We start from the raw sequence: 230,686 nt of genomic DNA, 5'->3' as shown, positions 1-230,686 counted from the left end.
GAAAGAAATCACCGTTTTGATTTTCTTTTCTCCAGCAGACGGCAGAGCCTGTTCTTTAAGGACTTCTCTAAAAGCCATCACTTCAAACTGCTCGGCCGGATCACTTTCATCAGCCGGCGCCTTAACGGGCGCTGTTTTACTTTGTACAGGCAGCTGATGCCAGAAGCGTTCTTTCGCAAACGGATAAGCAGGCAGGCTGATGCGGGCCGGAGGACGGTCTCCGTATAATTTCGCCCAATCGATGTCCAATCCTTTTACCCAAAGCTCAAGCAGCTTAGAATATTTCCGTTTGCTGATCCAAGCGTCTATGATGGTTTCCATGTCATCATCGGCCGCAAATACGGCAAGCATCCGTTTGTTTTCTTCCGTGCTGTCGCGGTGCAGTCCGGCGCTGTCTTGTCCGGCGATAAATCCATTCAGTTTTTCTTCAAGTTCAGGCAGTGAATGAACAATAAAGCCCAGGCGCTCTTCCATCGGCACACGGCCCGTCTGGAGAGTATAGGCTATGCTCATAAGGTCACGGCCGCTGTATCTTTTTTCACGGACGGCGTCTCTAAGCTGTTTTGCTTTTTCGGTGAGCCGTTCGCTGTTTTTCGCAGACAGGACGATGATGGCAGGCTGATCTGCCGGCGTCTCATCAGGTTCTTTGTCTGCCATATATTCTTCTATGACGAGGTGGGCGTTTGCTCCCCCCGCGCCGAAGCTGCTTAACCCGGCCCTTCTCGGAAGCTCTTTTCCGCCGATGACGGGACGCTTCCACTCACCGAGCTCCTGTTGAACGGCAAACGGCGTATACGCGAACTCAATATTCGGATTCAGCTCTTTCGCGTGCAGGGACGGCGCAATTTGGCGGTCTTTCAGCTGGAATAATATTTTTGTCAGACCCGCAATGCCTGCGGCGCTTTCACAATGGCCGATATTTGATTTCGCAGAGCCGATGGCGCAAAACTGTTTGTCTGTTGTATCCTCTTCAAATGCTTTCGTTAATCCGGCGATTTCAATCGGATCGCCTAATGCGGTCCCCGTGCCGTGGGCTTCAATATAACTGACGGTGCGCGCCGGGACGTTTGCCCTTTCGAAAGCTTCTTTTATTAAGGCGGCCTGCGCATTCGGATTCGGAACGGTGTAGCCGTTCGTTTTGCCCCCGCTGTTAATGGCGCTTCCTTTAATTACACCGTAAATGTGATCGTTGTCGGCGATCGCTTGCTCCAGCGGCTTTAATACGACCGCGCCAACCCCTTCTCCGTCGACAAAACCGTCCGCGCGGTCTCCGAACGATTTGCACGTGTCGCTTGCAGAAAGCATGTTCATGACTGACAGATTCATATAATGGACCGGGTCGGTTACAAGGTTTACGCCGCCGGCAATCGCGCATTCGCTTGAACCGCTGTATAGGCTCTCAAGCGCCAGATGAATGGCCGTCAAGGAAGAAGAGCAGGCTGTATCAACGGCAATGCTCGGCCCTTGGAAATCAAAAAGGTAAGATACTCTATTGGCAATGGACCAGTAGCCGTAGCCTGTCGGGTAGTTTTTGTTCATCGCTCCGGCAAAAACGCCGATTTTTCTGCTTTGGCACAGGTTGTCAGGCGTATAGCCGGCATCCTCGATACTCGCATACGCCGTTTCTAAAAATAATCGCTCCTGCGGGTCCATTCGCTCCGCTTCCAAAGGAGAAATCTGAAAGAACAGCGGGTCGAACTTGTCCATATCCTCAATGAATCCGCCCCATTTCGTATAAATAGAGCCTTCTTTCCCTTTTTCTTCATCATAGTAATCCTGCCAGTTCCAGCGCTCCCGCGGGATTTCTTCTATGCAGTTTTTTCCTTTTTTAATGTTTGCCCAAAGCTCAGCCGCTGTTTTGGCCTGCGGGTAGCGACCGGATACGCCGATAATTGCCACGTCGCGAACTGAACTTTGCCGGACGGTCTCTTTGGCTGTCTGTTTTTCTTTCCGCCGCCAGTCAGTGCGAAGCGGCTTAGCCGGCTGTACAGCCTGCGGTTTTGATGCCGCCGGTTCTTCCTGAACAGGCGTTTGTCCCGTCAGTTTGATCATCTCGTCTTTTTTCGTTTTGATTAAGTGGCCGACGAGAGCCTCAATCGTCTGGTATTCAAAAAATAAGGTGCTGCTGACTTGGTCTAACACATTTCGTAACGCATTTGTCAGCTGTACGACGACGATAGAATCAATTCCGTATTTTTCAAGCGGCGCTTTCGGATCAATTTGAGCCGGCGGAATTTTTAACGTTTCTCCGATTAACGTTTTCAAGTACTCGGTGCTTTTTTCTGTTAAGGCTGTGCTTTTTTCGGCCGTTGTTCGCGGCTGAAGTTCGGGCGCTTTTGGCGGTGCGGTCCGTTTTCCGGCCTCAGCTTTAAGCGTTTTTTGGCGCACAATGCCATTGCTTTTTGCCGCTATAATCTGATGGCTTAATTCATGTGCCGCTTCTGCCGGGAAGAAGACAGAATGCCAGCCTTCACTTTCTAACACGCGCTTCCAGCTTTCCGGATACAAGCCCGGGCATCCCGGAATTCGAAGGCCGGAATCTTCATGCAGCCACCAGCCTTCAAGCAGACCGAAAGTAATATGCGGGAACAGGCTGTTGCCCGCCATCTCATTTAAGAGCAGCAAACCGTTGTCTTTTAAAACGGCTTTGGCGTTTCTCAGCGTCTGGCGTATGTCTTTTGTCGCGTGGAGCACATTGGCGGCAACAGCGATGTCGTATGCGCCCGGCTCTATGTCCTGACCGGAAAGCGGTTCTTCTGCATTAAAAAGTTTATAAGTCAGATAAGGATTCTGTTTGCCGTATTCTGTCTCCGCATGCACGAGAAAAGCTTTCGATACATCGGTGTAACAGTACTCTTTGATATGGTTTTGATACGGCTTAAGCTTTTCAAATATGCCTGCGCTTGTGCCGCCAGTGCCCGCTCCGATTTCCAGGATGCGGATCTCGGCTTTTGGATTTTTACTGATGTTTTCTTTCACATAGGCCGTTAAAGTATCTGACAGGGCGCCGTTGAAGTAATCCGCGACTTGGTTGTGTTTATAAATTCCTTCAACGAGTTCCATTGAAGAGTGCGGGAACATGATGTCTGTCGCCGGCACGTTTTCGCGAAGTATGTCCGGCAGTGCTTTAAGCATCGTCTCGGCCAAAACAGTCATCGCTTTTGTATCGGCGTTATTGAGCCATTCCGCCTTTTCCTGCTCCCACTTCCGCCATAACGAGGCGGTTGTGTTTTCAGCGCGGGCTGCCAGTGTAAATGAATCGGCATCCCCTTCCAGATAGCCATGTTCCAGCAGAAAGGCGATCGTTTGATTGAGCCATTTTTTAAAATAGCCGTGTTCAGGCTTATACGCTTTAAGGCTTTGCGGCGTCAGCAAGTCCGCCTCTTTTAGCTGGGCGATCAATAGCTGATACAGAAAATCATCAAGCTCCTGATGCCCGGTCTCTCTTACAAGACGTGCGCTCGGCGGAGCAACCTTCAGCTGCTGTCCGGATACAAGCGGCTGAGGCGGATAAACAGACATCTTTTCTCGTTCATTCATACCCTCTACTGCGACCGGTTTTGTCGTATGAATGAAAGCAGCCTGCTCAACCCGAAGCGTCAAAAGGGTTTCAAGCGCCTCCATCGCTGCGTCCGGTTCGATCAATCCCAATCCGATCTGATCCATCAGCTGAATAAAATTGCCGTCTTCAGCCGCCTCGCTGCTGCCCCAGTAGCCCCAATTCATGACTTTGACCGGGCAGTTCCATTTCTGAGCAAGTTCCTTCGCAAATGCGTCACTGAAGGCGCACCCTGCGGCATAATGGCTTTGTTTCACATTATGGATAAATGCCACAAGCGAGGAGAAGAAGAGCGCAAAGTCAAGCGGCTCCCGTCCAAATACCTCCGCCATGGACACACTTACATCGGCTTTTGCCCGCAGCACCGATTTGAATTCTTCTGTCTTCATATTATTTAAGCTTTGCTCAGACAGATCCATTGCCGAGTGGATGACGCCGTTAATTTTTGTATGACGCTCTTTTATGAACTGATAAGCCCGCTCTAAGGAAGCCCTGTCAGCGGCATCGGCGGATACATATTCAGGTGCCGGCCCGATTGCGCTGAGCCGGTCGAGTTTCGCCTGTATCGAATCATTCAGCGTGCTTCTTCCGATCCAAATGACGCGTGCTTTGTAGCGGCGGATCATATATTCACTCCATGCCTCACCGAGATACCCGGCGCCTCCGATCACGGCATAAACCCCGCCTGTTTGGTACAGCGTGCCGTTTTTCGGCATATTGTCAAGCGGTATCAGCTGCCGCTCATACAGCTCTTCATTGCGGTATGCCCAAACTTTTCCGTTTTTCCCGGCAGAAAGAGAAAGCGCCTCGCCGATCGGCCAGATGCCGTCTGTCTCTGTGTCAATCATGCGGATATTCCAATCCGGATATTCTTTCGCCATCGTCCCGGCAAGTCCGCTGACCGCTGCTTGTGACGGATCGGCGCTGTCCTGATCTGAAAACGGCTGGGCATTTGCTGTGACGAAGCACCAGTCCAGATGTTTCTCTCCGTATCCTAAGGCAAGCAAAGCTTTCATCAGCTTGAATACATGAAAAACGTTGCGCTCCTGTTCCTTAAGGATGTCAGCACTCTCAGCCTGCGGCGCGAGCCAAATGATTTGCTCCAGTTCTTTTTGTCCTTCAAGCAAGTGCGTAAGAGATGTGATATCATCCGTGCTTCTGATTGGATAGTAAGAAGCATTCGGCAGATGCTCTTTGATGCGCGCATGGCTTCTGTCAGTTCCTCCGAAAACCGCAGTCTGCTTATCGGCCGTTATCGCTTTCCCGGTATTTATAAGTGCAGCGGGCTCCCATGCCGGAATCATCATCGTATGGCCGACAGGAGCCTCTGGGGTTTTACCGACTGCTGTTTGGCTTGGTTCAAGCGCCCGGACGGATGCGCCTTTCATCCGAACATAAACCGTACCGGCATCATCGCACATATCAATATCAAATTTTCTTACGTTGTCATCTGCTTTGCTGCCTTCTGTGTACCGGATATATGACCAGATCTGTTCAGGACACGGCCCGAACACTTCCACTTCCTGCATCGCAAACGGCAAAGAAAGCTCATGGCTGTCTGCATCGTCATGAATCGAGCGGACAAGCAGACCGACGGAGGCGTGAAAAGCGGCGTCCATTATACTCGGGTGAAGCGTATACAGCTCTTTATCGTCTTGAACGGAAGCCGGGAGTGAAATACGGGCCAGTAACCGGTCTTCCCCGATCAGCAATTGCTGTACGCCCCTGTATGCCTCTCCGTAATCCAGGCCGATCTTTTCAAAAGCACTGTAACATTCTTCCGCCGTCACGATCCCTAAATCGCAGGAATCCTTGACAGACTCAATATCTAACTGAGCACTGCCCTGTGCAGTAATGACCGCTTCACCTTGGCTGTGAATAACCGGATCTTCGCCGTTTACTTCTGCCTCACTGTATATTTCATAGGTAATCTCACCGTTATCTTCTGGATAAAGGGCAATATGTATTTCCTTCGGTTTGTTTTCAATCATGACCGGCCGGACCCAAACGACCTGTCTGAGTGTGACGCTATGGCCTTTGTCCGTCACGGCCGCGGCCTTTTTCACCGCCTCTGCGGCCATTTCTAAATAGGCGACACCGGGCAGAATTTTTTGTCCGTTGACGACATGGTCAGACAGGAAAAATTCATCTCCCGTAAAAAGAGAAGTAAAACGCTGCTGTGAAAAATCTGACGTATTTTCTTGTAAAAGCGGATGCAGCACAGTGCCTGACAGGCTTTTCCCGTGTTTTTTCTGCTGCGGAATCCAATAGCGCTCTTTTGCAAACGGATATGTCGGAACGCTTGTTTTACGCGGTTTATCCGCATCGTACAGCTTATTCCAATCTACTGTTTTCCCTTCTGCCCATAAACCTGCAAGCTGTATCGGATCATCTGTTTCAGGAGCAGGTTCGCTCAGTTCCGGCATCTCGGCTTGTCCGCGCCAAAATCCGGGGATGGTTTCGTTTCCTTTTACGAAATCATTCAGCTTTTGCTTCAATTCGCGGGTGTCATTTGCAAGGAAGACAGCTCTCTCCTCCATTGCTTCGCGTCCTGTCTGAAGCGTGTAAGCCAGTTCAGACAGCACCGTCTTTTCGGAAAGCGACCCGGCTATTTTTTCCGCATAGGCCAGAAGCCTGTCTTTATTTCTTGCGGACAGCGGGATGATTTTGGCTGCATCGTTCTCAGGTGCAGGCGCTTTGTGTTCCGGCTGAATGTATTCTTCTAAAATGATATGGGCATTCGAACCTGATGCCCCGAAGGAACTGAGCCCGGCCCGGCGCGGATAATACGTGACTTTTCCGTTTTCTTCCGCTGCCGGCTGCTTCCAAAGAGCAGTCTGCTGCTGTACGTAAAAAGGAGACTTCTCAAATTTCACGTATGGATTTAATTCCGCTGAATGCAGAGATTTGACAAGCGTTTTGTGATGAAGCTGCAGCGCAGCCTTTGTTAATCCGCTGATGCCCGCCGCCGATTCCGCATGGCCGATATTTGATTTGACTGAACCGATGGAACAAAATTGCTGATCCTGCGTCCCTTCGCTGAACGCTTTTGACAGACCTTCAATTTCAATCGGGTCGCCTAACGAAGTGCCTGTTCCATGAGCTTCCACATAACTGACGGTCCGCGGGCTGATCCCTGCTTTTTTCAGACATGTCTTAATGACTTCTGCCTGTGCAGCAGGGCTCGGGACGGTAATCCCGCTTACTTTCCCGACGTGGTTAACGGCGCTTCCTTTAATGACCGCGTAAATCCGGTCGCCGTCCTGTTCGGCTTTTTCCAGCGGCTTGAGTAATACCGCACCGACTCCTTCTCCGGAAACATAGCCGTCACCGCCCTCGCCGAACGTGCGGCAGCGGCCGTCGCTTGAGTGCATGCCGACGCTTCCGTAGCTCAGATATTTCGCCGGGTGGAGCGACAAGTTCACACCGCCCGCAAGCGCGGCTTCACATTCGCCGCGGCGGATGCTTTCAATCGCCAGATGAACGGCGGTCAATGATGAGGAACAAACGGTATCGACCGCGATGCTCGGCCCGTGGAAGTCACAATAATAGGACACTCTGTTGGCGATCTGCGCATAATTCAGCGAAACCGGAAAAGGATCCGTTTCCGATAATTGTTCTGCGCCGATTAAGGAATAATCTTTATGCATCACTCCTGCAAAAACGCCGATCGGATGCTGTTTCGCCCCTTTATTTCCAAGCGTTTCAGGCGTATACCCCGCGTCTTCAATCGTTTCCCAGCAGGTTTCTAAAAACAGGCGTTCCTGCGGGTCCATCATTTCCGCCTCACGCGGTGAGATTCTGAAAAACTGCGGATCGAAGCAGTCGGCATCGTCGATGAAACCGCCCCATTTTGATACGGTCTTTCCAGATGGGGACGTTACGTTTTTATATGTTTTCCAATCCCAGCGGGACTTCGGAACTTCAGTGATGCAATCCGTGCCCGCCTTTAGGTTTTCCCAAAACTCCGCCACATTTTTCGCTTTCGGATAGCGGCCGGCCATTCCGATAATCGCAATGTCACCGGTGTTTTCATGATGTTCTGGCACGCCCGGTGATTCGGCTGCACGTTCCGCATATTCAAATGAAACGGTCTTTTTCAGATAGGCTGCCAGTTCTTTTATATTCGTATATTCAAAGAGAAGAGTGGGCGCGAGTTCCGCACCCGCCTTTTTACTGATATCCTGCACAACCTCAAGCAAAGAAGATGAATCCAGCCCGAGCTCGTAGTAGCCGGCAAGAACGTCCAGCGTCTCCCAAGGCTGACCAAGCTTATCAGCCAAAAGCTTCTTCAAAAACAGAATGATGTCTTTTTCATCTGCGCTGTCCGGCTCTTTTGCATCCTGTTTATTCTGTCCTGCTGCGTACCCGTCTCCTTCGAGCCGAACCGCTTTTCCCGTCATGTTTTTAAGCTCAGCCACCTTCTGTCCGGAACGGCTGAAGTACTCGATTGTCATCGTTGTAAGTTCTTTTTCCTGACGGACGCCGGAAGCGGCAATACGCGCCGTGCACTCTGATTGAAGCCTGCCGGCGGCTTTGAACGATTCATAATATAAAGGCAAGTGAAGCCGGTTTGTTTCAGAAAGCAAACCGCTCGCCCCGATGCCGCTCGCATCCAAAAGGGCGGGATGGAATAAAAAGAAATCCTTTCCTTCTTCGCAAGAAAGCTCAGCCAGCATGCCGTCTTCTGTTTCGTACAATCGTCCGCTCGATTTCATCATCCCGGAATGAACCAGGTCATGATCCAGGCAGCGGTGATACATGTCATCAAGATCCAGAGATCGGACTGACTGCTTCAGCTCGCCGAAATCAATGGTTTCGTCAAATGTGACAGCGTCTCTTTTCACCATTTCAGCCGTCGCATATTGTATATTGTCTGACAGCTCGTCATCTTGCTGTTTCTGTCCGGAAAGGGAGATGAGCCACTTTCCATCTCCGCTTTCAGAACATTGAATGGTCAGAATGATTGCAGCCGTTTCACTGACGGTTAAAGGCTGATAAATCGTGACATGCTTCAGTTCGAGCTCATTGTATGAATAACCGTGCTCCTGAAAAACCTGATAAATCAAATCGATATAACTAAGACCGGGCAATACCGCTTCACCAAAGACCGTATGGCCCTTCATGATAGGATGATCCAGTGAAATATTGATTTTTTCCGATATCATTTCTTCCCACTCCTCTCTATTTAAATGCTTTCCAGAACATTTTCTTGGCAGGAAGCTCTTGTTTCTTCACCGGTGCGTCAGGTTCTTTTGCGAGAGCCTTACGTCTTAATGACGGTGCCGGCAGCGGCTTTCTTTTCAGTCGGGTATCTTTTTCTTCCCAAGCTTCCAAAATGACGTGGGCGTTCGTTCCGCCGTCGGCAAAGCAGTTGATGGCCGCAGACGGTCTGGCTGCATCCCATTCGCCGGCTGTTTTATCAAAATACAAATCGGTCTTTGTTATATCAAAATGCGGCATCGGTTCATCCCCTGAGAGAAACGGAACCGTTTGTCTGTGTTTCAGCATTAATACGACTTTAATGAAGCTTGCGATGCCTTCTGCGCAAAGCGGATGCCCGATGTTCGGCTTGATTGACCCGATGCCGAGCGGGACATGCTGACCTGAGCGGTATACGGATTGAATCGCCTTCAGCTCAAGTAAATCAGTCACAGCGGAACCCGATCCGTTTGCTTCGATATAAGTGATATCCTCCGGCTTCTTACCGCTTTTTAAAAGCGCGCTTTTCATAACGTCTTTTTGCGCCTGAACATTAGGGGCTGACGGTCCTGCCGTTCTGCCGTCATTATTCATGGCGGCGGCCTTAATGACTGCGTGTATCGTGTCGCCGTCTTTTTGCGCCTGGCTTACCGTTTTTAACAGCACCATGCCCACCCCTTCTCCGAGGACAACTCCGCCTGAACGCTTATCAAATACATGAAATGCCGGTTCTTCGTTTAACAGCCCGCGCTCTTGGAACATCCGGTGCGCCGCATCCGTGTTCAGCATACTGACACCGCCGACTACCGCTATTTTGATATCGCCGCTTCTCAGTGCCTGTACGGCCATATTCATTCCTGTCAAAGCCGATGAACAAGCCGTATCAAGCACGATGCTCGGCCCCCGCAGGTCAAAAAATTGTGAAACGTTTGCAGCTAAATAGTTCTGCCCGCCCGCAACGATCGGATTGCGTGCATTCGCAAGGCTTTCAGGATCAGGCTGATGCTGGCTGCGGCCTCCGATATACACACCGGCTTCTATGCCCTTGATTTCTTCACGGGTATAGCCGGCATGGCACCAAAGCCTTACGCTTTCTTCCAGCACCGCCAATGCCTGAGGATCCATCGCTTTCGCGTCGTTTTCCGGTATGAAAAAGAAATCGGAATCAAAGTGATCCACATGTTCAATCAAGCCCGCAACATACTGATTTTCGTAACCGAATCGTTCGGCCGGCACGGAGCCGATCGCGGACCTGCCGCTTCTCAGCAGATCCCAATATTGTTCTAACGATTCAGCTCCCGGAAAGCGGCAGCTCATTCCGACGACGGCAATGTCTTCATTTTCGGCATATCGGTTTTGTTCAGCTTGAACGGTTTGCACATTGGCGGGAACCGCGGTTTCTGTATCAGATTCCTTCCTTGTGAGCAGCGGCTGACTGTTGGATACAAGCCATTCGGCAAACGCGTCAATCGTCGGATGTTCATATAAAACAGACGGATCTAAGTCCTTTTTGAGTGCTTGATTCATTTGCTGTAAAAGCTGCGCTAAAATGATCGAATCAACCCCGTAATCCTGAAACGGTTCGTCTGTCTCCAGTTCATCCGGAGCGATTTTCAGCTCATCAGAAAACAGTTTCACAAGCCACGCCTTCGTATCAAGAAGAAGGTCTGAGTCTGATTGTTTTTCCTCGATTTGACCGTTTTTTTCTGCTTCTGTCTCTTTTTGTTTTTTCTTTTGACTGAGCAGCATGTCAGGATGCCATCCGCTTCGATCAACGATGGCCGGCAGAACGGCCGGGCGGATGTTTTCAGACAAAATGCGGTCCAGCAAGTCAATCCCTTCCGCATTCGTCAGTCCTAAAAGTCCGGTCTGCTTCAGGCTTTCTGTGCGGACTTCACCCAATCCGGTTTCCTTCCAATTCGGCCATTGAATGCTGACCATCGGATATTGGTGCTGATGAGCAGCCGCGAAATAATCCATGTACGCATTTGCCATCGCATAATCCGACTGCCCCGCGGCAAGCGCCGGTACGACAGCAGATACGGAAGAAAATAAGACGAAGAATCGCAAAGGATCATTTGTAAAAAGGCTGCTTAAGGTTTGAAGCCCGGCGACTTTCGGTTCCAGCACTTCTTTTATGTCGTCAGCAGTCTTTCTGATAAACGCCGGATTTACTGAATTAACCGAGCCTGCACAGTGAATGACCCCGCCGATCGGTCCCATCGTGCGCCGGATCGTTTCAATTTCCGCTGCCGCCGCATCACGGTCAGACAATTTCAGACTGATGACCGCTACTTGCACACCTTTTGCCTCAAGCGCTTCAATCGCCCGTATTTTCTCTTTCATCCGTGTATTCACAGCTGACCGTTCATGACGGGGAGGAATCGGCTCCCTGCCTGTCAGCACCACTTTTTTCACGCCGTGTTTTTCTGTGAAATGGCGCGCGCACAAAAGACCGAGCCCTCTCGTCCCTCCGGTAATGAAAAGCACATGGTCTTCCGGGAACGATCCGGACTGTTGTTCTGATCGCTCCCATTTTGGAATCTCCCTGAATACAGCGCGGTATCTCTGTCCGTTTCGGAGGCAGACTTCCGGTTCTGTGCTGTCCGCTGAAAATTCATCCGCAATCTGTTTGGCAAGTGTCTGCTGATTTGTATCGGTATCGGCATCCATGTGTCTTGATGTCACGTTTTGATACTCACTTTGCAGCATTCTGTACAGGCCGCTTTTTGCCGCTCCTGCGAGATGAATCGTTTTCTGCTGAAACGGCTCCAAGCCTTTTGTTACATACAGCAGCGTCAGCGGCCGCGCTTGACGGCGGCTTGTATCAATCAGAGTCTGGAGCCGGCTGATCCCTTCCAGTGAAAGGTCTTCGTCTCCGCAGCCTGTCAGATCGATTGCGCCATCTATGCGGCTCCAATCGCTAGCTGACGTGTCAGCCGAATCGATCGGGAGAATGAACGAGTCATCGAAATGCTTTGCAGTCTCTTCGGCAAGTCCCCTTGTCCTTGCATCAGCCAGAATCATGACCTTCTGAACGCTTTTTTCACCGGCAGACTCGATCTCACACGGAACCCACTGCTTTTCTAAAAGTACAGCTTCGCGCCGGTCTTCCGTTTCCTCCGATGCGGATTTCACTTGAGGCAGCCAGTACGGCTCCTTGGCAAACGGGTAAGCCGGCAGACTGATTCTGCGTGGTTTTTCGTCTTGATAGAGCCTGTTCCAGTCCACGTGAAGCCCTTTTGCCCACAATTCCGCTATATTGCCGTATTTTTTCTTATCGAACCATGACCTGACAAGCTGCTTCAGATCATCGTCCGTTTCAAATGCTTTGATTTCTTTTTTTGCCGTTTTGATGTGGGCTTCATATATCCCTTCACCCGTATTGCCGTATACAAAATCGGTTAAACGGCTGATCAGCTCTTCTCTCGAACCGGCTGTAACCGCAAGACGGCAGTCCATTGCGTCACGCCCGGTTTGAAGCGTGTACGCCATATCTGAAAGATTGATATCCTGATTGGCTTTTGCAAAATCGATCATCGACTCGGCATAGGCTTTTAGCTGCGGCGCTTTTTTCGCCGACAGTACAAAAATGTTTGTCTCATCAGGCTTTCGGCTGCCCCGGTCTTTCGGCTGGTACTCTTCAATGACGAGATGAGCGTTTGTGCCGCTGTAGCCGAATGAGCTGACACAGGCCCGCCGCGGTGCTCCGCCTGTTTCCCAAGGTTTGAGTTCGGTATTGACAAATAAAGGCGAGTCATCGAAATCAAAATGTTCATTCGGCGTGCTGAAATGAAGACTCGGCACAAGCTTTTGATGCTTCATCGACAGCAGGACTTTCTGGACGCTTGCTACGCCCGCCGCCGCCGACGTATGTCCGATATTCGATTTAACCGAACCGATGGCGCAAAATTGTTTTCGGTCCGTTTTTTCCTTAAATACAGAAGATAAAGCTTCTAATTCAATCGGATCCCCCTGCTTTGTGCCGGTGCCGTGCATTTCCGCATAGGTGATGCTCTCAGGGTGGATGTTGTGCGTTTCATACACTTGGTGCTCTAAATCCATTTGGCTTTTCGCGCTCGGTGCGGTAATGCCGTTTGTTTTTCCGTCCTGGTTAATTCCGGATCCGATAATGACTCCGTAAATATGGTCTTGATCGGCTTCCGCATCTTTCAGCCTTTTCAGAACGAGCGCCCCCGCGCCTTCGCCAGGCACAAATCCGTTTGCGCTGTTATCAAATGCTTTGCATTGTCCGTCAGGAGACAGCATTCCGGCTTCACACATGCTGATGTATGATTCAGGCGTTATATACAAGGTGACGCCGCCGACAAGCGCCATGTCAATTTCATGATTCAACAGCGCCTGACGCGCCAAATGAGTCCCGACAAGAGACGATGAGCATGCCGTATCGATCGGAATCGCCGGCCCTTTCAAGTTGAGATAATACGCCAGGCGGGCCGCCGCGATGCTGAAACTGTTGCCCGTTGCGCTTCCTCCTGTCTGATGTTTATTTAACATCATGCCGTATTCATTGTTCATAATCCCTAAATAAACGCCGCAATTTTTCCCGCTTAATTCTTTTGAGCTGTAGCCCGCATCTTCAAAGGCTTTAAAGCCTTCCTGTAAAAATATCCGGTGCTGCGGGTCCATAAGTTCCGCTTCAGACGGAGAAATATTAAAAAACAGCGGATCAAAATCTTCAATGCCGTCAAGCATACCGATTGATTTGCAGTATACTTTGCCCTTCTTGTTTAAGGCCGGATCATAGTATTGGTTTACATCCCAGCGGGAAAGCGGGATGTCGCGAATGGCGTTTTTCGCACGCACTAAATTGTCCCAATACGTCTTAAGATCCGGTGCGTCGGGGTATTTGCCCGACATGCCGACGATAGCTATCGCGTCCGCCATCTCGTCATTAGGCTCCTGTTTGGCCTGCACCGGTTCAAGTTCCTTTTGAACCGTTAATCTCTCCGGCTCGGCAGGTGTTTTCTCCTGCGGGGCGTCTTGCTGCGTAAGCGGCTTCGGACGTACGGGAACCGCCTGTTTTTTTCTACCGCGGACGGACGGCTGCGTGCGCAGAAAATCGGCAAATTGACGGATTGTCGGATAATCATACACTTTCGTTACGTTACAGTCCGTGCCGTACCGTTTATTGACGGCTTTTATCCATTCAAGCCCGGTAATCGAATCCATGCCCAGATCAATAAAGGCTTCATCAATATCTACTTCATGCCGCTCCATGTACAATACATCAGCAAGTGCTTTTGATAACTCGTCATGCACCGCTTCAATCTGTTCTTCCGGTTCGGCGGAAGCTGCCGTTTCAGACATTGCCTCCAAAATAGCCGCTTCTGCTTGTATCACCGGCTGCTTATGAGCGTTTAAAGGCTGCAGAAGTATGTTGGACGGTTTGTTCACGGCCTCTGTTTTCTGCGGTTCGGCTACTTCTTCAACGATTGGTTCTGTCCCGAGCTCTTTTTGCAAGAAGACCGCAAACTGGCGGATGGTCGGATAATCATATACTTTCGTCACCGTAAGGGACGTGCCGTACGTTTTATTAACGGCCTTTATCCATTCAAGACCGGTGATTGAATCCATACCGATATCAATAAAAGTGTCGTCTGCGTCGATATCGCCGGGATCCATATATAAAACGTCTGCCAAACTTTCCGTTAATTCGGCACTTACTTTTTCAGCGGAAACCGCCGGACGGTCAGCGGACTGTGCCATTCTTTTCGGTCCCGCGCCGCTCAAAGGCTGCAATGTAATATTTGACGGTTTTTCTTTCGCAGTCTCCTCGGAAAGAGGTGCTGCTTCAATGACCGGTTCCGGGACGGCCTCCGGTGCGATCGGTGCAGGCTTTGTTTCCACCGGTTTTTTGACAGCTGCATCAGCTGATGTGTCGATCCAATAACGGTCCGTTGCAAACGGGTAAGCCGGGAGACTGATTTTTTGCGGTCTGCCCATTTGATACAGCTTATCCCAATTCAGCGGAAGGCCCTTTACCCAAAGCTCTAATACCTTTGCGGCTTTGCCTTTTTCAAGCCATGCCTCAATGGTTTTTTCCATGTCCTCATCAGCCGCAAACAGCGCCATCGTGTCTTTATTCTGTTTGACTTGTCCGCGGTAGAGCTGATCAATTGAATCTTTGCCTCCCGTAAATCCGTCAAGCTTTTCTTCAAGCTCGCGTAAATTGCTGACAATCAGACCGAGGCGCTCTTCCATCGCTTCACGGCCGGTTTGAAGCGTATAGGCGATCCGGCCCAGATCCGCTTCCCTGTAACGCCTGCTCCGCAGTGCATCAAGAAGGCGTTTCGCCCGTTCTTGAAGCCGTTTCTCATTTTTCGCGGAAAGAATGATCATCGATGGATGAGGTGCGGCAAAAGCCGTCTCCTTATCCACATCAGCGGTATATTCTTCGATGACGATGTGAGCGTTGACGCCGCCGGCTCCGAAAGAGGAAAGCCCCGCGGTTCTCGGCAGTTCCTTATCATTTATGACCGGTCTTTTCCACTCTTCAAGCGTCTGCTGCACTTTAAACGGCGTACTCGGAAAATCAATATTCGGGTTAAGCGTCCGGGAATGCAGTGACGGCGCAAGCTTCTTGTGTTTCATTTGCAGCAGCACCTTCGTCAGCCCCGCGATGCCTGCTGCGCTTTCACAGTGCCCGATATTGGATTTTGCTGAGCCGATGGCGCAAAACTGTTTATCTTGTGTTTGTTCTGAAAAGACTTTTGTCAGACCCGTGATTTCAATCGGATCGCCGAGTGAAGTTCCGGTGCCGTGGGCTTCGATGTAGCTGACCGCCCTCGGATCGGTTCCCGCGTCTTTTAACGCCTGTTTGATTACCGCAGCTTGGGCGTTCGGATTCGGGACGGAATACCCGTTTGTTTTTCCATCATGGTTCACGGCCGTTCCTTTGATCAGGCCGTAAATATGATCACCGTCCGCTTTCGCTTTAGAAAGCGGCTTGAGGAGTACGGCGCCCACTCCTTCACCGGGCACATAACCGTCTCCGCCTTCTCCGAAACTTTCACATCTGCCTTTGCTTGATAAAAATCTGTTCTGGCCGAGCATCAAATATTTATTCGGATGGATGGATACATTGACGCCCCCGGCAAATGCCGCCTCGCATTCCCCGTTCCGCAAGCTTTGACACGCCAGGTGAATGGCTGTTAAAGAAGAAGAGCACATCGTATCAAGAGCCATGCTCGGACCGTTAAAGCCGAATACATAGGAAGCCCGATTCGCGATGGATGACGGATTTCCGGTCAAAGCGAGCGATTTTCCGCGCGCCTGTTCTTCGGCTCCGTAAAGCTGGTATTCCTCATACATGACGCCGACGTAAACACCGACATTGGCGCCCTGCAGGTCACCCGATTTTCCGGTCAGCTTTTTGCGCGTATAACCGGCATCCTCCATCGTTTCGTAGACACATTGCAGAAATAACCGCTCCTGCGGGTCCATCAATTTTGCATCCCGGGGTGAAATAGAGAAGAATTGCGGATCAAATTTGTCCACGTCTTTCAAAAATCCTCCCCATTTTCCGTACGTCTTGCCTTCTTGATCTTTATCAGCGTCGTAATAAAGGCTGTGATCCCAGCGGCCGCTTGGAATTTCGGTTATGCAGTCAACGCCTTCACTTAAGTTCTTCCAAAATTCCTGGAGATTTTCGGCCTGCGGATATCGTCCTGATATACCGATAATCGCGATATCCTCACGCTCCGGCACTGGATTTTCCCGCGTGTCTGTGCGGACTTGCGCAAAGCCTTTTTTGCCTTCACTGCGATAGGATACAGGCTTTTCTTCTGTTTTCTCCTGCAGATCCGTTTTGGCTGCAGGGGGTTCTTCCGTTTTCATCCCGGTCACTTCCAGCAGCGTGCCGCGGTGAGCTTTCATAAAATATTGCGCCAGCGATTCGATATTCTGGTACTCGAAAAACAATGTTTTTGACAATGAACCGAAGCTCTTTTCCAGCCGTCCCGTCAAATGCATAATCATAATCGAATCAATTCCGTAATCTTCCATAGGCGCCTTGGCGTCAATGCTGCCGACAGGAAGTTTGGTTACTTCCGAAAGCACCTGTTTCAAGAAATGCTCCGTTTTTTCCGCAAGCATGTTCTCTCTGCCTGATGAAAAGCCTGCCGGTGCTTCTGGTTCGCTTTCCGTTTCTTCTTGATCTTCCGCTGATTTTTTCAGAAACGCCCTGATTTTTGCGGCGTAGCCTTCGGTCACCATGATCTGGGATGTCTTTGCCGCCCACCCGCGGTACAAAGCTTGAATGCCGTTTTCTGTTTTCATAGGGACCATGCCGCTTTCTTTTGTCAATATGGCTTCCGTTTCGGCGTCAACCGTCATCCCGCCGTCTTTCCAAAGCGGCCAGCAGATTGAAAGAGTGTGTCCATGGCGTTCATTTCGGGCCTTTTGCCGGTTTCTTTTTTCACTGAAAGCGTTCATAAACGCATTGGCCATCGCATAATCTGCTTGGCCCGCGCTTCCGGCGCTTCCCGCTCCGGAAGAGAAAAGAATCAGAAAATCAAGCTCTATGTCCTTACATGCTTCATCAAGATGAACCAGCCCGGAGACTTTCGGTGCCAGCACATCACGGATTTCATCCTTGTGCTTTTTCAGAATATAGTTGTCTTTTATCGTTCCGGCGCTGTGAATGATACCGTTTAAGCCGCCGTACTGCCGGCAGATGTCCGCTGTGAGCGTTTGAACTTCTTGTTTATCCGTTATGTCCGTTTGTTTGTACACAGCTTTCGCGCCGAGATCGGACAGTTCTTGAAGCTGGGCTTTTTTACGGTTATCCAGCAGAGAACGCCCCGTTAAAATAAGAACGGCGTCTTTTGCATGCCGGGCGATTTCTTTGGCGAACAAAAATCCGAGACCGCCCGCACCGCCTGTGATCAGATAAACACCTTTATCCTTCCACGGCTTTTCGGCGCCCAACTGTTCAAGACCCGTTTCCTGCCATTGTCCCGTATAGCGCCTGCCGTTTTCATAGCGAATATGCTTGTCATCAGGATGAGCGCTGCATTCTTTTACATATCGTGACAGCGTGTCTGCCTTGACGTCCGGCTCCGCTTCAATCAGCTGGCCGGTCAGGTTCGGGTTTTCAAGCGCCGCTGTTTTCAAAAGCCCCGTTAAGCCGCAAAGGAGCTGCGTATCAGCTTCTTGAGGCACGACAATCTGAATAAGCTCGCGCCCGCCGGAATTTGAAGCGAGGATTTTCTTCACTTCTTCAAAAGCCTGAAGCGCACAGGCTTCAAACCGTTCGTCTTCACTCTTATGCTGATCACGGAGCACGTGACAGCTGAAGTCTGTCTGTATGCTGTTCATCTGTTCTGTAAACCGGTCAGATATCATCACGTGACGGGCTTTGAAATGGATTGGCGCTTTTTCATGTACAGCGGCCTTCTCTTCCCATACGTGTTCAAAAAATAGTGTATCTGTTTTATCCGTTTCAATTTCCCGTGCGGAATAACCAGTCATTTTCACACATACATTGCCTTGTTCGTCACATACATCAATATCCAGCTTCTGCACGGCATCTTCAGGCTTGCTATCACCGCTGTACGCAATGGAAACCCACATATTGCTTTTACAGCTTTTCAGCACATCAATCTGTTCGAGAGCAAACGGCAGCATCGGCCTTATATCAGTTCCGTCTCTATCAAGCATCAACCCGATTGTCGCGTGGAATGCCGCATCCAAGAGGCTCGGATGGAGGACAAACTGATCTTTTGTATGAGAAACAGATGACGGGAGGGAGAGTTTTGCGAGCACTTCGCTGTCTTTTGCATAGATTTCCGTGACCGCTTTATGAGCATCCCCGTATTCAATCCCCATCTGTTTATAAGCTTGATAGCAAGCGTCAGGTGTGATCAGACGGCGTGATTCTCTCAATTTGTCAATCTCGATTTTCGCCGGTTCGCCCGCCCGGACAAACGCCGCGCTTCCTTGCGCATAGAGAACGGGCTCTTGTTTTGATGAAACCGATTCACGATAAACCGTAAATCCCATCTCCCCATTTTCTTCGTCATAAAGACGGAGATACAATTCTGCGGACTCATCCGCCGCTGTAAACGGGCGTATCCATACGACATGCTTCAGACGGACTGTTCCTTCTTCCTTCGTTTCTGCCGCGTGTTCAACGGCTGCCCGGACCATTTCCAGATAAGCCGCGCCCGGTAACGTCTGCTCGTTTTTGACGACGTGATCTTTCAGGAAAAACTCTCCGCCGCTAAAAGAGGACCGAAAACGGACGCCTGACATGTTTGATACATTTTCATGCAGGAGCGGGTGCAGCATGCCTGCATTTTTTTGCGGCAACGAATCTCTTTTCTCCGCCTCGGGCACCCAATACCGTGTTTTTTCAAACGGATAAGTCGGCAGGCTGATCCGATTCGGTTTGTTTTCACCGTATAAGAGATTCCAATCCATCGTTCCTCCGCCGGCCCACTTCTCAGCAATCATCTCCAGACTTCCGGAAGAAAGCCATTTATGTATCAAGTCCGGCGCAAGCTCTGCCTGTTTCGTTTTATCAGCTCTGTTCCGCCAGCATCCGCCGGCCGTTTGACCCGCCAGAAAACCTCCCAGCCGTTCTTTAAGCTGTGTTATATTCTGTGCGGTGAAAACAACCCGCTCCTCCATCTGCTCACGGCCGACCTGAAGTGTATATGCCGCATCCTCAAGCGGCACGCCGGGATGAATAAATGCAGACAGCTTCGCAACATACTCTTTAAGCCGTTCTTCATTTCGGGCGGAAACCGGGAAAATGAATGTCTGTCCTTCCGCAGGTTCAGCATTTGTTTTGTGTGATTCTTCCGGAATAAATTCTTCCAGGATGAGATGCACATTTGAACCTGTCGCCCCGAAAGAACTGATCCCAGCACGCCGCGGATATACGGTCTCGTTTCCGTCTTCCGTCACTGAAGGCTGCTGCCATGCTTCGGTTTGATGCTGGACATAAAACGGTGATTGTTCAAAATCTAAATACGGATTCAGCTCCTCGGAATGCAAAGACGGCACTAGCGTTTTATAGTAAAGCTGCAGGGCGGCCTTGCTTAAGCCGCTGATGCCCGCCGCCGATTCAGCATGGCCGATATTGGACTTCACTGATCCGATGGCGCAGAACTGCTTGTCCTGTGTGTACTGGCGGAACGCCTTGACAAGGCCTTGAACTTCAATCGGATCGCCGAGAGACGTTCCGGTCCCGTGCGCCTCAATATAACTGACCGTGCGCGGATCGATTCCCGCTTTATCCAGGCATTCCTCAATTAAATCGGCCTGCGCGACCGGGCTCGGCACGGAAATTCCGCTCACTGTCCCCACGTGGTTGACGGCACTGCCCTTTACTACCGCGTAAATCCGATCTCCGTCTTTTATCGCTTCTTGCAGCGGTTTTAATAAAACGGCACCGATTCCCTCAGCCGGTACATAGCCGTCTCCGTCTTTCCCGAACGTATGACAAACCCCGTCTGTTGAAAACATGTCCCATAAACCGTATGTCAGATATTTATTCGGATGCAGCGACAAGTTGACGCCTCCGGCAACCGCCGATTCACATTCTCCGCGCCGAATGCTCTCCGCAGCAAGGTGAACCGCAGTCAGCGAAGATGAACAGACCGTATCAACCGCCATGCTCGGCCCGTGAAAATTGCAAAAATATGAAACTCTGTTTGCGATCTGCGCATAATTAAGAGATAGCGGGAATACATGATCTTCCGAAGAAGCCTCAGCTCCGACCAACGTATAGTCCTTGTGCATCACCCCGGCAAAGACGCCGACGCGCTGTCTCTTATTTTGTCCGCGCGCCTCTGCGAGCGACTTCGGCGTATATCCGGCATCCTCAATCGTTTCCCAGCATGTTTGTAAAAACAGCCGTTCCTGAGGGTCCATTGTTTCAGCTTCCCGCGGCGTAATCCTGAAAAATTGAGGATCAAAGCAATCCGGATCATCAATAAATCCGCCCCATTTTGAAATGCTCTTTCCGGAAGGCGACTTTACATTTTCAAATCGGCGCCAGTCCCAGCGAGACTCCGGAATTTCGGTGACACAGTTTTTTCCTTCTTTCAGGTTTTCCCAGAATTCGTGAATATTTTCGGCCTGCGGATAGCGGCCGGCCATCCCGATAATGGCGATATCTTCATCTTGCGCCACACTGCTTTTCCGCCTTTTTTCTGTTTGCGGCTGCTTCTCCATTTTTGCCGGAGGTGCGCTGAAATGGCTCCCGTGCTGCTCAGTCAGGAAAGCCGCAAGCTCTGCTGCCGTCGTATATTCAAACAGCAAAGTCGGTGAAAGGGTTTCGCCGATTTTTTCGCTGATCGTTTCGACGACGTCAAGCAGTCCGGACGATGTCAGCCCCATTTCATAGTAGCCGACTTGAGAATCAATCTGTTCAAGCGGCTTGCCGATTTTTTCCGCCATCAGATTCATGACATACCGTTCTGCTTCCTCATGCAGGTGTCCGCCTTCAAGCGATGCCGCAACTTCCGGTAAACCGGCTTTTTCAGGAGGTTTCTCAGCAGGCTTTCGGTCTGTATTGATCAGCTCGGCATCCCGCACGAGCTTGCTTGTGAAATCTTTCAGCTCGGCTACTTTCCGGCCGGATGCGTTAAAAAACTCCAGTGTAATGTAAATGAGCTCCTTTTCCTGCCGGAGCGACGAACGTTTGATTCTCGTGATGCATCCGCCCTGCAAAGGTTCGGAAGCTGTAAAAGATTCATAGAAAAGAGGCAGAAACAGCCTCTTTTCCCCATTTAACAGCGATGAAATCAATAGGTTTGCGCCGACGCCGCTTCCGTCAAGAAGAGTCGGATGGAACAAAAACCCTCCGGCCTGCCCCATCGCGTCTTTTCCGAGCGATAAATCAAAGGTGACGCCGTCCCGCTCCTCAAACACTTCTCCTTCTGCTTTCATATATCCGCTGTGAACCAATTCCTGGCTTCTGCATTGTGCATACAGCTCATTTAAATCGATGGTGCGTTCCGCCTCGCGTTTGACAGAGTCAAGATCAAGCGTGTCACTGAATACTGCGGGAGCCGTCTCATGCATTTCCGCTTTGACGTAAATACGTTCGTCCGGCTGCACTCGTCCGCCGCCCATCTCAGTCCCTTTTGCGGTCAGTTTCCAGCGCCCTTCTTTTACCTTTGCACATTCAACCGTAAGCTTGACGGCGCTGTTTTCTTTCGCAATAAGCGGCTGATATATGGATAAATGGCGCAGCTGAAGCCTGTCATATGAATAGCCGCGCTCTTTGAAAATCTGATAAAACATATCAATATAAGCCAATCCCGGAAGGACTTTTTCTCCGTAAACGTCATGATGTAAAATAAACGGATTTTTCAGCGATAAAGTGATTTGCTTATTGAAGTTCTTCACGTTAAACCTCCACTTCATAGGTATCCCAGATGTTTGCCGCAGCTTTTTCGTTCGTTTCTTCTTTGCCCTGCGAAATCAGCCGCTTATTTAGTGCAGGCGGTGTTAAAGGATGGCGCTTGATTCGTCGTCCTTCATCTTCCTGCCACGCTTCCACAATGACATGGGCGTTTGTTCCGCCGTCGGCAAAGCAGTTTATTCCTGCCGCCGGTATCGATGACGGCCAGTCTGTCAGAGTGCGGCTGAACTGGATATTGGCCTTTTCTCTGTCGAAATGTGTAAGTTCATGCTCACCTGATAAAAACGGGATAAAGCTCTTTTCTTTCAGCATGAGCACAACTTTTATGAAACTTGCAATTCCTTCCGCACAAAGCGGGTGCCCGATGTTCGGTTTCACAGATCCGATTCCGAGCGGTCCGCCATCTGTTGTGCGGTAGACGGATTGAATGGCCTTCAGTTCTAACAGATCAGTGACGACCGTACCTGAACCGTTCGCTTCAATATGAGTGATGTCTTCCGGCCGTTTTCCGCTTTTTTCAAGAGCTGTCTTCATGACGGCCTTTTGCGCTTCAAGGCTCGGCGTAGCCGGGCCCGCCGTTCTTCCGTCATTATTGACAGAAGCCGCCTTCACCACGGCATAAATGGAATCTCCGTCTTTAACGGCCTGAGACACGGTTTTTAAAAGAACCATTCCGACACCCTCGCCCAGTACGACTCCATCGGCGCGTTCGTCAAATACATGGAACGACTGCGCTTTACTTAAAATGCCGCGCTGTTCAAACAATTTATGGGTTTCTTCAGATTCAAACAGGCTTACACCGCCGACAACGGCCGCTTTTATTTCTCCTGTTGCAAGGGCGTGAACGGCCATATTCATTCCGACTAAAGCAGAAGAGCAAGCCGTATCGAGGACAACACTCGGGCCGCGCATATCAAAGTATTGAGAGAGGTTTGCGGCCAAATAGTTCTGGCCCAGCGCGACGATCGGATTTTTCGCGTCCAGCAGTTTCTCTTCACCCGGTCTGTGCCGGCTCCGTCCGCCGAGATACACACCAATTGCCTCTCCCTTTATCTCATCCGGCGTATAGCCGGCGTGATACCACAGGTTAAGGCATTCTTCCAGAGCGGCCAAAGCTTGAGGGTCCATTGCCTTCACATCCTCTTCAGCCAGCAGAAAGAAATCCGGGTCAAATTGATGAATTCCATCAAGCATTCCTGCGTAGTAAGGCGTCTTCAAACCCCAACGCTCATCCGGGACAGGACGGACGGCCGAACGGCCTTCAGCCAAAAGCGACCAGTACGCTTCTAAGGAAGCCGCCCCCGGAAACCGGCAGGACATGCCGACGACTGCGATATCTTCCCCGTGAATCTGTTTTCCGGCCGGCTCTTCTTCCGCCTTAACAGCTTGTGTTTCAATGACCGGCTCAGCCGGTGCCTTCATAACAGGCCCCGCCGCCATATCAAATAGATCTGACAACACTTCTGTATATCCATCGAGAAGCCAATTTGCGAAAGATTGAATCGTCGGATATTCATACAGAATGGACGGGTCAAGCGATGCTGAGAGATTCCGATTGATCCGCTGCAAAAGCTGGGCAAGGATAATGGAGTCCACTCCGTAATCTTGGAATAATACGTCTGTCTCAAGCTGATCCTGGTCAATCCGCAGCTCTTCAGAAAATAATCCCGTCAGCCACTCTTCTGTTTTCTTTGTTAATTGTTCGTTGTCCGCGGCCGAATCAGCTGTTTTTTTCGGTTTTACCGCAGCCGGACTTATCGGCTTATCCTGGCTGCTTTGCCGCATGAACTGCTCCGGTTTCCACAGCTTAGGATTCAAAACGGCCGGCAGCACCGGGCCCCTTGCTGATGCAAGAAGTATGCCGTCAAGAAGCTGTAATCCTTCTGCATTCGTGATGCTGTATAACCCGCTCTCTTTATAAGCTTTGTTCGTTACTTCTCCCATTCCGGTTTCTTTCCAGTTCGGCCACTGAATGCTTACGATCGGCAGCTGCTCTTTGTATGAGTTTGCAAAATAGTCCATATACGCATTAGCCATGGCATAGTCGGCCTGTCCTGCTGAAAGCGCCGGTATCGCAGCTGACACGGAAGAAAACAGGACGAAAAACTTCAGCGGCTCTTCGCTGAGCACACTGTATAGCGCCCGTAGCCCGTCTACTTTCGGCTCAAGCACACGCTGTATATCCTCATCGGTTTTTCTGATGAATGCGAGCGTCTCTTTATCAGTCACACCCGCGCAGTGGATAACCCCGCCGATTGGTCCGAGCGTCTGTTTGATCTGATCCAGTTCTTGTCTCAGTCCGGCTTCATCCGCTAATGGGACGGACAATACCTTCACTTGTACACCTTTGGATTCCAAGTCGAGAACAGCTTCAATTTTCGCTTTTACAGAATCCGGCACCTCATTCAGGCCGCCCGTCCACTCATTTCGCGGCGGAAGGGTCTCACGGCCGGTAAGCACCAGTTTTTTCACTCCGTAATGTTCGGCAAAATGGCGTGCGCATAAAAGACCGATCCCCCTCGTGCCCCCGGTAATCAGCAGCGCATGGCTGTGCGGAAAATCAATTCTCCCGCCTTTCATCTCTATGTTTTCTGAGGCTCTCAATACGGCACGGTAACGCACGCCGCCTCTTCGGCAAACTTCCGCATCATCAGCACGGGCATGAAACTCATCGGCAATTTGCTTCGCCAATATGTCGTCCGAAAGCGCTCCTTCAAGATCGAGATGCCTTGATGACAGATGGCTGTATTCGTACGCCAGCATTCTGTACAGACCGGCCCGTTTTGCTCCCGTTATTTGATTGGCCTCTTTTTCTATTGACTCAAGGTCTTTTGTGACACAAAGCAGTGTCATCCCTTCTTTATGTCCATGCTCAATCAATTGCTGAAGCCATTGGATAGCGGCCATGTCTTCAGAATCTTCTTTCGCTGCGCCGAGGAGGTCGATGACTCCGTCAAACGCCTGCCAGTCATATTCACCGCTAAAGCCTGATGCGGTGATGATACGGTGATTCGGGATATGCGCTGCGACCTCTTCTGCGAGATTGATCATGTCCCCGCCTGTCAAAATCGCAACGGGACGTGCACACGGTTCACGCAGTTCGAGCGGGCTCAGCTCCCATTGTTTCGTCAGAATACGTTTGATCCGTTCTTCTATATGGACCTTATTATTTTTGTCACGATTCTCAGGCACCCAATACGTGTCTGTTGCGAACGGATAAGACGGCAGACTGAGTAAACGCGGTGTGCCTTTTTCATACAGCCGGTTCCAATTCAACACGCCGCCTTTCACCCATACCTCGGCCAGCTTGGCGAATTTTCCTTTTCTGACCCAGGCATCAATGACGATGTCCATATCTTCATCCGCCGTAAACAGAGCGAACGTATCTTTGTTGCGGTGAGACTGGCCGGTATACAGTCCGGCGATGTTTTTCTCATTTTCCGTAAATGCTTCCAGCTTTGTTTCCAATTCCGCCATCGTCGCTGCAAGAATGGCAAGGCGCTCTTCCATTTCGTCTCTTCCGGTTTGCAGCGTATAAGCGACAGCCGCCAAGTCTTGATCTGTGTACGGCGTTTGGCGGATCGCTTTTTGCAGCTGCTGCGCCTGTTCAAACAGTTTTTCTTTTGATTTGGCGGACAGAAGGATGATCGCCGGGCTTTCCGGACCGTGCTCAGGCTGAGCGGTTTCTTTCGGGACATACTCTTCAATGACAATGTGAGCGTTGACCCCGCCGATGCCAAATGAGCTGACCCCGGCCCGGCGCGGAATCGCATTTCCGTTTCTATCTTCCGCAGCAGTCCACTCCTGATTTTCCCGCACGATGTAGAAAGGACTGTCATCCAGCTGAATGTAAGGATTGATCGTCTCGCAATGAAGGCTTTTCACCAGCGTTTTGTGCTTCATCTGCAAAAGCACTTTCATGACGCCTGATACTCCCGCGGCAAGCTCTAAATGGCCGATATTGCTTTTGACCGAACCGATGCCGCAGCGATGACCGGAGACTTCAGGCTCTTGATTTGTTTTCGCCAGCTCGTGAAACGCCGCTTTCAAACCGTTTATTTCAATCGGATCACCCAATTCCGTTCCTGTACCGTGCGCTTCAATATAAGTGACGGTGCTCGGGTCCACTCCCGCTTTCCGGTATGCTTTCACCAATAAGTCAGCCTGCAGTTTCGGATTCGGCGAGGTTAACGTATTCGCCCGGCCGCCGTGGTTTTCAGCCGTCCCGCGAATTACGCCGTAAATCGGATTTCCGTCCCGTTCGGCATCTGTCAATTTCTTCAGCATCAGAATGCCCGCGCCTTCTCCTCTGACATACCCATTGGCGTCTTTGGAGAAGGTTTTGCATTTTCCGTCTTTGCTGAGCATGCCTGCTTTGCTGTAGCTGATATGCGCTTCTTCAGTCAAAATCGTGTTGATCCCTCCGGCAATCGCCATGTCGCATTCTCCGTTTTCTATGGCGGATACCGCCCGATGGATCGCCACAAGCGAGCTTGAGCATGCTGTTTCAATCGGCTCGCTCGGCCCGTGAAGATTTAACAGATAACTCAGACGGTTCGGACCTATGGAAGGAATCATGCTGCCTGTCGCCGCATGTCCTTCCGGCGCAAGACCTGCTCTTGTGAACAAATCTTTATAACCGGTATTTCCGGTTCCGATGAAGACGCCAGTATTTGTGCCGGAAAGGCTCTCCGGCTTACAGCCCGCATCTTCTATCGCCCGCCACGCATAAGTCAATAACAGCCGCTGCTGCGGATCTAAATATTGGGCTTCCCGCGGTGAAATTCCAAAGAACAGCGGATCAAATTCAGCTATTCCGTCGATAAAGCCGCCCCACTTGATATTCGTTTTATTCCCTTCAAGATTCGGGTCGCCATCAAACACTTCCCAATCCCAGCGGTCTTTCGGAATCGTTGTGATAGAATCTTTTCCTTCTTTCAGATTGCGCCAAAATTCCTCTATATCTTTTGCGCCAGGGAATCTGCCGCTGATTCCGACAATCGCAACCGGATCAAAGCGGCGCGGTTCTTTTGTCTCTGCCGCAGCGTGCATTACCGTCGCGAAACGCTTTCTTCTCTGCGTTTTCGGCTGATGGACTTTTGGCTGCTCTTTTTTCGGCGTCTCTTTCTTCTTTTCGCCGAAACGGCCCGGATGCTCTTTTGCCAAATATCCGGCCAGATCGCTGATCGTCCCGTGCTCAAAGAAAATCGTCGGCGCCAGCTCCAGCTGATACGCTTCATTTAATTGATTTGTAAAGACGGTGAACGTTACGGAATCAAAACCGTATTCACTCAATTCCGTTTCAATCTCAATATCCTCACGTCCGACTTTTAAAATTCCGCTTACCATGTCTGTCAAAGCGGTATGAAGCATCGGAAGAGCTTCCTCTTCATCTTGTTTTTCTTCCGGCTGAGAAGGAAGCCCGGCAGCCTCATCTGTCAAATATTCCGCTAAACTGCGGATCGTACCGTGCTCGAAGAAGATCGTCGGCGCCAGCTCCAGCTGATACGCCTCATTTAATTGATTCGTAAAAACGGTAAATGATACAGAATCAAAGCCGTATTCACTCAGCTCCGTATCGATATCAATCTCGTCTTGGCTGACTTTTAAAATCGAACTGACCATTCGGATAAGTGAATCGTGCCATTTGCCTGATGTAACGGCTGATACAGGCTCTGTCGTCTTCTCCTGCTTCTTGTCAGCTTCAGAAATGGATAGGAACGTCTGTTTTAATTTTGCCTTGTAGCCTTCAGCTGCTAAAATTTGCGGCTTTTCCTGAGCCAGGCCTTCATAGAATGCAGCCAAGCCGGCAGCCTTTTGAAGCGGAACCATGCCGAAAGCTTTTTTCATCATTCTCTCCGTCTCGTCTCCCGCCTGCATGCCGCCATCTTTCCACAGCGTCCAGTTGAAGGCGATCGTTTTTCCGTGCCGCAGGCCATTCTCCGTAAGGGACTGCCTGTAAGCGGCGTACGCATCCATAAACGCGTTGCCGGCGGCATAATCAGCCTGCCCGACATTGCCGAGAACGCCGGAAACACTGGAGAACAATACGAAAAAGTCAAGGCTGCAGTCTTTGCTGGCTTCATCTAAATAAGCGGTGCCGATCACTTTCGGATCCAGCACTTCCCGGAATTCTTCCTTCGTTTTTTGCAGCAGGAAGCGGTCTTGTATCACGCCCGCAGCGTGAATAATTCCGTTAAGCTCCCCGAATTCCGCCGTAATCTCTTTTATCAGCGCCTCATTTTCCTGCCGGTCTGCCGCATTCAGCTTTTTGTACACAACATTTGCGCCCGCATGCCGAAGCATGTCGAGCTCACGCTGTTTAGCTTCCGTCACATTTGAGCGGCCGGCCAGAATGATCTTCGGGTGTTTTACGCGATCAGTGATTTCTTTTGCAAACATCAAGCCCAGGCTTCCCGCGCCTCCGGTAATCAGATATACGCCTTCGTCCTTCCAGACGGGTCCGCCACCTGCAGGATGCATTTCTTCCCAGGCCTTCACATACCGTTTCTCTCCTTTATAACGGATGTGTTTATCATGCGGCCGATGACTGTCGTTTTTCAGTTTTTGAGCGACAGCCGGCATTTCGCCAATTGATTCCATTTCGATGAGCTGACAGTCAAGTTTTCCGTATTCCAGCTCGGCTGTTTTTAGCAAACCGGTTAACCCCGCAAACAATTGCTGGCTGCCGTCTGCTGAAATAACGGTCTGAATCAGAATACGGCCCTGCCTTTTTTCGCTTATGATCCGCCGGATGTGTTCAGCGATCATCTGCGCATAGGTTTGGAAGCGTTCAGCGGCTGTTCCGCCCTCACCTTCCGCAATCAGCAGTTCAGCGTCTTTCAGGCCGGATGCCGCTTCTTCTTTTAGATGGACTGCATCTTCACAAAGAATGATCAAATGCTCATCAGCATGGACAGAAGCTTTCTCGGATGCCGCAGCTTCTTTCCACACCGGTGCAAACAAGACCTTTTCCGAGCCGGATGGCTGAGCCGATTCTGCATCGCCTTCAAGCACTCTCGTAGAGAAGCCTCTCACCTTCACGCAAAGCGCTCCTGTTTCGTCGTACAGGTCAATGTCGGCTTTTTGCACGGAATCACCGCCTTGATATCCTTCGCTTAAGCGTGCATGCGCCCGCATAGTCGGCGTGCATGCTTTGATGACTTCAAGGTATTCCAGCGCAAACGGCAGAATCAGCTTTTGTCCGGAAAACTCCTGCATAATGCAGATCGTCGCCGTCTGAATAGCCGAATCAATGATGCTCGGATGAAGCGTAAATTGTCCGTTCGTATGAGAAACAGAATCCGGAAGCTGTATGGCAGAAAGCACTTCTCTTTCACCGATAAAGGCGGACTTAATGCCTTGGAAGGCTTTTCCGTGGAACATTCCCCTGCTCCTGCCTTCCCGGTAAAAGGCCGCCGGATCAAGAATATCCGCTGTGCACCTGCTTTGGATGGCAGAAAGGTCTGCCTCAGGCTCTCGGTCTGCCTTTATGATTTCAGCCCGTCCTTGGCTGTGCAGCACTTCTTCATCGTCAGCGTTTACGCTGTAAATGTCATACGAGATGATGCCGTCTTCTTCAAGAAACAGCGCAATATGGACTTGGCGCTCTTGTTCGTGAACGACGATCGGTTTCATCCAGACCGTATGATGGAGCGTTATTCTGTCTTGATCCTTTAATAAGCCGCCAAGCGCCCGTTTTACCGCTTCATAAGACATTTCCAAATATGCCGCTCCCGGTAGCACCGCTTTTTCCCTGACCACATGATCCTTCAGGAAAAATTCAGAGCCTGTAAACCGTGAGCTGAACCGCTGAACGGCCAAGTCTGACGTATTTTGCTGCACGAGCGGGTGTAAAACTGAGATTCCGGTATGTGCGGCAGATGTTTTCGTTTCAGATTTTTTCGGCCAGTACGGTTCCTTTGCAAACGGGTAGACCGGCACACTGATCCGCTTCGGATACTTGTCTTTGTAAAGCTTGTGCCAATTGACGGCGACACCTTTACTCCACATTTCACATAGCTTCGAACCTTTTCCTTTCGCAAGCCATTTCTCAATGAGTTCAGCGCTGTCATCATCATCAGAAAGCCAGGCGATGTCTTTTGCCTGCTGTTTTTCTCCCCTGAAGCAGCCTGTTACAGCCGGCTTATCATTGATAAAATCGGCAAGCTGCCGCTTCAGCTCCGCAGCGCCGCTTGTGATAAAGACCGCACGCTCCTCCATCGCTTCCCTTCCGACTTGGTAAGTGTAGGAAATATCCGCAAGATCGGCGTCCGTTTTTGCATCGAGAAAAGCCAGCAGCCGTTTTGCGTACTCCTTCAGACGGTCTTGTTTTCTGGCAGACAACGGAATAATGTACGGACCTGTCCATTCTGCTGCTTCAGACACCTCGGGATATTCTTCAAAAATCGCATGTGTATTTGTTCCGCCAAGCCCGAAAGAGCTTAAAGCCATGCGGTGCGCTGTGTTCTCGCGGGTTAACTCTTTTTTCCCTTCCGCAACGTAAAACGGAGAGTCTTTTAAATGAAGATGAGGATTCGGCTCTTTGTAATTGATGCTCGGCGCGATTTCCTGATGATATAAGCTCATGACAACCTTGATGCAGCCGGCCATTCCGGCGGCTGTATCTAAATGCCCAAGGTTTGTTTTGACTGAACCGATGCCGCAGTATTGTTTTTTATCTGTGTACCGGCCGTACACAGATTGAAGCGCGGACAGTTCAATCGGGTCGCCGAGTTTTGTTCCCGTGCCGTGCGCTTCGACGTACGCGATCGTTTCAGGATGGATGCCCGTCTGATCAATGACCTTCTGAATGACCTCAGCCTGTCCTTTGACGCTCGGCGCGTAAAATCCGACCTTATCCGCTCCGTCGTTATTGACGCCGATTCCGCGCAGCAGCGCATAAATATGGTCGCCGTCCCTGACGGCATCGGACGCTTTTTTCAAAAGCACAGCACCGGCCCCTTCACCGCCGATCATTCCGTCAGCAGCCGCGTCAAACGCTTTAATATGCCCGTCGCTTGAAAAATTCAGCCCAGGCTGATGAACATACCCGGCACTTGATTCCGTATGAAGGGTCGCACCGCCGACAAGGGCGTACATGGCTTCGCCGGACTGCAGGCTTTGAAAAGCTGAATGCAGGCCGATTAAAGAAGATGAGCAGTTGGCATGGACAAAATAGCTCGGCCCTTTCAATCCGAGTTTATGAGAAATCATCGTCGGAATCGTCCCGCTTTGGGCAAGCACCCATGACACATAGCCATCCGGCGTTTCCAGCTGTGCTGTCGTCTCCTCCGGCAGCAGGCTGCGGTAAGAGTTGGCGCTTGCAGACATATACACGCTTGTTTCCGGAATGTCTGTTGAGACATATCCCGCATCCTCAATCGCCTTCCATGAATGGAGCAAAAGCATTCTCAGCTGAGGATCCATATATTCCGCATCTTTCGGTGAAAAGCCGAAGAAACTCGGATCAAACATTTCTTTTCCTTCTAAAACTGCTTTAGCCGGAACAAAGCCGGGATGATCAGCCAGCTCTTCGGAAACACCGAAACGGCGGAGCTCCTCTTTTGAAAAGAAGGTGATGCTTTCTTTGCCTTCTTTGATGTTATTCCAAAACTCATAATGGTCTTTCGCTCCCGGAAACTCACAGGATATACCGATAACCGCGACGCTTTCTTCATAATAATCGGGAAATTCCTCCGTCAGGTTTTTGCGGTTTTCTGCATTCACTTTCTTTTCTGATACAGATGCAAAAACGTCTTCTGGCGGTTTTTGTTCAGCGATATACCGGCTGATGTCTTTTACCGTCGCGTATTCAAACAGCTCCGTCACACTGAAATCACAATCCAGTTCCCGCGTCATCCGGTCAGTGACAGTCACAGCAAGGAGCGAATCCCCTCCCGCATCAAAAAAGCGGTCATCAAGCGCTATGTCACTGCTTTTTAATACGTCCTGCCAAATCGCAAGCACCGCCTGCTGAATATGAGATGAAGAGTATGTTTTTGTTTCAGGCTTTTTCTCTGTCAGATCGCGCCCTGCAAGAAGCTTGCGGTCAACTTTTCCGTTCGGCGTAAGCGGCAGCTCTTCAAGACGGATAAAGGAAGCTGGCGCCATATAGGCCGGCAGCGCTTGTTTCAAATGCCTGCGCAATTCCTTTGAAGACGGAAGCGGCTCTCCGTTTTTCAGGATATAAAATGCGCAAAGCTTTCCATTTCCGGAGTGATTGTTTACAACAACGACGCTTTCCTGTACGGCCGGATGGGCATTCAGCCGACTCTCAATATCTCCGGGTTCAATCCGGTAGCCGCGGATTTTGACTTGGCTGTCCATCCGCCCCATGTATTCAATGCGGCCGCCGGGAAGAAACCGCGCCATATCGCCTGTTTTATAAAGCTTTGATCCCTGTTCCAGCCGGTGGCTGACGAAGGCTTTGTCCGTCAGCTCAGGCTTGTTGAAATACCCTCTTGCCAATCCGTCTCCCGCAATACAAAGCTCTCCCGGCACCCCTTCTAAAACAGGGTTGAGGTTGGAATCCATCATATACACACGGGTATTGGCGATCGGGCGCCCGATCGTAAGCGCGCTCTCATTTTCCGTTATACGCTGCACCGCGGACCAGATTGTCGTCTCTGTCGGCCCGAACATATTCCAAGCCTCACTTTTCGTATCGAGAAACTGCTGCTTCAATTGCTCGCTAAGCGCCTCACCGCCGCAAAGGATTTTCACTTTTTCTTCATTTGTCCATCCGGAATGAAAGAGCATTTTCCACGTAAACGGCGTCGCCTGCATGATCGTCGGTTTGTACTCCTTAATCAGTTCTTTCAGCTTTCGTGCATCTTTTGTGACTTCTGTCTTACAGATATGGCATTCCGCACCTGTGATTAAGGGAAGGTACAGCTCCAATGCCGCGATATCAAAGCAATATGTCGTGACGGCAAGCAGTTTATCTTCGGGCGAAAGCCCCGGTTCATGCGCCATCGAGATCAAGAAATTGGTCAGCGCCCGATGCGGAATCATGACGCCTTTCGGTTTGCCCGTGCTGCCCGATGTGTAAATGACATACGCCAGGTCTTCAGGCGTCACCAGCCGTTTCAGCGTCATTCTTTCCCCCGCAGTCTCTTCAATATCAGACCAATCGCGGTCAATGGCTGCTGTCTGCACGCCTCCCCAGTTCAAAGAGTGCTCTAAATCAGCTGTCGTCAGGCACATTGAGATCCTGCTGTCAGCAATCATATATTCCAATCTGTCAGCGGGGTAAGAAGGATCAAGCGGCACATACGCTCCCCCGGCTTTTAAAATGCCGAGAAGGCCGACAGCCATATGCAATGAACGATCTGTATAAATGCCGATGAGATCATCAGGCCCCGCGCCGTGCGCCTGCAAATAGAGCGCCAGTTTCGTGCTTTTTTCATCAAGTTCACGGTACGTCAGTTTTTGCTGTTCATATACAACCGCACAGGCATCAGGCGTTTCTGCCGCCTGACGTTCGAATAATTCATGGAAGCAGGCATCCGGATACTCACGGCTTGTCTCATTCCAAGTCTTAAAAATCTTTTGCTCCTCTCTTTTTGTCATGAGAGAAACATTCTCAAGCGGCATATCCGCGTTTGCCGTCAAAGATTCTGCAGCCTGTACAAATTGGTTAAAAAGTCTGACTGCCCCTGCTTCATCAAATAATTCAGTGCTGTATTTAATCGTAAGATCCATGCCTGATGCTTCTTCCCACATTTCAAATACAAGATCATATTCCCCTTCCTGATGAATGCCTTTTACAAACTCACAGGAGAATTCCTTATATTCATCAAGCATCGCTTGGTAGCTTGAATGCTGCAGAAAATTTTGATAGAAAAAAGCATTAGTGAAAATAGGCGAACCGTTCTGCCGAGGTGTCGCATGAACATCACGCACCATTTTCGGAAACGGATAAAATGAGTGATCCAGTCCGTCTAAAACCGCATCCTGCACCTTTTGAACAAAGTCAGCAAATGTTTCTTTCCGCCCGGCTCTGCTCCGTATGGGAAGCATGTTGAGGAAATGGCCGATCACCCCGTCAAAGCGTTCTTCCGGTCTGACCATTGCAGGCATGCCTGTCACAATATCTTCCTTATCCGTATACTTGCTTAAAAGCACCATGTAGCAGCTCAGCATGACGGTGGACAAATGAATCGAACGCGATGCGGCAAATGCCGTGACATTTTTCAGCAGCCGTTCAGGAAGACGGCGTGTCAGCGTATCTTCTGTAAACGCCGGAGCACTGCTGTCCGTGCGCATCGGCGGAAGCTGAAGATCGGGCAGGTCGCCTCCGAGCTGTTCCATCCAGTAAGCGCGGTCTTCCTTGCTTTCTTCACTTGCCAAGTACCGCTTTTCCCAAACCGCGTAATCGGAATGTACGGAAGCACCAGCTGTAAATTCTTCTCCCTGCAGCAGCGCCTGATAGTGATCCAGCAGACTGTGAATAAATGTAATGGATGAAATGCCGTCAAACACGATATGGTGAATGACCGTCAAAAGATAATGTTCCGAGACGGATTTTGAAAGCAGCTGCACACGCAGCAAAGGCCCGCCTTCTTTGACAAACGGCTCTTTCACTTTTTTTCGTATCAGAGCGGGTATTTGTGATTCATTTACGTCAGAAATATCTTCTTCCGAAAATACAAAAGGATCTGCCGCTTCTATGAAATAAAACCCGCCGTCTGTTTCCTTTACGGCGCTTTTGAGTATCGGATGCTGTTTTAAAACAAGCTGAAACGCCTGTTTCAGTTTCTCTTTGTCGATTTCTGATGTGAATCGGAAACAGAGCGGGACATGGTATGCAGCCGATTCAGGCGACATTTTCTGCAATGTCCACAGCCCTTTTTGAACTTCTGAAAGCGCTGGCGCCGTTTGCTTGCTCTCCCGTTCTGCCGGCGGTTCGGCTTTTGCCGGGTGATGGTCAGCGGACATGCTTGCCGATTTTTCAGCAGTATAAGCGGCTAAAGCGCCAATCGTCGGGTTTTTGTGCAGCTCTCTTGCCGTCAGCCGGATATGATACGTTTTTTCGATTGATCTGGCGAGTTTCATCATCTTAATCGAATTGACGCCAAGACTTTGAAGCGGTGTATTTGAATCAACAAGTTCATCCGCGATGGAAAGTTCCTCTTTCAGAAAGCGGATAAAATCCCGTTCAATTTCTTTCTCTATAGAAGCTGATTCCGAAGTGCCGTCTTCTTGCCCGTTATTATGTAATGAAGCAAATTGCCCTTGTTCGAATGAATGTTTCAGCTGGGTGCGCTGAATTTTTCCGATCGCCGTCTTAGGAATGTCTTCTTTCGCAACCGGAAGCAGATAGTCAGGGGTGACGCCGATTCGCTGTGTCACATGCTGGTGAATGTGATGAAGCAGCTTCGTCCGGCGGCTCTCATCCAACGGAACGGATGTCACAAAGAAAATCGCCAGCTCATCTGTCGTGCTTTGATTCGGCCGGACGGCGCATGCCGCTGTATATGACGTTTCGATTTCCGGTAATTCCTCAACGGCTGATTCAATGGCGTGGCTGTAATAATTCACACCGTTGATAATGATGGCATCTTTCGTGCGGCCCGTTATCGTCAGACGGCCTTCCCGCAGAAATCCGAGATCTCCCGTTTCAAACCAGCCGTCTTCTGTAAAGACACTCTCATTTAAATCCGGCCGCTCATAATATCCGCTTGTCACAGTCAGACCCGACACTTGGAAGCGGCCGATTTCTCCTTCTTCCACCACCTGATTGCGGTCATCCGCAATTCTCATATTAAACCCCGGAATCGGCAGACCGATCTCCACGAAGCGGTCGTCATCACTCGTGTTTTCCAGCGTGAATTCATCTGAGAAAATAACCCCTGAAGACGTTTCGGACATTCCCCATGCGGGACGGATGGCATTAGCCGGCAGACCGTGCGGCTCTAAAAGCTCCATAATTCTGCGTCCGACTTTCGCAACCGCAGCCTCCCCTCCGTTCAGCATATAACGCATGGAGGATAAGTCCCATTTCCGCGTTTGAATCTCTTCTGCGAAATCGGCGAGGAGTCCGAAGGCAAAATTGGGCGCCCACGTGACCGAAGCACGGTAATGATCAATCATATCGAGCCATTTTAAAGGGTCCATCAAAATGGATTCACTCGGTATGTTGATTTCTTCACACCCGAGATAAACATCACGCAGATGAAGCATTCCGATGCCGCCGACATGGTCAAAAGGCATCCAGTTAAACGTGACATCCTCACTTGTATAGCCTTGCATCTGAATATTTCCTTTGACCATGCAGACGATGTTTTCATGACTGAGCATCACGGCTTTCGGCGTGCCCGTGCTTCCCGAGGTCAACAGCAGCATCGCCAGATCTTCCGGACGGGGATAATGGCAGTCTGTATCCATTTCATGCGCCGAAAGATCTTCTGCCGCCAAAGCGCAGAACCCGGAAAGCTCCTGATCCTTCGCCCATTCAGTCATCTCCGTCAGCACTTCACGGCTTGTGATGACATACGGCTGATTCAAAAGCGTCCAAGCGTCTTTCAGTTTTTGCGTCCCGCTGTTCATTTCTGTATAAGCCGGAGCGGCCGCAAGCGGAACCGGGATCGCTCCTAAAAAAACACAGCCCCAAAAAGCAGGAATCAGCTGAGAATTGTCACTGAGCTGTAAAATGACTTCATCATGGGCTTTCACGCCTGATTGGCGGAGTCCTTTCACAATCGAAAGAGCGATCTTTTTCAAACCGCTGTAAGTCTGATACACTTCGGTGCCGTCAGGCTGTATATATGTGATGCCCTTTTGATCATTCGCTGCCGCGGCGGTTTTATGCAGGACTTCAGGAATCGTCATCGGCTGATCCGCTGAAAGCCGCAATGATTTTCCATAGCTGACAGATGGCTTGAGTAACCCGCTTGCCTTCATATCACTTTTCATAGAGCTGCCTCCATTTCATCTGTATGTCTTATACTCCGTACATCGTCGTGATTCGTTTTTTCACTTCATCATCATGAAACGTCTGGTCATGCATGATTAACTCCTTCTCAATGACGGCCGGCAGCTGCTCGCGAAACGGCGTCACCAAGTGCCTTTTCAATGTGATTAACGAGTTTCTCGGTTTTTCCGCCAGCTCACGGGCCAGTTCCTGTGCGTATCCCAATACTTCCTGCCTCGGAAGCACCGGAAAAGGCACCCCTCTTTTCTCCAGATCACCGCCGCGGTAATGGCCTCCGTTTAACAGCATTTCATGTCCGAGGCTTGCTCCAAGCTTCTGCGGAACGATAAAGGTAGCGCCCATTCCGGGGGTGAAGCCGTATTTCATAAAGTTTGCGGTATACACGCTTTCTTTGCTTAAAATGACAAAATCACTGAAAAGCCCCATGACAAACCCGCCTCCGATTCCGTGGCCCTGCATGGCGGAAATGACGGGAATATCACATTCCAGCGCCAAAGAGTACATGCGGTCTTCCGTAAATTTCGTGATGCCCTGCTGAATCCGGAGCAAGCCTTCCTGTGTGCCTCCGGAAGCAAAGTAATGGCCGTAGCCTGTTAAAATCACAGCTTTATAGACGGACGATTTTTTAATACGGGCGAAGGCCTCCATCAATCCATCCGTCAGCTCTTTGGAGAAGGCATTTTTGTGGGTTTTATCCTGCATTGTCACTTGGATAATTTCCGGTTCAATTTCGAGCAGTTCAACTGCGGCGTTCGGCATGATATCCTCCTAACTGTTCTCCGTTTCCCAAGGAAGCCGCCCCGTTTCTGCATAACGGATGATGGCTGATTGGTTATCCGGATCTGAAAACATCGCTTGATTTTCGGCTAAAGCAGCGGATTTCGAACGATGAACAAGGTCGTTTAAGGAATCCATGTATCGTTTATAGCGGATGACTGCTTTTTTCGACAGCGGACGAAGGCGCAGCAAATGCTTTCTCAGCTCTGTTGCGCTGTCCGAAACGCATACGTCACAAAGTCCCCATTCAAGCGCCTGCCTTGCCGGCACGGGCTTTGTCATAATCGTCATATAATGCGCCTTTTGAAATCCGATTCTTTGAATTAAAAACGGCAGAACGCAGGCGGGATAGAGCCCGAATAACAGTTCAGATAAACTGAATGAAGCACTCTCGTCTGCGATGACGATATCGCACGCGGCGGCAAATCCGACACCTCCCGCGTTTACTTTTCCGCGCACGCGGGCGATGGTGATGTACGGCCCGGATTTTAACGCCAGCCACAAACGGTAAAGCGGCTCCTGTGATTCCGCATGCTGCATGCCTTGTCTCATTTTCTCGTACATCTCATCGAAATCCGCCCCGAAACAAAATACCTCCGGCAGCCCTTCAAGCACTACGGAGGTCACGGAGTCTTCACATTCAGAAAGAACATGCAGGCATTCCTCCACTAAACGCTCATTAATCGTATTGTTGGCTTCAGGCCGATAAAAGGTGATGAAACAGACATTTTGCTGAAAACGGACCTTTATCGTCTCATAGGTCACGGGATCCACCTGTATTTCCGGTGAAATTCCGTGATTTCTTCCAAATATAAACGGGGGCTTCCGGTATGATGGTCTAAAATGTTCGGAATCATATTTATGTCCAATTTGACATTCCGGGTTCCGAATTTGACCAAACCGCTGCCTTTAAACAGTTCTTCATACTCCTCCATGGACAGCCTGTATCTGTCGTTCAGATGCTCTTCTATCTTGAAAGAATGCTGCCGCGCCTGTCCCTCAGGCGTCACAACGCCGCTGTAAAATTCCGAACAGCATCCTGACCCGTAGGAGAAACAGCCGATCCGTTTAGAAGTGCCGAATGCCCCTTGGTCAATCGTACTGGCAAGAGCCAATAAAGAGGCTGCGCCCATAATGTTTCCGACTCGTTGGCAGTAGCGGAGCCCCGGCTCTACCCTTGTTTGAAAATCCTGTTCGATCTCAGCGTTTTTCGCTTTTGCAAGCTTGCGCATCATCGTCCGGTGGGCTCCTTTTACCATGCCGCCAAACGGTGTATGGAAGGCAAGGTAGTGAAACGTCTCTTTGTAGTCGGCGCCCGGCACACGGTTTTTGTACTCGCGAAATGTCTGTTCACAGCAATCAAGGTAAGACATCAATGACAAGTCGGCGTCACCGGCTTCACTGTCCGGGATCGGGCGGCATGTATCCATCACCTCATAGCCGTAGTAGCCGTTTGCGCCCGCATCCGCCTGAAATACGATCGGATTTTCACCGATCAATAAGGCGACGGCACCCGCTCCGGCGCTCGGTTCTGCGTAAGACCAATCTTCGCTTAACGCATCGCCGCCTTCGGCAATTAAAAACCGGGAAATATCCGTCGCAACGACAAGCGCTTTCGCTCCTGGGGACGTCTGTGACAAAATAAAGTTAAGCGCCATCTGCAGGCCCGCCGTTCCTGAATAGCAGGCTTGCTTCAGTTCAAATAAACGGCAGTTCCGGTTGAGGCCTAAGTAATCATGAATATATGTACTGAGTGATTTTCCGAAGTCGATGCCGGACTCCGAGCAGGTAATCAGCAGCTCGATTCTGTCTTTTTCAGCCTCTGTCAATCGGTCGATAATCGGCTTTGCCGCGTTAACGCCGAATGTAACGGGGTCTTCATAAGGAAGCGCCACCGCTTTTTCTTTCATCAGTAAATTCTCAAATCTGGCAGGGTCTAAGTTTCTGTACTCCGCCAGCTGCATGACATCGAGGTATGCCGTCCCGCCAAACACATTTATCGCTTCTATTCCGGCAGCAGTCATGAACTTCGCCTCCAATATGAATTTTGAGCTTCCGATTTTTGCGCCGTTTTATCAGACGGCCTGTACCTTTTCATAAAGCTTTTCAGCCAATTCGCCGATGTTTGAGACTCCTGTCAGCTCCACACGCGGGATCTGCAAAGATAATTCCTCCAGCATCATTGTGATAATTTCTGCACGATCCACTGAATCCGCCCCCAAATCAGCTAAACGGTCTTCATGTGAGAGCCGTTCGCCTTCTAAATCAGGCAAAACCTCGTAAATTGTGTTCTGCAGCAATTCAAAGATTCTATCTTTACTCATTGTCAGTTCCTCCCTGTTTCATTCTTTTTATGAATATTCCATGTTTTCAATCTATCATTTCGTCTTGTCAACACGTTTGCAAAAATGAACGTAACTTCTGATTCAAAAGCGAGGCCGTCTCTTCCATCAGCAGCAGGCCGATTCCATCAGCATGGCGGTTTTTCCAGGATTCCAGCTCCGTACCTTTCACCCATTGATTAAAGGCTCCCAATGCCGGCCCGCAATGAATCTGGTAATCTACCTTGGCATCGGGATCTCCTTTAATCGCCGAAGCTGAGCTTTGCCTGAAATACCATTTGAATATAAGCGCCATTTTCTGTTTCGGATTCCGTTCGGCTTTTGAAATGTCTTCTCTCGAATAGTGCGCCTTCACTTTTTCATAAACACTGCTTACACTTGCCTTAAAATACTTCTCTTCTATTTGTCTGATTGTCTTTTCATCAATTTCTTCGATTGAGCCGTGACGCTGATACAGTTCATGCAGTTTAGCAGCGCGGGTCGGGAAGAACAGTCCTTTCTTTAATACCTGCACTTTGCTGCCTGATTCAAACATATCGCCGGCCGGCGCGTAAGCCGTGTCCTGTACATTCATCTGCTGAAGCAGATCCTTGACGGGAATGCTTGTCGCCGCTTCAACGGTGCATTGGTTAATGGACCCGGTCACAATAAAATCAGCGCCGAGCATAAATGCAGCCATGGCAGCCTCAGGCGTTCCGATTCCCCCTGCGGCTCCGATACGGACGGTTTTGCTGTATCGATATTTTTTCATCATGTCATCTCTTAAACGGACGATCGCCGGCATGAGGCTGTAAGCAGCTCCGCCGTCAGTATGGCCGCCCGAATCGGCCTCCACGCAGATGTCATGCGCAACGGGTATTTCTCTCATCAGATTCGCTTCCTCAGCGGTAATCTTGTTTTCGGCTGCAAGCTTTTGCAACATATGATCAGGCGCCGGGCTGAGAAACGCTTCCGCTACTTCCGGACGGGACAGTTTGGCGATAATCCGCTGACGCGCTGTCACTTGTCCGTCTGCATCTCGCTTTAACCCCTTAGCGCGAAACCTGACTAAAGCGGGAGTAACCGTTAAAAATGCTGATGCTTCCAAATTCTGCACCCCATGCTTCAGTAAAAGGTCAACCATTTTTTCTTCAGAATCTGCATGCTTCATATTATGTACAACATTTATGCCGAAGGAACCGCCGTCACGAAGCTCATGCTGAATTGACAAAATGGCGTCCTCCGTTTGTCCGATGCTCAATCCGCCCGTTCCGAAAAAGCCCATCATTCCTTTTTTGGCCAGCCTGACGACCATCTCCTTCGAAGCGATTCCTCGGTACATGCCGCCGGCCAGATAGGCGTATTTCAGCCGATAATCACGTTTAAACTCTTCATTTCCTAAAGATGCCGCCGTAATTGAGCTTTTTTCAGCCGCAGCCGGAGCTTTGATTTCAGCTGTTATCGGCTTCGCTTCAGCTGTAATTCTCTGAACCAGCCCGGTCAGCACTTTTCCGGGACCGATTTCTTCAAAGCTCATGTTTTTTCGTCCCATTAAGAAACGGATGCTGTCTGTCCAGTTCACAGATCCCGTTATTTGCGCGGTGATTGTCTCTTTCAGCTCACTCTGCTCATAAGGCCTTGCCGTCACATTTGAAATGACTGGAATGGACAGCGGCTTAAAATGGAAAGATTCAATAAACCGCGAAAACTCCTCCTTCGCCTCCAGCATGTATCTGGAATGAAAAGCGCCGCTGACATTTAAGCGGTGAACCATTTTCACGCCATTTACAGATTCAAATACGGCTGCGGCTTTTTCAATACCTTCTTTATATCCGGAAAGGACAATTTGCAGCGGTGTGTTCATGTTAGCGATATCAATCATATGTAATTGAGATTCTCTTAAAACGTCCGTCACCTGCTCATGACTCAGGCCGATCACTGCTGCCATGCCGCCTCCTTTTGCATGGCTCATCAGTTCGCCCCTCTTTTTGACCAGCTGCAAGCCTTCTTCAAAATTAAAGGCTCCCGAGGCGTATAACGCGTTATATTCTCCTAAACTGTGTCCGGCGGTAAAATCCGGTTTCAAGCCGGTTTCTTCTGTTTTTTTCAAATAACTCAGGGCATTGACGACATAGAGTGCGGGCTGAGTGAATTGAGTCTGATTGAGACGTTCTCCGTCCCTGCACAGCTCCTGAACGGAATATCCGAGAATATGATCGGCCTTTGCGGTTAATTCAGGGTAGCGGCCGAACAGCTCCTCTCCCATCCCTATTCTTTGTGAACCTTGGCCGGGAAAAACAAAGCTGATCATCTTACAGTCTCCTTCCGGGCGATGATAAAATGATGTCTTCGATTTGCTGCAAATGGGTTTGTTCTTTATGGAACGGCGTCATAATGGTACGGATGCGTTCAGCCGATCCTGCGGGAAGAATCTGTTTGGCAAATGCGGCCAAGGTTCCGGAAGGCCCGGCATCGATATACAATCCCTTTTCGCGGCTTTCAGCAGATTGAAGCGCTTCGCGGAATCGAATCGGCTTTCTGACGACATTCCAGAAAAAGTCCGCTTGAATATCCGTCTCAGCCTCTCCAGTTGCACTGGAAATGAACGGAATAAACGGAGTCCGGATTGATTTCTGAGCCAAAAAGCGCTTGTACGGATGCTCCGCCTGATCAACCATCGCTGAGTGAAACCCATATGATACCGGCAGCAGCTGATGAGGAATCTGCTTTTCTCTCAGGTCGTCGATGATTTTTTTAATGTGTCCCCGCTCTCCGGAGATGACAAAGTGAGATTGATAGTTAACAGCGGCCAATTCACTATTTTCATGGAGCAGCGGGTCATCTTGGTATAATTTCGGATTCCCCAGTACCGCAAGCATGCTGCCGTTGCGGCATGTTTCCGTAATGATTTCGGCCTGTTCCAGCACGCAATCTAATGCGTCTTCGGGGCTGAGCACACCCGACACAGCGGCCGCCGCATATTCACCGAGGCTCGCTCCGATTACACAATCTGGACGTATGCCTTTTTGTTCCAAAGCATACGCGAGTGCGTACTCAGCCATAAAAATGGCGGGATGGCTGAAAAGAAGGCGGTCAAATGGATCGGACAGACCATTGGCTGTATGATAAATCTCTTTAAGGACAGAAACACCGAAACGGCTGGCGGCAAAATCGTCCAAGTCGAGCATTTTCTGTCGAAAAACGGCGTTGTGTGCAAACAGCTCTTTTCCCATGTGATAATATTGGGAACCCTGTCCGGAAAACATGAAAACAATTGGCTGGCTCATTTATTCTCCTTTTCGCTATATGTTTTTTTGAAATATTGATTCGTGAGTGTTTCGTGATGTCGTGAAGTGAAGTGATCGTGATGTTGTATGACTGGGCAATGTTGTGTGAGAAAAGAATTTTGTCTTATGTTCCGCTACATCACGGGTAAAGTTTCAGTTTCTTTTTTGATGCGGTGAATAAGTCCTGTCAGCACATGGCCCGGGCCGACTTCTTCAAATTCCATCCGCCCGATGTTCAGGAGATAGCGGATGCTGTCGTGCCATCGTACTGAATGGTCGATCTGATCAGCCAGAACGGAGGGGATTTCGTCTTGTTCATAAGGTCTGGCATGCACGTTAGAAATGACAGGAATTGATATAGCAGAAAAATGAAATGACTGTAAAAATTTTTCGAACTCTTGTTTTGCTTCACTCATATATCTCGAGTGAAAAGCGCCGCTTACGTTTAACGGATGAAACATCGTCACATCTTTTATTTCTTCGAATACGCTTTTGGCTCTTTCAATGTCTTCTTTTCGTCCGGATATGACAACTTGATGAGGAGAATTCATATTGGCAATATCAATCGTATGTAATCCGTTCGTTTGAAGGACGTCTGCCACTTGAGGTGCAGTTAATCCCATGACGGCGGCCATTTTTCCGTCAGTGGCCATACTCATTAATTCGCCTCTTTTACGGACAAGCTGCAAGCCCGTAATAAAATCAAAAGCGCCTGCGGCAAACAGCGCATTATATTCTCCCAAACTGTGGCCGGCCACATAATCCGGCTTTATGTCATTGTCTTGGATTTTTTTCAAATAGCTTAACGCGTTGACTACATATAAAGCGGGCTGAGTGAACTGGGTCTTGTGAAGATTGGAATACGGATTCTCAAGGCAAAGCCGCTTCATAGAATATCCGAGTGTGTCATCAGCCTGCTCAGTTAAGTCTTTAAATTCATCAAACAATGAACTTCCCATTCCCTGTTTTTGAGAACCTTGTCCTGGGAATAAGTATGTAATCATTTTCTCAGCCATCCTTTCTCGGATTCAGATAAGAAGCATATTCAAGTTGATAGTAACTTCACAAAAATACCATGTCAAGTTAATTTATCCTATGCGGACTCCTGAAGAATGCCTATTTTTCCCCAGGAGAAGGCGTGTTTAGGTCTTTCGGAACAGATATAAGCAGAATGTCCCATCTGGTCTGCTCTGCGCTCCTTCCCGCAAACCCCTGTTAATCAGGCATAAATCAACAAAAAGAAAGCAATTACTATCTTTTTATTTCAGATATTTCTAATCCCGAAAGAAAAAGCAGTTAAATAGAACTAAATTATACGCTACTTAAAATGAAACAGCCCTTTTTGATTTTTTCTGGTGCGAAAATTCACGAAATGTTCTTTTTTGTCAATTTGAAAGTAAATATTGTTTTTCAAAAGACTCTCCATTTTTTGACCCGGTTTCTCCCCGAAAGAATGCCCAGGATATACTCGTACATGCGGCGGAATGGAGGCTTTGATCCGCTGTATACTGTTAAACATATCTTCCGCAGAACTGCCTCTGTCCTCACATATACCGCAACCTTCGGTAAACACGGTGTCACCGGTAAAAAGGTGATCAGAAAGCAAATAGCACATCCCTCCGGCCGTATGTCCCGGAGTCAGTATGCTCTTGATGATAAATCCCCCCGCCGCAAAGGTCTGTCCGTCTTCAAGCGCTATTAAGTTTCTGCACCGGAATTGATAGTAATCGATTTCAGCTGACGACATGTATACATCAGAGTGATAGATTTGCTGAAGCGGCTCCGCCAAGTTTACATGGTCATAATGTGAATGTGTTAATAAAACAGCTGATAAATCAACATCCAATTCATGCAGTTTATCGGTTATTTTGCCGATTTCCCAGGACGGGTCCACCGCTATCGCAGATTTTTTTGATCGGTCTGCGATAATATAACAATAGTTGGACCACATCTGGTGATAAGTTTTAATTTGATGCACTTCATATGTATGATCCATTGTCACCATTCCCATTCAAAAGATCCGGACAGACTGCTGCCGCCGCCCAGCCGGCTGTAACCACTTTACCAGATGACACCGCGTTTTTCCATGGATTTTCCGGTAAAGATAAAAAACTGTTCAAATCAACCAAAAGAACCAGCCGCCGATTTTTTAAATTTGTTATCGTAATATATAAGGAAATAAGAATATTCATTTACATGAATACTTTAGGAGATTTTATTCAGAAAATGAAGAATGGTATAATTTTCGGATAAAAAGAATAAAAACAAATCGAGTTTTTATTTTGTCTCACTTTACAGGGGCAGTCCCCTGATCGGACAGCTTTTACTTACCTAATTTCACACTATTATCTCTTTTAAGATTAACAGCTGAATCAATAAATTCACCTCACATTCTAAGGAGAGAATAATTCGAATTCATAAAAATCTATTTTACGTGGCTTAAATCAAATGAAAGGGAGATTCTTCACAAGGAAACTCAGGTTTTATAGAAAGCAGGATTAATGGCTCTCTGGGAAGAGGGAGTAATTTAACATAAAATTTCGCAGTACTCCAGATCACTTAACTTATGACAAAAGCCCTCAATTTTTCCGCTGAACAGTTTACAGGAACATTAATGAATGACTTTCTTCGTAAATAATTAATCAAACTCCCACTTCAATTGATATAGGAAGGATTAAGCCTCTTTCCTAAGCCAAATTCCCCTTCAGCTTTCCGTAATCTACTGATATCTTAAATTCAACAATTCAATATTATACGTTTAACGAAACACATCCTTACTCTAATATAGTGTCAGTCATTATTTTTGTAACAATTATACTTTTTTTAGCGATCCACCTTTAAAATACTTAAAATTTTCCATTTTAGTTCAATATACCTATTTACCTTAAATATCCATATTGCTAGAATAGCAACTAAGGGAGGAGGAATAATTGACTGTATACAATCCAAAACAGAGAAAATAAACCCAGTTCTCTATTTATATTGGAGATTCATAACGAAAATTAAAACTATTTCAAACAGCATCTTACTCACAGGTTATTTAGGATCTTTCGTTCTTCATATTTTCTGAAACAATTGAGACTAATGAATCTAAAGAATCAGCTATGAATTATACATCACACATTATCTTTAGTGGCGGAAAAAACACATCTCCTTCTGAATATTTCTTTCAAATCAAAGTTTTCTCAGCCTTTAAAAGATGAAATTAGGTAAGTATTAAACAGTAAAACAAAGTTATTCACCTTGTTGAAAGATTAGCAGGAACAAAAGTTAGAAATGAACTAGTCAGGTTTACTAAGCATATTGAAGCTATCCTTAGAGAATTATTGGGTTATCAGATACTTTCTTGGGATATTGTAAAAGATTCTATATATGAATCTATCAAAGACACTGGAATTTCAAACACTACAGCGAAAATGCTGCTTATTTTACAGCATTGGCTATTTCAAGTTTCCAGAAATGATTAGAAAACTATAATATGGATTAAACGGAGGAGTTAACAATGAAAAAGTCTGTAACTAAAGGTATTATTATGTCCACTGTCGCAAGTGTATCTATTTTTTCACTAGTTCCACTGGCAGGAGCTGTCTCAACAACGAAAGAAGTCCAAAATAATCAAACAATACAAAGCCAATATCAAAACCAAGCAGTCTTACATAAATCTGCACAATTACCCAAAGATAACGTTGGTCTTGATAAAATAGCTGCACACTTCGATTTAACCAAAAGTGAAACAAATCAACTTAAAGAAGCGGTTAAAACTGTTAAGGAAAAACAAGAATCAGAGTTTACTGCTCAAGGAAAATTATCCTGGGCTGTAAAGGCATTAAGAGCAGCTTGGGATGCAATACCTACTAAAGTTAAAGCTGCTATGGGTGGAATCGGTGGTTTTGAAATAATTCTTAATACCATCGACAACTTTACTGGTGCAGTTGAAGACGCGTGCTATGCCGGTGCTCTAAAAGTTACTGGTAACCCAACAGCCGCTTGGTGGATTACTAAAACTCTTATGCTTTTCCTTTAAACGGGACTATTGTTGGTGTTTAACAAATTTATCCTGTGTTAAGCTTTAAAGTGATTATTCCTAAAGTGTTGAGACAGGAGGTAATTATGGAAAATAAAAGTAACGCTGAACCGAGCCCAAAAGCTATAAAAATTCTAACTTACATCATTCCTATAGTTTTAATAGGGCTTATCCTTGTTCTTAAGAATATTAACACCCCAGCAGCAGAAATTTCATTTTATGTCGTTGCTGTCGGTGTGGTTCTCTTAGTGGTTTTCAGTTTAATCAAAAGCAGAAAAAAACGCAGGAAGAACTAAATTTAGGGGGGCTAATTACTAGTCCCCTTTGACTTTTTAGATTGTCAGCTCACCAAATTCAAATTTTATTTAAATTCTTCCACCATCTCCCTGTGAATTTGTAAAAGGAGGTACTCATAAAACGCATGATAATCACCTAGATTTCCGATTACTTTTATAATCATTTGATCTTTTAAACATTAAAACAAGTTTAAATCTTGGTTTCCCCTGATGTTTCAGCCCTTTCCCCCTCTATTTTCAAGCCATACACCTAAAATAAATTCCACGTTTGCTTTTTGAAGGGAATCAATAAAAATGTGCGAAAAAAAAGACTCATCTTGTTTATGAGATGAGCCTGCTTATATTTTAAATTTCTTCATAGCGTTGTTCATGGCAGCCTGATTGATTCCAATGTATCGAAGGGTTGTCCGCTGGTCTGAGTGATTAAAAATCTCCTGCAGCATGGCAACGTCTTTTGTTTGCTTGTAAAAATGGAACCCGAATGTTTTCCTCAGCGTGTGCGTGCCTATATCATCCAAATTGACATACTCAGCAGCAGCCATCAGAATCTTATAAGCCACCGACCGGGAAATGGGCTTGTTGATCCCTTCGCGGGCTTTGAAAAGATATTCGTGATCTTCTTTCCCCTCACTATCCGCCTTTAATTCTCTTTGAAAAGCCGGCGCGATGTCAATTCTCTTTTTCTTTTCTATAAGATTGAAATACGGCCGCTTGGCGTCCCTTACTCTCAGTTCCAGTATATCTGATATACGAAGACTTACCCCGGTGACAAATAGCATATGATTCCGCTTACTCTGTTCATTTAGAAACCGTTTGATATAGAAAATGCATTCCAGATCCCTTATCGGTTGAACAAAATTCATTCATTTGCCGCTCCGTTTGAGAAGGCCGGTTAACCGCTCTTTGCATTCTCTTTAAAAATCGGTCCCTTTCAATCTCCCAATCTATGCGCTTCAATGCTGCGTCTTCTGTGAAGGAATGAAATTCGTTTAGATATCAAATTTGTAAGTGAGCGACTCGGTCATACCGATGTGAAAATGACAGCCGATGTCTATATCCATATCACGCAGAATCACAATCAAAAAAGCATTAACCGGTTTGATAAATACCTAAACAGCTAAAAATCAGTGGAGAAAATGTGGGCACGAGGGGTACATCCCACACGGAACCCTGCTACATCACACGTTTAAACATCTTTTCCATCTCATACGTGCTGTGATGAATAATAATCGGCCGGCCGTGCGGGCATGTGAACGGGTCTGTCGTTCGGCGCAGATCGTCCAAGAGCGCTTTGATTTCATCGTTGCGCAAATGGCGGTTCGCTTTGATCGAGCCTTTACAGCTCATCATAATGGCCGCTTCCTCCCGCAGCTTTTTAATGTCGATCCGTTTGGCGTCAAGCACCTGCTGAATGATTTCTTCAATCAATTCAGCTTCTTCTCCTTTTGGAAACCAGGCCGGATGACAGCGGACGATATAGCTGTTCGTGCCGAATGCTTCTAAAAATACCCCGACGCTCTCAAGCTCCTGGTGGTGCTGTTCAATAATCAGCGCTTCATTTGCCGCATAATGAAAGGTGAGCGGCACGATCATATCCTGCACTTCAGGCTCAACCTGCCCGACTTTTTCCCGGAAATATTCGTACTTAATCCGCTCTTGAGCCGCATGCTGGTCAATGATATATAACCCGTTTTCGTTTTGGGCTAAAATATAGGTCCCGTGCATTTGGCCGATCGGATACATCACCGGGACCCTTTCTTCCCGTATTTCTTCAGAGACAGCCTCCTCTTCAGGCTCCGGAATATCGGAAACAGGTGCTTCCGGTTCCGGCATGCTGATCTCCGACGGCACGTCATCATCCGCTTCCTTCGGGAAGAACTCTTCTTCTATTACCGAAGCCGGCTCTTTTACGACCGAACTCAGCTTCATCGGCGAGTACGACGGTTCCGGCAGTTTTTCCGGCAGTTTCCGCTCAGGGGCACTTTCCTCGAACGTTATGAATTGCTGTTCGTTTTTGACCGGCGCCGGCGCTGATTTTTTCGGAAGCTGGGCGCTCGGAATCAGCCGCTGCTTTTGAAATACTTCCTTTATCCCGTCACGGATCAGCTCATGCAGTTCCGTCTCTTTGCTGAGGCGGACTTCCAGCTTCGACGGATGGACATTGACATCGACCAAAATCGGGTCCATCGTAATTTCGATAAACGTAATCGGATGGCGGCCGATCGGCAGAAGCGTGTGATAGCCCTCGTGCACCGCTTTAACAAGCGGGAAATTCTTAATGTATCTTCCGTTAATGACAGATGACATGTAGTTTCTGGATGCACGCGTGATTTCCGGCAGCGCAATGTAGCCCTTGACTTCAAAATCAAGCGAGCTGACATGGAGCGGTATCATTTTTTTCGCAACCGCCGTCCCGTAAATCGCGGCCAGCACATGGCGCACGTCTCCATTGCCGTTTGTCTGCAGAAGATTTTTCCCCTGGTGGCGGAGGCGGATGGATACTTCCGGATGCGCAAGGGCGATCCGGTTGACGACATCCGTAATATTGCCGAGTTCCGTATGCACGGTTTTCATATATTTTAATCTGGCGGGTGTATTGAAAAACAGGTTGGTAACGATGATCTCCGTTCCTTTTCTGCTGGAGGATTTCTGTTCAGAAATGATATTCCCGCCTTGAAGAATGAGATGAGTTCCCGCTCCCTCGCCGATGCTCGTTTTGATTTCCAGATGAGAAACAGACGCGATACTTGGCAAAGCTTCTCCGCGGAAACCGAGTGTTCTCACCCGGAACAGGTCGTTTTCATCTTTGATTTTACTGGTCGCATGGCGGCGGAAAGCCCGTTTGCAATCATCGGTTTCCATACCTTCGCCGTTGTCAAGCACCCGAATCGACGAAAGTCCCGCTTCCTCTATATCAATTTCAATGACTGTGCTGTTTGCGTCGATGGCGTTTTCCACCAATTCTTTAACGACAGATGCAGGCCGTTCCACCACCTCACCGGCCGCTATTTTATTTGAAAGTTCATCTGACAGCTGGATGACTTTTGCCAAGTCCGTCACCTCTTTCTATTTTAATTTTTTTTGCAGCTTGTACATTTCATTCATCGCCTCAAGCGGCGTCATATCAAGAATATTGATTGACTTGAAGGCTTCAAGCACTTGTTTTTCTTTTTGGGAAACAGCCGGTGCCTTCTGTTTTTTATCACTGTCAGCAAAAAAGGACAGTTGTGCCGGTTCTTCTTTGACGGCGGGCTTTTTCTCAGGGGCCGCCGGAAGCTCCGGTTTATCTCCTGTCTGCTCAAGCTGTTTTAAGATCTCCTGTGCGCGGTTGATCAGATCATCCGGGAGCTCGGCAAGCTGGGCGACATGAATGCCGTAACTTTTATCTGCGGCTCCTTCTTTAATTTGATGGAGAAACACGACCGTGCCGTTATATTCCTCGGCGCGCACATGAACGTTTTTCAGCTGAGGGAGCTTATCTTCAAGCACCGTCAGTTCATGATAATGCGTGCTGAACAGTGTTTTAGCGCCGATATGATCATGAACATATTCAATAATTGCCTGTGCCAGCGCCATTCCGTCGTACGTTGATGTCCCGCGTCCGATTTCATCAAACAGGATCAGGCTGTCTTTTGTGGCGTTTACAATCGCGTTTTTCGCTTCCAGCATTTCCACCATAAAGGTGCTTTGTCCGGAAATCAAATCGTCCGCAGCCCCGATTCTCGTAAAGATTTGATCAAAAATCGGCAGAACCGCTTCTTTTGCGGGCACAAAACAGCCGATCTGAGCCATGATGGACAAGAGTGCGATCTGTCTCATATACGTGCTTTTACCTGACATATTCGGACCCGTAATCAGGAGCATTTCCCGTGAATCGCCCATCAGGCAATTGTTCGGCACGTATTCTTGACTGTCCATCACTTTTTCAACGACAGGATGTCTCCCCTCAATGACTTTGACCTCGTTATCAGAAAAGACGGGCTTTGTGTAATGCCTGTTTTCACTGATCGTGGCAAAGCATTGCAGCGCGTCCAGCTCACTCATTTGCTTAGCAAGACGCTGCAGACGCGGAATAAATTTCTTAACTTTTTCCCGCAGTTCGGCAAAAAGCTCATATTCCAGCTCGCAAATGTTGTTTTCCGCCTCTAAAATAAGCGCTTCTTTTTCCTTTAATTCCGGCGTAATGTACCGTTCGGCGTTTGTGAGCGTCTGCTTCCGCTCATACCGCCCGTCCTCAAGCAGATGAATGTTTGCTTTTGTGACTTCAATATAATAGCCGAACACTTTATTAAAGCCGACTTTTAATGAACGGATGCCCGTATAAGCGCGTTCCTGCTGCTCCAGTCTTGCGATCCAGTCTTTGCCGTTTTTGCTGGCGTCACGGTACTCATCGAGCTTCTGGTGATAGCCGTCTTTTATTAAGTTGCCTTCTTTTAAAGATAACGGCGGGTTTTCATGAAGCGCATCCTCTAACAAATCAAGCAGATCTCCGCACGGATCAATCAAGCCGGCGCGTTCTTTTGCTTTTTTATGGTTAAGAGACCCTACAAGCTCTTTAATGCTCGGCACCTGTTTTAATGATTCTTTCAGCTGGATTAAATCCCTTGCATTGACGTTTCCGAATGCGACCCGGCCCGCAAGACGCTCTAAATCATACACTTCTTTAAGGCGCTCGCGCAGATCTTCACGCTCAAACAGATGATTGATCAGCGTCTCAACCATTTCCTGGCGTTCTTCGATTTGGGATGCTCTGATCAGCGGACGGTCAATCCATTGTTTGAGAAGCCGGCCGCCCATTGCTGTCTTCGTTTCGTCCAAAAGCCAGAGCAGCGAGCCTTTTTTGCTTTTTGAACGGATCGTTTCCGTCAGTTCAAGATTCCTCTTGGAATACAGGTCAATTTTCATCGCTTCTTCCAATTCATACACTTGAACCGGCTGCAGATGATCCAGACTCCGTTTTTGCGTTTTCTGCAAATACGTATATAAACGCATAAACGTCTTTGTCAGCTCTTCGCCCGGCAAGTGCTTTGCAATTTCGATCTGTTCTGTCATTTCTCCGTCTTCGATGGAAATCGTTGCGCCGCACCGTTCTTTCAGCTGGGCCGCTGTCTTTTCATTAAACTTGCTTGAGACGACAATCTCCTTGGCGCCGACTGAATAAATCTCTGACATGACATCTTCAATCCGCTCAATAAATACGGCCAGGTTTTCTCCGGTCGTTAAATCCGATAAAGCGAGGCCGTATCCGTCACGAAATTCGGAAACGGAAGCGATAAAGTTGTTTTCCGACTCATGAATGCCTTTTCCGTCCATCACGGTTCCCGGCGTGATCAGCTGGACGACTTCCCGTTTCACAACGCCTTTAGCCGCCTTCGGATCTTCCGTCTGCTCACAGATCGCAACTTTATAGCCCTTTTTAATCAGCTGTTCAATATAAGCCGCCGCAGAATGATAAGGCACGCCGCACATCGGAATTTTGTCGGCTGAACCTCCGTCTCTGCTCGTCAGTGTAATTTCAAGCTCTTGTGACGCTTTTTTTGCATCTTCAAAAAACATTTCATAAAAGTCACCTAGCCGAAAAAATAAAAAGGCATCCTGGTGCTCTGCCTTTATTTTCAAGTATTGCTGTATCATAGGCGTGTAACTAGCCATCATTTAATCCCTCACTATGTATCTTCTGTTTTCCGCATCCCATTATAACATAAACAAAAGAGTGATATCTTCATATATAAAAAAGAGACTTGGGGTGCTGACTCCCCCAGCCTCTGCTTATTCTTCAGGATCTCCGACTAAAAATTCAGGGTTAATGTCCTCTAATTCTTCGTCAAGATCGTCTTCCCAATCATCATCATCGTCTTCTTCCCAGTCTGGATTTACTTCTACGACTACTTTCGTTTCCCCGACCACTTCCGCTAAAAACTCCCGCTCGGCCTGAACGACGATTTTATTTCCGTTAGGAGAAATGGTGACTTCAAGGCAATTCGGCTGCTGCAGCACTTTGGCAATGACTTCGTGTTCGTCATCTAAGTAATTAGTATCTCTGTATCTGAGTTTAATCACATCAACATATTTCACTCTCTCGGTTACAACTTCCGTTTTTGTATTATCAGCGTAAGAGTACCAGACGTTTATATCATAATACCCTTCAATTTCTACAGTCTTCCCGATCTTTTCGGCATCATATTTGTGATTGATAATCCAGCCGCCCAATATACTTGACGGTTTTTCATCAGGTGAGATTGTATTCGTGCACTGGGTGAATTTTCTGCCTTTCGCAACTACCGCTTTCGTAATAATTTCCCTGTATTCAGACATTCCGATAGGCCTCCTTGTTCTTCTTCGTGTTATCTTATGCTGGGCATTTGTCTCATGTGCATTTTTATAATAAAAATATAAAAATACAAAGTTTCTGTTTCATTGTATGCAGCCCCGCCCAGAAACTTTACTTTTAAGTCTGATTAAACTTTTTGAGGGGAAATGGGCCGAAACGGCAATATGATGAATATTTAGTACATAAAACAATTAGTTCTTGATAGGCAAAAAAACACGGGCCGATGATGGCCCCGTGTTTAAAGAGAACAGCTGTTGTTCGAATGTTTTACTTTTGAACCGGTTTCTCCTGTCAGCAGGTTGCCGCCGGTAGACGTAATGATTTCATTTGTCACCTGATTGGAAATCGTATGGGCGACAAGCTGAAGAAGATCATTGACCTCAATCTGGGAATCTCTGAATTCCTGAATGATCGGAATTCCTTCAAGCTCTTCCTGCAGGGCGTCAATTTTACTTTCCACTTGTTTCAAAGCTTCAAGCTTTTCATAATGCTTCAGGTTAACGGCTTGCTTTTGCAGAGCTTTAATCTGATTAATAATCGCAGAGACTTTTTCATTTCCATTAATCTGCGCCTCGGCGCGTTTGAAAAAATCAACTTCTTCTGTTTCAGAAATCATTTTCGCAAGGTTTCTTGCCTGCTGGACAATGTCTTTCTTAGAGTAAAGCGTCATTATTATTTCACCTCGTTTGCTTCTCCTGCCATCACACCGTCAAGCGACCATGTTTTCGCCTGTTCGATTTTGACGCGTACAATCTTGCCGATGGCGTCTTTCGGCCCTTTGAAGTTGACGAGCTTGCTTTTTTCCGTATAGCCGGCAAGAATGTCAGGGTTATTTTTGCTTTCTCCCTCAACTAATACTTCGACAGTCCTGCCTTCATATTCCTTCATTTTTTTGGCTGAAATTTCTTTCACCAAATCATTGAGGCGCTGAAGACGTTCTTTTTTGACCCTCATCGGAACGTTGTCTTTCATCTTCGCTGCAGGCGTGCCTTCACGAGGAGAGTAGATAAACGTATATGCACTGTCAAATTCCACTTCGCGATATAACGAAAGCGTTTCTTCAAACTGTTCATCCGTTTCATTCGGGAAACCGACAATGATATCGGTAGTGAGTGAAGCGTTCGGCATCGCTGCTTTAATTTTTCCGACAAGCTCCAAATAGCGTTCTCTGTCATATTTGCGCGCCATCATTTTTAACATCGCCGAGCTTCCTGATTGAACCGGAAGATGGATATGGTCAAGCAGGTTGCCGCCTTTGGCGAGCACTTCGATCAGATGGTCATCAAAGTCACGCGGGTGGCTCGTCGTAAACCGGATTCTCGGAATATCAATTTTACGCAGTTCGTCCATTAAATCACCGAGTCCGTACGTCATGTCCTCAAAATCTTTTCCGTACGCATTCACGTTTTGACCGAGCAGCGTGATTTCTTTATAGCCTTCGCTTGCAAGTCTTCTGACTTCCTGAATGATTTCTTCAGGACGGCGGCTCCGCTCTTTTCCGCGGGTATACGGCACGATGCAGTATGTGCAGAACTTATCACAGCCGTACATAATGTTGACCCAGCCTTTAATTTTCCCGTTGCGGACCTTCGGAAGGTTTTCAATGACATCCCCTTCCTTCGACCACACTTCAATAACCATCTCTTTTGATAAATAGGCTTCTGATAACAGTTCCGGCAGGCGGTGAATGTTGTGCGTTCCGAAAATCATATCGACAAATGGGTGCTTTTTAAGGATGCGGTTTACGACTGATTCTTCCTGTGACATACAGCCGCATACACCCAGAATCAGATCCGGGTTGTTTTTTTTGAGCGCTTTTAAATGGCCGAGCTCACCGAACACTTTGTTTTCAGCGTTTTCCCGGATGGCGCAGGTGTTTAATAAAATGACATTCGCATCATCGACCGAATTTGTCGCTTCATAACCAAGCGCCATAAAAATACCCGCCATGACTTCCGTATCATGCTCGTTCATTTGGCATCCGTACGTGCGGATATAAAACTTCCTGCCTTCGCCGAGACCTTTAAATTCTTCTGAGATTTTAAAATCGTTATGATATTGAACGGATTCTTTGCCCCGTTTTTTCGCATCTTTTAAAGAAGGCGGAATATATACGGCTTCGAAATACTTACTGTAATCCTTTTCGGATTTTTTGTCCGCTGGATTTACTTGTCCGCTTTCCTGCTTTTGCTTTTCATTCATGTTCGAATGTCTCCTTTCAACCGAAACTTCCACCCTCAAGTATACTGGTTAAAAGCGTTTGGCACAACCGCCAGCCTATTATTGTACACCTTATTGAGAATAAGAATCAATAAGAAATAAAAAGAGGGAATCATTTCCCTCTTATACAAGCTGAAGCTCTTTTGCCGCTGAACGGATCACTTCAAGCGCCCGGTCAAGCTCCTCTTTTGTATGCTCCGCTGTAATAATGGTGCGGATTCTCGCTTTTCCCTGAGCGACGGTCGGATACACGATGCTTTGTGCAAAGACGCCGCGGGTCAATAAAAGGTCTGATAATGCCTGGGCTTTTTCTTCCTCACCTATTAATATCGGCACGATCGGTGTTTCGCTTTTTGTAAGAGTCAGCCCCATTTGAACCAGTTTGTCTTTGAAATACGCCGTGTTCTCCCATAGCTTTTCCATATGTTCCGGCTCTTCCAGCAGGACGTCAATGGCTTCTATGCATGCTGCCGTTACCGCAGGCGGATGAGACGTGCTGAATAAGAAAGGACGGCCTTTATGGCGCAGGTAATCGATCAGAACCTGCGACCCTGCAGCATATCCGCCAAGAACCCCGATGGCTTTGCTTAATGTGCCCACCTGAATGTGGACTCTTCCGTCAAGCCCGAAGTGATTAACCGTTCCCCTTCCGTTTTTTCCGAGTACGCCGGAAGCATGTGCATCGTCAACCATGACAAAAGCATCGTACGCCTCTGCAAGTTTGACAATGTCAGGCAATGGAGCGATGTTGCCGTCCATTGAGAATACGCCGTCCGTGACGATGAGGCGCATGCGGTAATTCATTGACTTTTTCAGCACCCTTTCCAAATCGTCCATATCGACATGGCGGTACACCTTTTTATCTGCTTTCGTCAGCCTGATCCCGTCGATAATGGAAGCGTGGTTCAATTCGTCAGATATCACGATATCTTCTTTTGTAAGAATGCTTGATAAAACGCCTTGATTGGTTGTAAATCCTGATTGAAAAACAAGTGCCGCTTCTGTTTTTTTAAAGTCTGCCAGTTTCTTCTCCAGCTCATTGTGCATCGTAAATGTTCCCGCGATTGTCCGGACGGACCCCGTACCCGCTCCGAATTCCTCCGCAGCGCGTTTGGCCGCTTCGACAAGCCTTGGGTGCGACGTCAGACCGAGATAATTGTTCGATGAAAGCTGAATCACGTTCTCCCCTTTGACTGCCACCGACGGCCCCTGCTTCGTTTCAATTTGTTTCATTTGCTGCCATGTGTTATTTTCTTTCATTTTATCAAGCTCTGCTTTTAGATATTCAAATTCTTTCATTATAGAACCCTCCCTTTATGGAATCAAAATGACTTTGCCGCACTGGCCCTTTCTCATCAGGTCAAATCCTTTTTCAAATTCTTCAAGCGGAAACTGATGGGTAATCACCGGAGTCAGATCAACAAGGCCGGATTCAAGCAGATGCGATACCTGACGCCATGTTTCAAACATTTTTCTGCCTGTGATGCCCTGAACGGTCAGCCCTTTAAACACCACGTCATTTGTCAGGTCAATCGTCACCGGGTGTTCCGGCAGACTCAGCATATGAAATCTTCCTCCATTGGCCGCCATCTTTAATCCTTGTATTATCGCTGCAGGGTTGCCTGACATTTCGCAGACAAGGTCTATTCCTTCTCCGCCCGTTAAGGCATCAATGACCTTAAGCGGGTCTTCCTTGTCAGCTGAAATCGTAATTTCGGCTCCTAATTTTTTTGCAAGAGCCAGTCTGTAATCATTTTTATCAATGGCCGCAATGCGGGATGCGCCGGCCGCTTTAGCCACAGCCACCGCCATGAGTCCGATCGGCCCGCAGCCGATAATTGCAGCGGTGCCGCCCGCCAGATGGCCGTTTTCCAGCACCGTGTGCACCGCGTTGCCAAGCGGCTCTTGAACTGAGGCGACGGCAGGATCCATGTCAGCAGGGTTTTTCCAAATGTTTCGAGCCGGCACTTTGACATATTCAGCGAAGGATCCGGCTGTATCTACGCCAAGGATCTTTGTATGAGTGCACACATGATGTTTTCCTGTTAAACAGGGGACACAAGTTCCGCAGACGAAGTGGGTTTCCGCTGATACATAGTCACCTGTTTTGACATTTGTGACGTGCTTGCCTGTTTCTGCTACGATACCGCTGAATTCATGTCCGAATACTTGAGGTGTTTTGATTCGTTCCTGCGCCCATTGATCCCAATTATAAATATGCACATCTGTACCGCATATAGATGCGGCCTGTACTTTAATGAGAACTTCATTCTCATTAATGGAAGGTATGGAAATTTCTTTCAAAGTTGCTCCGAAAGCGTTTTCATTTTTGACGACAGCTTTCATCTTTCCTTCCAACATGTACACTCCCCCTCAAAAAAACACTGTAATAACTGGATTGTAACATGGCTTAAGAAGGAGGTAAACAGCAGTGTCCATTCAGTAAATACAATTGCTTCCGTCCGGAAAAATGGGCGGGATTTTTTTTGAATATTATATGAATAAAGCCGTTTATCATCTCTTCGTACTATCAATATAATATTGTGAGAAAATATGACAGCAATAAAAACAACCTGCTCGCCTTATGCAAGCAGGTTGAGAATGAACAGGTTTTGGTTTAACGGGGTTCGACGATTAACTTAATCGCCGTTCTTTCTTCTCCGTCAATCTGTATATCTGTAAAAGCCGGAATACAAATCAAATCTACGCCGCTTGGCGCGACAAAGCCTCTGGCAATCGCAACCGCTTTAACAGCCTGATTTAAGGCACCCGCCCCAATTGCTTGAATTTCGGCGGCTCCGCGTTCCCTCAATACGCCCGCAAGCGCGCCTGCCACTGAATTTGGACTTGATTTTGCTGAAACTTTTAAGATTTCCATTTCTGCTCCCCCTTAGTTTTACAATGGATAAGTGAGTGTTCATTAGAACAATCATTATTAGATGTTGCTATCCAAAAAGCCATCCCCACAATGCTTTTCAAAAATAGCGGGCTACCTTCCATTTCTACTATATTCACTAAGAAGTTGCTATATTCCTGCTTTTCCTTTTAATATTTTTATAAAATAAACACATGATCACCTATTCAAAGAACATATGGTCATCATTGATTAAAATCCGTTCGATATTTACGGCTTTTTTCGTTTGCTCGTCGATGTCGATGAGCACTCCGCTCAGCGTTGTTTTCCCTTCCGCAACGGTAAACCGGACAGGAAGATTGGTTTTAAACCGCTTGATGACCGTTTCTCTGTCCATACCAAGGATTCCGTCGTACGGACCCGTCATGCCTACATCAGTAATATATGCCGTTCCTTTCGGCAAAATGCGGTTATCTGCAGTTTGTACGTGTGTATGCGTGCCAACCACGGCAGAGGCTCTTCCGTCTGTGTACCAGCCCATCGCAATTTTTTCGCTTGTCGCTTCAGCGTGAAAATCAATAAAAATGTACGGCGTGCGCTTTTTCGCTTCTTCTATTAACTCATCCGCTTTAGCAAACGGATCATCAAGCGGCGGAAGAAACGTCCGTCCCTGTAAATTCATGACGGCAAGCTCTTTTCCGTTCGATTTAATGTAGGTAATGCCTTTTCCCGGCGTACCTTCCGGGAAGTTCGCCGGCCGGACAAGATGCGGCACATCATCAATAAAGTCGAAGATCTCTCTTTTATCCCACGTATGGTTTCCCATTGTAATGGCATCGGCTCCGGCTTCCATCAGGCTATGGTAGATCTTTTCCGTCAGTCCTTTTCCGTGTGCTGCATTTTCTCCGTTAATAATCGTAAAATGCGGTTTATGTTTCGCTTTCAGTTTCGGGACATATTCTTTTACCATGTCGCGGCCCGGGGAACCGACAACATCCCCGATAAATAAAATTCTCATACATTCCATTCCTTTCTTTTCTGGGGCTCAAAAAAATAAAGTGATGCGCTAAGCATCACTTTATTTTGCATACTCTACGGCTCGAGTTTCTCTGATCACGGTCACTTTAATGTGGCCCGGATAATCAAGCTCGTCCTCAATTCGTTTTCGGATATCACGCGCCAAACGATGGGCTTCTAAATCATTAATGGAGTCCGGTTTCACCATGATGCGAACTTCACGGCCGGCCTGAATCGCAAATGATTTTTCAACACCTTCGTAAGACTCGGAGATTTCTTCAAGCTTTTCAAGTCTGCGGATATAGTTTTCGAGCGTTTCACTTCTCGCACCCGGTCTTGCGGCTGACAGTGCATCAGCGGCAGCGACCAGAACGGCGATAATGGAAGTCGGCTCTTCGTCTCCGTGGTGTGACGCAATACTGTTAATGACGACTGGATGCTCTTTATATTTGGTCGCAAGCTCCACTCCGATTTCCACGTGGCTTCCTTCCACTTCATGGTCAATTGCTTTTCCGATGTCATGCAGAAGACCGGCCCGCTTGGCAAGCTTTGCATCTTCTCCAAGTTCGGAAGCCATTAAACCGGCTAAAAACGCCACTTCCATGGAATGTTTCAGTACGTTTTGCCCGTAGCTTGTACGGAATTTCAATCGGCCGAGAATCTTGATCAGGTCCGGATGAAGTCCGTGAACGCCGACTTCAAACGTCGTCTGTTCACCCATTTCCCGGATATAGTCATCAACCTCGCGGCGGGATTTTTCAACCATTTCTTCAATGCGCGCCGGGTGAATACGGCCATCCTGCACGAGTTTATCAAGAGCGATTCTTGCCGTCTCCCGTCTGATCGGATCAAATCCGGAAAGAATGACTGCTTCAGGGGTGTCATCAATAATCAGGTCGATACCTGTAAGCGTTTCAAGCGTACGGATGTTACGCCCTTCACGGCCGATGATACGTCCTTTCATCTCATCATTCGGAAGATTGACGACCGATACCGTCGTTTCGGCAACATGATCTGCTGCACAGCGCTGCAAAGCAAGCGACAGAATGTTTTTCGCCTTTTTATCCGCCTCTTCTTTCGCACGGTTTTCGGTTTCTTTTGTCATGATGGCGATATCATGTGAAAGCTCATTTTCAACCCGGTCAAGAATGATTTGTTTCGCTTCATCCCGTGTCAGGCTCGAAATGCGTTCGAGTTCTGACTGCTGCATACGAATCATCTCATCCACTTTGCTTTCCATCTCTTCAATATGTTGTTGTCGTTCATTCAGAGAATGATCTTTCTTCTCCAACATCGCTTCCCGTTTATCAATTCCTTCATGTTTACGGTCAAGATTTTCTTCTTTTTGAAGTAAACGGTTTTCTTGTTTTTGAAGCTCATTTCGTCTTTCACGAACTTCCTGTTCAGCATCTATTCGAAGTGTATGGATTTCGTCCTTTGCTTCAAGCAGAGCTTCTTTTTTCAGTGCTTCAGCATCACGCTTTGCATCTTCAAGGATTTGCTCGGCAGCACCGCGTGCGCCCGCAATCTTTGCTTCGGCAATGGTTTTACGAACATAGTAGCCAACAACTAAACCGAGCAGAGTCAGCAAAATGGAGATGAGAACCGTCATTAGGGTCATACTTTCACCTCCTCTTGCTATGAACTTGGTTGTTGCTTAAATAAGTGCCGGCATGTACATTGTCAGATTTTCTCAACATACAGAACCTTCACAGGGAATGAATCTCTCATGCCCTTGTCAAGTTTAAATGGTTTAACAATCATGTTAAAAAAACAAATGTTACAACTTCATTGTAATTGTGTCGGAAATACTTGTCAAGCTTGCCAGCTTAACGATTCGCCTTCGGCTTAGAATCTTCGCCATGTATATATCATACCACATCTTCATCTGCTTTTCGCAAATGACGGCTCGTCTAGTCCGGCTGGTTAAGCAATTGGTAAATTCTATTGTTTACCTGTCCTAATTTGGCGTTATTCTGAATATTTGACAGTAAAATGACATATTTTCCTGCCGAATGGCTGAAGCTGTTCAAAATGTTGTAACCGGGCATTACACCGTGATTGGAATAGCTTCCCGGATCAATGTAAAATCCCATGCCGTAAGCGGAACTGCTTCCGGCTGTGAACATTTTTGTAAAGCTTTGTTTTGAAAGGAGCGTGCCGTTGACGACCGCTTTATCAAATTTATAAAGATCTTCAGCACTCATATACATGTCGCCCGCCCCATACAGCTGCGATAAGTCCAAAATGTGAGGCGTTACAAGCTGTCCGCTCTCATCAACTTTGTAGCCGACGGCAGGATATTTGGCTTCAGCAAATGTTTTGTAAAATCCGGCATGCTTCATTCCGGCCGGTTTGAATACGTGGTCTTTTATATATTGTTCGTATGACTCCCCGCTGACCTGAGATACGATATAGGCGAGCACTGAATAATTGGAATCTCTGTAATCCCAAACCCCAGGCTGCCGTTTAATTCCGCGGTATTCTATATCCTTAATTAAATCAATGGGAGAAATCGGTCCCTGACCCTCAATATGTCCGTTTATGCCGGACGTATGATTGAGCAGGTTTTTCAGTTTGATGCGCGTGCCGTTAGGAAAATTCGGCAAGTATGTACTGACGGGGTCACTCGTCTGAAGCATCCCTTTTTCTTCAAGCTGCAGGACAGCCGTCGCAATTAACGCTTTTTGTGAAGAACCGATATAATATGATGTTTCCGGATTGTTTTTGATTTTTTGTTTTCGGTCCGCATAGCCAAAACCTTTTTTCAGCACAACTTTTCCATCTTTTACGACCATTGCTGTGCCGCTGAACCCGATCTGTTGCAAGTAATTGCTGATCCGTTTATTGTGATCGATTGATTTAGGTGTTTTCTCTTTTTGCGTCTTTTCTTTTTTTTGTTGAGTCTGGTCATTTGAAGAATCAGATTGAGCGGCGGGAGCACTTTTAACAGAATCCTTCTCCCGGTGATGCGCTGTGACGGTCCAGATCATAATAAAAACAGTGACAAGCAGCAGAAAAAGAAACAGCCCTCCCGTTTTCATCAATTTCTTCTTTCTTTTTTTGTTAATTCTTGTGCGGCGGGGGCTCGTCATCTTTTTTCCTCCTCAGATATAATTTCAACTTTCGCCATGATGTTAGACGAGTGAAGGGTGAAAAAAGTTGTAACATTTCAGATAAAATTTTCCGAAACAGCCAGTGTTTTTTTAAACACACAAAAAAAGAGCGGAAATTGCTTATTCCGCCCTTTGATCGTGCTTTTATTCTTCAAATTCAAGCTCTTCCTGAGTTTCTTCCGATTTTTCCGTAACACCGTTATTGTCCAAACCGTAATGTTCACGGATTTGTTCTTGAATCATCAGCATGATGTCTTTATTTTCTTTTAAGAACTGCTTGGCATTTTCACGGCCCTGTCCGAGGCGTTCTTCTTCATAAGAATACCACGAGCCGCTTTTTTGCACGATATCAAGTTCAGTTCCAAGGTCGATGATTTCCCCTTCTTTGGAGATTCCTTCACCGTACATGATGTCCACTTCAGCCGTACGGAACGGAGGAGCGACTTTGTTTTTTACGACTTTAATTCTCGTTTTATTCCCCATCACGTCGTTGCCCTGCTTTAATTGCTCGGCACGGCGCACTTCAAGACGCACGGAAGAATAGAATTTCAGCGCGCGTCCGCCCGGTGTCGTCTCCGGATTTCCGAACATAACGCCGACTTTTTCACGAATCTGGTTAATAAAGATTGCGATTGTTTTAGATTTATTGATGGCCCCGGAAAGCTTACGGAGCGCCTGAGACATGAGACGCGCCTGTAAACCGACGTGTGAGTCACCCATGTCACCTTCAATTTCAGCTTTTGGAACAAGCGCCGCAACAGAGTCAACGACTACGATATCAACAGCTCCGCTTCGCACCAGCGCTTCAGCAATCTCCAGCGCCTGCTCTCCCGTATCCGGCTGAGACAGAAGCAGCTCTTCGATATTGACACCGAGCTTTTGCGCATAAACAGGATCAAGGGCATGCTCAGCATCAATAAATGCTGCCTGTCCGCCTTTTTCCTGAACCTCAGCGATGGCGTGAAGCGCTACGGTCGTTTTACCTGAGCTTTCAGGTCCGTACACTTCAATAATCCGTCCGCGTGGGTATCCGCCTATTCCAAGAGCGGTATCAAGTGCAAGGGAGCCGCTCGGCACCGTTGAAATTCTTGTATCCGTTTTTTCCCCGAGCTTCATGATGGAACCTTTGCCGAATTGTTTTTCTATTTGCTTAAGAGCCATATCTAAGGCTGCCTGACGATCACTCATTTATTTTTTTCCTCCTTTATCTTGCCACTACATATACTATACCTTGTTTACTGACATTTGCCAAGAAAAAAGCGAACGCATATTCGGATTTTTTCCGCGTTCGCTTTTCTTCAAAAGAACATAATTCCCTTCGTAAAAATTAAAAATCAGAGAAAACGCCCTTTTAAAACTTTATTTTTGATCCAGCATTTTTAAAATGAGATGGCAGCCGTATTTAGCGGCACGCTTTCTGATGCCGGTTCTTGATCCGGCAAAGTTAAATTCATGCACCTCTTCTTTTCCTTCCGCGGAAATGCCGATAAAGACGCGGCCCGGGGCATGCCCTTCCTGCGGATCCGGACCCGCAACTCCTGTAAAGCTGATACCGATATCGCTTCCGGTCAGCTTTCTGACACCGGCGGCAAGCTCGCGCGCGCACTCTTTGCTGACCGCTCCGCTATCTGCGAGCGTCTCAGCTTTCACGCCGAGCACATGCTGTTTCACACTGTCGGAATAGCAGACAACGCCTCCTGCAAAAAGTTGAGACGCGCCGCTCAAATCAGTCACCCACTCTGAAAACAGTCCGCCTGTAAAGCTTTCGGCAGAGGAAATCGTGATTCCGTTCTGTCTGCATGCTTTTGAAAGCTCCTTCACCAGGGACGTATCATCATATCCGTAGAAAAATTCACCGACCCGTTCTAAAATGGCGGCTTCCGTTTCTTTTAAAAGCCGTTCTGTTTCTTTTTCATCGGCATGTTTCGCCGTTAAACGCAGCGTGACCTCGCCGTCAGCAGCAAGCGGCGCAATCGTCGGATTCGTCTGCGCGTCAATGATATCTTCTAAATCAGCTTCAAGCTGAGATTCACCGATTCCGAAAAACCGCAGCACGGTTGAAACGATTTTCTCATTTGAACCAAGCTTTTTAAGAAGCAGCGGCTTCGCTTCATTTTCAAACATCGGACGCAGCTCGCTCGGCGGTCCGGGAAGCAGCATATAAAGCCTTGATCCGTGCTCTGCAAGCATTCCCGGCGCCATGCCGAAATGATTCGCCAAAACGTCCGAGCCCTCAATAACGAGCGCCTGTTTGCGGTTATTCGGCGACATGGTCCGTTTTGTTTTCGCGAAATACTCTTCAATCGACCGGAACGCTTCGTCATTCAGAACGAGCGGGCGTCCCATTGTGTTTGCAATGGTTTCTTTTGTTAAATCGTCCTTGGTCGGTCCGAGGCCGCCTGAAAAAATAATCAGGTCCGAGCGCTCTTCGGCAGTGCGGATGACTTGCTTAAGCCGCTCCGGATTGTCACCGACAGCGGTGTGGTAAAACACGTTTACGCCGATTTCCGCCAGCTCTTTACTGATAAACTGAGCGTTCGTATTGGCGATCTGGCCGAGCAGAAGCTCTGAGCCGACTGCAATGATTTCCGCTTTTTTTGCTATTTCCATGTTCAAGTCCTTCTTTCTTAGTTAGATGTTTTTAACGCATCCCAGTTCTTCGCAAAATAATCCCAGCCGGAAATGACTGTGAAGAGCACGGCCACCCATAAAGCGATATCGCCGAACGGGAAAGAAACGAGCTCAAACGGGAGATTATGAAGTAAAAGCGCTGCAACAGCGATGATCTGAGCCCATGTTTTAATTTTTCCCAGCATATTGGCGGCTACGACTTCCCCCGTTCCCGCCAACACAAGTCTTAGTCCCGTTACGGCAAATTCGCGGCTGATGATGACGATGACCATCCATGCCGGCGCAAGGTCAAACTGCACAAGCGTAATTAATGCCGCAGACACAAGCAGCTTGTCAGCCAGCGGATCTAAAAATTTCCCGAAGTTTGTCACGAGGTTCAGCTTTCTGGCGTAGTAGCCATCCACCCAGTCAGTCGTTGATGCGATAATGAATAAAACAGCTCCCGTAAGATGTGCGACCGGAATCGATTCATCCCCTATATGAAGGCTGCCCCACTGAAAAGGAACAAGCATGATAATCATAAATACAGGAATTAAAGCGATTCTTGCCAGTGTGATTTTATTCGGTAAGTTAAACATAAAGCCCCTCCAATAATATGTACTCGGACGTGAAGAAAAAGTCATCTTAATCGTTCAGATGACTTTTTCCCCTTTTATTTTTTCATCTTGATTGTTATGGTCTGCGCCATCACATCATGCGGATTGAGTTCATAGGACAGAACCTCTCCGTTGATTTTAATTTTCAGGTTAGGGGCATAGCCCGTGCGTATTTCAATCTGCTTTTGATCTGTGATGTCTTTTTTGTAGGTTTCGCCTTTTTGCAGCGTCCCTTCTTTTAATGAACCGCCGCTGTCATCACGGACGCGGATCCAAGCGTTGTCGGAAGCAATCAGTTCAAGCTTGTACTTATCAGCTCCGGAAACGTTGTATGAAGAAGCGGAGCCTTCTGTTCCGGCCGCTTTGATCTCTATCTTTTCACTGCTCTTTTCTTTCTTTTTCTGCTCTGGCGCTTTTTTGTCTTTTTTGCTGTCAGTCTGCGCTCCGTCATTTGTATTGCCGTCGTTTTTCAGCGCAGAATCCTTAGGAATCTCATACTTGCTCTCACTTTGGGTGACGGCCTTATTGCTGTCAGTCTGCCCGGACTTGCTTATTCCAAACTGAATAATCGCATACACGATCGCAATGACGATAATCACACCGATGACAATAAGAACGGTCGGAAGCCATTCCGCCGCCTTTGAGGACTTAGGCAGCTCCCTTTGCATGGCGAGACCGGAGATTTTCTCCGACACATCGTCATGATACGTGTTCGGGATGTCTTTTTTATATTCTTCAAATAATTGGTCTGAATCAAGCCCGACAGCTTCAGCGTATTGCTTGATAAACGCCCGCACATAAAAATTGCCGGGAATGACATCATAGGAGCCTTCTTCCAGAGCGGTTAAGTATCTTTTCTGAATTTTCGTCGCCGCCTGGAGTTCATCCAATGACATCCCTTTTTCCTCTCTGGCTTCTTTAAGCCGGATTGCTAATTCTGTCACAACAAACACCTTCCAATATTAAAAATCAAAGCTTGAAAAACCGGTCTGATCAAATATTTGCGGTTCTTCTGCATGTTCATATGTAATGACTTCGTCAGGATCATTTCTGAGTTCGATAATATAATCGAAATCATCGAGCGTATACTCCGAATTTTGAACAAAAATATCCGGGTGCTCCACGACCTTTGTCGCCGGGAGCCTCATAATTTCACTGACGAGCTGAAGATGGCGCTCAGAGCCCCGTCTTGTCGAAACGATGCCATCAAGGATAAACACGTTTTCCGTGCTGTATTCATCGGCAACCAGCTGGCTGCGGATCGTTTGCTTTAACAGCGTTGAAGATACGAAAAGCCATCTTTTGCTGGCGCAGACGCTTGAGGCAACGATGGACTCCGTTTTTCCGACCCGCGGCATCCCCCGGATTCCGATCAGTTTGTGTCCTTCTTTTTTAAACAGCTCAGCCATAAAGTCAACCAAAAGGCCAAGCTCGTCCCTTTCAAAGCGGAAGGTTTTTTTATCATCGGCATCACGCTGAATGTATCTTCCGTGACGGACTGCGAGACGGTCGCGAAGCCTCGGTTCTCTCAGCTTCGTTACTTTAATGGTCTCCATTGTTTTTAAAATTGATTCCAATCGTTTAATTTGATCTATATGCCGGCATCTGAGCAGCATTCCCCTTCTGGAAAGGTCGACACCGTTAATTGTGACAATATTAATTGACAGCATCCCGAGAAGAGATGAAATATCCCCGAGCAGGCCGGGGCGGTTCACTTGAATTTCATATTCAAAATACCATTCGAGCTTTGCCAAATGATATACCCCCTCCATTGTGGCAAATTTTTACCTTCCTTTATCATAAAACATTTTTCTCTAATTAGAAAGAAGAATGTTGCTCTATAGAGGAAAACATAAAAAAAGAGAGGAGAAAATCCTCCCCTCTTAATGAGTGCTGTTATTTTCAACAAGCTTCACCATCATATTTGCAATGGCGCGCTGTTCATCTTCAGAAGCAACGCTCCAAAGATCAGCAAGCACTTTTTCCTGATGGTTTTTCGAGTCGACTTCGTTCGCAAGGTAACCACCGATTTCTGTAGCGAGATCAGTGACCGTTTCATCACTCATCCCTTTTTCCTGTGCATAGTTCAATCTGTCGCCAAGGAAATTCTTCCAATTATCCCAGTTTTCTAATACTGACATGTTGGCTTCCTCCATTTCATCTGTTGTTACAAAATTATTTTGTCCGTGCAGATGCAAACTATACACACATTTTTTTTCAGCAGTGCCAGCCGCCGTTTACCGATAATATATGTCCGGTAATATAGGAAGCCTTCTCCGATAATAAAAACGCTGCCGCTTCGGCGATTTCCTCGGGATTTGCCAGCCGGCCCGCGGGTATTTCCTCTGCCAATGCTTCTTTTTCATCAGACGTAAACTGATCAAGCATATTCGTATCAACGGCGCCCGGCGAGACTGCGTTCACGCGGACGCCGCTCGGAGCAAGCTCTTTGGCAAGCGCTTTGACGAACGAATGCTGCGCTCCTTTGACCATGCTGTATAACACTTCGCACGATGCGCCTGTTTCTCCCCATACGGAACCGATCGCGACGATGCCTCCGCTTTTTTTCCGGATCATGCCGGGCACCAGATTACGCGCCAACAAAAACGGGCTCGTCACATGCAGCTGCACCATCTCCCGCGCCGTGTCATCCGTCACGTCCGTAATCAGGCCGAAATGACTTTTGCCGCTGTTTAATATCAGAGCGTCCACAGGCTGTTTAACGGAGCGGCTGAGTGTCTCCGCGCCTTCCGGTGAGGACAGATCCGCCTGAATAATAGAGGCTTTTACACCGAATGATGCGCTCAATCTTTCCGCAAGCCTGTGTGCGGCTTCTTTATTAGAATGATAATGCAAAAGCACGTCATATCCGTTTTTTGCGAGGACTTCACTTATACTTTGTCCGATTCCGCCGCTTGCTCCAGTGACGAGCGCTGTCTGTTTCATCAATCAACATTCCTTCTTTCCCCAGAAAAACATCCCTCAGGGCGTGAGGGATGTTTTTTTATGATTTTGGCACGACTTTGCAGACTGTCAGCCTGTCTTCTGACACTTCTTCTTTAATGACCCGCTCTACGTCTTCCAGGGTGATCTGCTCCAGTACAGTTACGACATCAAACAGACTCATATCTAAAAAGGCGTAACGCGTGAATTGGTTGGCGATGTATTCAGGCGAATTGAGCGCTTTTAAAAATGACCCGATTTTCTTTTTTCTCGCCAGGTCAAGCTTTTCCGCAGTCACGGCTGATCCCGCATCAAGCAGCATCTGTTTTAATTCGTCAGCAAGCTTATCCGGCTCCGGTGTATCTCCTCCGACTGAGGCAAAACCGAATCCGTATTCAGCCGTATAATCAAAGCTGAAGGTTTCATCAATGTAGCCTTTGTCGTACAAGTCGCCGTAATGCGGTGAGCTTTTTCCGAAGAGACATTCAAGCATGAGGTTCATGCTGAGCTCGTGCTTCAACAGCTCCCGCCCCGTTTTATAAGGGTTTTTCGCCTTTAAACCGACAAGACATTTTGAGCCTTGGACGTTCATTTTTAATTCCTGCTCCCGGCGGAAAACCGCTTCCTGCTCCTGAACTTCTTCACGTTTGATTTCAGGCTGATCTGTAAACGGCTTTTTCTCCTGGTTTTTCCGCACCTGGCTGATGATCGCTTCAGGATCAACGGGACCGACGATAAAGAGCAGCATATTGCTCGGGTGATAAAATGTTTCATAGCACTCATACAGCAGATCTTTCGTAATATGTGAGATGCTTTCTACCGTTCCGGCAATGTCAATTTTCACGGGGTGGTCTTTATACATATTTTCGATAAGGCCGAAAAACAGCCGCCAATCCGGATTATCATCATACATGTTAATTTCTTGGCCGATGATGCCTTTTTCTTTTTCCACTGATTTTTCCGTGAAATACGGATCCTGAACAAAATCCACGAGTGTTTCCAGGTTTTTCTCTACATTTGAAGTGCTGGAGAACAGATAAGCCGTTCGTGTAAATGAAGTAAAGGCATTTGCCGACGCCCCCTGCTTACTGAAGTCCTGAAACACGTCGCCGTCCGCTTTTTCAAACAGTTTATGCTCAAGAAAATGCGCGATTCCGTCAGGGACGTGAACCATTTCTTCCTTATTTAAAGGAACGAACTGATTGTCAATGGAACCGTACTTTGTCGTAAACACGGCGTATGTTTTATTAAAGCCCTGTTTCGGCAGCACATAGACATCAAGGCCGTTTGCCATTTTTTCATGATACAGCGTTTCTTGCAGCTGTTCGTAGTTTATCGGTTTAGTCAAGATGCTCCCCCCGTCCCTTTTAAGAAATAAGTCGTATCCAGCTTGATGTTCTTTCCGACATTGATAATGTCCTCTTTCGTCACTTTCTCGATATTGTCAAGGAAAGTTTCGATCGGTATCTCCACTTGGGCTGAAGCCTGCTGATACAGAAATTCCGCTAAGCCGTATGCCGTATCAATCGTTTCTAACACTTGGTTTTTAATAACGGCTTTCGTTTGGGCGATATCGTCCTCTGAAAAATCACCGTTTTGCATAGCTTGAAATTGTTCTTCAATAATGGTGACGGCCTGCTTATAATTTTTCACTTCAATGCCTGACATGACCATCAGAAGCCCTTTGAAGCTTTCCACCCTTGAGGCTGCATAATAGGCGAGACTCGCTTTTTCACGGACATTTATAAACAGCTTCGAATGAGAGAACCCCCCGAACAGCCCGTTAAACACTTGCAATGCCGGATAGTCCGGGTCTGTGTATGTCGTATTGGTCCGGAATCCGATATTCAGTTTGCCTTGTTTGACGTCCTCTTCATCAATGACTTCCTTCGGGTCAGGCTGTTCATTCGCCGTGCTTCTTTCTAAAGGCTGCTGCGCCCGTTCGTCCGTTTTAAAATACGTATCAACAGCCGTTTTCACTTGATCTGTGTCAACATCACCGATGACATACAGGTCCAGCTGATCTTCGCGTATGGCTTTTTGATAGGCTTCATACAGATCTTGCGGCGTAATGTGTTCGACATCATCGATCTCGCCGTTGACGTGAAGGGCATACGGTTCGCTTTTGCACATTTCCTGTACGAGACGGAGATTAGAATATCTCATTTTATCGTCATATACGGCTTGAATCCGCTGTTTCAGCGTCCGTTTTTCCTGCGTGACATAAAGGGGCAGGAAGGCGCCGTTTTCCAAAGCAGGCGAAAAGACAAGCTCTGATAAAAGCTGAAGCCCTTTTTCCAATAATGGTGTGCGGTCCTTCAGATATTTTTCATTGGGAATCTCAAGCCGGAACGTAATAACATGACGTTCTCCCTTTTTTGTCAGATCAGCGGAAACGGATGTCCCGTACAGCTCATCGAAGTAAGAACGCAAATCAGCGGTTTTCGGCCGGCTTTCTGTACCGCGGAGAAGCACATGAGGAAACAGCGCCCTTTTTGTTACGAGCTCTTTCGTTAAAGGAGCCAGCATTTTAAACGTCAGTGAAACGGTTTTAAATTTCTCAGTCTTTACGATGTGGGCGGTGATTCCGCCGTGCTTTGACTTCATTTCATTTACGTAAGTCATGTGAAACCTCCTTCGTTCATTCTTTAATAGTATGTATTATGACCAAAATTCAGCATTCGCAAAAAAGAGTGTGCAAATGTAATTATATCAACTGGAGGATTTATAAGGAAACAAAAAACCTCTGCCCGAAAACAGGCAGAGGCATTGTACGTTATTTTTTCAAATTGAAAGGCCACCAGTTGGCTCTTCCGAAGATTTTCACCATGACCGGTACAAAAAACGGAAGGACAACAATTGCATACATGAGGAGACCGGTTAATACCACGGTTGCAATCTCCAAAAGGGAAAGAACGCCTGACGGCAGCATGGCCGCAAAGGTTCCCGCTAAAATAATGGCCGCCGAAATGATGACTGAGCCCATATTTTTCATACTGCTGATCATCGCGGCTTCCGTTCCTTCTTTTTTCAGCTCATTAAAGCGGTCCATTAAAAAGATGGAATAATCCACACCAAGAGCCATCAGAATGACAAAGCCGAAGAACGGCACGGCCCAGTTTACGCCCGGATACCCGAAGAAGTGAGTAAAGATGTATTCCGTCACCCCGATGGATGCGAAATACGTCAGGACGAGCGAAGCCACTAAATAAACCGGCATAATGAGGGAGCGCAGCATCACGATGAGAATCAGAAAAATACCCGCCAGCATAAACATTGCCGTCCGTTTGAAATCTGAATCCGATACTTCTTTTAAATCGGCATTCATGCTGGAAACCCCGGAGACGCCGAAAGAGGCATTTTTCAGATCGGTGTTCGGAATGATTCTTTTAACGCTCGCTTTGATCGCTTCAATATCTTGAATAGCCGTATTTGAATAAGGGTTGTTATCAAGAACGACGGTTAATTCTGTCGTTTTTCTGTCATCTGACATGTACGTATTAAACACGCTTGTGAAATCGCTGTTTTCCAAGGCTTCTTTCGGCACAAACCAGCCGGCCATTTCTTTGTCTGACGCCTTATGAAGCTCACCCAGATAATCATTCGCCCCCATCATGCCGCTCGACACTTTCTTAAGCCCTTTTACACTATCGTTAAGGCCGGAAGAAAGATCGCTGAGCTGGGAAGAAAAATCACCGAGACCGCTCTGCATTTTTTTCTGACCCTCTGCGAGCTGCCCTGCCGCCGATTCAAGGCGCGGCATTTGTCCGGCAAGAGCCCCCTGGCCGTCTGACACTTGCTGAAGGCCGTTTTCAATTTGGGTCAGACCGTTAATCATTGCGTTAATTTGGGTGTCAATTTTTTTCTGAGCGGCTGACAGTCGGGAAAATTGTTTTTCCGCTTGCTGCAGATGATCCTTTTGACTGTCAACCTCTTTAGAAAACGCTTCTGCGTCTCTATTTGCTTTGGAAACGGCTGACTGTACATCTGTAAAAGCCGATTTGATCACTTGATAGGACGGATCAGCTTTCACTGCCGGTATCGATGCTTCCAGTTTTGCAAACGGCAGCCGGTTAAGCTGTTTGTTCAAATCAGCAAGCTGCCTGCTCGCTTCATTTTTCATCGGCAGAACGGTTTTGACCAGCTTTAAAGCGTTTTGCGTTTCTGAAGCGAGACCGCTGTTTTGGCTGAGCTGCATAGAGAGCATTTGTTTCTGTTCTTCAATCTGCTTTCTCATTTGAGCGACGCCGGCTTTATTCTTATTGACGCCCGCCTGCAGTTTATTCAGGTTTTCTCCTATATCAGAAAGCCCGGATTTCAGAGACAGTGTTCCGTCAATAAGCTGATTGACGCTTTTTCCTGACTCTTCGATCTGCGGCTGTGAATCAGCTAACGACTTTGCGGCATGCCCTAATCCGTCCGTGATTTTTTCAAGTCCTGTATTGCCTTTATCAAGCCCTTCTTGAAGCTGTTTTGCCTGATTTGTGACAAATAATTGATTCAATCCGTTTCCCGCAGGGCGCGTGGCGCTTCTGACCGTTTTCACACCCTCTGTCTTTTCAAGTTCTCTGCTGATTTTTTCGATATCAATCAGGTGTTTCTCAGTATTTAATTTGTCGTCATTTTTGATGACGACTGTCGCCGGCAGAAGGTCTCCGGGTCCGAATGCGTTTGAAATTGTATTAAACGCGCGGACGGATTCATATTTATCCCCGATTTCGTCAAGGCTGTTGTAAGATAGAGCGCCTTTGTAAAGAAGGATAGGCGGGACGGTAAATACCGCCACGATTGCCAGACTGATGAGCGGCCTTTTAAATGAAAACCGCCCTGCCGTTTCCCATGCTTTGCTTTGCGGATGGGAAATATCGCCCTTAACAGGCCAAAACAGTCTTTTTCCTAAAACAGCCATAAAAAACGGCACAATCGTCATGAGTGCAAGCAGCAGCACCGCGACGCCGACCGCAACGGCGGCTGCCGACTGATACAGTTTAAATGTCGCAAATCCGATGCAGGCAAATCCGATCAATACCGCTCCGCCGCTGTATAAAACCGTCTTTCCGGCCGTTTTATAGGTCACAACGATCGCTTCTTTTATATCAGCCCCGTGAGACAGTTCTTCTTTAAAGCGGCTGAGAAGCAGGATGCAATAGTCGGTGCCGATTCCGAACATAATCGCAACCATAAAAATCTGCGTAAAGGTTGAGAGCGGGAAATCCAGCTGATCGACTAAAAATGCGACAATGGACTGGCTGACTAAATAAGAAATTAATACAGATAAAAGCGGCACAAACGGAGCAACCACTGATCGGAATACAAGAATCAGCACGATCAGGATAAAGGCAACCGTAATATATTCGGTCTTTTTTAAGCCGTCCTGCGAGCTTTTCAGCACATCTTCGTCAATCAGGGACTGGCCTGTGATGCCGTATGATACGCCGTACGGTTTCAGTTCTTTATCAATTTTGTCTTTTATTTTGATGATGTCATTTTTTGATGTATCAAGCTGCAGCTGAACGAGCATCGTTTGTCTGTCTTTTGACAGCAGCTGTTTTTTGACGTCTTCATTTTTTTCCCCGAAATATGAGGTCACCGTTTTAATATGGAGCGCTTTTTTATGTTCAGATAAAGTGTCCACAGCCTCTTGCAAACGAGCTTTTTTGTCTGTCATTAAGCCTTTCTCGTGAAATACGATGACGGCTGAAGAAGACGGTGCGTCTGAATCAGACATTTCATCAAGCAGTTTATGGGCGTAAGAAGAGGAATATCCGTCCGGTACGGAAATCTGGCCTTTCTCCCGTGTCAATTCAGCCATATCAGGCGCTGTAAGCATAAATATCACCGTTGCGGCGATCCATGCCGCGGCGATGATCCAGCGGGCTTGGATAATCTTTTTCATTATGTCTGCCGATCCTCCTCTGTCATCATCAGTCGATATAATTTTTCGTATGTATTAACGAACATTTCCGCCTCGTCTTCATCAAAATGCATAATGTATGAACGGACGAGATCCTCAATCCGCTGCTCCACCCGGTGAAATACTTCCGTCCCCTTTTCCGTAACATTTAACAGAATGCTCCGGCGGTCGCTTTGGCTCCGTTCTCTTTTGATGTATCCTTTTTCATACAGGCGGTTCGTCATGGATGTAATGGCGCTTTTGTTGACGTGGCATACCGCTGCCAGTTCAATTGATTTGCAATCGGGATTGAGCATAATATAGCGGAGTATGTAATATTGATCCAATGTCAGCTCTTTGTTCACTTTTTCGGCGATAATGCTGTCAATTTTTTTTAAGACGTGCAGGTATACATCGGAATAACGCTGAATGAGCTGTTTTACTTTTTCTTCATGCACCTTTTCCCCCTCCTTTAATAGTTAATATGTTTAACTACTAAAGAATAACGAGCTGACGGTATCATGTCAATATTCAGAATCAAATAAAAAAAGACAGTGCAGATTACACCGTCTTTAATGATTCCTTTTTTTCTTTTGCTTGTGAAGAGATATTTAACAGCGCTAAAAATACTGATACAATGCCGCAAAAAGCGGATAAAATGAAAATCAGCCAGCTTGCATTTGACATCAGCGCAGCAAATATCGGCGGTCCTGCCGCTACTCCGATAAACCGCATGCTGTTATAAAATGAGGTGATGGTTCCCGATTCCTCGTTGTCTACGCCTTCTGTGATGACAGCGTCTAACGCCGGCAATGCCATTCCGATTCCGGTACCGCTTACACAGAGGAAGATAAATAATAAATAAAAACTGTGATTCCACCACAGGCCGATAAATGACAGTGTCACGGCACTCATTCCAAAAACAATGCAAAACTTCATTCTGCCTTGGTCTTTCCCGATTTTTCTGCCTGCTATATATGAACTGACGGATAGAAATAAAAGCGGGATTGCTAACAGCGCTCCTTTAGCCACACCGTCAATTCCGTACTTCTTCTCCAGCGAGTCTGATAAATAAAACAGAACCCCGAACAGCAAAAACATAATCACGCAGCCGATGATAAATACCGTAAAGAGCCAGCGGCCGTCCCGCTTAAATATGTGACCTACATTTTTCACGAATTCGGAAATAGAAGGCACTTCTTTTTGTTTCTCCGGCTTTGCCACCAAAAACAAAACGAGAAAAAAACTGATGAGCGAAAAAAACGGAATGAACCAAAACGGCATAAACCAAAACCAAGCAGCCAAGAGCGACCCGAGAATCGGGCTTAGAACTTTCCCGGCTGTGTTAGACGTTTCAATGTCGCCGAGCCCCGCGGTAATCCGCTCATCATCCCCCTTGAACAAATCACCGATAAACGGCATCACAACAGGAGCCGCCCCTGCCGAACCGATTCCCTGAAGCACCCGTCCCGCCAAGATAATGGGATATGGATGCTTGAACGCGGTCGAAGCTATCGCAGCAATCGCGCCGCCCGCACCGGCTATGAGAAGACAAGGCAGAAGGACCTTTTTTCTTCCGAATTTATCGGACAGATATCCGGCAATCGGAATACAAATAATCGCCACAATCGAATATACCGTTATAATTAACGATACTTGAAAAGACGATATGGACAGCTTCTTTTCAATCATCGGAAGGACGGGAATCAGCATCGAATTCCCGAGTGTCATGACAAGCGGTACAGAAGCCAAAGCAATGATATTTTTCGTTCCATTTTTCTTCTTACTCAACTTATTCACCCATTCACTATACTTGGTTGTTTCCTGTTTTATTGTGCCTTGCGGCAAACAAAGTATGTACGAACGGCGCAAATAAAAAAACAGACACATGACGCGTCTGTCTTAAAAACGTTTTCTGACAACATGAAAGCTGAACTTATCAGCCCGGAAATAATTTAATGAATACAGCACAGGCTCATCATGCTGATTATAGTGGGTTTGTTTCAGCAATAAAAGCGCCGTCTCCGGTTCGCATTCCAAAACCGGTGAAATCGTATCGTGGTATCCGATCGGTTCAATATCAGCAACGGCATAGCTGATCACAGATCCGGAGTTTTTTTCCAAGAGATCAAAAATGGACTCCTGTTCATGACAGAAAGAATTCGGCAGAATGTCCATCGGAATCGTATCCAGACAGTAAACGACCGGAGTGCCGCTTGCCGTTCTCACACGCTCCAAATAAAAAAGCTCCTGCTCAGGCTCAAGCCGGAATCTTGCGATATCTTCATCAGACGGTGTAATAACCTGAGACGACAAAAAAATCGTACCCGGCACCATGTTCGCTTGCTGAATCATTTTCGTCACACTGTTGAGCTGTTCAATACCTGAAAGAAACAGCGGTTTTGTATGGACGAAAGTGCCCACACCGTGCCTTCTGATAATCACATGCTCCTCTTCAAGGATACGTAAAGCTTCACGCAGAGTTGCCCGGCTGACACCCATCGATTTTGAAAGCTCAAATTCAGAAGGAAGCTTTTCCTTTTCGGTGTAAATTCCGTTTTGTATATCCTCTTTGATTCGCTCAATCACTTTTAAATACAAGTGACGATTGTCAGCTTTTGTAGACATGTTTCCCCTCCGTAAACCACTTTCATAAATTATTGAACAATTGGGACAACTATATCATGTTTTGATAAAAAAATAAATAGGAATGATTTTGGCGGTATCATTTTAAGCGAAAGCTCTCTCCTTTTTAAGAAGAGAGCTCATCATATTGTTCTTTTGATAATAGTACTTCCCTCGGTCTGCTTCCTTCATACGGCCCGACGACGCCCCGTTCCTCCATTGCGTCGATCAGACGCGCGGCCCTCGTGTATCCGATTCTGAACCGTCTTTGAAGCATGGAGACAGATGCCGTCTGCATACCGATAATCAAATCGACCGCTTCGTCATACAGATCATCCGTCACTTCACTGTGTGTTTCCGCGGTTTCTTCCGGAATCATTTCTTCTTGGTACTGCGCTTTTTGCTGTGTGATGACATGATCTACGACATGCTCAACCTCTTCATCCGATAAAAATGCTCCCTGAACACGCACCGGCTTATTCGCGCCTACAGGCAGAAACAGCATATCTCCGCGGCCCAGAAGCTTTTCAGCGCCGCCCATGTCTAAAATCGTCCGTGAATCGGTCTGAGAAGAGACGCTGAAGGCAATTCTCGACGGAATGTTGGCTTTAATCACTCCGGTAATGACATCGACTGAAGGCCGCTGTGTCGCGATAATCAAATGAATGCCTGCCGCCCGGGCCATCTGTGAAAGTCTCGTAATCGAATCTTCCACGTCGGAAGAAGCGACCATCATCAGATCGGCAAGCTCGTCAACGATGACGACGATGTACGGCAGTTCGGGCTGCTTTACTTCTTCTTCGGCATTTGACCGCTTGATATGGTCGTTATAGCCTTCTATATTTCTCGTGCCCGTATGGGAGAACAGTTCATAGCGGCGCTCCATTTCATTGACGACCTTTTTCAAAGCCTGTGAGGCCTTTTTCGGATCTGTCACGACCGGCGCAAGCAGATGAGGAATGCCGTTATACACATTCAGCTCAACCATTTTCGGGTCAATCATCATCATTTTCACTTCATGCGGTTTGGCTCGCATCAGGATGCTCGTAATAATACCGTTGACACAGACGCTTTTCCCGCTTCCCGTGGCCCCAGCGACGAGCAGATGGGGCATTTTGTTCAGTTCGGCAAGCACAGCCTCCCCGGAAATGTTTCGCCCCAACCCGATCAGAAGCTTCACATCCGGCTTGTCGTTGAGCTTGGATTCGAGCACTTCTTTTAACGAAACCATCGCGACTTCAGCGTTCGGCACCTCGATGCCGATTGCTGATTTCCCCGGAATCGGCGCTTCTATCCGGATATCCTTCGCGGCAAGCGCGAGCGCGAGGTCATCACTCAGATTCACGATTTTACTGACTTTGACCCCAACGTCCGGATAGACCTCATATTTTGTGACCGCCGGACCGAGATGAACCTGTGTTACTTTTGCCTTTACGCCGAAGCTTTGAAAAGTCCGTTCGAGTTTTCTTGCATTCTCGTAAATGTTTTTCTTATCGGTCTGCTGGCCTGTGTGTTTCGGGTCAGCCAGAATGTCCAATGAAGGCATTTGGTAATCCTTGTTTTCAAGCTCTGTAAACGTCATGGGCGGAGCCGCAGCCGCCGGTTCGTCACTGTCTTGAGCGCCGCCGGAGGGCCCTTCTTTTACCATTTGAGCCGTCTCCTGCGTCTCTTCAGGAATCACCGGTTCGTCACGCTTCTCCTGACGGTCTGAGAAGCTTGAAATAATCGGCTCTGAATGGATGATCGGCGAAATGATTTCCTCATCCTCTTCTTCCGGCTCAGGCACTTCTTTTTTCTTTTGAACCCGTTTTTGTTTTTTGCCCGATTTGGTTTTTGTTTTCGGCGAAGACATGTTCGTTCTGACCGTTTTCATATCCTCAAGAAATGCCTGCCATTGACTGCGGATAAACCGGCCGACGGGGCTCGTCCACTTTTTGAGCGTTTCCTGCAGTGAACGCCCCGTTACAAGAATCAGCCCCATTAAGATCAGCACGATCGCCATGATCTGTGAACCCGTTGATGCAAATAAAAAGTGGGAAGCTGCAAACAGTACCGCGCCGATCATACCGCCGCCCAAATCAGGCGAGGCGGCCTGCTGTTTCATATCCATCATAAACAGCTCCCACGTGTTGCCGATGACACTTGCGGACCGAATCGACCCGTGATGAGACAGATTTTTAAAGAGCTGTACGTGAGACAGCAGCAAAATACTGGCGATAATACAGTACAATCCGGCTTTCCTTCTCGTTAAAAGACTTGGACTCTTCTTTTTCCAAAACAGCGAAATTCCCAGAAGGAAGAGCGCAATTAAGCATAAAATAAACCACTCTCCGGCAAAAAAACGGAACAAGTACACAAATGTCTGTCCCACAACGCCGAGCTGCAAAACAGCAATAATCGAGATTGCAACGCAGAGCAGTCCGCTTAGTTCGTATTTTAGATTGAGCTTACTCTCTTGTTTCTTTTTAGATTTCCGTTTTTTCTTTGCCACACTCATCACCTTACTGCGTTAAAAAATGTAAAATCATACATCATGAAGAAAAGCAGCCTTTTACCGGCTGCGTTTTTCTGTAGGATTCCCCTATTATAGCATATTTTGCCCCCGAGAAACGGACTGAATGCCGGTTAGATTTTCAACTTGATTTTTTGCCCCGGAGCGATGTCCGGATTCAGAAAATCCATCGGGTTCGTACTTAAAATCTGTACGACTTCAGCTTCATTTCCCTTCATTTCGACTAACAGCGGCACACCGGCATAGTCTACCTGTTCATGCGCGCTTTGCTCTCTTTCCTGACCGTAAACGACTTCTTGAGGCATGACGGTATAAAGGATCATTGAATCATCATTCCTTCCTCGCCCTTTCGTTCTTCAATCAGCTGATTCAGCTTTTTTATCGCCTGTCCGACGCCGCCGACGGCATCAATTAATCCGTAATCAGCCGCATCTTTTCCGACTACGTTCGTTCCGATGTCCCTGGTCAGGTTTCCTTTTGAAAACATCAGTTCTTTGAATTTTTCTTCGGAAATATTTGAATGATGGGTCACAAAGTTGACGACCCGCTCCTGCATTTTGTCCAAGTATTCAAATGTTTGCGGAACCCCGATAACCAGACCTGTAAGCCGAACGGGGTGAATGGTCATAGTCGCTGTTTCCGCGATAAAACTATGATCACATGACACGGCGATCGGCACACCTATCGAGTGTCCCCCGCCGAGTACGATTGAAACGGTCGGTTTTGACAAAGATGCGAGCATCTCTGCAATCGCAAGCCCCGCTTCCACATCACCGCCGACGGTGTTTAAGATAATCAGAAGTCCTTCAATTTTCGGATTTTGCTCAATGGCGACGATTTGCGGAATGACGTGTTCATATTTGGTTGTTTTATTTTGCGGCGGCAGCTGGACATGCCCCTCAATTTGGCCGATGATTGTCAGACAGTGAATATTGGTATCTTGCGACATTTGCGGCAGAGATGTCTCTCCCAGCTGCTGAATTTTGCTCATAATGCTGTCTTTCGCATCTGATTTTTCGGGCTGCTGTTCTTCGGTGTTTTCCATACGATGATCCATTTTATCTTCACCCTTTCCGAATGTCTCTTTGTATTATGAACAAAGAAGCGGGTTTCCATCCGGGAGATGAACAAAAACAAAGCCGGAGCATCATGCGCTCCGGCTTTTGTGTACATTATACTTCCATAATGATCGGAATGATCATCGGTTTGCGTTTTGTTTTTTCATAAAGGAATTGGTTCAGCGCATCGCGCATGGCTTGTTTCAGCGTGGACCATTCTACGGCGGATGTTTCCGTCGCTTCTGTCACGATTGACCGGACGAGCTCAGTAGCTTGTACAATTAAGCCTTCTGATTCTCTGACATATACGAAACCGCGCGTAATGATTTCAGGACCCGATACGAGGTTCTTTTTCTGCTTATCAAGCGTAATCACGACAATGAGAATGCCGTCTTGTGACAATAAGCGGCGGTCTCGCAGCACGATGTTGCCGATGTCACCGACACCTAGGCCGTCAATCAGAACGTTTCCGTACGTGACTTTATCCCCGATTTTCACATTCTGGCCGCGAAATTCAACGACGTCGCCTTTTTCAATTAAGAAAATGTCGCTGCGTTTCATGCCGATTTCTTCAGCGATTTTGGAATGCGCTTTTTGCATTCTGAATTCACCGTTAACCGGAATTAAATATTTCGGTTTTAACAAATTAAGCATGAGTTTTAATTCTTCCTGCGAACCGTGACCGGACACATGCACGCGTTTTTGGGCGAAAATGACTTGAGCCCCGGCGCGGACAAGCTGGTTGACGGTTTTGGAATATACCAATTCATGTCCCGGAATCGGTGTTGATGCAATGACAACGGTATCTCCTTCTTCAATGTTAAGCTGCTTGTGCGCCTGCTTGGCCATCCGCGTAAGAGCGGCTAACGGCTCACCATGGCTTCCGGCTGTAACAATTGCCACTTCCCGTTTCAGATATTTTTTCACATCCTGCACCGGAATGAACAATTCATCTTCTGCTTCAATATAGCCGAGCTTGCGCGCAAGCTGAAGCACGTTTTGCAGGTTTTTTCCGGCGATTGCGAGTTTGCGGCCGTTCTGGGCGGCAGCCTGAATCACTTGCTGAATCCGGTTGATATTAGACGCGAATACGGCAACGATGACGCGGTTGTCTGAATTGTACATCGCATCGGAAATTTCACCGCTTACATGTGCTTCTGACGGAGTGTATCCCGGGCGCTCCGCATTGGCGCTGTCAGAAAGCAGGGCAAGCACACCGCCGTTTCCGATTTTGGCGATTTCGCCGATATCACATGATTGGTGATAAGCAGGCGTCTGGTCAAATTTGAAGTCTCCCGTGCATACAATAGAGCCAAGTGATGTTTTAAAGCTGACTCCCACTGAATCCGGAATGCTGTGGATCGTTTTAAAGAACGATACTTTTGTTGATTCAAATGTAATGACTGATTTGGAGTGAACTTCACGCAAATCAGCTTTTCGATTATGCCCGTACTGCTTGAGTTTTTCTCTCAGCAAAGCAAGCGTTAGCTTCGTTCCGTATACCGGCACCGACAGCTTGTTCAATAAATAAAAGACGCCTCCGATGTTTTCATCGTGTCCGTGTGTCAGAAAAATGGCCTTCACGCGGTCAGCCCGTTCTACCAAGTAAGAAATATCCGGAATCACGACATCAATACCGAGCATTTCATTTTCAGGGTGCATGAGCCCCGCGTCTACTACAAATATGTCCGAGTCAATTTCAATGACATATAGGTTCTTCCCAATTTCTCCGACACCGCCAAGGGCGATAATTCTGACGTTTTCTGTATTTTTCTTTTTCAAAATCTGTATCCTCCTAGTCTCATACCCGTCCATCATCACTTGTTCCTATTATAACTGATATCAATTTTAGAAAACAAGAAGAAGCGGAAGGTTTAGGGAAAACCAATATGTAGACAAAACGGTCAAACTCACGATAAAAATGAGAATGACCGCGTATTTTAACTGTATAAATTTTTTCTTACAGTTCGCTGATGACGCTGCTCAGGCTCAGGCGCTCATCTTCATTCAGCGGAATAAGAGGAAGACGCACAGATCCGACATCAAGGCCTTTCAGCTGAAGCGCCGTTTTGACCGGAGCCGGATTAGGCGCTTTAAAGAGCTCCTTCATGATCGGGAGAAGCTTCTGATGAATCAGTGCCGCGGTTGCCGTCTGCCCGTTTGTATAGTTTTTAATCATTTGCTGCATGTCAGAACCTACAATATGGCTGGCCACTGACACGACTCCTCTTCCGCCGACTGCGAGAATAGGAAGGGTTAACCCGTCATCACCTGAATAGACGTAAAAATCTTCCGGCGTTTCGGCGATGATTTTCGTAATCGCGTCAAGATCACCGCTCGCTTCTTTAATCGCAGAGATATTCGGAATCTCCGCAAGTCTGATGGCCGTTTCCGGCGCAAGCGAAGCGACCGTTCTGCCCGGCACGTTGTAAAGCATAACAGGAAGAGACGTTTCTTCAGCTATGGCTTTAAAATGACGGTACATGCCCTCTTGGGAAGGCTTATTATAATAAGGCGTGACAAGCATAACGCAATCGACGCCGGCTTCTTCAGCTTTTTTTGTCAGTTTGATGGAGTCTTTCGTATTGTTGCTGCCCGTACCCGCAATAACAGGCACGCGTCCGTTCACTTCTTTGACTGTAAATTCAAAGAGTGCAATTTTTTCTTCAGTTGAAAGTGTCGGAGATTCGCCGGTCGTCCCTGCGACGACTAAAGAATCCGTGCCGTTTTTCAACAAATAGTCGATTAATGTAGACAGTTTTTGAAAGTCTACATTCCCTTTACTGTCAAAAGGGGTAATCATCGCTGTAGAAATATTTCCGACATTCATTTTTTTCACCTCATCATGATTCAATCACATTTACTTTGAAAGTTCAAACACTTCATGCAGCGCATTTACCGCCGTTACCATATCTTTTTCATGAACGAGCACCCAGATCGTCGTATGGCTGTCGGCTGATTGCAGAATCGGAATGCCTTTATCTGAAAGTGCGGAGACGATTTTTGACGTAACACCCGGCACACCCATTATTCCGGCACCGACCGCTGACACTTTCGCACAGCTTTCCGTCACTGTCGGTTCATAGCCTAATTCGGCCAAAATGCTGCGCGCGGCTTCCGTTTTACTGCCGGCTACGGTATAAACAATTTCACTCGGCGTAATATTAAAGAAATCTACGCTGATGCCGGCGTTCGCCATTGCTTTAAAGACTTCTGTCTGAACATTGTATTGACCCATTTTGGCGGGAACTTTAAATTGCGTTACGTCTTTTACATGAGCAATTCCCGTGATCAGCCGTTCGAACACATCGCTGCCGACGTTAGACGAATGATGGGACGTCACCAGAGTTCCTTTGTCTTTTGAATAAGTCGAGCGCACGCGGATCGGCACCTTTGCCTGCATGGCGATTTCCACCGCGCGCGGATGAATGACTTTCGCGCCCTGATAGGCAAGGTTGCAGATTTCCGTATATGTGACATTCGGAAGCGGCTTAGCATTTTCCACGATTCTCGGATCAGCTGTCATGACGCCTTCCACGTCCGTAAAAATGTCGATAAACTCAGCATCAACCGCCGCGCCGAGCGCCGCTGCTGATGTATCGCTTCCTCCTCTGCCGATCGTCGTCGTGTCGCCCTTTTCAGTCGCTCCCTGAAACCCTGCCACAACGACGGCATCATGGCTGGCAAGTGTCGCGAACAGCCGCTCTGTTTTCATTTCTAAAATTTTGGCGTCAGTATGCTGGGCATTGGTTAAAAAGCCGGCCTGGGCTCCTGTTAAAGCTGCGGCTTTTATGCCGTTTTCCTTCAGCATGCTGGTAAAAACAACAGACGAAATCGTTTCTCCGCAAGACAGAAGCATATCCTGCTCTCTCGGAGAAATGTCGGACTGGCTGCCGTAAAGAAGCCCGATCAAAGAATCCGTCGCGTACGGGTCTCCTTTTCTTCCCATCGCCGATACGACAACGACAACTTTATATCCTTCACTGATGGCATCTTTAATGTGTGCTAACGCAAGCTTGCGGCCTTTGTCATCTTTTACGGATGTTCCGCCGAATTTTTGAACAATGATTTTCACTATTTTCACTCCAAATTAGTCTGACGTAACAGAAGAGAGCAGGCAGAGCCATACTCTCTTCTGTTCGCCTATAGAAAATACGTTTGTTTTATACGAGGTTCAGTTTTTGCAGGCTTTCCGCAATTTGAACTGAGTTCCAAGCGGCGCCTTTTAACAGGTTATCAGAAACAACCCACAAATGAAAACCGTTTGCTCTATCCAAATCTTTACGGATTCTTCCTACAAATACATCCCGTTTGCCGACGCAATCAGCAGGCATCGGGTAAAGCTGCTCCGCCGGATCATCCTGAAGCGTAACACCCGGAGCCTCTTTTAAAAGCTGTTTAATGTCTTCTGCGGTTGCGTCATCACGGTCAAGCTCAATGTAAACAGATTCTGAGTGTCCTGTTTCAATCGGCAGTCTGACACATGTCGCAGCCACTTCCAGCTTCGGCATATGCATGATTTTTTTCGTTTCATTAATCATTTTCATTTCCTCAAACGTGTAGCCGTTATCTTGGAATTTATCAATTTGCGGAATGGCGTTAAAAGCGATTTGATAATGCTTTTTGTCCCCTTTAACCGGCATAATGGACGGTTCTGCAGGCTCATTGTTTAAAATCGCCTTCGTCTGGCTGTACAGTTCTTTCGCCGCTTCATTGCCGGCTCCGGACACAGCTTGGTAAGTAGATACAATGACTTTTTTCAAGCCGTATGCTTTGCGGATCGGTTCAAGCGCCGCCACCATCTGAATCGTTGAACAGTTAGGGTTGGCGATAATGCCGTTATGTTTATGCAGATCACCTTCGTTCACCTCAGGCACTACAAGCGGTGTATTTTCATCCATGCGGAATGCGCTGGTATTGTCAATTACGATAGCTCCCCGTTTTACAGCCTCAGGCGCCAGGCTTTGTGATACGCTTCCGCCGGCGCTGAATAACGCGATATGAACGCCTTCGAAGCTTTCCGGAACAGCTTCCTGCACTGTATACTCTTCGCCTTTAAACGTTACTTTCGTACCAGCAGAACGCTTTGAGGATAGTAGTGTGAGTGTTTCGATTTCAAAGTTTCTGTCTTCCAATGTTTTCAGCATTTGCTGCCCTACGGCTCCCGTCGCTCCGACAACTGCTACGTGTAATCCTCTTCCCATCTGTAAAACTCCTTCCGCCAATTAAGCATCATTTGTTGAATTGACTTTGCATTTTACGTTTTATTTTACCATAGAATAGTCACGGATTGACCGAATTTTTTTATTCCGGAATGATTTTATGTGTCTTGATTTTTTATTACTGATGCTGTACAAGCACAGGCTGAACCTGCTGATGCAAAAGCGCTTTTTCTACCGTAATCGGAAGGAGATCCATTCTGGCGACAAGAGATGTCGGTTTTCTCACGTGGTCATCCTGGCCGAACGGGATGAAAAATATGTTTTTTGCGGACATCAGCCTCATTAAATTCGTTCCGTTTAAACCGAGGCCGTCATTTGTCGAAATGCCGAGCACGACCGGGCGGCTGTTGCGGATCGTGGCTTTCGCAGCCATAAGGACGGGGCTGTCAGTCATCGCATTTGCGAGTTTGCTCATTGAGTTTCCGGTTAAGGGGGCGATGACCATGCAGTCGAGCGGAAGTTTCGGCCCGAGAGGCTCCGCTTTTACGATGGAATCAATTACCTCAAAACCTGTTGCTTCTTCAATTTTTCTGATCCAATCTCCCCCCTCTCCAAAGCGCGTATCGGTCGATTGGACGGTCGACGTCACAATCGGCCGGACTTCAGCCCCTTGACTGACAAGTGCTTCTATTTGCGGAAAAACCTCCTCATATGTGCAATGCGAGCCGGTTAATCCGAATCCGATTCTTTTCCCATTCAGAGACATGGCTAATTCCCCTCTTTCTTTAAGTCTGCCAAAAGCTTACTCAATACGTTCGCAATAATCTGTCCGGCTGTTTTCGGAGCCACAATTCCCGGAAGACCCGGAGCAAGCAGCGCTTTAATGCCCTGTTTTTCAGCATATTTGAAATCCGTTCCGCCCGGACGGGATGCTAAATCTAAAATCAAGGTCTTCGGCGTCATGCGCGATAAAACGCTTTGATTCAGAATCAGACTCGGTACGGTATTAATACAAATATCAATATCATTTACATGATCAGTAAGTTCTTCAATTTGAAAAGGAGAAAGCCCCATTTCCGATATACGGGCCAAATGAGCCGAACTCCGCGCGCCCACTTTTACCTTCGCTCCCAACGCTGCAAACGTCCGGGCGATCGTCATACCGGTGCGCCCCATGCCCAGAACGGCGACATTTGACCCGTGAATGGTATAATCCGTATGCTGAATCGCCATCATGATTGTCCCTTCAACTGTGGGAATCGAGTTGAATATCGCGATGTCATCCCGCTCAAATAATTTAACAAGCTTGCGGCCGGCTTCGCTGGCGATGCCCTCAAGGTATGCATTAGAGATGCCTGAATAAATCACGCAATGCTCCGGTGTCTGCTCAAGATAGCTCTGCTTTAATACCACTTCCTCATTTGAAAAAACCGTTGAGACAACGCCTTCTCCGGTCGTTGCCGATACAGGCAGGATGATACTGTCTATTTTCGGAAATGGAATCTCATCAATTTTACATTTGACGGTTCCTGTAAAACCGTCATCCAATTGGTCAAATCCTGCAAGATAAATATCGGCATGCTGTTCTGTCAGCTTCCTTATAATCTCAAGCTGTCTTGCGTCACCGCCAATGATCGCAATTGTCAATCCGGTTAACATTTGAAACGTTCACCTTCTTTACAGTTACTGGATCTTTTAAGTGTCATCCTCCTCTTCATCGTATGTGCAAAGAGAAAGGGCGGTGAATGTACAGCGTCTTTTTCATAAAAAAAGCACCGGCTGTTTTAGCCGGTGCTTGCGAAAAATGAATAGTCTACTCTTCAGGAGGAGTGATCTCCCCGGGAACGTCTAAAATGATCATGTCTGACCCGATTTTTTGAATATGGTTCCAGGGGACACGGATGTCGTGGCCTTGTTTTCGCAATCCAAACCATTTTACCGTCGGGATCAACAGCGCGGTAATTTGCCCGTCCTGTTCATTAATTTCCAAATCAGTCTGACCGAGCACGCCGAGCCGCTCCGCCCGTTTAATGTCTACAATTTCTTTACCTGACAGTTCACTGAGCCTCATGATAGCCACCCCCTTGTACTATATGATTCCGGGCAAAAAAAAATGCCTGCCCCTTAGAGAGGCAGACTTCCCCTTTAAGATGAAGCCGGCATATTTCCGGTCGGACTGATGAGCGATAATGCGTAATCATCCGTAAATAACCGGCGGCTGAGACCGTTGACGCTTTCCAGGCTGACTGCATTTAATTCAGCGATAATTTCATCCATCGTCTTATGCTTTCTGAGCAGAAGTTCGTTTTTCCCGTTCCGGCTCATTTTGCTGTTTGTGCTTTCTAAGCTGAGCATTAAACTTCCCTTCATTTGCTCTTTGCTGTTTTCCAGTTCTTTCGGGGTAATGCCGTCACGTTTTAACACCGATAACGTTTCTTGAATGGTTTCAGACAGAAGATCGAGCTGATTGGCGCCGGTGCCTCCGTAAATCGTCAGCATACCGCTGTCTTCATAAGAACTGTGATAGCTGTATACAGAATAGGCCAGTCCTTTATCTTCACGCACATCCTGGAAAAGACGGCTGCTCATGCTTCCGCCCAGCACGTTGTTTAAAACGATTAAATCGTAAACATCCGGATCTCCGACTTTCAGACCTTTGAAACCAAGGCAGAGGTGCGCTTGTTCCGTGTCTTTTTTTCTGGTGAGCTTTTCATAATGAAACTCAGGCTCGCTGATGCCGCTAGCTTTGCCCTTCGCTTCGTATGTACCGAACCATTTCTCCACGTCTTTAATGAATTGTTCCGTAACATTTCCGGCGACAGAAATGACGACGCGGTCCGGTGTGTAAAAGTCATCCATATGCTGTCTGAGAGAATCGCCGTTAAACGATGAAAGGGTTTCCTCCGTCCCGAGAATCGGGTAGCCGAGCGAATGATTGCCGTATGTCGCTTTGCTCAGCAGATCGTGGACAATGTCGTCCGGCGCGTCTTCGTACATTTTGATTTCTTCATATACGACGTTCTTTTCTTTTTTGAGTTCATCTTCGTCAAAAGCAGAATGAAAGAACATATCAGCAAGCACATCAAGTGCGTAGTTGGCATGCTCATCCAGCACTTTGGCGTAATAACACGTATATTCTTTTGAAGTGAAGGCATTCACTTGGCCGCCTATCCGATCGAAGGATTCTGCGATTTCGCGTGCTGATCTGGTATTTGTTCCTTTAAAAAACATATGCTCGAGAAAGTGCGAAATACCGTTTGTGTCCGGCGTTTCATGGCGTGACCCCGTTCCGATCCAGACACCGATTGCCACAGACCGCACCGTTGGATTATTTTCAAGCACAACTCTTACACCGTTTTGGCATGTATAGCGTTTTATCAAGTTTGTTCCTCCTATTCAAAGACAGGCAAACTGCCGCCTGCTACTTCATCAGCCTGTTTTCATCCATTAAGTCAGACACCGAGCCGAGCGCATAGCCTTTTTCTTTGATTTTTGTAATCAGTGTTTCCAGGCTTTTCGCAGTCGGATCAGTCGGATGCATTAAAATCATGGCTCCGTTATGTATTTTGCTCAACACCCTTGTTTGTAAAACAGCCGGAGACGGTTTTTGCCAGTCTATGGTGTCAACGGTCCACATGATGGTGCCCATTCCTTTTTCCGCCGCAAGGTCGACCACAGCTTTTCTGAAGCTGCCGCTTGGCGGCGCAAACCATTTCGGCTTCATGCCGAGCGTCTCGCTGATTTGTGCATTGGTTTTGTCAAGCTGTTCGGAAATGCTTCCTGAAGTCAGTTTGCTCATATCTGGGTGATTGTATGAATGATTTCCGATTTCATGTCCGTCTGCCGCTATTTTTTTCCCAAGTTCCTGATTGTTTTTCAGCCATTTCCCTTCAAGAAAGAAAGTTGCTTTGACCTGATGCTGTTTCAGAATAGGCAGCATTTGCTCCACGTATTCATTTCCCCAGGCGACATTGATCAGGAAAGCGACCATCGGTTTATCGGGATTTCCTTTATAAATGGGTTCGGGCGCAAGAGAATCGAGATGGACTTTCGGTTTTACCTGCTCATAGACAAGATCATCTTCATGAAATTCTCCGTCCTTTTTCATTTGCTTATAGGATTTTTCCACATTGACCTTTAATCCGTTATATCCAGGTATACTCTTCCATATTTTATCAATCCTTGCATCTTGCGGCTTCACTTCATACTCCGGCGCTTTTTGCAGCAATTCCTCATAAAGCGGATCTTTTGATGCTGACACAGTCACTGCGTCTTTTTTCATTGCGTCTATGTAATCAACTGTATACGGGTTTTTTATCATTTCAAACGAAACAAAAAAAAGAAATAAAAAAACGGCAAACGGCACGAATTTTTTCAACATGTCCTTCCCCCCTCATCACACATTATGTATGAAGAGGACAAGGTAGAACCCGCTGTTGTCTTTCTCAAAATAAAGAAGCCGGGTCTCCCAGGCTCCTTGTTAGGTTTTCATTTAAGATTGTTGTTGTTCCTGCTCTTTTTCTTTCTCTTCGCGCAGCACTGCTTTACGCGACAGGTTGACACGTCCCTGTTTGTCAATTTCCGTTACCTTCACAAGGATTTCGTCACCGATTTTCACAACATCCTCAACCTTGCCGACCCGTTCGAGCGCAAGTTCAGAGATGTGAACGAGACCGTCTTTTCCGCTGAAGATTTCAACGAAAGCGCCGAATTTCTCAATCCGTTTGACTTTACCGAGGTAAAGCTGGCCGACTTCGACTTCTCTGACAAGATCTTCGATGATTTTTTTTGCTTTTTGGTTGCCGCTTTCATCAGTAGAAGAAATAAAGATGGTGCCGTCTTGTTCAATGTCAATTTTAACACCGGTATCTTCAATGATTTTGTTGATTTGTTTGCCGCTTGGCCCGATAACGTCACGGATTTTATCCGGATTGATTGTCATCGTTAAAATTTTCGGTGCATATTGAGAAAGTTCTTTTCTTGATTCACCAAGCGTGCTGAGCATGCTGTTCAGGATTTCCATTCTTCCTTTTTTCGCCTGCTGAAGCGCTTCTTCAAGGATTTCTCTTGAAAGGCCTTCGATTTTAATGTCCATTTGCAGCGCTGTTACGCCTTTTTCCGTACCGGCTACTTTAAAGTCCATGTCACCGAGGGCATCTTCCATTCCTTGAATATCCGTTAATACTGTGTAGTACTCGCCTGATTTCACAAGTCCCATCGCGATACCTGCAACAGGCGCTTTAATCGGAACACCGGCGTCCATCATGGCAAGCGTGCTCGCGCAAATGCTGGCCTGTGAAGTGGAACCGTTTGATTCAAGCACTTCGGATACGAGGCGAACCGTATACGGGAAGTCTTTTTCATTCGGAATGACCGGCTCAAGCGCACGCTCTCCAAGAGCCCCGTGACCGATCTCACGGCGTCCCGGTCCGCGCATCGGGCCTGTCTCCCCTACGCTGAATTGCGGGAAGTTATAATGATGCATAAACCGTTTTGACTCTTCCACGCCTAAACCGTCAAGAATCTGAACGTCGCCAAGAGCGCCTAATGTACATACGCTGAGCGCCTGGGTCTGTCCTCTCGTAAACAGCCCCGAGCCATGCGTTCTCGGCAGAAGGCCGACTTCTGAAGAAAGCGGGCGGATTTGATCGACGCCGCGGCCGTCAGGACGGACTTTTTCTTCTGTGATCAAACGGCGCACTTCGTTTTTCACAAGTTTAGACAGTGTCTGTTTCACTTTTTTGATCGTATCTTCATCGTGCTCTTCTTCTTCAAATTTCGCGACGACTGCATCTTTCACTTTACTGATCGCATCTTCGCGCGCATGCTTTTCATGAACTTGAATGGCGCTGAGCAGATCGGGCTCCGCAAGACTTTTCACTTTCTCGCTGAGCTCTGCGTCAATTTCATACAGTGCGATTTCCGTTTTTTCTTTGCCGACTGCCGCAACAATTTCTTCTTGGAAAGCGATCAGGCGCTTAATTTCTTCGTGGCCGAACATAATCGCTTCAAGCATGATTTCCTCAGGAACTTCATCCGCTCCCGCTTCCACCATGTTGATGGCGTCTTTTGTGCCTGCGACGATAAGGTTAATATCACTTTTTTCAAGCTGGTCAACCGTCGGATTGATGATGAACTCCCCGTCAATGCGGCCTACCGTCACACCCGCAATCGGGCCTTCAAACGGAATATCGGAAACGCAAAGAGCGAGTGATGAACCGAACATTGCAGCCATTTCAGATGAGCAGTTCTGGTCGACACTCATGACAATGCTGATGACCTGTACTTCGTTACGGAATCCGTCTGCGAAAAGCGGGCGGATCGGGCGGTCAATCAGACGGCTGGCTAAAACGGCCTTTTCACTCGGACGGCCTTCTCTTTTAATAAAGCCGCCCGGAATTTTACCGACTGCGTATAATCTTTCTTCATAATTAACGGTAAGCGGGAAAAAATCTAGCGGTTTCGGTTCTTTTGATGCGGTTGCTGTGCTGAGCACTGCGGTATCGCCGTAGCGGACCATAACAGCGCCGTTTGCCTGTTTGGCAAGCTGGCCGGTTTCTACTGTAAGCTGTCTGCCGGCCCAATCTATGGTAAAGACATGTTTCTCTTGTCCCATTCGATTACGAGCTCCTCTCTTAATGTGTGAAATAATCAATTACTCCTATTATGAACGAAATGAATTGAACATATCAATGTCAAAGTAGTATGTAAAAGGATTTCATTGTTTTTTTATTATTATTTTTTTCGCTTTAATACGATAAAAAAGCGGGAATCCTCCCGCTTTTTACGATTATCGACGTAAGCCTAGTTTGTTAATTAACTCACGGTAACGAGTTACGTCTTTATTACGCAGATACGTAAGAAGATTACGACGTTTACCTACCATTTTAAGAAGACCGCGACGTGAGTGGTGATCTTTCTTGTGAGTACGTAAATGCTCGTTCAAGTTGTTAATTGAGTCTGTTAGGATAGCGATCTGAACTTCTGGAGATCCAGTATCAGATTCGTGTGTTTTGAACTCACTGATGAGTTGATTTTTACGCTCTTGAGTAATTGCCATCCTGTTTCACCTCCATATCATAATTAGCCCCAGTTACCTAGCAACCGTCGGTGACTTCGGATTGCCAAGCAATGGTTTTAAGACTACGAAACATATGATACTAAAAATCGCGCCCATATGCAAATCTTTTAGAATAAAATTTGTGTACTTTTGATGTTTTTTCCGTTATTTGCTGAAAAAACGGATCGCTTCTTGTTTGTCTTTCTCAATCTGAGCCGTCAGTTCGTCGATGCCGTTAAACTTCCGTTCGCTCCGGATGCGTTTATACCACTCGATTTTAACGTCTTCTCCGTATACATCCTGTTGAAAATCAAATAAATGAACTTCAATTGACGGCTGATCGGGACGCTTTTCATAAAAGGTCGGTTTGTAGCCGATATTGCAGACGCCTTCATACACCCTGCCTTTTATTTCGGCCTTCACGGCATACACGCCTGTCGGCGGCACGATATAACTGTTGTGCAGACCGATATTCGCCGTCGGAAAGCCGATGGTGCGGCCTCTTTTGTCTCCGTGGATCACAGTGCCCCTGATAAAATACGGCTGGCCGAGGAGCGTGTGCGCCAGCTCAACGTCTCCATCCTGCAGCGCTGACCGGATATAAGTGGAGCTGATCTTCCTGTCCTGCTCGGTCTGTTTTTCGACAGTCGTGCATTCGGCCTTGCCGTCTAAATCGTCCGGCAGCGTAGCCATCGTGCCTTTTCCGTATTTTCCGTACGTAAAATCAAAGCCTCCCACCGCGTGCCGGGCGTTCAATCCTAATATATACTCCTCGGCAAACTGTTTTGGAGAAAGAGCCGCAAACGATTCATCAAACTTTACGATATACAGCACATCAGCGCCTAAACGGCTGATCTGGCTGATTTTATCTTCAAGCGGCGTAATCAGATCCTTTGGCTCTTTGTCCCTGCCCAGAACATGGGAGGGGTGCGGATGAAACGTCATGACGGCAAGCGACAGGTTTTTTTCTTCGGCAATTTGTCTGGCTGTTCCGATTACTTTCCGATGTCCCAAATGAACACCGTCAAAGTAGCCGAGGGCCATGACAGACGCCGGCTGCTCTTCTTTTTGTAAATGATGCGGATGAGAAATATGTATCGTCTTCACAGAACGGTCACCTTTTTTCTTATTGTTCGCTTTTTTGCATCAGCACTTTAGCCGGTTTCAGCAGTCCGTGTTTTGAAGGGTGCGGCATATAAATGGCCACACATTCTCCGGCTTCAGTACAGACAGCTATACGGGCGTCAGCTGTCATTGCAGAAAATTCCGCCGGAATGTCAAACACTGACCCGTTTTCAGCTTTCTTAGCTAATGTATCACTTATGACCCATTTCGGCAAATGATTGAGCGCTCTTTCGATAGGCACCGCATGCTCTGCAACCGTGCCGGCTGAAACCTGCTGCTCAAGCTCCTCAAACGTAAAACACTCATCCAGGCTGAAATCGCCGGAAGCAGTGCGGATGAGGTGGGACATATGAGCGGGATAGCCAAGCTTTTCACCAATTGTCACCGCCAATGTTCTGACGTAAGTGCCTTTTGAGCACGTGACTGTGAAACGGAATGACGCTGTATCATCCTTATAAGTGACAGGTGAAGTAAGCGCGATATCCTCAATTGTGATATTCCGCTTCGGCCGCTCCACTTCAATACCGGCTCTGGCATATTCGTAGAGCTTTTTCCCGTTGATCTTGACCGCGGAATACATCGGCGGCACTTGTTCCTGCGGCCCCTTCAATTCGTCTAAAATGGCTTTGATATCCGCTTCTTTTATCGGCTCCTTGACAGGTTTTACGCTGACGGTTTCCCCCGTCTGGTCTTCAGTCGATGTGGAGAAGCCGAGAGTGATCTCAGCATCGTACGTTTTTGATTTGTCGGTGACGTACTCAACAATCTTTGTGGCCCGTCCGACACAGATCGGCAGTACGCCTGACACTTCCGGATCAAGTGTTCCCGTATGCCCGACTTTCTTTGTTTTTAACAGTTTTCTTATTTTCATTACACAGTCGTGAGAAGTCATGCCGACCGGTTTATGTAAAAGGAGAACTCCGTTAACCATCTGTCTTTCGCTCCTTTGTTATCATTGTATCCCTGTAAAACGCAGAAAAGAGGACAGACGACAACGCCCATCCTCTTTTCCCGTTATTCAGACGGTTTATCTGAATGCAGTTCGTGAATCAGTGTTTCAATACGGTTGCCGTATTCAATTGATTCATCAAATTCAAATTCAAGCTCTGGCGTTTTGCGGAGTCTGATTCGGCTGCCGATTTCAGAACGGATAAATCCCTTCGCTTTCTCAAGCCCTTTCAGCGCCTCCTCTTTCTTTTTCTCTCCGCCGAGAACGGAGATATACACCTTCGCTATTTGCAAATCACCTGAAACACGTACGTCTGTTACAGTCAGAAATCCGATTCTCGGATCTTTCAGCTTTCGGCTGATAATATCTCCGAGCTCTTTTTTCATCTGTTCGCCGACACGGTTTGCTCTCATACTCAATTCAATCACCTCTAAGTTAAAACCACTCTGTTCTAGTGATCGTCCGTTCTATTTCGGGAAAGGAGTCAATAAACGCGAGTACGCGCTGAATCTCCTTTTCCGCCTGAACGTGAGAGGAGGAGACGACGGCGATTCCGAAGCTGGTCCTCTGCCAAGTGTCCTGATAGCCGATTTCTGCGGCCGACACGTTGAACTTATTCCGGACCCTCGTTATAATCCGCTTCAGAACGGCGCGTTTCTCCTTTAATGATCCCGCATCGTAAATGATGCATTCACATTCCGCAAATCCGATCACTTTCTTTCGATTTCCTGCATGACATACGCTTCAAGGATATCACCTTCGCGAATGTCATTGTATTTCTTAATTGTAATACCACATTCATATCCTTGTGAAACTTCTTTCACATCATCTTTGAAGCGTTTCAGAACGTCTACTTCCCCTTCGAAGATGACAACGCCGTCACGGATCAAGCGGAGTCCGCTGTCACGTGTAATGTGGCCGTCTGTTACATATCCGCCGGCAATCGTGCCGATTTTCGACACTTTGAATGTTTGGCGCACTTCAACCTGGCCGATGACTTTTTCTTCGTATTCAGGATCAAGCATTCCTTTCATCGCCGCTTCAATTTCTTCGATGACTTTGTAAATGATACGGTGAAGGCGGATATCTACATTTTCTGCTTCAGCCGTGCTCTTAGCATTTCCGTCTGGGCGCACATTAAACCCGATAACGATTGCATTTGAAGCAGATGCGAGAATGATGTCTGATTCCGTAATCGCACCGACGCCTGTGTGAATGATTTTCACTTTTACGCCTTCTACTTCAATTTTTTGAAGAGCGGCCGTTAACGCTTCTGCAGAACCTTGAACGTCCGCTTTTACGATTAAGTTGATGTCTTTGACATCGCCTTGTTTAATTTGTTCAAACAGATCATCGAGGCTCAGCTTCGCTTTGTCGCTGCGCTGTTCGTCCAATTGTTTGGAAGCGCGCGCTTCACCGACAGAACGGGCTGTTTTTTCGTCTTTAAAGACGAGGAATTGATCGCCAGCCTGCGGTACGTCGTTTAAGCCCGTGATTTCTACAGGTGTGGACGGTCCGGCTGTTTTCACGCGGCGGCCGAGATCATTGACCATGGCCCGCACGCGGCCGAATGTGTTTCCGACAACGATCGGATCTCCGACATGCAATGTTCCCGTTTGAACGAGAAGTGTCGCGACAGATCCTCTTCCTTTATCGAGCTCAGCTTCAATAACCGTTCCTTTTGCCTGACGGTTCGGATTGGCTTTCAGCTCTTCCACTTCACTGACAAGCAGAATCATTTCGACAAGCTCGTCAATTCCCTTGCCTGTAAGCGCGGACAGAGGAACGAAAATCGTTTCTCCTCCCCATGCTTCAGGAACGAGTCCGTATTCGGTCAGCTCCTGCATGACACGGTCAGGGTTCGCGCTCTCTTTATCCACTTTATTCACGGCAACGATAATCGGAACCTCAGCCGCTTTCGCATGGTTGATGGCTTCGACTGTTTGCGGCATAACGCCGTCATCGGCCGCTACGACTAAAATGGTAATATCGGTTACTTCCGCTCCGCGCGCGCGCATCGTTGTGAACGCCGCGTGTCCCGGTGTATCCAAGAACGTGATTTTTTTGCCGTTTTCTTCGATCTGGTAAGCCCCGATATGCTGGGTGATTCCGCCCGCTTCTCCTTCAACAACCTTTGTTTTTCTAATGCTGTCAAGAAGGGTCGTTTTCCCGTGGTCAACGTGGCCCATGATCGTCACGACAGGCGGACGGATTTGAAGATCTTCTTCTTTGTCAGCCTCTTCATACTTTTCAAGCTCAGTTTCTTCAAGCACAATCACTTCTTCTGTTTCCACACCGTATTCAGATGCGATCAGTTCGATTGTGTCTTTGTCAAGCTCCTGGTTAATCGTAGCCATTACACCCAGAAGCATCAGTTTTTTAATGAGTTCAGACGGCTCTTTGCCAAGTTCCTCGGCTAAAGCTCCGACTGTTAAAGAGCCGGAAAACGTAATTTTCTCAGGAAGCTCTTTTTTCGGCTTCAGCGGTTTTTGCTGATACTGATTTTTGTTGTTATGATTGCGTTTGTTTTTGTTTTTGTTGTTATTCTTCTTGTTTTTGTTAAATTGATTATTCTGCACGTCATTCTTCTTTCCGTCTCGAATTTTGTTTGGTTGATTCCCAGCAGGCTGCTGATTAACCCCTTGCGGCTGCTTGTTTTTGTTCGTTTCCGCAGGCTTTTGAGATTTAACGCCGGCGCCGCCTTTTTTAAATTTCGCATCAAGCTGCTTAATGGTCTTTTCTTCAAGCGTTGCCATATGGTTATTTACTACTATATCCATGTTTTTCAGCGCAGTCAAAATTTCCTTACTTGAAACATTGATGGCTTTTGCATATTCGTATACTCTCATTTTAGCCATTCGTTCACCCCCAAAAATATTAATCGAGCAAGCTGATCAGCTTATTCGCAAAACCTTGGTCAGTGACGGCGACAACGACACGTGATTCCTTGCCGATAGAGCGGCCGAGATCCGCGCGGCTTTCGACTTTTTTATAAGGTACTTTATAATAATTGCATTTATCGGATACTTTTTTTGCAGTATTCGCAGATGCATCTTCTGTCAGCAGAACAAGTTTTGCACGCGCATTTCTAATTTCTTTTATAACCAAGTCCTCGCCTGACACGACCTTACGAGCTCGATTGGCCAGACCCAGCAAGGGAAACCATTCCATTCCAGACATGTTATTTTTTCACCTTTTCCGCCAGTTCCAGCAATTCTTCGAAAATCTGGTCATCGATTTGTGATTGAAATTGATTTTGCAATGTGTTTTTCTTTTTCGCAGCTAAGATGCATTCTTTCTCAAGGGTGATATAGGCACCCCGCCCGTTCTTCTTGCCTGTCGGATCGACTGAAATCTCTCCTTCTTTTGAACGGACAATTCGGATCAGTTCCTTTTTAGGCTTCATTTCCCCCGTTACCACACATTTACGCAGAGGAATTTTTTTTCGTTTATTCACCTAAAGTCACCTCTTATTCATCCGATTCGGCTGTTTCAGGCTCCATAAAGAGCGGCTCTAAATCGTCATCTTCTTCATGCTCTCTCGGATAGATGCCAAGTTCTCTTGCATCCGTTTCACTTTTGATATCAATTTTCCAGCCTGTCAGTTTCGCAGCTAAGCGGGCGTTTTGCCCTCTTTTTCCGATCGCCAGAGAAAGCTGGTAATCAGGAACGACGACAGTCGTGGCTTTTTCTTCTTCGTTGACGATGACATCCAGCACTTTAGATGGGCTGAGCGCATTGGCAACAAATTCAACCGGATCATCAGACCAGTTGACGATATCAATTTTTTCGCCTTTCAGTTCATTGACGATCGCCTGCACGCGCTGGCCTTTAGGACCGACGCATGAACCGACGGGATCAACGTCAGCATCATCAGTGCGGACAGAGATTTTAGATCGGTCGCCCGCTTCTCTGGCAACGGATTTCAGCTCGACCGTTCCGTCATAAATTTCCGGCACTTCGATTTCAAAAAGACGCTTCAAAAGACCGGGATGCGTTCTTGATACATAGATCTGCGGCCCTTTTGTCGTTTTTTCGACTTTTGTGATAAATACTTTAATCCGATCGTGAGGTTTATAGCTCTCATTCGGCATTTGTTCATTAACGGGCAGCAGCGCTTCAATCTTGCCGAGAGACACGTAAATAAATTTGCTGTCTAAGCGCTGAACAATTCCCGTCATGATGTCTTCTTCACGATCGATAAATTCTGAGTAAATCACGCCGCGCTCAGCCTCACGGACACGCTGTGTCACAACTTGTTTCGCCGTCTGCGCGGCAATGCGGCCGAAGTCTTTCGGCGTTACTTCTATTTCAACGACATCTCCGACAAGATAGTTCGGATGGATGTGCTGGGCGTCGTCAAGCGAGATTTCAAGCCTTGAATCGTATACCTCGTCTACGACATCTTTTCTTGCGAACACGCGGATGGTGCCCGTTTCACGGTTCAGATCAACCCGTACGTTTTGCGCCTGGTTAAAATTTCGCTTATACGCAGAAATTAAGGCAGCTTCAATTGCTTCGATGATAATGTCTTTACTGATGCCTTTTTCTTTTTCAAGAATCGTGAGGGCATCTAATAGTTCACTGCTCATGTTAGCGGTCTCCCCCCTTAAACACTAATACTTCATTCATTAAAATGTTACAGCTAATCTTGCGTTAGCTATTTTTTCATACGGAATATTGACCCGTTTCTTTCTTGTTTTAATCGTCATCTCTATTGTAGCAGTTTGTCCATCAAATTCAGCCAATTTGCCTTCAAACACTTTTAAACCGTCAATCGGTTCGTACGTTTTCATGTACACATTTTTGCCCAGTGATTTTTCGAAGTCGGCTTTTTTCTTTAATGGACGCTCGGCTCCAGGAGAAGATACTTCAAGAAAGTAGTTCTGAGTGATCGGATCGGCCTCATCCAGCTTTTCACTTAACGCTTCGCTGACTTTGGCGCACTCCTCAATATCAACACCGTTATCGGAATCAATAAACACGCGAAGGAACCAGTTTTGACCCTCTTTGACAAATTCAATGTCTACGAGTTCAAGCTGAAGGTCATCCAGTATGGGCTGAGCCATTCCTTGAACGGTATCAGTCACTTTTTTGCTCATGTTTTTCCTCCTTGTGCTGTCGATATCATATCAGCCGTTCCTCTGCATAAAAACCCTGCTTCTAAAGAGCAGGGGCTTTGAGAAAACGATGGACATGTCGAGGCAAAATTGCCTGTTCAATACAAAAGAGCGGGTTTCCCCACTCTTTGCCTCGGTAATCGTTAGCATTTCCAATAAAACTATACCATAACCATATATTTAATGCAAATCAAACTCCGCTCAGACGGCTGTGCTCAAAGCTTAAAACAGAGACAGCTGATTTTGATCCGGGAGCGACTCCAGACAGCCGTGGCGGTCTAAATACTCTAATATGGTTTTTGACACTTTTCCGCGTTTTTGAAGGTCTTCTTTTGAAAGGAACTCTCCTTCTTCCCGCGCTTTTACAATATTAAGAGCGGCATTGGTTCCAAGCCCCGGAATCGAGTTGAACGGCGGAATCAGACTGTTGCCGTCAATGATAAATTCCGAAGCGCTTGAGCGGTATAGATCGACCTTCTGGAAAGAATAGCCGCGTTCACACATTTCAAGCGCAAGCTCTAACACGGTCAGGAGGTTTTTTTCCTTCGGCGAAGCATCAAGCCCTTTAGAGCTGATATCATCCATCACCGCTCTGATGGCAGTCGATCCTTTAATCATCGTATCAATGTCAAAGTCATCTGCGCGCACGGTAAAATACGCAGCATAATATAAAAGCGCGTGATGCACTTTAAAGTATGCAATCCGCACCGCCATTAACACGTATGCGGCGGCGTGGGCTTTCGGGAACATGTATTTGATTTTTTTGCATGAATCAATATACCAGTTCGGCACATTGTTCTTTTTCATTTCTTCTTCCCATTCCGGCGTCAGGCCTTTGCCTTTACGGACAAATTCCATGATCTTAAAGGCCAGTGAAGGCTCAAGGCCCTGATAAATCAAGTAAACCATAATGTCATCACGGCAGCCGATCACTTCGCTCAGTTCACACGTATTGTTGTGTATCAGTTCCTGTGCATTGCCGAGCCATACGTCCGTTCCGTGGGAAAGCCCGGAAATCTGGACAAGCTCAGAGAACGTCGTCGGCTTTGTATCCTCAAGCATCTGCCGCACAAATCGCGTCCCGAATTCAGGAATGCCGAGCGTCCCCGTTTTACAGCCGATCTGTTCTTCAGTGACGCCGAGCGATTCTGTGCCTTGGAAAATCTTCATGACTTCCGGATCATCTGTCGGAATCGTCTTCGGATCAATTCCGCTTAAATCCTGAAGCATCCGGATGACTGTCGGATCATCGTGCCCCAATATATCAAGCTTCAGCAGGTTGTCATGAATGGAGTGGAAATCAAAGTGAGTCGTTTTCCATTCAGACCCCGTCGCATCAGCGGGGAATTGAATCGGTGAAAAATCGTAAATATCCATGTAATCCGGCACAACGATAATGCCCCCAGGGTGCTGGCCGGTCGTTCTCTTAACGCCGGTGCAGCCCTGTACAAGGCGGTCGATTTCCGCGCCGCGCATATGAAGGTTGTGGTCGCCCGCATAGCCTTTCACATATCCGTAAGCCGTCTTTTCCGCAACGGTGCCGATCGTTCCCGCGCGATAAACATTATCTTCCCCGAACAGCACTTTCGTGTAGTTATGGGCATGCGGCTGATATTCACCTGAGAAGTTCAAATCGATATCGGGTACTTTGTCACCTTTAAAGCCTAAGAACGTTTCAAACGGAATATCATGTCCGTCCTTTTTCAAAGGAGTGCCGCAAGACGGGCAGCTTTTATCCGGAAGGTCAAAACCGGAACCGACTGATCCGTCATTAAAGAATTCGGAATACCGGCAGCTCGGGCACACATAATGCGGAGCGAGCGGGTTCACTTCAGTAATTTCCGTTAAGGTCGCCACAAGTGATGAACCGACGGACCCACGGGAGCCGACGAGATAGCCGTCATCCAAAGACCGTTTTACAAGCTTATGTGAAATGAGATAAATAACGGCGAATCCGTGGCCGATGATGCTTTTTAATTCTTTTTCTATTCTCGCTTCAACAATTTCGGGAAGCTCCTCACCGTAAATGCTTCTCGCACGCTGATAGCTCATTTCACGGATTTCTTCATCAGCACCATCAATTTTCGGCGTGTACAGATCGTCTTTAATCGGCTTGATCTCTTCGATCATCGAAGCGACTTTCTGCGTATTGTCAACCACGATTTCTTTCGCTTTTTCCGCACCCAGAAAAGAGAAAGCCTCCAGCATTTCATCTGTCGTTCTGAAGTGCACTTTTGGCAGTTCGTGCCTGTTTAACGGGTTGGCGCCGCCTTGGGAAGAAATTAAGATCTTCCGGTAAATTTTATCCTCATCGTTTAAATAGTGGACATTTCCCGTGGCAACGACCGGCTTATTCAATTTTTCCCCGAGCTTCGTAATGTTGGCGATGATTTCTTTCAGCGCTTTTTCATCCCGGACGAGCTCAAGCTGCAGCAGGTGCCTGTATACTTCCGGCGGCTGCACTTCAAGATAGTCATAGAATGATGCGATATCTTCAACCTCTTCAGGTGATTTTTGCATCATGCCTTCAAAAACCTCTCCCCTGTCACAGGCAGAGCCGATTAACAGGCCTTCTCTGTATTTATTAAGCTGTGACCTCGGAATGCGCGGCACTCTGTAGAAATATTGAATATGAGAAATCGACACGAGCTTAAACAGATTTTTCAGGCCGGTCTCATTTACGGCAAGCAATGTTGCGTGATAAGGTCTCGATCTTTGGTAAGCATTGGATTGTCCCATATTCTCATTCAGCTGATCATGATAAAAAATATCTTTTTCAGCCGCGTCTTTGAGCATTTTCAACAGCAGGTATCCCGTTGCTTCAGCGTCAAAGACCGCACGGTGATGCTGGGTTAATTCAATATCAAACTTTTTACATAACGTATTTAAGCGGTGATTTTTAAATTCAGGATACAGGAAACGCGCAAGTTCCAGCGTATCAATGACCGGATTTTTCGCTTTTTCCGTTTTCAGAAGGCGCTTGTACGCTACATTTAAAAATCCCATATCAAAGCTGGCGTTATGAGCCACAAGTACATCATCGCCGATCCATTCTTTAAAATCCCGGACGACGTCAACGACATCGGGAGCGTCGCGGACCATGTCATCCGTAATCCCGGTAAGCTCTATCGTCGTTGCTGACAGCGGATGATGCGGATTGGCGAACGCTTCAAATTTATCAATGATTTCTCCGCCTCTGATTTTGACTGCGGCAAGCTCAATGATCGTGTCATACACCGCGGACAGACCTGTCGTTTCAACGTCAAAGACGACATATGTGTCCTCTTCAAGAAGACGGTGAGCGGGATTGTATGCGATCGGAACGCCGTCATCTACGATGTTGGCTTCCATTCCGTAAATCATTTTAATACCGTGTTTTTTCGCGGCGGAATAGGCATCCGGGAAGGACTGCACAACGGCATGATCAGTTAAGGCAATCGCTTCATGCCCCCATTTTTTCGCCTGTTCGACAAGCTTTCCGATTCCCGTTACAGCATCCATTTGACTCATCGGGGAATGCAGATGAAGCTCTACCCGCTTTTCGCCTTCAGGAGCGGTGTCTTCACGGGTTTCGGCTTTTATTTCATTTACGTCATTTGCAATCATGACGAGGTCTCTGACGAATGTATCGTTTTGGATGCTTCCCCGCGCTTTCACCCACATGCCCTTTTTCAGTGTTTTCATCAGGGCGGCGTCTTCTTTTTCTCTTGCAAACATTTTTACTAAAATACTGTTTGTATAGTCGGTGATTTTGAAAATGCAGAGCGTGCGTCCGCTTTTCAGCTCGCGTGTTTCAGCATCAAACACATATCCCTGCACCGTAATTCTTCTTTCTTCATCCATGATGCTGTCAAGCGTCCGGATTTCTTCGTTCTCTTTAATTTGATAGCCGATGACAAGCGGGCCGGACGGTGCTTGATCCTCATCGCCCTCTTTTTCCTTCTTCTCCATTTCGATAAGCGCCTGCATCGCCCGTTCCTGATCTTCAGCAAGCTTTTGCTCGCGGAATTTCTGGACTTCTTGGTCAGACACGAAAGTTTCGGTATCCAGCTGCAGTTCCGGAAAACCGAATTGACGATAGCTATGCTGAATCAGAGCGCTGTATTTATTTTTGAGCGCCGATGCTTCTGTATCTGTTTTTGTTTTCACGATCAGCTTGTTTCCCTTGAGCTTCGGTTTCTGCTGATTCAAAAGTGCCACCATCGGCGGCGAGGTTCCTTCAAGCTCTTCGATACAGCGTGTCCAATAATCCTGTACAAGCTCCTCTGACACTCTAGGATCAATGACTTGAATGGACGACGTGACCCGGGCGATGTGAGCAAACGATTGTGTTAATCTCATCATGAATGAGTCATATAATTGATACGGCAAAAGAGCCTTAAAGCGAAATTGAAAGTGCCAGGCCTTTTCTGCTTTATGGATTGTCAGTTTATCAATCTCTCCGTCTTCAAAGTATGTCATGAAGGTGTCATCTGTCATATTAAGCTGCTGAAGAAGAATCTGAAACTGTCTTCTGTTTACTGATAACTGTTCCATTCAGACAGTATCCCTCCCTTAAAACATCATAAGTGAAGGTACCTCCGCAGGTGATGAGGTACCTTCTTTTTTCTCTATTTTAACATGATTTTGTACGATTCGTTATGGTGATTACTTCGTCTTGATAAATTCAGAAAGCTCATCCACTGAAACTTCGGCAGATTCACCGGTTTTGCGGATTTTTACTTCTACGATGCCTTCATCTGCACGTTTACCGACAGTGATGCGGATCGGAAGGCCGATCAGGTCAGAGTCAGCAAATTTCACGCCTGCGCGTTCAGCGCGGTCATCGTATAACACTTCATAACCTTCGGCTTGGAATTTACCGTATAGCTGCTCGGCAAGCTCTTTTTGCGCTTCGTTTTTCATATTCAGCGCCAAAATATGAAGATCATACGGAGCAACGCTTTTCGGCCAGATCAGGCCTTTTTCGTCGTGGTGCTGTTCGGCGATTGCTGAAAGCGTTCTTGATACGCCGATTCCGTAACATCCCATCAGCATCGGCTGCGCACGCCCGTTTTCATCAAGGTATGTCGCATTCATCGCTTCAGAGTAACGCGTACCGAGCTTAAAGACTTGTCCGACCTCAATTCCTTCAGCGAAACGGATCGTGCCTTTTCCGTCAGGTGACGGATCGCCTTCCTGAATGATTCGAAGATCGGCATATGCTTTTACGGACGCATCGCGTTCGATGTTTACGTTTCGGTAATGGCGGTCTTTTTCATTCGCGCCGCTTACGGCGTTTACCATGACTTTCACAGCCTGGTCGGCATAAATCTCAATGTCGCCGGCAGCTCCGATCGGCCCTGCAAATCCCGGCTCCGTGCCAAGCTTCTCCGCTACCTCTTCATGAGACGCAAGCTCAACCGCTTCCGCGTTCAGAAGGTTTTTCACTTTTACGTCATTGACCTCATGATCGCCCCTTACTAACACGAGAACAAATCGGTCATCCGCTTTAAACAGCATGGATTTGATGCAGGCGCTCGGTTCAATCTGAAGGAAAGAAGCCAGCTCTTCAATGCTTTTAACATTCGGCGTATCAATTTTCTCCAGCGCCTCGGGTTTTTCATTGGAAGGCTCGCTTTTCATGACAACTTCGGCCATTTCCGTGTTGGCCGCGTAAGAGGATTCATCGGAATAAGCGATGGTGTCTTCCCCTATTTCGGAAAGAGCCATAAATTCATGCGTGTCTTTTCCGCCCATTGCGCCTGAGTCAGCGATAACGGGACGGACGTTTAATTCGCACCGTGCGAAAATGCTGCTGTATGCGCCGTACATGTTTTGGTATGTTTCCTCCAGGCTTTCTTCAGAGGCATGGAAAGAATACGCATCTTTCATGATAAATTCGCGGCCCCGCAATAACCCGAAACGCGGGCGTTTTTCATCTCTGAATTTAGACTGGATCTGGTAAAGAGTGAGCGGCAGACGCTTATAAGATTTCACCTCGTCGCGCACAAGAGAAGTAATGACTTCTTCATGTGTCGCACCTAAAGCAAATTCACGGCCGTGACGGTCTTTCAGACGCATCAATTCAGGCCCGTACGTATACCATCTGCCTGATTCCTGCCATGTTTCAGCCTGCTGAAGTGCCGGCATCAGCATTTCCACCGCGTTGATTTTTTCCATTTCTTCACGCACGATCTTCTGAATGTTTTGAATGACCCTGTAAGCAAGGGGCATGTAGCTGTAAACCCCGCTCGTATTTTGTCTGATAAATCCCGCTCTCAGCAGAAGCTTATGGCTTTTTGCTTCAGCATCAGCCGGCACTTCTCTCAGGGTCGGAATAAGCGTCAAACTTTGTCTCATGTCTTCGCACCTCTGATTTTTTACTAGTCAATTATAAGAATAAACGCTGGATATCGTTCCATGTGACAACCAGCATAAGAAGCATTAAGAAAGCTACGCCGATAAATACGACAAATGCTTCCTTGTCACGGTTAATCGGCTTACCGCGGATTGCTTCAATGAATAAAAACAGCAGCCGTCCGCCGTCAAGCGCCGGGATCGGCAGCAGGTTGACGATTCCAAGGTTGATGCTTAAAAATGCCGCAAATTGGAATAGATTGATGATGCCGGTTTTTGCAACCTGATCCGTCATATCATAAATCCCCACAGGACCCGAAAGCATATCAAGCTTAAACTGGCCTGTCACGATTTTGCTTAAGTTGGTCAGGATCGCCTTTGTGACATCAACCGTAGATGTCGCGCCGTAAGCGATCGCTGCGAACGCGCCTTTTTCAGTCGGCGCATAAGAGCCGAAGCGGCCGATTGTTTTTTTGTTTTCATCTTTTACGGCTTCAGGAGTAACCGAGATATGAAACGATTTGCCGTCCCGCTTGACGGCGACATCGATTTTTTTCCCGGGATTGTCTTTTACCGCTGTCACGATGTCAGTCCATGACCGCATTTTTTCACCGTTAATGCTCTGTATATAGTCGCCTTCTTGTAAACCGGCAGCCGCAGCACGTCCATTGTCTGTCAGCTTCCCGAGCTCAGGCTGATTCGAAGGCACGCCCTGAATAAATCCAAGCATGACGAGAATGACATACGCTAAGATGAAATTCATAATCGGACCGGCAGCAATCGCCTTAATCCGCTGCCATACGGGTTTTGACCCGAATTGACGGTTGTAAGGCGCAATCTGCACTTCTTCTGCGTCTACGATGAAAAAAGAGGTCTGGCTGACAGTAAAGGCCGCCAGCTCATCTTCTTTCCCCTGCTCGTACCCGGTAATCTTCATTTCGTGCTCAAGATCAGCCGTCTCTACCTCGATAATTAAAGCGTCGGGGTATTTTTCCTTTTGATTAATGATGACTTTTTCTACTTCGTCGTCTTTATTAAAAAGAAGACCGACGGTATAACCCGGTTTGACTTCAATCATCTCCGGATCTTCACCGGCCATGCGGACGAACCCGCCGACCGGAAGAAGCCTGATCGTATACACGGTTTCATTCTTTTTAAATGAGAAGATTTTGGGCCCAAAGCCGATCGCAAACTCACGGCAAAGGATTCCCGCTCTTTGGGCGAGCAGTAAATGCCCCAGCTCATGGAAGAAAACGAGCGTTCCGAAAATAATAATAAACGCGATAACTGTATTCACGAACATACCACCTTATGTGAGTATTGAATTAACGTATCCCCGGGTGTCTTTGTCCACTTCTTGGATATCCGCAAGACTCGGATCCTGAATTACGCTGTGGCGGTTCAATGCTTTTTCAATCAGATCCTCAATCGTTAAGAACGAAATCCGTCCGTCAAGAAAAGCGGCAACTGCTTCTTCATTGGCCGCATTTAAAACCGTCGGCATCGTTCCCCCTATTTTACCTGATTCAAAAGCAAATTGTAAGCAGCGGAACCTTTCAAAGTCAGCTTTCGCAAAATGGAGGCTTCCGATCTCCCATAATTCAAGCCTTTTTGTTTCAGGCAGAGGCAGCCGGTCCGGATATGTCAGCGCGTATTGAATCGGCACCCTCATGTCCGGATTTCCGAGCTGGGCGATGACGCTTCTGTCGTGAAATTCAACCATCGAATGAATGATGCTCTCCTTATGTAAAACAACGTCAATCTGTTCATACGGAATGTCAAACAGCCAATGCGCTTCAATGACTTCAAGCCCTTTATTCATCATTGTAGCCGAGTCAATCGTAATCTTTGCGCCCATCGACCAGTTCGGGTGATTAAGGGCGTCGGCAATCGTTACAGACTCAAGCTCCTGCCGCGTTTTATCTCTGAAACTGCCGCCGGATGCTGTAATGATCAGACGCTCGATATTTTTGCTCTGTTCGCCTTGCAGCGCCTGAAAAATAGCGGAATGTTCGCTGTCGACCGGCAGAAGAGGAACGCCGTATTGTTTTGCGTGTCCTTTCACTATATGCCCGGCAGTGACGAGAGTTTCCTTATTTGCAAGCGCAATTGTTTTTTTCTGTTCAATCGCTTTCAAAGTCGGAATTAAACCGACGCTTCCGAGCAGCGCATTGACCACGATATCCACTTCATCCATGACTGCTGCTTCAATCAGGCCTTCTTCTCCGATGCCGATTTGACATTCATGAGAAAAAGACGCTTCTTTCACTTTTTGATATGTATCCATGTCGCCGACTGCTACATATTTCGGCTGAAACGTTCTGATCAACGGTATCGCTTTCTCGGCATTTTTACCGAAAGTCATCGAGACGAGACGGAATTGATCTTGATGCATGCGCAATACGTCTAACGTCTGCTCTCCTATTGATCCTGTTGCTCCTAAAAGACAAATATTCTTCAAAATGCCACTCCCATTCTATGCGTCCAGATCGGTCTTGTTTTCATATTAGCCTTTCTCATGAAAAAAGCGCAAGCAGAAAGTATAAGAACGGCATGACAAACAAAAAGCTGTCAAATCGATCTAAAATGCCGCCGTGCCCGGGTAGGATTTTTCCCGAATCCTTCACATTATAGTGCCGCTTAAGCGCTGATTCAACCAAATCCCCGATCTGTCCGAAAACAGACAGAACAAGTGTGATGACCAAAAGAATCGGGTATGAAATCGGAAGGTGCGCAAACAGCTGGAAAACAGCCGTAAAAATAAGAGCGATCGCAATACCGCCAAGAAACCCTTCCACCGTTTTGTTGGGACTGATTTCAGGCCACAGCTTCCGCTTCCCGAGCGACTTTCCGACGAAATATGCGCCCGAGTCTGTTGACCATATGACAACGCAGGCATAAAAGATATACAAAAGCCCGTTTGTTTCAATGTTTCTGATTTCAATAAAATAATGAAAACACAGTCCGATATATACCGTCGCGAGGACGATGAACCCGACTTCGTCAAACGTAAAGGTGTTTTTCACAAGCACCGTATAGCTGAGCAGTATCAGTACGGCGAAAATCGTCACTTCCATTTTCGCGTCAAAAAAATGATACTCATCCGGCATCATATACAGCCATAACAGCAAGAGGCTGATCAGCCCCGGAAAAGAAAAAAATCTGAGCTTTTTCATCCGCAAAAGCTCAAAAAGCGCTATACTTCCCATCACGTAAACAAATACGGTGAACGGCAATCCTCCGAAAATAACCAAAAATAAAAATAGTGCCGCTGCCAGAACACCCGTTAACAATCTTTGTTTCATTTCCACCATCCTCTAAATTCCGCCAAACCTCCGGCCCCGCTGCTGAAATTCTCCCACTGCCTGCAGAAAGTGATCTTCTTTAAAATCGGGCCACAGGACATCTGTAAAAACAAATTCACTGTAAGCCACCTGCCAAAGCATAAAATTGCTCAGTCTGATTTCTCCGCTCGTTCTGATAAGGAGCTCCGGGTCCTGAAGTGATTCTGTCATTAAATGCCCGGAAAAGAGCGTTTCATCAATGTCTTCGATATTCAGCGTGCCGCTTTTCACCTGTTCGGCCAATGCTTTTGCCGCATTGACGATTTCCGTGCGCCCGCCGTAGTTCAAAGCGAAATTGAGAATCAGCCCGTCATTTTGTTCTGTATCTTTTACGGCCTTCTCAATCGCCCTGTACGTATGAGAAGGGAGCGCAGATTCGTCTCCGATAATTTTCACCTGTACATTTTCCTCTATCAATTCAGGAAGGTACGTATTCAGAAACTCTTCCGGAAGCTTCATTAAAAAGTCGACTTCCATCTTCGGGCGCTTCCAGTTCTCCGTGGAAAACGCATAAAGCGTCAGAACTTTGACGCCGAGCTGATTTGCGAGCTTTGTCACCCTTTTTACCACTTTCATTCCTTCATGATGTCCGGCAATCCGCGGAAGTGAGCGTTTCTTAGCCCAGCGCCCGTTTCCGTCCATGATAATGGCGATGTGTGCGGGAATTTCACCCTTCAGTATGTCTTCTTTTGTATACCGTTCTAAGTTGGAAGCCGCATTCTGCTGATTCTTCCAATTTTTGAGTATGTTGAGCATGAGATTCCTCCGTCACCCAAAAAGGTTGCATTGCTGATGATCAATGTAATCAACAGTATTAACAAAAAAACCCCCTGTAAACATGAGAGGGTCTTTTCACATTATCTATTGTACATAGTTTTTCATTAAACTTCCATGATTTCTTTTTCTTTGTCCTTTGTGATGCTGTCAATTTTTGACACATATTCATCTGTCAGCTTTTGAACGTCTTCACTGGAAGCACGAAGCTCGTCTTCTGTGATGTCTCCGTTTTTCTCAAGCTTCTTGAGTTCATCATTGCTGTCACGGCGGACATTACGGACTGCTACTTTCGCTTCTTCCGCATATTTTTTCACGACTTTGACAAGTTCTTTACGTCTTTCTTCCGTCAGAGCCGGGATCGCGATGCGGATAATTGTGCCGTCACTTGTCGGAGTTACGCCAAGATCAGCTTTCAGGATCGCTTTTTCAATATCGCCGATTGCTGTTTTGTCATACGGTGTGACAACAAGCATACGCGCTTCAGGCACATTGATGGAAGACAGCTGGTTTAAAGGTGTTTGGGCACCATAGTATTCTACTGTCACTTTATCCAATAGAGACGGGTTGGCACGTCCCGCGCGGACTGACGCCAACTCCCGTGAATAAGCGGCAACCGCTTTTTCCATGCGTTCTTTTGTTTGTGTTAATACTTCGTTTGACAACGTTATTTCCCCCTTACGATCGTTCCGATTGATTCGCCGATTACGGCACGCTTAATATTTCCTTCTTCCATAATAGAAAAGACGATCAGCGGAATATCATTATCCATACATAGTGAAGAAGCCGTAGAATCCATGACTTCCAGCCCGTCTTTTAACACATCGAGATAAGATAATTTTTCGTATTTAACGGCTGACTCATCTTTTCTCGGATCAGCATTATACACACCATCGACATTATTTTTCGCCATTAAGATCACATCCGCTTCGATTTCAGCGGCACGCAGCGCTGCGGTTGTGTCCGTAGAGAAATAAGGGTTTCCTGTTCCCGCCGCAAAAATCACAACGCGTTTTTTCTCCAGGTGGCGGATGGCTTTTCTTCTGATGTAAGGTTCAGCGACCTGACGCATTTCAATTGATGTCTGCACTCTGGACTGGATTCCGAGAGTTTCAAGACTGTCCTGCAGGGCAAGTGAGTTCATGACAGTGGCAAGCATGCCCATATAATCGGCAGTCGCACGGTCCATTCCTAAGTCACTGCCTGTTTTTCCGCGCCATAAGTTGCCGCCGCCTACGACTACGGCCACTTCGACGTCAAGCTCAGCGATTTCTTTTACCTGTTTAGCGATGGATTGGATAACAGTCGGATTAATCCCGTTTCCCTGTTCTCCTGCCAACGCTTCTCCGCTAAGCTTTAAAACGATACGATTGTATTTTGGTTTTTCCATAATAACCTCCAAGTGTAAACATTGCCGTTTCCTATTATGCAAGAGAAAAAAAAGTTTGTAAATATAGTTTTAAAAATAGGGAACACAAGTAGTGTCCCCTATACTGCCTGAAAAGCCGCGAAAGATTCGCCGAGGCTTTCCGCCATTATTTTTTCACTTGGTTCATAACTTCTTCAGCAAAGTTTTCTTGGCGTTTTTCAATACCTTCTCCAACTTCGTAGCGGACGTAAGTTTTAACAGATGCGTTTTTCGCAGCGACAACTTGTTTCACTTTTTCGTCTGGGTTTTTAACGAAAGCTTGGTCTAATAAGCAAATTTCTTCGAAGAATTTGTTCAGACGGCCTTCAACCATTTTAGCTACGATGTTTTCCGGTTTGCCTTCTTGAAGAGCTTGCTGAGTCAGGATCTGACGCTCGTGGTTAGCTTCTTCTTCAGACACTTGGTCGCGTGAAATGTAACGAGGGTTTACCGCTGCAACATGCATGGCGATGTCTTTTGCAAGATCTTCGTCAGTTGTTCCGCTAAGAACAGATAATACGCCGATGCGGCCACCCATGTGAAGGTAAGCACCGAACGCTTCGCTGTCTTCTTTTGTAAGAACAGCAAAACGGCGAAGAGTGATTTTCTCTCCGATTTTAGCAACGTTGCTTGTGATGTATTCTTCAACAGTAGAACCGTTTTCCATCTTTTGTCCCATTGCTTCTTCAAGGTCAGCAGGAGCGTTTGCAAGAAGATGGTCAGCAAGCGTGTTCAGAAGCTCTTTGAAGCCTTCGTTTTTCGCAACGAAGTCAGTTTCAGAGTTTACTTCTAAGATAACGCCTTTGTTGCCGTCAGTTTTAATAAGAGTAGAACCTTCAGCAGCGATACGGTCAGCTTTTTTAGCTGCTTTCGCAATTCCTTTTTCTCTCAGAAGGTCGATTGCTTTGTCCATATCTCCGTCAGTTTCAGTCAACGCTTTTTTACAGTCCATCATACCAGCGCCTGTTTTTTGACGCAGTTCTTTTACCTGCTGTGCAGTAATAGCCATTTAAATTCCTCCTTATATGTGTAAACAAGATATGTATAGATACATTTTTCTTGAAAAAAGGTGATAAAAGGCAGTCCCTCTTATCACCTTTTGATTAGGTTACGCAGTTGTCGTTTCTGTTTCAGGTGCAGTCTCTTCAGCAGCTTCCGCTTCTTCTTCGCCTTGCTTCGCTTCTAAGATTGCATCTGCCATTTTAGAAGTAAGAAGTTTGACAGCGCGGATTGCGTCATCGTTTGCAGGGATTACGACATCAATTTCATCAGGATCACAGTTTGTATCTACGATTCCGATGATAGGAATGTTCAATTTGTGAGCTTCCGCAACAGCGATGCGCTCTTTGCGAGGATCGATGATGAATAATGCATCAGGAAGATCCTTCATGTCTTTAATTCCGCCGAGGAATTTTTCAAGACGCTCTAATTCTTTTTTCAATTGAACAACTTCTTTTTTCGGAAGTACTTCAAACGTACCGTTTTCTTGCATTTTTTCGATGTCTTTCAGACGCTTAATGCGTTTTTGGATTGTTTCGAAGTTTGTCAGTGTACCGCCCAACCAGCGTTGGTTGACATAGTACATGCCAGAGCGTACAGCTTCTTCTTTAACAGAATCCTGAGCTTGTTTTTTTGTGCCGACGAAAAGGATTTTTCCGCCTTCAGCAGCAAGGTTTTTCGTGAAGTTGTAAGCTTCCTCTACTTTTTTCACTGTTTTTTGAAGGTCAATGATGTAGATTCCGTTACGCTCCGTGAAAATGTAACGCTTCATTTTTGGGTTCCAGCGGCGTGTTTGGTGGCCGAAGTGAACACCAGCTTCAAGCAATTGTTTCATAGAAATAACTGACATGTGATTTCCTCCTAATAAAATGGTTTTTTTCCTCCGCTTAGGTCATTTTTGTGCAGAACTGCCGCCTGCAGCACCCTCTGCATAAATCGTTAAGCGTGTGTATTTAACACCAAGACATAATATAACACAGCTTTATGCGACAATCAAGAATCCTTTACAGCTTTGCCGCGAAATTTTAAAAACAGCTCGATTTCTGTCTTTCCGCTCTTCATCCGTTTGGCAATTTCCGCGGGAGTGAGCCCCTGTTCATATAATTCTGAAACGCGCTCTTCAAACGAATGCGCGCCGCTGTTTTCCTCACTTTCGGCCTGTTCCGTGGCACTGATGAGCTTTTCCATGTGATCCGGAATATCAGGCTCTTTTTGCGGTTTGACGGGCCGGGATTCCGCGTCTTCTGCGTCCGGCGCTTGATCAGCCCGGTTTTTGGCATCTTCGAGTCTTTCATTTTCTTCTTTTAACTCAAGCAGAAACGCAGCAAGGGTGTTTTCCGTCTCTTCAAGAATCTTCTTCTGCTGGCGCTCCGTCTCCTTGAGGGCTGAAAACCTCGTATACAGAATAATGACGGCATAAAGCAGTATGCCGTGAAGCACAAAGCTCAAAAGCCATAATAGTGTTGACATGTTTTTCACTCGCTAACCATGAGTTCATTATTGAATTACTTTTTCAAGCAGATGCTTTAATTTAAACAGCGCCTTTGAATGAATCTGCGAAATCCGGGAGGTCGAAAGGTTCAGGACTTGTCCGATTTCGGTCAGTGTCAGTTCTTCTTTATAAAATAAGCTGACGACAAGCTGTTCTTTTTCAGAGAGCTCGTGAATTTTGCCTGCAAGCTGGGCGATCAGCTCGTCCTTCATGATTTTTTCTTCCGGCGGCACATTTTTGTCATCTCTGATCATCACTTGAATATTCTCACCGTCATCCTGGTCGTGAAGCTTTTCATCAATTGATAAGAGATTGGCAAAAAACCCTTCATTCATCGTTGATACTACGTCTTGCTCCGTCATCCCCAGTTCTTCTGCGATCTCTGAAGGCGTCACATTCCGAAGGTAGCGCTGTTCAAGTTTTTCGATCGCCGCTTCGACTTTTTTTGTCTTCTCCCGTGAAGTTCTGGGCAGCCAGTCTTCTTTACGCAGCCCGTCGATGATTGCACCGCGAATTCTAAACGAGGCATAGGTATCAAATTTTAAATCCCGGCCGGGGTCAAATTTTTCTAGGGCATCATATAAACCAAGCATACCAAGGCTCATTAGATCGTCTTTATGCACCGACTTCGGCAGTCCGACGGAAATTCTGCCGACATGATATGTGACCAGCGGCATGTAACGGCGCATTAAATCATCACCGGCTTTAGGATCTTTCCACTCTTTCCAGCGCGACCAAAGCACCTGATCTTCATAATTCAAGGATTGCATTGTTATCCCCCTACCTCATACCTTAATTAAATCGTTGTTTCACCTTGTTTAACAGTTCGGATGTGCAGCATGCAGGACTTTGGCTCAAATTCAATCGTCCGGCCGCTTGAGCCGCCGGTATCTTCACTGATGACCGGAATGTTATACAATGAAAGCTGTTCTTTAATGGCCGCTACGTTCCTTGGGCCGATTTTCATCAGATCGTTTGTCATTTTAAACTTAAACATCTCCGCTCCCCCTGCGAGCTTTGCCTTCAGGGCAAACTTGCGGCATCCGGCTTTCAAAAGCATGTCAATCGTCGTCTTTACGGCGGTGTCCGCATATTTTGCGCGGTTCAGTTCCGCTGTTTTCGATAAACCGGAGTCCGGCAGCATCACGTGAACGAGTCCCGCCGTTTGTTTGTCTTTATCGTATAAAACCAGTCCCACGCATGAACCGAGTCCCGAAGTCCGGATTTTATCCGGATAACGCGCGATTTGAACATCCGCAATCCCCACTTTAATGACTGCGGCTTCCGCACGGCTCATAAAGCCGCACCCAATGAGACGAAGAGCTTTTCAAAAGAATCATAGTCCGGAAGCATAAACATATGGGCTTTGAGCTCCTGCCGGCTGCCTTGGTCAAAAATAGAAGTATCCACGACAATGGCATGTTCCCCGACTTGGCTGAGCTCCATCAGTCCTTCACTGATAACCGCCCCGAACATATCCAGTGAGATTTCCGGCACACTCGGATAAATCTCAAGCTTCGTCAAATCAGCCAATGCCGTTAAATAGGAACCTGCTAAAATATTGCCGAACTCATGTAAAGCAGAAGAACTCAAATGATCTTCACCCAACTGGTCAATATCAAAATCCGGATTTCCGATCAGCTCTCTGATAAACTGTTCCGCTTGATCAAAAGGCATGATGAGAAAGATAGACCCGGTCATGTCGCCTTCCATTCTTAAAAAGATACTGGCGACCGGCGTTTCGGCACCTCCGAAAAAATCAGCGAGCTCATCAAATGTCAACAAAGTCGCAAATGGCACTTCCATATCTATCTTTCTGTTCAGCAGCTGAGCCATGGCAGAGGCAGAGTGACCCGCCCCGATATTTCCGACTTCCCGCAAAATATCCATCTGCTCTTCTTTGATCGCTTCAAACTTACTCATGTTGTCTTATCCCCTTTAAGCATTCGGCTCTCCGGATGCAGATGCAGAAGCACCTTTATCCAGCACCGCATGCGCATCAATAATGTTGAGGAGCCTGTTATCTTGCTTGACGATCTGTTTAATCCACACATCCGCTTCCTTTGTCTGGCTTTCAGGCGCGGATTCAATTTCATTTTCATGCACGGTGATGACGTCATTAGCCTCATCCACAACCCACCCGACATCGGCGTCGCGGTAAGAAATAATGATAATCCGCGTCTCTTCTGTGATGTCCTGTTCAGGCTGGTTCAGACGTTTTCTTAAATCAAGAACCGGCGTAATCACCCCGCGCAGATTGATAACACCGCGGATATAAGGTTCCACACCCGGGACTCTCGTCGGTTTTTGCCACTTTTCAATTGATTTCACCTGGGAAACTGAGATAGCGTATTCTTTCCCGTTTATCATAAACACAATCATTTTTTCACCTGTTTTGATTTCAGCAGTCATAAGGGCACCTCCTCGTGTCGTTTTAGTAGATCAGCGCATTGCAATCAATAATCAGCGCCACTTCTCCGTTTCCGAGAATCGTAGCGCCGGAAATCGCAAAGACGTTCGTTAAATAGTCTCCGAGTGATTTCAGTACGACTTCCTGCTGGCCGATAAAAGAGTCCACGACAAAAGCGGTAGATTTATCGCCCTTTTTCACGACGATCACATGGAACTGATCCGCATCCTGTTTTGAATCCGTAATGCCGAATTCTTTTTTCAGGTAGACAATCGGAACAATCTGTCCTCTGAAATCAATCACTTCTCTGTCATGCGTCTGCAGGATATCTTTCTTTTCAATCACAGCCGTCTCTATAATAGAAGAAATCGGTATCGCAAACGTCTCTTCTTCAAGTTTAATGAGAAGGACGGATATAATTGAAAGTGTCAGCGGAAGCTGAATACTGAAAAGAGAACCCTGGCCTTCCGCAGATTTAACACTGACCGAGCCGCCGAGTGATTCAAGTTTGTTTTTCACAACGTCCAGGCCGACACCCCGGCCTGAAATATCAGAAATTTGATCGGCAGTCGAGAAGCCCGGAGCAAAAATAAGCTCGTAAATCTCATTATCTTCAAGCGTTTCGGCATCACGTTCGGTGATGACATTCCGTTCAAGCGCTTTTTCGAGAATTTTCTTTCTGTTCAGGCCGGCCCCGTCATCTTCAACCTCAATAAAGACATGGTTGCCGCTGTGATATGCTTTAAGCACGACATGGCCTGATTCCGGTTTTCCTTTATTCACCCGCACTTCAGGCGCTTCGATGCCATGATCGATGCTGTTTCTGATTAAATGGACAAGCGGATCGCCGATTTCATCAATCACCGTGCGGTCAAGCTCTGTTTCAGCGCCGATGATGGACAATTCAATTTTCTTATTTAGTTCCTTTTGAAGCTGGCGGATCATTCTCGGGAAACGGTTAAAGACGGTTTCTACCGGAACCATCCGCATATTCAGAATAATAGATTGAAGGTCTCCTGAGATTCTGGTCAGGCGTTCAACGGTTTCAGTCAATTCATTGTGATCAAGCTCTTTGGCGATCTGCTCAAGACGTCCGCGGTCAATGACAAGCTCTTCAAAAAGGTTCATTGAAGAATCCAGTCTTTCAATGTTGACACGAATCGTTTTCGAGCCGCTGTGATGCTTCGGCTGTTCTTCCGTTTTCGCTTGCGGGTTCGGCTGCTTGTCAGTCTTTTTAACCGGAACGTCCTTCACCGGTTCAGCTGCTTGCGGTTTTTCGGCCGTTTTTAACGGCGCGCCGACAGAAATTTCGACGTTCTCCACTTCTGAAATGCCGCTGATGAGGTCTTTAATTTCCTCAGCAGGCTGCTTTGTCAAGAAGCACACCTGAAAATCCGTTCCGAAATCTTCCGTCTCAAGCACTTCCGCGGCGGGTATCGTTTTTGCGACTTCCCCCGCTTCATTCAGCTTTTCAAATATCATGTACACGCGCACGGCTTTGAGCATGCAGTTTTCATTCAGGGAAACCGTTATTTCATAGCGGTTGAATCCTTGCTCTTCTGCCTCTTCGATGACCGTCCGTTCGAACTCATCATAATTCCATTCAGCTGAAGCCTGTTTCGTTGAAGCCGGCGGTTCTGCTGTTTCAGCTGAAGCGGCAGTCTCATGCACCGCGTTTACATCGAGTTTTGCGCTCACTTCAGAAATATCACGTTTGCCGTCTCCTCCGTCAATAATGGACTGCACCATCTCTTCAAGATGATCCAGCGCTTCAAACAGCACATCCAGCCAATCTGATGTGACCGGCATCTCTCCGTTGCGGATGGCGTCCAGCACATTTTCCATCAAGTGAGTTAAATGCGCCAGATCAGTATATCCCATCGTTGCGCTCATGCCTTTCAGCGTATGGGCAGCTCTGAAGATGTCATGCACAATCTGAAGGTCTGACGGATCTTTTTCCAACAGCAGCAGCTTTTCGTTACATGTCTGTAAGTGCTCTTTACTTTCATCAATAAAGACATCTAAATATTGATTCATATCCAATTGATTCACACCCTCTCTTTTTTCACACATCCGGTGATGGATGCCGCGATTTCTTCCACATGTTTAATTTCATGAATGAGGCCCGCTTTTATCGCTGACTTCGGCATCCCGAACACAACACAAGATTCGTCGGATTCCGCAATCGTTTTAACGCCGCCTGTTCTGAGCATTTCTTTTACGCCTTCGGTTCCGTCGCTGCCCATGCCGGTCATAATGACGGCTACCTTTTCATAATCGGACAATCGGCTTGCCGAACGAAACAAATAATCGGCCGACGGTTTATGCCGGCTTTCCGTATCATGAACGTCAAGAATGATGCGGAGCCTTCCGCCTTCCTCGGCAACCGTCATATTTTTTCCGCCGGGCGCGATGTACACCCATCCGTCTTTAGCCTCTTCACCGTTTTCCGCTTCCTTCACTTGAATATCTGACAAATGGTTGAGTCTGTCTGCAAGTGAAGCGGTAAAGCCTTCAGGCATGTGCTGAACGACAAATACAGGCGCCTGTAAATCCTTCGGCAGCTTCGGAATCACCTTTTGCAAAGCCCGCGGTCCGCCTGTAGAGGTTGCAATGAATACGGCCTGCTTAGCAGATTTTGCTTTCGGCCTCTCAAATCCCACAGCAGCCGGACGTTCCGGGGTGAGGGGCTCTTTCACCGCCGGCTCAGTTGCTTTTGCAAGGGACAGTCCCGCGGCAATCACCCTTTCAATCAGCTGTTCTTTAATTTTATAAAGATCAAGTGATATCGCTCCGGAAGGCTTGGTGATAAAATCAAAGGCACCCATTTCCAGACAGTTGATCGTTCGGTCTTTTCCTTGCTGCGTCTGACTTGATACCATGATTACGGGAAGTTTGTATATGCTGATGATTTTCCGCAATGTATCCGTTCCGTTCATGACCGGCATTTCAATATCAAGCGTGACAACATCCGGCTTGAGAAGCTCTATTTTTTTCAGCGCCTCTTCTCCGTTTCTGGCTGTCCCGATGACTTCTATCTGCACTTCCGCAGCCAGAAAATCGGTAATCATTTTTCTCATAAAAGCTGAGTCATCAACGACAAGCACACGAATCACTGTAAAGTCCTCCTCATTAAAAAAGAAGATAATCTCTCAATAAATGCCGGTTTCTCTTCTCTTGGTTTGTTTTCTTCCGTTTGAAACAAGACATCCGTCAAAAGACGGACGGACCTGCTGGCTTTTGCTTGAGGACTTTTTATTAAAAAAGGCACCTGGTCAATGACAGCTTGACTTACCAGCGGATCATCCGGGATGGAGCCGGCGAAACGCACCTCCGCGCCTAAAAACGTGTGAATCGCGTAAGAAAGACGGCTGTACGTGTCAAGCGCCTGTTTTTGGGTCCGGGCGCGATTGACGGCAATATTTACGGTCAGCCGCTCATCCGCAAGGGTGAGATGTTTGATCGCGCTGTAGGCATCCATAATTGCCGTCGGCTCAGGCGTTGTCACGGCGAGAATATCTTCTGCCGATAAAATAAACGGCAGCTGTTCTTTTGAAAGTCCCGCTCCCATATCAAACAGAACGTAATCAAAATCGCTTAATACAGCGGAAAGACCATTCATAAATGCTGACCACTTCTCTCTGTCAGCTTGATAAATCGCCTCAAGCCCTGTTCCTCCGGATATGTAGTGAAGGCCTTTCGGACCGGAGGACAGTGATTGAGCCAACGCGTATCGATTCTCCATCACATCAATAATAGTGCGTGCAGATGCCGCACCGATCAGCACATCAATGTTGCCCATCCCGATGTCAAGATCAATGATGAGTGCTTTTTTTCCTTTTTCCTGCAGGGCAACGGCCATGTTTAATGTTAAATTAGATTTTCCGACGCCGCCTTTGCCGCTAATGACGGCTAATGTCTTCGCTTTTTTTTCATAAAACTCCGGCTTGGCCATTTGCCGCTGTCTCATTTTTCTTCTTAATGACTCTGCCTGATCGGGTTTCATGTTAAAAGCATCCTGACAAATTGTTCTGGTGAAGCCGACAGGATGTCTTCAGGCACATCCTGTCCATTTGTCAAATAGGCAGCCCCGATTCTCGATTCAGAAAGCACTTGAAACACGGAGCCGAGTGAGGCGGTTTCATCCGTTTTCGTAAAAATGAATTGATTGACCGGCACACCGGAAAATTGTTTCAGCACCTGTTTCATATCTTCATATTTTGCAGATGAAGATAATACGAGAAAAGATTGTAAGCCTGCTTCAAACGGAATCATCTCTTGCAATTCCGTAATATACTGCTCTTCTTTAAAGTTTCTTCCGGCTGTATCAATGAAAACATGGTCATATTCAGCGAATTTTTCCTGCGCCTTCAGACAGTCTTCTTTTGAATAACATACTTCAAGAGGAGCCTGAAGCAGCTCCGCATATGTCTTCAGCTGTTCGACTGCGGCAATCCGGTAAGTATCCGTCGTCATAAATGCAATTTTTTTGTGCTCTGTCAGCGTTGATGCGGCTGCAAGTTTTGCAAGTGTGGTCGTTTTGCCGGCCCCGGTTGAACCGAAAAGCACGACGTATTTTGATTGAATCCCTTCCTGCCACCTGTCTGCTGAGGGGAGTTTTTTCACTAACAAATCCTGCAGTTTCGGGCTGACATTGTCTTCAGTTAAATCACCGGTGGCAATCGAAGAACGCAGCAATTCACTCAAAACGGCGTTTTGCGTGTAATCAGGAAGACCTGCTTGCTTCAGTAGTCTCTCGGCTTTTTTTATTGGTTCGGGGAGCACTTCTTTATAACGCGCCAGATCACCGGATGCAGCATGATCCTGAAGACGCGGCGGCTGAACAGGCTCGGCTTTTTTCGCCGTTTCCGTCTTTTTCATGTCTTCACCGGCAGCCGGCGGCGTTTTTCTCGTTTCTCTGACGTCACGATCTAAAACAGCGACCACTTCAACAGCCGGCTGTGACCGCAGCCCAAGCCATTTTCGCTTCTTTACTTGTTTGGAATGTAAAATGACGGCATCGTTGCCGAGTTCCTTTTTAATTTGCTTCGCGGCATCCTGCATTGAAGCGGCTGTAAATTTTTTTATTTTCATTAAATATCCACCACTCCAATGCTCTGTACTTCAACGTTTGCTTCCAGCTCATTATAAGAAAGAACCGGAAGATCAGGGAAATAGCGTTCTAACAGCTGTTTTACATACATTCTGACAGCAGGCGAACAGAGAAGAATCGCCGTCTCCTGCCGGATAGAAAGCTGCTCGGCCTCTTTAGCGACAGAACGGATGATACTATCTGAAACCTCAGGATCAAGCGACAAGTAATTGCCCTGTTCAGTCTGCTGCACGCCGTCTGCAATTGCTTTTTCGACCCGGCCTGAGCATGTGATGACCTTCAGCGTTTCATGGTCTCTCGCATATTGGGCCGTGATTTGTTTGGCGAGCGACTGTCTCGCGTATTCCGTCAAAAGATCTGAATCGGTCGTTAATCTTCCGTAATCGGCAAGTGTTTCAAAAATGGTCACCAAGTTTCTGATTGAAACTTTTTCTCTCAGCAATTTAGCAAGCACCTTTTGAATATCGCCGACAGAAAGAGGATTTGGCGTGACTTCCTCAACAAGCACGGGATAATTTTCCTTCAGATGATCGATCAGCTGCTTTGTTTCCTGTCTGCCGACCAGTTCATGGGCATGCTGCTTAATTTTTTCCGTAATATGCGTAGATACGACTGACGCCGGATCAACAACTGTATACCCCAGCATGTCCGCTTCATCTTTCGCAGCTTCGCTGATCCATTTTGCGGGAAGCCCGAATGACGGTTCAATCGTTTCAATTCCTTCAATCATGTCATCTTCAGGCGTCGGTGACATCGCTAAGTAATGATCAAGCAGGAGCTCTCCTTTAGCGACTTCATTGCCTTTAATTTTCAATCTGTATTCATTCGGCTGAAGCGCGATATTATCTCTGATGCGCACAACCGGAATGACAAGCCCTAATTCAAGCGCCAGCTGTCGTCTGATCATGACAATGCGGTCAAGAAGATCACCGCCCTGACCAGCGTCTGCGAGCGGTACCAGGCCGTATCCGAACTCAAATTCAATCGGATCAATATGTAAAAGCTGCACAACGCTTTCCGGGCTTTTCAGTTCATCCGCCTGAGCCTCTTCTTCAAGAATTTCTTCCTCTTCTTCGCTCGGCTTATCCGTTTTGGACAGCTTATAAGCGCCGAATGCAAGCAGACCGGCAATCGGCCCCGTCAGCAGAATGCCGATCGGCGTGAGAAGACCAAGCAAAAGAACAGTTCCCGCGGCTACATATAAGAGCTTCGGATAAGCGAACAGCTGGCCTGTAATATCATGACCGAGGTTCCCTTCAGATGCCGCTCTCGTCACGACAATCCCCGTAGCCGTTGAAATAAGCAAGGCCGGCATTTGAGAAACGATACCGTCACCGACCGTCAGCATTGTAAAGTGAGAAGCAGCTTCTTGTATGCTCATCCCCTGCTGCAGCATGCCGATTACGATCCCGAAAATAATATTGATCATCACGATGATGATACCCGCGATCGCATCCCCTTTGACAAATTTGCTCGCACCGTCCATCGCGCCGTAAAAATCCGCTTCCCGGGCGACTTTTTCACGTCTGTGTTTCGCGTCCTGCTCCGTAATCATGCCGGCGTTTAAATCGGCGTCAATACTCATTTGTTTTCCGGGCATCGCATCGAGCGTAAATCTCGCCGCCACTTCCGATACCCGCTCGGCGCCTTTTGTAATGACGATAAACTGAATAATAATCAAGATTATGAAGACAACAAGCCCTACCAGCACATTTCCGCCGACAACGAAATTCCCGAATGTCTCAACAACCTTTCCCCCTTCTCCGTGAGAAAGGATCGAACGAGTCGTCGACACATTGAGCGCAAGCCGAAACAGTGTCAATAACAGCAGCAATGACGGGAATATCGAAAATTGCAGCGGTTCTTGCATATTCATTGTGGTGAGAAGCACGATCAACGCAAGAGAGATATTAATGATGATCAATATACTTAACAACCATGGAGGGAATGGAATCACCAGCATTGCCACAATGAGGACAACACTTATTAAAACCGATAAATCTCTTGTTGACATGCTGTTTTTCTCTCCTTTTGAATCTGAAATTCACTATACTTTTTGTTTTGTTTTATAGACATAAGCCAAAATTTCCGCAATGACTTTGAAAAACTCTTCCGGTACGGCCTGGTCGATGTCAACCTGATCATATAACGCACGCGCGAGCGGCCTGTTTTCAATCGTCATGACCTCATGTTCTTTGGCGATCTGCCTGATTTTTAATGCGAGATGATCGACCCCTTTGGCAACAATGTAAGGGGCATCCATTTTCTTTTCATCATATTTTAGAGCGATCGCATAGTGGGTCGGGTTGGTAATGATGACGTCAGCTTTCGGCACTTCCTGCATCATTCGCCTCATCGCCATTTCCCGCTGCTTCTGCTTAATTTTGGACTTGATAATCGGGTCGCCCTCCGATTTTTTGTATTCATCTTTTATATCCTGCTTTGACATTCTGATGTTTTTCTCATAGTCAAAACGCTGATATAAGTAATCGAGCCCGGCCAGCAGCATTAAAGCCCCTGAACCCGCAAGCCCCATCCAAAGAGTGAGCTTAGATACGAATGTGAGCACTTCCGCAGGCGTTAAAAGCGGAAGGCGGAGAATATCGCCATAATGCAGCCAGAGCACCATAAAGGCGGCAAAACCGACTACGGCAATCTTCAAAATCGATTTAACCAGTTCAACAATCGCCCTCATGCTGTATATCCGCTTAAATCCTTTCAGCGGGCTGAGCTTGTTCAGGTCAGGTTTGAGAACTTCCGCAGAAAACAGAAAACCCACCTGCATGTAGTTGCTCACGACACCCGCCACAAGCGCGACCAGCATAATCGGCGCAAGGATGAGGCTGATATCTTTCACTGTATCCACAAAAAGCTCATGTACGTTAGACGCTGACAGATCTAATGCTATCGATTTCGTATAAAACGTTTTAATAAAGGACAGCAGCCTGTCCCGCATGTAAGGGCCGAGCGCGATCAGCGAAAGAAAGATAATCAGTAAAGAAACGGCTGTATTCACATCCGTACTTTTCGGGACCTGACCTTTCTTTCTTGTATCTTTTCGTTTTTTCGGGGTGGCTTTCTCCGTTTTTTCACCGGCAAAGAATTGCAGATTCAGTCTGAGTCTCATCACGTCACACCGACCAATGCCAATAAATTTCGCATTGTTTCAACGGTAAGGCTGAAGATATTGCGGACGAGGACAAACATCACCGCCATACAAACGATCAGCATAATAAAACTCACGGCTATTTTAAGAGGAAGCCCGACAACGAAAACGTTCAGCTGCGGCACCGTTCTCGCCACAATGCCAAGCGCCAAATCAACTAAAAACAGACTGGCTACAACCGGCGCAGACATTTGAAAAGCGATAATAAACATGGCATTGAAGCTTTTTGCGATAAAAAGTCCAAAGTGCTCATTTCCAAACGACGGAAATGCCTGATCAAGCGGAATATACTGAAAGCTGTAATAAATCCCGTCCAATAATAGATAATGGGCGTTTACGCTGAGCATAAATAACAGCGCCAGCGTATAAACGAATTGGCCGATCAGCGGGCTTTGCGTTCCTGATTGCGGATCAATGACATTCGCGATGGAAAAACCCATCTGAAAATCAATAAAGGAACCCGCGATCTGAATGGCTGCCAGCATCATGAAAGCAATCAGCCCGAGGCTCAAGCCCACAACGGCCTCTTTTATAACAAGCAGCATATACTGTTCCCCTATGTCAACTGACGGCGCATGTTTCAGCGTACTGAAGCAGATCACCGAAAGAAAGAAAGCAAAACCGATTCGGTGAACCGCCGGCAGATTCCGGTGCCCGAAGATCGGCACCGTTACAAAAAAAGCAGAAATTCTAATAAAAACCAATAAAAAAGCGGGAAATAAATCAATGATGGAATTCATTTGATTCTACCCTGCAAATCGGTTCAGATGAGAGAACAGATCAGTTGTAAACGAAAGAATCGTCGACAGCATCCAAGGACCGAAAAAGATCAGTCCGAGCATTACCGCCACGATTTTCGGAATGAACGCAAGCGTCTGTTCCTGGATTTGAGTTGTCGCTTGAAAGATACTGACGAGCAAACCGACGATCAGCGCGATCGCTAGCAGCGGCCCGCAGATCATCAATGTTACGTATACGGCTTTTTCCGCCATGGAAATTACAAATTCTGAACTCACAATTAGCACCTACCCTAAAAGCTGTCAAGCAAAGATTTCACGATTAAATACCATCCATCGACCAAAACGAAAAGCAATATTTTAAAGGGCAGAGAGATCATAACCGGCGGAAGCATCATCATTCCCATTGACATTAAGACGCTCGCCACGACCATATCGATAATTAAAAACGGAATAAAAATCATAAAGCCCATCTGAAAAGCGGTCTTGAGTTCCGAGATCGCATAAGCGGGCACCATCGTCGTCAAAGGAATATCCTGAATCGATTCGGGCTTTTTCATTTTGGCGTAGTTCATAAACAGCGCCAGATCCTTTTGCCTTGTATGCTTGCTCATGTATTCTTTAATCGGCTTCTCGGCTTTTGTATATGCTTCATCGAGACTGATTTTGTTGTTCATCAGCGGCGTTAAGGCATCCTTATTAATCTCTGAAAAAGTCGGAGCCATAATAAAAAACGTCAAGAACAGCGCAAGACCGATTAATACCTGATTCGGAGGCATGTTCTGCGTCGCCAGTGAGGTTCTCACAAAAGACAGGACGATGACGATTCTCGTAAAGCAGGTCATCAAAATCAAAATACCCGGCGCCACTGAAAAGACGGTCAAAAGCAGCAGTAACTTAACAGTAGAGCTGACTTCGGTCGGACTGCTTGAATTAAAAAGATTAATAAATTCATTCATGATGATACGGGCCTTTCTTTTTTCCTTCAGAACGGCTTTGTTTCAGCTCGCTCAGCTGTTCTTTCAGCGCTTTTGAAAACGACGGAAGCATCGTTTGCGGCTTTTTTTCTCCATCCTTACGCGGCTTTACGAGTTTGTTCCATTCCACTTTTGAGGACATCGCCTCTTCGTATTGGCTCAGAATCGCCTCGCGCTCTTTTTCATCTTCAATTTCTTTTAAAAGCTGTATCGTCTCGCCGACACCGACCACAAGTACGCTGTTTCCCACTTTAATCAGCTGCACGGAACGGTTTTGGCCGACTGACGTTCCGCCGATATTTTCTACATATTGAAACGGCTTCAGCAGACGGTTTCTTTTATTCATCAGTTTGACAAATCCATAGATCAGCAGAATGACAAATAATAAGGCCCCAATCATCTTTACAAAATCAAAAGCGGAGACAGAAGATGCAGAAGCATCCCCTATCTCTTGATCAGCCGTTTGTTTCGATGTATCGTTTTTTTTCTCTGTTTTGTTTGTTGATTGTTTGTCAAACCATTCGTTGACGGTGGAATTATCAGACTCCGCCGCAAAAGCAGGGAACGGATGTACATTGAGTAAAACGAAACAACAAATCAAAGCTAGTAAACCATGACTCTTTTTCAACAGTCGTACACCCTTTAGCTTAATGTTTTATTAATGGCTTCAAGCACGCGGTCCGCTTGGAACGGCTTCACGATAAAGTCTTTTGCGCCGGCTTGAATCGCGTCAATGACCATTGACTGCTGGCCCATTGCCGAACACATGATGATTTTCGCCTGCGGATCGATTTGTTTAATTTCCTTTAATGCGGTAATCCCGTCCATTTCAGGCATTGTAATATCCATTGTCACAAGGTCGGGTGAATGCTCTTTGAATTTTTCGACCGCCTGTGCTCCGTCTGAAGCTTCAGCTACAACGTCAAAACCGTTCTTCACCAAAATATCCTTGATCATCATTCTCATAAATGCTGCATCGTCTACAATTAAAATTCTGTGTGCCATAATCTGTTTCTCTCCTCTATGTTCGCTTATTTTAAATTGTTAAGGCGGTCAGCCTGACTTAAAATGTCAGTAACTCTCACGCCGAAGTTTTCTTCTATGACAACAACCTCGCCCTTTGCTACGATCCGCTGATTGACCAGGATGTCAACGGGTTCACCCGCCAGCTTATCAAGCTCAATTATGCTTCCCGCAGAAAGTTCAAGGATTTCTTTGACGCTTCTCTTCGTTCTGCCGAGCTCGACCGTAACGGAAAGCGGGATATCCATCAGCATATCAAGGTTGTTTCTTGAACCGTGCGCCGCCGCTGCATTTTGATCAAACGCCTGGAATTCCACCGGAGCGACTTGAACGGGAGCAGCTTTTTTAGCGGTTCCCTGTCTCTTCGGAAGCTCGGGTTTTGCCTGCGGTTCCTGCTGAACGGCCGGTTCCTGCTGTGGCGTTTCGTATGTTTCCTGCGGTTCTGACACGGTTTCTGCGGCTTCTGCCACAGGCTGATCTGTATTCATCAGCTCCGCGATCAGATCCTTCGCAAACGTAAGCGGATAAAGCTGCATGATGCTCGAATCGATTAATTCACCGACTTTCAGGCGGAATGAAACTTTTACAAGCAGGTCATCCTCCGGTATTCTGTCCGTCCCTTTTTCTTCCGTCACATCCAGAAGTTCAACCCGCGGCGGAGAAATGTCGATCTTTTTACTGAATACGGTCGACATCGACGTAGCAGCCGAGCCCATCATTTGATTCATTGCTTCCTGCACGGCGCTCAGGTGGATTTCCCCGAGTGACGGATCGGCGCCTTGGCCGTCTCCGCCGATCATCAAATCCGCGATGATGGCTGCGTCGCTTTGTTCTACGACGAGCAAATTGCTGCCGTCAAATCCTTCTGTGTAGTTCACTTCAATGGCAACATACGGATGAGGAAATTCATCACTGATTTTGCTTTTTGAAATGACGGTCACACTCGGTGTCGTAATGTCCACTTTTTGATTTAAAAGAGTGGACAGCGCCGTAGCCGAGCTGCCGAATGAAATATTCCCGATTTCTCCGATCGCATCGCGCTCAAGTTCAGACAAGTTCGCCTTTTGAGGCTGTTCTGTATCCTCTTGACTTCCTGTGCCATTAAGAAGAGCATCGATTTCATCTTGAGATAATCTATTGTTCATCTTGTTCACCTCTTATGTCGTGATCTAAAATTTGCACTGCCTGTCTTCGATTCACCCGGCCGGCCTGCCCTAAAAACTTCGGTTTGTTTCCGACCAATACAGTAAGAGGATCAGTCACTGATTTGTCCAGAGTTATACAGTCCCCGGCTTCCAAACTTAAAAATTCTTCTATTGTCAGTTCAGAAGCTCCCAAGAGAGCTACTACGGGAATTTGTGCCGTCATGATGCGCTTTTCAAGCAACTTTGTTTCTTCGGGCTTCGCTTCATTCCGATCTGATTGCATCCAATAATGTACGGAAAGCTTAGGGATTATCGGCTCAAGCACGACATGGGGAATACAAAGATTAATGACACCGCTGATTTCACCGATCTGCGTATTGAGAGAAATGACCACGACGGTTTCATTTGGCGAAACCATCTGTACAAACTGAGGATTCACTTCAAATTCAGTCATTTCAGGATCAATATCAGCAATGGATTGCCAAGCTTCTTTGTAGTTGCCCAGTGCATTTTCAAATAAATTAGAAATAATGTTCGTTTCTATTTCCGTAAGATTGTCAGCTTTGTTATGGGTGATGCCGATGCCTCCCATGACGCGGTCAAGCATGGCGTATGCGATGGTGGGATTAACCTCCATCATGATCCTGCCTTCCATCGGATGAACATCGAACAAATTCAGGATCGTCATGTTCGGTATGGAGCGGATAAATTCTTCATACGGCACCTGGTCAACTGAGCTGACAGATATATGGATATACGTTCTGAGCTTGGCGGAAAAGTGTGTTGTGAGAAGCCTCGCAAAGTTATCATGTATCCGGGTTAAACTCCGTATCTGATCTTTCGAAAACCTGAGCGCCCGTTTAAAATCATATACTTTTACTTTTTTCTCTTTAACTTCCTTTTTCAGCTCTTCCGCATCCGCCTCACCTGTCGAAATGGCTGAAAGCAGTGCGTCTATTTCATTTTGAGAGAGAACTTCTCCTGACATTTTCTTCACCTCCGTATTCTGTCAAATTTGTTTTTATTGCAGATTAAAGGAGGTAATGTACACTTTCTGAACTTTTCCTTCTTGGAGATAGCTGTTTACTTTTTCTTTTAAGGATTGTTTAAACGCTTCTCTTCCTTTATCTCCCTCAATCTCTCCGGCGCTTGTATCGGCTAAAATGGAAATGATGTTGTCTTTCACCTGAAAATCGCGTTTTTCTAGTTCTTCCTTCGCTTTTTCCGAGTCGGTTTCAAGCTTGATGCCGATGCGGATGATGCTGTCGGACTTTAAGTTCGTCGTGATATCATCGACAGACACAGTAGCTGCAACGACTTCATCGATTGTAGGCTTTTTGTCTTTGTCTGAATGTCCGCTGACGACAAAATATGCTGCCGTTCCGAGGCCGGCAACGACAATTAAAATAATCAGCATAATAATGACTAATTTTTTTTTCATTCTTCTTCCTCTATTCCCTGATCCAGTGAAAATATTTGTATGCTATGGTAAAACGAAATGACTTTTTTAAGAACTGCTTCTTCCGGTTCTTTCACTACGAACTTTTTGCCGTTGGACAGCGTAATCGTCGTGTCGGGGAAGCACTCAATCTGTTCGATAAACAGCGCGTTCAGCGTAAAAGGCTGGCCGTTTAAACGGGTGACTTGAATCATTCAATTCGGAGAAGCGGCCTTACCGCCTCCCCTCCCTCCTTACCGTTTCAGATTAACCAGCTCCTGAAGGATTTCATCTGAAGTCGTAATGATTTTTGAGTTTGATTGGAAACCGCGCTGAGCAACGATCATTTCGGTAAATTCATCTGTCAGATCAACGTTTGACATTTCAAGATAGCCTGCCAAAAGCTTACCTGAGCCGTTTTCGCCCGGAGCGGTGACAGCACTCGCAGCTCCTGAACTTAATGATTGTCTGTAAAGGTTTCCTCCGATTTTTTCCAGACCGGCGCTGTTAGGGAACGTGACCAGACCGATTTGTCCGGCATCATGAACCGCATCCCCTGCATCAGTGTATGTAACGGTTCCGTCTGCACCGATACTGTAATCTTTCGCGTCAGTAGGAATATTGATTTTGCCCCCGCCGATTTTTTCAAGGTAGTAGCCGTCAGTCGTAACAAGGTTGCCTTTATTGTCCTTCCCGAAATTCCCCGCACGTGTGTAAACGATTCCCGCACCTGTATTAATCTGAAAGTAGCCGTCTCCGTCAATGGCTAGGTCGGTTTTATTCTGTGTAGCCTGCGGGGCGCCGGTTGAATGAACGACATCAATGGAAGAAGTCGCGGCACCCAAGCCGATTTGTTTTGAATTGGTCACGTTTGAACCGCCGGCGACTGTCTGGCTGATCAAATCTTTAAACGTAACGCGGCTTTTCTTAAATCCCACTGTGTTGACGTTGGCGATGTTATTGCCGATTACATCTAGTTTTGTCTGAAAGTTTTTCATGCCGCTGATACCGGAATATAATGAACGTAACATGTTAAATTCCCCCTGGGTTTTCTTTTTATTTAGATGTTTCGCTGACGGCCGTGACATTCCACGGACTGACCTCTTTGCCATTTTCAAGCACGAGCACGTAATTGCCGTTTGAATGCTTGACTGAATTGACTGGGCTTGTCTGATCCTTCCCGTCGCTGTCGCTGAATGTGACATTTTTGCCGATCCAGTTCACATACATCGTAAACGGATCTTGATTTTCTACAAATTTAGTCATCGTCGTATTCATATTCATCATTTGCTCCAATGAAGAAAATGTCGCCATCTGACTGATGAATTCTTTGTCATCAACCGGATTGAGCGGGTCCTGGTTCTGAACCTGCGTCATTAAGATCTTCAGAAATTCGTCTTTCCCTAAATTCGTGCTGCTGTTTACGGCGGCGGTGCTCTTCGTATTAGAAGCGCCCGCTGCGGCATAATCCGAGTTTACAGAAGTCAACTATTCTTCCTCCATTTCATTGAGAGAAAGCTCCTCCAGCATATCTCCGAAATCACCTGACTGCTGCTGGTTTTTCTGCTCTCTCTGTCCCTGCTGCTGCTGTTTATTGTGATCGGCTGTCTGACCGTAAACCGGCTGCTGATCCCCGCTTTGAAGCGGGACGGTAAAACGGTCGATTTGGACCGACATATTCGGAAGCGACTGTTTCAGCTGAGGAAGATGCTGTTCCAGCAGCTCTTTCGCAGACTGGCTTGATGCGATTATTTTGCTTTGAAACATCCCGTTTTCGTTTGTCACCTTAATCGTGACAAAACCGAGGTTCTCAGGATTAAGACGAATCGTAAAGCTTCCGGTCGTTTTCCCGAAAGGCGTGTATTTCATCTGTTTCCAGCCGCTGATGACCTGGTCTGTTAACGGTTTATTTTCTGCCGGCTGCTGTTCAGCTCCTGCGGACGCTTGCTGAATGCCGGCAAGACTTCTCGTTCCCGAAAACAGTATATGCTCGGACAATTTGCTGTCAGATGGTTTCACGTGAGAAATCGTGCCGCCGTTTTGCTGTTCCGTTTTCCCGGCTGACTCTTGGGACGATTCAGATGATTGAGATAACACAAAAGCTTTCAGCTCAGTTTCAGCCATATTCCATTCCTTTGTTCCTTTTTGAGAAAGGCCCGCAAGCTGCTCAGCGACGCTTTGAAAGCTCTTCAGCTCAGCGGTAGACATAGAATAAAGCTTAGATGCAGATTCATTTTTCGGAAATAGCGTCTGCCGCAGGTCTTGAATCACGCGGTCCGGTACGCCTTGTTTTTTCAACGCCGCTAATAAACGGTCACCTTCCTGATAAACCGCCTTTGCCTGTGCGCTGTCCGGCTGATTCTCTTGGTGCGCAAATAGCTGGGCTGCGGCTTCTTGAATGAAAAGGAGGCCCGTTTCAAGCGCGTCTCGCCCGGAATCCCCTTCATTAGCGGGAGAACCCAGCTCAATCTTTTCAGGCTTCACCCCATGCCGTTTGCCGGCTAACATGGCTTCAACAGATTCAGCAAGCTGCTTCAATAAAGGAAGAGCGGTTTCAGCCGGTTGCTTTCCTTCAAGGGCTTTGACCGCCTCAAGCAGCTGTTTCAGCTGAAGTTCTTTATCTTCCGGGCCGGCTTTCAGCCAATCACCGATTTTCGAGAGAGCATCATTAAGCTCTGCATCACTTGTTTTCGCCTCATCTCCGGGCTTCTGTTGAGAAGTGATTTCCGACAGAAGCCGGTTCTGAAATAGGCCTAAGCTGTTTACATTCATCTTCACATTGCTGTTTTGCGCAGTCTGCGTGCGATTCCCCGTTATTTCAAGCAGCTTCAACTTACATCACTCCTTATTTCCGTCAGCGGATAGTTTTTCTGTATATTTAGCCGCTTGTTCAGGAGTCATTTTCGTCAAGATTTCAGCAAGCTGCTTTTTACTTAGTCCGTTTAAAATATCGAGGGCATCTTTTTCTTTCAGCTTTGCGATAATGCTTGCCGCTTTACCGCTGTCCATACTTTTATAGATATTGATCATTTTATCTTTTCCCGCTGAACCCGAAGCGTCTTTTTTCGTTTCATCCGTTTTCTGCTGCTGTTCCGTTTTCTGCTGCTGTTCAGCTTCCTGTTTCAATGAACGGATTTTCTGGTTCAGATTGTCGATTTCGGATTTGCTTGTGTCCAAATCTTTATTTAAAATGTTAATTTCACTTTTTTGTTCCTTTATGGTCTTTTCAAGAGAAGCCGTTCGGTCTTCCTTCTGCTTTTCCGCTGCGCTTTTTGTTTCTTTCGTTTCGGGAACCAATTCTTTTAAAACAGGCGTTTTTGCGGCTGTTTCCTGAATCGGCTTCATCACATCTACGCCGGCAGCCCAAAGGACGATGCTTGCGACGATGATCAGAAAAACCAGCGGGATAATGATAAAAAGCAGGATTGAACCGAACTTTCCAGATCCCTTTTCTTTATCGGCCATTTTATTCGCTCCTAATGCCCCTGAATCATAAACTGCTTGATTGAAATATCGTCCATTTCCCTCATTTCTGCAGCTTTGTCTTCAAGAGCAAACATATTAAATTGTTTTTCCCGCATTTTTTCAAATTTCTTTACTTCAATGTTTTTTTCGGTGAGCTGTTCCTGCTTCTCATTCATTTCATTTCGTTTCATAATGACAAGTTTTTGATAATGATAGATGGTGTTCTCAAGATTGGAGACGAATTGCTGATAATGTCTCATTTCCTGAACGCTCATCCCGCATTTCAGCTTTGATTCTTTGTCTTTTTCGAGCGATTCTTTTTTGCTCATATTTTCATATAGTTTTTCAGCCACTGTTTCAAATTCAGAAACCGATTGTCTGTATTCAGACAATGTTTGGTCTTTTTCATTCTCTTTTAATTCCAGCAGCTTTTGAAATCTGAATTGGTACGCCACGATGTTTATTCCTCTTTTCCTGTCATACTCGTCAATACCGCAATACTGTCTTCCAATTGAGCAGGTTCTTCAGTTCCTTGTTTTAAAAATTGAATGAGCTGCGGATAAAACTGAATCGCTTCATCAATTTCTCTCGATGACCCTCTTTTGTAAGCTCCGATATTAATGAGGTCTTCAGAGTTTTGATAAGTTGACAGAAGATCGCGGAATTTGTTGGCCGCCTCTATATGCGCGGCGTCTGAAATATTAGACATAACCCTGCTGATGCTCTTCAGGATATTCACCGCTGGGAACTGCCCTTTGTTGGCAAGCGCCCGATCGAGAACAATATGTCCGTCTAATATACCGCGCACCGTATCGGCAATCGGTTCATTCATGTCGTCTCCGTCAACGAGAACCGTATAAAAAGCGGTTATCGTCCCTTGTTCATTCGCACCCGTTCTTTCCAGCAAACGGGGCAGAATAGCGAACACGGAAGGTGTATATCCTTTTGTTGTCGGCGGTTCCCCCGCTGCCAGCCCGATTTCACGCTGAGCCATCGCAACCCTCGTGACGGAGTCCATCATGAACATGACATTCCGGCCTTTATCACGGAAATATTCCGCAATGGCGGTCGCTGTATATGCCGCTTTCAAACGCATTAATGCAGGCTGATCAGAAGTCGCGACTACGACAATCGAGCGTTTCAAGCCTTCTTCGCCTAAATCCTTCTCAATGAATTCCCGCACCTCGCGCCCCCGTTCACCGACGAGTGCGATGATGTTTAGATCTGCTTCGGTCTGCTTTGCGATCATTCCCATCAAAGTGCTTTTTCCGACTCCGCTTCCGGCAAAAATTCCGATTCTCTGCCCTTTTCCTACTGTCAGCAGACTGTCAATCGACCTGACACCGACACCCATCTTTTCCCTTATCGGCGGCCGTTTCATCGGGTTTGGCGGCGGCTGTTCCGTCGAAACGGGAGACAATCCTTTAGGAAGCGCCCTGCCGTCAAGAGGCTCACCGAACGCATCAACAACCTGTCCGATTAAACCTGCGCCTACTTTGATACGGAGAGACTCGCCGGTAGCCTCCACAATGCTGCCCGGCGCAATGCTTGCCGCTTCCAGATAAGGCATTAACAGTATGTTTTCATCTTGGAAGCCTACAACCTCAGCTTTAATCGCTTTTTTTGAATGACCTTTCGGATAAATGAGACAAACATCTCCGATCGAGCTTTCGGGCCCTTTTGATTCAATCATCAGCCCGATAACACGTTTAACCTTACCGTAGCGTTTGTACGGATCCGCTGTTTCAATCGAGTCTATTAAATACTGTGTCTTCATTGCTCCGCTCCCGCCTCAAGCGCCGTTAAAAGCTTTTGCTTTAATTGCATCAGCTGGGTGTCTATTCCTGCATCCACCCGTCCGAACGGTGTTTCTATGGAGCACGTTCCCTTTGCAGCTTTTTCATCGGCATACAAGCTTAACCTGCATTCTTTGTATAACAGCTGCTGAATTTCATCCATATGCTGATGAACCGTCTCATAATATTCCGGGTCCACATAAATGGAAATGTCATCATAATCTTTCACTTCGGCTATTACCTGTTTGACTAACAGAAGAAAAGCTTCTTTATCATCACTTTTTTGCCGCCAAACTTTTTTAGCGAGCGCAACGGAAAGCTCAATGATTTCTTCCTCAGCGCTTTCCAGCTTTTCCTCGACTGACTGTCTGGCCATTTCCATAACGGCATTGGCCCGGCTGATGAGGTCTGCGTATTCGGCCTGAGCCTCGGCTTTTCCCAATGCCATGCCTTCGTTATATCCTTCTGCCTTTGCATCTTCTATCAGTCTTTGTTTTTCATCCGCCCAGCGGCTTTTCTCTTCCTCAATCTGCCGGAGGGTGTACTCCAGCTGATTTTTCGCTTCTTCAGATACCCTGTCGGCTTCTGCTTTGGCAAAAGCCATGAGAACCTCAGGATTTTCTTCCTCCAGGCCGAGCTGGGGATGCGTTTTCCTGACTTCCTGCAAGGAAAGCTTGCGCCGTTTTTGTTCAGGAGAAAATGATGATTGCTGTTTAATGATATTAGACAATAATATCGTCTCCTCCGCCTCGCGCGATTACAATTTCACCGGCTTCTTCAAGCTTGCGGACGACGCCCACGATTCTTGATTGCGCCTCTTCCACATCACGCAAACGCACAGGCCCCATAATTTCCATTTCTTCTTTAAACGTTTCAACCATACGCTGTGACATATTGCTGAAGACGATCTCTTTGACTTCCTCGCTCGCAACCTTCAATGACAGCAGGAGGTCGTCATTTTCAACGTCTCTGATCACGCGCTGAATCGCACGGTTATCAAGGGTGACAATATCTTCAAAGACAAACATCCGTTTTTTGATTTCATCCGCCAATTCAGGATCTTGTATTTCTAATGAATCAAGGATCGTTTTTTCAGTTCCTCTGTCTACGCCGTTTAACACTTCAACAACGGCTTCTATGCCGCCTGTCTGCGTATAATCCTGCGTAAAGGAGGAGGACAGCTTTTGTTCAAGGACCCGCTCCACTTCATTTATGATTTCAGGAGACGTCCTGTCCATAACCGCAATCCTTCTCGCCACCTCAGCCTGAACGTCCGGGTTCAGCTCAGACAAAATCTGTCCGGCCTGCACCGGGTCAAGGTAGGATAAAATCAGCGCCATCGTTTGCGGATGTTCCTGCTGAATGAAATTCAAAATCTGTTCGGGCTCCGCTTTTCTTGCGAAGTCAAACGGCTTTACCTGCAATGAAGAGGTCAGCCTGTTTAAAATGCTTACCGCTTTGTCTTCTCCGAGCGCTTTTTCAAGCACTTGGCGGGCGTAATTTAAACCGCCTTGAGAAATATAATCCTGAGCGATTGCAATATTATGAAATTCTTCAATGATTTCATCTTTTCTCTGATGATCGACGCTTCTGACTCCCGAAATCTCGAGAGTCAATCTTTCAATTTCTTCTTCAGACAAATGCTTGTACACAGAGGCTGATACATCAAGACCTAAGGAAATCATGAGGATGGCTGCTTTTTGTTTTCCTGTAAGCTTGTTCTGATCACGTTTCGCCATTTTCCATTCCCCCTAATCCTCGTCCAGCCAGCTTCGAAGCAGTTTTGCAAAGTCTTCCGGTTTTTCTTTAGCCATTTTTTCAAGCTGTTTTCGTCTGACTGTTTCTTCCGTTTCATTTTTCTCTTCGTTGATATCAGGCAATCGAACCGGCTCCGGCGCCGTTTCATATTCGTATTCTTCATATTCATCCTCTTGAGAGCGTTTCTTTCTGATGAGGAGAATAATAAGCAGAATAATGGCTGCAAGCAGCACCCCGCCTGTAATGTATACCCAGATCGGGAGACCCGAAGATTGTGCCGAATTTGTGTTCAGGCTTGTTTTTCCGTCAAACGGCTGTACGGATACAACGATTTTATTGTTGATATCATTGGCTGTCAGGTTTTGATTTTGCGTTTCATTTTTATCAAGGGACGTTCTGACAACCGTTCCTAAAATCTTCTGTATATCAGCCTGTCTCTGCGCTGATAATGAGGCGGCATTTTTCGGATTCGGCGGTTCCACCATGACCTGAATGCCTAAATCACGCACTTTATACGGGCTTTCTGCGATTTCTTTATGAATGCGGTTGACTTCATAGTTGATTTTATTGCTGCTTTTTTCGTAGTCTCCGCTGTTTGAACCGTCATTTGCCTGTTTATAGTTGGCGGTGTCATTGCTGCCCGTTCCGGCTGTTCCGCCGTTGGCCGCGCCGTCGCCTTTATACGTTTCCGCAACTTTTTCGGCGCTTACCGCTATGCCTTCCATGTTATCTTTATCGACAGGCTCGACAATGTCTTCAGTGCGTTTTTCTTTCGTGAAGTCAACATCTGCCGTAACGGAAACCACGACTTTATCCTGCCCCATCATTGTGCCGAGCAGTGATTGGACATGTTTTTGAATATCCTTTTCGACCTGCGACTTAATACCTTGCTGAGAAGCATAACTGTCAGAAACGGACCCTGCGCCGCTGTCACTTTTGTCATAATATGTAGAATTTTGATCCATTATGACGATATTATCTTCTTTTAAGTTCGGGACGCTTTTAGAAACGAGATGGTACAGCCCGTTGATCTGGCTTTGATCAAGCGAGTAGCCCGGTTTAATCTGCAAAACGATCGATGCGGATGCTTCCGGCTGATCTTCACCGACAAACACGGCTTCTTTCGGCATATTGATCATGACCTTCGAGCTTTTAATACCGTCCATTTCATTTATCAGGTTTGACAATTCAGTCTGAGTCGCCTCAACCTTTAAAACGTCAAACTCATTATCTGTCAGGCCGAAGCCCGCATTCTGTCCGAAAAACGAATAATCAATTGATCCCGTTTTCGGCAGGCCTTCCGCGGCAAGCTGGACTTTAAGCGAATCCACTTGGCTCTCAGGAACCTTAATGACCGTGCCGCCGTCAGCAAGTTCAGAAGACACCTTTTTCGTATCGAGCTCTTCTTTAATCTTCCCCGCTTCTTCCGCGGACAAGTCTTTATAAAGAGGCACCATCTTTTCAGACGAAGTAAAAATAATAACGACGATGAGTAAAATAATGAATGCGGCCAAGCCGCTTACCATGAGTATCTTCTGTGTTTTTGATCTGTTATTCCAAAACGCTGCCGTTTTGGTTTTCATTTGCGTTAGAGTACGATTCATGTTAACCCCCGGTCATTCCAGTCATTCTCTTTCATCTGACCACCACTACATCTGCATTCTCATGATTTCCTGATAGGCTTCCACGGCTTTATTGCGGAATTCGGTAGCGGCCGTCAGAGAAATATTTGCTTTTTGGGCAGCGATCATGACCTCGTCAAGGTTTACATCCTTTCCTGCAGCCAGTTCGTTCGTTATTTGGTCAGATTGCACTTGCGACTCATTTAACGAATCAATCGAGTTTTTTAAAAGCTCCGAAAAGCTTGTTTGATTTGAAGAATCAGTTTTTTGAGCTTGATTTAATTGATTCGTTACGTTTTGAGTGTTTTGGGTTTGTTGAAGCTGAAAAGGAGTAATAGCGTTAACCACTTACATCACCTTACTTTCCGATTTCTAAAGCCTTTAAAAGCATGCCTTTGGAGGCGTTCAATGCCGTCACGTTTGCTTCATATGATCTCGTGCTGCTGACAAGATCCACCATTTCCTTTAATGGGTCTACATTGGGTTTTTGTACATATCCGTCTTTATTCGCATCGGGATTTTCCGGATCGTAAACGAGATTAAAAGCGGATGGGTCTTCCGTAATCGAAGATACCTTTACGCCATTTCCGGCGTTTCCGATTCCGTTCATCTTGGAATTTAAAAGGGACGAAAATGATTCGCCTCCGGATTGGAGAGAAACCAGCTTTCTTCTGTAAGGCACCCACTCGCCATTGACCTGCTTCGCTCTCGTTGTGTCCATATTGGCCAGGTTGGACGATACCACGTCCATCCGGACACGCTGTGCAGTTAAAGCAGACCCAGAAATATTTAAGCTTTGAAAGCCACTCATTATTTTCCTCCTGTCAAGACTGTTTTCAGGGAATTGAATTTGCCGCTCATTCTTTCAACCAAAGCTTGATAATTAATTTGGTTTTCGGCTAAATCTGTCATTTCTTTGTCGATATCGACATTGTTTCCGTTTTGCTGGTACGATGTATCACCGCTGGACACGATGGAATAATCGTCCCCCGAATCCGTAAAGTCAACGTGTCGATAGTCGGTTTTTACAGCCTCAAGATTGGATGTTTCCTGATCTAACAAATTTCGGAAAGAGACTTTTTTTGCCTTATAGTTCGGTGTATCTATATTGGCGATATTATTAGTTAAGACTTTTTGCTTAATGTCCGCTCTCCCCAAGGCATTCTCAAGATTTTGTATAGTTCCAGAAAATAAGTCCAAATCCACTTACCTCCATTTCAGATATTTTTCTCCTAAAAATCCTTGTCGAGAATTGTAAAACCATATGCTTATTGTAAGAAATAACAGGCTTAAAGTCTATGAAGTTAGGCTAAAAAAAAGTGCTCATTTGTATCTATTTTGTACATAGGTATTAAGTCCTAGAGTATTTGGACTACAAGCATTTGATTAATATAAGACTGAAAATAGCCGAATTTCTGTATCTTCCCCATTTTTCACACAGCAAGATGGATTATCTCAAATCAGATACCAATAATCAACTTTAAACTGCAACTTTTCACCTATTGTCCATAAAAAAAGCAGGACCCCCGCTTTTAGGGATCCTGCTTTGGGATTAATGAGATTTTAGGTTTTCCAATTCAATAAGGAATTTGTTGTTCAGAACTTTAATGTAAGTCCCCTTCATTCCCAGTGATCTGGATTCAATAACGCCGGCGCTTTCGAGCTTTCTCAGCGCGTTAACGATGACTGAACGGGTAATGCCTACACGGTCGGCAATCTTACTTGCCACAAGTAAGCCTTCGTTTCCGTCAAGCTCTTCAAAGATATGCTCAATCGCTTCAAGTTCACTGTAAGACAAAGAACTGATCGCCATTTGAACAACTGCTTTGCTTCGCGCTTCTTCTTCGATCTCTTCTGCTTTTTCTCTTAAAATCTCCATTCCTACAACGGTTGCTCCGTATTCAGCAAGAATGAGATCATCATCTTCAAATTGGTCCTGCAGACGGGACAGGATCAATGTGCCCAGGCGCTCTCCTCCTCCGATAATCGGCACAATCGTCGTTAAGCCTGCTTGGAACAGGTCTCTGTTTTCAACAGGGAAAGCCGTATATTCGCTATTGATATCAAGGTTTGAAGACGTCTCCGGAACGTTGAACAGGTTTTTCGTGTACTCTTCCGGGAACTGGCGGTCTTCAAGCATTTTTTTCATGCGGTCATTTTCGATCTGCTGATTAATAGAGTAGCCCAAAAGCTTTCCTCTGCGGCTGACGACGAAAATATTAGAATCAATGACGTCGCGAAGCGTTTCTGCCATTTCTTTAAAGTTTACCGGTTTGCCTGCCGCAGCCTGCAGCATGCTGTTAATAATTCGTGTTTTTTGTAGTAAAGCCATGTTAAATAATCCTCCTAGAATTCCTCTTATTAAATTTTCACAATATAAATTGACTTAGATCTTTGTTGTTTGCAATCGATCCGAGCTTTTCTTCAACGTATTGCGGCGTGATGGCGACTTTTTCCATCGTCACGTCCGGCGCTTCAAACGACAGGTCCTCTAAGAGACGTTCCAATATCGTGTGAAGCCTTCTTGCTCCGATGTTGTCCGTATCCTGATTCACATGATAAGCCACTTCGGCGATCTTACGAATAGCTTCGTCAGAAAATTCAAGAGATATACCTTCTGTCTGCAATAAAGCCTGATATTGTTTTAACAGCGCATTATCAGGTTCAACGAGAATTTTCACAAAATCATCCACCGTCAGCTTGCTCAGTTCTACACGAATCGGAAAGCGCCCCTGCAGCTCCGGAATCAGATCAGACGGTTTGGCCATATGGAATGCCCCGGCGGCTATAAACAGCACGTGGTCGGTTTTGACGGAGCCGTATTTCGTGACGACGGTCGAGCCCTCGACAATCGGAAGGATATCCCTTTGGACGCCCTCTCTCGAGACATCGGCTGAGGAAGAAGCTCCTCCGTTTTTTGCGATTTTATCTATTTCGTCAATAAAAATGATGCCGCCCTCTTCAGCTCTTAACACGGCCTCTTGGCTGACTTCATCCATATCGATTAATTTGCTTGCCTCTTCATTGGTCAGAATCTTTCTTGCCTCTCTGACCGTCATTTTGCGGCGTTTCTTCTTTTTAGGCATCAGATTGCTCAGCGCATCCTGCATATTCATGCCCATCTGCTCCATGCCGGAGCCTTGCAGCATGTCAAACATCGACGGCTGCTGCTCTTCCACCTCTACGGAGACGTAATGGTCTTCGAGCTCTCCCAATGCGAGCTGATGCGCCATGCGCTTTCTTTTCTCTTCAAGGCTCGCTTCTTCCTGCTGATCGCTTTCATCATCGCTTGACGGCTGGCTTCCTCCGAAAAGCATTTCAAACGGATTTTTCACACCCGCTTGTTTTTTCTTTCCCGGTACGAGAAGCCGCACAATGCGTTTGTTTGCATTTTCTTCAGCCTGTTCTTTCACTTCGCTGATTTTTTCTTCTTTAATGAGCCGCACGGATGTCTCAACAAGGTCTCTGACCATTGATTCGACATCTCTGCCTACATAGCCGACTTCTGTAAATTTTGTCGCTTCAATTTTTATAAATGGCGCACCGGTAAGCTTGGCGATCCGTCTGGCGATTTCTGTTTTCCCCACCCCTGTCGGACCCATCATCAGGATGTTTTTGGGAACGATCTCATCTCTCAGTTTTTCATCAAGAAGACTTCTGCGATAGCGGTTTCTTAATGCCACGGCGACAGCTTTTTTTGCATCCTGCTGTCCTACAATGTATTGATCCAACCGATCTACGATTTGTCTCGGTGTTAACGGTTTGTTTTCCATGAGCCTCAAGTCCTTTCTATTCAAGTTCTTCCAAAATGATCTGATCGTTTGTGTACACACAAATCTCGCCTGCGATTTTCAAAGCGGCTTTTGCAATTTCTTTGGCGGACAGGTTTTCTCCGGCATAAGTTTTCAGCGCTCTTCCTGCTGACAGGGCGTAGTTTCCGCCGGAGCCGATTGCCAAAATGCCGTCATCCGGCTCAATCACTTCACCTGTTCCCGATACGAGAAGCAAGGTATCCTGGTTCATGACAATCAGCATGGCTTCCAGCTTGCGCAGCACTTTATCGCTGCGCCATTCTTTCGCAAGCTCAACGGACGCACGTTTTAAATTGCCGTTGTATTCTTCAAGCTTCGCCTCAAACATTTCAAAAAGTGTGAAAGCGTCTGCAACAGATCCCGCGAAGCCGGCCAGAACCTTTCCGTTAAACAGCTTTCTCACTTTTCTCGCAGTATGTTTCATGACTACAGCCTGACCGAATGTGACCTGGCCGTCTCCTGACATAGCGCTTTTTCCTTTATGCTGGACGGCAAAAATCGTTGTCGCATGAAAAGATGACATGAGAAGGGCCTCCTTTTAATTTTCTTTAAAAGCTCTCGGATGGTGGGACATATATGTGTTTCTCAGCATTTCCTTCGATACATGCGTGTATATCTGCGTGGAAGACAGATTAGAATGGCCCAAAAGCTCCTGGACGCTTCTTAAGTCAGCCCCTTCATTCAGCAGATGGGTCGCAAACGTATGCCGAAGCATATGCGGGTGTATATGTAAAGTGCCGGATGCCTTTTTTACAAGCCCGCTTAAAATATACCGGATGCCTCTGGCGGTAAGTTGACCGCCTCTTTGATTGACAAACAGCAAATCATGAGGCTCTTTTGCTTTTTCAAGCAGGCACGGCCTTCCGCTATTGATATACAGCTCCAGCGCATCACGGGCATATGAGCCGAACGGGATGTAGCGCTGCTTCCTGCCTTTCCCGTGAACGAGCACCGTATCCATAGATAAGTCAAGATCGCCGACAGTGAGCGTACAGCACTCACTGACCCTCATTCCGGTCGCATATAGAAGCTCAAGCAAGGCCTGATCGCGCATCCCTGACGGCTTGCTTCTGTCTGAAACAGCGAATAGTTCCTCAAGTTCTTTTTCATAAAGAAACTTCGGAATCCGTTTCTCTTGTTTCGGCAGATGAACAAGCTGAAACGGATTCTCTTCAACAAGCTTTTCCCTCATCAAAAATTTATAGAAGCTTCTCAAAGCTGAAATCTTCTTGCTGATTGTTTTTCTTGACAGGCCTTTTTCATAAGCTTCTGTCAAAAATATTCTCACATCATGATATGCAGCTTCTTTCAATCCATTTATATTTTGAGCATGCAGAAACATCCCAAATTCTTCAATCGAATTAACATAATTCACAATAGTATATTGTGAATAATTTTTTTCAATTTGTAAATATTCAACGAATAACTTTAAAAAAAAGTTAACATTCTCCGCCATTATTATGACCTCCCTCTCCGAAGGGCTTTTAAATGGTATCATATAATGCATTGAAGTTGCAATGAAAAGCTATATCGTTTTCGAAATAGTTTGAATAGTCTCAATTGCGCGTTTAGCGTATTCTTCATTTCGTTCTTTTTTGTTTTTAATTTTAACAGGCAGTTCTTTTAACAGACCGAAGTTTGCGTTCATCGGCTGGAAGTTCTTCTGGTTCGTCGTCGTAATGTAATGAGCCATGCTTCCGATCGCCGTCTCCTGAGGGAATGTCACAAGGTCCTGACCGAGCACAAGTTTGGCCGCATTGATTCCCGCCACAAGGCCTGAAGCTGCAGATTCAACATAACCTTCTACGCCGGTCATTTGGCCCGCGAAAAACAGGTCGTTCCGCTGTTTAAATTGATATGTCGGGTTCAAGAGACTAGGCGAGTTGATAAATGTGTTTCTGTGCATGACGCCGTATCTGACAATGTCAACATTTTCAAGTCCGGGGATCAGTTTAAGCACTTCTTTTTGGTCTCCCCATTTTAAATGTGTCTGAAAACCTACAATATTATATAGCGTTCCCGCCGCGTCATCCTGTCTGAGCTGCACGACTGCATAAGGCCGCTTGCCTGTTTTAGGATCTTCCAGTCCGACCGGTTTCATCGGCCCGAACAGCATCGTTTTCTTGCCTCTTTTCGCCATGACCTCAATCGGCATGCAGCCTTCAAAGAAAATTTCTTTTTCGAATTCTTTTAACGGAACCGTCTCAGCCGTCGTCAGCGCTTCATAGAAACGGTCAAACTCTTCTTCTGTCATCGGGCAGTTTAAGTATGCCGCTTCTCCCTTGTCATAACGGGATTTTAAGTACACTTTATCCATATCAAGGCTGTCTTTTTCAACAATCGGCGCCGCCGCGTCATAAAAATACAGGTACTCTTCTCCGGTGAGTTCTTTCAGCTGCTGTGAAAGCGATTCTGACGTAAGCGGTCCGGTCGCAATAACTGTCGGACCTTCCGGAATTTCTGTTACTTCCTCAGTAAGCACCGTTACGTTCGGATGGTTTTTCACGAGATCCGTCACGCTTTGCGCAAATTCATGACGGTCAACGGCAAGCGCTCCCCCTGCCGGAACCGAACATTTATCAGCAGATTGAATGATTGCTGAGTCAAGCGCCCGCATTTCTTCCTTTAATACGCCTACCGCATTGGCAAGCGTATTTGAACGGAGGGAGTTGCTGCATACCAGTTCGGCAAATTTATCAGTATGATGGGCTGCCGTCTGCTTTACGGGCCGCATTTCATATAGTTTTACTTGAATTCCTCGTTTTGCAAGCTGCCATGCCGCTTCACTTCCGGCAAGACCTGCTCCGATTACATTAACTGTTTGCTGGTTCATTTCTTTTCATCTCCTGTTGTTTGTTACTTCCACACAAAGAAGGTGAGCAAGGCTCTGCTCACCGCTACTTCTGTGGTTCTTCCTTATAATCGCATTCGACGCATTGGACTTGTATGCCTTTTTTAAGCTTTTTCTCTACGAGCATATTTTCACATTTCGGGCATTTTCGTTCAATCGGTTTGTCCCAAGATACGAAGTCACAGTCAGGATAACGGTCACAGCCGTAAAAGACGCGTTTCTTTTTTGATTTTCGTTCGACAATGTTTCCTTCATGACACTTAGGACATTTCACGCCGATTTGTTTAACAATCGGTTTAGTATTCCGGCAGTCAGGGAAGTTGGAGCACGCCATGAATTTGCCGTACCGGCCCATTTTATAAACCATCCGGGAGCCGCATAACTCACAATCTTCGTCGGCGTATTCAGGTTCAATTTCCACTTCTTTCATTTCGGCTTCCGCTTTTTTCACACGCTTTTCGAAATCGGAATAGAAGCTGTCAATGATTTGAACCCATTCTGTCTGACCGTCTTCAACATGGTCAAGGTCTCTTTCCATTTTTGCCGTGAATTCAACGTTAATGATTTCCGGGAAAAACTCCATGATGAGATCCAGTACAATCTGTCCGAGCTCAGTCGGCACAAACCGTTTATTGTCTAATGCCACGTAACCGCGCCGCTGGATCGTGTCAAGAGTCGGCGCATATGTGGAAGGACGGCCGATACCGAGTTCTTCAAGCGTTTTTACCAAGCGCGCCTCTGTGTAACGCGGCGGCGGCTGAGTAAAGTGCTGCTCTGGCTCAATATCTTTCGACAAAACCGTGTCTCCCTCTTTAAGGTCCGGAAGCATGCGGTCTTTTTCTTCCAGCTGATCGTCTTTACCCTCTACATAGACTTTCATGAAGCCGGCGAATTTGACTTTACTTCCGTTTGCCCGGAATGTCAATCCGTTATTGCTGAGATCGACACTCATCGTATCCAGAACGGCTGGCGCCATCTGACTTGCAACAAAGCGCTCCCAAATCAGCTTGTATAATCTGAGCTGGTCTCTGCCAAGCACCGCTTTTAAATCAGCAGGTTTTCTGAGTACTGAAGTCGGGCGGATCGCTTCGTGGGCATCTTGAGCGTTTTCATTTTTCTTTGCCGGTTTCCGTTTTCCCGCTAAGTACTCTTTTCCGTACGCCTGATCAATAAAAGCTGACGCCTCTTCAACGGCTGTGTTGGAAATCCTCGTTGAGTCCGTTCTCATATACGTGATGAGTCCGACTGTACCTTCTTTGCCGAGATCAATTCCTTCATATAATTGCTGAGCGATCATCATCGTTTTCTTCGCTCTGAAATTCAGCTTCCTTGCTGCCTCCTGCTGCAGGGTGGACGTTGTAAACGGCAGAGCGGGATTTCGTTTCCGCTCTTTTTTCGTAACCTTGTCTACTGTATACTTATTGCCTTTCAGCTCAGCAAGAACGGCTTTTACGTCTTCTTCGCTTTTTAAAGGAAGCTTTTTGCCGTTTTTTCCGAAAAAGCCGGCTTCAAACGTCTCTTTTCCTTTTAGAAATGAGCCGGTAATCGTCCAGTACTCTTCAGGTTTAAAGTCGTTGATTTCCTTTTCCCGGTCAATGATAATCCGGAGCGCAACGGATTGCACGCGGCCCGCACTGAGGCCTTTTTTTACTTTTTTCCAAAGAATCGGGCTGATTTTGTATCCGACGAGCCGGTCTAGTATGCGGCGCGCCTGCTGCGCATCGACAAGATCCATGTTAATCATGCGCGGATGTTTAAATGATTCCTTAATGGCGTCTTTTGTTATTTCATTAAAGACGACCCGGCAGTCAGAGTTGAGATCCAGATCAAGACTGTGCGCGAGATGCCATGCAATCGCTTCCCCTTCTCTGTCGGGGTCGGCCGCGAGATAGACTTTTTTTGCTTTCTTTGCCGCTGTTTTTAATTCTTTTAAAACAGGGCCTTTTCCGCGGATCGTAATATATTTCGGTTCAAAGTTCTGTTCGATGTCAACTCCCATTTGACTTTTTGGAAGATCCCGGACATGTCCCATTGAAGCTTTGACTTTATATTTCTTTCCTAAATAACGTTCAATCGTTTTCGCCTTTGCCGGCGATTCGACGATGACTAGATAATCAGACATTTTCATCCCCCTCAAGAGGTGTTCTCTCTCTTTTCAAGTATCAATTCATTTTAGAGCTGCCTTTTTATGGCTTTCAACATTTCATTCTTTATGATGAACGTCATTTTATACATGAAAATAATATGCAACTTTAAATCCTCACTATTATTAAATATTACAATACCGTTTGTCAAACGATATTTCAAAAGGGTTCCGTATACTGAACGCATCGGGCGGTCAGCTCTCCGTCAATATCCTCTGCGCACAATACAGCTTTCGCCCCTTCTTGAATGAGTTTTATAGGTCCTCCGGAATATGGATTAAATATGGAACCGGGAACGGCAAATACCTCTCTCCCTTGATCGAGGGCCTGGTAAGCTGTGATTAATGAACCGCTTTTTTCTTTTCCCTGCACGACTACAATTCCTTCACTTAATCCGCTGATTATACGGTTTCTCATCGGAAAGTGCCACTTTTTCGGCTTTGTTTCAGGAGGATGTTCTGAGAGTAGGAGGTGGTGTTCAGCCATGTATTCTGCTAACAGGAGATTTTCCCGGGGATAAATGTGATGGAATCCGCCGGCTATCACGCCGATCGTAAGCCCTTTTGCCCTGATGCTCGCCTTATGAGACAATCCGTCTATGCCGGATGCAAGCCCGCTTACGATGACCCAGCCTTTTTTTGAGAGTTCGGCGGTAAGATGCCCAACCGCTTTTATTCCGTCTTCCGTCGGTTTCCGCGTGCCCACAATCCCAATTTTTCGGCCTTTTTCAAGAAGCTGCGTGTTCCCTTTTGCAAACAAGACGACGGGCGGATCATAAATCGTTTTAAGCCATGAAGGATAGCGGCTTGATGAAATCGGGATGACAGTAATGCCTTCGCGGCGGTATTCGGACAGAACTTCATCGAGTTCCGGATCCTTGCGCTCTATTTCTCGAAAAATGGCTTTCGGAGCTGTTTTCCCTTCTGATAAAACGGTTAATGGATGCGGGTCCCGTAAAAAAGACAGGGAGTGATCAGCTTTCCACCATTTTAATAGAAGAGACGGGGAAATAATTTGATTGATACTGCAGACCATTAAACAGCGCGATGCTTGATCCAAATCTGGCAACCTCCTCTTTTTTTTACAGTAAAAACAGGAACAGCCGTTACGGCTGCCCCTGCTTCGTTCAGTGAGTTTTGCACGTTTCAAATAAGCCTTTTTCTTTTAACACCTTAATCAGCGTTTCGCCCATTACAGAAGGGGTTTCCGCCACTTCAATCCCGCAGGCGTTCATCGTTTTGACTTTTTCTTCTGCCGTGCCTTTTCCTCCGGAGATGATGGCGCCCGCATGGCCCATGCGTTTTCCCGGAGGAGCGGTTTTACCGCCGATAAAGCCGACAACAGGCTTCGTCATGTTTGCTTTCACCCACTCAGCCGCTTCCTCTTCAGCCGTGCCGCCGATTTCTCCGATCATGATGACGGCATGTGTTTCAGGATCTTCATTGAACGCTTTTAACACGTCAATAAAGTTCGTGCCGTTGACCGGATCACCGCCGATTCCTACAGCGGTAGATTGGCCTAAGCCGGCTTCTGAAAGCTGATGGACGGCCTCGTATGTCAATGTACCCGAACGGGATACAACGCCTACATGCCCCTTCTTATGAATGTATCCCGGCATAATGCCGATTTTGCATTCTTCAGGCGTAATAACACCCGGGCAGTTCGGCCCTATTAATCTCGTTTTCTTGCCTTCCATAAAGCGCTTCACTTTCACCATGTCCAAAACCGGAATGTGCTCAGTGATACAAATGACAAGATCAATTTCCGCGTCAACCGCTTCCATAATTGCGTCCGCCGCAAACGGAGCCGGCACGTAAATGACTGACGCATCAGCGCCTGTTGTATGAACTGCTTCTGCGACCGTATTGAATACCGGTACGCCTTCTGCCTCCGTTCCGCCTTTGCCAGGTGTTACACCGCCAACGATATTCGTGCCGTATTCCAGCATCTGCTTTGTATGAAATAAAGCGGTAGAACCTGTAATCCCCTGTACAATAACTCTCGTATCTTTATTGATAAAAACACTCATTATCTGGTCCCCTGCCTTTCATTCTTTCCTAAACTAAGGATACGATTTTCTGCGCGCCGTCTGCCATTGATTCCGCAGATGTAATGTTTAAGCCTGATTCATTCAGGATTTTCTTTCCTAAATCTACGTTTGTCCCTTCAAGGCGCACGACCAGCGGCAATGTCAATCCGACTTGTCTCGTCGCTTCAACAACACCCTCGGCGATGACATCACACTTCATGATGCCTCCGAAAATATTGACGAAAATTCCTTTTACGTTTTGATCGGAAAGAATGATTTTAAAAGCTTCCGTTACTTTTTCAGCGGTTGCGCCGCCCCCGACATCCAGGAAGTTTGCAGGTTCTCCGCCGTAGTGTTTAATGATATCCATTGTAGACATTGCAAGACCCGCGCCGTTTACCATACAGCCGATATTTCCATCAAGGGAAATGTAGCTCAGATCGTATTTTGACGCTTCGATTTCTTTCGGATCTTCTTCATCTAAATCTCTGTATTCCATAATATCTTTTTGTCTGTATAACGCATTGCTGTCAAAGTTCAGCTTAGCATCGAGCGCCATGACGTTTCCGTCTCCCGTGACGACGAGAGGGTTGATCTCTGCGATAGAGCAGTCCTTCTCAACAAATGCTTTATATAAACCGAGCATAAATTTAGCGGCTTTGCCGACAAGCTCTTTCGGGATGTTAATTGCGAATGCAATTTCCCTTGCCTGATAGCCTTGAAGGCCGACAGCCGGATCAATAACCGCTTTTTTAATTTTTTCAGGTGTTTTTTCCGCTACTTCTTCAATCTCCGTTCCGCCTTCTTCAGACGCCATTAAAACGATTCTTGAAGTGGCGCGGTCAAGCACAAGCCCGACATAGTATTCCTTTTTAATATCGCAGCCTTCTTCAATAAGTAAGCGTTTTATTACTTGTCCGTCCGGACCCGTTTGATGGGTGACGAGCGTCTTGCCTAACAGTTCTTCGGCATACCCCTTCACTTCATCTATTGTTTTTGCAATCTTTACCCCACCAGCTTTGCCGCGGCCGCCAGCATGGATTTGCGCCTTTACGACATAAACCGAGCTTGACAGGCTCTCTGCTTTTTCAACTGCTTCCTCTGCTGTAAAAGCCACTTTACCTTCAGGAACAGACACCCCGTATTTTCTGAGGACTTCTTTTCCCTGGTACTCATGGATATTCATTTCCCATCCTCCTAACTTATGTAGCAAAACTAAAAATAGACTGCGCTTTCATTCTATATAATACTGGAAGAATTGTCTAGGGTTCAAAACAAAATCTTTATATCCTTCCGAACATTCTAACTTTTATTTTATTGAAAATATAAATTTATACGGAGTCTGGGAAATGAATGTTCCTTATTTTTCGTTTTTCAGGCTTTCATCCAGTCGGTAAACAAATGAAAAAATTTCAGCAACGGTCTCATAAAGCGCTTCCGGTATCTGATCGTCAACCGTCAAATGGCGCATTAATTCGACAAGGGTTCTGTCTTCCTGAATTGGAACCCCCGCCTTCTCAGCTTCTTTTATGATATTTTCCGCGACATGCCCCCTGCCTGTCGCGATAACCTTCGGAGCTTGGTCTTTCTGCCGGTCGTAATGCAGGGCGACAGCTCTTCTTAACGGTGTTTGCTCTTTCATATTTTCACATCCACTTTTCGTCCGCCGTCTTTTTCTATAAACTCTTCCACAAGAGCGCTCTGGTCTTTCGGTCGCCGCTTTTTAGCCGTAACGCCCGACAGGCTGAACCCCGTTTCTTTTACAGCCTCTTTTAAAGCCGGTACGAGAGGGTCGATGGCCGCCTGAAGCTCAAAATCGGTTTCAACCGTAATGGTCATTACATTTTGCTGAACCATACAGTCTACGACGGTTTCTTGCAGCGTTTCAAGGTGCAGCAAAAACAGAAGCCTGCAATGTGACGGATCGAGTTTTCCGTCCGGCTTCTTTCGTCCTTTAAAGAGAACTGTGATGTCATTCTCATATGCGGACGCTCCCAGCGGAAATGACAGCACCATCTGTGTAAAAGATGGGTTCTGCTGCTCAATAAACAGCTGCCCGTTTAATTTATGAATGAGCGGTTCCGCCTCTTGTTTAACGGATTGGGGCGCGTCTTGGAGCGTCCGGACGGCGTGGAGAGCCGTTTTTAGCGCTTGTTTCTCCGGCTGCGGAGTCACGCCTTTTTCAAGCGCTGTAATGAATGATAATTCATCACGGGTGCCCAGCCCTTTTTTGATTCTTTGCAAAAGGCTTAATACGTCATGTTTTTCTGCATATTTCAGTTCAGTAAGCTGAACGGCTTTTTCGAAAACAGCCGCCTCCTGTTCTGTCAGATGTACGTTTTGGAGAACAAGTGCTGTTTTGGATGTTTTTTCTTGAGAAATGAAAGCCTTGATGATGTCCGCTGTTTCTTTTACGGGACGGTTTTCATTCTTTTCTGCCGATGTCATTAATTTTTCGATAAGCTGTCTTGCCGCTTTTTCAGGCAGCTCCGTATCTGTCCGGGCACGTGGAGGAGAAGGGCGGCTTGAGACTGCCTTTACGTTTTCACGAGTCTCTCGGACAATTGGTGATTGTTTTAATTCCGTCCGTTCTCCTTTATTCATCGTCCCGGTTTCTGAAATCGGCATGCGTGCGGCCTCGGCAAGCTTCTTCAAGAGGCGCTCAGCATGAAGATCCGTTTCCGCGTCTAACACGTCAGAAACCGCCTCTTGAAGCGCGGACAGCTCTTTTGCCGATTGCGGAGCCTGGTTGATTGCCTGAAGCAGTCCGGATAGAAGGCGGCGGGCCGGAACCGGATATTTAACGGCATGAATGGCTGACAAGACTTCCGCATGCGCGGGCAGTTCCCGTTTCAGCGCAAATACGATTGTTTCTGCCGCCTTTTTCGATTCGGCGGCCGGAAGCGATTCAGCCCAGCGGATGCAGGCTTTGAGGCTGTTTTCCGTCATTGGGAGCTTCTGCTGCATAAACGTTTCGGCAATCTGCAGAGATACCGGGTTCGGTTTGACGGAAAGAGCGTTTAACAGTCTTCCCGCCGCTTCCTGAACGGTTTTCGGGCTTCCTTCAAATTGGTCAACAACATGAAGCCGGCCCATTTTTTCCGCCGGCTGTCTGTCATAAGAAAACCAGTAATACGCCTGAGGACGGAGGGCGGTTTCAAGCTTTCCCTGCATCGTCCGGCCGCCGATTTGGATAAGCGCGCTTTGATCGTCCAGCAAACGGAGAACCTTCCCTAACAGCAGTCTTTTTTCGCCGCTGTCTTTACCGCCGTCTTGCCGATCCTGAGAGATTTCCGCCGTCAGCTGTCTGAAAGCCGCTTGGATTTCGCCGCTTATGTTCATGTCTTAAGCCTCTTTTCTAACAATAAGATTGAACGGGAGCGAATGTTTTTCGGTGAATATTTGTCGGTCCGTATGCCTGAAGAGCTTCAAGATGTTCTTTCGTTCCGTAGCCTTTATTTTTTTCAAAGCCGTACATGGGATAGGTTTTGGCGTATTCCGCCATGAGACGGTCCCGCGTTACTTTAGCAATGCAGGCTCCGGCGGCAATTGATACGCTTTTGGCATCCCCTTTTATAACAGATGACTGCGGAATGTCAAGCGGAAGCGTCATGGCATCTGCAAGCAGATAATCAGGTGTTTCCGATAAAGCATTGACCGCTTTTACCATCGCGAGTCTCGCGGCCTCATAAATGTTGATCCGGTCAATGACATCCGCATGGACAATGCCTACTCCTATCGCTGCGGCTTCTTCCGTAATCCGATCGTAATACTCCCCGAGCTTCTTTTCCGACAGTTTCTTCGAGTCCGTGAGCCCGAGAATCTCGCATTCTGCCGGCAAAATGACAGCACCGGCGACAACCGGTCCGGCAAGCGGCCCTCTTCCCGCTTCGTCAACGCCTGCAATCAGGCGGAAACCCTTTTTGTATGACAGCCTTTCGTATGCCGTCATGTTCAGCCACTGCTCTTTAAGGGCTTTTTCCTTCGCGTGTTTTTTCAGCCATTGCTCTAAAAGCGTCTGTACGCTTTTTCTCGGATCTTTTTCACATTGGGCAAGGAAGGGGTCTCTTTCATCTTTGACCTCTTGCAGGCGTTCTTTTACGCTTTTTACGGTTAATGTATTCACGTTCTCTTCTCCCTTACATTATGTATATCGGTATTCTGCGGAAAAAATAAAGACCCGCATCGCTGCGCGTCTTTATTCTGATGGCGTTTCAAATGAAAGCCTGCCGAACTTTTCCGTCCGGATGTCCCGGATGATGACTTCTGTCGTTTTATCGTAGTCAATCAGTCCGCCGCCCATTAAACAGCCGCGTTTTTCACCGATCGCGTCAAAAAGAGCGGCGATATCCTCAGGGATTTCCTGAAGTCCGTAACGCTCCTTTAAGCGGTCTGGATAATGCTCTTCCAGAAAGCGCAGCCCGAAAATGGCCACATCCTGCAGGTTGATAATGGAATCTTTAATCGCCCCGGTGATCGCCAGGCGCAAACCGACAAGCTCGTCTTCAAATTTAGGCCATAAAATCCCCGGTGTATCGAGCAGCTCTAATTCCTTGCCTACCTTTACCCACTGCTGGGAAGTGGTAATGCCGGGCCTGTCTCCCGTCTTGGCAATATTTTTTTTGGCCAGACGGTTGATGAGCGTCGATTTCCCGACGTTCGGAATGCCGATGATTAATGCGCGGATCGCTCTTGGCTTAATGCCTTTTGCTTTCATTTTATCGAACTTATCTTTCAGCAGTTCTTTCGAGGACGGCACGATTTGATGCAGCCCCTGTCCGTTAACGGAATTTATTGAAAGAGAGGGAATCCCCTGTCCCTGAAAGTGATCCTTCCATTGGGCCGTTACAGCCGCATCGGCCTTATCGGCTTTATTTAAAAGCATAATGCGCGGCTTATTTTTTAAAATTTCCTCAATCATCGGATTTCTCGATGACATCGGTATTCTCGCATCCACCAATTCGTAGACGATATCAATTAATTTCAGTTTTTCTGTTACTTCCCGTCTCGCTTTAGCCATATGGCCCGGGAACCATTGAATGGTCATGTGACTTCGACACCTGCCTTATTTGCCGGAACTGTATGTCCCGGTGATCTCTTATGTATTTTACGTTGCTTGTTCCGCTTTTACAAATGTCATATAAAAAAAGAGCCTGTTACGGGTAACAAGCTCTTTTCGTTCGTTATCATTATCGTCTGATTTCTTTAATACGAGCCGCTTTTCCGCGAAGTTCACGCAAGTAGTAAAGCTTAGCGCGACGTACTTTACCGTAACGTACAACTTCGATTTTCGCGATTTTTGGTGTGTGTACAGGGAATGTACGTTCAACGCCAACACCGTAAGAAATCTTACGAACTGTGAACGTTTCGCTGATTCCACCACCACGACGCTTGATCACAACACCTTCGAAGATCTGGATACGCTCACGGTTACCCTCAACAACTTTTACGTGTACACGTAAAGTGTCACCAGGACGGAACGCAGGAAGATCAGTGCGAAGCTGTTCTTTTGTGATATCTTGAATTAGTTTTTGCATCGTTTTCAACTCCTTCCAACAGATGCTCTTAGCCACAACTGCAAGGCACAGCGGAACATCGTTTTCAAGCTTTTGAAGGATAAGCCTTCTTAAGCCACAAGTAGTATCTTATCATATCTTCATTGCCTGCGCAATAGAATCTATTCGTTTTCCCACTCGGAAATCCATTTTCTTTGCTCATCGGTGAGAGGATAGTTTTCAAGAAGGTCCGGACGTCTTAAAAAGGTTCTTCTGATTGATTCTTTATTGCGCCATTCTTTTATTTTGGCATGGTTGCCGGACAGAAGCGTCTCAGGCACTTTTAAGCCTTTATAATCTGCAGGCCTTGTATAATGCGGATGCTCTAAAAGCCCCGTGCTGAAGGAATCCTCCACGTGGGATGCTTCTTTTCCGAGGACACCCGGCAAAAGCCTGACAACGCTGTCGGCAATCATCATGGCCGGGAGCTCTCCGCCTGTCAGCACAAAATCCCCAATGGAGATTTCATCCGTGACAAGGTGTTCCCGGATCCGTTCATCATACCCTTCATAATGTCCGCAAATAAACATCAGATGTTCCTCTTCCGCCAGCTCCTCGGCTTTCTTCTGCGTATAACGTTCACCTTGTGGGCAGACGAGAATAATGCGCGGCTTGGCGTCCGTACCGGCTGTCAGCTTTTCAACAGCATCAAACACAGGCTGCGGCTTTAACACCATCCCGGCTCCCCCGCCGTACGGGTAATCATCAACCGTTTGGTGTTTATTATCCGAAAAAGCCCGGAAATTGATGACGTCAAAACGGACAGCCTCTTTTTCCTGTGCTTTTTGCAGGATGGATGAGCCGAGAACCCCTTGAAACATCTCGGGAAACAGTGTTAAAAAGTCGATTTTCATTCGTCTATTAACCCTTCCATTACATGGATCTTAATTGTCTTCTCATTTATATTAATATCCTTGACCACAGAAGCGATATACGGAATGAGCGCATCTTTTTTCCCTTTTCTTGCAACCACCCATACGTCATTAGCCCCGGGCGTCAAGATTTCCTTCACTGTGCCGATCAGTTCCCCGTCCTCTGATACCACTTCGCAGCCGATGATTTCATGAAAATAAAATTCATCTTCTTCAAGCTCTCCCAAGTCTTCTTCAGGGACTTTGATCACCATGTTTCTTAGGTGTTCGACTTCATTAAGACTCGGCATTTCTTTGAATTGCAGCAGGTGAAACTGCTTGTGAAGCCTGTGGGTGCTGACTGTTACTTTGATTGGCTCCGCAGCCCCTCCCGCAAACAAATAGAGCGTATTGCCGGGCTTGTACCGTTCTTCGGCAAAGTCCGTTTTAGAAATGACCCGCACTTCGCCTTTAATGCCGTGGGTATTTACAATTTTGCCTACATTAAACCATCTGTTTGTCATATTATCACCTCGGGCGAATTTCAATTACTACCCCGTCTTTTATGACGATGGTATTTGCCGCTGTTTTTTCATGCCAGTTATCACCGACGTTGATTGAAAGCAGCGCATCGATCTCCTTTTCCTTCACTTCGCTTCCGAGCGGGAGCGAATGTGTCTGGCTTATTTGGAAATCGATCATTTTGATTTTGTCTTGTCTTTTTTCAATGGCTTTTTTAAACGATTCCGCCACATCGGGATTCTGCTGATCTTTTTCATGTTTTCTAAGCTGAAAATAGAGCTGGCTGCATTCTCGTTCAAGCGTTTGCTTTTTTTCTGCAAAAGAGGCCAAAAGCTTTTCCTTGCTTTGCTCGGTCAGAACTTGCATAACGGTTACCCTGTGAATAATCTGCATAGGACCAGACTCCCCACTCTTCCAACATATTTCTGTTCATTTGCCTTTTTTACGTGTAAAAAAAGGGGAGGTGCCGGCCCTCTCCCTTTCAGTCAAATATTTCAAATTGAACTTTCTTAGAAGACTGTGCGCCAGCTGCAAAAACGACGGTTCGAATCGCTCTTGCAGTCCGGCCTTGCTTTCCGATAATTTTACCGGTATCTGACTTATTGACAGATAAGCGCAGCGCAATCTTTTGATCGGTCTCTTCTTTTGTGACCGTTATGTCTTCCGGATGGTCGACAAGCGGAGCCACAATGCTGACAATCAAATCTTCCAAGTTCTGATCAGTCATTACTTGCCTTGTTTAGCGTTGTGGAATTTTTCCATAATTCCTTGGCTTGAGAACAAGTTGCGGACTGTATCAGAAGGTTTAGCTCCTGTTTGCAGCCATTTAAGAGCAAGCTCTTCGTTGATTTTCACTTCAGCCGGCTTTGCAACCGGGTTGTATGTTCCGACTGTTTCGATGAAACGGCCGTCACGCGGTGAACGAGAATCTGCTACAACAATACGATAGAAAGGAGATTTTTTTGCTCCCATACGTTTTAAACGAATTTTTACTGCCATTTTACTAGCACCTCCGAAAATATTTCAACAAGATAGTATATTAACAATGATAAAAGTGTTTGTAAAGTGTTTTTTCTTAACAACGGTTTTATCATGTATAACCGATTACATAAAAGGTAATTTAAAGCCTTTTTTCTTCCCTTTTGTCATGTTGGTCATCTGCTTCATCATTTTTTTCATTTCCTCAAACTGCTTTAAAAGACGGTTGACTTCCTGAACGGATGTTCCGCTTCCTTTGGCAATCCGCTTCCGCCGGTTGGCGTTAATGATATCCGGCTGTTCTTTTTCAAGAACAGTCATTGATTTAATGATCGCTTCCACATGATTCAGCTGTTTTTCATCGACTTGGATGTTTTTTAAGCCTTTCATTTTGCCTGCGCTGGGCATCATTTGCAGCAGTTCGTCAAGAGGCCCCATGTTTCGGACCTGGCCGAGCTGCTCAAGAAAATCATCCAATGTGAAGCTCATCGTTCTCATTTTCTGCTCAAGCTCTTTGGCTTTGTCTTCATCAACGGTCGCCTGAGCTTTTTCAATCAGGGTTAAAACGTCACCCATTCCGAGAATCCGGGATGCCATACGCTCGGGATGGAACGCTTCTAAAGCGTCGAGTTTTTCTCCCATTCCGGCGAATTTAATCGGCGTTTCAGTGACTGCGCGGATAGAAAGCGCCGCACCTCCGCGGGTATCCCCGTCAAGCTTTGTTAAAACGACGCCCGTTAAACCGAGCTGGTCATTAAAGCTTTTGGCGACGTTCACCGCATCCTGACCGGTCATTGAATCGACGACAAGGAAAATTTCTTCAGGGTTTGCGACTTCCTTTACGCCGGAGAGCTCATCCATCAGTTCGTGATCGATGTGCAGCCGTCCGGCGGTATCTAAAATCACATAATCATGATGCTCTTCCTTCGCTTTTTCAATCGCCTGTCTGGCAATTTCCACCGGGCTGACCTGATCGCCAAGCGAAAAGACCGGCATATCAAGCTGTTTCCCCAGTGTTTCTAGCTGCTTAATCGCAGCGGGACGGTAAATATCTGCAGCCACGAGCAGCGGTTTGCGGTTATGTTTTTTGCGCAGCAGGTTGGCGAGCTTCCCCGTGGTTGTCGTTTTACCGGCACCTTGGAGCCCGACCATCATAATAACGGTCGGCGGGCGTTTGGCGACGGCAATTTTGCTTTCTTCGCCGCCCATCAGCTCGGTAAGCTCTTCTTTTACGACTTTAATAACCTGCTGACCGGGTGTCAGACTTTTCATGACTTCCTGTCCGACAGCCCGTTCACTTACTTTTTTCACAAAATCCTTTACGACTTTAAAGTTAACGTCAGCCTCAAGAAGCGCAAGACGAACTTCACGCATCATCTCTTTTACGTCTTGTTCGCTGACTTTTCCTTTTCCGCGGATTTTTGAAATCGTCTTTTGCAGTCGGTCGGCTAATCCTTCAAATGCCATTGTTTGCCGCCTCCTAATCTAATTTCTCAAGCGCTTCAATCAGAGCCGTCATTTTTTCCTCTTCCTGCAAGCCGGAAGCAAGCTCTTTCAGCTTTGTAAACATTTCTTTACGCTCCTGAAACTTTTTAAAAAGGAGCAGTTTTTCTTCATATTGTTCAAGCATCGCTTCAGTCCGTTTGATGTTATCGTAAACGGCTTGCCTTGAAACGTCATACTCTTCGGCTATTTCACCAAGGGAGAAATCGTCCAGATAATAAAGCGACATATAGCTCTTTTGTTTTGACGTCAGCAACGACTGATAGAAGTCAAACAAATAGTTCATTCTCGTCGTTTTTTCGAGCGACATTTGAGCTCTCCCCTTTGTTAAGTCAAATCCCTTTACAAAAACATAGTTTACATGGTTTCAGAGCGTGTGTCAAGTTTTTATCTTGTCAAAGCATGAGGCTCTTTTTACATAATAAGTTTTTAAAAAAATTCATATAGACCGCCGTTAAAATACTCGAATTCTTGTTTTGATACACGATAGCGGCAATAGCCTTCGTAAAAAGCATTGAGGTATGCTTCCTTTGTGACAAAATGACGGATCGCTAATGATTCATCATATCGCGGATCTCCCGCCGATATTCCCGCAGCATCGATAAACAGACAGACCTCTCCGTCTTTCACCAGCACATTATCAGCCGTGCAGTCACCGTGAATCATTGTCTGCTGAACAGGAACAGGCCTGTACAGGTCCAATTCCTTCAAAAGCTCTGCACTTCCTTCAGCCTGTCCTTTTTTGACATATTCCCCGGCTCGTTTAATTTGCAGATCGAGCCAGTCTGTTTCCGGCTGTAAACCAGGCACCATTTCGGTTTCATGCAGCCGTTGCAGAAACTGGCCGAAACTTTTGATCAGCTTTTTCTTTTCAGTATCCCCTTTTGCTTTTCTTAAAGCAGAAGTCAAGGTGATTCCATCCTCAAATGACATGACGATATGGCTGGCATGCCGTTCCTGTATAAATCCATAATAAACGGGAACAGGCAGATGATGAGTTTTTGTGAGCTTCTGCAAAACAAAGGCTTCTCTCCTTAACCATTCCCGATACCTCTGTTGAAAAGAACTTTTCAGCAGAAATGCGCCTTGGCCGGTCACTATTTTTCGAACGGTTGAAGTGCCTCCCTGTTCATCCAGCAGCGACATATGTTTTATCGCGCCGATCTTACTTTCCAATTCAGCTTTCAGCCATTTGTCCAACAACTGCCCCTCCATTCCGAGTATCAATGCGTATAAAAAAACGAGTATAAAATGGACGGTTTTATACTCGTTTTTTATTCATTAATCCTCGGCTTTTTCAACTAAATCAGAAAAGAGACCGTATACGTAAGATTCTGCATCAAACCGCTGGAGATCGTCAACCTTTTCTCCGAGGCCGACCAATTTCACGGGGATGTGAAGCTCATTGCGGATCGCCAGGACGATACCGCCTTTTGCGGTGCCGTCAAGCTTCGTTAACGCGATACCCGTCACATTCGTCGCTTTGGAGAATTCTTTCGCCTGCGCCATCGCATTCTGACCTGTCGTCGCGTCAAGCGCGAGCAGAACCTCATGCGGAGCCTCAGGCACTTCTCGTTCGATGACGCGTTTGACTTTTTCAAGCTCTTTCATTAAGTTTACTTTATTCTGAAGGCGGCCGGCCGTATCACAAATCAGCACATCCGCGCCTCTTGCTTTAGCCGCGTGTACGGCATCGTAAATAACCGCTGCAGGGTCGCTCCCGGCAGCCTGCTTAATGACAGGCACGCCAGTACGCTCCCCCCACACTTCAAGCTGTTCAATCGCCCCGGCTCTGAAGGTGTCTCCGGCAGCAAGCACAACGGATTTGCCTTCATTCTTCAGCTTATGGGCCAGCTTTCCGATCGTTGTCGTTTTTCCGACGCCATTTACGCCGACAAGAAGAATAACATTTAAGCGCCCGTCCTGAATATTCAGTTCAGAAATCTGTTCGTCGCCGCTATTATAAATGTCGACGAGCTTTTCAGAAATGACGGACTGCACTTCCTGAGGGTCCTGGATGTTTTTCAGCTTCACTTCTTTTTTGAGCTCGTCGATCAGTTCCATAACTGTTGTGAAACCGACGTCAGCGCTAATCAGCACTTCCTCAAGCTCTTCGAAGAAATCTTCGTCGACTTTCCGGTAGCGGGAGACGAGCTCGTTCACTTTATTTGAGAAGGAATTTCTTGTTTTTTCGAGACCATCTTTAAATTTTTCAGAGACGGAGTCTGTCTGTTTCGTGATTTTCTCTTTTAATTTTTTAAAAAAGCTCATCTTTCAACCTCTTTCCTCGTTACTGAACGAATTCTTTTGTTTCTTCCAGTTTGACCGAAACCATTCGGGAAACGCCGGATTCCTGCATCGTCACACCGTAGAGGACATCCGCTTCTTCCATGGTGCCTTTTCTGTGGGTGATGACGATAAACTGGCTGTCGCTGCTGTATTTTTTTAAGTATTGCGCAAACCTGAATACATTGGCTTCATCAAGCGCGGCTTCCACTTCATCAAGCACGCAGAACGGAACAGGCCTTACTTTCAAAATGGAGAATAAAAGGGCAATGGCGGTCAGCGCCCGTTCTCCCCCTGACAAAAGATTTAAGTTTTGCAGTTTTTTGCCCGGAGGCTGGGCGATAATGTCCACCCCTGAGTTGAGAAGGTCATTCGGATCGGTCAGCTTCAGTTCAGCGCGCCCTCCTCCGAACAAGGAACGGAACACGTCGTTGAATTGAGAACGGATCTGGATAAACGTTTCATGGAACCGCTTCGTCATTTCGGAATCCATTTCTTCAATGACTTGGAACAGTGTATTTTTCGCATCCGTCAGATCATTTTTCTGCTCCGTTAAAAACTGATACCGTTCGTTCACTCTTTCAAACTCATCGATGCTGCCGAGATTGACCGTTCCGAGCTCTTCAATTGAAAGCTTGATCAGTTTGACCCGTTTTCTCGCCTCTTCAGGCTCGAGTTCGAGCTGATATTGTTCTTTTGCCCCTTCAAAGGATAAGCTGTACTCCTCACGTAAATATTGCAAGAGGTTATCAAGCTCAACTTCCATCCGGCCGAGTTTTACCTCTTCATCTTTCAGAATGTCTGTTTTTTGCCTGTACAGACGCTTCATCTCTTTCAGTTCAAGCTCGTTCGTATCAAGCGCCCTCTGAAGTTTCACACGCTGATCGCGCCGGCTGGCGATCAATTCGATTGTTCTCGTTTTATCGTGAAGCTTATGTTGGGCTGCTTCTTCAAGCTGCTCCTCACCGCTTGTGCTGGACGTCATCTCTGAGGTCAGGAGGCTTAAATCTTCCCGTGTTTCTTTCAGGGCGAGCTGCGTTTCTTCAAGCTCTTTTTTCAGCCTTTTGAGGTTGTCTTCCTCACTTGAGCAAGCCTGTTCTTTTTTCGCCGCGGCCACTTTACATTCCGTCAGTTCATGAGAGAGCGTTTCTTTTGTTGAGGATAGGGTCTGCTTTTGTTTTGTCAGCCTGTCCATCTCTTCCTCAAGCTCTTTCAGCTGGCCGGATGCCTCACTCAGCTGTTCTTCCAATGCTGATTTCCGCGCCTCTTTTTCCCGGCTGCTTTCCGTCAGTGATGCTTTCTCCTGATCGTAAAGCTCCAGATGGGTATTGATGTTCTTTTCGGCGACTTCGAGTTCATACAGCCTGCCTTTTACATCCTGCTGCTTTGTTCTGAAAGCCTCACCGTCTTCACGGAGACCGTTCAGCGTATGTTCAAGCTCTTGAATCGCTTGTTTCAGCGATTTGACCTCTTTTTCGAGGCTAGCTGTTTTTTCTTCCATCTCGGCGAGCCGCGCCGTCACCGTCTCAAGCTCACGGCTTCTGCCGAGCAGAGAATTGTTTTTCTTTTTAACTGCGCCGCCTGTCATTGATCCGCCGGGATTGACGACATCGCCTTCAAGCGTCACGATGCGGTAGCGGTGCCCGACAAGCTTGGCGAGTTCATTCGCACCTTTTAAATCTTCAGTGATCAGCACGGTGCCGAGAAGGTTTTCAATGACATTCCGATACGCCGCATCATACGTGACAAGCCCGCTCGCTGCACCGAGGAAAGACGGATGCTTCGAAGCCGTCTGTTCATCACGGGTTTGGAGCTGGCGCGGTTTCATGACCGTAAGCGGCAGAAACGTCGCGCGGCCGAAGGAATTCTGTTTTAAATATTGAATCGCTTTCCGCGCCGCCTGCTCATCGTCTGTGACAACGTGCTGCGCCGCCGCGCCGAGTGCAATCTCGATCGCCGTTTCATATTTTTGTTCAGTGGAAATCAGTTCGAGAACGGCGCCGCGGATGCCGCCAAGCTGCTCCTTCTGCTTCAGTACTTCTTTTACGCCTTGGTAAAACCCTGAAAAATCGCCTTGCATCGTTTCAAGCATATCTTTTTTAGATCTGGCCTGCTGTACAAATTGATACGCCTGATACAGGGCTGATTCTTTCTTTTCATACTGGCGTTTTTTCTGTTCATATGCGGTCTGGACTTCGCGAAAGCGGCCGACCTGATTGTCAATATCCGCTTCAACTGCGGCAAGTTCTTCTTCGCATGCCGCTTTGCGGACGGAAATATCATTTCGTTCCTGAAGATATTTTTCATTGTTTGCGGTCAGTCTCGCCTGCTGGACGGCAGATTGGGACATCTGATCATCTAAAAGCTGCAGCTCGTTGCGGATCGACGCCTGGCTGTTTAACAATTCGAAGTAATCGCTTTTTAATTGTTCGATTTTCTCTTCGACGTTTTCATTATGAAGGCTGAGCGCCTGCTGCTTTTCTTTCACCTGGGCATTTAACCGCTTCACTTCGGCACGCAGCTTATCAAAGACGGCAGACTGTTTTTCAATAGCCGATTTCAGTTCTGCTTCTTTCTTTGTGTAATGTGTGACCGATTCCTCAAGCTGTTCCCGGTTTTGCGCGGCGTTTTTTTTGCGCTCTTTCAGCACTTCTTTCCGGCCTTCCAGCTTTTCAAGCTCTTCACTTGTCACGAGCAGAACCTGCTGCAGCTCGTTGACGGATTCGTCGAGCGCGTGGATTTTATCTCTCGTCTCTTCTATCGCCGCTTCTTTAGCGGAGATCGCCGACGATTCCGCCAATTCTTCTTCTTTAGCAGCCTGCACCTTGTCTTTTAAACCCGACCATTTGCCATGCAGTTCTTCGATATCAAAGGCTGTTAGGGCGATTTCGACGTGCTCAAGCTCTTTCTTTTTTTCTAAGTAGTCTTTGGCGATTGATGCCTGGATTTTCAGCGGTTCGACCTGATCTTCGAGCTCGTGAAGAATATCTTCCACCCTGTTTAAGTTATCCTGCGTCTCAAACAGTTTGTTTTCCGCTTTTTTCTTTCGTGTTTTATATTTCAGCACGCCGGCCGCTTCTTCAAAAATACTGCGTCGGTCTTCCGCTTTGCTGCTTAAAATCTCTTCGACTTTCCCCTGGCTGATAATGGAAAACGCTTCTTTCCCGAGCCCGGAGTCCATAAATAAGTCAATGATGTCTTTCAGGCGGCACTGCTGATTGTTGATGAGAAATTCACTTTCTCCGGAACGGTAAACCCGTCTCGTCACGCTGACTTCGTGATAATCGATCGGGAGAAAATGATCTTCATTATCAAGCGTTAACGTGACTTCCGCAAGGTTAAGCCGCTTGCGTGAATCACTTCCGGCAAAAATGATATCTTCCATTTTTCCGCCCCGAAGCGAGCGGGCTGATTGTTCGCCGAGCACCCAGCGGATGGCTTCGGTAATGTTGCTCTTTCCGCTGCCGTTTGGACCGACAACGGCCGTGACGCCTTTTACAAAGTCAACGGATATCCGTTCTGCAAATGATTTAAATCCTATAACGTCTAAACGTTTGAGGAACATCCCAGATCCTCCTTATCGTATAAGTATCTCAATATTATCATAATCCCCCGCTTATATCAGGCGCAGACATATTGAAATCCCCCTAGGGGTACAGGGGGATTTTATTGTTTCGTATGGTGTTTTTGCAATTTTGCAAGAGCTTCCTGTGCTGCATGCTGCTCGGCTTCTTTTTTGGAACGTCCGTTCCCGATGCCGAGCGCCTCACCTTTAAGAGAGACAAGCGCCTCGAATTCCCGGTTGTGGGCAGGTCCTTTTTCATTGAGAATTTTGTACTCAAGCGATCCTTTTCCGTCCCTCTGCACAAATTCTTGAAGCTGGCTTTTGAAATCCATCACATGAGAAAAAGCACCATCGTTTATTTTAGGGAACACGTACTCTTTCAGGAATTGCTGAACCGGCTCAAGGCCCTGATCCAGATACAGTGCGCCGATAAACGCTTCAAACACATCCGCTAAAAGCGCAGGACGCTTTCTGCCGCCCGTCATTTCTTCTCCTTTACCCAAAAGAACAAGATCGCCGAATGACAATTCGTGGGCAAGGGAGACGAGTGACGGCTCGCATACGATAGCGGCTCTCAGCTTCGTCAAATCTCCTTCACTCATGGCCGGATATTTGGCAAATAAGAATTGGGAGATCGTCAGTTCCAAAACAGCGTCACCTAAAAATTCAAGCCTTTCATTGTCTTCATACGGCTTTTTCCGATGCTCATTCACATAAGATGAATGTGTAAATGCTTGATACAAAAGTTTCTCGTTTTGAAAATGAACTGAAATCCGTTCTTGGAACTCTTTAAATTGCTCTATTTTTTTATAGAACTTTTTTTTATCTTTAAAATGTGAGTGTTTTGACATAGTAACCTCCATAGGCACATCAGGTTCACCGCGCTTCCCGCCGTAAACGGAATCGGCAGCGCGTTCAGCGTCAGACGCCGGTAACCGAACGGTTAAAGGGCTAAAGCCCCGCTGTCAGGCGGGACTTTTAGCATCAGCTTATTGCTGGTTTTGTATGTAGTTCACAGCGTCGCCGACTGTTGCAATCTTTTCAGCATCTTCGTCAGAAATCTCCATATCAAACTCGTCTTCAAGTTCCATAACAAGCTCAACTACATCTAGGGAATCAGCACCTAAGTCTTCCTTGAAAGAAGCTTCAAGTTTGACGTCAGCTTCATCAACGCCAAGGCGGTCTACGATGATTTTCGTTACACGCTCTAATGTATCTGCCATAGCAATTCACCTCCCCTCAAGTATTATAGAGGATTCGTTTTTAAAAAACTAGAGAAACTAGGATGAATTTTTAAAAACAAATCTTTACATCACCATTCCGCCGTCAATATGGAGGGTCTGACCCGTCATATAACGCGATCCTTCAGAAGCAAGGAACGTGACAACGCTGCTGATATCGGAAGGATCACCGAAACGCGCGAGCGGAATCTGCTTCAGCATTTCATCTTGGACTTCTTTAGAAAGCTTGTCCGTCATATCCGTAGAAATAAAGCCCGGAGCGATGGCGTTGACCGTAATATTACGGCTCGCAAGCTCTTTGGCAGAGGACTTTGTCAAGCCGATCACACCGGCTTTTGCCGCCACATAGTTCGCCTGGCCCGGGTTTCCGCTGACGCCGACGATTGATGATACGTTGATAATCCGGCCGGAGCGCTGTTTCATCATCTGTCTTGTCACGGCTTTCGTGCAGTTGAAAACACCTTTCAGGTTAATGTTGATGACGTCATCCCATTCATTTTCTTTCATTCTCATCAGGAGATTGTCCTTTGTGATTCCCGCATTGTTCACGAGAATGTCGATTGAAGAGAATTCGGCGACAGCCTCTTTCATCATGTTTTGTACTTCTTCGGAATTTGATACATCGGCTTTTACCGCGATCGCATTTCGGCCCAAAGATTTGATTTCATCTACGACTTCGTTCGCTTTCGCTTCACTTCCGGAGTAATTGACAACTACGTTACATCCGTTTTTCGCAAGATCAAGCGCGATCGCCCGCCCGATTCCGCGGGACGCTCCCGTTACGACTGCTGTTTTTTCATTAAGCATCCTGATTCTCCTCCTTCAGCGTTTGAATCGCCAATTCAATGGTTTCATGGTCAGAAACCGCGATTGTTTTCAGACGGCGGTTCACTTTTTTCACAAGGCCTGAAAGCACTTTTCCGGGACCGATTTCAACAAACGTCGTGACTCCTTCGTCAATCAGTTTGTTAATCGTTTCTTCAAAGCGTACAGGTGAATAAAGCTGTTCGATCAGCTTTTTCTTGATATCGTCTTTTTCTGTCATGATGTCAGCCGAAACGTTTGATATAACGGGAACAGCCGCACTTTTCAGCTCACAGGCGCTGAGCACCTCTTCGAGTTTTTCCGCCGCGGGCTTCATTAATTCAGAATGGAACGGTCCGCTTACTTCTAGCGGGATCGCCCGTTTTGCCCCATTGTTTTTCGCTTCTTCTGAAGCAAGCTCCACGCCTTTTGCCGTTCCGGAAATCACGATCTGGCCGGGGCAGTTCAGGTTTGCAAGCTGTACGAGGTGGCCGTTTTCCGTCACTTGATCCGTCACCTTTTTCAAGGATTCCGCATCCATTCCGAGAATAGCGGCCATTGCGCCTTCTCCCGCCGGTACGGCTTCATTCATGAATTCTCCCCGTTTTCTTACCGTGTAAACGGCATCTTTAAATGTCATCGCTCCCGCAGCAACAAGCGCCGAATATTCTCCGAGGCTGTGGCCGGCTGTGAAATCCGGCGTGATGCCGGATTCTTTAAACTTTTCCAATACGGCAATGCTTGTTGTTAACAGCGCAGGCTGCGCATTGTATGTAAGGGTTAATTCTTCAGCATCGCCTTCAAAAATGAGCGAGCTCAGCTTTGTTTCAAGCGTTTCATCCGCTTCATCAAAAATACGTTTTGACGCTTCTTCGCGTTCGTACAGGTCTTTTCCCATACCGATATATTGTGATCCCTGTCCGGGAAATAAAAATGCAATCTTACTCATGGTGTGATAACCTCCAGACTACTCATCTGTTTTTTCTTCTTTTACTTCTTCTTCTATAAATGCGGCCACGTTTTGGCTGACCATTTCTCTCGCCTGGCGCAGCGCGTGATAAACAGCGCGTGCATCAGAAGAGCCGTGCGCTTTAACAACAGGCGCCTTTAAACCGAAAAGACTCGCCCCGCCGTACTCAGAATAGTCCATTTTCAGTTTCATTTCCATCAGCTTCGGCTTCAGCACTCCCGCTGCCAGCTTAGAAACAAAACTTGAAGTCAGTGTATCTTTCAGCATTTTGAAAATTGATAACGCTGAACCTTCCAATGTTTTCAACGTGACGTTGCCCGTAAAGCCGTCTGTGACGATAACGTCAGCAGCGCCTTCCAGCAAGTCTCTCGCCTCTACGTTTCCGACAAAATTCACGTTTGTTTCTTTTAATAATTCAAACGTCTTTTTTGTCAGGTCGTTTCCCTTCTTTTCTTCCGTGCCGACATTTAACAAGCCGACGCGCGGCGAGCTGATTCCGAGAACCTGCCGGGCATATACAGACCCCATTATTCCGTACTGGACAAGGTGCTCCGGCTTGGCATCGACATTGGCGCCCACGTCTAAAAGAAGGAAACCGTCGCCTGATACGGTCGGAAGCGTCGGCGCAAGGGCCGGCCGGTCGATTCCTTTAATTCTGCCGACAATAAACAGCCCCGCTGTCATCAATGCACCCGTATTCCCCGCTGAAATGCAGGCGTCCGCTCTGTTTTCAGCCACTTCCTGCGCCATCAGCACCATAGAAGAATTTTTCTTTCTGCGTACGGCGCGGACCGGTTCATCCGTCGGTTCAATCACTTCATCGGCGTGCAATACGGTGATGCGGTCTGATGTTGTTGGCAAGTGTGATTCTATCGTTGTCTTGTCACCGACCAGCGTAATATGAAGGTCATCAAATGCCTCAATACTCTTCATTACTCCGTCAATAACAGCTTTGGGTGCGTTGTCGCCTCCCATTGCATCTACAGCTATTCTCATGCTTGCTCCACCTTTATGATTGTTTTGAACGGTACATGTCAAAGTTGCCGGAGAATACGACTTCTTCTCCCACATAACTGTTTACTTCCACTACCGTTCTGCCTTTTTCTTTTTCGACTGCCGTCACTTTGGCTTTCGCAACGACGCGCTCGCCCTCTTTCACCTGTCTTGTAAAGCGGATATTTGCGCTTGCGGTCAGCGCCAGCTCATCATCTATGACGGCTACGGCGAGTGAGTTCGCCTGCGCAAACAAATGATGCCCCCGCGCAATCTGATTGCGGCTGAAAACATGTTCGCGTCTTACTTCTAATATAGAAATGGCCTGGCCGTCAAGCTCCAGATCAATGATTTCACCGATCACTTCATCTAAAGGCAGTGATTTCACTTCATCTTCAAGCGTTTGCTCTGCCACGTTTTTAATTCTTTCCCTCAGCTCCGGTATTGAGAGCTCTAAGCGGTCTAAACGGATCGTCTGAATGCTGACGCCGAATTTCCCCGCTAATTCTTCATCTGTGATGAAGGGTGTCGATTTGATCGTCTGCTGCAATAATTTTTGGCGTTCTTTCTTGCTTCTTCTCATCTATAAACACCATCCGGACAATTAAGACTAGGTACTAATAGTAGTATATAATTTCATAGATTGGAATGCAATGATTGTTTTTTGAAAGCCGCCGAATTTTGCAGAATCAGCTTAATTTCTCCCCTTCTAAGACACCGCTTGAAAGCAATTGAGCGCGAAGCATGCTGTACTCGTCATCTTTCCAAAAAGCTTCTGAAGACACAAGATTGGCCGCATCCTGACGGGCCGTCTCCAAAGCTCTGTAGTCATGAACCATATCCGCCACCTTGAACTCGGGCATACCGCTTTGTTTTTTTCCGAAGAAATCGCCGGGACCGCGCAGTTCAAGATCCTTTTCAGACAGTTCAAACCCGTCATTTGTCTCCGACATGATTCTCATCCGCTCTTTCCCGGTTTCGGATTTCGGATCGGCCATCAAGATGCAGAAAGATTGGTGGTCTCCCCGTCCGACCCGGCCGCGGAGCTGATGGAGCTGAGATAATCCGAAACGGTCGGCGTCATAGATGACCATAATCGTCGCATTCGGCACGTTCACCCCGACTTCTACGACGGTTGTTGACACGAGAACCTGACATTGATTGGCGCTGAATTCTCTCATCACCTGATCTTTTTCATCAGAATGGAGCTTCCCGTGCATCAGACCGACATTCCATTTGCCGCGGTACACATCAGACAGCATGTTATATACGTCAATCGCATTCTGCACATCCAGCTTATCCGATTCTTCAATGAGCGGACAGATTATATAGGCTTGTCTGCCCTGTTTCAGCTCTTTTTCAACAAAAGCCAAAATCCGCTCCAGCATGTCGTGTTTCACCCAATACGTTTCGATTTGCTTTCGTCCCGCGGGCATTTCATCTATCACGGAAACATCCATTTCTCCGAAGACGGTAATGGCCAGCGTTCTCGGAATCGGGGTGGCTGTCATAAACAGCACGTCCGGATCCTGGCCTTTATTCTTGAGTTTTTTGCGCTGTTCGACCCCGAACCGGTGCTGCTCGTCCGTAATGACAAGGCCCAGCGCTTTAAATTCCACTTCATCCTGGATTAAAGCATGAGTCCCTACTAAAATATCAATCTCTCCGAGAGCAAGCCGCTCCAAAAGCTCCCTGCGCCGCTTGCCTTTTACAGAACTCGTCAAAAGCGCGATATTCACGTCTTCATTTGCAAACAACGATACGAGAGAGTCAGCATGCTGTTCGGCCAGAATTTCTGTCGGCACCATTAATGCCCCCTGATACCCCGACAGAATCGCAGCGTACAAAGCGATGGCGGCGACCGCCGTTTTTCCTGAACCGACATCACCTTGCAGCAGACGGTTCATTCTGTAAGGGGATGTCATATCAGCGGTAATTTCACGGAGCACGCGCATCTGTGCGTTCGTGAGCGAAAACGGAAGGCTGTCTGTGAAAGCGGCGAGCTTTTCAGCCGGAAACACGTGGCTGATGCCTTTTGACTGTTCTCTTTCCGCTTTACGGAACGCCTGCATCTTCAGCTGAAACAATAAGAATTCCTCGTACACAAACCGGCGTCTTGCCTGCTGCAGCGATTCCCTCGTCTCCGGCTGGTGCATCGTCTGCAGGGCTTGTTTGTAATCGGGCAGCTTGTAGCGGATTCTCAATTTTTCAGGAAGCGGATCGGCCGCACTGTCCAAATGATGCTGCAGCGCATCCTTAATAAATCGTCTCATCATTTTAACGGTGACGTTTTCTTTAACGGAATAAACAGGCTCAATGCTTTTATCTTCTTGATGAGGACCGTTTTTTAGTTCCTGCACGGATACGGTCTGCCTGTGTTTATCCCATTTACCGGATATCGTGACGACAGAACCGAGCGTCAGTTTCTTTTTTAAGTACGGACGGTTAAAACAAACCGCGGTAATTAAATAATTGCCGACAAGCACTCTGAATGTCAGCCTGTTTCGTTTTTTGCCGTAATAGGTAAGAGAAGGTTCTGAATGAACCTTCCCTTCTACCGTCACTCTTTCTTCATGTTTTACTTCTACTAAATCCCTCAGCTCATAGTCGTCATAACGGTAAGGGAAATAATTCAGAAGATCAGAAATGTCATAGATACCCAGTTCATGTAATGTTTTTTCTGTTTCCGGCCCAATGCCCTTAATCTCCGCTATACTAGTTTGCTGATGGTGTTTCACTTGATTTCAGCGCTCCTCCGAAAATTTTTTTCTCTAATTCTCTTCCCGTCGGTGTCGCGGCTAAACCGCCTTGTCCCGTTTCACGCAGTGCTGTCGGCATCGTCTGGCCGATTTTGTACATCGCGTCTATTACCTCATCGCAAGGAATGCGGCTCGTAATCCCTGCCAGCGCCATATCCGCCGCGATCATCGCATTGGAGGCTCCCATTGCGTTCCGTTTGACACACGGCACTTCTACCAAGCCGGCGACCGGATCACATACGAGACCGAGCATATTTTTCAGCGTAATCGCCATTGCTTCCGCTGATTGCTGAGGCGTTCCGCCCGCCATTTCCACAATCGCAGCGGCAGCCATACCGGATGCCGATCCGACTTCCGCCTGACAGCCTCCCGCCGCTCCCGAAATACTCGCGTTATTTGCTACGACAAAACCGAACGCGCCGGCTGTAAACAGAAAACGGATCATTTGTTCCGTCGTAGGGTTCAGCTTATGCTTTACGGCGAATAACGTTCCCGGCACAACCCCGGCAGAGCCGGCGGTCGGTGTAGCGCAGATCGTTCCCATCGCCGCATTGACTTCATTTGTGGCCACAGCTTTAGACACGGCGTCTAAAATCAGATTGCCTGACAGGCTTTTTCCCGATTGGATGTATGCCTGCAGTTTCACGGCATCTCCTCCTGTTAAACCGGTCTGGCTCGTGACGCCCTTCAGCCCTTTTTCAACCGCCGCTTCCATGACGGAAAGATTGCGTTCCATTCCTTGAAAGATCTCTTCCCGCGTTTTTTGCGTCACTTCCATCTCTTGGGTGATCATCACTTCTGAGATCGGAATTTGTTTTTCTTGAGTGATTTCTATTAATTCTTTTACATTACGAAACATGTCATTTTCCTCCTGACTTTTTAGTCAGCTATCTTAGTAACCTGTATAATATTAGGAAGTGTTGATAGTTCATCCAGCACTTCTTCTTCAATATTCTGATCGACCTCAATCGTCATCAGCGCAAGCTGGCCGACGTCCTTACGCGCCACTTCCATATGTCCGACGTTGATTGAGAATTTCGCAAGCACATTGGCAACGCCTGCAATTGTCCCGAATTTATCATTATGAACGACTAAAATAGCCGGGTGGTTTCCGGAAAGCCGCAGCTCAAAGCCGTTAAGCTCCGTGATTTCTATTTTCCCGCCGCCGATTGAAATACCGGTTAAGGCAAGCTCCCCCTCATCATCGGAAATGATGATACGCGCCGTATTCGGATGAACGGGCACGGCATCCTCTGTGCGGAACTCTATATCTATGCCCTTCTCTTCAGCAATTTGAATCGCTGTTTTAATCCGTTCATCAAATGTATCAAAATCAAGCAGGCCGCCGATAATCGCCACATCAGTGCCGTGACCCTTATACGTTTCTGCAAATGATCCGTAAAAAGACACAACGATCCGGCGGGGCTCCCGTCTGAATAAGCTTCTGGCCACTCTGCCGATCCGGGCTGCGCCTGCGGTGTGTGAACTGGACGGGCCGATCATTACCGGGCCGATAATATCAAAAACGCTTCTATATTTCATGCTGGTTTGTTCCTCCTTAACATCACTTCATTCAGCGCTTTTCTTTAGACTAATTGAACATTTATCAATTGGCAAGCAGGCACACTGCCGCACTGCCGCAGGTAAATTAAGGCATAAGAATAGAAGGGCCTGATAAGCCCTTCTATTCTGCCGCAAATATATATGGATAAAGAGGCTGTCTGCCGTTATGGATTTCAACTTCGATATCTTCACAGACGCTTGTAATATACTCAGCGAGTTTCTCAGCTTCTTCTTCCGGCGCGTCTTCTCCGTACAGGATGGTGACGATTTCATCTTCTTCCCCGATCATCTCATCCAGCAGTAATTTCGCCGCATTTATCCGGTCTTCGGCGCTGCCGATAATTGAACTGTTTAAAATGCCGATAAAATCACCTTTTTTGATATCCTTGCCGTCGATATGGGTGTCTCTTACTGAATATGTCACCTGTCCGCTTTTCACATTCCGGATGGCTTCAAGCATATTGGCTTCATTTACATCAGCCGGCTGGTCAGGGTTAAACGCAAGCAGGGCGGTCATGCCTTGAGGCACCGTTTTTGCCGGAATGACAATGACATTTTCTTCAGCCACGCTCGCCGCCTGATTGGCAGCCATCACAATATTGGAATTGTTCGGAAGAATGAAAACCGTTTCCGCATTCACAGACTGAACGGCTTCCACAATATCTTCCGTGCTCGGATTCATTGTCTGGCCGCCTTCGATAACGTGTGAGGCGCCGATGCTGGCAAACAGTTCAGAAATGCCTTCGCCCATTGCCACAGTCACGATCCCAAAAGGTTTACGAGCTTCTTTCATTACACCGGCCGGCTTTTTTTCATCATGTTCTTGGCTGATGATGGACGTATGCTGCTCCCTCATGTTTTCAATTTTGATTTTAATCAAATCGCCGTAACGCTGCGCGAGATTGAGCACGTTCCCTGGCTCTTCGGCATGAATGTGAACTTTCGCCAGCGTATCATCAGCGACGACCAGCAATGAGTCACCGAACCGGCTCAGTTCATTTCTGAACGTCTCTTCTTTGAACGTCCGTTTATCTTGGTCAAGCCTTACCATCACTTCCGTACAAAATCCGAATTCAATGTCTTCTGTACTCAGCATGCTCTGCGCGCTTTTATGATGTTCGGCATTCACCATATCATCGAGTGCCGGAAGAACCGCTTTTTTCGGTACGGACTCTCCTTTTAAGGAAGCCAAAAAGCCTTCATATACACAAAGCAGACCTTTTCCGCCGCTGTCAACGACACCGACGTCCTTTAAAACAGGGAGCAGATCCGGCGTGCGGTTGAGCGACGCTTCCGCTTCTTCAATAACGGCCTCCATGAGAGCAATGATATCGGTTTCTTCTTTGGCCGAGGCGACCGCTTTTTTAGCCGCGTCCTTTGCCACGGTTAAAATCGTTCCTTCAACCGGTTTCATGACTGCCTTATATGCCATATCCACTCCCGCTTGGAGTGCAGCGGCAAATTCTTGGGCGTTTATTTCTTTTTTGTTTTCAATGCTCTTTGTGAAACCTCTGAATAATTGGGACAGGATCACCCCTGAGTTTCCTCTTGCTCCCATAAGCAGGCCTTTTGACAGGGCGATGCCGACTTTGCCGATGTCAGGTGAGTCAAGGTGTTCTACCTCTCTTGCACCGGATGACATCGATAAATTCATGTTTGTTCCGGTATCGCCGTCCGGCACGGGAAACACGTTCAGCGCATCCACCGCGGATGCGTTTTGAGACAATGTCTCAGCCCCCGCCAGAATCATTGCCGCAAAAGCTCTCCCATCTAAGTTTCGTCTAGACAATACTCATCCTCCTCACTACGGGTTCGTTACTCGTACGCCTTGGACATAAATATTTACAGAATCAACTGCAAGTCCGATTGTTTGATTTACTGTGTATTTTACCTTCGTCTGAACATTGTGGGCTACTTCGGATATTTTCGTGCCGTAGCTGACAATAATGTACATGTCGATATGTATTTGTTCGGCTTCCTGACGGACATGTACGCCTCTTGCGAAGTTCTCTTTCCGGAGGATTTCAGACAAACCGTCTTTAATCTGGTTTTTGGAGGCCATCCCCACTATTCCGTAACAGTCAATGGCAGCGCCTCCGGCAACCATTGCGATGACTTCGTTGGATATATCAATCTGTCCGTATTTTGTCTTCATTTCAATGGACACACAGGTTCCTCCTTCAGGTGCATAGAGTTATCATTATTCTACTATATGTATCCCATTATGAAAAGAAAAGATACAGACAGCGGCGCTCCAGCGCGGAAATGTGATTGGTTTTACATGTCAAGTGATTTTTCTTGAAAGTAAGGTAAACAATAGTTGCAAACGGTTTTTAGCTGTGGTAAATTATTTAAAGTATTGTATAACGAAAGCATCTGAGACACTATGTTTGAAAAGATGTTTCGCGCAGTTAGGAGGGAAACAAATGGCACGTAAATGTTTTATTACAGGTAAAAAAACAAAAGCCGGAAACAACCGTTCTCACGCAATGAACGCTTCTAAACGTACTTGGGGCGCCAACCTTCAAAAGGTCCGCATCCTCGTTGACGGCAAACCTAAAAAAGTATATGTATCTGCCCGGGCTTTAAAATCCGGAAAAGTTGAGCGTGTATAAGCAAAAATGAACGCCTGCCCTTTTATGCGGCAGGCGTTTTTTATGCGTTCAAAGAGGGCGATTTCAGCTCCTTGGGCCTACTCTTTTCTAAATGAGCCCAGCATCGCCCGGACAATTCCTCCTAAAAACTTCGGCAATTTAATGGTATAAAATTTCATTTTGTCCCCTCCTATAAGTTCCGTATCCGCTGCGTTCATCACTTTAGGATTCATGGTTTTTTCCGCATATGGCAGAAGCCGCTTTTTTAATCCGCGCTCCTTACCATTATTAATATGCCTTTTGCAAACGAAAAAGTACCTCGTGAATGAATGAGTTCGTTACTAATACATAGTGTGGAACCCATGGGAATATGACAATTATCCAGAGGATATTTAAAACCGTCGAGCGTCAGGCCCTCTGCCGCTTCCGCAAACGGAATAAAAGAAACATAGCGTCTGTTGCTTTTTTCTTCAATTGTATAACGGCCGGGTCCGAACATCTGAATCTCATTCTGCCTGTCGATCAGTTTGACATCAGTGTCCTTATTTACGGCTTTATACAGCAGCTGAATGTTCCCTAAAAAATGATCGGCTCTTCCGCCCGTCACACCGAATATCCGAATGTGCTCCGGTTCTTTTTGTAAAGCCCAGTCAAGAGCGAGTTCCAGATCGGTATAATCTTTTTCCGCCTGATACACATGGAGGGACGGCGCAGCTTCTTGAATCTGCAGGAGCTCTTCTTCCGTAATGCTGTCGAAATCACCGAAAGCCTCCTGCGGAATGATCCCCGCCTCCAAAAGAGCGACCGTCCCTTTATCCACTCCGACCCACGTCGTATCTCCGTCTGTGTACGCCGACAGCTCCGGAATAAACTCCCGGGGGCCGCCCGCAACAATATTGATTGTCTTCATACATTATCCTTTCTCTCTTAAATACGAAAAGAGCCGGCGGCTTTCACCGGGCTCTTTTTCAGCATGTTTATTCTGCGTTTCGGATGTCAGCGATGGCTTTTTTCCGATCCGGCTGATTATATACGGCAGACCCGGCAACAAGCAGGTTGGCGCCCGCTTCAGCGCATAAAGGAGCTGTTTCTTTATTAACGCCGCCGTCCACCTCGATTAAAAGTTCAGAAAGGCCTTTCTCCTCAGCCAGCTGTTTGACCTGACGGATTTTCGGCAGGACCGAATGAATGAAGCGCTGTCCTCCAAAACCCGGATTAACCGTCATTAACAGCACAAGGTCCAGCTCATCGATCACATGTTCAATGATTTGAACGGGCGTATGCGGATTGAGCACAACTCCCGCTTTTACCCCTTGCTCTTTTATCAATTGAATGGTCCGGTGAAGATGCGGACACGCCTCGGCGTGGACGGAAAGGATGTCCGCGCCGGCTTTTGCGAATGCCGGGATGTAGCGGTCCGGATTTTCAATCATAAGATGGACATCCAGCGGCAGATCCGTCACCGGACGGACGGCTTCAACGATAAGCGGTCCGATTGTAATGTTAGGGACGAAATGGCCATCCATGACATCAATATGGATATAGTCCGCCCCTCCTTTTTCCACGTCTTTAATTTCCTCGCCCAGTGAAGCAAAATCGGCGGAAAGAATTGATGGCGCAACCTTAATCATATTAATACCTCGGCTTTCTCTCTTTTATTTCCTGCATAAATTCTTTGTAATGCTCATAGCGGTACGTCCGGATGTCTCCTTCTTCCACCGCTTGCTTTACCGCGCATTTCGGCTCCTTAAGATGCAGACAGCCTCTGAATTTGCACGAAGCGCTTATGTCTCTGATCTCAGGGAACGTGCTGCCGAGCTCTTCTTCCTCAATATCGGTAAACTCAAGCGAACTGAACCCGGGAGTATCCGCCACAAGACCGCCTGATGTATGAATGAGCTCCACATGGCGCGTCGTATGTTTCCCGCGTCCTAAATGTGCGGAAATCTCGTTTGTTTTCAGCTCAAGCTCCGGGCTGATCGCATTTAAAAGCGAAGATTTTCCGACTCCGGACTGGCCGGCAAACACCGTGGTTTTGTTCTCAAAGTGTTTCACAATGTCTGTTAAACCGCTGTTTTCTTTTGATGACGTCACATATACGTCATAACCGATCGCCTGATAGTCTTTCACATAAGACAGGATCTTCTCTTTCGTTTCCGCGTCTGAAGCTAAGTCCATTTTGGTTATGCAGATGATCGGATGAATGCCGTTGGCTTCCACAAGGACGAGAAAACGGTCCAATAATGACGTGCTGAACGCCGGCTGAACGGCGGAAAAGACGAGAACGGCCTGATCGACGTTTGAAATCGGCGGCCTGATCAGCTCGTTTGTTCGTTCTTTGATTTCCAGCAGGTAGCCTTCTTTATCATTTTCAGCCTGATAGACGGCATAATCGCCGACCAGAGGCGTTATTTTATTTTTTCTGAAAATGCCCCGGCCCCTGCATTGAATGATCTTGTCCTGTGATTCATCCAAGACATAATAGAATCCGCTTAATGCTTTAATAATTTTGCCCTCAGGCATACGGTCCCTCCTTGGTCAGTCATTATCTTCAGGGTATTCAATCGTCTTATAGCTGACGACTTTATGATCGACCATCACTTGATAATACCCTTTTTGTCCTTGATCAATCTTCAGTTCAATCGTTTTTTCAGTCGGCTCTTTAATTTTAAACGAATCATACGTATCAGAGATGCTGTGGTCTTTATCATCGATGGCGATTTGCACTTCAAGCTCGTCCCCTTCATGTTCGGGTTCGTAGGGAATGCTGATTTTTTCTTTTACCGTTTTCGCCGGTTTTTCTTCAGGTCCGAGCGAAAACGTCACTTCAACATTACTTCCCGGCTTAACCGCTGTGCCGGCTGACGGCTCTTGCTTCATGACTTGTCCTACCGGCACGTCATCTGAATGCGCTTCTTTTTCAACAAGCTGCAGGCCGTTATCTTCAAGATACCCCGAAGCCGCTTCTTTGCTGTAAGTTTTTAAGTCCCTCAGCGTAACATCCGCCGGCCCGAGGCTGACCGTTAAGCTGACTTCATCATCGCTTGCGACCATGTCGGTGCCGGCTGACGGGCTCTGATCAATCACGGTGCCTGCCGCACTGTCATCATTCTCTTCTTTTACATTGACATGTTTGAAGCCTTTATCCTTCAGCGCTTTTTTCGCGTCGTCGATCTGGCGGCTTTTCACGTCGATCAGTTGGGTTTTCGGTTTCCCGATACTTTTGTACAGTTTTACAGAAGAGCCTTCTTTAACGGCAGATCCCGCTTTCGGATCAGTTTTGACCATTAATCCCTCTTCGATTTTTTCATCTTCAATGTCCGCCATATCCGGGTCGGCTTCGAGACCGTTCTTTTCCAGCAGGGCTTCCGCTTTTTCGTACTTCATGCCCCGTACGTCGGGGACGCTTACATCTTTGGGCATAAACAGAGACGGGAACACGGTGACTGCTAGAACAGCCGCCATAATGAAAATGAAGCAGACGGCCAGCAGAATCCACGGCCATTTCCGTTTTTTCTTTTTGACGGGCTGCTGTTCTTTATCGTCCGTCTCCTCCGGCGTTTCCGCATGAGGCGCGGCTTTTGCACCGTCAGTAATAACGGGAATCGCTTTCGTCATTTCCTCATCATCCTGCACGGAAAATTTTTGTTCATTTAGCCTGCCGGCGTCAAAAGCCGTTCTGATGTCCGCTTCCATGTCCTCTGCGCTGTCATAGCGGTGAAACGGATCTTTGGCGGTTGCCTTTAAAATAATGTTTTCAACGCTCTGCGGAATCGAAGGGTTCCACTTTCTGGCGGAAGGCGTTTCTGTCTGCAAGTGCTTTAATGCTATGCTTACGGCTGATTCTCCGTCAAAAGGGATTTTGCCTGTTAAAAGCTCAAACAGCACGATGCCGAGTGCGTAAATATCTGATTTTTTCGTTGCCAGACCGCCTCTCGCCTGCTCCGGAGACAAATAATGAACCGAGCCTAGCACAGAATTCGTATGTGTGATTGTCGTCGAAGTGAGAGCTGTGGCGATGCCGAAATCCGTCACCTTAATATGCCCTGAATGATCTATCAAAATATTGTGCGGTTTAATATCCCGGTGCACAATATGATTTTGATGGGCATGGGCGATGGCTGAGACGATCTGCTCCATAACGGACAGCGCTTCTTTCGGATGAAGCGGTCCGTGTGCGGTTATGTATTCCTTTAATGTCATGCCTTCCACATATTCCATGACAATGTAATAAATATCGCCTTCCTCCCCGATATCGTAAATACTGACGATATTCGGATGGTCAAGGCTTGATGCCGACTGTGCTTCTCGTCTGAAACGCCTGATAAACTCAATGTCATTCACAAAGTCAAACCGCAGAATTTTAATTGCGACTTCACGTTCGAGAATGATGTCCTCAGCTAAAAAAACGTTCGCCATTCCGCCGCCGCCAATGGGCCGGAGGATGTGATAACGCCCGCTGATCCGCTTGCCGGTTAGCACTTGTCTTCACCCTCTTTTGCATCTGCGGAAAACTCAATCAATACAGCCGTGATATTATCTTCGCCGCCGTTTTGATTCGCTTTGCTGATGAGAAGGTCTACTTTTTCCTGAGGAGCAGATTCGGCTTGAAGCATTTGTTTGATCTCGTGATCTTCTATTTTATTTGAAAGTCCGTCAGAGCATAAAAGCAGCTGATCGCCGTCAGACAGCTCAAAAGAACGGGCGTCGGGGCTGATGGTTTCATCTGTCCCCAGCGCTCTCGTCAATACATTTTTCCGCGGATGATGCTCGGCGTCCTCTTTCGAAATTTCTCCCGTCTTGACCAGCTCATTCACAAGCGAGTGGTCTTCAGTCAGCTGAACGAATTCACCCTCTTGAAGCAGGTAGCACCGGCTGTCTCCGATATGGGCCACAGTGACAAACTTCTCCGTGAATAAAGCGCAGACAACGGTGGTGCCCATTCCCCGGCATTCTTCATTCGCTTTTGCGTGTTCATACACCCTGACATTCGCCTCATGAATCCGGTCTTTGAGCCAAACCTCACAATCAGACGGCAGAGACGGAACGGATTCGGCCCGGTTCCACTGCTCTTCCATCGCTGCAACCGCCATCCTGCTCGCCACATCTCCGGCAAGATGACCGCCCATACCGTCGGCGACAACCGCAAGCACCGCTTCTTCTTTTGTGAAAATGCCCGCCGCATCTTCATTATGCTGGCGGACTTTACCTGTATCTGTTTTCAAGGCTGTAATCAACCTCTTCACCTCGTCTCGTCTTGACGCTCCTTCGCGCGAAGCTGACCGCAGGCCGCGTCAATGTCATGGCCTTGCTCTCTTCTGATCGTGACATTTACACCGCGGGATTTTAACGTTTTTTCGAATGCGAAAATCTGATCTCTCGGTGTGCGGACGTAATCCCGTTCAGGCACATAGTTTACCGGAATTAAGTTGACATGGCATTTCACGTCTTTTAACAGTTCTGCAAGCTCTTCCGCGTGTTCGACCTGATCATTTACGCCTCCGAACAAACCGTATTCAAAGCTGATCCGTCTGCCTGTTTTCTCGATGTAATATTTGACGGCTTCCATAAGGTCAGGAAGCTTATAGGCTTTGTTAATCGGCATCAGACGGCTTCTGATCTCCGTATTCGGGGCATGCAGAGAAATCGCGAAATTGATCTGCATTTTTTGATCGGCGAAATCGTAAATCTTCGGAATGATGCCGCTTGTGGAAACCGTGATATGACGCGCTCCGATGTTCAGTCCTTTATCATGGTTAATGATTTTTAAGAAAGCGAGCATCTCATTGAAATTATCAAACGGCTCTCCGATTCCCATGATGACGACTGAGCTGACGCGTTCATCCGTTTCATCAAGCGCCTTTTGCACTTTCACGACTTGAGCGACGATTTCTCCCGCTTCAAGATTCCGTTTCAGTCCGCCAAGTGTTGACGCGCAAAATGTGCAGCCGATCCGGCAGCCGACCTGTGTCGTTACACATACAGAATTGCCATACTCGTGTCTCATTAAAACCGTTTCAATTGTATAACCGTCGTGAAGCTCAAATAAAAATTTCATCGTGCCGTCTTGTGACGTCTGCTTTACAGCCGTTTTCAGCGTTGTCAGCACAAAATTGCTCTCGAGTTTTTCACGCAGGCCTTTTGAAAGGTTTGTCATTTCCTCGAAAGAAGAAACCCGTTTTTCATAAAGCCATTCAAAAATCTGTGCTGCGCGGAACGGCTTTTCGCCATTCTCAGTCAGCCATTGTTTGATTTCATCTAATTCAAAAGAGTAAATGGACGGCTGTTCAGTCCGCAGCTCTTTCCGTATGCTTGTCTTTTTTAATTGTGTCATTTTTTATCCCTTCTTTCTCATGCTGCTAATAAAGAAACCGTCTGTTCCGAAATAATGCGGAAGAATTTGAAGGCTTCCATCCTGAACAAAGGGTCTCGCCTTTTCAGGCAGCCGCTTTTCAAGAGACAAATCGGGTTCAAACTCAGGGTGTTCTTGTATAAACGCATGCATAACTTCATCATTTTCTGTCCGGTCCATTGTACACGTACTGTATACGAGTGTGCCACCTTTTTTTACTAATGGGGCGATTTCCCTTAAAATACCGAGCTGGATCTCTGACAGCCGTCTGCTGTCATCCGGCGTCTTCGTATATTTCATATCAGGCTTTCTTCTGATGACGCCGAAACCTGAGCACGGGGCATCGACGAGCACCCGGTCAAACCGTTCTGCGCCAAAAGCGTCCCCAGCTTTTCTGGCATCCATCGTTTGCGCGTCGATGATCGTAAGTCCGAGCCGTTCCGCGCCTTCTTTAATCAGCTTCACTTTATGGCGGTGAAGATCAAGCGATGTGAGGCTCCCCTCGTTCTCCATTAATTCCGCGATGTGAGCCGACTTTCCTCCGGGTGCGGCGCATGCGTCTAACACGGTTTCCCCCGGCTTCGGGTCCAGCGCCCGCGCGACGAGCATTGAGCTTTCATCCTGAATGGATACTTGCCCGTTTTGGAAAAATTCCGTGTTTGCGATGCTTCCTTTTAAAAGCTTAATCGCATCAGGAGAAAGGTCTCCGGCTTCCGCTTCCAGACCCGCATTTTCCATCTCATTCAGCAGCTTTTCCCTGTCAGCCTTGATGTGATTGACACGGAGCGTCTGTTTCGGCGGAACGAGATGAATCCGGCAGATCTTTTCGGCCGCCTCAAAGCCGTATGCCTCAACCCACTCCTTTACGAGCCATTCGGGATGGCTCGTCTCTGTTGAAAGGCGGAGAATCGGGTCTTCGATTTCAGCGAATGACGGCGCACCCTCACGCTGCAGGGAGCGCAGGATGCCGTTGACAAAGGACGCGATTCCCTTATGCCCGCGTTTTTTGGCGATTTCAACCGCTTCATGGATGGCGGCGCGATCCGGAATTTTTTCTAAATATTCCATTTGATATGCGGACAGACGCAACAGCTGAATCACCCATGGCTTCACCTTATTCGGCTTGCGGATAAAAGGCTTCAGTATATAGTCTAGAGCGATTTTATTTTGCAGCGTTCCGTAGACAAGCTCTGTCAGCAGTCCCCTGTCCTGGTCGCTGAGCGTGTTCGTTTTGATAACCGATGTAAGAAGCAGGTTGCTGTATGCCTGATTTTGTTCAAGCTTCTCAAGCGCTTCAAGGGCAAGCTCACGGACATTAATTTTTTTCATCTGCTGCTCCTAACACGTCACCTGACTGAACATTTTTTCCTCTTACAAAATCCTCGCCCTTCATCCGTTTTTTACCTGACGGCTGCAGCTCTGTGATTAAAAGGGCGGTGCTGTTTCCCGATGCGACGACAATGCCGTTTTGCTCCGTGCGGATGACTGTTCCGGGCGCTGCTTCAGTTTTTGCCGCAACTTTTTCAGACGCCCATACTTTGATATTTTGTCCGTTTAATGTTGTATAGGCGACAGGCCAAGGGTTTAAGCCTCTGATCTGGTTGTAAATCTCTTCCCCGGGCTTTGTCCAGTCGATCCGCTCCTGCTCACGCTTAATGTTAGGCGCGTAAGTCGCTTTTGATTCGTCCTGCCTGATCGGTTTAATATTTCCGGAAATGACGTTCGGAACGGTCTCTGACAAAAGCTTTGCCCCCGCTATGCTTAATTTGTCGTGAAGCGTGCCGACATTATCCGTTTCATCAATTTCCACTTCGATTTTAGAAATCATATCACCCGCATCAAGCTTTTCTACCATATACATGATCGTCACGCCCGTTTTCTTCTTGCCTTGGAGAATCGAATAATGTATCGGCGCTCCGCCTCTTAATTCAGGCAATAGTGACGCGTGCACGTTAATGCAGCCGTATTTCGGGCCGTCAAGCAGCTGCTTGGGCAGGATCTGTCCGAATGCCGCGGTAACAATCAGGTCCGGTTTCAGGCTGAGCACTTTTTCTATTTCTTCTTCAAGCCTTACTTTTTCGGGCTGAAGCACGGGGATGCCGTGACGTTCAGCTTCAGCCTTTACGGGAGGCGGCGTCATGATTTTTTTTCTGCCTTTGGGGCGGTCAGGCTGCGTAACGACCCCAACCACTTCATATCCGTCTTCAATAAGCGTGCGCAGCACGGGAACTGAAAAATCGGGCGTTCCCATAAAAACGATCCTTGTCATCCAATCATCCTTCCATTTCTGCCAGTTGTTCTTCAGTGTAGTACGCCGTGATTTTTGACGTGAATAAAATGCCGTCTAAATGATCCATTTCATGCTGGACGGCTCTGGCCAAAAAGCCTTCCGCTTCTAAAACAAACGGTTTTCCTTTACGGTCGTAAGCTTTTACCTTTACGTAATCCGGGCGGGTGACGTCGCCGTAAACCCCGGGAAAGCTTAAGCAGCCTTCAACTCCGGTCTGCTCACCGCTCTTTTCAAGAATAACCGGATTCACAAGGTCGATCCGGCCGCTTTCTTCACCGATATCAACGACGGCCGCTCTTTTTAAAATGCCGATTTGCGGCGCGGCGAGGCCGACGCCATCCATTTCAAGCATCGTATCGTACATATCATCAAGCAGTTTTTTTAATTTTTTATCAAACACTGTCACTTCTTCAGCGGGTGTTTCCAGAACTTCCGCGGGGTGTGTGACGATTTTTTTCACAGCCAAAATTTTGCCCTCCAAAACTAATGTTACATCAGCATGTACGGATTCATATCGATTGAAATCATCACATGCTTTTGCGCAATATCGCGTTTATAGTGCTCCAGTATTTTTTTCAACTGAATCTGCAACTCGTTTTCCTGTCTGTATTTTATCACGCATTGATAGCGATATCTATCTTTGATCCTGGCAATCGGGGAAGCCGCCGGCCCTAGAATTTTCGTGTCGGGCCCGCACCCCGCTCTTAAATAGTTTGTAATCTTTTCTGCGGTGACCGCGGCTTTTGCCGCTTCTTCATGAGAAACGGTCACCAGCGCCACGTAATAATAAGGCGGATATGACTGAGCCCGCCTGTGCGCCATCTCCTGCTGAAAGAAAGTTTCATAGTCATGCGATTTCGTCAGCTGAATGCTGTAATGAGACGGTGTATACGTTTGAATGACCACCGTTCCCGGCTTTTCATGCCGCCCGGCCCGTCCGCTAACTTGGGTCAACAGCTGAAATGTCTTCTCAGCCGCCCTGAAATCAGGGATGTGAAGCGTCGTATCCGCGCTTAATACTCCGACGAGAGTCACGTTCGGAAAATCAAGCCCTTTTGCGATCATTTGCGTGCCGAGCAGAATATCCGCTTTTCCTTCACCGAACGCGGACAATAGCTTTTCGTGGGCGCCTTTTCTTGAAGTCGTGTCCACATCCATCCTGATGACGCGCGCCTGAGGCAGTACTTTGGTAAGCTCTTCCTCCACACGCTGCGTTCCCGTGCCGAAAAAGCGGATATGTTCACTGCCGCATTCCGGACATGTTCCCGGAACAGACTCCTCATGACCGCAGTAGTGGCATTTCAGCCTTTGCCCGTAGCGGTGATAAGTCATTGAAATGTCGCAATGCGGACATTGCGGCACATAACCGCAGTCCCGGCACATGACAAACGAAGAATACCCCCGTTTATTCAGAAAGAGAACAGCCTGCTCTTTTTTCGCAAGCTTCTCTTCCAGCTGTTCCATCAGCTCTATTGAAAACATCGACCTGTTGCCGTTTCTCAGCTCTTCTCTCATATCAACGAGAGAAACATCCGGCATGAGCTGGCGATTTACGCGGTGTTTTAACGGAAGCAGCTCATAAACGCCTTTTTTCGCCCGCGCAAATGACTCCAATGTCGGCGTGGCGCTCCCGAGGACGACCGGACAGCTGTGATGCTCGGCCCGGCGGATGGCTACGTCCTTTGCATGATACCGCGGCATTTCCTCCTGCTTATAAGAAGATTCATGCTCTTCATCAATAATGATCATGCCGAGATTTTCAAACGGAGCAAAGATGGCCGACCTGGCTCCGACGACAAGCCGGACTTCCTTACGCTGAATCTTCCGCCATTCATCGTATTTTTCACCTGTGGATAAACCGCTGTGCATGACTGCAACCTGAGAGCCGAAACGGCCTTTAAATCGGTTCACCATTTGCGGCGTCAATGAGATTTCCGGAACGAGCACGATGGCTTCTTTTCCCTTTGCCAGCACCTTTTCAATGGACTGCAGGTAAATTTCTGTTTTGCCGCTTCCTGTTACGCCGTGAAGCAGAAAGACGTGATGAACATGATCGGCTACGGCTTGTTTAATCGGCTCAAAAGCGGCCTGCTGCTCTTCAGTAAGGACAAGCGGCTCTGTTTTTTTGAACATTCTGTCCTGATAAGGATCGCGGTAAACCTCCTCAAAACTTTCCGTAAGAAGCCCCTTTTTGAGAAGCGTTTTCAGCGTCGCTGAACTGGAATCGGTCTTTTTGCAAAGCTCAGCCGCGGAAATCTTTTCTCCCCCGCCGATAAAATAAGTAAGCACGGCGAGCTGTTTAGCAGCCTGCTTTGTCAATGAATCTGCGTGCCGGGCGAGTTCCTCTCTGTCTGCCCCCGCCTCGATCATGCGGATCATTTTTTTATTCGTTTTCTGGGCGACCTTATACGTGACATCAATGCTTCCTTTGCGCACGAACTTTTGAAGTGACGAAAGAAGCCGTTCATCGGTAATATCCGAGTACAGAAGACTTTTCTGATTTCTGAAGAGGTGTCTGATGTCCGGTGTCAGCGCTTCTTCATCAACGACTTTCAGCTCTTTTTCGTACTTCGCCTTCAGCGCCGCCGGCAGCATGGCCTGAAGCGCCGTGATTTTAAACGACAGTGTTTTGTCAGAAAGCCATGAAGACAGCTGCATCAGTTCTTCAGTCAGAACGGGCGTCAAATCCAGCAGCTTCTCGACTTCCTTCATTGACCCGCCGTTTAATTCAGACGAATTTTTCAAACCGGTCACAAACCCTTGAAGCTTGCGCGGGCCGAACGGGACAATCACCCGCATACCGACTTCGATCATTCCCTTTAAATGATCGGGGATTTTGTAATCAAAGGGTCTGTCAATGTTTTTGGAGCTGACATCAACAATGACTTCAGCTACATTCATACGGGTTTTCGGTCCTCGGCTTTCAAAGAGATCATTTCCTTCAGCATTTCAAAGGAAACGTCAAGTTTAGACATAAGCGCAAGCTCCCGCTTTCTTCCGTCCCGGAAATAGAAGGTGACGAGATTCGTATCTGTGCCAAACCCGGCTCCTTCCGCTTTCACGTCATTCGCCACGATCATATCAAGGTTTTTCTGTTCAAGTTTTCTGCGCGCATAGCGTTCGATGTCTTGCGTTTCAGCCGCGAAGCCGATCAGAAGCTGGTGTGTTTTCCGTTCGCCGAGTTCTTTCAGGATGTCTGCCGTACGGTTGAATTCGATCACGAGTGAACCGTCTTTCTTCTTCATTTTATGTTCAGAAACAGCCGCCGGCGTAAAATCGGCCACGGCCGCCGTCTTAATGACGATGTCACATGAATCAAACACAGATAGCACGGCTTCTCTCATATCTGCTGCCGATTGCACGGGAAGGAACTGATACAGCCCCGCAGGAGGTTCTATTGACACCGGACCTGAAATCAGCGTCACCCGCGCACCCAGCCGGACGGCAGCTTCGGCAGCGGCATAGCCCATTTTGCCGGTGGATTTATTTGTAAAAAAGCGGACGGGGTCCACGGCTTCGCGCGTCGGACCTGCCGTAATGACAATATGTTTTCCTTTCAGCGGCGCATCGTCTTCAGGCTCCTTAAAGTGCTCTCTGACACGCTCAACAATAAGCTCCGGCTCTTCTAATCTTCCTTTGCCGACATATCCGCATGCCAAATAGCCTTCACTCGGCTCAATAAAGCGGACGCCGTCCTGATAAAGCACGGAAATGTTCCGTTTCACCGCCGGATGATCATACATATGGACATTCATCGCAGGCGCCACCCAGACAGGAGCCTCCGCCGCCAGCACCGTCGTTGTGAGCATATCATCAGCAATTCCGTTGGCAAGCTTGCCGATGACATTTGCCGTAGCGGGTGCGACGATAATTAAATCCGCCCAGTCAGCGGCATCAATATGAGAAATCACCTTCGGATTTTGTTCTTTAAAAGTATTTGTATACACTTCATTCCGGCTCAGCGCCTGAAATGTCAGCGGAGAAACAAACTCACGCGCGGACTCGGTCATAATCACTTTTACGTTCGCACCGGCCTGAACCAGCTTGCTCGTGAGCGCGGAAGCTTTATAAACGGCAATCCCTCCGCTTACGCATAGCAGAATGTTTCGGTTTTTCATGAAGTCTCTCTCCTTTATGAAAGCATTGGACAAATCCCAAACGGAAAAAAATAACAACCTATGTAGAGATAGGTTGCTACGTGTGCTTGTTATTCGCTGTCTTCTCTTTCAAACGAAAGCAGGCCCGCGTCAATTTCTTCTAAAGCTTTGCCTACATATTTGTGAGAAATGGTATGTTCAATCTGCTGGTCTTTTTTGATCTGCATTTCACGCGCGCGTCTTGCAGACACAGTCACCAGCGTATATTTAGAATCTAATTTATTCATTAAAGAGTCAATTGACGGATCTAACATAAGTTATTCTACCTCCAGCATTTTCTTATATCTCGGAGCAACGCGTTCACGCTTTAAGTGCTCGGCGAGAACAATTGCGTTAATTTTATCACAAGCCGTTTGGATATTGTCGTTTTCCACGACATAATCATACGCGTCCATCATTTCGATTTCAGCTTTGGCGGCCTTCATTCTGTTTTCAATTAAATCGTCTGTTTCTGTCCCTCTTGTCACGATTCTGTTTTTCAGCTCAGAAAGACTCGGCGGCGCTAAGAAGATAAACAGGCCTTCCGGAAATGCATTCCGCACTTGGAGCGCGCCCTGCACTTCAATCTCTAAGAAGACGTCTTTTCCTTCTTGAAGCGTCTGTTCGACATAATCAACGGGCGTTCCGTAATAGTTGCCGACATATTCTGCCCATTCAAGCAGTTTGTTGTTTTCAATCATGCGTTCGAATTCATCTCTTGATTTAAAGAAATAATCGACGCCGTCGACTTCTCCCTCTCTCGGGTTTCTCGTCGTGACTGAAATTGAGTATTCAAATTTTGTGTCTTCTTGTGAAAATATTGCTTGCCGAACCGTTCCTTTTCCAACTCCGGAGGGACCTGAGAGAACGATTAATAACCCTCTTTCTTTCATGCGGCAATTACCCCTGCCCTTCATCCATAATTTCTTCTTTCACAGAAAGTCTGTGTGCAACTGTCTCAGGCTGGACGGCAGATAAGATAATGTGATCACTATCCATGACGACAACTGCACGGGTTCTTCGTCCGTATGTAGCGTCTATTAGCATTCCGCGGTCTCTTGCATCCTGGATCATTCGCTTTATTGGCGCAGACTCCGGGCTGACAATCGAAATCATCCGATTGGCGGAGATGATATTGCCAAATCCGATATTAATCAGTTTAATCGTCATCTTCTACGTTCCCCCTGTAAAATAGACGTCTCTAGTGTAACCTGAAGAGACCGTCTGTAAACAATACGCACAGTCGCTATTCTATATTTTGCACTTGTTCCTTCAATTTTTCAATAGAACTTTTCATTTCCACGACAAGCTTTGTGATTTGATGATCATTGGCTTTTGAGCCGATCGTGTTCGCTTCGCGGTTAAGTTCCTGAACGAGGAAATCAAGTTTGCGGCCGACTGCACCGCCTTCTTTTAATATATCACGGAATTGAACAAAATGGCTCTTTAATCTGGTAATTTCTTCCGTTATATCAGAACGGTCGGCGAAAATGGCGCATTCCGTGATCAGCCTGCTTTCGTCAATCGCGTCCTCCGTCCATTCCTTCATTCGGGCGTAAAGACGCTCGCGGTAATGGGTAACAACGGCCGAAGCGCGGTCTTTCACCCGTTCGGACAGCGTCTCAAGCCGCTCAATGTGCAGAAAGCAGTCTTCCGCCAAAAGCCGGCCTTCTTTTTCCCTCATGTCACAAAGTTCCTTTACCGCCAGCTCAGCAGCCTCCCTGATGACTTCCTCAAGCTTATCATCACGCATCTGCTCTTCATGAATCTGTGCAATATGTTCAAAAGTAAAGAAATCCATTGCGTCGGGTTCAGCGGCCAGGCTGTAGCGGTCTTTCATGACGCGGGCGGCGCTCACATATTCATCAAGGAGCTCCCAATCGATTTTCAGGCTTCTTTTTATGAGCGCGTCACTGTTTACAGTAAGAAACAGTTCTACTCTTCCGCGCTGTATATGCTGCAATATGATTTGTTTCAGCTTATCCTCTACATATAGCAAAGGCCTTGGCAGACGGGCGTTCACTTCTTTGAACCGGTAATTGACGGATTTCAACTCAACGGTTGCCGAGAGATCGCCTTTTGTGCTGCTTGCGCTGCCGAAGCCTGTCATACTCCGTATCATATGAAACACCCAATTCTTTCCCGTTATCAAAATAAAAGGGCAATAGACATGCTATTACCCCTAAGATTATATCATATGGAATTATTTTTTTCTTGTCAAAAGTGAACCCGCCAGCAAAAAAGTAGGTATGCCCGACATGCCGAGAATCAGCATCCAATCGCCCGGCGTAATCGGCACAGTTTTGAAAATAGGCTGCAGCGGCGGATAATAGATGACGATGACCATCAGGAAAACAGAAGAAACGATGGCGCCTAGCAGATAGATATTTTCAAACGGATTGCGGGAGAAAACAGACGTTTCGCTCCGGCAGTCAAATACGTGTATAAGCTGAGCCAGAACAAGAGTCGCGAATGCGACGGTCTGTGCATACGGCAGATTTTCAGGATTGCGGTGATACACGACGATAAACGCTAAAATGGTTGCGGCTCCGATTAAAAATCCTCTTGAGACGACTTTCCAGCCCAGTTTTCTCGCAAATACCCCTTCTTTCGGATGCCGCGGCTTCCGCCTCATCAGGTCATCTTCCGGCTGATCCATACCGAGCGCCATAGCCGGCAGCCCGTCAGTGACTAAGTTCACCCACAATATCTGAATCGGAACGAGCGGCAGCGGCAGAGCGAGAAGCATCGCAAACAGCATGACTAAAATCTCACCGACATTGGAGGCGAGTAAATACCGGACGAATTTTCTTATATTTTCATAGATATTTCTCCCCTCTTTTATGGCTGATTTAATCGTAGCGAAGTTATCATCGACCAGAATGAGAGAGGACGCTTCCTTTGCCACATCCGTTCCCGTCACGCCCATAGCAACGCCGATATCAGCCTGCTTTATGGCCGGGGCGTCATTTACTCCGTCTCCTGTCATGGCGACGACGTGTCCGTTTTCCTGAAACGCTTTGACAATTTTCAATTTATGTTCAGGTGATACGCGTGCGAATACGTAAATATCATCGACCGTCTCCGTAAGCTCTTTTTCAGAAAGCTTATTCAGCGTTTTTCCGTCCATCACACGCCCTTTTTTCGGAAGAAGCCGCAAATCTTTCGCGATCGCCTTTGCCGTTTCGACGTGATCACCGGTAATCATCACCGTTTTAATGCCTGCTTCACGGCATTCTTTAATGGCCTGTCTGACCTCCGGACGGGGCGGATCAATCATGCCGGACAGGCCGAGTATCGTCAGGTTCTTTTCCGCCTGCTCCATTGTCGGCTTTTCACCCGGATTTAACGGTTTATAAGCAATCGCGATCGTCCGGAGGGCTTGCGACGCCAGTTCTTTCAAGACCGCTTCTGTCTCAGCTTTCTTTTCTTCTGAAAATGGCGCACTTCTGCCGCCGTGCATCATATGTGACGAGCGGTCAATCAGCACATCAGGCGCTCCTTTGGTGATGACGAACCGCTTTTTTTCCTTATCTTCGGCGATGACGGTCATCATTTTGCGGACGGAGTCAAACGGAAACTCGGCAACAACACGGTATTGTTCACTGAGCCAGTCGTTTGAATAGCCGCCTTTTCTCGCGGCCGTCAGCAGCGCTCCTTCTGTCGGATCGCCGTCAAGCACATAATGGCCGTCTTTCAGTTCAATTTCGGACGTATTGCATAATGCGCCGAAAACCAGCATCTGTTCAAGCATCTTCTCATCTTTCGGCTTGATTTCCCGCTCATCGCGCGTAAAAACTCCCGCCGGCTCATAGCCGATACCTGACACTTTAAATGTTTTTCCCCCTGACCACATATGGGTGACGGTCATTTTGTTTTGTGTCAGCGTGCCGGTTTTATCAGAACAAATGACAGAGGCGCAGCCCAATGTTTCAACTGCCGGGAGCTTTCTGACAATTGATTTTTGTTTGATCATGCGCTGAACGCCGATTGATAATGCCACCGTAACAATGGCGGGAAGCCCTTCCGGAATCGCGGCGACGGCCAATGACACCCCGGCCAAAAACATGCTGTAAAGCTCATGTCCCTGTAAGACGCCGACTGCAACGACCAATACCGTCAAAAGCAGCGCGACGATAATTAAAATTTTGCCGAGCTCTTCTAGTCTTCGCTGCAGCGGTGTTGAAAGGTTGCCGGCGGATTCCAGCATATCGGCGATTTTCCCCATTGCCGTATTCATTCCTGTACCGACGACGACGCCGACACCGCTGCCGCGCGTTACGATCGTCCCCATAAACGCCATATTGTTGATATCGCCTAAAGAAACATCCGGCTTTCTCAGCTTATCAGCTTGTTTGACAACCGGGATCGATTCCCCGGTCAGCGCCGATTCTTCGATTTCAAGGCTCTTCGCTTCAACGATCCGCACATCCGCGCCGATCCGGTCGCCGCTTGAAAATTTCACGATATCGCCGGGAACGAGCTCCTTGGACTGAATTTTCTTCCAGCTCCCGTCCCGCAATGCTGACACATACGGCGTTGACAGCTCTTTTAATGCATTTAATGACTTCTCCGCCCGTCTCTCCTGAAAAAAACCGAGCACCCCATTGACAAATACAATCGCCATAATCGCCACGGCATCTACATATTCGCCTAAAAACCCGGAAATTAAGGTTGCCACAAGCAGCACGAGCACCATAAAATCTTTAAATTGGGCGAAAAACACGACGATCGCCGGTGTCCTCTTGCCCTCCTGAAGCTCGTTCGGTCCGTGCTTTTCAAGGCGTTTTTTCACCTCTTTTTCGGTCAATCCCTGTTTAATGGACGTATTTGTTGCTTTCAGCAAATCGGTTTGACCCATTTCATGAAACTTCATTCTTCTCGTCCACTCCCCTGCCTCGCTTTAGAGATGTCACTCTGTAAACAAGCTTATTCTGACTCGTCCCTTTTCATGCTATAATTATCGAATGCAGGAAGAAGGAAAGGGTGTTTTATATGTCTTTTGATGGCATGTTTACATACGGAATGACACATGAATTAAACAGCCGGATCGCCGGAGGCCGGATTACGAGAGTCCATCAGCCTTTTAAGCACGATGTGATATTCCATATCCGCGCTAACGGAAAAAACCATAAACTATTATTATCGGCGCATCCGAGCTATTCACGGGTGCACGTGACAAACCAGGCCTATGAAAATCCGAGCGAGCCCCCGATGTTTTGTATGCTGCTCAGAAAGCATATAGAAGGCGGCTTTATTGAGAAAATAGAACAGGCCGGATTAGACAGGATTATGATATTCCGCATAAAAAGCAGAAATGAAATCGGCGACGAAACCGTCAGAACACTGTATGTTGAAATTATGGGGCGCCACAGCAATATTATTCTCACTGACGGAGAAGGTGCCATCATTGACGGACTGAAGCATTTATCTCCGTCGATGAACAGCTACCGGACCGTTCTGCCGGGCTATGATTACAAACTCCCTCCCGCTCAGGAAAAAATTTCGCCGCTTGCTGCGGATGAAGAGGACATTTTGCGTCATCTCAGTTTTCAGGAAGGGCGGCTCGACCAGCAGATCGTCAGACATTTCTCCGGGGTTTCTCCGCTGTTTGCAAAAGAAGCCGTTCACAGAGCGGGCCTTGCTAACAAAATAACGCTGCCGAAGACGCTGACAGAGATGTTCCGCAGCGTGAAGGACTGCAGGTTTACACCGAACATCACGACAGCAGGCGGAAAAGAATACTTTTATCTCCTGTCTCTCACGCATGTAAACGGAGAAGAGCGAACCTTTCACTCACTGAGTGAACTGTTAGACCGGTTTTATTTCGGCAAAGCAGAGCGCGACCGCGTTAAACAGCAGGCCCAGGATCTTGAGCGGTTTGTCGCAAATGAACGGAAAAAGAACGCCAATAAAATCAAAAAACTGGAAAAGACGCTGGACTACTCAGAGAATGCGAAAGAATTCCAGCTATACGGCGAGCTGCTGACGGCGAATTTGTATATGCTGAAAAAAGGCGACAAAGAAGCGAACGTCATCAATTACTATGATGAAGAGAGTCCGACGGTGACCATCCCTTTAAATCCGAACAAAACACCGTCCGAAAACGCGCAGATGTATTTTACAAAATATCAAAAAGCGAAGAATTCCGTTGAGGTTGTAAAAGAACAGATCCGCCTGGCCGAGGAGGAAATCGCTTATTTCGATCAGCTGATCCAGCAGCTTTCCTCCGCTTCCACAAAGGATATTCACGAAATAAGGGAGGAGCTTGTCGAAGGCAAATATTTGCGTCCGAAACAGCAAAGAGGACAGAAAAAACAGAAACAGCACGTTCCTGTTTTAGAGCAATATGAATCTTCGCAGGGATTGACGATCCTTGTCGGCAAAAACAATAAACAAAATGAGTACTTAACGACAAAAGCCGCCGCAAGGGATGATGTATGGTTCCACACGAAAGACATTCCGGGTTCCCACGTTGTGATTAAAAGCAGCGATCCGGATGAACAATCCATATTGGAAGCAGCTGCAATTGCCGCTTATTTTTCCAAGGCGAAAGATTCCGGCTCAGTACCGGTTGATTATACAAAAATCAGACATGTGAAAAAGCCAAACGGCGCAAAGCCCGGCTTCGTCACCTATGACAGCCAGCATACCGTATTTGTCACACCTGATGCCGATCTTGTCATACGGCTGAAAAAATAAACGCACCATCAAGCTGATACCGCACTCAGCTTGGTGGTGTTTTTTTATTTCCTGATTTCTGAACATAAATGGAGACACTCTCTCAGCCGCCAGAACCGATCTTTACAGGATGTGAACGGTTTCCCGTCATGTCTGCCTTCTCTGATCGGCTTGTTCCTTTGTATGCGGGCGGCGGTGACTCCCGTGTCAGCGTTCACATAAGCAAACCGCTTCCGTTTTTTGAATCATTTCCCCTCGTCTCGAAAGCAGCAAGACAGTCAGGAAAGCATAAAAAATACCCTGCCTGATGATCGACAAGGTATAGTTTTTATAGTCTTCTTCTTTTCTCAAACAATAGATCCACTTCTTCAGCCAAATCATCAGTAATCAAGGGCTCAATGTTTTCAGCCAGTCTTTTCGTATGTACCGGGCTTGCGCCGCTTGTTGATACTGATACTTCAATGCGTCCTTTGCGGATGATCTTCGGCATATACACACTGCCCTGTTCAGCGTTGCTTACACAGTTGACCAGCTGCGTTTCAGAAGCGCTTGCGGCTATCTTCTGATTCACGTCTCGGTCATTTGTCGCGGCAATAATGAAAAAAGCGGGCGTGAGATCCTTCATTTCAATTTTCCGGGCAATCCAGCGGATGCATCCTTCATCCGCAAGCTGTTTAATTTCCGGCAGGGCATCGGGGCTGATTACAGTAATATCCGCGCCTTCCGGAAGCACTGTTTTGAGCCTTCTTAAGGCAACATTGCCCCCGCCCGCGATGACAATTCTTTTTCCGCGGAGATTAATGTGAAGAGGCAGCATACTGTCCCCCCTTAAAATCAAACTGCCCGCCGGGGTTTCGAACAGCTTCCGTCACACGGTTCAAAAACGCCTGCTTAATATGCGGGTGAAAACCTAAGTATGAAGCGAGATGCACATTTCGATTGACCGTCTGAAGCTTTTGGACTTCCCGTTGAATTTCAGTCATTAAGAGCCCTGTAAACAGAAGATACGGGACGATAAAAACGGGTGCTCCGTCATCTTCTTCAAGACCTGTAAACACTTCTTTATAGTGGGGATCACAGGCTGTTAAAAAACAAGGGATGACTTCTTTAACAGGTGTGATCGCCTCCAGTTTTCCGGCAATCTCACTGACGGCATTTTTAACTGCCGGATCTGTGCTTCCTCTGCCGATCAGCACCACTTTCGCCTGCTCAATCGGCACTCCGGTGTCCTCAATGCGATGATGCACCGCTTTGACGACTTCATCATCCACTCCGATCGGGACACCGTATGTTACTTTTATATCGGGATGCCGGACCGCTGCACGGGCGATTTCAGCCGGAATGTCATGTTTTGCGTGGGCGGCAGTCAAGAGCAGCAGCGGCACAGCCGCGATATGAGTGGCGCCTTGTTTGACACATGCTTCAAAGCCCGCTTCAATAGACGGTTCCTGCAGTTCTAAAAAACAGATTTCCTGAATGGGAGCGTCAGCGTGCGGCATGCACCCTTTTAAAAATGCCGCCGATTCTGCCTGCGCTTTTTTCAGCCGGCTTCCGTGCCCGATGTATAAAATCGCCTGCTTCATTTACAACGCCTCGCTCAGATCCAGATTTTTCAGTTCAGATTCAAACCAGTCCAGCTTGCAGTGATAATTAACGACATCACCGATGACGATTAAGCTCGGGTTTTTGATTTCTTCTTTTATCACTGTGTCTGAAAGCGTGCTGACGGTGCAGACGACCGTTTTTTGCCTGTCCGTCGTTCCCCAATGAATAAAGGCCGCCGGGGTGCCGCCGTCTCTGCCGTTTTCCAGCAGCATTCTTTCAATCTGCCGGATATTTTTAATCCCCATATAAATCACCAGCGTATCAATGCCCGTCGCCAGTGCTTTCCATTTTTCTTCAAAGTCGTCTTCTTGTTTATAATGCCCTGTAACAAATGCGACATTGGAGCTCGCCTCCCTGTGCGTCACGGGAATGCCGGCGTAAGCAGCTGCCGCGATTCCCGATGTAATGCCGGGAACGATCTCAAACGGAATGGCGTTTTGCGCGAGAGCCTCCGCTTCTTCGCCCCCGCGGCCGAAAACAAACGGGTCGCCCCCCTTGAGCCTGACCACGGTTTTTCCCTTTTTCGCATACTTCACAAGGAAACGGTTAATCGTATCCTGCTTCATAATATGAAAATCCGGGAGCTTTCCGCAGTAAATCAGATCCGCTTCTTCTCTTGCATACTGTAAAATCTCTTTGTTTACCAATCTGTCATATAGTATAACGTCCGCTTTCTGTATGGCTTTCATTGCCTTGACCGTTAATAAGTCCGGATCTCCCGGACCGGCTCCAACGATAAATACTTTCCCCATAGCATGTCTCCCCGATCCGTTTTGACATCTTCACAGAACAGCCGCGAGGCCGCACCTCAGCTATTTTACCATATCCCGCCATTAGGGGGAGTATCCGGCTGATTGCGCGGCCTTTTCGGACTTATTATGCTAAGCTGTTTTTCACAAAATCAATCAGTCTGCCGGTGCATTCTTCGCGTGCATATTTTCCTGAATCAAGTACGAGCTCAGGCGCATTCGGCTCTTCATACGGTGAGTCGATTCCCGTAAAGAACGGAATTTCGCCGTTTCTGGCTTTTTTATACAAACCTTTCGGATCGCGCTTTTCACATATATCGAGGTCGCATTTCACATAGATTTCATTAAATTCGCCTTCTGCCACGAGCTCTCTCACCTGATCTCTGTCCTCACGGAACGGAGAAATAAAGGCCGTAATGACGATGGTGCCCTGCTGAACGAAAAGCTTTGCCACTTCCCCGATTCGGCGTATATTTTCCTTGCGGTCATCATCAGAAAATCCTAAGTCCTTGTTTAAGCCGTGACGGATGTTATCTCCATCTAGCACAATGACTTGATAGCCTTGTTCAAACAGCTCGCGGGCTGCGGCGTTTGCAATCGTGGATTTCCCTGAACCGCTTAAACCCGTCAGCCAGAGGATAGAGCTTTTATGCTTGTTTTTCTGCTGGTATTCTTCTTTCGTTATTGAGGCTTCATGCCATACGATATCACGATTTGTCACTCTTTTTCCTCCTTAAGAAACGCCTGCTTCTTCTTTCGTTTTCAGCCCTTTAATCAGCACATCGACAACTTCAGGACGGCTGAATTCCGCCGGCGGCATGACGCCGCTTCGCAGCATTTCTCTGACCTTTGTTCCCGACAGAATGACGTGGTCTTCTCTGTCATGCGGACATGTTTTGGCCGTTCCCATGTTGCCGCATTTTTGGCAGAAGAAGCTGTGCTCGAATTTCATCGGTGTAATCCCGAGCTCATCCGCTGTAAATTGATCAAACAGCTCTTGCGCTTCGTATGTGCCGTAGTAATCACCGACGCCGGCATGATCGCGGCCGACGATAAAATGCGTGCAGCCGTAGTTTTTGCGGACAAGCGCATGGAAAATGGCTTCTCTCGGCCCCGCGTACCGCATTGCCGCCAAAAATACGCCGAGGAAAACGCGGTCTTTCGGATAATAATGATCAAGCAGCACCTGATAGCTTTCCATTCTGACATCCGCCGGAATGTCGTCTGATTTTGTTTCACCGACGAGCGGGTTCAAAAACAGGCCGTCAACCGTCTCAAGCGCGGTTTTCTGGATATATTCGTGAGCGCGGTGAACCGGATTTCTCGTTTGGAAACCGACGATGGTTTTCCAGCCTTTTTCTTCAAAGCTTCGTCTCGTTTCAGCAGGTTCAAATGTAAACTCAGGAAACTGCTTTGACGCTTTTTTAATTAATGTGATCGGCCCGCCGACATACGTATCGCCGCGTGAAAATAGTTTTTTCACGCCTGGATGAGCGTCATCATTGGTTTTATATACGTGAACGGCTTCTTTTTGTTTATCCGGCGTATAAATATCTTCGATGTCCACTGCGCCGTATGTTTCTCCGCCGTAAGTCAGTTTTACGGTGTCCCCGACAGCAAGCTCAGCCGCTTTTTCTGAATCGACCGGAAGCGTAATCGGCAAAGACCAGACTGCCCCGGATGCCAGACGCATATTTTCAACGACTGACACGTAATCTTTTTCTGTGAAAAATCCTTCAATCGGGCTGTAGGCTCCGATTCCGATCAGCTCTAAATCAGCAAACGAAATCAAATCCAGCTCAATTTCTTTTTGGACGGATGTAAGATCATACTGCTCATTCACCCGATTAACTAATGTTCCTCCGTGCGGTGCTAGACTCATAGTACATTTTCCTCCCAGTTAACAGATAAATAAACTCAGATTAATAGTTAAATGCCCCCGCCTTGTTCATGGACAGAGCGCTTCTCTTTTCGGATGGCTTTCATCAGACTGGCGGCTCCGCCAGCTGCCAAAAGCACGCTGGCCATCATAAAGATGGAATAGTAATCTCCTTTTAACAGCAGAGAGACAAGCAGATACGAAATCGACAGTGACAAAAACGGCGAAACGACCCATACTTTGAGCATCGTTTTCACGACTTCTTTATGAAAAACGTTCGGCCCGTTTTTGGCCATTCCGATACCGATGATTGATGATGATGTCACCTGCGCCAAAGGAACCGGCAGACCGAACACGGAACTGATAATGACAAGCCCGGCCCCGGTTCCGGAAAGCAGTATGCCTTCGCCGGCGGAAAATCTCGTAATCTTTTTCCCGTTGGTTTCAAGCACTCTGCGTCCTAAAAGCAGAGCGCCGAGAGCGACAAAGATGCCTCCGTACAGCGTCCCTTTGGACACGCTGAGCACGCCGGCGGCAACTAAAGGCCCTACCGCATTTGCGACGTTGTTCATTCCGGCTGAAAAAGCTTCCCAAAACCCCGCAATAAGCAGGACAACCCCCAAAACCTTCTGTTTCCGGCTCGAAATGACTCGAATATTCAGAGAACTGGATACCTTCGATACGAGAAACGTGAAACAGAACGCGACAAACGGAACGAGCACCCAAAAAATCACGATGACCAAAAGATGCTGCAGAAACAATACTTTGTACGCGACGCCGACCCCGACAATCGCCCCGACGGTGACCTCGCTTGTCGACAGCGGAATGCCGAGCACATTCGCCGTGAATAACGATAACGCCGCCGCTCCGATAATAATGCACACAATGGTGAGCGTAATGGTCTGTTCGGGAATGATTCCGCCGCTGATCGTCTTAACGACTTCTCCGCCGCCGATAACCGCCCCTGACAGGACGCCGGCCGCGCAGATAATCAGCGCATACGTTTTCTTTTTAACGGCGCCGGAACCGTAAGCGACCCCCATTGAAGCCGCGGCTCCGCTGGCTCCGATATTCATGGCGAAAAACAGGCAGAATAAAATAGCGGCTAATTCCATTGTGCAGCTCCTTTATTCATGCAGTCCGCATTCTGTTTTTGCCATTCCGTTCCATCTGCCGCTCCGCAGGTCTTCTGCGGTAAACGCAGGTGAAGTGCACGGTTCACAGCCGATGCTCGGATAGCCCTGATCATGAAGAATGTTATAATCCAGCTCATGCTTGGATGTATATCTCCAGATGTCTTTCCACGTCCAGTGGATCAGCGGGCATACTTTAATGGATTGAAACTTATCGTCTTTATTCAGGAAATTCGTATTCGCCCGGCTCGGCCCTTGATCGCGTCGGAGGCCGGACAGCCATGCCGGACGCCCGGCGAGCGCTTCTCTTAACGGCAGAATTTTTCTGATGAAGCAGCACTGGTTCGGTTCTCTTTCCCACAGTTTATCTCCGTGAGCCTCGGCCTGTTCCTCAAGAGTAAGGCTGGGCTTTTTCAGGATGATGTTCAGTCCCGGGTAACGTTCTTTCACTTTTTCGATCGTTTCATATGTTTCTTTAAAGTGAAGTCCTGTATCGAGAAACACGATTTCCGCGTCTTTTTTCACTTTAGAAATTAAATCGATCAGGACGATTCCCTCAATCCCGAAGCTGCACGCGTAAACAAGCTGGTCTCCGTAGTGGCCGTATGCCCATTTTAAAACGGACAGCGCGCCTTTATAGGAATCGTCTTCCGGAAATGTAATCGCCGGTTCCTCCCATGTGTCATACGTTAGCATTTTTTCTTTCCTCCTCCCGGAGACAATCAAACAGCTGTTGTTTTCTGCCGGTTGTCTTATCCCTCAATCTTTTTTCATATAAAAAACTTTCAATCCAGCGGAATGAAAGACAGTGACCCGTTATAGCCCTTATCTTCAAAATGCTGTGCATTTTTCTGGATGCGGCACCTTGCATGTCACGCAGGTTGCCGGGCGTCATCGGTCCAGTCCCTCAGCCGCTCTTGATAAGCTTTTTAGATTTGTACTAAATTTTAGCACAATTCTAACAGAAGTCAACCCGAGTTTTTTGATAGGAATAATAAAACAGGCCCTGAGGCCTGTTTTTATTGTCATTATTTTTTAAACCAATCTTTTGACTCGGGATTCTGTTTCCATGATTTCAGTTTCTCAATGTCATCTGAATGTATCGTTCCGTTTTCAAGCGCTACTTCAATAAGCGTGTCATAATCTGTTAACGAGTAGTACGGCAGACCCGCTTTTTTAAAGGCTTCTCTTGCTTTCGGCAGTCCGTATGTAAAAATTGAAATGACGCCGAGAACTTCCGCGCCCTCTCTTTGAAGGGCCGCCACAGCTTCAAGCACGCTGCCCCCGGTAGAAATCAAATCTTCAATCACGACTGTTTTTTGTCCTTTTTTAACGGCGCCTTCTATTTGATTTCCTTTGCCGTGCGCTTTCGGTTTGCTTCTGACGTAGCACATCGGAGCGCCTGTACGGTCTGCGAGAAGCGCAGCATGCGGAATGCCTGCCGTGGCAGTGCCCGCGATCATCTCCGCCTCGGGGAAATGCTCTTTCAGCAGTCTGCCGAGCCCGTCCGCCACATCATTTCTCACTTTTGGATACGACAATGTCAGACGGTTGTCACAATAAATCGGCGATAGAATGCCGCTCGCCCACGTAAACGGCTCATTCGGGCGTAAAAAGACAGCTTCAATGTGTAATAGATGTTTTGCGATAGCCTGTTTCATCGGCGAACGCCCTCCCATTCCAGTTTAATGGCTTCATATGCTTTAACGGGGTTTTCCGCTTTTGTAATTGAACGGCCTACGACAATGGCAGACGAACCGTTTTCTTTCGCAAATGACGGAGTCGCCGTCCGGACTTGATCATCAGCTGCGTCATTGGCCGTGCGGATGCCCGGTGTGACTGTCAGAAATGACGGCCGGACCGCTTCATAAATGGCTTTTGTTTCATGAACAGAACATACCACTCCGTCCAGCCCGCACTCTTCAGCCATTTTGCCGTAATGTACAACCGTTTCTAACAGCGGCTTTTGCAGCAGAAGCTCTTCCTTCGCCATCTGCTCTGAAGTGCTCGTCAGCTGGGTGACTGCGATTAATGACGGGCGTTTTTTGCCTGCCGGCGTGCCTTCTTCAAGCCCCTCAAGAGCTGCGCGCATCATGCGTCCGCCCCCTGCGGCATGCACATTGACGAGATCAACGCCGAGACCCGCAAGCCGCTTCATCGCTTTATTGACTGTAGTCGGAATATCATGAAGCTTCAAATCTAAAAATATATCACAGTTCCGTTCTTTTAATTGATGAATGATGGCGGGGCCTTCCTGATAAAAAAGTTCCATCCCCGTTTTGACAAACAGCCTTTCCTTTTCAAACAAATCTAGAAACGCTAAAGTTTCTTCTCCTGATGCAAAATCAAGCGCGATGATGGGCAGGTTGTTCTGCATGTTTCCAGCTCCTTCCGATGCATTCACTTACAGATTGATAGCCGTATTGGCGCAGCACACGAGGGAGCTGTTCAATGATTTCCGGGCAGACGAACGGATTGACGAAGTTGGCCGTCCCGACGGCAACTGCACTTGCTCCGGCGAGAAGAAATTCTAATGCATCTTCTGCGGTCTGGACGCCGCCCATCCCGATAATCGGAATGTCAACGGCCTGGCTGACTTCGTATACCATCCGGATGGCGACCGGTTTGATCGCCGGGCCTGACAGTCCGCCCGTTTTATTTGCTAAAATCGGCCGTCCCGTCTTAAGATCGAGCCTCATCCCGACGAGTGTATTAATCATCGTCAGCCCGTCAGCACCGGCCGCTTCAATCGCTTTCGCAATTTCGGTTATGTTTGCGACATTAGGAGAAAGCTTCACATACACAGGCACTGCGGAAACTTCTTTCACCGCTTTTGTCAGATCGGCCGCCATGGCGGGATCAGTTCCAAAAGCAATCCCGCCCGTTTTGACATTCGGACACGAGATGTTCAGCTCAAGCGCATGCACATTTTGCGCTTGGCTGATGCGTTCGGCTACTTCTTTATAGTCTTCCACCTGAGAACCCGCGACGTTTGCGATAATCGGCGTGTCAAACTGTTCGAGCCAAGGCAGCTCATGATTGAGCACATGCTCCAGACCGGGATTTTGCAGTCCGATGGCATTCAGCATTCCCGCGCTTGTCTCCGCCACTCTCGGTGTCGGATTTCCGAAGCGGGCTTCGTTCGTGGTGGCTTTAATCATGATGCCTCCGAGGCATGATAAATCGTAAAATCCGGCATATTCCTTCCCGAAACCGAAACATCCGGAAGCGGGGATGATCGGGTTTTTCAATTGGAGACCCGGCAGATTCACCTCTAACATTACAGCGCCACCTCCTCAGCTTTAAATACCGGCCCGTCAAGGCAGACTTTTACATACGACGTATCGCTTTCGCCCGTACGGCACACGCAGGCGAAGCAGGCCCCTATTCCGCAGCCCATCCGCTCTTCCATCGAAAGGTAAACTTCTTTATGGCCGTACTGCTGCTTCAGCGCTTTCAGCATCGGTGTCGGCCCGCAGCTGAGCAGGACATCGAATTCGATCTGCTTTTCGCGGATGACATCGGTGACAAATCCTTTTTCTCCATATGTTCCGTCAGCCGTCGCCACGTAGGTATCTCCGTACGCGAGACATTCCTGTTCGTAAAAAACATCCTTTGCTGATTGAAACCCAAGCACATGAATAACGTTTACGCCTTTTTCCGTCAGGCGCTTTGACAGTTCCTGCAAAGGCGGAACCCCGACTCCGCCTCCGACTAACAGCGCGGTTTTTCCGGGTTCTATCCGCCGGAAGGGGAATCCGTTGCCGAGAGGGCCGAGAACGTCTATCCTGCCGCCCTCTTTTTTCTCAGACAAAAGACGCGTCCCCTCACCGTCAGCTCTGTAGATAACGGATACTTCATCCGCGGCGAAATTGACGTCCGCAATGCTGAGCGGCCTTCTTAATAGCGGCGTGACCGCGTCACTTACCTTCAGGTGAAGAAATTGTCCCGGCTCGGTAAAGTGCCGGACAAGCTCTCCTTTCAGCACCATCTTATAAATCCGGTCGGCAATTTCTGAGTTGGATTGAACAGTCAAGTGCGCTTTCTTCATACCGTAACGGCCGCCTTTGGATTGGTTTTGGATGCAGGCATATGATCCGCCCGGAATGTCATGCTTTCCAACACCCGCAAAATGGCTTCGGCCGTATCTAAAGATGTCAGGCAGGCGACTCCGTTCTCAACAGATTCACGGCGGATTCTGAAGCCGTCTCTGGCCGGCTGTTTTCCTTTTGTCAGCGTATTGATGACAAATTGCGCTTCTCCGTTTCTGATGACGTCGATGAGATTCTTCCCTTCTTCGCCGATTTTCCCGACAACCTGAGCCGGATTCTGAGCGTCTTTCAAATAAGCGGCCGTTCCTTCCGTCGCCATGATGTTATAGCCGATAGCATGGAACCGCTTCGCGATCAGAAGTCCTTCTTCTTTATCTTTATCAGCAACGGTCAACAGCACCGAGCCGTAATTCGGAATTTGAATACCAGAGGCAATCAGTGCTTTATAGAGCGCTTTTTCAAGAGTTGAATCTTTGCCCATGACCTCTCCCGTCGACTTCATTTCAGGCCCTAATGTAATATCCACTCTTCTCAGCTTCGCGAATGAGAAGACAGGCGCTTTCACGTACACCCCCTGCTGTTCCGGCTGTAGTCCCTCTTGATAGCCGAAATCAGCAAGCTTTTGGCCGAGAATGACCTTTGTCGCCAGATTCGCCATCGGAATCTTTGTGATTTTGCTTAAGAACGGCACGGTTCTGCTTGACCGCGGATTTACTTCAAGCACATACACTTCACCTTGCGACAGGACGAATTGGATGTTCAGCAAACCGACGATGTTGAGGCCTTTTGCCAAGGCTACAGTGTATTGTTCGATTTTTTTCTTAATGTCTCCGCTTAAAGACTGAGGCGGATAGACGGCGATTGAATCCCCTGAATGGACGCCGGCCCGCTCGATATGCTCCATAATTCCCGGGATGACGACTGTTTCGCCGTCAGATACAGCGTCCACTTCGATTTCTTTCCCCGTCAGATAACGGTCGATTAATACCGGATGCTGCGGGTTGATTTTGACCGCATTTTTCATATAGTGAAGCAGCTCTTCTTCGTGATAGACGATCTCCATCGCCCGGCCGCCGAGCACATATGAAGGGCGGACAAGTACCGGATAGCCGATGGATGCGGCAATTTTGACCGCTTCATTCACCGACACGGCGGTTTTTCCGAGCGGCTGCGGCACGTTCAGCGCCTCAAGCGCCTGCTCGAACTTATCCCGGTCTTCCGCACGGTCTAAATCTTCAAGTGATGTGCCGAGAATCTTGACGCCGCGGGCGCTCAATTCTTCCGCAAGATTGATCGCCGTCTGGCCGCCGAATTGGACGACGACGCCTTCCGGCTGTTCCAAATCAATGATATGCATGACATCTTCAACCGTCAGCGGTTCAAAATACAGCTTGTCTGAAATGCTGAAATCAGTTGATACTGTCTCAGGGTTGTTGTTGATAATAATTGCTTCATAGCCTGCCTGCTTGATCGCCCAGACAGAGTGAACGGTCGCATAGTCAAATTCGACGCCCTGTCCGATGCGGATCGGGCCGGAGCCGAGGACGACGACGCTTTTTCTTGATGTCACTTCAGATTCATTTTCTTCCTCATATGTGCTGTAGAAGTACGGGGTTTCTGATTCGAATTCCGCCGCGCACGTATCCACCATTTTATATACAGGCTTGATGGCTGCTTCTTTTCTCATTTGGTACAGCTCTTGTTCCGGCATGTTCCATTCCCGGCTGATGTATTTGTCGGAGAAACCGAGTTCCTTCGCTGTCTGCAGGACGGTGAGGCTGCCTTTTTCCGCTTTCAGCTCGGTTTCAAAAGCGACCAGCTTACAGAGCTTGTGCAAAAAGAAGACGTCAATTGCGGAAAACTCATGAAGCTGTTCGACTGTGTAGCCTCTTCTGAACGCTTCTGCAAGATAAAACAGCCGTTCATCTCCGGCCTTTCTGATCCGTTTTTCCAAAAGTCCGTCAGAAATCTCTTCCGCATCCTTCAGTTCCAGGTGATAGACATCGGCTTCCAATGAGCGGACCGCCTTTAACAGCGATTCTTCAAGGGTGCGTCCGATCGCCATGACCTCTCCGGTGGCTTTCATCTGCGTTCCGAGTCTGCGGTTTGCCGACTCAAATTTATCAAACGGCCAGCGCGGGATTTTTGACACGACATAGTCAAGCGCGGGCTCAAAAGCCGCATATGTTTTTCCCGTTACGGGATTCATCATTTCATCAAGAGAAAGCCCGACGGCGATTTTCGCCGCAAGCTTTGCGATCGGGTAACCCGTCGCTTTTGAGGCGAGTGCTGATGAGCGGCTCACCCGCGGATTCACTTCGATAATGTAATATTGGAAACTGTCGGGATCGAGCGCGAGCTGAACATTACAGCCGCCTTCTATGCCGAGCGCGCGGATCAGCTTTAATGAAACATTGCGCAAAAGCTGGTATTCCCGGTCGCTCAGCGTCTGGCTCGGAGCAACGACGATGCTGTCGCCCGTATGGATGCCGACCGGGTCGATATTTTCCATATTGCAGACGACGATCGCGTGATCTCTGCTGTCTCTCATGACTTCATATTCGATCTCTTTGTAGCCGGCGATGCTTTTTTCCAATAGGCATTGATGGACGGGGCTTAGTTTTAATCCGTTTTCGACGATCTCTTTCAGCTCCGCTTCATTCGAGCAGATGCCTCCTCCCGTTCCGCCTAATGTGTAAGCGGGGCGCACGATAACCGGAAACCCGATCCGGCCGACAAATTCCTCAGCTTCCTGCAAAGTGCGGATAATCTCACTTTCCGGCACCGGTTCATTCAGCTCATTCATCAGTGTACGGAATAAGTCGCGATCTTCCGCCTGCTGGATGGCGGACAGTTTTGTGCCGAGCACTTCTACTCCGCATTCTTCAAGAACCCCGAGTTCAGACAGCTCGACGGCAAGATTCAGTCCGGTCTGCCCTCCAAGGGTCGGCAGGATGGCATCCGGCCGCTCTTTTCTGATGATACGCGTGAGAAATTCCGTCGTCAGCGGTTCGATGTATACCCGGTCGGCCATTTCCGTATCCGTCATAATCGTTGCCGGATTTGAGTTGACGAGAATGACTTCATAGCCTTCTTCCTTTAAAGCGAGACACGCCTGTGTGCCCGCATAATCAAATTCCGCCGCCTGTCCGATAATAATCGGGCCTGATCCGATCACTAAAATCTTTTTAATATCTACGCGTTTTGGCATACCGCTTCCCCTTCTTTCTCAGTTGTTTCGATCAAGTCAATGAATCTGTCAAATAAATGATTGGCATCTTCCGGCCCCGGTGAAGCTTCGGGGTGGTATTGAACCGTAAATGCCGGCAATGTTTTATGCTTGAGGCCTTCGATCGTTTGGTCATTGATCGCAATATGTGTCACTTCAAGCTCCGTCTCATCTATAGAAGAAACTGTATATCCGTGGTTTTGAGCGGTTAAAGCGACTTTCCCTGTCGCAAGCTCTTTAACCGGATGGTTCGAGCCCCTGTGTCCGAATTTCATTTTTTCCGTATCCGCTCCTGATGCCAGCGCAAATAATTGATGGCCGAGACAGATTCCGAATAACGGCACCTTCCCGAGAATGCCTTTTATCATCTCAATCGCTTCCGGCACATCTTTCGGATCTCCGGGTCCGTTAGATAGCATGATGCCGTCCGGCTTCAGCTGGAGCACTTCTTCCGCCGTTACATTGTACGGCACAACGATGACATCACATTTTCGTTTGTTTAATTCTCTTAAAATGCCGTGCTTCATGCCGAAATCAACGAGTACGATGCGTTTGCCGCGGCCCGGACTCGGATAAGCCGTTTTCGCCGATACTTGAGCGACTTGATTTCTCGGCAGTTCCGTTTCTTTCAGACGTGTCAGAACCGCTTCGACATCCTCCTCGCAAGATGCAAATGTTCCTTTTAATGCACCGGCCGTGCGGATCATTCTTGTGAGCTTTCGCGTGTCGATCCCTTGTAAGCCGGGGATATTTTTCATTTTCAAGTACTCGTCAAGCGTGTAAGCAGATCTCCAGTTGGAAGGCAGCTCGCACAGTTCTTTTACGATCAGCCCTTTTACAAAAGGAGTGATGGATTCAAAGTCATCTCTGTTAATCCCGTAGTTGCCGATCAGAGGATACGTCAGCGTCACGATCTGCCCGCAGTAGGAAGGGTCTGATAAAATTTCCTGATAACCGGTCATTCCCGTGTTGAATACGACTTCACCCGCGGTATGCTCCAGGCTCCCGAATGCTTCACCCTCAAATACCGCTCCATTTTCCAGCACTAGTCTTCTTTTCATTTGACGAGTCTCCCTTCTTCATATGCAAGCTTACCTGCAGCCATCGTTGCAACAGGCCAGCCGAAGCACTTCAGCTTGTTGAATGGCGTATTTTTTCCTTTAGATAAAAATGTATCTTTGTCAATGGCCGCTTCTTTTTCAAGATCAATCAGGGTGATGTCAGCCGGCGCGCCCGGTGCAAGCGTTCCGTACGGAAGACCGAACGCCTCGCAAGGTTTTGTTGTCATGAAATCAACCAGCTGCTTCAGCGTCCACGCCCCGTTTTTCACAAAATGTGTGTACAGAAGCGGAAAGGCTGTTTCTAAACCGACGATACCGAAAGGCGCAAGCTTCATGTCCGTGTTTTTCTCTTCTTCTGTATGCGGCGCATGGTCTGTGGCGATGAAATCAATCGTGCCGTCTAAAAGCCCTTCGATCAGCGCCGCTCTGTCCTCTTTGCTGCGAAGCGGCGGATTCATTTTAAAATTGGTATCAAGTCCCGGGATATCTTCGTCACAAAGCAGCAGGTGGTGCGGCGACACTTCGGCTGTCACGCGGATTCCCGCTTTTTTTGCGTCTCTTACGGCTCTGACGGATTCTTTCGTGCTGATATGACACACATGGTAATGGCAGCCCGCCGCTTCCGCCAGAAGCACGTCACGGGCGATATGTACCGCTTCACAAATGGAAGGTATACCGTTCAGGCCGTTCGCTTTTGAAAACGATCCTTCATGCACGCTTCCGCCGTAAATAAGTGAGTTATCCTCACAATGAGCGACAATCGCTTTGTTTATTGAAGCCGCCTTTTTCATGGCTTCATACATCATTCCGGCCGTCTGAACCCCGACGCCGTCATCGGTGAAGGCGAATGCGCCCGCTTCATGAAGCGCCTTAAAATCTGTCATTTCTTGGCCGGTTTGTCTGATCGTAATGGATGCGTAAGGAAGAACCCTGACAGATGAGGTTTCTTTGATCCGGTTTTGCAGCCATTCCATCTGCTCTTTCGTATCCGGCACAGGCCTTGTATTCGGCATGGCGGCGACTGTGGTAAAACCGCCGCGCGCCGCAGCTTTAGAGCCAGTTTCAATGGTTTCTTTTTTCTCGCCGCCCGGTTCTCTGAAGTGCACATGAAGGTCCACGAGTCCCGGTGAGACGAACAGTCCGTCAGCGTCAATCACCGTTTCTCCGTCTTGTGCGGTCAGAATGCCGGTTTCCGCAATGATTTCTCCTGTTACCCGGATATCCTGTTTCACTTTTTCTCCTTGTTCATTTAGCATCCAGCCGTTTTTAATGAGATAAGACATAAGCCGCTTCTCCCCTTTTCGCATTGGTTTGCAGTGCTCTTTTTAAGACTGCCATTCTGATATACACACCGTTTTCCATTTGTTTAAAAATTCTTGATTTTTCGCATTCTACTAATGTTGTGTCAATTTCGACTCCTCTGTTCACCGGTGCGGGATGCATGATAATGGCATGCCGCTTCATGCTTTCCGCCCGCTTTGCGGTCAGCCCGTATGCTTCCAGGTAGCCTTTTTGGTCGGCTTCTGTCTGATGCCTTTCATTTTGAATGCGGAGCAGCATGACGACATCTGAAGCTTGTATGGCTTCATCCGTCTGTACACAGGTGCCGAAGGCGTTTTTCTCGTCCTGCCATTGCGGCGGCCCTGAAAACAGCACGCGTGCGCCGAGCCTTGTCAGCACCTCGGCATTTGACCTTGCCACCCTGCTGTGTTTGATATCGCCATGAATGGAAACTGTCAGACCTTGAAAGGTCTCAAATTCCTCTTGAATTGTCATTAAATCGAGCAATGACTGAGTCGGATGCTGGCCGCAGCCGTCGCCTGCGTTTAAGATCGGAATATTGACTCTGTCTGTCAGATCTTTGTAATATTCATCCGTGCTGTGCCTGATGACGCAGGCGTCCGCTCCGATTGATTCCAGTGTTCTGACCGTGTCGTATAAGGACTCGCCTTTTTGAACGCTTGTGCTCGTGCCGTCTAAGCTGAGCACGTTCATTCCGAGTTTCTTTTCCGCCACTTCAAAGCTGAACCGCGTTCTCGTGCTCGGTTCAAAAAACAGATTCGCAACGAATTTTCCCGCGAGATCAGGGCGGGCTGTACCCTCTTTTATCGCTTTTGCCTCACGCAGCAGTTCTGTAATTTCAGCCGCGCTCAGTTCAGACATCGCCGTTAAATGATTCATGTTTTTTCTCCTCCGTTTCCGCTTGAAGGCCGTAAAAAACACCCCGGTCTATAGACTCGGGGTGCGGTTAAAGAGAGAAGCGGCGTACAGCTTCTTCCCGTTATAACCCTTCCAAGCCTCTCTGGACTTTCTTTAAAAGGTTTACATATGATTTTGTTTTTCCGTTACGTCCGTGTCTTCGTCATTTGCGTGCGGCAGGACAAGGTTCAGAATGACTCCGACGATTGCCGCAAGCGCCATGCCGGATATTTGAAACCCGCCTTTTGATACTTGAATGAACGCACCGCCGACGCCGATCACGAGGATGACGGATGTGATAATTAAATTTCGCTTGTTTTCATAATCAATGTTGTTGTCAATCAGCATTCTCAAGCCGCTGGAGGCGATGATTCCGAAGAGCAGGAAGGAAACGCCCCCCATAACCGCTGACGGAACAGAGCTGATCAGCGCCGAAACTTTGCCGATAAATCCGAAGCACAGCGCAATCACGCCGGCGCCGCCGATGACAAAGACGCTGAACACTCTCGTAATTGCAAGTACTCCGATGTTCTCGCCGTATGTCGTTGTCGGCGGGCCGCCGATTAACGAAGCGATGATTGTCGCAACACTGTCCCCCATTATGGAGCGGTGCAGTCCCGGCTTTTTAATGAAATCCTGTCCGACAACTTTACTCAGCACCATTTGATGGCCGATATGTTCTGACATCGTCACGAAAGCGACCGGCACCATCGCAGCCGCAATGCCCCATGTCACTGACGGCGTATAGTCTTTGAAAGGGATGATAAATTCAGGGACGGCGAACCATTTTGCATCAATGACCGGCTGGAAATTGACGATGCCCTGTGTCAGCGCAAACAGATAGCCGCCTATAATGCCGATCAATACCGGAATCAGGCTTAAAAATCCCCGTAAAAAGATGGCGCAGATAATGGTGATGGCCAAAGTGACGCCGGCTACACTAAAATGTTTCAGGCTGTAGACGAGTTCCTTCGCATTCGGATCGGCATACATTGCCATATTGACAGCTGTGCTTGCCAATCCGAGGCCGATGACGATGATGACTGGTCCGACGACCACCGGCGGCAGCAGCTTCATCAGCCACCCCGTTCCAAGCTGCCTGATGAGAAGTGCGATCAGGCCGTACACAATTCCCGCCAGGAAAGCGCCGACCATGGCAGCCCCCGGCCCTCCCGCCGCCTTCACCAAGATAATCGGTGATATAAAGGCGAATGATGAGCCGAGATAAGCGGGAATCCGGCCTTTTGTCACCAATAGATAGGCGAGTGTCCCGATTCCGCTCGTGACAAGCGCCACTGCCGGGCTCATTCCGACCAGTTTCGGCACGAGTATGGTTGAGCCGAACATGGCGAATAAATGCTGCAGGCTGAATGTCAGCCAGGACAATGGATTGGGGACGTCCCTGACTCCCAGGTTTACTTTTTTCTTACTCATGGCGTTTTCCTCCCGGTTGACTTTCAAATGGTATAAAAAAACCTCTTTGCTTTTACGCAAAGAGGCATACAAAACCCGGCCGCGTCGATCCGCCCGGCTTTGTGTTTTAAAATCCTCTTTGCAGACTCTCTGGAATGCATTTAAAAAGGGTGATTATTCATTTTCGTATATGGCGACCATATCAGTCTGATCAACTTCACTCAGCTGAACCATCACTTTTTCAGCTTTTGAAGTCGGGATGTTTTTCCCGATATAGTCCGCTCTGATCGGCAGCTCCCGGTGCCCTCTGTCAACAAGCACGGCAAGCTGTATCGATGACGGCCGTCCGACATCAACGAGTGCATCCATCGCCGCTCTCACCGTCCGGCCGGTATAAAGCACATCATCGACCACAATGACCTTTTGGTCTGTGATATCAGCCGGAATGTCCGCGCCTTTTACAAGCGGTTCTTCATTGCTCGTTTTTTTGGTGAGATCGTCACGGTAAAGGGTAATATCAATTTCTCCGACAGTGACCGGATTTCCTTCAATCTGTTCGATCCGTTCAGCCAGCCGCTTTGCTAAATAAATGCCTCTTGTTTTAATCCCTACAAGAATGCAGTCATTCATTCCTTTATTCCGTTCGATCATTTCATGGGCTATCCTTGTCAGCGCCCTTCTGATGGCCTGTTCGTCGAGAATAACAGCTTTTTGATTCACTCGTGACACCTCTCCATTCGTATATAAGAAGAAAAAACCCCTCCTGCCAGAGCATAGAGGGGTTCCTTTCCAGGACGAAGACACACACGTATCTCTTCTGTCCTTTCCGTTATCCTTCTCAGCCTCTCTGGACTGTGTTAAAGAATCTATTCAGCTTGTTTTTATTATTTCAGAAAAGAAAGTCGCTGTCAATGGCTATTTCTCAAATGTTCAATGAGTTTTTTCATATCTTCGGGAAGGGGCGCTTCAAACTCCATGTATTCGCCCGTCCGAGGATGATCAAAACCTAATATTCCGGCATGAAGCGCCTGGCCGTTGAAATCAATGGTTTTTCTCGGTCCGTACTTCGGATCGCCTGCCAAAGGAAACCCGATATATTTCATATGAACGCGGATTTGATGCGTTCTTCCGGTTTCAAGACGGCACTCTACGAGCGTGAAGTCTTGAAAACGCTCAAGCACGTGGAAATGCGTGACGGCGTTTTTACTGCCTTCTCTTGTTACGGTCATGCTTTGACGGTCTTTCTTATCTCTTCCGATCGGAGCGTCAATCGTTCCGTCATCATGTGAAATCAACCCGTGGACAACCGCGGTGTACTTTCTCGTCACGGTTTTATTGACGAGCTGATTAACGAGTGATTCATGCGCCATATCGTTTTTAGCGACCATTAACAGGCCGGAGGTATCTTTATCAATACGATGGACGATTCCCGGGCGCATGACGCCGTTAATGCCTGAAAGATCATTGCAGTGAGCCATCAGTCCGTTTACGAGCGTCCCTGTCACATGGCCGGGCGCCGGATGTACGACCATGCCCCGCGGTTTGTTCACAACCAAGACGTCCTGATCCTCATAGTAAATATCCAGATCCATCGGCTCTGCAAGCACGTCCAGTTCTTCCGGTTCAGGAATGGTGACGGTTACCTGATCGCCGGGCTGCATTTTGTAGTTGGCTTTGACGGATTTGCCGTTAACGGTTACCAGTCCCTCTTTCACCCATTGCTGCACCTGAGTGCGTGACCAGTTCTCTCCTGCTGCGGCCAAAAATTTATCAATCCGTTCGCTTTTTTGTTCAGGCTGAACGGTTATCTCAAATTGATTCATGTTATTGCTCCTTCTTTTTCCCGCTGTCAAACAGCATATGAATAAATAAAAGTATGACGCCGACGCACAGTGAGGAGTCCGCGATATTAAAAATCGGATAGTGATAATTCACGATGATGATATGAATAAAATCGACTACTTCCTGGCGTGCCGCCCGGTCGATAAAATTTCCGGCTGCACCTCCCAGCATTAAGCCGAGAGAAATTCCGAGTAACATCTGCCCTTTTGCATAACGCTGTATGTAATAAACGATTCCGATAATCACGGCGATGGTAATGACGTAGAAAAACCACATTTGGCCGGCTAAAATTCCCCATGCCGCTCCCGTGTTGCGATGAGAGGTGATATAAAGCACCTGATCAATGACAGGTATGCTTTGTCCCAATTCCATATGGCTGACGACAAGCCATTTGGTTAATTGGTCGGCAATAATAATAAAAAGAGCGATAAGATAATAAAGCACACACGTTCCTCCAGTATACAGTTACTTTTATCCTTTATGAATTTTATCAGTAAAAGATGCCGGAGTAAAGGCAGATCATAAGGGCATGAAGACAGACGCTGTCACTCATACAGCGCCTGATCATATGCATAATCTCCGGGTACCCAGTATGGAAGGGTTTTCTTTTCAAATTGAGCGGGATAATAAAAATCATCAGCGGTTCTGGCCGTCGGCAATACCGCAAGCTTGTCAATCGGAATGGGGGCGCCTGTTTTTTCACAATAACCGTACGTATTGTTTTCAAACTTAGACAGGGCAAGAAGAACATCCTGCAGTTCTTCTTTTACATGATAGATCAGAGTTGCTTCTTGGTCGTTCATTGAAGGTTCAACAGATGCTGACATTTGAAAGCAAGAATATTCGAATAATCTTGATTGAAGTTCTTCTTTCATCATGAGAAGCTCCATGTGGATTGCGGTCAGTTGATCATTCATTCATCACAACTCCTGCTCTTGATGTTATAGCTTTATTGTTGCCTCCAGAGCGCCATTTGAAGCCCATAAGATTTTTCCTATCGTTCTAATCGATGACATTAGTGGCATGTAAAAAAACGCCCGGCTGTCAGCCGGGCGCTTTCTCATTCATTAATTTTGATAATATTTTTCAACGATTTCCGCATTGCGCAGTGATAATGTCGGATACTTCGGATTGGCGCCGACATCTTTAGAAATCACGCGGGACCGCTCACACATCTGACCTTCCGCTTTTTCTACGGTCATTTTTCCTGTTGTGAAGCTTTGCGCGTTTTCCGGCGCTTCGCTTTCGTCTTTTACTGTCAGTTCTGAGACGATAAACAGCTGTGCGATATTTTCTTTAATGGATGATAAGAGGTCGCGGTTTTCTTTGTTCGGATACAAAGTCAGACTCGCTTCCAATGATCTTCCGATAATTTTTTCGTTACGGGCAATTTCCAAAGCTTTCAGCACGTCATTGCGAAGCTCCATGAAGCGGTCGAATTTTTCTTCTGTCGCCTGACTGTCCGGAACAGAGATGGTTTCCGGCATATCTGTCAGCTGCACGCTCGCCTCTTCAACAAATGATAAGTGAGACCACATTTCATCCGCCGTATGAGGGAGAATCGGCGCAGTCAGCTTTACTAACGCCAGCAGCGTTTCATAAAAGACGGTCTGCATGCTGCGGCGGTCCGGATGATCCGCATGCTCGATGTACACGACATCTTTTGCGAAATCAAGATAGAAAGAGCTGAGCTCGATCGTACAGAAATTATGAATGCTGTGATAAACAACCGCAAATTCGTATTCATCGTACGCTTTTTTCACTTTATCGATCAGCTTATTCAGCTTGATCAGCATATATTGATCCACTTCACGAAGATCTTTTACATCAACGGCATTGACGCTTGGATCGAAATCGAACAGGTTGCCGTGAAGGAAACGGAACGTGTTGCGGACTTTCCGGTATACTTCCGCGACCTGCTTCAGAATATCTTCAGAAACCGGGTGATCGGCCTGATAGTTTACGGAAGAAACCCATAAACGCAGAATTTCAGCTCCAAGCTGTTTTGCGATTTTTGTCGGCTCAATCGTATTGCCGAGTGATTTACTCATTTTACGGCCGTTTGCATCAAGTGTAAATCCGTGGCTTAATACGCCTTTATACGGCGCTTTGCCGGTGACTGCAACGGCAGTTGAAAGAGATGAGTTAAACCAGCCGCGGTATTGGTCAGAGCCTTCAAGGTATAAATCAGCCGGGCGGACGAGATCATCACGTTCCTCAAGAACGGCCTGATGAGAAGAACCTGAATCAAACCATACATCCATAATGTCTTGCTCTTTCGTAAAGATTCCGTTCGGGCTTCCCGGATGTGTAAATCCTTCAGGCAGAAGGTCTTTTGCCTCTCTTTCAAACCAGACGTTTGAGCCGTGCTGTTTGAACAGCTCAGAAACGTGTTCAATCGTTTCGTCGGTGATGATCGGCTCACCGTTTTCAGCATAAAATACCGGGATCGGAACGCCCCAGACGCGCTGTCTTGAAATACACCAGTCGCCGCGGTCGCGCACCATGTTGTAAAGGCGCTGTTCGCCCCACTCCGGCACCCACTTCGTTTGTTTGATGGCATCAAGCAGATCCGGTCTGAAATCTTTAATTGACGCAAACCATTGCGCTGTCGCTCTGAAGATAGTCGGTTTTTTTGTTCTCCAGTCATGCGGATAAGAGTGTGTAATAAACTCGAGCTTTAAGAGCGCGCCGTTTTCTTCAAGCTTCTCTGTGATCGGTTTATTGGCTTTATCGTAAAACATTCCTTCAAAGCCCGGCGCTTCGTCGGTCATGTTGCCTTTTTCATCGACAGGGCAAAGTACTTCTAAGCCGTACTTTTGGCCGACGATAAAGTCATCTTCCCCGTGGCCCGGAGCAGTATGAACACAGCCTGTTCCGGCATCGGTTGTGACGTGGTCACCGAGCATGACGAGTGAATCTCTGCCGTAAAGCGGATGTTCTGCAGTGATGTATTCTAACTCTCTGCCTTTATACGATGCGACAACTTCAGGATTTTCAAAGCCGCATGCCTCCGCTACGCTTTCGATTAATTCAGCCGCTACTACATAACGCTTGTCTCCAACCTTGATGACATTGTATTCAAGATCAGGATGAACGGAAATTCCGAGGTTGGCAGGCATCGTCCACGGCGTCGTCGTCCAGATAATAAAGCTTTCTCCGTTCTCGAGAACGCCTTTACCGTCTTTCACCTTAAATGCAACATAAATGGATGCCGAACGTTTATCCTGATATTCAATTTCCGCTTCTGCTAAGGCAGATTCACTTGAAGGCGACCAGTTGACCGGCTTCAGGCCTTTATAAATATAGCCTCTTTTCGCCATCTCGCCGAAAACGCGGATCTGCTGCGCTTCAAATTCAGGCTGAAGCGTAACATAAGGGTTTTCCCAATCGCCTCTGACGCCGAGACGCTTGAATTGTTCGCGCTGTCTTTCGATCTGCTGCCATGCATATTCTTCGCAAAGCTTGCGGAAATCGGCTACGGACATTTCTTTCCGGTTCACTTTTTTGTTTTTTGTCAGTGCCGTTTCAATCGGCAGACCGTGCGTGTCCCATCCCGGCACATACGGTGCGTTGTAGCCGCTCATTGATTTATAGCGGACGATAAAATCTTTCAGGATTTTATTCAGGGCATGACCCATGTGGATGTCTCCGTTTGCATAAGGAGGTCCGTCATGCAGTACGAATTTCGGGCGGTCTTTCGTCCGTTCTTGAACAAGACGGTAAATATCCTGCTCCTCCCATTCTTTCTGCATGTCAGGCTCACGGTTCGGCAGATTTCCGCGCATCGGAAAATCTGTTTTCGGCATTAACAGCGTATCTTTATAATCCATTTTCATTCCTCCACAACATTTTTCAGAAAATAAAAAAAGCCCTCTCATCCCATAAGGGACGAGAAAGCTTATCTCGCGGTACCACCCTTTTAGAAAAAACGGATCATCCGTCTTTTCCTCTCGAACATCGTAACGTGATGGAACGTCCTTTCCTACTCTCGGTTCAGAAAGGAAACTAAAGGGCTGATCTGCATGATTCCGGCCATCCCGGGCTTTCACCTTCCCCGGTTCGCTTTATGGCCTGCTTTGAGTCATGCCGGTCCCTTTCATCGTCTTTTCATCTGAATTTATGAACGTATTATATTCGAACGGGCCGAAGAATGTCAAGAAAATCTGAAAATTATTCTTTTTCCTCAAATACCGCGTCGACTTCGTATTCTAACAGATGATCCCAATCATCGTTTTTCAGCAGATCAAGCTGCGCCTCAATCAGCATTTGGAAACGCGTTCTGAACACTTTAGACTGTTTTTTCAGCTCTTCAATTTCCATTGCGATTTTTCTTGATTTGGAAAGCGACTCATTGATGATTCGATCAGCATTTTTTTCTGCTTCACGGACGATCAGCTTCGCCTCTTTCTGCGAATTGCGCTTTACGTCTTCTGCCGCTTCTTGAGCTACGAGAATTGACTTATTCAGTGTTTCTTCAATATTGGCAAAGTGTCCGATTTTTTCATCCAGCTCATTCACTTTCGCCTCAAGCTCCGTTTTTTTACGGAGTGCGATTTCGTAGTCTTTTCTGACCTGCATTAAAAATTCATTTACTTCATCTTCATCATATCCGCGAAAACCTTTTGTAAACGTTTTGTTATGGATATCATTCGGCGTTAATGGCATATTGCCACCTCCATTTTTACATTTCAGTACGGTTATCTAGTTCACATTATAAAACAAATACGGCCATAGATGGAGAAAAAATCTGAAAAAACGACTCATTTTTGCCGTTCGAATGTGACTTTCCATTTGTCTTTTTTCGTTTTTCCGTCTACTTTTGTCAAACTGCATCGTCCGAAGCCCCGAATCGAAAGCATGTCCCCTTCAGCAACCTGATAGGACGGATCCTCAACGGCTTTCCAATTCACCTTAACGAGCCCGTTTTTCACAAGGGTCTGCGCTTTCTGCCGGGATTGCCTGCTCATCGAAGCGCAGACGGCGTCGAGACGCAATGAAGAAACCGTGTCATCCCTTATTTCGACATCTGAAGCGGGAATGTGAAGGGCCGAAAGCTCGATTTTCTCAAGCTTTACCGGCGCTTTGCCTGCTTTGGTCAGCTGGGTGCCGACAAAATCGGCGATTTCACCGGAAACGATAAGCTGCACGGCTTCCTCTGAGAAAATCAGGTCGCCGTATTTCTGCCGTTTTAAGCCGATCCCCATTAATGATCCGAGAAGAGAGCGGTGATCGATGCTGACGAATTTTTCAGCGTATTGAACGTCAAAGGCCTGAAGCTCAAAATCATCTTGTCCAGGTTCCATATATTCAGGGTATAAAATCGCGCGTTTGCGCTCAGCTCTGTCATATCCCCCAAAAAAGGCAAGACCGCACGCATCGCCGATGACGGCTTTTACAATCACCTGTTCCCGCGGATCTAAGAAATCAGTCAGCTTCATCCGATATTGGTCCAGGACAATCTCTTTCCATTCAAGCGCCTGGTCGATAAAAGGCCGCTCGTCGTGTCTGAAGTGCTGGTAAATATCGCTCATGTTCTTTCCTTTCTATGTAAAGAGGCTTGGCTGGTGCCAAGCCCGTATCAAACTGTCGCATTCAAGTATACATTGCGATCATGCGGTATAGGCCCCAAAGTCCCGTCGTGGCAAACCGAAGCACGATAATCGCTACAATCGGGGATATATCCAGCATGGCAATGGGCGGAATGATCCTTCTGAACGGCTCTAAATACGGTTCGCAAATCGATGCGAGAAACCGTCCGACCGCCGTTTCTCTCGTACTCGGCACCCATGACATAAAGATGTAGATAATCAGGGCAAACGAGTAGATGTAAATTAAATAACTCAGAACGGAAAAAATTTGATAAAGAATCATCCTGCTTTACCACCTCTGATGTTCGTCTTCATTTATAAGCTCCGAAATCGTGCCGGAAACATCGACATTATCAGGCGTGCACAGAAAAATATCCGAACCGATTCTTTGAATGTCGCCGCCGATGGCATAGACGGTTCCGCTTAAAAAGTCGACGATTCTTTTCGCCTGATCATGCTGGATGCGCTGAAGATTGACGACAACCGCCCGCCTGTTCTTTAAATGATCGGCGATTTCCTGCGCTTCCGCATATACACGCGGTTCACTCAACACCACTTTAGAGGATTTCTGAACACTTTGCAAGCTTACTACGTTCTGTTTGCCCGCAGGCTTCTGAGCGTAGGCACTCTGTTTATCTTTTTGCTGTTCATGCTCTTCCGGACGATCCTGCTCCGTTTCAATGTATTCGTATTCGTACTCCTCCTCATCCATTGAGAAAAAGTTTTTCAGTTTATTTTTCATGCTCATTTGTTTACACCCCCCGTTTCATTTCCGACTAATGAAGAGCCGATTCTGATAAAAGTAGCGCCCTCTTCAACAGCGATTTCATAATCATTTGACATGCCCATTGACAGTTCCCGGCACGGTGCGTTTGTCTGGTTCAGCTTTTGCACCTGGTCCCTCAGATCACGCAATTGCCGGAAACAGGCTCTGATTGTTTCTGTATCGTCTGTCAGGGGAGCCATCGTCATCAGGCCCTCTACAGAAATGTTTCTAAACTCAGAAAGCTCTCTGATAAAGGGGATGACCTCCTCTGTTTTCAAACCGTGCTTAGACGGCTCAAGCGAAGTATTCACCTGCACAAAACAGCGAACCGCATGCTGCGCCCGTTTTTCAATTTCTTTAGCCAATGACAGTCTGTCTAAGGAATGTATATAAGATACACGGTCAACGACGGCCTTCACTTTTCTGGACTGAAGACTGCCGATAAAGTGCCACACGGGGCTGCCTTTGATGACATCCTGCTTACGGATAAGCTCGGCATCCCGGTTTTCTCCCAGACTTGTAATACCGGCATCCACGGCCTCTTGAGCCCTTTCGGCTGATACGTATTTTGTAACCGCGATGACGGTTACATCTTCGGGGCTTCGGCCCGATCTTTTACATGCTTCGTTTATTCTTTCGTTTATATGTCGTAATTGATCAGCAACACGCAAGATAACTTATGCCTCCTTCATTCCGATAAAGGACATCATGCGTCCCGTTTTTCCTTTGTCGCGGCGATGTGAAAAGAATAGTTCACGCTCTTGTTCGGTGCATAAACCGCTGACTGAAATGTTTTCTTCCGGAATGCCGCAATGTATCAGAAGAAGGCGGTTGACCTCTTTTAAATCAAGCTGGTACCGGCCTTTTTCCGTTTCGCGTATGGCGGATTCTGCGGAAAACGGCAGCGCCCGGACTTCATTGATGACGCGGTCGTCGACGGTATAGCTGTCCGCGCTGATGGACGGACCGATGACGGCCTGAATATCTGTTAAGCGGGAGCCTTCTTCGTTTACCCAGCGTTCCGTCATGATGCGCCCGATTTGTCTGACCGTCCCCTTCCATCCGGCATGGGCAGCGCCGATCATGGATTTCACCGGGTCATAAAAATACAAAGGCACACAGTCTGCAAAACACAGGCCCAAAAAAAGATCTGTATCTTTCGTATAGAGCCCGTCAGTCCCGCGGAATGCGGAGGAATAGTCTCTCGCCCCTTTTCCTTTATCTCCCGCTGTCACGCATCGGACGCGGTTTTCATGTGTCTGATCGGCGAATACCCAGGAATCCAGATCAGTACCGCATAAGGACGCTATGATTTCACGGTTTTTCACAACATCATGAGCTTCGTCCCGGACGTGCAATCCGGTATTTAATGACTCATACGGAGGATTGCTGACACCGCCGTTTTTCGTTGTGAATCCGGCGATGACCTTTGTGTTATGCTGATTCACACGGTTCCAGTCTTCTATCATGAGTGCCGAGGGGGTGGTAAAACTAAACGGGTGATATGTATTCATGAAGATCCAACCTTTCGACAAACATTAAAAAGCGAATTTCCCACTCATTTTAACACAATTTTAAGCATACGTTTAGCGGCTGATTGAAAAATGAGATAAATAAATGTGCCGGAAACATTGAGATTTCCGGCTTTTTACAAGTAAAGGGAGGATTATGCTCCCCCCTTTGGTTCGTTTACACGCACTAAGATGACATCTTCCCCAATTTTAACTATATTTCGCCAAGGAATGATCATTTCCTCTTCTTTTCCGAAAAAACCGAGAACTTTTCCGCTGCCGCCTAAAATAATCGCCTGAATTTTTCCCGTTGTCACATTAATATCAATATCACCGATGCTTCCGAGTTTTTTTCCGTTCGACACGTTTACTACATCTTTTATTTGAAATTCAGATATGCTGATCATTTGTATCACGCCCTTTGCCCGTTCTTTTTCCTATTATATGAGCGGCCGGGCTGAACCTTGTCACATCGGGCAATCTTTTTTGCGGCTGCACCAGGTGTGGATAAATCTCAGCATGATTTTCGTATAGTCCATCAGCTCATCGACGGACACTTCTTCGTTTACGGAATGGGCGTTTTTTAAATCGCCGGGTCCGTATATGACGCTCGGAATCCCGGCATGATAAAGCCATCCTCCGTCTGTTACGGTTTGGGAAACATCGATGACGGGCTCCTGTTGTTTGACGGCTGAGTGCGATTCCGCCAGAACAGAAACGGCCGGATGGTCCGGGTCGATTTCCAGCGCAGGGAACACCTCTCCTCTGTCTTCAATCATGGAAGACCCGCCCCATTTGAACACCGGCCTGTTTTCCCTGAGCCACAGATCACCGTCAGAGACACGATTGATATAGTCTTCGATTTCTGCCGCAGCTTGTTCGTGCGTTTCGTTCGGGTAAAAGTGGACGGTAATCCATAATCGGCATTCATCGGCGACAAACGCTGCGTGCCTTCCCCCTTCAATAAGGGCGGGGTTGATCGTATTGGTGCCTGGTGAAAAGCCGGGATAGCTTTTCGTTACCGCCCAGTGGCGTTCCAGCTCTCCCAAGGCAGTGATGATTTTCGCCATTTTTTCGATTGCACTCGCTCCGAATGTGCCTCCGCCCGCATGAATCATATTGCGCCTCATGCCGTCATGAAATGTTTGTTTGCTTTTCAATTCTATCCAGCCGGTGATGACTCCGCCCTGCCCTTGAATATGCAGGCTGCTCGTATCCGCGACAACCGCAAAATCCGCGTGATAGCCGCGTTTGCAGCATTCCAGCGTCCCCGCCTCGCCGACTTCTTCTCCGATCACAGACTGTACAATGAGGTCGCCCGGAAGCTCAATGCCGGCATCATGGATCAGCTTCAGAGAAAAAAGAACACACGCCAATCCGCCTTTCATATCAGCGGCGCCTCTTCCGATCAGCATGCCGGCTTTAACGAGCGGCTGAAACGGGTCAGAGTCCCAGTCTTCATCCCTGACTTCGGCTACGTCAATGTGTCCGTTTAAAATCAGGCTTTGATGCCCGCTTGAATCTGTCCCTTTTAAAACACCGACTACGTTCGGATCTTCCGGATACACATCCCACATATCGACCGAGCAGCCCATTTCTTTTAAAAATCCGGCCACCCACTTCTGAGCATCTGCTGTATTTCTTGCAGGCGGAGCCGGTGTCGGAAAGGCGATCAACCTTTCAGCAATATGTATTAAATCGCCCCGCCGTTTATCCGCCTGCTGCAGCAGCATGTCAAGCTGATTCATTGAACATCTCTCCTTTTGCTGTATTAAAAAAACCCGTTTCATCCAATGAAACGGGTAAAAACGGATTTCCCTCCGCTTTTTTTCACCGCTTCCCTCCGCCGGCATGATCCGGATCAGGTCCGTTAAGGGTTGAGACTAACATCTCTCTCAGCTGCATGTCAGCAGCACCCCCAGGGTGAATTGATTTTATTTGACGGATGATGCCGCTTTTGCACACGTTAAAAATGGACGGCCGTTGTTCCATAAGACATTGACAGGCATATCGAAAAACGCTGTAAGCCGCTCGTCAGAAAGCATGTCCTTGATTTTCCCGGCAGCGAACACCTCGCCTTGTTTTAAAAGCAGCGCCTGATCAAATACCGGCAGAATTTCTTCAGCATGATGAGTGACATAAAGGATGGACGGCGCATTTTCTTTTTCAGCGATCGACGTTATCGTATCCAGCAGCTGCTCTCTTGCCATAAAATCGAGACCCGTCACGGGCTCATCCAAAATCAGCAGTTCCGGATCAGCCATAAGCGCCCGCGCAATCAGCGCTCTTTGCCTTTCCCCCTGAGATAACGTTTCATACCGTCTGTCCGCGAAACTGATGGCGCCTAAATCCTTCAGAAGACCGATCGCTTTTTCCCTCACTTGTTCACTCGGCGTTTCGTAAAGCCCGATTGAAGCGTACGCGCCGCTGAGGGCGATTTCAAAAGCAGAATCCGCGGCATATAATTTGTGCTGAAGACCCGCTGAAACAAGACCGATTTTTTTTCTGAGCCTGTCACCGAGCTCTGTTTTGCCGAATTGATGGCCGAGCACCTGCATCTCTCCTGAAGTGGGAAAGTAATAAGAACATAACATATTCAGCAAAGCTGTTTTTCCGGCTCCGTTCAGCCCGAACAGCACCCAATTTTCGTTTTTCTCAACGCGCCAGTTGATATCTTTCAAAATCCATTGGCCGTTTCTTTTTAATGACACATTGTCCAGCTGTAAAATCATTGCAGTTCCCCCGTTTATTTGTTTCAATTTTCTTAAAACTTTTACACATTAGAATACATCACTTTTTCGCAAACGTAAACCGGCGCACGAAAAAAGCCTTTAAAACAATGTTTAAAGGCTTTCTCCGTTATTGATGGATATTCTTATTCATTTGTTTAATGGCTGCCTTTTCAAGCCTTGAGACCTGAGCTTGGGATATGCCGATTTCTTCTGCGACTTCCATTTGGGTTTTTCCCTGGAAAAAGCGTTTTCGCAAAATCATTTTTTCCCGTTCGTTCAGTCTTCTCATGCCTTCTTTCAGAGCGAGCTCCTCAATCCATTGTGTATCCTTATTGCGCTCATCGCTGATCTGGTCCATCACGTAAATCGGATCGCCGCCGTCATTATAAATCGGCTCAAACAGTGATACCGGATCTTGGATGGCGTCAAGGGCAAACACAATTTCTTCATGGGGCACTTCAAGAACTTTGGCGATTTCCTCTGCTGTCGGCTCCCTGCTTGTCTCACTGATTAACCGCTCCCTTACTTGAAGCGCTTTATATGCGATATCGCGAAGCGACCTCGAGACGCGGATCGGATTGTTATCCCGCAAATATCTGCGGATTTCTCCGATAATCATCGGTACAGCGTATGTTGAAAACTTAACATTATGGCTTAGGTCAAAATTATCAATGGATTTCATTAGTCCGATGCAGCCGACCTGAAATAAGTCATCAACATACTCTCCTCTGTTGTTAAACCTCTGAATGACGCTTAAGACAAGGCGCAGATTGCCGTTTACAAGCTTTTCCCTCGCTGAATCATCGCCCTCATCCTGCAATTGCTTAAACAGCTTTCTCATCTCTTCATTCTTGAGTACCGGTAATTTGGAGGTATCCACCCCGCAAATTTCGACTTTATTTCTTGACACGTTTTTCCCTCCCACTAGGAGCTGCTGTACAACGTTAAGTATCTCCTCGGGTGGGAAAAATATGCACCGTCATTTTACAGAAATAAACATCCGGCACCGGCAATCCTTGCAGCAGTAAGGACTGTCAGATGGAAAAAATTTTACACCATTTTGTTAAACTCTTTTCTCAGTCTTTTAATAATCCGCTTTTCGAGCCGGGAGATATAAGATTGTGAAATCCCCATCATGTCGGCTACATCTTTTTGTGTTTTTTCTTCTTCACCGACAAGCCCGAATCGCAGTTCCATGATCTGCTTTTCTCTATCATTTAATTGCTCAAGCGCTTTTTTCAAAAGTTTTTTATCCACATTGGCTTCAATGTCTTTTGTAATAATATCATCATCTGTGCCGAGCACATCCGAAAGCAGCAGTTCGTTTCCGTCCCAATCAATGTTCAGCGGTTCATCAAAGGACACCTCTGAACGGATTTTATTGTTTCGGCGCAAGTACATTAAAATTTCGTTTTCAATACATCGTGACGCGTAGGTTGCGAGTTTGATTTTCTTTTCCGGATTAAACGTGTTTACCGCTTTGATTAAACCGATTGTGCCGATGCTGATTAAGTCCTCGATATTGATGCCGGTGTTTTCGAATTTGCGGGCAATGTAAACGACAAGGCGTAAGTTTCTCTCAATCAGGATGGCCCGCGCCGCCTGATCCCCGCTCGGCAGCTTTAATAAGAGCACCTGCTCCTCTTCTTTAGACAAAGGCGGCGGCAGCGCTTCGCTCCCTCCTATGTAATATACTTCATCACTTTTCAGTCCGAGTTTCATCAGCCATTTATACCATAAATAAGTCAGACGCAGCTTAAGTTTTTTCATCTTCCTCCCCCTTCTAAATACAATGCGTTTTGAGTATGATGAATAACAGACTTTTCGTCAGGATACATGCTTCACAGCCTTCCCGGTCAGCATCTTCGGGTGAACGATTCCGTCAAATTCACCATCCGCTGATAATGGTTTCGCGCTGATGCCGATCAGGCATTTTTCACATGCGATCATCTCGTCTTTCGTTATAATCGTGACGTAATCCGGCTTTAAACAGAGTAAAAATTGATTGTCCTGACCGACGCCCCTGTATGGAATCAGCCTCAGCTTATCCGCATGACGGAACGAATCATCAAGCTGCTCTATCACTTCAAGCGGACTGGCAGATTTGATGATGTCCGTTTCCTTTTCACTGAGAATCGGAGCGAATTTGTCAATGTGAAGGATCATGACCGGCGTTTTTGTCAGCGGATCATAAAGCTGATTCCCGGAATCCACCAGGCCTTTTGCGCGGATTGTCTGCCCGCTGAATTCTGCCTGAACCATGACAAGTTCATCGTACTGAATGGACTTCGTCTCGATGTCTTCGATTCTCTTTTTCGAAAAAAACCATACGGCCGGAAATCCGATGACAACAAATATCCAGCTGATCGGGTCGCCGAAGCCGGTCTGGCTCGTGACCATAGCGCCGTGTTCTACAATTGATTCTGTCTGCAGCAGGGAATGTACGCCGATCATTCCCCCGCCGACGAGAAAGGTCGCGAAATAAAAGGCGAACAAATTTTGAAAAAAGTACCGAAATCGTTTAAAGCCAAAAGCCGTAAGCACGATGACAACTGAAAATGCCATTTTTCCCGCCGGATGCTCCACAAAGGGAGAAACAGGCGTAAACATCAGAAGCACAATGGCTGATCCGATGAAACCGCCGGCGGCCACTCTTCTTTTTTTCACCTGGCGTTTTAAAATAAAGGCGGTTAATAAAAGCAAAAGAGAATCAAAACAAAAGTTCAACAGCCAAATGACATCCAGATAGATTTTCACATCTGACCCCTTTCCTCTTTTGTCTTACATATCTGTTTCTCTCTCTTGTTTTATAAGTATAAAGCAAGCTCTGTGGGAAAGTCTGTCAATTAATGTTGAGGGGAAAGTACAATTTTTAAGGGATAACCGTTTTATTTGTCGAGGGTCGAAGAGATTGATTTCCTATTGACCGTCTCAGCAAAAAAAGCGCTGCCGTGTCCCGGCAGCGCTCTGTTTTACTCATTGATATAAAGTTTTCCTTTTGCTGTCTGTCTCGTTTCATTTCCATAGTCATCTCTTGCAATAACGTCAATTTTTGCTCCGCTTGCTTTGATGGAAGAAGTCGCCGTCCAGTAACCCTCATATCGTCCCGAAGAAATTTCTCTCAGCGGAAGCTCCGTCGCGTTTTGGTTCCCTGCCCGGGCGTTTGCCAGAGGCATACGGATCACGAAAGAGGCGTCTAATTTCTTCCCGCTTGAAAAAGCGATTTTCACTGATTCTCCGGCTTTTAATTCTTTATCCGCTCCGGGAACCAATCCGGAGATGACGGGAGCGTTATAATTGACATCAATCACCGTCTTTTTTGTTGTTTTGTTACCCGCTTCGTCTGAGGCCGTGACTTTGATTTCGTTGCTGCCGTTTTCCAAAAGGATTCTTGCTTGATAAGAGCCGTCACTCACCTCGGTCTTTTTGCCGTTCACCTTCACCCATTTTAAATGGGCGTCGTAAGCTTTTCCTTTTACAGTCACCGCTTCTTTATTTGTTTTATCTCCGTTTGCCGGACTGTCAATCGTCACATCCGGCTTATCCTGATCGAGTATGACCGTGACAGGGCGTGACTCATCGGTTGATCCCTTGTCCGTCACAGATGCCGCCGTCAGCCGATTGGCATCTTTACGCAGTGTGACATCAGCCTGGAAATGGCCGTCTGCATCCGCTTTCGTTTCAGCGGCGGTTTTACCGTTATTGGTCAGGCGGACTGCAGTTCTTGGTGAAGCCGTTCCTTTCACCGTGATTGACTTCTTGTTTGTAAATGACCGGTCATCAGGCGACGTGATGTCAGGCACGGAAGCTTCGTAGTCAACTAAAGCCCTGATCATAAAGTTTCCGTCTGCTTTATCGGCTTTTGACCAGCTGCCGTCGAGGTATTGCCAGTTTCTGTTCGAATATGGACTGCCGTCGTCAGATGACAGGGCAGGTGAATAAGGATCGGGTTTCGTCTGGCGGAGCACAAGATAAAAATCCTTTCCGACCTCAATTCCTTTTGAGCTGAGATCCACTTTGGTCCATTCTCCGTTTCGAAGCGCTTCAGCTTGGAACGGGCCGGCAATTTTGCTGCCCGGGCTCCCGTCAGGGCCGGATGCATCATATACTTCTGCTTGAAATTCGGTACCGCCCGGATCAGGCCAGTCCGCGCCCCAAAATTTAAAGAGGCCTCCTGTCAGCATACCGTGTTCTTTTCCGTCTTTAAGCGTCATCTTAACGGCAGATTTGCTGCCTGCCTTAAAATAGGACAGTCCGGCTTCTTCAGTCCCGTTATCATAGGCAATTTCCCCTTCATAGCCGATATACGGCTTAAGCTTGGCGTTTTTTTCAGCATCCCCTTTGATGTCAACAGAAAATTCACTGTTGTAAAAGCCTTTTGCGGCTACTTTAATGGTGTATGAGCCTTCGTACGCCTGAAG

191 protein-coding genes, 1 pseudogene, 2 riboswitches and 1 other annotated feature (2 of these 195 cut by a window edge) are annotated in these 230,686 nt (G+C 47.2%); of the genes and pseudogenes, 4 read left to right on the top strand and 188 right to left on the bottom strand.

Annotation, left to right across the window (positions count from 1 at the left end):
• The 11 genes from ABDB98_RS08825 to ABDB98_RS08775 all read right to left on the bottom strand — a co-directional run.
• Nucleotides 1-8,727: the 5' portion of an SDR family NAD(P)-dependent oxidoreductase gene (locus ABDB98_RS08825; protein WP_438421975.1), read on the bottom strand. It extends 1,779 nt beyond the left edge of the window; only the first 8,727 of its 10,506 coding nucleotides appear in the window; it begins with the start codon at nt 8,725-8,727; its stop codon lies off the left edge, out of view.
• 16 nt (nt 8,728-8,743) lie between these two features.
• On the bottom strand, nt 8,744-22,147 hold the full coding sequence (locus ABDB98_RS08820) for an SDR family NAD(P)-dependent oxidoreductase (protein WP_438421974.1): 13,404 nt from the start codon (nt 22,145-22,147) through the stop codon (nt 8,744-8,746).
• Nucleotide 22,148: 1 nt separating this feature from the next.
• Nucleotides 22,149-37,082 carry an amino acid adenylation domain-containing protein gene (locus tag ABDB98_RS08815; RefSeq protein ID WP_438421973.1) on the bottom strand — a complete coding sequence of 4,978 codons (14,934 nt, stop codon included), beginning with the start codon at nt 37,080-37,082 and terminating at the stop codon, nt 22,149-22,151.
• 28 nt (nt 37,083-37,110) lie between these two features.
• On the bottom strand, nt 37,111-37,860 hold the full coding sequence (locus tag ABDB98_RS08810; RefSeq protein WP_016936044.1) for a polyketide synthase: 750 nt from the start codon (nt 37,858-37,860) through the stop codon (nt 37,111-37,113).
• A gap of 9 nt (nt 37,861-37,869) precedes the next feature.
• A complete protein-coding gene (locus tag ABDB98_RS08805; RefSeq protein ID WP_438421971.1) occupies nt 37,870-38,643 on the bottom strand; it encodes an enoyl-CoA hydratase/isomerase in 774 nt (257 codons plus the stop codon).
• On the bottom strand, nt 38,640-39,902 hold the full coding sequence (locus ABDB98_RS08800) for a hydroxymethylglutaryl-CoA synthase family protein (protein ID WP_438421970.1): 1,263 nt from the start codon (nt 39,900-39,902) through the stop codon (nt 38,640-38,642). Before ABDB98_RS08800 ends, ABDB98_RS08805 begins: the two co-directional genes overlap by 4 nt.
• Nucleotides 39,903-39,953: 51 nt before the next feature.
• Entirely contained in the window at nt 39,954-40,202 is a 249-nt protein-coding gene (locus ABDB98_RS08795; protein ID WP_438421969.1) for an acyl carrier protein, read from the bottom strand.
• A 67-nt stretch (nt 40,203-40,269) separates the two neighbouring features.
• Complete coding sequence (gene fabD / locus ABDB98_RS08790) at nt 40,270-42,510, bottom strand: ACP S-malonyltransferase (protein ID WP_438421968.1); 2,241 nt, start codon at nt 42,508-42,510, stop codon at nt 40,270-40,272.
• Between the two features lies 1 nt (nt 42,511).
• On the bottom strand, nt 42,512-43,486 hold the full coding sequence (locus ABDB98_RS08785) for an acyltransferase domain-containing protein (protein ID WP_438421966.1): 975 nt from the start codon (nt 43,484-43,486) through the stop codon (nt 42,512-42,514).
• Between the two features lie 134 nt (nt 43,487-43,620).
• Nucleotides 43,621-44,490: an ACP S-malonyltransferase gene (gene fabD / locus ABDB98_RS08780; RefSeq protein ID WP_438421965.1), complete on the bottom strand. Its 870-nt coding sequence runs from the start codon at nt 44,488-44,490 to the stop codon at nt 43,621-43,623.
• 314 nt (nt 44,491-44,804) lie between these two features.
• Nucleotides 44,805-45,482 carry an MBL fold metallo-hydrolase gene (locus ABDB98_RS08775; RefSeq protein WP_060962747.1) on the bottom strand — a complete coding sequence of 226 codons (678 nt, stop codon included), beginning with the start codon at nt 45,480-45,482 and terminating at the stop codon, nt 44,805-44,807.
• A gap of 1,506 nt (nt 45,483-46,988) precedes the next feature.
• Between ABDB98_RS08775 and ABDB98_RS08770 the strand changes: the two genes are divergently transcribed.
• Both ABDB98_RS08770 and ABDB98_RS08765 read left to right on the top strand, forming a co-directional pair.
• The gene (locus ABDB98_RS08770; protein WP_438421964.1) at nt 46,989-47,510 is read left to right on the top strand and encodes a hypothetical protein; all 522 of its coding nucleotides are present in this window, start codon (nt 46,989-46,991) and stop codon (nt 47,508-47,510) included.
• 86 nt (nt 47,511-47,596) lie between these two features.
• Nucleotides 47,597-47,806, top strand: a complete 210-nt coding sequence (locus ABDB98_RS08765; RefSeq protein WP_438421962.1) for a hypothetical protein — start codon at nt 47,597-47,599, stop codon at nt 47,804-47,806.
• A gap of 338 nt (nt 47,807-48,144) precedes the next feature.
• Here ABDB98_RS08765 and ABDB98_RS08760 read toward each other — a convergent pair whose 3' ends face one another.
• From ABDB98_RS08760 to ABDB98_RS08135, 126 genes and pseudogenes are all read right to left on the bottom strand, one after another.
• Nucleotides 48,145-48,669, bottom strand: coding sequence for a tyrosine-type recombinase/integrase (locus ABDB98_RS08760; protein ID WP_438421961.1), 525 nt, complete (start codon nt 48,667-48,669; stop codon nt 48,145-48,147).
• Between the two features lies 1 nt (nt 48,670).
• Nucleotides 48,671-48,796, bottom strand: a pseudogene (locus ABDB98_RS08755) (ArpU family phage packaging/lysis transcriptional regulator); the annotation flags it as partial.
• Between the two features lie 183 nt (nt 48,797-48,979).
• Complete coding sequence (gene mutL / locus ABDB98_RS08750) at nt 48,980-50,857, bottom strand: DNA mismatch repair endonuclease MutL (protein ID WP_438421960.1); 1,878 nt, start codon at nt 50,855-50,857, stop codon at nt 48,980-48,982.
• Between the two features lie 15 nt (nt 50,858-50,872).
• Nucleotides 50,873-53,458 (bottom strand): DNA mismatch repair protein MutS, encoded by a 2,586-nt coding sequence (gene mutS, locus ABDB98_RS08745; protein ID WP_438422129.1) that lies wholly within the window; start codon nt 53,456-53,458, stop codon nt 50,873-50,875.
• A 117-nt stretch (nt 53,459-53,575) separates the two neighbouring features.
• Nucleotides 53,576-54,121 (bottom strand): outer spore coat protein CotE, encoded by a 546-nt coding sequence (cotE, locus tag ABDB98_RS08740; RefSeq protein WP_016936056.1) that lies wholly within the window; start codon nt 54,119-54,121, stop codon nt 53,576-53,578.
• Nucleotides 54,122-54,375: 254 nt separating this feature from the next.
• On the bottom strand, nt 54,376-54,807 hold the full coding sequence (locus ABDB98_RS08735) for a RicAFT regulatory complex protein RicA family protein (RefSeq protein WP_060962756.1): 432 nt from the start codon (nt 54,805-54,807) through the stop codon (nt 54,376-54,378).
• 2 nt (nt 54,808-54,809) lie between these two features.
• Entirely contained in the window at nt 54,810-56,339 is a 1,530-nt protein-coding gene (gene miaB / locus ABDB98_RS08730) for a tRNA (N6-isopentenyl adenosine(37)-C2)-methylthiotransferase MiaB (RefSeq protein ID WP_438421959.1), read from the bottom strand.
• Nucleotides 56,340-56,480: 141 nt separating this feature from the next.
• A complete protein-coding gene (locus ABDB98_RS08725) occupies nt 56,481-57,659 on the bottom strand; it encodes a glycine C-acetyltransferase (RefSeq protein ID WP_101605494.1) in 1,179 nt (392 codons plus the stop codon).
• 12 nt (nt 57,660-57,671) lie between these two features.
• Nucleotides 57,672-58,718, bottom strand: a complete 1,047-nt coding sequence (gene tdh, locus ABDB98_RS08720; protein ID WP_438421958.1) for an L-threonine 3-dehydrogenase — start codon at nt 58,716-58,718, stop codon at nt 57,672-57,674.
• A 256-nt stretch (nt 58,719-58,974) separates the two neighbouring features.
• A complete protein-coding gene (gene spoVS, locus ABDB98_RS08715) occupies nt 58,975-59,235 on the bottom strand; it encodes a stage V sporulation protein SpoVS (protein ID WP_003154135.1) in 261 nt (86 codons plus the stop codon).
• A gap of 199 nt (nt 59,236-59,434) precedes the next feature.
• The gene (locus tag ABDB98_RS08710) at nt 59,435-60,229 is read right to left on the bottom strand and encodes a TIGR00282 family metallophosphoesterase (protein ID WP_060962759.1); all 795 of its coding nucleotides are present in this window, start codon (nt 60,227-60,229) and stop codon (nt 59,435-59,437) included.
• Between the two features lie 60 nt (nt 60,230-60,289).
• On the bottom strand, nt 60,290-61,849 hold the full coding sequence (gene rny / locus ABDB98_RS08705) for a ribonuclease Y (protein ID WP_016936061.1): 1,560 nt from the start codon (nt 61,847-61,849) through the stop codon (nt 60,290-60,292).
• A gap of 292 nt (nt 61,850-62,141) precedes the next feature.
• Nucleotides 62,142-63,323, bottom strand: coding sequence for a serine hydrolase domain-containing protein (locus ABDB98_RS08700; protein WP_438421956.1), 1,182 nt, complete (start codon nt 63,321-63,323; stop codon nt 62,142-62,144).
• Nucleotides 63,324-63,488: 165 nt separating this feature from the next.
• Nucleotides 63,489-64,532, bottom strand: a complete 1,044-nt coding sequence (gene recA / locus ABDB98_RS08695) for a recombinase RecA (RefSeq protein WP_015417498.1) — start codon at nt 64,530-64,532, stop codon at nt 63,489-63,491.
• Nucleotides 64,533-64,703: 171 nt separating this feature from the next.
• On the bottom strand, nt 64,704-65,954 hold the full coding sequence (locus ABDB98_RS08690; RefSeq protein WP_438421955.1) for a competence/damage-inducible protein A: 1,251 nt from the start codon (nt 65,952-65,954) through the stop codon (nt 64,704-64,706).
• 17 nt (nt 65,955-65,971) lie between these two features.
• Nucleotides 65,972-66,553 (bottom strand): CDP-diacylglycerol--glycerol-3-phosphate 3-phosphatidyltransferase, encoded by a 582-nt coding sequence (gene pgsA / locus ABDB98_RS08685; RefSeq protein WP_016936065.1) that lies wholly within the window; start codon nt 66,551-66,553, stop codon nt 65,972-65,974.
• Between the two features lie 74 nt (nt 66,554-66,627).
• Nucleotides 66,628-67,515 (bottom strand): helix-turn-helix domain-containing protein, encoded by an 888-nt coding sequence (locus ABDB98_RS08680; RefSeq protein WP_438421954.1) that lies wholly within the window; start codon nt 67,513-67,515, stop codon nt 66,628-66,630.
• Between the two features lie 18 nt (nt 67,516-67,533).
• The gene (locus tag ABDB98_RS08675; protein WP_007409819.1) at nt 67,534-68,325 is read right to left on the bottom strand and encodes a DUF3388 domain-containing protein; all 792 of its coding nucleotides are present in this window, start codon (nt 68,323-68,325) and stop codon (nt 67,534-67,536) included.
• A 129-nt stretch (nt 68,326-68,454) separates the two neighbouring features.
• Nucleotides 68,455-68,712: a DUF3243 domain-containing protein gene (locus tag ABDB98_RS08670; protein ID WP_060962762.1), complete on the bottom strand. Its 258-nt coding sequence runs from the start codon at nt 68,710-68,712 to the stop codon at nt 68,455-68,457.
• 76 nt (nt 68,713-68,788) lie between these two features.
• Nucleotides 68,789-69,517, bottom strand: a complete 729-nt coding sequence (gene ymfI, locus ABDB98_RS08665; RefSeq protein ID WP_438422127.1) for an elongation factor P 5-aminopentanone reductase — start codon at nt 69,515-69,517, stop codon at nt 68,789-68,791.
• A gap of 58 nt (nt 69,518-69,575) precedes the next feature.
• Nucleotides 69,576-70,862, bottom strand: a complete 1,287-nt coding sequence (yfmH, locus tag ABDB98_RS08660; protein WP_016936068.1) for an EF-P 5-aminopentanol modification-associated protein YfmH — start codon at nt 70,860-70,862, stop codon at nt 69,576-69,578.
• Nucleotides 70,859-72,139 carry an EF-P 5-aminopentanol modification-associated protein YfmF gene (yfmF, locus tag ABDB98_RS08655; RefSeq protein ID WP_047474934.1) on the bottom strand — a complete coding sequence of 427 codons (1,281 nt, stop codon included), beginning with the start codon at nt 72,137-72,139 and terminating at the stop codon, nt 70,859-70,861. The genes yfmH and yfmF overlap by 4 nt, the downstream gene beginning before the upstream one ends.
• A gap of 151 nt (nt 72,140-72,290) precedes the next feature.
• Nucleotides 72,291-75,410, bottom strand: coding sequence for an MMPL family transporter (locus tag ABDB98_RS08650; protein WP_438421952.1), 3,120 nt, complete (start codon nt 75,408-75,410; stop codon nt 72,291-72,293).
• The gene (locus ABDB98_RS08645; protein ID WP_438421951.1) at nt 75,410-75,865 is read right to left on the bottom strand and encodes a MarR family winged helix-turn-helix transcriptional regulator; all 456 of its coding nucleotides are present in this window, start codon (nt 75,863-75,865) and stop codon (nt 75,410-75,412) included. The genes ABDB98_RS08650 and ABDB98_RS08645 overlap by 1 nt, the downstream gene beginning before the upstream one ends.
• A gap of 103 nt (nt 75,866-75,968) precedes the next feature.
• Nucleotides 75,969-77,198: an MFS transporter gene (locus tag ABDB98_RS08640; RefSeq protein WP_438421949.1), complete on the bottom strand. Its 1,230-nt coding sequence runs from the start codon at nt 77,196-77,198 to the stop codon at nt 75,969-75,971.
• A gap of 111 nt (nt 77,199-77,309) precedes the next feature.
• On the bottom strand, nt 77,310-78,035 hold the full coding sequence (locus tag ABDB98_RS08635) for a GntR family transcriptional regulator (RefSeq protein ID WP_060962767.1): 726 nt from the start codon (nt 78,033-78,035) through the stop codon (nt 77,310-77,312).
• A 124-nt stretch (nt 78,036-78,159) separates the two neighbouring features.
• Entirely contained in the window at nt 78,160-80,523 is a 2,364-nt protein-coding gene (locus tag ABDB98_RS08630; RefSeq protein WP_438421947.1) for a DNA translocase FtsK, read from the bottom strand.
• A 134-nt stretch (nt 80,524-80,657) separates the two neighbouring features.
• Nucleotides 80,658-80,867, bottom strand: coding sequence for a YlzJ-like family protein (locus ABDB98_RS08625; RefSeq protein WP_016936075.1), 210 nt, complete (start codon nt 80,865-80,867; stop codon nt 80,658-80,660).
• Nucleotides 80,864-81,601, bottom strand: coding sequence for a ClpP family protease (locus ABDB98_RS08620; protein WP_047474942.1), 738 nt, complete (start codon nt 81,599-81,601; stop codon nt 80,864-80,866). Before ABDB98_RS08620 ends, ABDB98_RS08625 begins: the two co-directional genes overlap by 4 nt.
• Nucleotides 81,602-81,716: 115 nt before the next feature.
• Entirely contained in the window at nt 81,717-83,384 is a 1,668-nt protein-coding gene (rnjB, locus tag ABDB98_RS08615; RefSeq protein ID WP_438421945.1) for a ribonuclease J2, read from the bottom strand.
• A 178-nt stretch (nt 83,385-83,562) separates the two neighbouring features.
• Complete coding sequence (gene dapA, locus ABDB98_RS08610) at nt 83,563-84,432, bottom strand: 4-hydroxy-tetrahydrodipicolinate synthase (RefSeq protein ID WP_003154166.1); 870 nt, start codon at nt 84,430-84,432, stop codon at nt 83,563-83,565.
• A gap of 30 nt (nt 84,433-84,462) precedes the next feature.
• Nucleotides 84,463-85,677 (bottom strand): aspartate kinase, encoded by a 1,215-nt coding sequence (dapG, locus tag ABDB98_RS08605; RefSeq protein ID WP_049628486.1) that lies wholly within the window; start codon nt 85,675-85,677, stop codon nt 84,463-84,465.
• An 88-nt stretch (nt 85,678-85,765) separates the two neighbouring features.
• Complete coding sequence (asd, locus tag ABDB98_RS08600) at nt 85,766-86,806, bottom strand: aspartate-semialdehyde dehydrogenase (RefSeq protein ID WP_207579515.1); 1,041 nt, start codon at nt 86,804-86,806, stop codon at nt 85,766-85,768.
• Between the two features lie 136 nt (nt 86,807-86,942).
• Entirely contained in the window at nt 86,943-87,530 is a 588-nt protein-coding gene (gene dpaB, locus ABDB98_RS08595) for a dipicolinate synthase subunit B (RefSeq protein ID WP_060962771.1), read from the bottom strand.
• Nucleotides 87,531-87,532: 2 nt separating this feature from the next.
• Complete coding sequence (gene dpaA / locus ABDB98_RS08590) at nt 87,533-88,423, bottom strand: dipicolinic acid synthetase subunit A (protein WP_064778920.1); 891 nt, start codon at nt 88,421-88,423, stop codon at nt 87,533-87,535.
• A gap of 154 nt (nt 88,424-88,577) precedes the next feature.
• A complete protein-coding gene (locus ABDB98_RS08585) occupies nt 88,578-88,835 on the bottom strand; it encodes a YlmC/YmxH family sporulation protein (protein WP_003154176.1) in 258 nt (85 codons plus the stop codon).
• Between the two features lie 74 nt (nt 88,836-88,909).
• Nucleotides 88,910-90,145 carry a M16 family metallopeptidase gene (locus ABDB98_RS08580; protein ID WP_016936082.1) on the bottom strand — a complete coding sequence of 412 codons (1,236 nt, stop codon included), beginning with the start codon at nt 90,143-90,145 and terminating at the stop codon, nt 88,910-88,912.
• A gap of 40 nt (nt 90,146-90,185) precedes the next feature.
• Nucleotides 90,186-91,145: a polysaccharide deacetylase family protein gene (locus tag ABDB98_RS08575; RefSeq protein WP_016936083.1), complete on the bottom strand. Its 960-nt coding sequence runs from the start codon at nt 91,143-91,145 to the stop codon at nt 90,186-90,188.
• A gap of 111 nt (nt 91,146-91,256) precedes the next feature.
• Nucleotides 91,257-93,380 (bottom strand): polyribonucleotide nucleotidyltransferase, encoded by a 2,124-nt coding sequence (gene pnp, locus ABDB98_RS08570; protein WP_438421943.1) that lies wholly within the window; start codon nt 93,378-93,380, stop codon nt 91,257-91,259.
• 174 nt (nt 93,381-93,554) lie between these two features.
• Entirely contained in the window at nt 93,555-93,824 is a 270-nt protein-coding gene (gene rpsO, locus ABDB98_RS08565) for a 30S ribosomal protein S15 (protein WP_003154182.1), read from the bottom strand.
• A 165-nt stretch (nt 93,825-93,989) separates the two neighbouring features.
• On the bottom strand, nt 93,990-94,931 hold the full coding sequence (gene ribF, locus ABDB98_RS08560) for a bifunctional riboflavin kinase/FAD synthetase (protein ID WP_016936085.1): 942 nt from the start codon (nt 94,929-94,931) through the stop codon (nt 93,990-93,992).
• Nucleotides 94,932-94,950: 19 nt separating this feature from the next.
• Nucleotides 94,951-95,880, bottom strand: coding sequence for a tRNA pseudouridine(55) synthase TruB (truB, locus tag ABDB98_RS08555; RefSeq protein WP_438421942.1), 930 nt, complete (start codon nt 95,878-95,880; stop codon nt 94,951-94,953).
• Nucleotides 95,881-95,963: 83 nt separating this feature from the next.
• Complete coding sequence (rbfA, locus tag ABDB98_RS08550; protein ID WP_003154185.1) at nt 95,964-96,317, bottom strand: 30S ribosome-binding factor RbfA; 354 nt, start codon at nt 96,315-96,317, stop codon at nt 95,964-95,966.
• A 16-nt stretch (nt 96,318-96,333) separates the two neighbouring features.
• Nucleotides 96,334-96,612 carry a DUF503 domain-containing protein gene (locus ABDB98_RS08545; RefSeq protein WP_016936087.1) on the bottom strand — a complete coding sequence of 93 codons (279 nt, stop codon included), beginning with the start codon at nt 96,610-96,612 and terminating at the stop codon, nt 96,334-96,336.
• Nucleotides 96,609-98,756, bottom strand: coding sequence for a translation initiation factor IF-2 (gene infB / locus ABDB98_RS08540; RefSeq protein ID WP_438421941.1), 2,148 nt, complete (start codon nt 98,754-98,756; stop codon nt 96,609-96,611). Before infB ends, ABDB98_RS08545 begins: the two co-directional genes overlap by 4 nt.
• Nucleotides 98,757-98,775: 19 nt before the next feature.
• Nucleotides 98,776-99,078 carry a YlxQ family RNA-binding protein gene (locus tag ABDB98_RS08535; RefSeq protein WP_003154192.1) on the bottom strand — a complete coding sequence of 101 codons (303 nt, stop codon included), beginning with the start codon at nt 99,076-99,078 and terminating at the stop codon, nt 98,776-98,778.
• A gap of 1 nt (nt 99,079) precedes the next feature.
• On the bottom strand, nt 99,080-99,355 hold the full coding sequence (rulR, locus tag ABDB98_RS08530; RefSeq protein ID WP_003154193.1) for a glucose-induced regulator RulR: 276 nt from the start codon (nt 99,353-99,355) through the stop codon (nt 99,080-99,082).
• Between the two features lie 13 nt (nt 99,356-99,368).
• A complete protein-coding gene (gene nusA, locus ABDB98_RS08525; protein ID WP_047474959.1) occupies nt 99,369-100,490 on the bottom strand; it encodes a transcription termination factor NusA in 1,122 nt (373 codons plus the stop codon).
• A gap of 39 nt (nt 100,491-100,529) precedes the next feature.
• Nucleotides 100,530-101,000, bottom strand: coding sequence for a ribosome maturation factor RimP (gene rimP, locus ABDB98_RS08520; protein WP_016936090.1), 471 nt, complete (start codon nt 100,998-101,000; stop codon nt 100,530-100,532).
• A gap of 240 nt (nt 101,001-101,240) precedes the next feature.
• Complete coding sequence (locus tag ABDB98_RS08515) at nt 101,241-105,554, bottom strand: PolC-type DNA polymerase III (RefSeq protein WP_438421940.1); 4,314 nt, start codon at nt 105,552-105,554, stop codon at nt 101,241-101,243.
• 111 nt (nt 105,555-105,665) lie between these two features.
• Nucleotides 105,666-107,360, bottom strand: a complete 1,695-nt coding sequence (locus ABDB98_RS08510) for a proline--tRNA ligase (RefSeq protein ID WP_060962776.1) — start codon at nt 107,358-107,360, stop codon at nt 105,666-105,668.
• Between the two features lie 31 nt (nt 107,361-107,391).
• Nucleotides 107,392-108,660 (bottom strand): RIP metalloprotease RseP, encoded by a 1,269-nt coding sequence (gene rseP, locus ABDB98_RS08505; protein WP_438421939.1) that lies wholly within the window; start codon nt 108,658-108,660, stop codon nt 107,392-107,394.
• Between the two features lie 6 nt (nt 108,661-108,666).
• Complete coding sequence (gene dxr, locus ABDB98_RS08500) at nt 108,667-109,818, bottom strand: 1-deoxy-D-xylulose-5-phosphate reductoisomerase (protein WP_438421938.1); 1,152 nt, start codon at nt 109,816-109,818, stop codon at nt 108,667-108,669.
• Between the two features lie 55 nt (nt 109,819-109,873).
• On the bottom strand, nt 109,874-110,671 hold the full coding sequence (locus ABDB98_RS08495; RefSeq protein ID WP_438421936.1) for a phosphatidate cytidylyltransferase: 798 nt from the start codon (nt 110,669-110,671) through the stop codon (nt 109,874-109,876).
• A 3-nt stretch (nt 110,672-110,674) separates the two neighbouring features.
• Nucleotides 110,675-111,457, bottom strand: coding sequence for an isoprenyl transferase (locus ABDB98_RS08490; RefSeq protein WP_060962778.1), 783 nt, complete (start codon nt 111,455-111,457; stop codon nt 110,675-110,677).
• 125 nt (nt 111,458-111,582) lie between these two features.
• Nucleotides 111,583-112,140 (bottom strand): ribosome recycling factor, encoded by a 558-nt coding sequence (gene frr, locus ABDB98_RS08485; protein ID WP_438421935.1) that lies wholly within the window; start codon nt 112,138-112,140, stop codon nt 111,583-111,585.
• Nucleotides 112,141-112,142: 2 nt separating this feature from the next.
• On the bottom strand, nt 112,143-112,865 hold the full coding sequence (pyrH, locus tag ABDB98_RS08480) for a UMP kinase (protein WP_003154213.1): 723 nt from the start codon (nt 112,863-112,865) through the stop codon (nt 112,143-112,145).
• 145 nt (nt 112,866-113,010) lie between these two features.
• Complete coding sequence (gene tsf / locus ABDB98_RS08475; protein WP_003154214.1) at nt 113,011-113,892, bottom strand: translation elongation factor Ts; 882 nt, start codon at nt 113,890-113,892, stop codon at nt 113,011-113,013.
• A gap of 99 nt (nt 113,893-113,991) precedes the next feature.
• Nucleotides 113,992-114,732, bottom strand: a complete 741-nt coding sequence (gene rpsB / locus ABDB98_RS08470; RefSeq protein ID WP_007611453.1) for a 30S ribosomal protein S2 — start codon at nt 114,730-114,732, stop codon at nt 113,992-113,994.
• A 143-nt stretch (nt 114,733-114,875) separates the two neighbouring features.
• Nucleotides 114,876-115,352 carry a DUF6115 domain-containing protein gene (locus ABDB98_RS08465; protein WP_047474983.1) on the bottom strand — a complete coding sequence of 159 codons (477 nt, stop codon included), beginning with the start codon at nt 115,350-115,352 and terminating at the stop codon, nt 114,876-114,878.
• Between the two features lie 27 nt (nt 115,353-115,379).
• Nucleotides 115,380-116,144 (bottom strand): RNA polymerase sigma-28 factor SigD, encoded by a 765-nt coding sequence (sigD, locus tag ABDB98_RS08460; RefSeq protein ID WP_003154217.1) that lies wholly within the window; start codon nt 116,142-116,144, stop codon nt 115,380-115,382.
• 26 nt (nt 116,145-116,170) lie between these two features.
• Complete coding sequence (gene cheD / locus ABDB98_RS08455) at nt 116,171-116,671, bottom strand: chemoreceptor glutamine deamidase CheD (protein ID WP_060962780.1); 501 nt, start codon at nt 116,669-116,671, stop codon at nt 116,171-116,173.
• Nucleotides 116,668-117,297: a CheY-P phosphatase CheC gene (cheC, locus tag ABDB98_RS08450; protein WP_014417781.1), complete on the bottom strand. Its 630-nt coding sequence runs from the start codon at nt 117,295-117,297 to the stop codon at nt 116,668-116,670. The genes cheD and cheC overlap by 4 nt, the downstream gene beginning before the upstream one ends.
• A gap of 15 nt (nt 117,298-117,312) precedes the next feature.
• Nucleotides 117,313-117,786, bottom strand: a complete 474-nt coding sequence (cheW, locus tag ABDB98_RS08445; RefSeq protein WP_016936103.1) for a chemotaxis protein CheW — start codon at nt 117,784-117,786, stop codon at nt 117,313-117,315.
• A 22-nt stretch (nt 117,787-117,808) separates the two neighbouring features.
• The gene (gene cheA, locus ABDB98_RS08440; protein WP_438421932.1) at nt 117,809-119,827 is read right to left on the bottom strand and encodes a chemotaxis protein CheA; all 2,019 of its coding nucleotides are present in this window, start codon (nt 119,825-119,827) and stop codon (nt 117,809-117,811) included.
• 5 nt (nt 119,828-119,832) lie between these two features.
• Nucleotides 119,833-120,900, bottom strand: a complete 1,068-nt coding sequence (locus tag ABDB98_RS08435) for a protein-glutamate methylesterase/protein-glutamine glutaminase (RefSeq protein WP_438421931.1) — start codon at nt 120,898-120,900, stop codon at nt 119,833-119,835.
• Nucleotides 120,897-121,790: a MinD/ParA family protein gene (locus tag ABDB98_RS08430; RefSeq protein ID WP_438421929.1), complete on the bottom strand. Its 894-nt coding sequence runs from the start codon at nt 121,788-121,790 to the stop codon at nt 120,897-120,899. The genes ABDB98_RS08435 and ABDB98_RS08430 overlap by 4 nt, the downstream gene beginning before the upstream one ends.
• Nucleotides 121,787-122,878 carry a flagellar biosynthesis protein FlhF gene (gene flhF, locus ABDB98_RS08425; RefSeq protein ID WP_438421928.1) on the bottom strand — a complete coding sequence of 364 codons (1,092 nt, stop codon included), beginning with the start codon at nt 122,876-122,878 and terminating at the stop codon, nt 121,787-121,789. The genes ABDB98_RS08430 and flhF overlap by 4 nt, the downstream gene beginning before the upstream one ends.
• Nucleotides 122,878-124,911: a flagellar biosynthesis protein FlhA gene (gene flhA / locus ABDB98_RS08420; RefSeq protein WP_438421926.1), complete on the bottom strand. Its 2,034-nt coding sequence runs from the start codon at nt 124,909-124,911 to the stop codon at nt 122,878-122,880. Before flhA ends, flhF begins: the two co-directional genes overlap by 1 nt.
• Nucleotides 124,912-124,944: 33 nt before the next feature.
• On the bottom strand, nt 124,945-126,024 hold the full coding sequence (gene flhB / locus ABDB98_RS08415; protein ID WP_060962786.1) for a flagellar biosynthesis protein FlhB: 1,080 nt from the start codon (nt 126,022-126,024) through the stop codon (nt 124,945-124,947).
• Nucleotides 126,024-126,803 carry a flagellar biosynthetic protein FliR gene (gene fliR / locus ABDB98_RS08410; protein WP_016936110.1) on the bottom strand — a complete coding sequence of 260 codons (780 nt, stop codon included), beginning with the start codon at nt 126,801-126,803 and terminating at the stop codon, nt 126,024-126,026. Before fliR ends, flhB begins: the two co-directional genes overlap by 1 nt.
• Before the next feature lie 6 nt (nt 126,804-126,809).
• Nucleotides 126,810-127,079: a flagellar biosynthesis protein FliQ gene (gene fliQ / locus ABDB98_RS08405; RefSeq protein ID WP_013352270.1), complete on the bottom strand. Its 270-nt coding sequence runs from the start codon at nt 127,077-127,079 to the stop codon at nt 126,810-126,812.
• Between the two features lie 14 nt (nt 127,080-127,093).
• Complete coding sequence (gene fliP, locus ABDB98_RS08400) at nt 127,094-127,759, bottom strand: flagellar type III secretion system pore protein FliP (protein ID WP_016936111.1); 666 nt, start codon at nt 127,757-127,759, stop codon at nt 127,094-127,096.
• Nucleotides 127,752-128,405 carry a flagella biosynthesis regulatory protein FliZ gene (fliZ, locus tag ABDB98_RS08395; protein ID WP_060962787.1) on the bottom strand — a complete coding sequence of 218 codons (654 nt, stop codon included), beginning with the start codon at nt 128,403-128,405 and terminating at the stop codon, nt 127,752-127,754. The genes fliP and fliZ overlap by 8 nt, the downstream gene beginning before the upstream one ends.
• Nucleotides 128,406-128,419: 14 nt before the next feature.
• A complete protein-coding gene (cheY, locus tag ABDB98_RS08390; RefSeq protein ID WP_003154238.1) occupies nt 128,420-128,782 on the bottom strand; it encodes a chemotaxis protein CheY in 363 nt (120 codons plus the stop codon).
• A 26-nt stretch (nt 128,783-128,808) separates the two neighbouring features.
• The gene (gene fliY, locus ABDB98_RS08385; RefSeq protein ID WP_060962788.1) at nt 128,809-129,945 is read right to left on the bottom strand and encodes a flagellar motor switch phosphatase FliY; all 1,137 of its coding nucleotides are present in this window, start codon (nt 129,943-129,945) and stop codon (nt 128,809-128,811) included.
• The gene (gene fliM, locus ABDB98_RS08380; protein ID WP_047475000.1) at nt 129,935-130,933 is read right to left on the bottom strand and encodes a flagellar motor switch protein FliM; all 999 of its coding nucleotides are present in this window, start codon (nt 130,931-130,933) and stop codon (nt 129,935-129,937) included. Before fliM ends, fliY begins: the two co-directional genes overlap by 11 nt.
• Nucleotides 130,934-130,966: 33 nt before the next feature.
• Nucleotides 130,967-131,386, bottom strand: a complete 420-nt coding sequence (fliL, locus tag ABDB98_RS08375) for a flagellar basal body-associated protein FliL (protein ID WP_016936115.1) — start codon at nt 131,384-131,386, stop codon at nt 130,967-130,969.
• A complete protein-coding gene (locus ABDB98_RS08370; RefSeq protein ID WP_003154243.1) occupies nt 131,383-131,598 on the bottom strand; it encodes a flagellar FlbD family protein in 216 nt (71 codons plus the stop codon). The genes fliL and ABDB98_RS08370 overlap by 4 nt, the downstream gene beginning before the upstream one ends.
• A gap of 39 nt (nt 131,599-131,637) precedes the next feature.
• Nucleotides 131,638-132,414, bottom strand: coding sequence for a flagellar basal body rod protein FlgG (gene flgG / locus ABDB98_RS08365; RefSeq protein ID WP_016936116.1), 777 nt, complete (start codon nt 132,412-132,414; stop codon nt 131,638-131,640).
• 25 nt (nt 132,415-132,439) lie between these two features.
• Nucleotides 132,440-132,871, bottom strand: a complete 432-nt coding sequence (gene flgD / locus ABDB98_RS08360; RefSeq protein ID WP_047475006.1) for a flagellar hook assembly protein FlgD — start codon at nt 132,869-132,871, stop codon at nt 132,440-132,442.
• A complete protein-coding gene (locus ABDB98_RS08355) occupies nt 132,872-134,215 on the bottom strand; it encodes a flagellar hook-length control protein FliK (RefSeq protein ID WP_438421924.1) in 1,344 nt (447 codons plus the stop codon).
• A 6-nt stretch (nt 134,216-134,221) separates the two neighbouring features.
• Complete coding sequence (locus ABDB98_RS08350) at nt 134,222-134,848, bottom strand: MotE family protein (protein WP_438421923.1); 627 nt, start codon at nt 134,846-134,848, stop codon at nt 134,222-134,224.
• A gap of 11 nt (nt 134,849-134,859) precedes the next feature.
• A complete protein-coding gene (gene fliJ, locus ABDB98_RS08345) occupies nt 134,860-135,303 on the bottom strand; it encodes a flagellar export protein FliJ (RefSeq protein ID WP_016936120.1) in 444 nt (147 codons plus the stop codon).
• Nucleotides 135,304-135,308: 5 nt separating this feature from the next.
• Nucleotides 135,309-136,625 (bottom strand): flagellar protein export ATPase FliI, encoded by a 1,317-nt coding sequence (gene fliI, locus ABDB98_RS08340; protein WP_016936121.1) that lies wholly within the window; start codon nt 136,623-136,625, stop codon nt 135,309-135,311.
• The gene (gene fliH, locus ABDB98_RS08335) at nt 136,622-137,374 is read right to left on the bottom strand and encodes a flagellar assembly protein FliH (protein WP_438421922.1); all 753 of its coding nucleotides are present in this window, start codon (nt 137,372-137,374) and stop codon (nt 136,622-136,624) included. The genes fliI and fliH overlap by 4 nt, the downstream gene beginning before the upstream one ends.
• The gene (fliG, locus tag ABDB98_RS08330) at nt 137,367-138,383 is read right to left on the bottom strand and encodes a flagellar motor switch protein FliG (RefSeq protein ID WP_003154256.1); all 1,017 of its coding nucleotides are present in this window, start codon (nt 138,381-138,383) and stop codon (nt 137,367-137,369) included. The genes fliH and fliG overlap by 8 nt, the downstream gene beginning before the upstream one ends.
• A gap of 12 nt (nt 138,384-138,395) precedes the next feature.
• Nucleotides 138,396-140,006: a flagellar basal-body MS-ring/collar protein FliF gene (gene fliF / locus ABDB98_RS08325; protein ID WP_060962794.1), complete on the bottom strand. Its 1,611-nt coding sequence runs from the start codon at nt 140,004-140,006 to the stop codon at nt 138,396-138,398.
• Nucleotides 140,007-140,051: 45 nt separating this feature from the next.
• On the bottom strand, nt 140,052-140,372 hold the full coding sequence (fliE, locus tag ABDB98_RS08320) for a flagellar hook-basal body complex protein FliE (RefSeq protein WP_060962795.1): 321 nt from the start codon (nt 140,370-140,372) through the stop codon (nt 140,052-140,054).
• A gap of 10 nt (nt 140,373-140,382) precedes the next feature.
• Nucleotides 140,383-140,835 carry a flagellar basal body rod protein FlgC gene (gene flgC, locus ABDB98_RS08315; protein WP_016936125.1) on the bottom strand — a complete coding sequence of 151 codons (453 nt, stop codon included), beginning with the start codon at nt 140,833-140,835 and terminating at the stop codon, nt 140,383-140,385.
• Complete coding sequence (flgB, locus tag ABDB98_RS08310; protein ID WP_016936126.1) at nt 140,835-141,224, bottom strand: flagellar basal body rod protein FlgB; 390 nt, start codon at nt 141,222-141,224, stop codon at nt 140,835-140,837. Before flgB ends, flgC begins: the two co-directional genes overlap by 1 nt.
• A gap of 352 nt (nt 141,225-141,576) precedes the next feature.
• A complete protein-coding gene (codY, locus tag ABDB98_RS08305) occupies nt 141,577-142,356 on the bottom strand; it encodes a GTP-sensing pleiotropic transcriptional regulator CodY (protein WP_013352252.1) in 780 nt (259 codons plus the stop codon).
• 37 nt (nt 142,357-142,393) lie between these two features.
• Nucleotides 142,394-143,797, bottom strand: coding sequence for an HslU--HslV peptidase ATPase subunit (hslU, locus tag ABDB98_RS08300; RefSeq protein WP_060962796.1), 1,404 nt, complete (start codon nt 143,795-143,797; stop codon nt 142,394-142,396).
• A gap of 16 nt (nt 143,798-143,813) precedes the next feature.
• A complete protein-coding gene (hslV, locus tag ABDB98_RS08295; protein WP_060962797.1) occupies nt 143,814-144,359 on the bottom strand; it encodes an ATP-dependent protease subunit HslV in 546 nt (181 codons plus the stop codon).
• A 15-nt stretch (nt 144,360-144,374) separates the two neighbouring features.
• A complete protein-coding gene (gene xerC / locus ABDB98_RS08290) occupies nt 144,375-145,292 on the bottom strand; it encodes a tyrosine recombinase XerC (RefSeq protein ID WP_060962798.1) in 918 nt (305 codons plus the stop codon).
• 69 nt (nt 145,293-145,361) lie between these two features.
• Nucleotides 145,362-146,669 (bottom strand): FADH(2)-oxidizing methylenetetrahydrofolate--tRNA-(uracil(54)-C(5))-methyltransferase TrmFO, encoded by a 1,308-nt coding sequence (trmFO, locus tag ABDB98_RS08285; protein ID WP_016936130.1) that lies wholly within the window; start codon nt 146,667-146,669, stop codon nt 145,362-145,364.
• A 64-nt stretch (nt 146,670-146,733) separates the two neighbouring features.
• Nucleotides 146,734-148,809 carry a type I DNA topoisomerase gene (gene topA / locus ABDB98_RS08280; RefSeq protein WP_045926121.1) on the bottom strand — a complete coding sequence of 692 codons (2,076 nt, stop codon included), beginning with the start codon at nt 148,807-148,809 and terminating at the stop codon, nt 146,734-146,736.
• Nucleotides 148,810-148,990: 181 nt separating this feature from the next.
• Nucleotides 148,991-149,890 (bottom strand): DNA-processing protein DprA, encoded by a 900-nt coding sequence (gene dprA, locus ABDB98_RS08275; RefSeq protein WP_060962800.1) that lies wholly within the window; start codon nt 149,888-149,890, stop codon nt 148,991-148,993.
• A gap of 67 nt (nt 149,891-149,957) precedes the next feature.
• Nucleotides 149,958-150,860, bottom strand: a complete 903-nt coding sequence (gene sucD, locus ABDB98_RS08270) for a succinate--CoA ligase subunit alpha (RefSeq protein ID WP_060962801.1) — start codon at nt 150,858-150,860, stop codon at nt 149,958-149,960.
• 28 nt (nt 150,861-150,888) lie between these two features.
• Entirely contained in the window at nt 150,889-152,046 is a 1,158-nt protein-coding gene (gene sucC / locus ABDB98_RS08265) for an ADP-forming succinate--CoA ligase subunit beta (RefSeq protein ID WP_016936134.1), read from the bottom strand.
• A 174-nt stretch (nt 152,047-152,220) separates the two neighbouring features.
• A complete protein-coding gene (locus ABDB98_RS08260) occupies nt 152,221-152,502 on the bottom strand; it encodes a FlhB-like flagellar biosynthesis protein (RefSeq protein ID WP_045506187.1) in 282 nt (93 codons plus the stop codon).
• Nucleotides 152,499-154,202, bottom strand: a complete 1,704-nt coding sequence (locus tag ABDB98_RS08255; RefSeq protein ID WP_438421919.1) for a glycosyl transferase — start codon at nt 154,200-154,202, stop codon at nt 152,499-152,501. The genes ABDB98_RS08260 and ABDB98_RS08255 overlap by 4 nt, the downstream gene beginning before the upstream one ends.
• A gap of 16 nt (nt 154,203-154,218) precedes the next feature.
• Nucleotides 154,219-154,986 (bottom strand): ribonuclease HII, encoded by a 768-nt coding sequence (locus ABDB98_RS08250; RefSeq protein ID WP_060962804.1) that lies wholly within the window; start codon nt 154,984-154,986, stop codon nt 154,219-154,221.
• Between the two features lie 72 nt (nt 154,987-155,058).
• Nucleotides 155,059-155,907, bottom strand: a complete 849-nt coding sequence (gene ylqF / locus ABDB98_RS08245; RefSeq protein WP_016936138.1) for a ribosome biogenesis GTPase YlqF — start codon at nt 155,905-155,907, stop codon at nt 155,059-155,061.
• A 142-nt stretch (nt 155,908-156,049) separates the two neighbouring features.
• Nucleotides 156,050-156,397 carry a 50S ribosomal protein L19 gene (rplS, locus tag ABDB98_RS08240; protein WP_003154288.1) on the bottom strand — a complete coding sequence of 116 codons (348 nt, stop codon included), beginning with the start codon at nt 156,395-156,397 and terminating at the stop codon, nt 156,050-156,052.
• Nucleotides 156,398-156,537: 140 nt separating this feature from the next.
• On the bottom strand, nt 156,538-157,269 hold the full coding sequence (gene trmD, locus ABDB98_RS08235; RefSeq protein ID WP_045926117.1) for a tRNA (guanosine(37)-N1)-methyltransferase TrmD: 732 nt from the start codon (nt 157,267-157,269) through the stop codon (nt 156,538-156,540).
• On the bottom strand, nt 157,266-157,790 hold the full coding sequence (gene rimM / locus ABDB98_RS08230) for a ribosome maturation factor RimM (RefSeq protein ID WP_438421918.1): 525 nt from the start codon (nt 157,788-157,790) through the stop codon (nt 157,266-157,268). Before rimM ends, trmD begins: the two co-directional genes overlap by 4 nt.
• 4 nt (nt 157,791-157,794) lie before the next feature.
• A complete protein-coding gene (locus ABDB98_RS08225) occupies nt 157,795-158,181 on the bottom strand; it encodes a YlqD family protein (protein ID WP_016936141.1) in 387 nt (128 codons plus the stop codon).
• 88 nt (nt 158,182-158,269) lie between these two features.
• Nucleotides 158,270-158,515: a KH domain-containing protein gene (locus ABDB98_RS08220; protein WP_007611392.1), complete on the bottom strand. Its 246-nt coding sequence runs from the start codon at nt 158,513-158,515 to the stop codon at nt 158,270-158,272.
• Nucleotides 158,515-158,787 carry a 30S ribosomal protein S16 gene (gene rpsP, locus ABDB98_RS08215; protein ID WP_003154296.1) on the bottom strand — a complete coding sequence of 91 codons (273 nt, stop codon included), beginning with the start codon at nt 158,785-158,787 and terminating at the stop codon, nt 158,515-158,517. Before rpsP ends, ABDB98_RS08220 begins: the two co-directional genes overlap by 1 nt.
• A gap of 105 nt (nt 158,788-158,892) precedes the next feature.
• Nucleotides 158,893-160,233 (bottom strand): signal recognition particle protein, encoded by a 1,341-nt coding sequence (gene ffh / locus ABDB98_RS08210; protein ID WP_438421917.1) that lies wholly within the window; start codon nt 160,231-160,233, stop codon nt 158,893-158,895.
• A 13-nt stretch (nt 160,234-160,246) separates the two neighbouring features.
• Nucleotides 160,247-160,579 (bottom strand): putative DNA-binding protein, encoded by a 333-nt coding sequence (locus ABDB98_RS08205; protein ID WP_003154299.1) that lies wholly within the window; start codon nt 160,577-160,579, stop codon nt 160,247-160,249.
• A 119-nt stretch (nt 160,580-160,698) separates the two neighbouring features.
• Entirely contained in the window at nt 160,699-161,469 is a 771-nt protein-coding gene (locus tag ABDB98_RS08200) for a phosphotransferase family protein (RefSeq protein WP_438421914.1), read from the bottom strand.
• An 81-nt stretch (nt 161,470-161,550) separates the two neighbouring features.
• The gene (gene ftsY / locus ABDB98_RS08195) at nt 161,551-162,540 is read right to left on the bottom strand and encodes a signal recognition particle-docking protein FtsY (protein ID WP_047475039.1); all 990 of its coding nucleotides are present in this window, start codon (nt 162,538-162,540) and stop codon (nt 161,551-161,553) included.
• Between the two features lie 19 nt (nt 162,541-162,559).
• Entirely contained in the window at nt 162,560-166,120 is a 3,561-nt protein-coding gene (smc, locus tag ABDB98_RS08190; protein WP_438421913.1) for a chromosome segregation protein SMC, read from the bottom strand.
• Between the two features lie 101 nt (nt 166,121-166,221).
• Complete coding sequence (rncS, locus tag ABDB98_RS08185) at nt 166,222-166,971, bottom strand: ribonuclease III (protein ID WP_003154303.1); 750 nt, start codon at nt 166,969-166,971, stop codon at nt 166,222-166,224.
• 138 nt (nt 166,972-167,109) lie between these two features.
• Nucleotides 167,110-167,343: an acyl carrier protein gene (gene acpP, locus ABDB98_RS08180; RefSeq protein ID WP_003154310.1), complete on the bottom strand. Its 234-nt coding sequence runs from the start codon at nt 167,341-167,343 to the stop codon at nt 167,110-167,112.
• An 84-nt stretch (nt 167,344-167,427) separates the two neighbouring features.
• A complete protein-coding gene (gene fabG / locus ABDB98_RS08175; protein ID WP_016936146.1) occupies nt 167,428-168,168 on the bottom strand; it encodes a 3-oxoacyl-[acyl-carrier-protein] reductase in 741 nt (246 codons plus the stop codon).
• Nucleotides 168,161-169,114, bottom strand: coding sequence for an ACP S-malonyltransferase (fabD, locus tag ABDB98_RS08170; protein ID WP_016936147.1), 954 nt, complete (start codon nt 169,112-169,114; stop codon nt 168,161-168,163). Before fabD (ABDB98_RS08170) ends, fabG begins: the two co-directional genes overlap by 8 nt.
• Nucleotides 169,115-169,132: 18 nt before the next feature.
• Complete coding sequence (gene plsX / locus ABDB98_RS08165; protein WP_007409758.1) at nt 169,133-170,131, bottom strand: phosphate acyltransferase PlsX; 999 nt, start codon at nt 170,129-170,131, stop codon at nt 169,133-169,135.
• Nucleotides 170,132-170,144: 13 nt separating this feature from the next.
• Nucleotides 170,145-170,711 carry a transcription factor FapR gene (fapR, locus tag ABDB98_RS08160; protein WP_016936149.1) on the bottom strand — a complete coding sequence of 189 codons (567 nt, stop codon included), beginning with the start codon at nt 170,709-170,711 and terminating at the stop codon, nt 170,145-170,147.
• Nucleotides 170,712-170,817: 106 nt separating this feature from the next.
• Nucleotides 170,818-172,866, bottom strand: a complete 2,049-nt coding sequence (gene recG, locus ABDB98_RS08155) for an ATP-dependent DNA helicase RecG (RefSeq protein WP_438421910.1) — start codon at nt 172,864-172,866, stop codon at nt 170,818-170,820.
• A complete protein-coding gene (sdaAA, locus tag ABDB98_RS08150) occupies nt 172,844-173,746 on the bottom strand; it encodes an L-serine ammonia-lyase, iron-sulfur-dependent, subunit alpha (protein ID WP_013352227.1) in 903 nt (300 codons plus the stop codon). Before sdaAA ends, recG begins: the two co-directional genes overlap by 23 nt.
• Nucleotides 173,747-173,766: 20 nt before the next feature.
• The gene (gene sdaAB, locus ABDB98_RS08145) at nt 173,767-174,429 is read right to left on the bottom strand and encodes an L-serine ammonia-lyase, iron-sulfur-dependent subunit beta (RefSeq protein ID WP_016936152.1); all 663 of its coding nucleotides are present in this window, start codon (nt 174,427-174,429) and stop codon (nt 173,767-173,769) included.
• Nucleotides 174,430-174,571: 142 nt separating this feature from the next.
• Nucleotides 174,572-176,239, bottom strand: coding sequence for a DAK2 domain-containing protein (locus ABDB98_RS08140; RefSeq protein ID WP_047475059.1), 1,668 nt, complete (start codon nt 176,237-176,239; stop codon nt 174,572-174,574).
• Nucleotides 176,240-176,254: 15 nt separating this feature from the next.
• The gene (locus ABDB98_RS08135) at nt 176,255-176,617 is read right to left on the bottom strand and encodes an Asp23/Gls24 family envelope stress response protein (protein WP_065521305.1); all 363 of its coding nucleotides are present in this window, start codon (nt 176,615-176,617) and stop codon (nt 176,255-176,257) included.
• A gap of 259 nt (nt 176,618-176,876) precedes the next feature.
• On the opposite strand from ABDB98_RS08135, the gene rpmB reads away from it, so the two are divergent.
• The gene (gene rpmB, locus ABDB98_RS08130; protein WP_003154328.1) at nt 176,877-177,065 is read left to right on the top strand and encodes a 50S ribosomal protein L28; all 189 of its coding nucleotides are present in this window, start codon (nt 176,877-176,879) and stop codon (nt 177,063-177,065) included.
• Between the two features lie 77 nt (nt 177,066-177,142).
• Here rpmB and spoVM read toward each other — a convergent pair whose 3' ends face one another.
• The 17 genes from spoVM to ABDB98_RS08045 all read right to left on the bottom strand — a co-directional run bounded on the left by spoVM (nt 177,143) and on the right by ABDB98_RS08045 (nt 194,698).
• Nucleotides 177,143-177,223: a stage V sporulation protein SpoVM gene (spoVM, locus tag ABDB98_RS08125; RefSeq protein WP_003154329.1), complete on the bottom strand. Its 81-nt coding sequence runs from the start codon at nt 177,221-177,223 to the stop codon at nt 177,143-177,145.
• An 86-nt stretch (nt 177,224-177,309) separates the two neighbouring features.
• Entirely contained in the window at nt 177,310-177,954 is a 645-nt protein-coding gene (locus ABDB98_RS08120; protein ID WP_045926108.1) for a thiamine diphosphokinase, read from the bottom strand.
• Nucleotides 177,955-178,021: 67 nt separating this feature from the next.
• Nucleotides 178,022-178,675, bottom strand: a complete 654-nt coding sequence (gene rpe / locus ABDB98_RS08115; protein ID WP_016936156.1) for a ribulose-phosphate 3-epimerase — start codon at nt 178,673-178,675, stop codon at nt 178,022-178,024.
• 1 nt (nt 178,676) lies between these two features.
• The gene (rsgA, locus tag ABDB98_RS08110) at nt 178,677-179,567 is read right to left on the bottom strand and encodes a ribosome small subunit-dependent GTPase A (protein WP_438421908.1); all 891 of its coding nucleotides are present in this window, start codon (nt 179,565-179,567) and stop codon (nt 178,677-178,679) included.
• 15 nt (nt 179,568-179,582) lie between these two features.
• Nucleotides 179,583-181,526, bottom strand: coding sequence for a Stk1 family PASTA domain-containing Ser/Thr kinase (pknB, locus tag ABDB98_RS08105; protein ID WP_438421907.1), 1,944 nt, complete (start codon nt 181,524-181,526; stop codon nt 179,583-179,585).
• Nucleotides 181,520-182,281, bottom strand: a complete 762-nt coding sequence (locus ABDB98_RS08100; protein WP_060962816.1) for a Stp1/IreP family PP2C-type Ser/Thr phosphatase — start codon at nt 182,279-182,281, stop codon at nt 181,520-181,522. Before ABDB98_RS08100 ends, pknB begins: the two co-directional genes overlap by 7 nt.
• Before the next feature lie 5 nt (nt 182,282-182,286).
• Nucleotides 182,287-183,378: a 23S rRNA (adenine(2503)-C(2))-methyltransferase RlmN gene (gene rlmN / locus ABDB98_RS08095; RefSeq protein WP_438421906.1), complete on the bottom strand. Its 1,092-nt coding sequence runs from the start codon at nt 183,376-183,378 to the stop codon at nt 182,287-182,289.
• A 3-nt stretch (nt 183,379-183,381) separates the two neighbouring features.
• Nucleotides 183,382-184,725, bottom strand: coding sequence for a 16S rRNA (cytosine(967)-C(5))-methyltransferase RsmB (gene rsmB, locus ABDB98_RS08090; RefSeq protein ID WP_438421904.1), 1,344 nt, complete (start codon nt 184,723-184,725; stop codon nt 183,382-183,384).
• On the bottom strand, nt 184,712-185,665 hold the full coding sequence (fmt, locus tag ABDB98_RS08085; RefSeq protein ID WP_060962818.1) for a methionyl-tRNA formyltransferase: 954 nt from the start codon (nt 185,663-185,665) through the stop codon (nt 184,712-184,714). Before fmt ends, rsmB begins: the two co-directional genes overlap by 14 nt.
• Nucleotides 185,666-185,669: 4 nt before the next feature.
• Nucleotides 185,670-186,152 carry a peptide deformylase gene (gene def, locus ABDB98_RS08080; protein WP_047475069.1) on the bottom strand — a complete coding sequence of 161 codons (483 nt, stop codon included), beginning with the start codon at nt 186,150-186,152 and terminating at the stop codon, nt 185,670-185,672.
• Between the two features lie 23 nt (nt 186,153-186,175).
• Nucleotides 186,176-188,587: a primosomal protein N' gene (gene priA / locus ABDB98_RS08075; RefSeq protein ID WP_438421903.1), complete on the bottom strand. Its 2,412-nt coding sequence runs from the start codon at nt 188,585-188,587 to the stop codon at nt 186,176-186,178.
• The gene (gene coaBC, locus ABDB98_RS08070; RefSeq protein ID WP_438421902.1) at nt 188,584-189,804 is read right to left on the bottom strand and encodes a bifunctional phosphopantothenoylcysteine decarboxylase/phosphopantothenate--cysteine ligase CoaBC; all 1,221 of its coding nucleotides are present in this window, start codon (nt 189,802-189,804) and stop codon (nt 188,584-188,586) included. The genes priA and coaBC overlap by 4 nt, the downstream gene beginning before the upstream one ends.
• A gap of 89 nt (nt 189,805-189,893) precedes the next feature.
• Nucleotides 189,894-190,097: a DNA-directed RNA polymerase subunit omega gene (gene rpoZ, locus ABDB98_RS08065; RefSeq protein ID WP_003154346.1), complete on the bottom strand. Its 204-nt coding sequence runs from the start codon at nt 190,095-190,097 to the stop codon at nt 189,894-189,896.
• A gap of 3 nt (nt 190,098-190,100) precedes the next feature.
• Nucleotides 190,101-190,715 carry a guanylate kinase gene (gene gmk / locus ABDB98_RS08060; protein ID WP_016936166.1) on the bottom strand — a complete coding sequence of 205 codons (615 nt, stop codon included), beginning with the start codon at nt 190,713-190,715 and terminating at the stop codon, nt 190,101-190,103.
• A gap of 7 nt (nt 190,716-190,722) precedes the next feature.
• The gene (gene remA / locus ABDB98_RS08055) at nt 190,723-190,992 is read right to left on the bottom strand and encodes an extracellular matrix/biofilm regulator RemA (protein ID WP_003154355.1); all 270 of its coding nucleotides are present in this window, start codon (nt 190,990-190,992) and stop codon (nt 190,723-190,725) included.
• Nucleotides 190,993-191,068: 76 nt separating this feature from the next.
• Nucleotides 191,069-191,944: a YicC/YloC family endoribonuclease gene (locus ABDB98_RS08050; RefSeq protein ID WP_438421900.1), complete on the bottom strand. Its 876-nt coding sequence runs from the start codon at nt 191,942-191,944 to the stop codon at nt 191,069-191,071.
• An 81-nt stretch (nt 191,945-192,025) separates the two neighbouring features.
• Nucleotides 192,026-194,698, bottom strand: coding sequence for a calcium-translocating P-type ATPase, SERCA-type (locus tag ABDB98_RS08045; RefSeq protein WP_060962821.1), 2,673 nt, complete (start codon nt 194,696-194,698; stop codon nt 192,026-192,028).
• A 119-nt stretch (nt 194,699-194,817) separates the two neighbouring features.
• Here ABDB98_RS08045 and ABDB98_RS08040 point away from each other — a divergent pair, with 119 nt between their 5' ends.
• Nucleotides 194,818-196,524 carry an Rqc2 family fibronectin-binding protein gene (locus ABDB98_RS08040; RefSeq protein ID WP_060965041.1) on the top strand — a complete coding sequence of 569 codons (1,707 nt, stop codon included), beginning with the start codon at nt 194,818-194,820 and terminating at the stop codon, nt 196,522-196,524.
• 307 nt (nt 196,525-196,831) lie between these two features.
• Here ABDB98_RS08040 and ABDB98_RS08035 read toward each other — a convergent pair whose 3' ends face one another.
• From ABDB98_RS08035 to ABDB98_RS07870, 34 genes are all read right to left on the bottom strand, one after another.
• A complete protein-coding gene (locus ABDB98_RS08035; RefSeq protein ID WP_438421899.1) occupies nt 196,832-197,320 on the bottom strand; it encodes a precorrin-2 dehydrogenase/sirohydrochlorin ferrochelatase family protein in 489 nt (162 codons plus the stop codon).
• Nucleotides 197,301-198,086, bottom strand: coding sequence for a sirohydrochlorin chelatase (locus tag ABDB98_RS08030; protein WP_438421898.1), 786 nt, complete (start codon nt 198,084-198,086; stop codon nt 197,301-197,303). Before ABDB98_RS08030 ends, ABDB98_RS08035 begins: the two co-directional genes overlap by 20 nt.
• Nucleotides 198,087-198,860: a uroporphyrinogen-III C-methyltransferase gene (gene cobA / locus ABDB98_RS08025; RefSeq protein ID WP_060962825.1), complete on the bottom strand. Its 774-nt coding sequence runs from the start codon at nt 198,858-198,860 to the stop codon at nt 198,087-198,089.
• Nucleotides 198,861-198,984: 124 nt separating this feature from the next.
• Nucleotides 198,985-199,578, bottom strand: a complete 594-nt coding sequence (cysC, locus tag ABDB98_RS08020; protein ID WP_060962826.1) for an adenylyl-sulfate kinase — start codon at nt 199,576-199,578, stop codon at nt 198,985-198,987.
• A gap of 12 nt (nt 199,579-199,590) precedes the next feature.
• Nucleotides 199,591-200,739, bottom strand: coding sequence for a sulfate adenylyltransferase (gene sat, locus ABDB98_RS08015; protein ID WP_438421897.1), 1,149 nt, complete (start codon nt 200,737-200,739; stop codon nt 199,591-199,593).
• A 47-nt stretch (nt 200,740-200,786) separates the two neighbouring features.
• Nucleotides 200,787-201,851: an inorganic phosphate transporter gene (locus ABDB98_RS08010; protein WP_060962827.1), complete on the bottom strand. Its 1,065-nt coding sequence runs from the start codon at nt 201,849-201,851 to the stop codon at nt 200,787-200,789.
• A gap of 12 nt (nt 201,852-201,863) precedes the next feature.
• Nucleotides 201,864-202,565: a phosphoadenylyl-sulfate reductase gene (locus ABDB98_RS08005; RefSeq protein ID WP_047475086.1), complete on the bottom strand. Its 702-nt coding sequence runs from the start codon at nt 202,563-202,565 to the stop codon at nt 201,864-201,866.
• Nucleotides 202,566-202,691: 126 nt separating this feature from the next.
• Nucleotides 202,692-202,796, bottom strand: a riboswitch (SAM riboswitch).
• Between the two features lie 101 nt (nt 202,797-202,897).
• Nucleotides 202,898-203,530, bottom strand: coding sequence for an orotate phosphoribosyltransferase (gene pyrE / locus ABDB98_RS08000; RefSeq protein ID WP_438421896.1), 633 nt, complete (start codon nt 203,528-203,530; stop codon nt 202,898-202,900).
• Nucleotides 203,527-204,246 carry an orotidine-5'-phosphate decarboxylase gene (gene pyrF / locus ABDB98_RS07995; RefSeq protein ID WP_047475090.1) on the bottom strand — a complete coding sequence of 240 codons (720 nt, stop codon included), beginning with the start codon at nt 204,244-204,246 and terminating at the stop codon, nt 203,527-203,529. Before pyrF ends, pyrE begins: the two co-directional genes overlap by 4 nt.
• Nucleotides 204,215-205,150, bottom strand: coding sequence for a dihydroorotate dehydrogenase (locus tag ABDB98_RS07990; RefSeq protein WP_438421895.1), 936 nt, complete (start codon nt 205,148-205,150; stop codon nt 204,215-204,217). Before ABDB98_RS07990 ends, pyrF begins: the two co-directional genes overlap by 32 nt.
• The gene (locus ABDB98_RS07985; RefSeq protein WP_438421894.1) at nt 205,150-205,920 is read right to left on the bottom strand and encodes a dihydroorotate dehydrogenase electron transfer subunit; all 771 of its coding nucleotides are present in this window, start codon (nt 205,918-205,920) and stop codon (nt 205,150-205,152) included. Before ABDB98_RS07985 ends, ABDB98_RS07990 begins: the two co-directional genes overlap by 1 nt.
• Entirely contained in the window at nt 205,917-209,132 is a 3,216-nt protein-coding gene (carB, locus tag ABDB98_RS07980) for a carbamoyl-phosphate synthase (glutamine-hydrolyzing) large subunit (protein ID WP_438421893.1), read from the bottom strand. The genes ABDB98_RS07985 and carB overlap by 4 nt, the downstream gene beginning before the upstream one ends.
• Nucleotides 209,117-210,211 carry a carbamoyl phosphate synthase small subunit gene (locus tag ABDB98_RS07975; protein ID WP_049628440.1) on the bottom strand — a complete coding sequence of 365 codons (1,095 nt, stop codon included), beginning with the start codon at nt 210,209-210,211 and terminating at the stop codon, nt 209,117-209,119. Before ABDB98_RS07975 ends, carB begins: the two co-directional genes overlap by 16 nt.
• Entirely contained in the window at nt 210,208-211,494 is a 1,287-nt protein-coding gene (locus tag ABDB98_RS07970; RefSeq protein WP_438421892.1) for a dihydroorotase, read from the bottom strand. Before ABDB98_RS07970 ends, ABDB98_RS07975 begins: the two co-directional genes overlap by 4 nt.
• Nucleotides 211,478-212,392, bottom strand: a complete 915-nt coding sequence (locus ABDB98_RS07965) for an aspartate carbamoyltransferase catalytic subunit (RefSeq protein ID WP_438421891.1) — start codon at nt 212,390-212,392, stop codon at nt 211,478-211,480. Before ABDB98_RS07965 ends, ABDB98_RS07970 begins: the two co-directional genes overlap by 17 nt.
• A gap of 141 nt (nt 212,393-212,533) precedes the next feature.
• Nucleotides 212,534-213,844, bottom strand: coding sequence for a uracil permease PyrP (gene pyrP, locus ABDB98_RS07960; RefSeq protein ID WP_438421889.1), 1,311 nt, complete (start codon nt 213,842-213,844; stop codon nt 212,534-212,536).
• A 153-nt stretch (nt 213,845-213,997) separates the two neighbouring features.
• Entirely contained in the window at nt 213,998-214,543 is a 546-nt protein-coding gene (pyrR, locus tag ABDB98_RS07955) for a bifunctional pyrimidine operon transcriptional regulator/uracil phosphoribosyltransferase (RefSeq protein ID WP_003154392.1), read from the bottom strand.
• Nucleotides 214,544-214,731: 188 nt separating this feature from the next.
• Entirely contained in the window at nt 214,732-215,646 is a 915-nt protein-coding gene (locus ABDB98_RS07950) for an RluA family pseudouridine synthase (RefSeq protein ID WP_016936188.1), read from the bottom strand.
• A gap of 1 nt (nt 215,647) precedes the next feature.
• The gene (gene lspA / locus ABDB98_RS07945) at nt 215,648-216,109 is read right to left on the bottom strand and encodes a signal peptidase II (RefSeq protein WP_060962835.1); all 462 of its coding nucleotides are present in this window, start codon (nt 216,107-216,109) and stop codon (nt 215,648-215,650) included.
• Between the two features lie 101 nt (nt 216,110-216,210).
• On the bottom strand, nt 216,211-216,582 hold the full coding sequence (locus ABDB98_RS07940; protein WP_438421886.1) for a TraR/DksA family transcriptional regulator: 372 nt from the start codon (nt 216,580-216,582) through the stop codon (nt 216,211-216,213).
• Between the two features lie 150 nt (nt 216,583-216,732).
• Nucleotides 216,733-219,498: an isoleucine--tRNA ligase gene (gene ileS, locus ABDB98_RS07935; RefSeq protein ID WP_438421885.1), complete on the bottom strand. Its 2,766-nt coding sequence runs from the start codon at nt 219,496-219,498 to the stop codon at nt 216,733-216,735.
• Between the two features lie 51 nt (nt 219,499-219,549).
• Nucleotides 219,550-219,777, bottom strand: a binding site (T-box leader).
• A gap of 61 nt (nt 219,778-219,838) precedes the next feature.
• Nucleotides 219,839-220,333: a septum site-determining protein DivIVA gene (gene divIVA / locus ABDB98_RS07930; protein WP_003154406.1), complete on the bottom strand. Its 495-nt coding sequence runs from the start codon at nt 220,331-220,333 to the stop codon at nt 219,839-219,841.
• A 95-nt stretch (nt 220,334-220,428) separates the two neighbouring features.
• The gene (locus ABDB98_RS07925; RefSeq protein ID WP_045926087.1) at nt 220,429-221,199 is read right to left on the bottom strand and encodes an RNA-binding protein; all 771 of its coding nucleotides are present in this window, start codon (nt 221,197-221,199) and stop codon (nt 220,429-220,431) included.
• A gap of 61 nt (nt 221,200-221,260) precedes the next feature.
• Nucleotides 221,261-221,539, bottom strand: a complete 279-nt coding sequence (locus ABDB98_RS07920; RefSeq protein WP_016936193.1) for a YggT family protein — start codon at nt 221,537-221,539, stop codon at nt 221,261-221,263.
• A gap of 6 nt (nt 221,540-221,545) precedes the next feature.
• Entirely contained in the window at nt 221,546-222,004 is a 459-nt protein-coding gene (gene sepF, locus ABDB98_RS07915; RefSeq protein WP_060962838.1) for a cell division protein SepF, read from the bottom strand.
• Entirely contained in the window at nt 222,001-222,693 is a 693-nt protein-coding gene (locus tag ABDB98_RS07910) for a YggS family pyridoxal phosphate-dependent enzyme (protein ID WP_060962839.1), read from the bottom strand. The genes sepF and ABDB98_RS07910 overlap by 4 nt, the downstream gene beginning before the upstream one ends.
• Before the next feature lie 6 nt (nt 222,694-222,699).
• Entirely contained in the window at nt 222,700-223,536 is an 837-nt protein-coding gene (pgeF, locus tag ABDB98_RS07905) for a peptidoglycan editing factor PgeF (protein WP_438421884.1), read from the bottom strand.
• A 152-nt stretch (nt 223,537-223,688) separates the two neighbouring features.
• Complete coding sequence (locus ABDB98_RS07900) at nt 223,689-223,940, bottom strand: YlmC/YmxH family sporulation protein (protein ID WP_003154415.1); 252 nt, start codon at nt 223,938-223,940, stop codon at nt 223,689-223,691.
• A 60-nt stretch (nt 223,941-224,000) separates the two neighbouring features.
• Nucleotides 224,001-225,281: an acetylornithine deacetylase gene (locus tag ABDB98_RS07895; RefSeq protein ID WP_438421883.1), complete on the bottom strand. Its 1,281-nt coding sequence runs from the start codon at nt 225,279-225,281 to the stop codon at nt 224,001-224,003.
• A 73-nt stretch (nt 225,282-225,354) separates the two neighbouring features.
• A riboswitch (TPP riboswitch) is annotated at nt 225,355-225,463 on the bottom strand.
• 4 nt (nt 225,464-225,467) lie between these two features.
• Nucleotides 225,468-226,265, bottom strand: coding sequence for an ABC transporter ATP-binding protein (locus ABDB98_RS07890; RefSeq protein ID WP_438421882.1), 798 nt, complete (start codon nt 226,263-226,265; stop codon nt 225,468-225,470).
• A 127-nt stretch (nt 226,266-226,392) separates the two neighbouring features.
• The gene (gene sigG, locus ABDB98_RS07885) at nt 226,393-227,175 is read right to left on the bottom strand and encodes an RNA polymerase sporulation sigma factor SigG (protein WP_013352181.1); all 783 of its coding nucleotides are present in this window, start codon (nt 227,173-227,175) and stop codon (nt 226,393-226,395) included.
• Between the two features lie 140 nt (nt 227,176-227,315).
• Nucleotides 227,316-228,035, bottom strand: coding sequence for an RNA polymerase sporulation sigma factor SigE (gene sigE / locus ABDB98_RS07880; protein ID WP_016936200.1), 720 nt, complete (start codon nt 228,033-228,035; stop codon nt 227,316-227,318).
• Nucleotides 228,036-228,092: 57 nt separating this feature from the next.
• Complete coding sequence (gene spoIIGA, locus ABDB98_RS07875; RefSeq protein ID WP_438421880.1) at nt 228,093-229,022, bottom strand: sigma-E processing peptidase SpoIIGA; 930 nt, start codon at nt 229,020-229,022, stop codon at nt 228,093-228,095.
• A 215-nt stretch (nt 229,023-229,237) separates the two neighbouring features.
• A protein-coding gene (locus tag ABDB98_RS07870) for a S8 family serine peptidase (protein ID WP_438421879.1) crosses the window boundary here: on the bottom strand, nt 229,238-230,686 show its end. 2,841 nt of this gene lie beyond the right edge of the window; only the last 1,449 of its 4,290 coding nucleotides appear in the window; its start codon lies off the right edge, out of view — the gene reads right to left on this strand; the stop codon is at nt 229,238-229,240.

Source organism: Bacillus siamensis (genome assembly GCF_051628075.1).
GTDB classification, from domain to species: Bacteria; Bacillota; Bacilli; order Bacillales; family Bacillaceae; genus Bacillus; species Bacillus siamensis.
The sequence above is the reverse complement of the archived record's forward strand: the minus strand, read 5'-3'. Positions and strand labels throughout refer to the sequence as shown.

Bases quoted from the DNA above. Each gene is read 5' to 3' on its own strand.
- ileS (WP_438421885.1), bottom strand. From the start codon at position 219,498: ATGGATTATAAAGATACGCTGTTAATGCCGAAAACAGATTTTCCGATG.
- rlmN (WP_438421906.1), bottom strand. From the start codon at position 183,378: ATGACACAATTAAAAAAGACAAGCATACGGAAAGAGCTGCGGACTGAA.
- fliL (WP_016936115.1), bottom strand. From the start codon at position 131,386: ATGAAAAAAAAATTAGTCATTATTATGCTGATTATTTTAATTGTCGTT.
- rpmB (WP_003154328.1), top strand. From the start codon at position 176,877: ATGGCACGTAAATGTTTTATTACAGGTAAAAAAACAAAAGCCGGAAAC.
- ABDB98_RS08735 (WP_060962756.1), bottom strand. From the start codon at position 54,807: ATGACGCTTTACTCTAAGAAAGACATTGTCCAGCAGGCAAGAAACCTT.
- dapA (WP_003154166.1), bottom strand. From the start codon at position 84,432: ATGAATGTCGGAAATATTTCTACAGCGATGATTACCCCTTTTGACAGT.
- ABDB98_RS08650 (WP_438421952.1), bottom strand. From the start codon at position 75,410: ATGAAAAAGATTATCCAAGCCCGCTGGATCATCGCCGCGGCATGGATC.
- ABDB98_RS08760 (WP_438421961.1), bottom strand. From the start codon at position 48,669: ATGAATTTTGTTCAACCGATAAGGGATCTGGAATGCATTTTCTATATC.
- fliF (WP_060962794.1), bottom strand. From the start codon at position 140,006: ATGAATCGTACTCTAACGCAAATGAAAACCAAAACGGCAGCGTTTTGG.
- ABDB98_RS08795 (WP_438421969.1), bottom strand. From the start codon at position 40,202: ATGAGTAAAGATAGAATCTTTGAATTGCTGCAGAACACAATTTACGAG.
- ABDB98_RS08785 (WP_438421966.1), bottom strand. From the start codon at position 43,486: ATGAGCCAGCCAATTGTTTTCATGTTTTCCGGACAGGGTTCCCAATAT.
- fapR (WP_016936149.1), bottom strand. From the start codon at position 170,711: ATGAGAAGAAGCAAGAAAGAACGCCAAAAATTATTGCAGCAGACGATC.
- infB (WP_438421941.1), bottom strand. From the start codon at position 98,756: ATGGCTAAAATGAGAGTATACGAATATGCAAAAGCCATCAATGTTTCA.
- ABDB98_RS07925 (WP_045926087.1), bottom strand. From the start codon at position 221,199: ATGAGCGATATTTACCAGCACTTCAGACACGACGAGCGGCCTTTTATC.
- truB (WP_438421942.1), bottom strand. From the start codon at position 95,880: ATGGTTAACGGAGTTCTCCTTTTACATAAACCGGTCGGCATGACTTCT.
- ABDB98_RS08045 (WP_060962821.1), bottom strand. From the start codon at position 194,698: ATGAAGTTTCATGAAATGGGTCAAACCGATTTGCTGAAAGCAACAAAT.
- flhF (WP_438421928.1), bottom strand. From the start codon at position 122,878: ATGAAAATAAAAAAATTTACAGCCGCTTCAATGCAGGATGCCGCGAAG.
- ftsY (WP_047475039.1), bottom strand. From the start codon at position 162,540: ATGAGCTTTTTTAAAAAATTAAAAGAGAAAATCACGAAACAGACAGAC.
- ABDB98_RS07985 (WP_438421894.1), bottom strand. From the start codon at position 205,920: ATGAAGAAAGCGCACTTGACTGTTCAATCCAACTCAGAAATTGCCGAC.
- ABDB98_RS08220 (WP_007611392.1), bottom strand. From the start codon at position 158,515: ATGACTGATCAGAACTTGGAAGATTTGATTGTCAGCATTGTGGCTCCG.
- ABDB98_RS08635 (WP_060962767.1), bottom strand. From the start codon at position 78,035: ATGTCTACAAAAGCTGACAATCGTCACTTGTATTTAAAAGTGATTGAG.
- cheY (WP_003154238.1), bottom strand. From the start codon at position 128,782: ATGGCACACAGAATTTTAATTGTAGACGATGCAGCATTTATGAGAATG.
- ABDB98_RS08050 (WP_438421900.1), bottom strand. From the start codon at position 191,944: ATGATACGGAGTATGACAGGCTTCGGCAGCGCAAGCAGCACAAAAGGC.
- ABDB98_RS07900 (WP_003154415.1), bottom strand. From the start codon at position 223,940: ATGATCAGCATATCTGAATTTCAAATAAAAGATGTAGTAAACGTGTCG.
- rpe (WP_016936156.1), bottom strand. From the start codon at position 178,675: ATGATTAAGGTTGCGCCATCAATTCTTTCCGCCGATTTTGCTTCACTG.
- sdaAA (WP_013352227.1), bottom strand. From the start codon at position 173,746: ATGTTTCGTAATGTAAAAGAATTAATAGAAATCACTCAAGAAAAACAA.
- plsX (WP_007409758.1), bottom strand. From the start codon at position 170,131: ATGAGAATAGCTGTAGATGCAATGGGAGGCGACAACGCACCCAAAGCT.
- coaBC (WP_438421902.1), bottom strand. From the start codon at position 189,804: ATGAAAAACCGAAACATTCTGCTATGCGTAAGCGGAGGGATTGCCGTT.
- ABDB98_RS07990 (WP_438421895.1), bottom strand. From the start codon at position 205,150: ATGTTAGAGGTGAATCTGCCGGGTCTCCAATTGAAAAACCCGATCATC.
- ABDB98_RS07895 (WP_438421883.1), bottom strand. From the start codon at position 225,281: ATGAATCAGCTTGACATGCTGCTGCAGCAGGCGGATAAACGGCGGGGC.
- ABDB98_RS08770 (WP_438421964.1), top strand. From the start codon at position 46,989: ATGAAAAAGTCTGTAACTAAAGGTATTATTATGTCCACTGTCGCAAGT.
- rsgA (WP_438421908.1), bottom strand. From the start codon at position 179,567: ATGCCTGAGGGCAAAATTATTAAAGCATTAAGCGGATTCTATTATGTC.
- rpsP (WP_003154296.1), bottom strand. From the start codon at position 158,787: ATGGCAGTAAAAATTCGTTTAAAACGTATGGGAGCAAAAAAATCTCCT.
- miaB (WP_438421959.1), bottom strand. From the start codon at position 56,339: ATGAATGAAAAGCAAAAGCAGGAAAGCGGACAAGTAAATCCAGCGGAC.
- flgG (WP_016936116.1), bottom strand. From the start codon at position 132,414: ATGTTACGTTCATTATATTCCGGTATCAGCGGCATGAAAAACTTTCAG.
- ylqF (WP_016936138.1), bottom strand. From the start codon at position 155,907: ATGACCATTCAATGGTTCCCGGGCCATATGGCTAAAGCGAGACGGGAA.
- ffh (WP_438421917.1), bottom strand. From the start codon at position 160,233: ATGGCATTTGAAGGATTAGCCGACCGACTGCAAAAGACGATTTCAAAA.
- rpoZ (WP_003154346.1), bottom strand. From the start codon at position 190,097: ATGTTAGATCCGTCAATTGACTCTTTAATGAATAAATTAGATTCTAAA.
- fmt (WP_060962818.1), bottom strand. From the start codon at position 185,665: ATGACAAGGATCGTTTTTATGGGAACGCCCGATTTTTCAGTTCCCGTG.
- ABDB98_RS08815 (WP_438421973.1), bottom strand. From the start codon at position 37,082: ATGAAAAGTGATATGAAGGCAAGCGGGTTACTCAAGCCATCTGTCAGC.
- gmk (WP_016936166.1), bottom strand. From the start codon at position 190,715: ATGAAAGAAAGAGGGTTATTAATCGTTCTCTCAGGTCCCTCCGGAGTT.
- ABDB98_RS08035 (WP_438421899.1), bottom strand. From the start codon at position 197,320: ATGCTGCCTCTTCACATTAATCTCCGCGGAAAAAGAATTGTCATCGCG.
- ABDB98_RS08775 (WP_060962747.1), bottom strand. From the start codon at position 45,482: ATGGATCATACATATGAAGTGCATCAAATTAAAACTTATCACCAGATG.
- dpaA (WP_064778920.1), bottom strand. From the start codon at position 88,423: ATGTTAACCGGATTGACAATTGCGATCATTGGCGGTGACGCAAGACAG.
- pyrP (WP_438421889.1), bottom strand. From the start codon at position 213,844: ATGAGTAAGAAAAAAGTAAACCTGGGAGTCAGGGACGTCCCCAATCCA.
- acpP (WP_003154310.1), bottom strand. From the start codon at position 167,343: ATGGCAGATACATTAGAGCGTGTAACGAAAATCATCGTAGACCGCCTT.
- ABDB98_RS07975 (WP_049628440.1), bottom strand. From the start codon at position 210,211: ATGAAAAGAAGACTAGTGCTGGAAAATGGAGCGGTATTTGAGGGTGAA.
- tsf (WP_003154214.1), bottom strand. From the start codon at position 113,892: ATGGCTATTACTGCACAGCAGGTAAAAGAACTGCGTCAAAAAACAGGC.
- fliR (WP_016936110.1), bottom strand. From the start codon at position 126,803: ATGAATTCCATCATTGATTTATTTCCCGCTTTTTTATTGGTTTTTATT.
- remA (WP_003154355.1), bottom strand. From the start codon at position 190,992: ATGACGATTAAACTGATTAATATCGGATTTGGCAATATCATCTCCGCC.
- cheC (WP_014417781.1), bottom strand. From the start codon at position 117,297: ATGAGTAAGTTTGAAGCGATCAAAGAAGAGCAGATGGATATTTTGCGG.
- ABDB98_RS08575 (WP_016936083.1), bottom strand. From the start codon at position 91,145: ATGTTGAAAAAATTCGTGCCGTTTGCCGTTTTTTTATTTCTTTTTTTT.
- trmD (WP_045926117.1), bottom strand. From the start codon at position 157,269: ATGAAAATCGACTTTTTAACACTGTTTCCCGAGATGTTTCAAGGGGTT.
- cotE (WP_016936056.1), bottom strand. From the start codon at position 54,121: ATGTCTGAATACAGGGAAATTATTACGAAAGCGGTAGTTGCGAAAGGC.
- ABDB98_RS08495 (WP_438421936.1), bottom strand. From the start codon at position 110,671: ATGGTGGAAATGAAACAAAGATTGTTAACGGGTGTTCTGGCAGCGGCA.
- fliI (WP_016936121.1), bottom strand. From the start codon at position 136,625: ATGAAGACACAGTATTTAATAGACTCGATTGAAACAGCGGATCCGTAC.
- fliG (WP_003154256.1), bottom strand. From the start codon at position 138,383: ATGGCGAAACGTGATCAGAACAAGCTTACAGGAAAACAAAAAGCAGCC.
- fabD (WP_016936147.1), bottom strand. From the start codon at position 169,114: ATGAGTAAGATTGCATTTTTATTTCCCGGACAGGGATCACAATATATC.
- pnp (WP_438421943.1), bottom strand. From the start codon at position 93,380: ATGGGACAAGAGAAACATGTCTTTACCATAGATTGGGCCGGCAGACAG.
- ABDB98_RS08515 (WP_438421940.1), bottom strand. From the start codon at position 105,554: ATGGAACAGTTATCAGTAAACAGAAGACAGTTTCAGATTCTTCTTCAG.
- ABDB98_RS08490 (WP_060962778.1), bottom strand. From the start codon at position 111,457: ATGCTCAACATACTCAAAAATTGGAAGAATCAGCAGAATGCGGCTTCC.
- ABDB98_RS08690 (WP_438421955.1), bottom strand. From the start codon at position 65,954: ATGGAAATAGCAAAAAAAGCGGAAATCATTGCAGTCGGCTCAGAGCTT.
- hslU (WP_060962796.1), bottom strand. From the start codon at position 143,797: ATGGAAAACAAACCGTTAACACCGAGACAAATCGTAGATCGGTTGGAT.
- ABDB98_RS07920 (WP_016936193.1), bottom strand. From the start codon at position 221,539: ATGATTCTTTATCAAATTTTTTCCGTTCTGAGTTATTTAATTTACATC.
- xerC (WP_060962798.1), bottom strand. From the start codon at position 145,292: ATGGCGGAGAATGTTAACTTTTTTTTAAAGTTATTCGTTGAATATTTA.
- pgsA (WP_016936065.1), bottom strand. From the start codon at position 66,553: ATGTTTAACTTACCGAATAAAATCACACTGGCAAGAATCGCTTTAATT.
- cobA (WP_060962825.1), bottom strand. From the start codon at position 198,860: ATGGGGAAAGTATTTATCGTTGGAGCCGGTCCGGGAGATCCGGACTTA.
- ABDB98_RS08670 (WP_060962762.1), bottom strand. From the start codon at position 68,712: ATGTCAGTATTAGAAAACTGGGATAATTGGAAGAATTTCCTTGGCGAC.
- ABDB98_RS08625 (WP_016936075.1), bottom strand. From the start codon at position 80,867: ATGATCCTTTATACCGTCATGCCTCAAGAAGTCGTTTACGGTCAGGAA.
- ABDB98_RS08800 (WP_438421970.1), bottom strand. From the start codon at position 39,902: ATGACTGCTGCCGGAATAGAAGCGATAAATGTGTTTGGCGGGACGGCA.
- ABDB98_RS08225 (WP_016936141.1), bottom strand. From the start codon at position 158,181: ATGCAGATTATTCACAGGGTAACCGTTATGCAAGTTCTGACCGAGCAA.
- ABDB98_RS08430 (WP_438421929.1), bottom strand. From the start codon at position 121,790: ATGAAACCCGATCAGGCAGAGTCATTAAGAAGAAAAATGAGACAGCGG.
- cheW (WP_016936103.1), bottom strand. From the start codon at position 117,786: ATGACTGCTGAAATCAAAACAGGTGAAAAAATGATTGTGTTTATGATA.
- mutS (WP_438422129.1), bottom strand. From the start codon at position 53,458: ATGGCTAGTTACACGCCTATGATACAGCAATACTTGAAAATAAAGGCA.
- asd (WP_207579515.1), bottom strand. From the start codon at position 86,806: ATGGGAAGAGGATTACACGTAGCAGTTGTCGGAGCGACGGGAGCCGTA.
- ABDB98_RS08370 (WP_003154243.1), bottom strand. From the start codon at position 131,598: ATGATTCAAGTCACCCGTTTAAACGGCCAGCCTTTTACGCTGAACGCG.
- tdh (WP_438421958.1), bottom strand. From the start codon at position 58,718: ATGTTGGAAGGAAAGATGAAAGCTGTCGTCAAAAATGAAAACGCTTTC.
- yfmF (WP_047474934.1), bottom strand. From the start codon at position 72,139: ATGACTTACGTAAATGAAATGAAGTCAAAGCACGGCGGAATCACCGCC.
- sigE (WP_016936200.1), bottom strand. From the start codon at position 228,035: ATGAAAAAACTTAAGCTGCGTCTGACTTATTTATGGTATAAATGGCTG.
- rpsO (WP_003154182.1), bottom strand. From the start codon at position 93,824: ATGGCAATTACTCAAGAGCGTAAAAATCAACTCATCAGTGAGTTCAAA.
- ABDB98_RS08510 (WP_060962776.1), bottom strand. From the start codon at position 107,360: ATGAGACAAAGTTTGACGCTTATTCCGACCCTGAGAGAAGTGCCGGCT.
- sigD (WP_003154217.1), bottom strand. From the start codon at position 116,144: ATGCAATCCTTGAATTATGAAGATCAGGTGCTTTGGTCGCGCTGGAAA.
- carB (WP_438421893.1), bottom strand. From the start codon at position 209,132: ATGCCAAAACGCGTAGATATTAAAAAGATTTTAGTGATCGGATCAGGC.
- spoVM (WP_003154329.1), bottom strand. From the start codon at position 177,223: ATGAAATTTTATACCATTAAATTGCCGAAGTTTTTAGGAGGAATTGTC.
- ABDB98_RS08005 (WP_047475086.1), bottom strand. From the start codon at position 202,565: ATGCTAACGTATGACACATGGGAGGAACCGGCGATTACATTTCCGGAA.
- ymfI (WP_438422127.1), bottom strand. From the start codon at position 69,517: ATGAAACAGACAGCGCTCGTCACTGGAGCAAGCGGCGGAATCGGACAA.
- nusA (WP_047474959.1), bottom strand. From the start codon at position 100,490: ATGAGCAGTGAACTATTAGATGCCCTCACGATTCTTGAAAAAGAAAAA.
- fliM (WP_047475000.1), bottom strand. From the start codon at position 130,933: ATGTCAGGAGAAGTTCTCTCTCAAAATGAAATAGACGCACTGCTTTCA.
- ABDB98_RS08765 (WP_438421962.1), top strand. From the start codon at position 47,597: ATGGAAAATAAAAGTAACGCTGAACCGAGCCCAAAAGCTATAAAAATT.
- ABDB98_RS08620 (WP_047474942.1), bottom strand. From the start codon at position 81,601: ATGGATCATCGTATGGAAAACACCGAAGAACAGCAGCCCGAAAAATCA.
- rpsB (WP_007611453.1), bottom strand. From the start codon at position 114,732: ATGTCAGTTATTTCTATGAAACAATTGCTTGAAGCTGGTGTTCACTTC.
- sucC (WP_016936134.1), bottom strand. From the start codon at position 152,046: ATGAATATCCATGAGTACCAGGGAAAAGAAGTCCTCAGAAAATACGGG.
- ABDB98_RS08030 (WP_438421898.1), bottom strand. From the start codon at position 198,086: ATGAAGCAGGCGATTTTATACATCGGGCACGGAAGCCGGCTGAAAAAA.
- ABDB98_RS08010 (WP_060962827.1), bottom strand. From the start codon at position 201,851: ATGGAATTAGCCGCTATTTTATTCTGCCTGTTTTTCGCCATGAATATC.
- fabD (WP_438421965.1), bottom strand. From the start codon at position 44,490: ATGATTACATACTTATTCCCAGGACAAGGTTCTCAAAAACAGGGAATG.
- ABDB98_RS07940 (WP_438421886.1), bottom strand. From the start codon at position 216,582: ATGAATGATCAACTGACCGCAATCCACATGGAGCTTCTCATGATGAAA.
- pyrE (WP_438421896.1), bottom strand. From the start codon at position 203,530: ATGAAACAGGCTATCGCAAAACATCTATTACACATTGAAGCTGTCTTT.
- ABDB98_RS08350 (WP_438421923.1), bottom strand. From the start codon at position 134,848: ATGGCCGATAAAGAAAAGGGATCTGGAAAGTTCGGTTCAATCCTGCTT.
- trmFO (WP_016936130.1), bottom strand. From the start codon at position 146,669: ATGAACCAGCAAACAGTTAATGTAATCGGAGCAGGTCTTGCCGGAAGT.
- pyrH (WP_003154213.1), bottom strand. From the start codon at position 112,865: ATGGAAAAACCAAAATACAATCGTATCGTTTTAAAGCTTAGCGGAGAA.
- fliY (WP_060962788.1), bottom strand. From the start codon at position 129,945: ATGAACAATAGATTATCTCAAGATGAAATCGATGCTCTTCTTAATGGC.
- hslV (WP_060962797.1), bottom strand. From the start codon at position 144,359: ATGTCATCTTTTCATGCGACAACGATTTTTGCCGTCCAGCATAAAGGA.
- fliP (WP_016936111.1), bottom strand. From the start codon at position 127,759: ATGAATGAATTTATTAATCTTTTTAATTCAAGCAGTCCGACCGAAGTC.
- rplS (WP_003154288.1), bottom strand. From the start codon at position 156,397: ATGCAAAAACTAATTCAAGATATCACAAAAGAACAGCTTCGCACTGAT.
- sat (WP_438421897.1), bottom strand. From the start codon at position 200,739: ATGAGTCTAGCACCGCACGGAGGAACATTAGTTAATCGGGTGAATGAG.
- ABDB98_RS07965 (WP_438421891.1), bottom strand. From the start codon at position 212,392: ATGAATCATTTAACGGCGATGTCTGAACTGAGCGCGGCTGAAATTACA.
- flhA (WP_438421926.1), bottom strand. From the start codon at position 124,911: ATGTCAACAAGAGATTTATCGGTTTTAATAAGTGTTGTCCTCATTGTG.
- topA (WP_045926121.1), bottom strand. From the start codon at position 148,809: ATGTCTGATTATCTAGTCATCGTCGAATCGCCGGCAAAGGCGAAAACG.
- rsmB (WP_438421904.1), bottom strand. From the start codon at position 184,725: ATGAAAAAAATTAATGTCCGTGAGCTTGCCCTTGAAGCGCTTGAGAAG.
- rseP (WP_438421939.1), bottom strand. From the start codon at position 108,660: ATGTTCGTGAATACAGTTATCGCGTTTATTATTATTTTCGGAACGCTC.
- ABDB98_RS07970 (WP_438421892.1), bottom strand. From the start codon at position 211,494: ATGTCTTATCTCATTAAAAACGGCTGGATGCTAAATGAACAAGGAGAA.
- ABDB98_RS08535 (WP_003154192.1), bottom strand. From the start codon at position 99,078: ATGTCTGGAATGGAATGGTTTCCCTTGCTGGGTCTGGCCAATCGAGCT.
- flgC (WP_016936125.1), bottom strand. From the start codon at position 140,835: ATGAGTGGCTTTCAAAGCTTAAATATTTCTGGGTCTGCTTTAACTGCA.
- ABDB98_RS08700 (WP_438421956.1), bottom strand. From the start codon at position 63,323: ATGACGAGCCCCCGCCGCACAAGAATTAACAAAAAAAGAAAGAAGAAA.
- smc (WP_438421913.1), bottom strand. From the start codon at position 166,120: ATGTTCCTCAAACGTTTAGACGTTATAGGATTTAAATCATTTGCAGAA.
- ABDB98_RS08710 (WP_060962759.1), bottom strand. From the start codon at position 60,229: ATGAGAATTTTATTTATCGGGGATGTTGTCGGTTCCCCGGGCCGCGAC.
- sucD (WP_060962801.1), bottom strand. From the start codon at position 150,860: ATGAGTGTTTTTATCAATAAAGATACGAGAGTTATTGTACAGGGGATT.
- fabD (WP_438421968.1), bottom strand. From the start codon at position 42,510: ATGATCAGCTTTGTTTTTCCCGGCCAAGGTTCACAAAGAATAGGGATG.
- sepF (WP_060962838.1), bottom strand. From the start codon at position 222,004: ATGAGCATGAAAAATAAACTGAAAAACTTTTTCTCAATGGATGAGGAG.
- divIVA (WP_003154406.1), bottom strand. From the start codon at position 220,333: ATGCCATTAACGCCGAATGATATCCATAACAAAACGTTTACAAAAGGT.
- priA (WP_438421903.1), bottom strand. From the start codon at position 188,587: ATGAATGTAGCTGAAGTCATTGTTGATGTCAGCTCCAAAAACATTGAC.
- sdaAB (WP_016936152.1), bottom strand. From the start codon at position 174,429: ATGAAATATAGAAGCGTTTTTGATATTATCGGCCCGGTAATGATCGGC.
- flhB (WP_060962786.1), bottom strand. From the start codon at position 126,024: ATGAGACTCAGACTGAATCTGCAATTCTTTGCCGGTGAAAAAACGGAG.
- ABDB98_RS08120 (WP_045926108.1), bottom strand. From the start codon at position 177,954: ATGAAGACAATCAATATTGTTGCGGGCGGCCCCCGGGAGTTTATTCCG.
- ABDB98_RS08585 (WP_003154176.1), bottom strand. From the start codon at position 88,835: ATGAGGCTCAGTGAACTGTCAGGTAAAGAAATTGTAGACATTAAACGG.
- ABDB98_RS08040 (WP_060965041.1), top strand. From the start codon at position 194,818: ATGTCTTTTGATGGCATGTTTACATACGGAATGACACATGAATTAAAC.
- ABDB98_RS08810 (WP_016936044.1), bottom strand. From the start codon at position 37,860: ATGCCGAACGCCGCAGTTGAACTGCTCGAAATTGAACCGGAAATTATC.
- pgeF (WP_438421884.1), bottom strand. From the start codon at position 223,536: ATGAATACATATCACCCGTTTAGTTTTACCACCCCCTCGGCACTCATG.
- codY (WP_013352252.1), bottom strand. From the start codon at position 142,356: ATGGCTTTACTACAAAAAACACGAATTATTAACAGCATGCTGCAGGCT.
- ABDB98_RS08205 (WP_003154299.1), bottom strand. From the start codon at position 160,579: ATGTCGCTCGAAAAAACGACGAGAATGAACTATTTGTTTGACTTCTAT.
- ABDB98_RS07890 (WP_438421882.1), bottom strand. From the start codon at position 226,265: ATGATTTTACAGCTGGACAATGTGTCATTAAAAAGAAACGGCCAATGG.
- pyrF (WP_047475090.1), bottom strand. From the start codon at position 204,246: ATGCAGAACAACCTGCCCATCATCGCGCTTGATTTTGCATCAGGAGAA.
- ABDB98_RS08260 (WP_045506187.1), bottom strand. From the start codon at position 152,502: ATGAAAGAGCAAACACCGTTAAGAAGAGCTGTCGCCCTGCATTACGAC.
- ABDB98_RS08465 (WP_047474983.1), bottom strand. From the start codon at position 115,352: ATGTCAACACTATTATGGCTTTTGAGCTTTGTGCTTCACGGCATACTG.
- spoVS (WP_003154135.1), bottom strand. From the start codon at position 59,235: ATGGAAATCTTAAAAGTTTCAGCAAAATCAAGTCCAAATTCAGTGGCA.
- rncS (WP_003154303.1), bottom strand. From the start codon at position 166,971: ATGTCAAAACACTCACATTTTAAAGATAAAAAAAAGTTCTATAAAAAA.
- fabG (WP_016936146.1), bottom strand. From the start codon at position 168,168: ATGCTTAATGAAAAAACAGCAGTCGTAACGGGAGCGTCCCGCGGAATC.
- rny (WP_016936061.1), bottom strand. From the start codon at position 61,849: ATGACCCTAATGACGGTTCTCATCTCCATTTTGCTGACTCTGCTCGGT.
- ABDB98_RS08255 (WP_438421919.1), bottom strand. From the start codon at position 154,202: ATGAACATAAGCGGCGAAATCCAAGCGGCTTTCAGACAGCTGACGGCG.
- dpaB (WP_060962771.1), bottom strand. From the start codon at position 87,530: ATGTCTCTGAATGGGAAAAGAATCGGATTCGGATTAACCGGCTCGCAT.
- rimM (WP_438421918.1), bottom strand. From the start codon at position 157,790: ATGACAAACAGATGGTTTAATGTAGGCAAAATTGTAAATACCCACGGC.
- cheD (WP_060962780.1), bottom strand. From the start codon at position 116,671: ATGAGCCGTGCGGAAGCCGCAGTCATTAAAGTGGGGATTGCGGATGTT.
- ABDB98_RS07950 (WP_016936188.1), bottom strand. From the start codon at position 215,646: ATGAATCAATTTGAGATAACCGTTCAGCCTGAACAAAAAAGCGAACGG.
- recA (WP_015417498.1), bottom strand. From the start codon at position 64,532: ATGAGTGATCGTCAGGCAGCCTTAGATATGGCTCTTAAGCAAATAGAA.
- rimP (WP_016936090.1), bottom strand. From the start codon at position 101,000: ATGAGCAAAAAAGTGACTGATACCGTTCAAGGAATGGCTCAGCCCATA.